Genomic DNA, 230,686 nt, shown 5'->3' with positions numbered 1-230,686 from the left:
TAAGGAAGACGGTACATCGGATTCATCTGTTTTTTATGTAGCTAAAGGCTTGTATAATACGGATACGGTAGGACTTCGTCTGGAAGTTTTATCTGATATTCAACCAGGAATCAATGCAGATGGTACACCTAATGAGGATAATGGATTCCGAAAAGGTGCTATCAAGATTTTTTCATTGGGAGCCCAATCAGATGCTTTTGTGAAAAGTGCAGCTCATTTGTTCAAAATACCGGAAAGCAAACCTATGTTGAGTTCTCCGATATTACCTACTGTATTTTCATCTAATAAAGGCAAAGTCGATCTGACTAAAAACGGAACATATAGCTTCAAATTATTCTTTGATATTCCGAATGACAAACAAGCTGAAGTGTTTGCAGTAATAGATACTTACAAAAATTCATTTGAGATTACAGAAAAGGATTCTACATTTCGTACACAATTCTTAAAAGCCTTTACTGGTGAATAAAGGTTTTGGAATGATATAAATCAGGGAAGGGATGCCATAAGGTATCCCTTCTTTTTATAGTTGATTTTTAAATTCTTATATTGGATATATGCATTTTCGTTTCCTGATCCTGATTCTTGTGTTTTTTAAGTGTGGTCTGACAGAGGGGCAACAGTCACCTGTACAGATCAATCGAAGCACTCTTGGAAAACTTACAGATTCCAGAATGCAGGAAGCATCAGGTTTGGTTGCCTCAGCTGTTAACAGACAGCATTTCTGGACACACAATGATAGCGGAGACGAAGGACGTATATTCTTAATCGATAATAAAGCTCAACTTCGTGCAATTTACACATTAGAAGGTGTAGATGCTGTAGATTGTGAAGATATCGCATGGCTGAAAATTGGCGGAGAACCTTATCTGTTGCTGGCAGATATTGGTGATAACTTAGCGCACAGATCTTCTGTCTCTTTATATCTGTTTAAAGAACCTAAGGCTGATACTTCCAGTCTTGTACATGTTATTCCTAAAGAAGAGATCCGTCACCTTCAATTGCATTATCCCGATAAGGCCAGAGATGCTGAAGCCATTATTGTGCTTCCGGAAAACAATCAGATTACGATCTTTTCAAAGCGCGATTTCCGGACGGGTATTTATGTTTCCGATATGTTGGGAGATTCCTTGAAAAATAAAGACCAACTGCGAAAAGTTGGCGAGCTGCCTTTTAATTTTATTACTGCAGCAGACATTTCCCGTGACGGACGTCAATTGATTATGAAAAATCTGATGAATGTCTATTACTGGAGGCTGGATTCTGCTACGGGAGTCGTGGAGAACCTGAGTAAACCATTTGTAAAACTTCCATACAGTCCCGAACCTCAGGGTGAAGCTATTGCATTTGACGTGGAAGGCACTTGTTTTTATACGCTTAGTGAACAACCTTTTGGTTTAAGTTCTTATCTTTATCAATATAAATTCTACAACTATGACCAAAATCCTTAAACACATTTTGTGGACGACTTTACTTCTTATTTTTTGTCAGTTGACATATGCCGCTCAGGTAGATACATTAGACATTCAGAGTGCACGTATGAATAAGAAAATTAAAACGGTCGTAATCCTTCCTGATAATTATCAAAAAAGTACATCCCTTCCCGTATTGTATCTGTTGCACGGCTGGTCAGGTAGTTATAGTAACTGGGTAAACAAAGTTCCCCATATCAAACAACTGGTCGATCGTTACAATTATATTGTAGTGTGTCCGGACGGAGGATATGACAGCTGGTATTGGGATACCGAAGGTCAGCCAAACTATCAATATGAAACATTTGTATCCGGTGAACTGGTCAGTGAGATAGACCGTAAGTATCCGACCTGTAAAGACCGTTCCGGCAGAGGTATTACAGGATTAAGTATGGGTGGACATGGTGCTCTTTCTCTGGCATTTAAGCATCAGGATGTTTATGGTGCTGCAGGAAGTACTTCAGGTGGAGTAGATATTCTACCATTTGCAAATAACTGGAGTATAAGAGAGCGTATAGGTATTCAGGCACAAAATCCGGAAGAATGGAGAAAAAGATCAGTTATTGAAATGACGCATCTGCTTACTCCGGGAAGCCTGAAATTGTTTATCGACTGCGGTTACGGAGATTTTTTCTACCCTGTAAATGTCAGGTTGCATGAAAAGTTACAATACCTTAATATCGAACATCATTTCCTTACATTACCCGGAAAACACGATTGGAAGTACTGGTCGCAGTCTATTGATTACCAGATGGCCTTCTTTAATCAGTTCTTCCATCAGGAAATTTAATTATTTTGTCTGATCTGAATAAATAATTTGCTGATTTAAATAATAGTATGCATATTTGTGACAGAGAAACCATACTAATTACATTATAAACTTATTCAAAGCCAGACCTTACTCCGTTAAGGTCTGGTTTTTTTATTATAACCTCTTTTTTAAATGGTGGTGAAATTGGCTTTGTAGAAGCGTTACTATAATCTTTTCTTTCTAAAGGAGAGGGAATAGCTTTACCGATGATAAGTATTCTTGATCGCGTCTGCCAGTGTCCTCACCGGCAGTATGATAATTCTGGTTTTATCATTTGGTGGGGACGCCAAATGACGCTGATTTGAAGGTTGTTATAATCTTTTCTCTCCTTTTCAAGGAGAGATGCCCGAAGGGCAGAGAGGTTCCCCTTATAAAAGAGAGGCAATAGCTTTACCGATGATAAGTATTCTTGATCGCGTCTGCCGGTGTCCTCACCGGCAATATGATAATTCTGGTTTTATCATTTGGCAGGGACGCCAGATGACCCTGATTTGAAGGTTGTTACAACTTTTCTCTCCTTTTTAAGGAGAGATGCCTGAAAGGCAGAGAGGTTACATGTGATTCTAAGTAGGATCAAAATAATATTTAATTTGCGAAAATATTGGAAGTAAGCATCCTTACCTGTAATAGATTACGTTTTCTTTCTCCAAAATGCTGATTGAGCAGACCTGCTTCCAGTCTTATTTTCGGACTTACAACATAACCAAGAGCTCCGTAGAGCCTGTTTTGATCGAAAGCATCTTTTTTCATGTTGATGAATACTTCATTATAGGCACTGAAATACAACGTTTGGGGTTTCATTTCCGGTGAAGAGAGCGGGACATTGACGCTTAGAAAATAGCGCATCCGCAAATCGGTACGGTTTCGTAAAAAACGTTGTTCAAAACGGTATCGGTGACTAAGCGCTACTCTTCCAAACTTTTGTTTAGTGAGAAATTGCTGATAAATCCGGTGTTCTGAAATCTGTTCCGGAAGCAGTCCGTCTATATCCTGCAGAACATAAGCATATCCAAGTAAAAGATTATTGTTGTTTTCCGAGAGATCGTATCCTACACCTGATCTTAAAAGCAACTGATCGAGATCGCCCATTATATTGTTATTCCGGTACTGAAAGTCATAACTCAATACCCATCGTTTAGCTATCTTTTCATCACCCATAAGGATATACCACGCTCCCAAATCTTCCGAAGACGCGGATTGTGCAGCTGATGGTGTCGCACTAAACATGAGCAGTAAAACTGAAACTGCAGTAAATATCGTTTTCATAGTGTTGTAGCTAAAGAATGGCAATAGTCAACACCAAAAATAAAATAATCCATGAATAACCTATTTACTGCCGAAGAATGATATGGAATTGTTACATCTCTAATATTTTTTTCTGGTGGTCAATGAAGGTATCTGATGCTAATATTAATCAGAAAAATCTACACCGAAGCTTTCGATTTAAGACTTGATTATTAGTTTTTGGTTATGGAATATAAATGAAAATAGATGCTTAGCTGTGTTTAGGTTGTAAATATTAATCTTTGGGTAAATTATAGTGCAAATTACAGATCAACAATAAACTTAACAGAAAATAAACATTGACTGTCAGATTGTTTTATCGGTATTTTATGCTATTTTTACCGGCTGAAAGATTTATGACACTATGTTTCCAAGAATATCAGCCCTTCTCATTTTTTTATTTGTAGTAAAAGTGTGCGTGGCACAAAATACGTATACGATCAGTGGATTTATACGGGATAGCAGTACAGGAGAGACCTTGATTGGTGCCATTGTACAGGGTGAAGACCCAAAATTTATAGCACGAACCAACAATTACGGTTATTATGCGTTGAGCCTTCCTGCAGGACAGCATAAACTGACATTTCGTTATGTCGGATATACTATTACTGAAGAAGTTGTCACTATTAATGATAACATGAAGAGAAATGTCGAATTGATTCCTAATCAGAATGAACTGGAAGAAGTCGTCGTTTCTGCCCGTAAGAAAAACAGTAATGTAGAAAGCCCGCAGATGGGAAGTTTCAAATTTAATACTTCCGAAATCCGTAATATTCCTGTCGTTTTTGGTGAAAAGGATATTTTAAAAACATTTCAGTTGTTGCCGGGTGTTGCATCTGGAGGAGAAGGAAGTGCTAATTTCTACGTACGTGGCGGGGGCGGAGACCAGAATCTTATCCTACTGGACGAGGCGACAGTATATAACTCCTCTCACCTTTTGGGCTTTTTCTCTACATTTAATTCTGATGCTATAAAAGACGTAGAACTTTACAAAGGTGGAATTCCTGCCCAATATGGAGGACGTATTTCTTCTGTAATGGATATTACCATGTTAGACGGGAACAGTAAAGAATTCAGTATGGAAGGAGGGATAGGACTTATCGCTTCCCGGTTGAAAGTAGAAGCTCCGATTGTAAAAGACAAAAGTTCATTTATGATCAGTGGAAGAAGAACGTATGCAGATATGTTCCTGAAACTATCAAACGATGAGGATGCTAAAAAAAGTAAACTTTACTTTTACGATCTGAATGCCAAAGCTAATTATAAACTGAATGATAAAAATACCATTTACGTTTCCGGATATTTTGGAAAAGACGAACTCGGTTATTCGGATAAATTCAGTTTTGACTGGGGAAATGCGACAGCCACCGTTCGCTGGAATAATGTAATTAATGATAAACTATTCAGTAATACATCCTTGATTTACAGTAATTTTAATTATAATGTTAATGTAAGCAGTGACAATAATGATTTTAAAATTGCCTCAAAGATCAATAACTGGAATTTTAAGGAGGATTTCCAATATTTTACCAATCCTAAGAATACATTCAAATTTGGTGTTCATTTGCTTTATCAAAAAATATCTCCCGCGAGTCTGAATGCTACAGGAGGTTCGGAAGTCAACTCTATCTTTATTGAGCCTCGTAAAGGGCTTGATGCATCTGCTTATTTTTCACATGAGTGGAAACCTACCGACAGACTTTCTATGATTTATGGTCTGCGGTTATCAGACTTTTTTGTGTTAGGTCCCGGTACCTTCTACAACTATGATGAAGAAGGAGAACCAATTGGAAGTAATACCTATGGAGATAACAAAGTCATCAAACAGTACCTTAATCTGGAGCCCAGATTATCGATGTCTTATAAGCTGAATGAAAAACAAAGCTTAAAACTATCATTTAACCGTATTACACAAAATCTGCATCAGCTGACGAATACGACATCAAGCCTGCCTACCGATCAATATGTGTTAAGCAGTGCAAATATCAAACCTCAGTATGCTAATCAGGGCGCATTCGGATATTTTCGCAATTTCAAGGATAACGCATATGAGTTTTCCGTGGAAGCATATTATAAGCAAATGGGAAATCAGATTGATTTCAGAAATGGGGCAGATCTGCAGGCGAATAAATACCTGGAAGGAGAGTTGTTATATGGAGAAGGAAGAGCGTATGGACTGGAATGGTATCTGAGGAAAAGAGAAGGCCGCTTCAACGGATGGATCAGCTATACCTTGTCCAAAAGTGAGCGCCAGTTTGACGAAATTAATAACGGATCCTGGTTCAATGCCAGACAAGACCGTACACACGATGTATCCGTCGTAGGTATATATCAATTAAGTAAGAAATGGACATTAGGTGCTACATTTGTATATAACACGGGTAATGCCATTACATTCCCAAGTGGTAAATATGAAGTAGATGGCCGCACAATGTTTTACTACACAGAAAGAAACGGATACCGCATGCCGGCTTATCACAGGCTTGATCTTTCTGCTACCTATTCACGTAAACGCCCGGGTAAAAAGTATTATTCCAGCTGGTCATTCGGTGTTTATAATGCCTACAACCGTAAAAATGCTTACATCATAGACTTCAGAGAGAATGAAGATAATTCGAATATCACAGAAGCGTATCGGATTGCATTATTCGGAGCTATTCCATCTATTACCTGGGACTTTAAATTTTAATATCATGCAAAGAATATATTATATCGTATTGTTGTTTAGTGTTTTGCTGGTTTCCTGTGAAGATAAGATTGATATAAATCTTAATGATGCCAGTCCTAAGATTGTAATTGTCGGGGATCTAAGTAATCTTTCCGATCAGCACCAGATAAGAGTGAGTAAGACAATAGCCTTTAATGAGCCGACAAACAGTATTCCGGTAAATAATGCTACTGTGCAGGTGACAGAAGTGGGAGGGAGAACCTATACTTTTCAGTTAAGCGACGAAAATGGGATCTACATAGTCCGAAATCTGCAACTGAGAGTTGGACGATCTTATAAACTTAGCGTAACAGTGGATGGAGAGGTATATGAAAGTGTATCATCGGTGCCGCCCTATGTAGAGGTTGAAAAATTCGGACTTAAGCAGGAAGAGATTTTCGGAGATACATATAAATATGTGGTCTTTACATTCACTGATCCTGTGGGAGTAGAAAACTATTACCGCTACCTGATCTCGGTGAATAAGAAAAAAATGGAATTCGCAGCCGTATTAAGTGATAAATTCAATGATGGATTATCCGTTTCTCATGATATTGCCAATGAAGACAATGATCTTGTTACAGGTGATGAGGTCGTCATTCGCAGACAATGTATAGACAAAGGTGTGTACAAATACTGGAATGAATTTCAACTCACCAATCCGGGATCAGCATCACCTGCCAATCCTACATCAAATATTACAAATGGTGCACTTGGATACTTTAGTACCAGCAGTGCTAAAGAATATTCAACCATTATTGAATAAACTTATAAAGTATGAAACGTATAGCCTAGTGCAGTAAAATGTTCCAACGTTTTAGGCAGGGTATAAGTAACTCTTGGAATGGCTTTGATATTGTCGTGAAAGACAATGACAGAGCCATTTTTTGTATACTTTAAAACGTTTTTAAGGCAATTTTCAGGTGTCAGTTCCAGATCAAAATCACCGGAAAGAACATCCCACATAACAACCTGATATTGTTGTAACTGCCGAAGCTGACTTCTTTTGGGACGTCCGTACGGAGGTCTGAAAAGATCTGTATCCATCAGTTGCTGACACTTACTGATGTTTTCGAGATATTCTTTGTCCGGTGTATTCCATCCCTTCAGATGATTGTGGGTGTGATTGCCTACGCGATGTCCTTCTGCAAGGATACGATCATAGATTTCAGGATATTTTACAATATTTTCTCCCACGCAAAAGAAGGTGCCTCTGACATCAAAAGCCTTTAAGGTATCCAGAATAAATGGTGTTATCTCCGGGATAGGACCATCGTCAAATGTTAAATACAGTTTTTTCTCTTCTCTGGATTTGTTCCATAAGATATTGTTCGGATAATACCACTTCAGAAAAAATGGTGCTTTAACTAAATACATGTTGTGAAATTCAAATAATTATACCAAATTTATGAAATCATAACATTTTAATAGAAGAATGGCCAAAAAATTGACCAACTACCTACTATTGGGGGCATGCTTATCATTGGCAACATTTTGCCAGGCGCAGAGCAATATTACTGTTCAAGAGGCTATTAAGCTGACTTTGGAGCGTAATCTGCAAATAAAAGAGGCAGAATACAGAAGGCAGCTGACAGAACAGGATGTGTCGCAGGCAAAGGGCAACCTTTACCCGAATCTTAGTGTGAGTGGTAGTCAGAGTAATAATTATGGTTTTGGATTTGACCAGGTCAGCGGTAATGTTGTTCGTGGGCAATGGAATCATAATGCGAATGCTCAGATATCTTCATCTTATGCTGTTTTTCAGGGATTTCAACTTGTAAATCAGGTGAAAGCTAATAAACTTCAATTGCTATCTGATGCAACGGCTGTAGAAAAAGCAAAGAATGATCTTATTCTGTCTGTACTCACCAATTACCTGCAGGCGATTACAAACAATGAACTGTATGAAGCCAGTAAACAACAACTGAAACTTTCCAAAGAGCAGCTACGTACGGATTCTATCCAGTTTGAAGTTGGCAATAAGACACTGGCGGATCTTTCTCAGGCCAAAAATCAGGTAGCTACAGACGAATTAAATATGCTTAACTCGAATAATGCATACGAATTATCTATGCTGGAGCTGAAGCAGCTTATGGAAATGCCTGGTGATACCAGTATCTCACTTGTTAAACCTGATATATCAGCTTTAATATCCGAAGCAACATCTTATGACGCCCGGAATGTATTTTCCCGTGCTCTGGATACACAGCCTGATATTAAACAGGCACAGATTAATACTCAGGTAGCTGAAAAGAATATAGAGATTGCACAAGGCGGATATTATCCTACCGTGTCGATCTCAACAGGATATGGAACAAACTATTCTTCCAATGCTAAAAAAGTCGATCCTAATACTTTGGATCCTATGAATCCGCAATTTATACGGATGCCTTTCGGAGAACAATTGGATCAGAATAAATCATTCTCAGCAGGCTTGTCGCTGAATGTTCCGATCTTTAATAACAGAAGAACAAAGACAGCTGTAGCTAAAGCTAAGATTGGCAGATTACAGGCACAAAATCAGGAAGATCTGGTGAAGCGGAATCTGAATAAAACAATTAATCAGGCTGTATTGGATCTGAAAGCTGCACGTCAGCAATTTGTATCTTCAGAAACTGCTTTTGTAACAGCAAAAGAAGCTTATGAAGTCATTAAAGAACGCTATGATGTGGGAATGGCGAATGCGATGGAACTGTCTACTGCACAAACGAAAATGAATAAGGCTGAATTTGATATGATTCAGGCTAAATATACATCCGTATTCAAGGAAAAAGTAATAGATTACTATATTGGCAATCCAATAAAATTTTAATTGCAAAACTTATTATTAACGATAAATGGCTAAGAAAAAAAATAGACTTCCTCTCATTTTGGTAATTGCGGCAGTGGTAATTCTCGTCGTATTTGTTGCCGGCAATAAATTGGGATGGTTTGGTGATGGTAATGTAATCAAAGTTGCTGTGGATAAAGTTCAGGAGCGAACTGTTCACGAACTGGTATCTGCCAGCGGTAAAATCCAGCCCGAATTTGAAGTCAAACTGAGTTCGGAAGTATCAGGGGAGATCATTGAACTGAATATAAAGGAAGGAGATGTCGTAAGGAAAGGACAAGTATTGTGTCGTGTAAAGCCCGATATCCTCCAGTCTGGTTTTGATCAGGCAGTTGCTTCATTAAATATACAACGTGCAACATTAGCTTCTTCTCAACAACAGTTAAAACAACAGGAGGCTAATTTTGTCAATACGGAAGCTACTTTTAAAAGAAATCAGGAACTTTTTAAAAAGCGTGTAATATCTGCAGCCGAAATGGACAAAGCAGAAGCGGATTATCGCAGTGCACTTGCTTCTATTGAAGCACAGAGACAGAGCGTACGCGCTACCCGATATGGGATAGATCAGTCGCAGGCATCGGTCAAACAGGCGGGTGATAACCTGGCCAGAACAACTATTTACGCTCCTTCGGACGGTGTAATTTCTTTATTGTCCGTAGAACTGGGAGAGCGTGTGGTCGGGACAGCACAAATGGCGGGTACTGAAATTATGCGTATAGCGAATATGTCATCAATGGAAGTGAATGTGGACGTTAATGAAAATGATATCAACAGAGTAAAACTGGGAGACCAGGCAGATATTGAAGTAGATGCTTTTCAAGGCCGCAAATTTGTAGGAGTTGTAACTGAAATAGCGAGCTCATCCAAAAGTGCTGCCACTACTACCGCTGCATCTACAGCAGAGCAGGTCACAAACTTTAATGTGAAAGTAAGAATCTCTCCGGATTCATATGCTGATATCCTGAATAATAATCTGAAGAACCCATCTCCATTCAGACCGGGACTCTCAGCTACAGTTCAGATCAGAACGAAAACAGCTTCCGGATTGGTAGTGCCGATTCAATCGGTTACGATCCGTACCGAGGAGATCAAATCTGACGAACCAAAAGGGGAGGACTCTGCGAATAAAGATGATAAAACTAAAAAGGCTGCTGCCACTGAAAATGCAGGAGCTAAAGAGTACGTATTTGTCGTAAACGGAACTGAGGTCAATATGGTTGAAGTCAAAACAGGTATTCAGGACGATAATAATATTATCATCTTATCCGGACTGAAAAAAGATCAGGAAGTTGTATCCAGACCATTTAATGCGATTTCAAAAACACTAAAAGATAAAAGTAAAGTTGAAAAAGTAGATAAGGATAAGCTTAATTAAGAGACGCTTTACCAGGCTTATTCCTATTTCTTTTTTAATGTGATACTGTTAAAAATGGAATATGAATAAGCTATTTTATTTTTTTAAACTAAGCAGAGCAGAGCAAAACGGTTTTTTTGTATTGCTTATACTGATTGTATTAATCACAATCAGTCCCCTTGTTTGGAATTTAATTTATAGACCAGCTCCTGTCTATTACCAGCTTCATGTTTTTGATGAAGAGAATGCGGAAATCAATAATGGGGAATCCTTAAATTCCAAAGTAGATTATTCTTCCCGATCCACAGATCTGAATCCTGTTACCTATTTTAACTTCGATCCTAATCAACTCTCTGCCACCGAATGGAAAAAATTAGGCTTCAAAGATTATCAGATCCGTATGATACTGAATTATACCGCTAAAGGAGGTAAATTTTATAAAAAGGAAGATTTACGTAAAATATATACTATTGAAGAGTCAGATTATGCACGGGTAGAAGCATACATACATATCGCAGATGGTTCATCAGCACCCCGTACTACTACTTCAAAGACAGCAGTCCAATATCCCGGAATGTTTCAAAATAATGTAAGCGCAGCCAGTATTGATATCAATACAGCAGATACTACCGCCTGGATGTCATTAAAAGGAATAGGACCTTCATATGCCCGGCGGATAGTCAAATTCAGAGATGCTCTTGGAGGATTCTATGCAATTGAGCAGGTGGGGGAAGTATATGGTATGGACATTGAACGATATAAAATAATCGAAAGTTTATTGAAGATTGGTAATACTGATATCAGACAACTGGAGCTGAATATACTTACGGCAGCGGAGCTTGCCAAACATCCCTACATAAGCTATAAGCAGGCTTCAGCTATTGTGAACTACCGTAAACAGCACGGAAATTATAAAAATATAAATGATTTAAGAGCAGTACTTCTGCTTGATGAAGATTTTTTACGTAAACTTGAACCTTATTTGAAATTTTAGCTTATCAGATGATAGAACAACGATTGAGAGAAGTAATCCGGGATATTGAAGACTTTCCAAAGCCCGGTATAGTTTTTAAAGATATCACACCCATACTGAAAGATGCAGAACTTTGTAAGGAAGTTGTAGAAGCTTTTGTACAACGGCTGGAAGGAAAACGAATCGATGCAATAGCAGGAATAGAGAGCAGGGGATTTCTTTTTGGTATGATGCTGGCAACCCGGCTTAACCTTCCTTTTATTCCAATCCGCAAACAAGGAAAATTACCTTATAATACGATTTCCGAATCGTATGCGCTCGAATACGGACAGGCAACAATAGAAGTACATGAGGATGCATTTGAGGCAGGGCAGCATATTTTGATCCATGATGATCTGTTAGCTACGGGTGGTACAGTAGTGGCAGCCAGTAAGCTGATTGAAAAACTAGGTGGTCAGGTCGCTGGTTTTAGTTTTGTAATCAGTCTGGATTTTCTACATAGTCAGGGCAGATTGACCCGTTTTAATCATGATATTATTTCACTGGTACATTATACCTAACATTCCAATAGCATCGGATTAAAGTCCGGTGCTATTGGAATGTTATCAGGAGTAGATTATTGTCCCCAGCGATCCAGTTTGCTGCCATCATAGTTGATCATCCAGCATATTCCGTACTTGTCCTTGAATGAACTGTATAATTGTGACCAATATGTTTCTTCCATAGGCATTTCAACTTCTCCACCCTCCGATAAACCTTTGTACAACCGTAATGCTTCTTCAGATGAATCTGCTGCCAGCAGAATAAATGAATTATTACCTCTGTTGATTGCTGAGCCGTAGTCGTCATGCACGTCAGCACCCATCAGCACAAAATGTTTGCTGATCGGAAGTACCACATGCAGTACTCTGTTACTGATTTCATCTGGTATTTCTTCATGGGAAGGCATGTCCTGATACCGCATAAAAGACCTGAATTCTCCTCCAAATACAGATTTGTAAAAATTAAATGCATTTTCGGCCTGACCGTCAAAATTAAGGTAATGATGTACTTTTGCCATAACGACTGTATATTAGTTTATATTAGTTATTGATCACTTTCATAGGGAAAAAGTGACGGTTTTTTAAAAACAATACGTACGCAGAGGTTATTTGCGACTAATGTCCGGCAGGAAATTTGTCTGCAATCAACCCGGGATTTATGCCTTGTTCCATATATACTTTCAATCCATCTACAACAGTCGTAAATCCACCGGTAGAGTCTGTCAGAAAGGAGATCAATTGCTCATCTTCTAAGACTTCAAAACCATAATTCCGAATACGTACATATGTACTTTCCGGGCTGACAGGCTGAAAGAGAAAATCTATATGCGTGCGGGGCTCACCCCATAGAACACTTATTTTTTCATTTGTGAGAATATCAAGTACTTCTACTTCTGCAGATACTCCGTACATTTCCCATGTCCAGACTACAGTCTTGCCTTTTTCAAGAATAGAACTACCGGATGTAAACCAAAAATGACGGGTTATCTCCGGATCAATAAAAGCCATAAATACATCCCCGACAGGTCGGCGGACAAGCATTTGAGCCTCAATAACAATATCTTTTTTGTTTATATTCAATGGTTTATACAATAGTTATTTAAATTTAGAAATTTTTATTCACTCGGCCAATAAAAAAGGGAAGTTTTTGCAAACTCCCCTTAACTAGAAAACTAAATATAAAAAATATATAGATACGGCTAAAAATCAAATTTAATACGTGCTCTGATTCCCCAACTTGGTGCATCCGGATGATCCAGATAGTTGAGACGTTTTACAGCATCTACACGTAAGATCTTAAATATATTGTACAAACCTACACTGGCCTCCATATAAGGGCGTCCATCTGCGAAGGTGTAAGAAATAGGAACATTATCCTCATTCTTCTGGAATGTAAATACCTTATTGGTGATGTCCGGGTTGTTTTCATTACGTAAACCTCCATACACCGCTTTGAAACTGAATACTTCTCTCCATTTTAATTTTTTGACCAATGGAATTTTATTCAGAATAAAACCATTCATATAATACTGAATATTAGTGGAAGCTGAATGATCACTTACAAACTCCATAAAGTTCATCAGGTTGAATGAATTTAACTGATATGCATAGGTCTGATTCGCTCTGTGTATAGTCAGTAACGGGAATGGAATTTCATTTCCGGCAATATAAGTTCCTTCAAGATTTACATCTGCATACCCCAGTTGTGACAGATAGAAACGTTTAAATACGCCTCCTGTAAAGTTGTGATAGTTGTATTCTCCATCAAGCAAGCCTTTGACTCCACCCGTATAGTTCAGCGTGAAAATAGGGTACTTATTAAATATTGGAGTTCTGTACAGCTTACCCTGATAATATTGTTCTTTTGGAGCCCAACGTAAGCCCACAGAGATCTCAGTTGTATTTAACTCGTTAAACAGTTTTGAATTTCCGTTTTCATCCAGCATCTGGTAGGTCAGAATACCGGCTGGCTGTTGTTTCCATTTACTGAAACCAACTGTGTAAGATAAGTTATTGTCGAATTCTCTTTTGTATTCTAAACGATAGATATCATTATACAGGTAACGTTCATTCTCTCCGCGTTTGAAAGACAATAAAAAGTTGTCTTCCTGAATAAATTCCAGATTTTGTCCCGGAATTTTGGTGTCTCTCTGAAAGGATGCGCGGATATAATGCATCGGGAATGAATACACTGATTTATTATTCAGTGAATATGTTCCGCTGATAAAATACTTCCATTTTTCATCTTTAAAACCATATGCAGCATAAGACTCCGCATAGAAACGTTTGCTGAAAGCTTCTGTTGTACGTCCCCCAACACGTAGCCTCAAACCTTCTACCGGATTGAAACTGTAGAACGTATTGACCGGGCCAATCTCTACCGGGCCAGCCTGCTTGTATCCTGAAAGCACAAGAGCTGCTATATCCATAAACCGTTTGAAAGATGGCATCATTTGTAACGTATCTATATTATGATAGATCACCGATTCATTCTTCTTTAGGGCTACAGGGCGGTGTGTGCTCCAGTATTGTTCATCAAATGCTTGTGTACCTTTTTTGCCTTCATTGACAATCACGACATCAGGACCCTGATATATACTGTCTGGTTGCACAATACCGGTCTTAAAGTCGGTATAGGAAACGGTGCGCTGTCCGCGGATACCGGTGCCTTTTTCTGATAATGCAAAATCCATAGCCAGCGAGCTGCTGGTCAGAAAGAAACGGCCACTCTTATCTTTGCTGAAGTCCAGATCGATAGCCATATCCCTTACAAAATTCAGGTTAATGCCATCAGCAACGGTTAATTCCGCTTTACGTACAGCATAGTTACCATCTAAAGTGATATATAATTTTCCCTTAAATAACATATCCGCTTTATTACGGGGGAAGAAGCTCAATTCAACCAGATATGGAGATTCCGTCTTGATCGTATCCGTAATAAAAAACTTATAAAAAGTAGGTGATGAACCGGCAATCGGACTCAAAAACTGATTGGTCAACAATGAAATGTTATTGTCGTAAATATCAATGTTTTCGTAAAGTCTGTTGAAGTAGTTACTCAGCCCGTTATTATCTACAAATTTAGGGTCAAACTGAGCCTTTTGCTCTGCGATAACAAATTGTTTAGTCTTTTTGGGACTTCTGCGTTGGTATACCTGAGATAATTTCTCTTCTATATAAGCCGGTAATACATATCTGTTTTCATTTTTTACAGAATCATCTTTTTCAAATAAAAATTGATATTGCTTGAATATTTTTCTGTTTTTAAATTTTTCAGACAGATTGCTGAGTGCCATGGAGATCTTCTCATATTGTTGAAATTCAGCATAATCCTGAGCCTCTAATCTGTTTTTTTCTTTATTATCGATGACCTTGCGAATCAATTCTACAGCTGGATTATCTTTATTCCTGTATTTTGCTTTCTTCGCTTTGACCACTACTTCTTCCAGAACATTTTCTTCCGGAACAAGATTAATGGTAATATTATCCGAGTTGGTCGGATTGATCAGAATATCCTGTGATTCATACCCCACATAGGTAACCCTGAATTTAGTATAACTTCCATCGATTTTTAAGCTGAATTCACCGCGGCTGTCCGTTGATGTGCTGTTTCCGGCTGGAGCTCCGATAACGGCAATGGTCGCGTAATCTATAGGTTTACGAGTCACAATATCCAATACTTTACCTTTCAGCATAACTTGCTGACCAAATACGGAAGTTGTGCTCATAAATGTCAATAGCACAAAGAGTAAACCCTTCCAGATTTGTTTGGTAAATATTTCACTCATAGTAGTTTTCATTAGTCTTTAGTTTGTTCGATTTACTAAAACTAAACTTTTGACTTTTTAATCAAAATGTTTAAATGTTCTAATAAACATTGCAAAATTAAATAATTATTAACAGAAAAGTAAACGAGTATACGTCTTAAAAATAATAAGAAAAGACAAAATTGCGTTAACAATAGATCCTGAGGGACTTAGGATTAAAAATGGCAAAATAATTGACAAAATTCTGACTAATTAAACCTTCTAGTCAGCTTTAAAAAGGTGCTTTTACTTCAAAAATGACTGTTTTTTTTGTGCGCGGATGTACAAATGAAAGATATGCAGCATGTAAATGAAGTCTGTTGGATTTGGTGCCATACAGATCGTCGCCTACGATTGGAGTATGCAATCCCAGCAGATGAGCAGCATGTACGCGAAGTTGATGCGTACGTCCTGTGACCGGGAAAAACAGAATCTTTGTTTTTCCGTTTACACGGGATAATACCTGAAACTTTGTTATTGCCTTCTTGCCATATTCATAACATACCATCTGTCTCGGTCTGTCATCCAGATCCAGGCGAAGGGGAAGATCAATAATTCCTTCATCTTCTGCTACTATACCATCCAGAAGTGCAACATAGCGTTTTTCAATACTGTGATTGATAAACTGCTGCTGGATAAACTTATGTGCATCTTTATGTTTAGCAATCAGCAGAATACCTGAGGTAGACATATCCAGCCGATGTACAATAATAGGTCCTGTTGCCTCTGGAAATGCGGTTTGCATACGGGTGTATACAGAGTCCTGTATATGAATACCCGGAACGGATAAGAATTCAGCTGGCTTATTGACTACGGCAATATCTTCATCGTCGTATAAGATCTCTAAATCAGATTGCGCTTTTGGGGCTTCAAGTAACGGATTATCTTCGAGTATCATGCCATCCAGCATATGTGACAGAATAGGTTCACACTTTCCTTTACATGCCGGATAATAGTTTTTATGTTTTCTTATTTCAGATGCCGGAGAATCTCCCCACCAAAATTCGGCCATGGCAACAGGTGTTAGCTGATGCAGAAAAGCATACTGCAACAATTTTGGAGCTGCACACTCACCCGCTCCTGCAGGGGGCACCGATTGATTAAATTGCTCAAATATGGAACGGATATCTTTGGATATACCTTTTTTATTTAGGAATAAATATTGTTCGAAAAGCCTGGATTGTAATAGCGCTGATTTAGCTTTTCTTTCTTCTTTAAGCAAAGATATACGATCATGATAATTATCCAGTTGCTCCTGTATCTCTGTGATCCTCGACTTCCAGTCTTTCTGCAGGACAGCCAACTCGTGTTTATCCCGAAGAGACTGTTTAATCAGATCGGCCTCTAATAGTTGAAAATCACTTGCTGAGAGGATTTCTGTCTGTATCGTACGGATCTGTTTCCGTTCTTCTTTTAATTTTTTAAGCTGTTGTCTGAAGTGTGAAATAGATTCTTCAGCAGATCGGGTTACAGCTTGCAGGTCTGTTTTTAATTGCGTCAGAAGTTCATCCTGTTCAAGTGTTGCTATCTGTCGGTTTATTTCATTGATCTCTTCTTCTTCCAGCAGAAAGAAACTGTCCTTCTGCAACATGTCGAATACAGGAGGAACAAAATGTTTATGAGCATTGGTACCGGCCAGTTTACCGGAAAAGGCGCACAGATATCCGGGAGTTCCGGAAGAATCTGTTACGACCAGTACGCCAAACATCTTGCCGATTACCTGTTGACCGGATGAATTTCCTAGTCCGAAATTATGCTGCCATTCAGACTGATGTTGCAGATAATGCTGTAATTCGTCACTGGCAATTATACTCAGTGCATGCGGTTCATAGCAGAAAGGAAAAGTAAACTTTTCCGGAACTGGAATACCCTGTATATCCTGACTGAAATAATGAAGAAATTCGGGTTTTCCCATAATCCGCTGACTGCTATATCTTTTGAAGTGGCAAAGGTAATAAATCCTAAAAACATTCTTCACGATATTGTAAACAAAGAAAATTTTGACAATCAGATCATATCGAAAAGCAAACAAATCCCGATATTGATTGTACTATAATAAAGCAATCGCATATATGAGAAAAGTAAGATTAGGCCAGTCTGATCTGGAAATTGTTCCTTTGGTTTTCGGAGGAAATGTATTTGGCTGGACATTAGATGAAAAGCAGTCATTTGATATTTTAGATGCTTACCTGGATAAAGGATTTGATGCTGTTGATACATCCAATCAGTATTCGCACTGGGTGCCGGGGAATACAGGAGGGGAATCCGAAACCATTATCGGAAACTGGCTGAAGAAGAGCGGCAACAGAGATAAAATTGTACTGATGACAAAAGTAGGAGGGACTTTTCCAGGAAACCCAAAGCCTAATACATCTAAGCAACATATTCTGGAGCAGGTAGATGTTTCCTTAAAAAGATTGCAGACTGATTATATTGATCTTTACCAGACCCATTATGATGATGAAAGTATTCCTGTAGAAGAAACATTGGCAGCATATGAGCAGTTGGTAAAAGCTGGTAAAGTAAGATGGATTGGAACCTCTAATATGTCCGCACAACGTATATTGGAGTCCATACAGGTTAGCGGGCAGCAACACTTACCACGGTATCAGACTCTGCAGCCGGAGTATAATCTCTTTTCTAGAGAAAAGTATGAGACAGAATATGAAGAACTTGCGCTAGAGCAACAGTTAGGTGTACTGACTTATTACTCTCTGGCCAGTGGCTTTCTAACGGGCAAATACAAGAGTGATGCGGATTTTAATCAATCGGCAAGAAGTGAGGGCGTTAAAAAACAGTATTGGAACGAGCGTGGCAAACGTATTGTAGCAGCTCTGGAAGAGGTCGCTGATGCATATAAAACAACTTCTACGGCTGTGGCTTTAGCCTGGCTGATCGCAAGACCATCTGTAGCGGCTCCGATTGTCAGTGCAACCAAAGAAAATCACCTTGAGCCATTTGTATCCGCCGTGCAATTACAGCTTAGTCCTGAATCTATGGAAAAGCTGGATGATGCAAGTGATTGGAAATAATAGAATTAATTTAATAATTTATCAAATATCATTATCATGAAAACTAATATTGGAATTAAAAGTGAACACTTAGAAAAAGTAGCTCAGGCATTGAATATTTTATTAGCTGATGAAACCGTATTATATGTCAAAACCAGAAATGCACACTGGAATATTGAGGGAAGTGATTTTCATGCGGTCCATTTGTTTTTTGAGGAACAATACAATCAACTTTCTGAAACAATCGACGATATCGCAGAACGTGTACGTTCATTGGGACATTATGCGGTAGGAACAATGAAACAATATCTGGAAATAGCGCATTTATCAGAATCTACGCATGGTAAAAATGACAGCAAGACGTATATGAAAGAATTGTTGGGTGACCATGAGTCTATTATTATGTATATCCGTGGACTGGTAGATGAATTTGAGGAAAAATACGGAGATAGCGGAAGTTCAGATTTCGTAACAGCTTTATTGGAGCAGCACGAAAAGATGGCCTGGATGTTACGCTCACATTTAAGTTAACAGCCCATTCTTTATAAAACAGGCCTGAGCAAAACCTCAGGCCTGTTTTTATTTTAGATATAGGTTTGGAATTCGGTGCAAGCGCTCAATTGTATCACTTGGTTCACGTTAAAGTAAGCTGATGGGAGAATTTTTCCTTTACTTATATTTCCTTTTCAAAACAAATACTGCTCTTCGTATTCGCATATTGTCCATAGTTCGGAATGACTTTAAAATGGTTTTTCTTATATAAACCAATAGCCTCAATCATTTTGTCACCTGTTTCCAGAATGCATTTTCGATAGCCCAATTCTTTAGCCCAAAGCTGTAATTCCTTCAGTACTTTTCCTGCAATGCCCTTGCCACGCATCTCAACAGGGACGAACATTCTTTTAACTTCCATAATACCTTTTCCATACTCTTTTATAGCTCCGCACCCCACTGCTTTGTCTGCTTCATAAGCCACTACTACATACTGGATAGAGTCAATTTTATTATATTGAGCAAAGAAAGTATTTGTTTCTCCATTTTTAATGGCTAAGTCTTTATCAAGTTCAAGCACCAATTTTTGAAAATCCAGGTTGTCTGAGTTTGTTCTTTTCAGGGTATAGGTCTGTTCCATTTCTTTTTTGGTTATTGGATTTCTTAGCATTAACGTTAACTGTATTTTATAATTATGATCAGGTTGTATGCCGGCTATGTAAGATCATACCTGCTATCACTAATACTATTCCGGCCAAAGAATACATATCCGGAAATGCACCATGAAGAATCAGCAGTTCGCCGATCAATGCAAAGATAACTTCCATAGACTGGGTCGCCTCTACAGCAGCAAGTTTATACGGACTATTGCGTACGCGGTCTGTTGCGGTAAAAAATAAAACAGTAGCAATGACTCCTGAAGATAATGCGACTATAAAAGTTTGTGTCAGCTGTCCGGAAGAAGGCAGTCCGTCCTGTTGATAGGCAAAGAAGCATAGGATAATCCAAAAAGGCATGCTGCAAATGGTCATGCCTAATGTTCTTTGATAAGCGTCCAGTTTGCCGTCAGTGACCATCATCATCTTACGGTTTCCGAGCGGATAAGCGATCGCTGCTATCAGGACAGGAATAGTACCCATAGCAATATCAGCCCAGCTGGTAAATTTAGCCTGACTGATCTGCATAATGATAATTCCCAAAATAATAAGGGCCGAAAATGCCAGTGATCCTTTAGAAATCTGGTTTGCTGCACGTGGGCTCAACAAAGGAGCAAGCAGCATCCCGAATATAATAGTGGTCTCAAAAGTGCTGGCGACTAACCAGGAGGGGCCAAACTTAGCTCCGAAAGTCAGTGTACTATAGAATATCCCGAATCCTACGGTGCTCCACAGTATCCAGGACCAGAAATTAGCCTTGATAGCGGTAAAAGTTGATTTTAAGCCTTTTCGGAAACCGACAATGATCATGAGCAGGGGGAGCATCCATACAAAGCGGAATGCCGCCGACCAGATCCAGTGTCCGCCATCCAGAGACATTGCTCTGTTAAGGACAAAAGTAGCGGCAAAAAACAGGGAAGATATTACTCCCAAAAAAATCGGAGATATCCTGATTTTGTTCGGCATAGTATTGATTTAGATAATTATATAAGCATATGAGGTTTCGAAAATAGGAATTTCAGTTGGCGGATAAAAGATCAAACCTGTATTTATTGTAAGAATAAATCTCTTTTTTAAATTGAAAATTGTTTATTTTGTATCATATATCAAAATTAAAACTGTAAAAAGTTAGCGCATGATCATACAACCAAGAACGAGAGGATTTATATGTTTGACTTCGCATCCGGAAGGAGCTGCACAAAACATTAAAAATCAAATTGAATATGTGAAATCGAAAGGTACTATCACAGATGGTCCTAAGAAAGTATTAGTAATAGGTGCTTCTACAGGCTTCGGTATAGCATCCCGTATTACAGCTGCCTTCGGTTCGGGAGCAGCTACTATTGGCGTTTTCTTTGAGAAACCTGCTACAGAAGGTAAGCCGGGTACTGCAGGCTGGTATAATTCAGCAGCTTTTGAAAATGAAGCTAAAGAAGCCGGATTGTATGCGAAAAGTATCAATGGCGATGCATTCTCTGATGAAATCAAAAAAGAGGTAATTGACCTTATTAAAAGAGATTTGGGTCAGGTGGACCTGGTTGTGTATTCTTTAGCGTCTCCGCGTCGTACTAATCCTAAAAATGGTGTTAGTTATGCGTCAGTATTGAAACCTATCAGTCAGCCCTTTACAGATAAAACAGTAGATTTTCATACTGGAGTAGTTTCTGATATTTCCATTCAGCCTATTGAGAATGAAGAAGATATCGCGAATACTGTAGCTGTAATGGGAGGTGAAGACTGGAAATTCTGGATTGAAGATCTGAAAGCTGCCGGCGTATTGGCAGAAGGAGTGAAGACAGTCGCTTATTCTTATATTGGCCCTAAGCTGACGTATCCTATTTATAGAAACGGTACAATCGGAAAAGCTAAAGACGATTTGGAAGCTACCGTACCTGTGATCAACGATTTATTGAAAGATCTGCATGGTATTTCTTATGTTTCGGTTAATAAAGCATTGGTAACACAGTCCAGTTCTGCGATTCCGGTAGTTCCTCTTTATATTTCATTATTATATAAAGTGATGAAAGAAAAAGGTATTCACGAAGGTACTATCGAGCAGATTCAGCGTTTGTTTGCGGAAAGATTATACTTAGACAGTACTATTCCTACCGATGATAAAGGACGTATCCGTATCGATGATCTGGAAATGCGTGAAGATGTTCAGGAAGAAGTTGCTAAGTTATGGGATCAGGTCACTACCGAAAATCTAAGTGACATCAGTGATATCAAAGGATACCGTGATGAATTCTTTAGTTTGTTTGGTTTCAATGTTGACGGTATTGACTATGAAGCGGACACAAATGAGGTCGTAAATGTACCTAGTTTAGCAAATAATTAATCGGTTTGTTTGCAGACTGATATTATACTAAGATTATAAAAGAAAATCCCCGTTTTTTGAACGGGGATTTTTTTGTTCTCTACAGATTCCATCGGGAATTGTCTTGCAAATTATTTTTTGGCTACCAGCTTTACCGATAAGGTGAATTCATCATAAATAAACTTATCACCTATATCTGAGAAGATGGATTTTGATTTATATTGAATACCAAATTTTGTTCTGTCCACCGTGATTTTATCAGCAGTAGCACTGATTGTTTTATCATTATTCCAGGTGATTGTAGCCGGAAAGCTGATAGATTGTGTAACACCTTTTAATGTCAGGTTACCCGTAATATTTACATTATTGCCGCTACCTTCCACTTTTTTGATAATAAAGTTAGCAGTTGGGAATTTTTCTACACCAAAGAAATCATCTGCTTTCAGGTGTTTTTCAAGTCCGGCACTTTTGTCGGCATCCTTAATGCTGGCCATATTGATCACAAAACCGCCACCCGTAAGTTTTTTTCCGGTAAAATCGAGTGTACCGGTAGTCAGGTCGACTGTTCCGGTATGCGAGCCGCTAACTTTATCACCTTTCCATGTAATAGAGGATTTTGACCCATCTACACGATAGGTTTCTGCTTTTTGAGCATAGGTCAGAATAGAAAAACTGTTGATGACAGTTAATAGTAAGATTGAGAAGATTTTTGATTTCATTTGAATGGCTGTTTTTTTATAAAGATATTAAGTGTTTTCTCATTGAAAAGGTAATTTTTTATGCTTTGTAAACTTCCTCATTAACAATCTGAGGCATATGGTTTGATTTAGAGGCTGCTATCAGATTATTTGCAGCCATTTTTATCATATTAGTTCGTGTTTCGATTGTTGCTGATCCGATATGCGGCAGTACGCATACAGATGGAAGTGTTAGTAAGGGACTCTCGGCTTTCATAGGTTCGGGATCTGTCACGTCCAATCCGGCTCCCCATATGTCTCCGTTTACCAGAGCTGTGTAAAGATCTTGTTCGTGAACGATTTTGCCACGTCCTGTATTGATCAGAATAGCCGATTTTTTCATTCTGGCAAATGTTTCCTTATTAAAACGATATTGTGTCTCCGGACTCAGATTGGCATGTACAGACAGTACATCACTTTGCGTCAGGAGCTCATCAAAGTTAACGTATTCGGCATTCAGAACACGTTTAGCTGTTTCATTGGGATGACGATTGTGATAGATAATCTTCATCCCGTATGCAGCCTGTGCTTTACGGGCAAGCTCAAGACCAATCCTGCCTAATCCATAGATACCTAATGTCTTTCCGTTAAGTTCTATTCCAAGGTCTTTTGTAAACTCAAAATCCTTCCACTTTCCCTCTCTGATTTCATTTGCTCTGTAGAAAGCTTTTCTGGATACAGCCAGCATTAATAAGAATGCAACATCCGCAGTAGCTCCACTAAGTACGTCCGGAGTGTTGCTTACCGGAATTCCGGCTTTGCTGGCGGCATCCATATCTACATGGTCGTAGCCTACGCTAGCCAGTGCTACACCTTTAAGATGAGCACAATTATCAAAAAAATGTTGATCCAGACGTACTCCGCCTACATTTAATAAAAGATCAGCAGATTGACACTCCTTTATCAGTTCTTCTTGTGTCAGTTTTTTATTTTCCGTATTGACAGTGTAGCTCAGACCATGTTTGCTCAGATAATCCAATCCTTCCTGTGGTACATTTCTGGATATATATACTTTCATATTGTCATTCTGTTTAAAGCTGTGAATTTATGAATTATTTAGACTAAATAGTATCTGTAAGCGAAATCATGATAAATATATGATGTTTAGGTATTGTAATTCGGTGATTTTTAGTAAAGTACAAAAATGAATATTGCTTCGTGATAATTTGTATTCAATTGGGTTAAAATCGTAGTAATTTCATATCAATAGCGGAAATGTCTTAAATCGTTTTTAATAAAAGTGTAATATGTGTGAAAAATTTGTAAAAATAGTTCTACCTTTGCAATGGATTAGGCAAACGATTGTCTTCCATTACAAAATCATCAATTAAAATTTTATATCCATGAAACACAATTTTGGAGCAGGGCCATGTATTTTGCCGAAGGAGGTTTTTCAAGAAGCTGCACAGGCTGTTATCGATTTCAATAACACAGGATTATCAATTTTAGAAATTTCGCACCGTTCCAAAGATTTTGAAGCTGTAATCTCGGAGACGGAACGCTTAGTTCGTGAATTGTTGAATGTGCCGCAAGGGTATTCCATTTTATTTCTGCAAGGTGGTGCAAGTACACAATTTGCTATGGTGCCGTTAAATCTTCTGCCAGAAGGTGGAAAAGCTGCCTATTTCGATACGGGAGTTTGGGCTACTAAAGCTGCTAAAGAAGCTAAGAAAATAGGGCAGGTAGAAGTGATCGCTTCTTCCAGTGACCGCAATTATACTTACATTCCGAAGAACATCACTGTACCTTCGGATGCTGCTTATTTCCATTATACTACTAATAATACGATCTACGGTACGGAGGTATTTGATATCCCTCAATCGGCTGTACCGGTAGTCGCTGATATGTCTTCAGATATTTTAAGTCGGGAGATCAATGTTGCTGACTATGGTCTGATCTACGCAGGAGCTCAAAAGAATATGGGACCTGCCGGTGTTACGCTTGTTATCGTTAAAGATGACCTTCTGGGTAAAACAGGACGTACACTTCCAAGTATCTTTGATTATGACAGTCATATTAAAGGCGGATCTATGTACAACACGCCTCCTGTATATTCTATCTATGTATCTATGCTCAATCTGCGTTGGTTGAAAGCTAAAGGTGGTATATCTGTTATTGAACAGGAAAATATCGTGAAAGCACGTACATTGTACGATGAGATTGACCGCAATTCACTGTTCAAAGGTACAGCAGAAGTAGAAGACCGTTCCAGAATGAATGTTACTTTCGTGATGAATAACCCTGAACTGGAAGGTGAATTTCTGGAATTAGCTAAAGAACGTGGTCATATCGGACTGAAAGGTCACCGTTCTGTAGGAGGTTTCCGTGCTTCTATCTATAATGCATTGAGTATTTCCTCTGTAAATGCATTGGTAGACACCATGCAGGAGTTTGAAGAAAAGTATAAATAATAAGATTACAGATGAAATCATCCTGATTTTTCGGAGCACAAGCTGTAAAGAATATATCAGATGGTTCCTCACTTTATAAAATAAATTAGTACTGATGAAAATATTAGCAAATGACGGAATCGATCCAATCGGAAAAAAATTATTGGAAGATGCCGGATTTGAGGTAGATACAAATCATATTCCACAAGAGGAATTAGCTGCAAAGCTGAATAATTACGATGCCATTACGGTACGTAGTGCTACTAAAGTAAGACAAGCTCTTATTGATGCCTGCCCGAATATCAAGGTAATAGGCCGAGGCGGTGTCGGAATGGATAATATTGATGTGGATTATGCGCGTAGTAAAGGTATAGCTGTTATCAATACGCCGGCTGCATCTTCTCTTTCTGTTGCTGAATTAGTATTTGCACATCTTCTTAACGGTGTACGTTTCTTATTCGATGCGAACCGTAAAATGCCTGTTGAGGGATCAACTAACTTTGCTGGTCTGAAAAAAGCGTATGCCAAAGGTATTGAATTACGTGGTAAGACAATTGGTATAGTAGGTTTCGGACGTATAGGCCGTGAAACGGCTAAAATTGCTTTAGGACTTGGTATGGATGTCGTTTTTTCTGATCTGTACGATGGCCCGGCCTCTCTGGAGCTTTCACTCTCAGGAGGTATCAAGGTAGAAGTACCAGTGAGACAAGTCGGTCTGCAGGAGCTTTTCAGTGTTTCTGATTTTATCTCCTTACATGTACCGTTTACAGATAAACCGGTAATTGGCAAAGAGGAGTTTCCACTCTTAAAAGACGGAGTAGCCTTAGTCAATGCTTCACGTGGCGGTGTGATTGACGAGCTTGCATTAATAGAAGCTCTGGATACAGGAAAAGTTTCTTTTGCTGCATTGGATGTTTTTGATGATGAACCGGCACCTCGTGCGGGAATCCTTCAGCATGCAAAGATCTCATTGACACCGCATATCGGAGCGGCTACAAATGAGGCTCAGGAACGCATAGGTGAAGAACTTGCCACTTTAATTATTCAGCAACTGAAGAAGTAATTGTTGTAAATCATAATTTACGGCACAAAGCGTAAGTTTACACTTTGTGCCGTTTTTGTTTAATAGCATTACTTTTTTTGTATATTCACCGCGCAAAACATAAAACTGTTTTATACATTTTTTTTAAATATGAAAATTCTAAAATTTGGAGGCACATCTGTCGGAAGTGCTGCACGTATCAAAGGGTTGTTAGATATTGTAAACCCTTCTGAACGTCAGATCGTAGTGTTGTCTGCTGTCGCAGGAACAACAAATGCTTTAGTCGAAATCAGTCAGGCTTATCTGGTAGGTAAGAAGGACGAGGCCAAGCAACTGATCAAGCAGCATAAGGATAAGTATGAGTCACTGATTAAAGAACTTTTCACAACAGATCAGGGATACAAAAACGGTAAAGATCTTATTGATTATCATTTTGATTTTATTGGTTCTCTTTCTAACGAGCACTTTACGCCGATAGAGGAAAAAGTGGTTCTGGCTCAGGGAGAGCTGATTTCTACTGCTTTGTTTCACTTTCATCTGAATGAGATCGGTGTCCCTTCTGTGTTGTTACCAGCATTGGATTTTATGAAAATCGATGAGGATAACGAACCTATGGTCAGTTATATCGGTGAGAAATTGAACGTATTACTTGCTAAATATCCGGACAATACGCTGTTTATTACGCAGGGATTCATTTGCCGTAACTCTTTTGGCGAGATCGATAATCTGCGCAGAGGAGGATCTGACTATACGGCATCGCTTATTGGAGCTGCTATTCAGGCTGATGAAGTACAGATATGGACGGATATAGACGGTATGCACAACAATGATCCCCGTGTCGTAAAGAATACTACACCTATCGCACATTTGAGTTTCAATGAAGCTGCGGAGCTGGCTTATTTCGGAGCAAAGATCTTGCACCCGCAATCTGTATTTCCTGCGCAGAAGTATAATGTACCTGTGCGCGTATTGAATACAATGGATCCGAAAGCTGCCGGAACGCTGATCAGTAAAGATGGAGCGCAGAAAGGAATCATCCGGGCTATCGCAGCAAAAGATAATATCACCGCTATTCATATTCATTCATCCAGAATGTTGCTCGCATATGGTTTCTTGCGTAAAGTGTTTGAGATCTTTGAAAGATACAAGACTCCTATAGATATGATTACCACATCGGAAGTGGCTGTTTCTCTTTCTATTGATGATACTACTCATCTGGCAGATATTATTAAAGAAGTGGAAGATTTCGGAACGGTATCGGCAGATGAAAATCAAACTATCGTATGTGTCGTTGGTGACTTCGGTCAGAATACACATGGATATGCAGCGCGTGTACTGGATGCTGTAAAGCATCTGCCTATTCGTATGATTTCCTATGGTGGTTCGGACTATAATGTCTCGATCCTGATGGATTCTGAATACAAAACTGAGGCATTACGTTCATTACACAACCGTTTATTTTAATATCCATATGTTCAGTACGAAACAACTGGCTTCTTTCGAGCATCAGGAGACGCCATTTTATTACTATGATATGAGTTTGCTGGAACGCACACTGGATGCGTGTGCAGCAGCGGCAAATAAAAGAGGATTTCACGTGCATTATGCCCTGAAAGCTAATTTCAATGACCGTATTCTTCAGCTTATCCAGGCCAAAGGTTTTGGGGCGGATTGTGTAAGCGGTAATGAGGTAAAGAAATCTATTGAAACGGGTTTTAAAGCTGATAAAATTACATTTGCCGGCGTCGGTAAATCGGATAAAGAAATCCGCTATGCATTGGCACATGAGATATTTGCATTCAATGTCGAGTCTATTGAAGAGATGGAGGTCATCAATGCTTTGGCAGGGGAGACCGGACAGATTGCAAATGTATCGCTGCGAATAAATCCGAATGTAGATGCACAGACACATCATTATATCACAACGGGACTGGATGAAAATAAATTCGGCATTCCTAATTCTGAGCTCGAAAAATCAGCTGCTATATTAAGAGAATCCAAGCATCTTAATCTCGTGGGATTACACTTTCATATTGGTTCGCAGATCGTTGATCTGAACGTGTTTAAAAGCCTTTGTGTAAAGGTCAATGAATGGAAGAACTGGTTTGAAGAAAGAGGTACTACGATCAAAGTCTTAAATGTAGGCGGCGGATTAGGTGTTGATTATAAAGACCCTGATGGTAATCCCATTACAGATTTTGAAGCTTACTTTGATATTTTTGACAAATTTTTAGAACGCAATCCTCATCAGGAAGTGCATTTTGAGCTTGGAAGGGCATTAGTAGCACAATGTGGCAGTCTGCTAAGCCGCGTGTTATATACAAAGAGCGGTATCAAGAAGAATTTTCTTATACTGGATGCCGGTATGACAGAATTAATGCGTCCGGCACTATATCAGGCATATCATAAGATAGAAAGAGTAGGAGAGTCGGATCAGGATGAAATCAACTATGATGTAGTCGGACCAATCTGCGAGAGTTCAGATTGTTTTGGTAAGGAAGTTCCATTACCGGTAAGCAAAAGAGGAGATCTGATTGCGATACGTACAGCCGGAGCTTATGGAGAGGTGATGTCTTCACATTACAATCTTCGGGAAGAAATACGGTATGTATATTCCGACGAAATCGTATAGTCTTACAAGATAAACTTGTTTCTAAAAAATCGTTAACAAAGAAAGCCGTACTGAATCTCAGTACGGCTTTCTTTGTTCATATAAACAATGGCCTAATTCTTTTGAGTCATACCAAATATGGCAATGAGTTTTTGCTCATGATATAGATTGAAAGTCTGTTCAGCTATATCATAGGTCAGGCCGTTAAGCGATAGCAGGTCAAAAAACTCTCTTTCTATATTATCATTGAGGCATGCTTTCTGTGTGCTCCCTACATTGGTAAATGTGATCTTATTTCCATTGAAGCGTACAGTTCCGAAATAATTATTACAGCTGGAATTACCACTGACACTATTCTTGTCAATGTCGAAATTCATAAATGCACCACTGTTCTCCTGCAGCTTTCCGCGAAGAGATAAAAGTTTCCATGTATGTTTTTCAAGAAATGCGAGAGCTGTATTTTCTTCTTTGACATTACCTGCTTTTGTTTTACTCAGTACTTTGATTACATCATAGGTATAGGAAGAAGCATCGGCCGGTACATTTTTTAGTTTAGTACGTTTTACCAGTAATTTATAACGATATCCTTCTTCGTAATTGAAATGCTGAAAGCCGGAATAAAAATATTCCCAATCTTTGCTGTTGTTATACTTAACCATATAACATTTCATACGTCCTACACCTGTACAGTCTACGCGATTCTCTTTGACTATCATAGTGATCTCTTCACTCTGATCATTAGAATCTCTGATTTTTTTCTTACTGATTACTTTTACCACTTCATATTTGTAAGATGAAGCATCTGCAGGAACATTGCTCAATTTGCTGCGTTTCACTTTTACCTTGTACCGGAAACCTTCCGAATAGTCAAAATTATCAATCGGTGCGTAAAAATATTCCCAGTCTTTACTGTTATGATATTTGACCAGATAACATTTCATTCGGCCTACACCACTACAGTCTGCTTTATTCTCTTTAATCTCCATGTTAAAGGTCTTGCTTTGAGCCAGTGTACTGATCGCAGATGTGACCATAAAGAAACACATCAGAAGAGGTGCGATTTTTTTCATAAAACTAATATTATTTCTATAATGGACAAATATATCGAAAAATGGTTTAGCGTAACTGTTAAATATTATTATAGTGTTAAGGGCTTTTCTGTTTTAGGGTGTTCATTATCGGGAGATAAAATTGCTATCCAGTATTCTCTCAAAACGGGATCTCCGGTTTTACTGTTTACATACTCAGCTCTTTTTAAAGCACTTTTCAGAATGAAGTCGCTTTCTGCGATTGCTGTTTTGAATTTCTCCAGATCAAACAGATTGAACCCGAATTTAGTAAAAGGTAAAGTCTCCATAAAAGCACGGTCTGCGAATGTAATGGCAACACAGCCTTGCGGTTTTAGTACACGCCTGATCTCTGTTAATAGGGCGGGGATATCCTCCCAGAAATAAAGGGTGTTGACAGATAGTATTTTATCAAACAGGTTGTCCTGAAAGGGAATATGCAGGCCATCATACAAAAGGAAAGACGCCTGACCCCGGCTTATTTCTTCTTTATGATCCGTACTGGCCTGCTGATGCATCGTAGAAGATATTTCAAGGCCGCGATAATGGATAGATTTCGCTTGTTGTAATATTAGTTTCAGGTGTCCGCAGTTGCCATGCCCTAATTCCAGAACCTCATCATTATCGCTCAAATCCATATTCCTGACCGTTTCCAGTGTCATGCCGATATTGTTTTCATTCATGTTATCAGCGATAACAAGTCCAAATTCTCCATTTGGATTTGCCAGTTGATTAGCGATCTCTTTAAGTTCTTCTTCTGTATATATTTTTGACATCTTATTTTATTCTTGGTATGATCAAATTTAACTTTTATTGTTCATATAAAATTCTCCTTATCCAGATAACAGGTAATCAAATAGCAATTTTAATGTCACGTTATTCAGGCTGATCTTTTTCTCTGATCTTTGCTTCTGTAATTATTTTTTTCAAGATACTAATCTGCCCCAGATGATAATGTGTATGTTCTATAACACCAAGCAGATTACGGTAATATGTTCCGTATTTGGGGTCCGTAAAGTCCTGATCTAAGCAGGAAGGATTCAGATTTTCAATCAGTACTGCTAAGCTTTCAGCATCATGAAGCGTTTTCTGAATTAAATTCTGCCATTCATCTTCACTAGTGATCGGTTTCAGATCAAAACTGAATTTATCCTGAGAGGTGAGCGGCTTGCCTGTAAGAACATCTTTGATAGCGACAACATAATAATTAACATGGAAAACCAACATGGCTATTGTATTAAGGCTATAAACAGGAGTAGTTGCCTGTATCCAGTTTATATTTTGCAGTGTATCGTTTAGATTGACGCATGTCCAGTTGCCACCAAAGTGTACATCTCTGAAATGTTTGGACAGATAGGCTAGTGAGTCTGTCATAGGATTCATAAATGGATTATACAAACAGTATGAATAATTGCTATTAAATATAGCATTAAAATAAACAGAAAAAAAGATGAACTGTCATTCCGCATATCTTGATATAATGGAATGTTAGGCAAATGGGTAACCGTATTGCTTTATGGAGCTTAATCCTTAAATTCGTTGTCTCTAACGAGTTAAACAAGGTATGAATATGAAGACGGAGAGGTTAAATTTACGCAGGTTAGACATGATTCATGCTGCATTTATGTTGAGGCTGGTCAATACGGATCAATGGAAAGAAAATATTGGCGATAGAAATGTCAACAGTATAGAAGAGGCAGAAGCATATGTAAGACGGATAATCGAAACGCCGACTATTCAATACTGGGTGGTCTCTTTGATACCTTATGATCTTCCTGTAGGAGTGGTATCGCTTGTTAAGCGCACTTATCTCGAAGATGCTGATATTGGATTTGCATTGTTGCCTGAGTTTGAAAAGCAAGGATATGCCTTTGAGGCTGCCAGCAGATTACTGATCTATATCCGGGAAAATCGTATACAGAACAAAGTGCTGGGAATTACCAAAAACAGCAATCTTAAGTCTATTCGTCTTTTAGAAAAATTGGGCATGAAGAGAGCGTCGGATATAGAGGATACTGTGCAAGAGCAAAATGAACTGATTTATTACCTGTATTTACATCCGCAATTATAGCTTTTCATGGGTATTTCTACTGATTCATTTTCTGTTGTTGCTTAATATACCTTTTGAAATCCAAATCCATAGGTTAAGCCAGCTCCGATATAGCCTTCTCTTTAATGTCTCTGCGGCATAGTTAACAGTTTTTCTAGCGGTATTTTCCTTGAATCTTCCAATATTCTTTTGTAATTTGCTCTTAAGTTGTTTATTTTAAATAAGGGTAATTTGTTGATTATCAATTTAATGGGTGTTTAGTTCTCTATCTCTAAAGACCTGAATCATAATGCACAACAGATTATGAATAATTAAAACAAAGAATATATATGCTCAAGAAATTTAAAATGTTTAGTCTACTTATAATTATGATATCGCTGATTCATAATGTACATGCACAATCTCCACCTATTTACGATACACTTTCCATTGGTAATATCAAACAGGTTGTTTCCTATAGCGGGAGTAAAGATGCTCCTGTTATTCTTTTCTTACACGGCGGTCCGGGAAGCTCAAGAATGAAGCAGGCTGAAGTTTTTTCCAACATACTTCAAAACATTTTATGGTCGTTCAATGGGATCAGCGAGGTGCGGGGAGAACTGAGACACTGAATAAATCATTAGTAACGATAACCCTAGACTTAATGGTAAATGACACATTTGAATTAATCAAATTACTTTTAAAAAGATTCAATCAGAGAAAATTGTATCTCGTTGGAGAATCCTGGGGAACCGTTATAGGCTTCAAGATGGCAGAAAAACATCCTGAACTTTTAAGTGGCTATCTTGCGTTCAGCCCAGTGGTCAACCAAACAAAAAGTGAACAAATCCTGCTGGAAAACTTAAAACTGTATGCCAAAGAGAAAGCTAATATAGAAGCTCAGAAAGAACTGGATAATGTTAAAATACCATTCAACAGTTACGAAGATATGTACTATTCAAGGAAATGGATGTTAAGTTACGATGGACACCCAGTCGCAGAAAAAGACCTGCCGCTGCTGAAGCAATATATGGAAGATTGGTCGAAAGCTTGGATGCCAACGTGGAATGAAGTAATGAAACAGAATCTTTTCGTAGAATTACCAACGATCAAATGTCCTGTATATTTCTTTTTGGGAGAAAAAGATCTACAGACAAACTGTAATGTTGCCAAAGATTACTATAAAATCTTAAAAGCACCTAAAAAGAATATATACACTTTTAAAAATGCAGGGCATTCTGTATTAGTCGATGAGGCAGAGCAAGTTCAAAAAATAATTATTTCTGAAATTTTAAATAATGACAATAATAAGGAACATTAGCCTGATGTGTCACCTCTTTTATTACAATAGGAATTTTATCATATATGATTGAGATTCCTCGATCTTTAAGAGGCAATACACCCATTTAAACTGTTAATTACTTAGCTGATAAAAAACAATCCATAGCGAGGAAGGTGTATCACCATTTAAATGAATAAGTGAGAGAGTCGGTTAAATAATTAAGATTATATATAGTTTTTAAGTTCATGCAATGAATAAAATAGAACGGGAAGATATTTATATTATAAGCAGACACAGCAATCTGACAGAGGAAGAAATTGCTGAGGTGCTGAAAGGAGATATATTCAATGACAGAAGTGCGTGGGAAAAATTTCTGCGTTTGTTTTTTATGGTACTGGGTATTGGGTTTACAGTAGCCGGAATTGTTTTCTTTTTTGCTTATATCTAGGCATGTGATCGTTCTTTAAATGTTCTTTATTCAGATTACTGATAGAAGGGTACATGAGAATCGATTATTATAAAGTTTGTTGGAAATAATATTACAAAGTTTTGAACTATCATAAATAAATACATTAGTTCAAAACTTCGCGAAAAACATTATCTACAACTTAGTAAATTAATTCTAAATTCCATTTTTGTTCACTTCCATTTTGCCAATTCCATTGGATTATTTTTGCATCATTGGAAGTTGATCCGCTACCAACAGCCATCACCAGCCCACTATTTTCATTTTTTATCTTGTATTGATTGTTAGCGTCTCTTTCTAGAATCCACTTTTGTTCACTTCCATTCTGCCAATTCCATTGTATAATATTTGCGCCATTTGAAATTGAATTTTTAGAAACTGCTAAAACCAAGTTACTATTAGAATTTGTTAATATATATGTTCCATCATAATTAGACTCTATCAGCCATTGTTGTTCTGGTCCCTGTAGCCAGTCCCATTGGATCGCTTGAATACCTGCTTTAGTCGATGCCTTAGGTATTGCTAGCACTTTATTACTATTTACATTTGAAATTTTATATCTACCATATTTTACTTTGACAAAATCAGTAATCTTAACTTTGTTTGCCTCAAAATATTCTGTAATATATTGTGCTACAATTGCTTTCTTTGAATTGTCATTTATAAAATCTGTAATGGGTTTTAAACCATTGCTACCTATATCAACAAGTACAGCATTTTCGCGTGTACATGTACTTTGCCAATTTTGAACATTTATTACTGGCAATGATGACTGATCCAGATTGATAGTCCCAAGTAAACCTTTTGTCCCGTCTCCCCCAAAAGTTCTATATCTCAATCTTTGATTGAAATTTGTCGACTTCCTAGCAATATCTGTAGTTTGATTAATGTTTATACCAAAAATTTTGTCAGCTGCAAATTTCACTCCAGCATCGGTAGCGGTTATAATTTCTCTAGTATTCGATTCAGTTGTATAATTAAGTTCCATTTTTGCACCCAGTGTAATATTCATCAAAACGTGGGTGCCATACTTTTCAACTAACTTTTGGGCACTAAGATTCTGTACATCATTTTTAAAATTAGTTGTTAAAAATTGACTCGCTATCACTTGAGGATCAGTCAATAAATTCATAGTTCTTTGCTTAATAATGTAAAAAGCTGTGGCATAAGAATATTTATTATTCAGCTTTTGAGTTTCATCAAATTTTTTATTTAAATCTGCTGTAAATAATTTAAAAACCCCATTAACACTTACTTTACTTGTCATCTTTTTAGAGTAATCTTCAGCATTTTCACCAGAAGCGTAATCATTATATTGATAAACAGCCTTATTGTCATAAAAATCTGAACTATCTGCATTTACTAACTTACTTACATCGATAATTTGTTGTCTCGAGTAATCTGAATTTGCAAATTCACCAGTTATATCATAACCGTGACCTAAAATATCATATTTTCCATCTAAAGCTGTCGCAACTAAGTTTGGACTATTCTTTAATACAGGTTCAACTTCATTTCTCTTACAATTGACAAGAAACAATGACATAAAAAATAAAAAAAAAGTGTAGGTAAAATATTTTCATATATGTGTATTTTTTTTCAATAATACGGAAATATATCTATAGTAAACAAAAAATAATTCAAATAGTTTTTAATTCACAATTCATGAAATAACACTTTGGAGAATTTTAATATAATCTCTTAGTCTGAAGATCATCATTATTAAACTCTTATCACTTTTCCTTATTTAAATCTCTTTTACAGTATTGGTAAATAGTTCAATAGTTGTTGAGCTAATTGTTCAGTATCTGCTTTTTTTATTTGAATATTCGTTTGCTACAAGTCTTTTCTCAGTAGTAAGTCCTGAATTTCATTATCTTAAATCAAAGTTGACAGCCTCTGAACCTGTTGGGGCATATGTTCTTGTATCTCCTTAAATAAAGATTAAATAGTTCAATCAGAATGAGTTAATTATTCAATTTTCGAATGTTCATTTCTTTTAGTTTAGCTCTGCATAATCATTATAATACAACCAATAGATTTTGTCAGGTAACAGAGCCGTGTGAATTTTGATCGTTCGGAAAAGTAAAAAATAACAGAAATAGTTAGATAAATAACAAACACGAAATTACAAAATTATGAAAACACAAAAATTAAAGATTGCCCTGAGCTTAGCGTTTGCGATGTCAATACTGGGCAGTTGCGAAAAAAAAGATTTGGTAAATGATAAACTTTCGAATCCGAATGCTCTTGCTCAGACAAATGGAGTTGTGGATGTTGTACTGGACTGGAATCAGACGTACCAGAAGATTGAGGGATTTGGTGCTTTCGGAGGAAGAATAACTCCGTTCTTTGAATCGGGTAAAAGAGATAGTATAATGGAATATTTATGGGGAAATACCGGGTTGCATCTGAATATGCTGAGAGGAAAAGTATTGCACACGTATCCATTCAATCAACAAACTAAAGTCGTCACGATTCAACCTGCAGGTGTGGATATCAATATAGATGTGAACAGTACACAATACCAGGCTCTTACAGAAGATCAGAAGGAACATCTGGGACAATTGTGGATTCTGAAAACCGCAAAACAGCGTCATCAGGTTCCGATCATTTTTGCCAGTACCTGGACGCCTCCATTGTATATGAAAACCAACCCTAACAGTATAAGTGGTAAGTTTTTTAATGGTTTAAACTTTAATACTTCATCGACTACATTTGCAAATTATCTAGCCGGATTTACGAAAGCTTATAAAGACGCAGGAATCGATTTTTATGGGATTTCTCCAAGCAATGAGCCGGAAAATGTATTTTCAGATTGGGATGCTTCCTATTGGAAGCCAAAAAATCTGGGTGAGTTTATTACAAATAATCTAAGACCGGCATTGAATAATGAAGGACTGCAGAGTGTTAAGATTATTTCTTCAGAAAATGCAGCATGGGGTACTGCAAATAGTTTTCTGTCTTCCATGGATAAATCTAAGGTAGACGTATTGGCGGGACATGGTTATGTGGAAATAGGAGATTTGATTTTTGGACAACGTGGTTTGAATCAGAATCCGCAAATATGGAACTATGCAACCGGAAATAAGCCGGTATGGGTGACAGAAGCTTCTGACGATAGCGGGGTGTATGATAATACTATGACCGGAGGATTGAAACTGGCTAAAAATATGCACAAATTTTTGGCGGAATGTAATGTGAACTCCTATGTGTACTGGTTAGGTATGCTGGCTATACGAAACAATGAATCGCTAATCTGTACCAACAGTGACGGGACGCTTGATTTCCCAAAGACATATGACGTCATGGGTCACTATTCAAGATTTATTAATGCTGGATATTACAGATTTAAAGCAACCTCGAATGGAGGAAGTAATATAATGGTATCTGCTTATAAAGATCCGGCTTCAGGCAAATTTACATGTGTAGTAATTAATAGTGGCACTACTGCCGCTAATTGTAAGATCAAACTTCAGGGCTTTGGAACAACCAGTCTGCAGAATTATCAGACAACAGATGCAAGCACTGGCCACTGGACTGCGGGTACTGTTGTAAGTGCGGATGTTGCAGGCGAGTTGTCTGTAACCTTGCCGGCAAAAAGTATAACAACATATACCGGAATTAAAAATTAGGCACAGCCTGTTTAGATTAAAGCTCAGTTTCTATAGAGAAACTGAGCTTTATATGTTTTAGAAAGCATACATATGATAACGGTCATGTGATCATATAGTTTTGTTCTTATATTTCAATTCCAGATTAAGGATAATATCCCGCTTTTTACCTTCTACAAGAGATAAATTACCAACAACAAATACTCCTTTTTTTCCATTCATTTGGTTCGAAATTCCATATACAGTAGATTCATCATCCGGATTGGATGATCCCTCATACCTGTAGAGATAGTCAATCTGATATTCCTCTGTATTTGTATATATTTCTTCGAATTCTACATTATAATCTATAGTATATCCCTTCTCCTGTAGTTTCGCTAATGCGACATCTGCCGTTTCGTAATTGTGTCTGGTTTCCATATTAATATTGATTGTTCTTTTTTAATAACAATCCAGCGGGCTCTTATGTTTTGATAGCGATAAAATGGCTGTGGAATTTAATATTAATTTTGTTTTATTTTCGTTTTTTTATTTGTATTAATATATTAAAGAAATTTTCCTGTTGTTTGTTGTGATTAAATTTCTTTTATATTTTTGTTTTGTAAATTTAGCTTTATATTTACGTATTATGTTAATATAAAGTTAAATTCATATGAGGGTTAAATTTAAATTGTTGGCTTTATTCAGTATAGTGTTACTGAGTATAGCGTGTATGAAAGAAGAGCGTGATAAAGTAAGTCAGGTGGAAATGATCGTTATAAAAACTATTTAAATTATTTGCCAGATGAATCGATCGATACATTATATAAGGCTGTCTGTTTTTATGTTATTTGCAGTAAGCCTGATGCTTTCCTGTTCCAGGCAAGATATGAAACCTCCTGATAATCCTGAAGAGAGGGGCATACTACTTGAACTGGATTCTGCAAAATTTCCGGTTGTCAAAAAAGATGCTGTAGTAAGGAGTGTATATGATGTTTTATATCAGCTGGATGGTATGCAGTTCTACATAAAATCACGTGGTAATTTAGTTTTACAGAGCTATGGTAAAGGGAAAAATCTGCTTCTGGAACCTATGGCGCCTGATGACGAATCGCAGTTGTTTTATTTTAGGTTTTCTCCTCCATCTTCCGATAATCCTTATATGCTCTACTCTGTAAAAGAAAATACAGCAATAGGTGTAGGCGCATATGCCCGGAATCCTGATCAGTATTTCCCGTTTACCCAACGAAGTGACAGGCCTTCTTCATTTGGTTTTTCATGGGTTCCGGTTTTAAATGCAGAAAGGACGGGTTATTATTTAGACAGTCGGGATGTATCTGGTACAAGTATGACAGGAGGGAAGCTAAGGCCATTTAATTATAGTATAAAAGCAGAGTACGGTAGATTGTTTATGGGGGAAAGAGACTTTTTGCAATATCTGGATTTTGTATTTATTCCCAATGAGGAGTTTATATTGGAAAGTGTACAGCTGGACACGATAGGAGGAAAAATTACGAATACCGGCCCAACGCGAATTAAATATGGTTTAAGGTTAAATAACAGATCTACAGAATTCCGGGAAAATGTCTTGCTGACAGATACTATAAAAAGTGAATTTTCAATTAAGGAAACATTTAATGGAATAGGTTTGAAAAAAAATGAAAATGTTGAATTAGAAACTGATATTCAAAGAGTTAATTATTCAGCTGGTGTAGCTTCTTTTGGAAAGAGGGAAAAAGTAAAAATGAATTTTGGGACAGCATCTTACCGCAAAGTAATTTTTAACTATCCTATGGAGATTGTTATACCAGCATATTCTTTGTTTTCCTATGATTTATGGATATTAAGACACACTGTTGAATTAAAATACAAAGCTGTATATCGAGGTGTCAAATCTGGTAAGATCATAAATGTTTCGGGCGTCTACATCGGAAATGATTTTTCTAATCCATTTTTAGAAGTATCTACGAGACCCTATAAAACAAATTAAAGAAGCCAATAATTTTTCGACCGTTGGGGAGTTAAAAGATGACTGTTTTTTAGACATGATACAGCTTTATTAATAGCTATATTTTTTATAATTTTAGAGGATTAGCCCCTAATGGTGGAATTGTAATTATATTCTCACTTAAATAAAAGAGCTATTAATAAGATATGAAGAAAATAATATTTAGGTTTTCACTGATTAATATTCTGCTTGGTATTGTGTTGTTTTTGCTTTACAGAGTTGTTATTGATCGATTAAATCCTTCTGATACAACAACTTTGGGGAAAATCTATACTGTTATGGATATTTTCATGCAAATCATTCTGTCCTCAGTTTATCTTGTTGCAATAGCTGTCAGTTCATTATTGTTTTTTCTAAATCAAGTAGACAGAATCAGGAATAATTCTTATTTGTCTTTTCTGACCTTTTCGGGAGTACCTCTCTTTTTTGTTCTTTTCGTAGGCGTTAATATCGCACTTGACATTCATCAGTATGATATTATACCCTCTTCTATAAAAATGCTGTTAGGCTTTTCATTACTTTATTTGTTATGTACGATTATTGAATTTTTAATTTTCAGATCAAAAATTAAAAAGCTTCAGATGCAGACTGTTCTTCTTGAAAATAAGTAAGAATAGGGGATATAAAAAAGGTTCAACTTAGTCAATTGAACCTTTGGAGATCATTTAGGTTTTATTCGTTATATTTTATCCATTTAATTTCGAGTAAATGACTATATCAATAAATTTTCCGTTATAGAATTCACTTTCTTTAAAATATCCCTCTTTAACAAAATTGCATTTCTCTAATACTTTGGCTGAGGCTATATTTTCAGGATCAATCAATGCTTCGATCGAATGCAGCCCCATTTTAGTAAAGCCGTAATCAGCAACTTGATTAATTGCTTCGGTAATATAACCGTTTCCTTGAAAATCAGGAAGCAGCATATACCCAATTTCTGCCCGATAATGCTCAGACTTAATATGATAATAGCCGATAGTTCCAATCATTTTAGGATTATCTTTTAGTGTAATTGCCCAATTGATTATCTCATTGCTGCTCATTTTTTCATCGACTATTTTTATATGTTCCGATACTTCCTCAAGTCCTGTGGCTACAGGTCTGGGAATATATTTCATGATCTGCGGATCAGAACGTAGGGCAAATAACTCGTTGATATCATTCAGATCAGCACGTCGTAGTTTCAATCTGTTAGTTTCCAATTCAGGAAACTCGGAGAAATTTACAGTAAGCATTGTTAGTTTTATATTTCTGTAAAGGTATAGTTTTTTGAGTTGCTACTTTACAGTATTCAGGTTTTGCGGGTTTATTTACGAAGTTTTTAACCAAAAATCTTTTACCGCTTCAGGTTTGAATCTGTAATTGCTTTCTATGTTTTGGAATCAGAATACGAAGGGATACTGCATAAAAAAACCTTCATCGAAAGATGAAGGTTTCTGCGGGGAACGTGGATCTATGTTAGAACACCTTGAGGGTATTTTGATGGAAATAGGTAAGATAAAAGACACTTAACAGGGTGTCTTTTATTCTTTCAATTTGCTTTTCAGCTTTTCAAATTTTATTTCATCAATTTTTAGTGGTGCAAAACTATATTCTGCATTATTTCCATCAAGGTTAGAGTAATATCCTGTATAAAGCCAAACTTCTTTAAATGGAAGGGTTTTAAAATAATCGTCCAATTTGTCGAGGTAATTTATAATGTCTTCAAGCTCATAGGTTACAGTCCTATTGTCAATAATTAAAGTTACATTTTCTTTGTTTGGATGGTTCTTATTGACTTTTTTATCAATGGCTTCTCTAATTATATTGTCAAAACTGTTTAAATCTTCGTTGATTGAACTTTCAAAAATAAACTTCTTGCCATAATGGGGGTTTAACACAGACTCGTCCTTACCTATTCCCTGTTCTTTTAAAGAGTCTATTATCATTTGATTTTTTGAATTTGGGAATAAGCTATTTAACTTAATCAGTTCATGAAATTCAATGTATTCGTGATTGCTGGTTTCGCTTATACGTTCTTGATATTTAAAAGTTTTAAACAAGTCTACTTCGTCTGCAATTGAGGTAATTTCAAGTATGATTTTTTCAGAGTTACTAAGTTCCATTTCAAAATCCCATGGGGAATCTCGTGAGACAAAACGTATTCCTGTTGGTTCTTCTACAAATAACTGGACATATCTACTTAAAAAGTGATTACATATTACTTGCTCTCTGATTTCAATGTTTGTAATGAATAAGATTATCCTTTTCTTAACACTTCCGTCCTTTTCAACCAATATAAATTCTTGGTAATTATTCTTATCGTTAAGCTCTTGAATTGGATTAAGGGATTTTGCTCTTTTATTAGTGTCTGTCATTCTATCTACATCTAATGTTTGGGTTGTGGTTTAAGCTGAGATTCCAGAATGGAACGAACTTGACAGTAAAACAGGAGTCAAGAACTATTATGGCTATTTTTTATATATCACATCTTTTGGGATAAATTTATGCTTTTTAAATTCTTCCATTGATTCTTCAAGACTTTCTATTTGTGCAAATTCCTTTAGTTTATGACCTGTTTTCAGAGTTAAAAATTCAGTCAAGAAAATTTCACCAAAAGAATTTACAAAAGAATGAAGCTCGTCGGATAATATAGTCTCTCCTTGTTCATCAACTTTCGTATAAATAGGAACCCACACATTATAGTCTAATTCTGAATCTTCTTTATATGTTGCTTGGTTTATAGTTATATATACAATAACATCAAAAGAGGATTCTTTGAATTTTCGACCTATCAAATTACATATCACTGCTAAAAAACCTTGATTAGTAAAAAAGTAATTTCCATCATTTATCAAAAAAATTATACCATTTGCACTTTCGATATTAAAAGTCTTTTTTGTTTCTTCAATTTGCTTATTGGCTTTATATATCGCACGCTCAATTGTTTTTGACGCACGGTCAATCCAATCTTTTATACACTTTTGTGGTAGTTGCTTCCCTCTCAATGTATATTCTCTTAAATCTTGCTCGGTTAACCAACCTTTTTCTATCCATTTGCCAAATAAATCAATTATTCTTGGAAAGTCTTCTGCCTCTGAAAAAACATCTTTTTCAAACGTTTTTAATTCTGCTACAATTTCTGGTCTTTGAAAAATGAAGTCCGCATTTTGTCGATCCGTTTTATTTTCCTCTAATTTTTCAACAACCGTCCCCCCGTAATACTCAACATATTCCGAAAAAAGTTGTTCCACATCAGGGAAAAAAGGTCTTTGAAGTTCTTGAGATTCGTCCATTTTTCTTTTAAATAATCAACCCAAGATATTTTTCGAACATTGTTGATTGAAATCCTATGCCGAATCTCATTGAATACTCTTTCTCAAACTCGTAAACCGTTGAACAATCTTTCATAACAGTCACCGCATCATCAATAAATTTTTCGAGCATTAGTATTCCATCCTCACCCAAAAATAAATAGTGCTTGTGCTGTCTTACCCACCATTTTATGTACGGATTTTTTTCCAGTATGTGGCTCACCACTTCGGGTGGGAATCTTGCATAGATATACTTATTGATAATCTTTGGTGCAATTTGAGGTTTCGCAAATCTCTTTATCTCCTCATCAGTCCATTTTGCCAATCTACCAAGCTCGGAGAAGAACTGACTGTATTTTGGACCGTAGTTTTGAGGCATACTTTCAATCAGTTTCGCTTTCCGTGCATGTTCCTCGTATAAAGAAGTCGTTCTACCTCCCATCAGTTCGATGGTTTCTCTTTCTCTTTTTAACTTTGATTGATAAAATGATTCTGCTTTATCATCAGCGACGTTCTTAAATAAGTCTAATACTGACTGCCTGTCAATCTCCGATTGGAAATTCTCATTTCCATCATTGTTATGGCTATTCAGCCCTTCTTCGTTATATTCCATGTTACGTTGTTTTAAACTACTTTATTAACAATAAATCCCATTATTCTTTAAGCTTTCGATGTGCTCGTCGATAGGGTTGAAATTATCCCAAGGATTTTCAATGCTTTCTAAAATACTTGTGAATGACGGATCTTTCACTTTAGCTCTTGCCCAAGCCCTCGAATCCACATTCCCAAATTCATAAGCATAATATGTATAAATGAAGCTTTCGTGTACTTGATTTCTATTCGCAAATTCTGTAACAAATTTTTTGTTGTTGATATGTGGTTTAATCAAATCTAATTTATCTTTTGAGAAAAGAAACTCCCTCGCAAAATAATCCGCTGCTTCTTCCTTTTCTTTGATGGGTAATTCATCACAATTCTCTTCGGAGATATGATATTTACTTTTTCTTATTTCTTCAATATCGAAAAGAACGTGTGAGAGTTCGTGGCATAAGGTATGCCACAGAGTCGTATAAAATCCCATATAATCAGTAAGCACTATGCAGGGCTTTCCATCTACAATGATGGTTGCCCCTTTAAGATGTAAAGATGGAACGGATTTCTGATATAAAACGGTAACTCCTAACCTAAAAAGGTCATTGACTACATTTTTTAATCCATTTTCCACGTTAGTAGATTGCCATCTTATCTCTGGAATATAGGTCATCAATGCCTTTCTATTGTACTCGTATGGGTTTGAAAGAATTTCAAAAGTTTCAATTGCCGATTTTACCCAAAACCCTTTCGAGAGAATACTTTTAGGGGGTCTCACGCCAGCACTAAATGCAACATCTTGGTTGGGTAACTTAAATTCAAATATTGATTTATACCCAAAATACCGTAGTATAGATTCTTCTATATGCCTATAATTTGCTATATCTTTAATAAAACTTATTCTTTTCAGCGTTGCGAGGTCAAAATTTTTGTTTATAAAATCAATTTTATCTTTGGGAAACTCCTGCAATTCGGGAAAATTAGATTCTAATGCTTTATAAAAAAGCTTGATAACACGTTCCACAGGTAGATTCAAAAAATTGGATAATTTTATAAAGTTTCTGGCATCCACTCTTGGGCTTGTTCCGTTTAATATATGTTGCAGGGGTCTATATTCAATATCCATAATTTCCAAAGCGTTTGTTGGAGCTATCCCCAACTCATTCACTCTGTCCTCAAACAATTTTACCAACTGTTCGTCCTTAAATATATTGCTTAACAGCTCATCGACATTAAAATGCTTTTCCGACATATCTAAATTCCATTGTAATTTTACAATAACAAAAATATGTAAATTTTGGTAAGGAAAAACGGGTGTGGAAAACTTTATTGTAAAATTACAATAAAACAGTAAAGAAATTGTCTTTGCTCCAAATTAGCGGGGTAACCAACTCGGGTTTAGTTTTGTGAAAGAGAGCAAGAATTACCGAAAATAAAAAATAAACAACGTGTGTTATAATAGCTTATCAAGCCTAATCTTAGGTCATTAATGAATGTTACAAAACACTTTTTGCCCGCAAGGGCCGCGCGCAAAAATATGCTCTGTCACGTGTAACACGAAAAAAGCAATAGGCGATTTTATACAAACCGCCTATTGCTTTACTGTGCCTGTCGTATGGTCTTGCGCCTGTTGGGTTTGATACCTTGCACCCATATTTTACTTTGATTTCGTCCAGAGAAATATTCCTGCCCTTTCTGACCTTAAACATATCGCTACGGTAATACCATGCTTGTTTTTTCTTGGCAAAGAACAAATCTGCTTCCCTCAGCTGTAAATTGCCCGAAGCATTGATGAAGATTGAGGAACGGGAAAAGAAACATTATTTAGAGGTTGTTGCGAATAACGAATCACTTTACCATCCGTCGCAGGGCAAAATTAGCGGTACGCCAAGCAATGGAGTGAGAACACTTTGTTAACCATGCTCCGTATGGTTTCACAAACACAAGAGAGCAGGCAACGAAAAAGGGATTGATAATCGTCAATGAGACTGAAGCATACGTTGTCAAGAAAATCTTTAGGGATTACCTTTCAGGCGTGCCTGCGTATCTAATACACCAATCTGCTAAGACAATGGACTTTCCACTTAACGGAAGCGATGCGATAACAAGAGTTTTAAAGAACTGCCTGTATGCAGGTCTGGTCAAAGGTAACAGCTACGGAAAAAGAACCCGAACGGCTTGTAAAAGGCATACACGAAGCTATTGTTAGTGAGGAACAATATTGGCGAGCGCAGGATATGCTGGATGATAAGCGTGTGGAGAAACCATAACCGAAAAAGGAATTTTCGTTGAGAGGGATTCTAAGAAGTAATTGCTGCGATGATCACATGACCGCAGGATTCAGTAAGGGCATGAAAAAATATTATCTGTACTACCGATGTGTCAAACATAGTTTGGTCAATATCGGGCAACGTTCTGCATGAGCGGTATGAGGAACTGCTCAAACACCTAAGTTATACCAAAGAACAGTTAACAGAGTTAATCAGTTATATAAAGAACGAATTGAAAGTAGTCGTGAAAGTCAGTAAAAAGGAAATAGAAAAAATCACTATTGAGAAAGCAATGGAGATGCTAAAAGAAGTAGGGATAAATGTCAATCAAGAAGATGCTGAGCTGATTATGGAATTTCTATATAATCTTGTTGAAATAACCATTAGGGAATGCTTTGCGGAATATATGGATTAGGGATTATATGCTTTTACCGCATCAACAATATCCTCCTTTATAAATTCCCAATATTTCCCTCTTAAACAGATTGGATCAAAATCATCATCAGCTAGCTCAAAATTGGATAGATTGTTCAATATGAGTTCTTCATCGTGTGTGTAAGGATAACGTTCTTGATGCAAAGAAAGCATAGTAGAAATATTTTAGTGGGATAGCAATTCATGCAAATCCCAGAAATCTTTCTTGCGACCTATACGTTGTACTACATCTATTTTCATAGCAATGATTTCTTCGGTAGTAGCCATTCTAATTTCATCCACAAACAAAGGAGGCTGTATAAATGTATCCGTATAAAACACATCTAATTTTACCACATTGTCCCTATCTGTACCCACACTATAAGATTTACCCATTGCCGGATCAAGATTTGAAAAATGGTGGTGGTAGGGAAATGTTTTCTCTATCAATTCATCAATAGCTTTAAAATCAATAGAACCATATAGGGCATCACTAAACAAATCTATATCTACAGACAAACGATGTCCTAATTGAAGGCTTAATGCTGTACCGCCTACTAAACGAAAAGACTGAAATACAGAGGACTCCATTAGAGTAATCAATGTACTTTTTAAAAGATCATTGACAGTATTATAATACAACATAATTAGTCTGTAGTTTTATTAGATCTGTATATAGTATATGGGCTTCTGGTATTTGACTCCCGCAAAGCTTGGCTTACTTTTTCAGTACCATAAAAGCAAATAATCTCGTTTTTATCATTTTCGTTTCCTCGCTCAAAAACGCGTTGAATAACAGCCCTGTATTGTCGTTCCCAATCTATATGTTGAATATCCGTATCCCAAAACAAAGCTTTACTCAGGATATGTAGATCAGGAGTACTTCTGATTTCTTTTTCTTTGATTTTTTGGATATCATAATAGGCTTGCAATATCACCAAAGTACCTTCTTCCAACCCAAGTTCTCGCTCAATCTTCAATGCCAATGCCGTACTGATTCCTCTTTTGCCTTTGGTAATAGCATTGAAGGTTTGAGGATGTTCTTCTAAAGACAAAGCAAAAGGACGTTGCTTTATAGAACGTTTTTTTAATTCTCTATCAAGTACAATTCCCGGATGGATACCCTTATATTTTTCGAATTGCTTAGTCATAGTATAAATATAAGCATTTTTGCTTATATATTTTATTTACTGAATGATTTAGAACAAAATAAATGATATTTAGATAACTGTACATAAGATGAGTAAATCATATATTGTTTTAATAGACCTGCTTCCTTAACCAAAGTAAGTATAATTTAAACACATTTTAGGCTGGTTATAAGTAAAAGCAGGCTACCGCTTCAGGTTCGAACCTGTATTTGCTTTCTATGTTTTGGAATCAGAATACGAAGGGATACTGCATAAAAAAACCTTCATCGAAAGATGAAGGTTTCTGCGGAGAGTGAGGGATTCGAACCCCCGGACCTGTGACAGTCAACAGTTTTCAAGACTGCCGCATTCGACCACTCTGCCAACTCTCCGCGACAAAAGTACAAATTTTCTCTATTCTACCAAATAAAATTTTACAATTTATGGCTAAAATATGCATTTAATTATGAATCAAGCTGATTATTAGCTTTTTGAAAATTGAATATCGCCTGAGATTTTTACCTCTTCACTCACCATTACTCCACCTGTTTCTAATGCCGCATTCCATGTCAGACCGTAATCGCTTCTGTTTATCTTGCCCGAAAAGGTATATCCGACTTTACTGTTGCCCCACGGGTCCACTGCAACACCTCCGAAATCTACATCCAGTGTAATAGGCTTAGTCACATCCTTGATCGTCAGATCTCCTGTTACTTCAAATTCATCTTCTGATTTCTTTACAATAGAAGTCGATACAAACTTTATTTCAGGATAATTTGCGGCATCAAAAAAGTCTCCGCTTTTTAAATGCTGATCGCGTTGTTCATTTTTAGTATTAATAGAATCAGTTTTGATAGCTGCTTTAATTGTAGCTGCAGACAGATCTTCACCATTTCCTTCTAATTGGATTTCAAAGTCCTGAAAAAGTCCTTTTACATTTGAAATCATCATGTGTTTTACTTTAAACTCCAACTCACTGTGAGCAGAGTCTAGATTCCAGATAGTTGCCATATATTTATTTTAATTTTCTACACAAAAGTAAATGTTATAACATATATTTTTGTTTTTTATATGTCATATTATAACAAAAAAGATAAAGAAGTTGTTCTGACAGGGGATATAAATAATTGCCTTGACAGGCAATGACTTAATATCGGAGCGTAAAAAAAGTATTCATTTTTTTTGGAAATATAGCGGATTTGAGTAGTTTTGCATCACCGAAAGGGACGCGCCCATAGCTCAGCTGGATAGAGCAACGGTTTTCTAAACCGTCGGTCTCAGGTTCGAATCCTGATGGGCGTACAAAAACCCCACTTAACACTATGTTAAGTGGGGTTTTTGCTTTATTATCGTTTTTATTTTTAATTTTTTTTGATCCGATACCACAGGACAAAAGGTGAAAAAATAAATAGGGGAGTGTTATATTTGAGAATTGTATTTCATAAAACCTATTCATAATTAAGCCATTCATATGATTTTAGAAGTCGCTATATTAAATGTTAAACCGGGACGGTCTGATCAGTTCGAAACTGATTTTCAAACTGCAGGTCAATATATCTCTTCAATTGAAGGTTATATCAAACATACATTGAAAAAATGTGTAGAAATTGAAAATCAATATATTCTTTTAGTCGAATGGGCTTCCGTAAAAGCGCATGAAATTGGATTCAGACAATCTGCCCAATATCTAAAGTGGAAGGAATTGCTGCATGATTATTACGATCCATTTCCACAAGTTCTGCATTATGAGGGCGTGATCGACAACAGTTAAAATGGAAGCTAATGTGAGAATCCTGACATTAGCTATCCTGCATATAACCAGGATAGCTATTTTAAATTTTTATATTATTCTACGATAATCTTCAATGAATCGGACTGCACGAGTACCTTGTTTTTTGTACGTAGAGTTTCATCAGGACCAAGCAGTTCTTCTTTAAAAGCTTCCTCATAGGGGTAAATTTTATAATCAAACCGACTTTGAGGTATTGTAAAAATTCCTTTTTCTTTAGCTGTCATTTTCATGTTGAAGATTCGGTTTTTGATATAAAGCTGACCATCCAATGTTGCCATGCGCTTACCGATATCATTTACATTCCAATCATAATTTGCGACATTAAAGTTAGCATCTATCAATTTTTTAAAACCCGGAATACCAACCTCATAGTCAACATTCCCTGAATCAATAATGGCAAATAGAGCTTCAGGAGCTCCCTTTTCCACTAAGTCTGCAGGAGTAAATTTTGAAATCTGAGAAAATTTCGAATATTCGTACAATACAAGCCTGATGGTATCATCAATATTATAGCGATCCTTGTCTGTTTCTAATACCAATTTTACGGCGTTGATGTTCACATCTTGTTTTTCTACGACTTCAATAACTGCTGCGCTACTTTTATAAATCTTTCCAGCTATTTTAGCTTCTATAATAGGGAGATTTGATTTTCCTAATGATCCTGCTTCAAAAGTGATGTCGTAAACATATAAATCACCTTGCGATTCCATTTCTCTTTCGATCTCTGAACCATCGAGCTTTTCGTATGCATCTTTGGTAGCTGAGTGCACTTTAATACTACCAGTTTCCGGTTTATTCTTAAAGAATAATCTTAATGTAACAGATTTATTCAGTTCGACTGTAGGCTGAAAAACCAGCCATATCATCTCATTATCCTGTTTCTGAGAAGATCCACCGCAAAATGTTAAGTTCAATAGTAAAAATAAACATAAAAGATGACGGGTGATTATTTTCATTTTTTAAGTGATTTAATACGTTTATAATCCGTTCAGACATAAATATAATATATTTTTTAGATATGCTGACTGGTTAAACCGCTATCGATTAAGTAATCTGGAAATGTGCGGAAGGGATTGATAACAGTCAAAGTTAAGGGCTGGGCTGATGTTCTCTATAACCCATTGACAATAAAAAAGCGATAGGATAGACTATACTCTCATGTCGCTTATTTCTATCTATTTCAGAAATTATTTAACAATCACAGTTTCTTTAACATCGAAGGTACATCCTCCGCTGGTTTTTACAGTTGCAATAGCTGTAAAAGTTCCACTTTGACTATATGTGTGGCTGGAAGTTTTGCCATTAACGGTTTGTTGAGCACCGTCACCATAGACCCATTTAACTGAATTATTCAATTGTTGCTCTCCTGAATAAGTTATATTAAAATTAATCAGTTTCGCGGTCTGATCAGAAGAAGAATGCTCCACATTTGTCAAAAGCGATTCGCCTAAACAGTCAATCATACTTTCCTCAACTTTATCACTACAAGACATAATACCTAGAATAGAAAATAGGAGGAATATTTTCAATAACTTCATAATTTTTTTTATTAATAATAAATTTATATTTTAAACAACAAAATTATAGAATAATTGTTTTATCCAATTAAAATTGATTTTTATTGGATTTGGTTCAAAGTGCTAAGATTATTAAGATTAGAATTTATAACTGTATCCCAATCGTACGACCTGTGTTTCATAGTAATCTTTACTGGTGTAATAAAAAGTATTACCTTCTATAGTCTTTTTAATCACCATGGTATTTAATAAGTCAGTTGCATTTAAAAAGAGTTCTCCTTTTCCTTTTTGGATAGGTTTTTTGATTCCTAAATCGACAGAAAACCGGCTTTGTATTTTTCCTTGCGGAATAATATCAGGGGCAAGATAGATTGCTGTTAACTGTGCATCAATTCCTTTTGGCAGATGAAATTTATTATTCACCTTCATCGTTCCCGAAAACATACGTTGTTTATCTGCATGAAAGCTATGTGCAATAGGGTAGAGGTTCTCTACAGTAAAGGCATTTATCTGATTGCGATAAATATTCCCATTGATATCTAAGGTATAAGAATCAGATATTTTTTGATGAAACATAGCTTCCATTCCGGAGTTATAGCTTCTGCCTGCATTCTGAAAAATGGCGTAGATCAGATTGCTTCCGGGTACAGTAGTAGATATACGGGAAATGGTACCATCGGCGAAGCGATGGTACAGGGCTGTATAAATATAACCTTTGGTCCAGTCACTGCGGTACCCGAGTTCAAAGGAATTGGTGAACTGCGGACGTAAAGCGGGATTACCAACCTTGATAATCTCTGCATCATCATATTTGGGAAATATCCGTATATCTACTTCATTGGGTCTGTCCACTCTTCTGTTGTAAAACAATGAAAACTTATTTTGGGAGTTTATTTTGTATGCAAATCTGACATTAGGAAAAGGTTGTGTGTAATTGTATCCGTCACTTTTGTATGTCGGATGCTGAGGGTTTACATCATACTGCAGGTTTACGTATTCCATTCGAAGACCAATTTCTGCTTCAATCTTTTCGTTTTCAAAGATGTAATTTCCGTATGCAGAAGGGATTATCTCTCTGTAAGTCGCCCAACCACCCGCATTGCTGTCCAATGGCGAATGAAGTCCCGGGATAAAGAGCATATCGGTAGGGATGCGTCTGTGTCTGAATTTCAGTCCTCCCTCTATCCGGCCATATTTAAGAGGTCTTACATAGTCAATATTCAGATCCGTTACCTGTTCATCAGATATCAGTTTGAACGCGTCTTTACCCGTAAACTGAGGCAGGATATTGTCAAAAAAGTATTTTTCATCCTCACGAAGGAAGGTATAGTTAAGTCCGGCGCTTAATGTATGTCCGGCTTCTTTAAACTTGTGCTGATAGTTAGCCGTAGCCATTACAGTCGTTTTGAGCTCGTCTTCTAAAAATTGCCACAATCTGAGCCGCTCAGAAAGGTCTGCATTAAAAAAGGGTTCATCACCGCGGTCTATTATCTTCTCACTACCAAAAAGTCCGGATACAGTCAGTGTATTCTGCTCGTTTATATTCCAATCCAGACCCATCCTCGAAGTAAAGTAGTTTGTATTTCTGTTGCGTTTGGTTTGTTGGCGGATTGTAGTACCATCTTCGTAAACACGATCTACAAATTCATTTTTATTTAATGTCTGTGTATACAGATTATCCACTGATACAAAGGCATTGACTTTATTCTTGCGATAGTTGAGGGAAAGAGAAGGATTGATCTTTGGCGTAAATGTATATTGTGGTCGGATGGTCGGTAAATTGTCCTGACGCACCCATAATGCTCCGGCACCGGTAGTTAATCCAATCTTACCATTTAATCCTTCTTTCTTCTCTTTTTTCATAATTATATTAATAATACCCGCATTTCCGTTTGCATCATATTTGGATGAAGGATTATTGATGACTTCAATACGGTCAATAGCGGATGCCGGAATATTATCCAGTCCTGTCTGGCTGCCAAATCCGGTCATCGCTGTCTGCTTACCATCAATAAGAATAGCAACTTTGTCACTGCCTCTCAGCTGTACTTTGCCCTCCTGCGTACTTACTCCCGGTAGATTTTGGAGTGCCTGTAATATGGATCCTCCGGCCTGACTCAAGTTATCGGCGACTGTAAATGTCTTTTTATCCATCTTTTGACTTATTCCGGATTGTTGTCCTGTTACTGTTACCTCGTCGAGCATCTGTTCATCAGATTCCAGATTTATACTTGCGATATCCAGGTATTCGGAAAGGCTACCTACATACAGATTTTGTTGCAGATTTTTATAGCCCACTAGTGAAATAACCAGTTGATAATTGCCTGGTTTTACATTAGACAAAACAAAACGGCCCTGTTCATCAGAAACAGTACCTGATACAAACTTGCTATCTGATGATGTGTTAAGGGTTATGGTTACATATGGTAAATATTCTTTGCTGGCCTGTGCTTTTATAGTTCCTGACAGTGTTACCGAACTCACCTGTGCAAAGCTGATATTCATGAATAGAAATATAAAAATTAAGAATGAAATGATTTTTTGATGCATGCGTTTTGAATTTATATCGTGTCAGAATTAGGAAATGTAAATTTTCATTTTAGTAACTTTCTTCCATATATCGTTTATAGGCTATGGCTTCCTTTTGTTTTTTAGTTAATCTGTAGTGATGTGTCCAATAGCTTGCTTTCATGGATAATATTCCTATGGCAGCACCAACAAGCACATCACTGATGTAATGCCTGTTATTGACCATACGGAATGTACCTACAGAAGCCGCTACACCATATGCAGCATAGGGCATCCAATGAAATCTGTCTTTGTATTCTTCACAAAGAAAAGTTGCTGCAGCGAATGCCTGAGCTGTATGTCCGGAAGGGAAGGATTCGTAGTTGGATCCGTCAGGACGTTGTTGATGGATAGATTTTTTCATAATGTAGGTAATACCGACCATAGCAGCTTCACCTTTGATTAGTATTGCTGTCCGGTTATAGAGATCCGTTTTTGAGGCGATTCCTAATCCATCCAGACTGTAAGCGGCAAGAATAGGGGAGAATTGTAAAAAATCGTCTATATGCGTACGAAATCTGGGGATATGCTCATTTCGCTCTTCTACGATTTCATTTTTAAATGATTCCGGGCCATTACTGTTCAGGGCTATACCGGATATAAGTAAAGCTCCCGGAATGTATAGTTGACGGAATTGGAAATGAGGTCTTGAGATAGCGGAATTATATAAGATTTGCGTACTATCGGGTTTTAAGGTACGTTGACTATATTGTGCCGAAACGCTGATACAGATCAGTTGAAGAATGCTGAGAAACCAGAATCGATTTACCATTGTTTGTTTTTATTACAATGATAAAAGCCAATTTTGAAGAAAATTTGAATTTTAGAAACCTACACGGAAACAATGAAGATTATTGTCAAACCGGTATGTAATATTCCATTTTTGTCTTTTGCATATTTCCTTGATAATCGGAAGTCCGAGTCCGCTTCCTGAGCTTTCGGATGTAGTGCCGGAAAAGCGGTTAAACAACAGATCCTGTCGTAGCGGACCATTGCCTGAGTTGCTGACCTCTAAAAACTGAGGGTTTAAAGCCAGTGTAATAGTTCCGCCTGGCCGGGTATGTCTTATTGCATTGATGATTATATTATTGACCAGAATTTCGATGAGTGTTCTGTTTCCGCTTTTTATAATCTGAGGACCTATCTTATCGGTGATTGTGAGTTCTTTCTGATCTGCATGTTCCTGCAAAATAAGCAGGGACTGACGGATCATCAGACTTATATCCAGATCTTCCCGATCGTCAAACTGCAAGTTTTCGATTTTTGCCAGTAAAAGTAAGTTTTTATTGATTCGTGTACTGCGGCTAAGGGCCTTATTAATATCTTCAATAATATGGTATTGTTCTTCTGTAAGTTGTTGTTGCTGGAGGAGAAGATCCAGTTTGTTTTTCATGATGGCCAGAGGCGTCTGCAGTTCATGAGAAGCATTTTCTGTAAATTCTTTCTGAGATTTGAATACCGTAATATTATGTTCCAGTAGCTTGGTCAGTGCTGCATTCAATTCTTCAAATTCCAGGGTGTCACTCTTATCAAATTCAATTGCTGTTTGTGTATTCAGGTTGAAAGTTTTGAGTTTGGATAATGTACTTCTAAAGGGGGTCCACAATTTAATGGAAAGTCTTTTGTTTAAGATCAGGAAACCTACAACAAGAATAATAAAGAAGAATAATGTAACTACTGCAATAGCAATCACGGTTTCTTCTGTCTCTTCCACATTAGTCTCTACTGTAAGCATATAAGGCTGACCGTTGACCCTGATTATTCTTTGTAACACTCTGAAACGGTCAATTTCTTCATGATCGGTGTATGGATTTGCTCTGCGGATTGTATATGTACTGTCTGCGGGAATCAGGTTGTCAGTGAACGGCCGAAGATTGGTTCCCGGCTGTATACTGTTCCAGAGTATAATACTCTCGGACAACTTTTGCGGATTCAGCTTAAGTTTATTGAGTTGATTTTCTGTACGATCGGCTACAATTTCGTTATGCTCATCCAGTTCACTTAACCAGATGCCATCTACCAGGAAATAATAGATCGGAATGCTGGAAAGCAATACTACTAATGAGTAGATAATAAATGGTTTTATGGATTTACTAAGTAATTTTTTCATCCTTCCCATTTGTATCCACTGCCGTAGATGGTTTTTAGATAAGATCCGCTGTGCGCTTCCTGTAATTTTTTCTTCAGATTTTTAATATGGGCATAAATAAAATCATGATTATCCAGCATGTCTGCTACATCTCCGGACAGATGTTCTGCGAGTGTACTTTTTGAAATGACTTTATTCTTATTTCCGATAAAGTAAAGCAGGAGATCAAGTTCTTTTTTTGTAAAGGGAACGACATGATCACCTACGGATACGGTTTTGGCTAACAGATCGATCTGAAGTTCATTTTGTACAATAATATTAGAATTTTGAAATTGCTTACGTCGTATGACAGCATAAATGCGCGCGACCAGTTCCGACAGATGAAAAGGTTTGGTCAGATAATCGTCTGCTCCGATCTGCAATCCTTTGATTTTGTCATCAAGGGCATCTTTGGCTGAGATAATAATGACGCCATCCTGTTTTTCCTGAGCTTTCAAAGTCTGCAATACATGCATCCCGTTGCCATCAGGAAGCATAATATCTAATAAAATACAGTCATAGTCAAATCCGGCTATTTTCTCCTGAGCCATCTGAAAAGTGGATGCAAATTCACACAGATAACCTTGCAGACTGAGGTAGTCACCAATGCTTTTTGCAAGCTCGTATTCATCTTCTATGATCAGGATTTTCATTTTTTGAACTGCCGGATTGTAAACTATTCCTTTAGTGCAAATTAAACATTCAATTTTGAATTATTTTTGAATTTGAATAATATGTTTCGAAAATATATAACAATAATCATATCATTTGCTTGCCAAATAATATATACAGCCGTGTAAGATTATATTTTAGTATCTGATATCTCCGGAATCATCACCATATAATGACCAGTGTGCCGGCAACGATGAGCAGGCCTCCAACTATTGTTTTAGCATCTGCCGGCTCTTTGAGGAGCCAGAAGGAGAGTCCTATGGCAATTGCTACGCTTAATTTATCAATAGGAGCTACTTTGGAAACATCTCCTGTTTGTAAGGCTTTAAAATAAAATAACCAGGATAAGCCTGTCGCAATACCGGAGAGCGTGAGAAATAACCAGTTTTCCTTATTCAGAGTTTTTACTTCTTTGATCTCTCCACTCAACAGCACAATGCCCCATGCAATGAAAAGCACAACCAATGTACGGATTGCTGTGGCCAGATTACTGTTGACACCTTTTACGCCGATCTTGGCCAGAATGGCTGTCAGTGCAGCAAAGAGGGCGGAGAGTAAAGCGTAGTATTTCCACATTGCGTTGGTGATTTTTTTAATATAATTTACCTGACTGATCCTGAAGCCGGACTTTGTTTTCTTTTCTGACGTATTTAAACTGGTTTCCCTTGTCATCCCTGAAATCAAAATCTTTGCCCTCCATCTTGCGGAATGAAGACGGATCAGGCACATTTACAATATTGGCTCCACTGTACACATGATCTTTGTCTTTTCCGATGGCAAGATAGAGATTCTGATACGTTGCTGCATCTGCTCCATTTATAATTTCTTCCTGATAATAAACTTTGTTTTTATCTTTTGCGACAAAGAAACTGGAGGAAATAAAGAGTATTTCAAATGATGATGCATCTGCTTCATTTGGATAAAATACATTTCCATCAACAACAACTTTACTATCTATACAAAGGACATTATTATGAAGCACGCGTATATCCTTGCTGTTTTGAATAGGTTGTTCGACCAGCTGAGTGACATAATAGAGTAAAGTGTTATGATTAAGCAGGATATAATGTTCTGTCAGTGAATCGATAACTGTCGGGACATACTTTGTCGCTTTTACAAACCTGTTTTCATTGATATAAAGCGCATTCTTATCTGCGGAGAACGATTTATTGATAATCCTGTAAGTCGCATAATCTACTTCCAATGGTTGGTAATTATAAAAATAACGGTTTTTATCTTTGGCCCATTGCTGGTTTGGAGCAGCCAGTTTTGTGAAAGTTTTCGGATCAGCAAGACGTACAATGCTCCATTGGTTTCTGTCTTCAGGACTACTTGGCCGGCCTGGTTCGAAGGAATAGTTTTTGGAATAGTACACATGGTCCTTATCTTTAAAGAGACCATCTTCCAGATAGAATGAAGAATAATCTACCTGTCTTTGTGCATATCCCTTGTAATATATATGTGCCTTATCTTTTGCAACATCGGCCGACAATACTTTAAATGTGCTTTTGTCAGCGCCTGTTTCTACGGAACCTCTTTCAAATGAGTTACCTCCCGGTATGTAATAAATCTTGCCGGATTTGAGATAGTAATTTTCAGATATGGAATCCAGCTGTTCAGCACAGGAAAAGAGCATTCCCAGCTGGGAACATGATATCAGGGTATATAAAATCTTTCTAAACATAGTGCATGCCTTTTAATAGATCTATACAGAAAGTTATCTGCTATGATTCATTATTCGGGGAAAACCGTTTCCGTACTACCGGATGCAGATTCCTGTTGATTGCGTTTTGAATTTCTTTCCATTGCAATTATCTCTAGTAGCTCGCTTTGCCCTTCGGTTTTCCTGATCATAAAAAATGACGTGCTTGTTTTTCTGTCATTCCATTGGTAATAGGATCGCTCCGAATCTACGACCCTATTTCCTTCCTGATCAATAAAGACAGATCCTGATTTACCCTCCTGATCCCTGTAAAACAAAGGGGATCCGTACTTTTCCTTGAAAACTTTGATCATTTCTTCGACCAGATCCTTTCCGGATATTCTTAATTCATACCTGAAGATAACTTTACTTTTTTTATCATAAAAAACGGAAATTTTCCTGAATTTATGGCTCAGGTCAATGCTGTATAACTCTGCAGGAACATCTTTTTTGAGGGTAAATTCTTCAAAATCAATTTTGGGACCGGAAGCTTTGTTATCATTATCTTTAAGGGACATTCCCCATATTTCCAGTGTCTTATCTATAGTCCTGCCAAAGCGTATATCTGAAAGTGTAGCCATCTGATTGGAATGGGCAGGATTTCTGCCCGGATTTTTATCCGGATATGTATTGCAGGATATTATTAACAATACAAATACCATGCTTACCCATAAATGTGACTTTATCTTCATATACGTTATAAAAAACCGTTTTTCGCTTAATTCTAATCAAAAATAAATTATTGTATCCGTATTTGTTCCGTTTTGTTAAACTCATTTTACTAAACCTGACTTTGATTTAATATACGTATGCATTTAATACATATCTGATAGCTTTTGATATGAAAGAAATTTGTATAAGTTTGCAAATATGATTTTTAAAGTTGCAGAAGAGGCTGATATTGAGGGAATACAGCAGCTGATACACTTAGTTAAAGAAACGGTCTTCTTACACACAAATCTGGGATCAGATGAAGAAGTGGCCTCGCTGATTTGTGAAAAAGGAAGAGGCTGGATTTGTCTGGTGAGGGGACAATTAGCCGGATTTGCCCTTTTGGATTTAAATAAAAAGTGTATTTGTGCACTATTTATTCATCCTGAATATGCAAAAAATGAAATGGAGATAAAGCTTTATCGTTTAATGGTCAGCTGGTATTTTGAAAAAACAAAAGACAAGCTGACGCTGCATATAAGTCCAAATTCAATCACAGAAAAATTTTATGAGCTGCAGGGCTGGACTTATGCGGAAAACTGCAATGCTGGTGAAATCAGCATGGAATTAAATTATAATGACTGGCAGCAAAGAACATTCTTTAATAGACCTAAATATTCTTTTTCTGACAAGATATCTTAAACGCAATACGTATTCCTGCTTCCAGAATCAGCTGCTTGATAAGGCTTTGATTTGGACTATCTGTTTTTAACAAAACTGTACCAGTCGGATTCTCCTCATTAACCCTATTTTTGTATACAAATTGATATTACATACTCTAAACTATCTCTGATAAATGAATATATATGACCTTCTCATAAATGATAAAGAACAGGTTTCCCTGGCAGATATCTTTCTGGAAGATAGCAGCAGACAATCATTTGTTCAACTCATAAAGGAACATACTTATATAGATGAATTACATAAATATGGTCTGCCAGTAAATAATAAGATACTACTTCATGGCAGTTCGGGTTGTGGAAAGACAATGACGGCAAAAGCCATTGCTAAAGAGCTGGACAAGAATATCCTGATCCTGAATCTCAGTAATATTGTATGTTCAAGAATAGGGGAGACTTCACAAAATATCAAACAGGTATTTGATAAAGCCGGCAGAGAAAAAGCTGTCTTGTTTTTGGACGAATTTGATCAGATAGGAAAGGCGAGAGGAAATGATGACAAAGATGTCGGCGAAATGCGAAGACTGGTCAATACGTTGATTCAGCTGATAGACTATTATCCTGAAAATGCGTTGTTGCTATGTGCTACGAATCATGCGGAGATAATTGATAGCGCATTATTAAGACGTTTTCAATTGCGGGTAAACTTTGAAATGCCTTCCAGAGACGTTTTGGATACCTATTACGATAAATTATTATCTGCTTTTCCGGAGGATCTGCAATATATTGATCGTAAGTATAATATTTCATTTGCGGAAGCTAAAGATCACACTTTTACCCTTGTAAAAGCAAAACTGATCAATGCATTGGAGGAGAAGAGAAAAAATGTACCGGTATGAATCAGGAAATAATCGATAACATCGCTGCTATACATGACCGCATAACCCGGGCATGTGCTCAGACTGGTCGTGACCGCAGTGAAGTCAAACTCTTACTGGCGACCAAAACGGTGTCTTCTGACCGTATAAGAACGGCACTGCAAGCTGGTCATACCCTGATCGCAGAAAATAAAGTTCAGGAGATCAAAGAAAAGTACGATGCTTTAAAAGATATTCCGCATGTCAATCATTTTATCGGACATCTGCAGACCAATAAGGTCAAAGATCTGCTGAAATATGATATCACCTGTATTCAGTCGCTTGATCGCATAGAGCTTGCCCAAAAATTACATCAGCGGTTAAAAGCTGAAAACAGGACTATAGAGGTCTTCATACAAGTGAATACATCCTTTGAAGAAAGCAAATTTGGCGTGAGTCCTGATCAAGTACTGGATCTGGTCAAAGAAGTTGCCTTGTTGGATACACTAAAAATAAAGGGGCTGATGACGATAGGGCTGCTGAGTACAGAATCCGAAAAGGTCGTTCTATGTTTTCACCTGTTAAGAGATATACAGCAGCAGATCATAGCTTTGAACATCCCCAATGTAGAAATGAGCGAACTGTCGATGGGTATGAGCGGAGATCTGGAAGCGGCTATTGCAGAAGGTGCAACTATAGTACGTGTAGGAACAGCTATTTTCGGACAGCGACCTACGTCAGATAGTTATTACTGGAACGAAAACGGCAATTAAAATAATTCCTTATATGCATATTCATTTTGTACAGCATGAACTCTTCGAAGCACCGGGAGCTTACCTGCTATGGGCTATCGAACGTCAGTATACAGTTAGTTTTTCAAAGCTGTATGATGGAGACATTTTGCCTGATAAAGTAGATCATATAGATCTGTTGATTGTTATGGGAGGACCTCAAAGCCCGGATACTTCTATTGAAGAATGTTCGTATTTTGATGCAAAGGCTGAGATCCTTTTGATACAAAAATGTGCAGCACTTGGGAAGGCCGTAGTTGGAGTATGTCTGGGAGCCCAACTTCTTGGAGAGGCAATGGGCGGGGAATATTCACATAGCCCGGAAAAGGAAATCGGAGTTTTTTCGATAAGTCTTACTCCTCATGGTCTGCAGGATGAAAAGGTCGCTCATTTTGGTCCAGCATTGGCTGTAGGTCACTGGCATAATGATATGCCAGGACTGACAGCCGAAAGCAAGATACTGGCCAGCAGTGAGGGGTGTCCAAGACAGATAATAGCTTATACAGATCTGATGTATGGATTTCAATGTCATATGGAACTTACAGCTGAAGTAGTAGAGCTACTGATTACAGCTGATCAGGAATTTCTAACCAGTAACCATACATACCCGTTTGTACAGAAACCAGAGGACATAAGAAGTTATGATTTTATGGAAATGAATCTCAAATTGTATGGTTTTTTGGATAAGCTGATGATGAAATATGCAAACAAAGTATAGTCTCATCATTAATTTTTTCAGTATTTCTAATTACACTCTGAGTTGAAGCGAAATTTTATATATTTAATTTTTATTTAAAAAACAGCTTGTTTATATATGTTTCGAAAGATTTTATTTATTCTTTTTTGTGTGCTTGCTTTGGTCATAGGACTGTATCCTCTTATGTATGCATTTGTAGAACCCAAGTATACTTTTCTGGGAACCAAAACTCCGGAAATACTTCATAATATAATATGGAAGGCTGCTTTTAGTACACATATTCTTTTTGGCGGGATAGCTCTGTTTATCGGATGGAGACAATTCGGTGCCAAATTCCGTAATAATCATATGCGTCTGCATAAAAACATAGGAAAGATATATGTTGGTTGCGTTGTGCTCAGTTCTGTATCCGGAATATATATGGGGTTTTATGCCAACGGAGGTTTGATTTCGTCTACAGGATTTATCAGTTTAGGGATAATCTGGCTGCTTACGACATGTTTTGCGCTCTATCAAATCAGGAAAGGTAATATTACTAAACATCAGCAATTGATGACGTACAGTTATGCCTGTACCTTTGCTGCGGTAACACTCAGACTATGGTTTCCTTCTCTTATTGCCCTGACTGGAGACCCTGTTAATTCTTATCTCGCTGTAGCCTGGTTATGCTGGGTACCAAATGTTATAGCTGCCTTTTTTATAAATAAACTAAATACCAAAAATAATATTCCTGCAATTGTAGGTTGAAAAAAGTTGTCCTCAACTTATATAGGGATTATTGGGGATATAGACTAAACGATAGCCTTCCTGCTTCAGATTACCGATGGTTACCTCATCCGGTACTGTTTTAAAGATAACTGATACTAATGTCTGAGCTGGTATAATTCTTAATCTGACCAGAAAATCGCGAAATGCTTTTTTACATTTTGTAAGCTTAAATAGCTTAGCATTGTTTTTCTGAGAGATATACTCTGCTCCTTTGAACCAAAAGTTAGGGTTGATTTTCTTAAAGGCGACTAAGCGCAACCCAAGGCCTGCTGCAATTTTTTCAAATTCCCGCTCAGAGACTTTGTACACAAAATTTCCAACTGGTTCATACGAAAATCGGTTTTTCCATATTTTACTCATTATCCTTTTGTTGCTGGCAAACAGATTATGCAGAAATTGAAGGAGTGGCATTTTCGAAACAGGATCCTGAGGTTCCATAATTATTATTCCGGATCGGGCTACCCTTAACATTTCATACACAGCCATATAAGGTCGCGGGAAATGATGATAGGATTCTTTACACAGGACATAATCAAAGCTTTCATCCGCAAATGTTATCTTTTCAGCATTCTGCGCTGAGCAGGAAGAGATAATACCTTCTTTCTCCGCTATAGTTAGAAAATCAGTATTCAGATCTGTCGCCAATGCTTCATTTCCGGATTTTAAGATATATTGCGCATCAAAACCGTATGCATCACCGACAGTAAGCCATGTATTGCTTTTATTTTTTAATAATGGGTTCAGACACGAAAAGAAAATATCCTGTAACCATACAGAAAGATTGTTTTTATCTGCTTCCCGGTTTCTTTTGTACAGATTTGTTTTCGATTCTGCTGAGGGAAAATGATTATTGTACCATTCGTTGTGTCTTTCATAACTGCTTTTATAAAACATGGCATAGGGCTTTATTATAATTACGGTACTGATTGGCTAAACGTTGGCGAAAAATGCATGAATTGAAAAAAATAAAAATTTTTAAATTTACCCAACGTTCTGCATCTCCCTTACGTAATACTAATATTAATGCAAAGAAAAACTGGCCGCTATATCAATTGAATGAATCTTTTTTTTAGTAAGGATAACAAATTAGTGAAAGGCTGTAAAGCCAATAAACGTCAGGCTCAGGAAGTTTTATACAAGCTTTATTATGAAGATATGCTGCGATTGTGCTTTCGTTACCTGAGATCCGATGACTTAGCTCTGGAAGCTCTGAATAGTGGTTTTCTGAAAATATTTCAGAATATCAATACATTCGATCCTCAAAAGGGGGATTTAGGGGCCTGGATCCGTACAATTATGGTCAGATCCTGTATTGATCTGAGCAGAAAAGAAGCACGGTTTAATCATTCGGCTATTCAGGACGTAGCAGAGGAAGTGTATATAGAACCTGCAGTTTTAGATAAATTATTTGCTGAAGATCTTCTGAAGCTGATAAGGCTGTTGCCAGTCGCTACACAGATTGTGTTCAATCTCTCTGTCATAGACGGATATTCTCATCAGGAGATTGCTGAACAGCTCGGGATTAGTGACGGTACTTCCCGCTGGCATCTCTCAGAAGCAAAAAAACAATTGCGGAACATGTTAAAAAACGCAACAATTGATAACCCTCTGAAAACACCAAGATCATGAAGAATTCAGTATGGTATCATAAACTTTGGCGTGAAAAGTTGAACAAAACAGAGATCAAGGAATCTCCTGATGCCGCATGGGAGGGAATGAAAAATACACTGGATCAATACCTACCTCTTGATGTTCCGGTCGCAGCAACCTCAGCTGTGTCTGTTGGCGCAAAAATATGGAAATTAATAGGTTACATCTTGCCGGCTGTAGCCGTAGTTTCTACAGTTGCATACATATATCTCCCTGATAAAAAAGAAGATAAATCTCGGGCGGTAAAGACAAAGGAGATGTATGCGGATTCTCTTGTAAGCAGTGTTCAGTCAGAAGATGAAAGGGCTAATACAGAGACAGATAGTAGCACGAATGCAGATCTGTCTCGGATTCCAGACTATCGTATTTCACATGATGATTTAGGATCAAAGCTTTCTACACCTGCTCCTCTGAAAAGAAGTTTTAAGGAGAGGCATAGCAATGTTCCTGAGGAATATAATAATTCAGAATATGTTACTACTCCGTTTTCTCCAGGAGATCGCATTGTGCATACGGATAATAATATGCTGTTTAACTATCCGCAAGCCAGAGTGCTGTATAACAGTAAAATAGAGGGAGCTTCAGTCAAATCTTTATCAGATATCAAGCCAGGTTTAGGATTTAATAGGCAAAAGAGGCCCCAATCCGCTCTTGTCGCTGAGTATTCTTATACGGATAAGGAAAGAAAGAGGAGGGGAGCAGAAAAAAACAGGAAGAATAATATCTACTACAAATCTTCAGGAAGGAATAAACAAGTAAAATTTACAACTCCCGGATCAGTATGGAATCCCTCCTATAACTTCGGATTGGAGACAGGGGCGAATATCGGAACACAAGGTACCAACTTATATGCCGGTGTTTTTGGACAGATAGCCTTCAATCATAAATGGGCTGTAAGTCTGGGGCTGAATGCGAATAGTAACCGAAAAGTATCAGGAGAATTTTCTCATCCCAGTTATTTCAGGCCGGACTCTTTAGGCTACTCATTTATGATAAGAGACAGCAGAAAGCTTGCGGCTATAGATATTCCGTTGAAGGTCGAGTACAGGCTTTCAAATCATATTTCGCTAAATACCGGTGTTATTATTGATCTACCCGTCAAACAATCTTCTAAAATGACCGGATTAGGACCTGTATACGATGTGCGCGATACACTACGACACAGTCAGGAAATAAATTCAGCTTTGACAAACATTAATGCAAATAAAGTAAATATCGGACTGTCAGGAGGAATTACGGTGCACCTCCAAAGATTTGATCTTAAGGGAAATTATCAGGTTCTCAATCCTTATCGTGTCAGTAATGCATTAGGATCTTATAAACCAAATAATGGTTTTTATAGAGTGGGGATAGGCTACAGATTCAAATAAGGAGATATACTTCATCGAAGACTTTTTTACAGCTCATTATTGGCGAAGGTTTCGCCAATAATGAGCTGTGTGTTACTCTGGGAAATGGCACCAGGGTCGAGGTTTAATGTTTGTAGTAACTTTTTTATAAAATTTTAATATTTTGGTTAATATATTGAATATAAAGATAGGGTCTTCTTGATTAAATGTGTTTATTCTGTATATTCGTGACCAATTTTAAATAAAACATAAAAAACAAAACATGCGCAAAATTTCCTTAATCCTTTTTTTATTCCTTTTTCAACTTTCATTTGTATTAGCTCAGGAAAAAGTAAAAGTCATTTTATTAGGAACTTACCATTTCAATAATCCTGGTAGTGACATGATAAAGCATAAAGAGCGAAGTATCTTATCTGAAGAAAGCCAAAAGGATTTAGACAACCTGGTTGACAAAATCAGTGCATCTGTTTATAAACCTGATCAAATATTTGTAGAGAGCTATTTCAGCGCAAAGAAAGAACTGAATACGAATTACCAATCTTACCTGAAAAATCAGTACCATAAGTTCACTGATACGATAAAACGGGAGCGGACGAAAAGGTATTACACTGAAGGTGAAACTTTCCAATTGGGATATCGGTTAGCGAAAAAGTTGAAACATGAGGAATTGTATCCTATTGATAGTTTAATTGAAATGAGGTTTGACATCTTGTTAAAAGAGGTGAATTCAAATCCTGAATTGAAAAAAGAGTTTGATGCGATAAAAACTTCGTTATCTGATAACTGTTTAGAAAAAAGTAATTTGAGTGAGATTTTTTTATGTCTGAATGAAAAATCAAAATTGGATAATAATCTTGGTTTTTATATTTCATTTGCTAATAAAGTAATGATCAATAACGATTATTTTGGTTCAAATCTGGTTACGGACTGGTATAAAAGAAATTTAATAATGTATTCTAATATTCAAAGCCAGTTAAAGCCTGATACAAAAAGTATTTTTGTTCTTGTGGGTTCGGGACACGCAGCTATATTTAGACAATTTTTTGAGGTTGATAAAAACTTTGAACTTGTTGACTTAACAAAAGTCCTGAATTAAAAAGAGTAAAAGTCTTCTTCAATGAAATTAGGAAGCCCGCTTTAAGAGTGGGCTTTTCTTTTTAATTCAGATGAGACATAGCTATCTCACTTATGTACATATTTAGATAGCTTATTTAATGTATCGACCATATGGGGATGCAAATTCGTTTATGGCTGTTATATTTGCAGCATATTCTGACGAATATAACAGTCAGAATTTATGTATGCATTTATCTATGGAACATCCTACAGCCGAAAAAATTAAAGAAATATTTGATCCTTTTTACAAAGCAGATATTCATATCTGGACAGAATTTGCAAAATGTGTACAGCTCCGTACATTCGAAAAGAATGAAATAATAAAAGATTACCATAAAACGGAAAGGTACATTAATATTCTTGTTACCGGTTCTGCCGCTCACTTTGTCCTGTCTGAGGAAAAAGAGGTGTGTATCAATCTTTATTATGAGAAGCAAATTTTTAGTGATTATCTGTCATTTCTGACACAGTCATCAACTGTTATCAAGACGCTGGCTCTGGAAGCGTCTGTAATCTGGTCCATAAGCTTTACGGATTTACATGCGCTGTATCTAAGGTCTTCGACAGGTATTTTTATTGGTAAGGCCATTTCAGATTCCATGTTTATCCGTAAACAATCCGAACAAATAAATTTGCTGACACTTTCTCCAACAGAAAGATACCTGAAACTGGTAAGAGAGCGTCCCGAAGTCTTTCAAAGAACATCATTGAAGATCATTTGCTCTTATCTGGGAATTACTGCTGAAAGTCTGAGCCGAATCAGAAAAAAAACTTCCTGAATACTTCATTTCTTATCTATCGTCAATTTTTTAGCGGAATCATATCTCTACTTTTGAAACCGTATTCAAACCGATAAAAAATGAAAAATAAAGTCAATTATTTAGCTGTATTAACTTTTTATATTGTAGCTGTTGCTCTTCGTTATCTGACCAATAAAACGGATTTATTAGAGAGCGTATCCAGTAGTTTTATAAAAGTATTGCTACAGGGGGCAGGGCCTGCCATTGGAGCTCTGGTTGTATTTTATGCCTTTAAGATTAAACCTGTACTGACACTCAAAGGAAACTATAAAAACACAATCCTTCCTTTCTTATTATACTGGGGGCTTCCTGTTGTTTTGATTTTAGGTTTTGAATATTTTTTGAAAGGTACATTTTCCTTTATGGCTATTTCCGCCATTTTAATATACGGACTCTTGGAAGAGATAGGCTGGCGCGGATTTTTACAACGCGAACTAAAACCCTTACCTGAATTTTTGAATATTCTCCTTGTTGCAACATTATGGTTTATATGGCATCTGAATTTTGATATGACATCTTCAAATTTGTTGTTTTTTGGAATTTTGGTGTTGGGATCCTGGGGTATAGGAAAAGTTGCGGATAATACATTCTCTTTACTGGCTGTATCGGCTATTCATTCGCTTAATAACTTTTTCCCTGAAATGAATACCACTAAAATATGTATTCTGCTGATTTTGTTATCTGTATGGGTCACTGCCCTTGTAATTCGGAAAAGAAACTTAAAGAATAGGGATAGCAAAGAGATTATTGCAGCCTAAGCGCTTAATTTTATAGAATTTTAGATACTTCGTTCTCTGGAAAGTTTTGATGGAAATTGCTACATTTACCTATAATCAATATTAAACAGCCTCCATGAAAAAAAATAGTATCTTGACGATTTTAATAGCATTCTTTGCCACTCCATCATTTGCACAGGAGAAACCTGTAAGCGACACATTGATGCTTGCCATTAATGAGCAAAACACCATTTCGGTGAAAGGAATATTTAATGAAAAAGATACACTTAACCTCAATTTTGATACGGGCACTACTGAGCTTGTTTTAACGAACAATACGATAGCCACAAAACTTAAGTCAAAAATTAACCTTTACAATACTGCTTATCCATTACTATTGGGTCAGAATTTGTATCGCACCAAAGTTTATGATGCGCAATTGAGTGGTCACGGAACTGACGGGCGTTTTGGCTGGGATTTGTTTAAAGGCAAAGCGGTTGAACTAAATTATGACAAAGGCCTAATGGTCGTACACAATCAATTGCCATTAAATGTAGGTAAAGATAAATCCTATTCAAAGCATACTATTGTTTTTTATAAGGAGTTGTTTTTTATGGAAACACAAATCAGGCAAAGCGGTGTAACCGTAACTGATACTATATTATTTGATACCGGATATCAACGAACGCTGATGCTGAACAGTGATCTGTTGACTGCCCAAAAATTTCCTTACAAAAAAATGAAAGAAATAAAACGTGTGCTGATGAAAGGTGCACAGGGCAACGAAATTCCGGTAGTAACCGCTAATCTGAGTACTTTGAAAATCGGACGCCACTCCTTAAAAAATATCCCCGCACAAATAGCTAATGCCAATAAACCCTTTAAGGAAAAGGATATTCATGTCTTAGGTAACGAGGTTTTAAAGCGGTTTAATGTTTTTTTAGACTTTCAGGATAACAACATTTACCTCCAGCCAAATAAGTACTACAATCTGGCTTATATCGAAGCGAAGTAATCCATGTTAAGTTTTTATCCGCGATTATAAATTGTTTGTTTTATTCCTTCATTTACTTCGTTACATTCGTAAAGACATTAGTTATTTTTATGGAGACACAAACGTTTCGTATTTAAAATCAGGAAAAAATGAAAACAGATAAATTGTTTGATGTCATTATTATCGGAGGAAGCTATGCCGGATTATCATCTGCTATGAGCCTGGGACGTTCCTTACGAAATGTATTAATAATAGATAGCGGGAAGCCCTGTAACCGTCAGACTCCACATTCGCAGAACTTCCTGACTCAGGATGGAAAAACACCTCAGGAGATATCCCGGATAGCCAGAGAACAGGTGGAGCAATATCCAACTGTAGCATTTTATCAGGGCGAAGCTGTCAATGGAGAGAAAACAGATGCCGGATTTATAATAACAACAAGTACAGGAGAGAAATTCAGTAGCCGAAGACTTATTTTGGCCGCCGGAATAAAGGATATAATGCCCGATATAAATGGTTTTTCAGAATCATGGGGTATTTCTGTAATCCATTGTCCTTATTGTCATGGATACGAATATCGTAATGAAAAAACTGGAATTTTAGCCAATGGAGACAGAGCTTTTCATATGGCTTCTTTGATAAATAATCTCACTAAAAATCTTACAATCTTAACATCTGGTCCGGCTGAGTTCGAAACCGAACAAAAAGCAAAACTAGAGAAGCATAATATCCCTGTTATAGAAAAAAAGGTTATCGAAGTCGAACATTTAAACGGACAGATTAGGAATATTCTTTTTGAAGATGGAACGAGAATGGACTTCAAAGCTGTATATGCTGCTCTTCCGTTTGTACAGAATTGTGCTATTGCAGAGCAGCTGGGATGTGTACTAACCGAACAGGGTTATATAGAGGTTGATAATCTGCAAAAAACAAATATTGAAGGTGTATTTGCCTGCGGTGATAGTACTTCTATGATGCGTTCCGTAGCCCTTGCCGTTAGTTCAGGAAATTTGACCGGAGCAATGGTGAATATGGAGCTGGTTAACGAAACATTTGTTTAATCTGCCGAAAAAAGCCTTACAGGATAGGATAGTTTTGAAGCAGGAGGATTGAGCGCTTTCGATTGAATGCTAACATGTGGTCTGTTACAAGTACAGAAAGGTTGAGTTTACTTTACCATAGGAATTACAATTACCAGATACATAAAAATGGAAATAGTAAAAATACCAAAAAAATTAAGGAATATTTTTGACACATTACGAAGTGGACAAATTGAAACGGGTTTAGAACAGTTAGATAAAATTAAAGGTTATGAACCTCAAAAGGCCATAGTTAAAGCAGAAATTAGCTATTTCAGCAACGACTATGAAACTGCTATGACAAACGATGAGAATGGTTTACCGTTCAATGAACAATGGTATGCCGGAAATGTGTTAGTTGAACACTTTTTTGCATATTCAAATTCTGCGATAATAAGTAATAATGTTTTAAGAGCTGAGTTTTTTTACAAAAATTTTCTTTCCAAGAAGGAAAATTTAAACCTTCCAAATCATATTATTAATTCTTACAGACACCAGATTAAAAATCATTTGGCAAAACTTAGCGGAGAAAAAAAACTGGAAATAGATGAAGAGCAAGTTCAAATAGTTAAAAATGGAAAATCAATTGATGAGTTTATAATACAATTAAAAAAGTATCGCCCAAAATTGATATTTGATAGTGCTGAAGGAGCGGAATATTTGCTGTATTTTATGTTTGAAAAAGGAGACACGGATGAGAGTTTGAGTTATTATGAAAAATTTGCTAACAAAATATTCAACAGTAACATCCACATAAGCGCTTCACGTCTTTTTCTTTTGACAGGACAAATAAACAAAGCACAAACATCATTAATCAATTTTGTAAATAATTGGTATCCTGTAGAACATATTCAAATAACACCAATGATACTTTTTAGTTATGAAGACTTATATCCTATTTTGACTAAAGATTTTAAGGAGGAAATTTTAAATACTCCGAAAGCAAAACAATAAACGCTATATACCTAAGCCTTCCTGAATCGAAGCCTGCGGATTCTTATTCTTTGATTACTGCAATCCAGATAATAATTCTGTAAGACAAAAGGATTAAGTTTACAAAAAAAAAGAGTCCAATTTGCATTGGACTCTTTTTAATATGTGGGTTGAAAAGGATGACAGTCGAACACTTGATAGCGCTTTTGACGTTTTTTATAGCCCTGAATAGTTGAAAATTTATTCAGAAAAGTATCAGCATTATTCTAATGCATTTCCTTTAACTTCCTAAAAATACCGGATGCAGCTTTCAGGTCGATAGCTTCCATATCCATTAGCTTCAACGACTTGACCATGTGCAGCGTTGTTGTCTTGTACTTCTGGAAATGTTCAGTCTTCAAATGCGACTGATAGGCTTTTTGGTCTTCGTACATTTCCAATATCCGCACCTGGGTCGGATTATCCTTTTGGTACATCGGAAATATAGCAACAACGCCCGTCTCCAGCCTTACGGATGCTTCTGCTTCGTATTTAAGGATAGCCTTGTATTCTTCCAAATGTTCCGGATGTATCTCGATTTCTGAAATGCGGATAATCATATCCTTTTGTTGGGCAAAGGTTGCGCTACCCATCCAGAGAAAGGCTACTGCTGTGAGGGCAACCTGTAAATACCGCTGAAAACTAATGCTGTATTGAAAACTATATTTGTCCATATCATCTGTTTTATTTGCTCATTTTTGAAAGTAAGGCTCTTGATATATCTGCCTGTTCTTTTTTTTATCACCTTTTCGATGATATAAAATGCTGTTTTCACGTCGGCGGATTCTTATTCCTCGATTGCTGCAATCCAGATAATAATTCTACAAGATAAAAAAAGATTGAGTATACAAAAAAAGAGTCCAATTTGCATTGGACTCTTTTTAATGTTGTGCGGAGAGGGCGGGATTCGAACCCGCGGTACCGTTTCCAGTACGACAGTTTAGCAAACTGTTCCTTTCGGCCACTCAGGCACCTCTCCGTGTTTCAACGATGCAAACATAACGCTAATATTTCATTCTGCAAAGCCTCTAAACGCTTTTTTTGAAAAAAAATAAAGAGCTTTTAAATAAACTTCTGAGGTTCAATTTGTTTCTGAAATATAATTAATCAGATTTTTTTTTGCTCAGATCGTAATCGATGCGCACATGGTAAATACTCTTCAACATGGACTTAAATATGCGGGCAGCTTCTGTAATATCTTTCATCGTAATATTACTGTCGATAAACTGGCGTTGGGCTACTTTATGATCGATAATTTTATCGACAAGATCATTAATAGATTGTTCGGTATGTTCCTTCATACTGCGTGAGGCAGCTTCTACCGAATCGGCCATCATCAATACTGCTGTCTCTTTTGAGAAAGGAATAGGACCCGGATAACGGAACAGGGATTCATCTACCAGCTTGTCCGGATTGTTCTTGAGAAACATGTTATAAAAATAATCCACACGCGTTGTCCCGTGATGTGTTTTGATAAAGTCTACCACTACTTCAGGAAGCAGATTTTTGCGTGCTATTTCGATTCCTTTGAGAACATGTGATATAATGACCTGAGCACTCTGCTCAGGAGTCAGTTCGTCATGCGGATTGTGACCTGAAATCTGGTTTTCGATAAAGTACTGTGGATTGATCATCTTGCCTACATCATGGTACAAGGCACCTGCTCTCACCATAAGCGGATTTCCGCCAATCTTATAGATTGCGGCTTCAGCCAGGTTGGCGACCTGTAAGGAATGCTGGAAAGTGCCCGGTGCTTTCAGCGATAATTCCCGTAATAACTTCGAATTACTGTTGGTCAGTTCCATAAGGGTAAGGTCAGAGACAATACCAAACAGACGTTCAAAAGCGTATATCAGCGGATAAGCGAGCAGGGTAAGACCCACACTCACAATAAAAGGCGCAATTTCGCTCCAGTATATATTACTGAATGATCCGTTACGCGTCAGTCCGAGACCAATATAAGCAACCAGATAAGTTGCTAATATAATAAGACTTGAAATCAGAAACTGTTCCCGTTTGACCAGGGTTTTTATGCTGTAAATCGATACCATTCCGGTCACAAACTGAAGAAACACAAATTCGTAACTGTTAGGGACAAACAAGGCTGCAATAAGGACCATCAGCAGATGTATATTCAGGGCGACACGGGTGTCAAACAAGATCCGGATTATGATAGGTACACCACAGTAAGGGATATAATATAAACTTGGAATTTTAAGGTTGACACACCAGGACAGTACGCCTAGCATAGAAATGATAACAATAAATATAATGGTCAGAAGCCTGTTATTATAGTATATGTCTTTGCGGAAGAAATAAAGAAATACCATCAGCAAAGTTATACAGAGGGAAATAATCATAAACTGGCCAAGTACTACGTAGTTCTGATTGCCGCTGATTTTGGCTTCATCTTCATAAACTTTACGCAGGGACTCCAGACGCTGATACGTTTCGTTATTGATGATTTTATCTTTTTCTGCTATCAATTCTCCTTTTTGTACGACACCTCTTGTTGTTGAGATATTTGCGAGAGCTGTCTGTTCCATTTTATTGGTCAGATTCTCATTAAAGATATAATTGATCGTAATGTAATTTTTTAGGAGTTCCAGCAACCACTTTTTGTGTGTGATTTTGCCCATTCGGGAAAGAGACAATTCAATATAATTATAAGCGGTCTCGATGGTGTAACTGTCAATTGTATTTTTCTGTTGCGCAATATTGTCACTGACGAGTGTAAAGTTATACTGTTTGGAAGCGTCCGAAGTATTTCCGCTGTCACCATCTCTGTTTTGATAGCGGTTATTAAGGGATATGACTCCTTTGGAATATATACGGGAAAGAAGATCCGAACCTACAGCTCTGTAATCGGCCATGTTATCTTTGAGTGAGTCCATCTGACTGGTTTGCCATTTTTCAGCCAGGTCCGTATTGAACTGATCGATTTGCTCCTTGGCCGTACTTGTATTCAGGTTGTAAATCGGCTGTATGGTGTGAAGGATGTTTTTGCGGTCGAGATTAAGTTCTTCCTGTGTCTTTAAGACTGCAAAATTATAAGGAGAAATCAGATTGTCGTGATTCCATACTTTACCTTTTTCAAATTCGTAACGGAATCGGGGCTGCTTAGGTAAGAATATGCAGATCAGTACAATAGTCAGTAAGACCATTCCATACTTGATCAGTATTGCATTTTTTTCGGATTGTTCTCGTTGATATTTAATTTTTAATCTCGCCACAGGATGTCAATTTGCTTTATTTAGAAACAAATGTAATTAATATTTGAGTCTTTCGGAGATTCCGGTTTGGGTTTGTCTGCTAATATTCAGTTTTTTGATTAAAGATTCGGATATCCTGCAGACTTCCGTATCTTTGCAGGATATAATAAAATTATAGAATTAATGTCTCTTCAAAAACACCTTATTGCACCTTCGGTGCTTGCAGCAGATTTCGCCAAACTGTATGATGATATTCAAATGGTAAACAACAGTGAAGCAGATTGGTTTCACATTGATATCATGGATGGTGTATTCGTTCCTAATATTTCATTCGGATTTCCGGTAATGCAGGCTATTGCAAAACACGCAACAAAACCACTGGATGTACACTTGATGATAGTAGATCCTGACCGTTACCTCAAAGTATGTAAGGATTCAGGTGCAGCTGTCATTACGGTTCATTATGAGGCATGTACGCATCTGCACAGAACGCTTGCTGCCATTAAGGAGCTGGGATGTAAGGCAGGGGTAGCGTTGAATCCCCATACTCCTGTTTCTTTATTGAAAGACGTTATTCACGATATTGATCTGGTATGTCTGATGTCTGTCAATCCGGGATTCGGCGGACAGAAATTTATCGAACAGACCTATAATAAAATAAAAGAACTGCGTATGCTGGCAGCCGGAGTCAATGACAGCCTGCTGATTGAGATAGACGGGGGAGTAGGGCATCAGAATATCGGAGCTTTACTTCGTGCAGGAGCGGACGTGTTGGTAGCCGGAAATTCTGTATTTGCTGCTGAGAATCCTACGCAAACCATTGCTGATCTTAAAGCTGTTGATCCGCAATTGCAACAGATATAAGTCTGCAACAGAAAAGATTAATTAAAGAGCCTTTCCGAAGAAAGGCTCTTTTTTTATGAGTTGTTTTATATAGTTAATGATTAATTACTTTGAGGTGATAAAATTGATTTCGAAATCATTAAATATGCATTTGTTTTAATTCATTGATAATGAGTGTTTTAAATTTTCAAGTCTTTTGCTTTATAATTTGTTTAGAATTTTTCCAAATTAAGCTGACGGGGCTTAAAAGTCATATTTGGCTATGAATTTTTGTACTTTTGTACAAATTTTAAATAAAGCTTATTTCGGTAAGCATTTCTGTTGAAGTAAATTAAAATAATAAACAAATGGCTTTTGATATAGAAATGATTAAAAAGGTGTACAGCCAATATGACGAGCGTATTACTGCAGCTCGCAAAGTGGTGAATAAACCTTTGACGTTATCTGAGAAAATTTTGTATGCTCACTTATGGGATGGTAATGCTTCTCAGGCATATGAACGCGGAACTTCTTACGTTGATTTTGCTCCGGATCGTGTTGCGATGCAGGATGCAACAGCTCAAATGGCCTTGTTGCAGTTTATGCAGGCGGGACGTCCTAAAGTAGCAGTTCCTTCTACAGTACACTGTGATCACCTGATCCAGGCTAAAGAAGGTGCAGAAAAGGATTTGACTCGTGCAAAACAGGAAAGTTCGGAAGTTTTCAATTTCTTAAGTTCTGTATCAAACAAATATGGTATTGGTTTCTGGAAACCAGGTGCAGGTATCATTCACCAGGTAGTACTGGAAAACTATGCTTTTCCGGGTGGTATGATGATCGGCACGGATTCGCATACGGTAAATGCCGGAGGTCTTGGTATGATCGCTATCGGTGTTGGTGGTGCGGATGCATGTGATGTAATGGCGGGATTACCATGGGAGCTTAAATTCCCGAAACTTATCGGTGTAAAATTAACAGGTAAACTAAGCGGATGGACATCTCCAAAAGATGTTATCCTGAAAGTAGCAGGTATCCTGACTGTAAAAGGTGGTACTGGTGCTATCGTTGAATACTTTGGTGAAGGTGCTACTTCTATGTCTTGTACCGGTAAAGGTACAATCTGTAATATGGGTGCTGAGATCGGTGCTACTACTTCTACTTTCGGTTATGATGAATCTATGGAGCGTTATTTACGTGCCACTGACCGTGCTGAGGTAGCTGATGCAGCGAATACAATTAAAGAACATCTTACAGCTGATGCTGAAGTATATGCAGATCCTGAAACCTATTTTGATCAGGTAATCGAAATCAATCTTTCTGAACTGGAGCCAAGTCTTAACGGTCCGTTCACTCCGGATTTGTATACACCGATTTCACGTATGCGTGAAGAGGCTCAGAAAAACGGATGGCCTTTGAAAGTAGAGTGGGGACTGATCGGATCATGTACAAACTCTTCTTACGAAGATCTATCAAGAGCTGCTTCTATTGCTAAACAAGCCGTAGATAAAGGTTTGGTCACTAAAGCTGAGTTCGGAATTAACCCGGGATCAGAGCAGGTGCGCTTTACAGCAGACCGTGATGGGTTGTTGCAGACGTTTGAAGAATTAAATGCGACCATATTTACCAATGCCTGCGGTCCTTGTATCGGTATGTGGGACCGTGTAGGTGCGGATAAGCAAGAGAAAAATACAATTGTACACTCTTTCAACCGTAACTTTGCTAAACGTGCTGATGGTAACCCGAATACGTTTGCATTTGTAACTTCTCCTGAAATGGTTGCTGCTATCGCAATTTCCGGTGATCTGGGCTTCAATCCGCTGACAGATACGCTGACTAACAGTAAAGGGGAGCAGGTAAAACTGGATCCTCCTGTAGGTGACGAGTTGCCAACTAAAGGATTTGCTGTAGATGATCCGGGATATCAGGCTCCGGCTGCTGATGGTTCGGCAGTAGTAGTAGCTGTAAGTCCGGAATCTGACCGTCTTCAGTTATTGGAACCATTTGCTGCCTGGGAAGGTACAGACCTTAAAGGATTGAAACTATTGATCAAAGCTAAAGGTAAATGTACTACTGACCATATTTCTATGGCTGGTCCATGGTTGAAATACCGCGGTCACCTGGACAATATTTCTAATAATATGCTGATCGGAGCTGTAAACTTCTTTAACGAAAAAACAGACTCCGTTAAAAACCAACTGACAGGTGCATATGGTCCGGTCCCGGCGACTCAACGTGATTACAAAGCTGCAGGTATCGGTTCTATCGTTGTAGGTGATGAAAACTACGGTGAAGGTTCATCACGTGAGCATGCTGCAATGGAACCTCGTCATCTGGGTGTACGTGCAGTACTGGTAAAATCTTTTGCCCGTATTCATGAGACTAACCTGAAAAAACAAGGTATGTTGGGACTGACTTTTGCAAATAAAGAAGATTACGATAAAATCCGTGAAAACGATACTATCGATATCATTGGTCTGACTACATTCGCTCCAAATACTCCTTTGACTCTGGTGCTTCACCATGAGGATGGTACGCAGGAAGAGATTCTGGCAAACCATACTTACAATGAACAGCAGATCGGTTGGTTCAAAGCAGGTGGTGCATTGAACATCATTCGTCAAAATCAAGCAAGATAAATTAGTTTATTTGCTTATAATCTTACAGCCTGGTACTTTTGTGCCAGGTTTTTTATTATATCAATGAGAAAAATATTATTGTCATTAACTGCCGCTGTATTATGCTTGTCAACGGTATCTGCCCAGGAAATGGCAGATAGAAATTCAGAAATAGGAAAAAGTATTTTTAAAACAAAATATTCAAGAACAGAAAGTAATAAAGGAAAGATATTCTTCCACTGGGGGTATAATTTTTCTTCCTATGCCAAATCTGATATTACGTTTAAAGGACCCGGATATAACTTTACACTACACGATGTCAAGGCCGGAGACCGGCCGACGAAACTGTCAATGACTTATCTGGATCCGGGACGCCTGACTATTCCTCAGTTTAATTTTCATTTTGGTTATTTTATTAAGGATAACTATTCTCTTTCTCTCGGATGGGATCACATGAAGTATGTGGTAGATATTCCGCAAAGAGTTAAAATTTCAGGTTTCATTAATCCGGAAATTTCTACACCGGGTATCCCGACAGGGGACAAAGCCGGTAGTTACAATGGGGAGATGATCACTGTAGACTCCAGTATGCTGACCTTTGAGCATACCGATGGTTATAACTTTGCTGCTTTGGGATTGGAACGATATGACGATATAATCGTCAACAGACAAGGAAAACAGGTGCTAACAATGGAATCAGGGGTAGAAGCTGGTTTGCTTATTCCGCGTTCAGATGTGCATCTTTTTGGTGAAGGTGCTAATCATTTCTGGAATATTGCCGGATACGGTGGAGCTGCAAAAGTTGGATTGCAGTACCGTTTCTACAAAGGGCTGTATCTGCAGGGTAGTTTTAAGACAGGATATACAGAATTGACAAATATCCGTACTACAGGTAGGAGAGGAGTCGATAAGGCACAACAGGGAATCTGGTTCTTTGAAAATTACTGGGTGCTAGGATTCCGGTTCTAAGCATAATCCTTAACATTCTAATGCAGTGCATGTTTTTTTAAAGCATGCGCTGCATTTTTTTTATTAAATATCCGAAAGACGGAAGGTATCTTTTAGTCGTATACCCTTCTCGGTATGCTGTAGTGTACAGCATTCATTAACGGGATCGTGTTCGAGAAAGAGAATATATTCCTGGTCAGCAATCTCTTCCCAGTAACTTTTACGCTCTTCCATAGTCGTGAGCGGACGTACGTCATAACTCATAACATAAGGAATAGGAATATGCCCTACAGAAGGCAGAAGATCTGCCATATATAGGATTGTTTTTCCTTTGTATCGGATCTGGGGCAGCATCATGGCTTCTGTATGTCCGTTAGCCAGGCGGATGTCGATGTTCTCTGTAAGCGCTTGTCCTTCTCCAATAAACTTCAGCTGTCCGCTCGCCTGTATTGGAAGTATGTTTTCCGCCAGAAAAGATGCTTTTTCCCGTGGGTTCGGATCAACAGTGGCCCAGTTCCAGTGTTTTTCATTGCTCCAGTAAGTTGCATTTGCAAAAGAAGGTATGAGCTTATCTCCATCTCTTACTATGGCACCTCCGCAATGATCGAAATGGAGATGGGTGAGAAATACATCCGTAATATCCTGTCGGTTATACCCCAGTCTGGCTAATGATTTGTCCAGCGTATCATCTCCGTGCAGATCGTAGTGGCCAAAGAATTTTGCATCCTGTTTGTCCCCTAATCCTGTATCTATCAATATTAACCTGGAGCCTTCTTCTATGAGTAATAATCGTGTAGCCCAGGTACATAAGTTTTTTTCATCTGCCGGGTTTGTACGTTGCCAAAGTGATTTTGGAACAACGCCAAACATTGCACCGCCGTCAAGTTTAAAAAAACCGGTATCAATCGTGTGTAGTTGCATATGCTAAATTTAACATAAATGATTTAACAGATCAAGTAAAAACAGATCGTGTTGCTTGTTTACATATTTGATTTTATCTTTTCCTTATAGAACATCTTGTATTCTGCTGTTATGATGTCTTTGAAAACAGATAATGCCGGATGCCGGCTTTCCCGGTCAAAAGCCAATACTGTTTCTGTGTATATAGGTGCGATTGGAAGAGGACTAAAGCGGATCTGCAGATGTTGGGTATGATGCTGTACAGATTGTGGAACTACCGCTGCACCTAATCCGCTGGCAACAAGTTCTAAAATGGATTGCATCGTATTGCACTCATGCAAAACATGTGGGTCAAAGCCCAGATAATGGCAGTAGCTTACAAATTGCTGATAATATTCCGGAGCATACTCTTTACTGTAGGATACATAAGCTAAGTCACTTAGCTTACCGCAGTCAGTATTAAATTCTTCATTAGTTGCCAGACAGAAGGATTCTTTTAATAAGGTGTAGGTATTAAGCTGATCGGACAGTATCGGTGTGCGTATGATTCCCAAATCCAGTTTGCCATTTTCCAGGGCTGCAACTTGTTTCTGTGTTGATGTTTCGTACAGACATATATGAAGGTGTGGATAGTGTTCCTTTACGATGTTGAGTACCCGAGCCAGTAATGCTTTAGGAGTAGAGCTGATGTATCCTAATCTGAATGTGCCCGATACAGAGTCCTGTATCTGTCTGGCCTTGAGTTTGGCTTTTTCCAGCAGACGTAAAATATCATGGGTTTCTTTTAGAAAGTATATTCCGGCAGCTGTCAGATTTACACGTTTGTTATTGCGCTCAAATAAGGTGACTGCAAGTTCTTCTTCCAGATCTTTAATCTGTCTGCTCAACGGAGGCTGAGATATACATAATCTTTCTGCAGCTCTTCCAAAATGAAGTTCTTCAGCCAAAATAGCAAAATAATGAAGATGTCTTAATTCCATGATACGTAAAAGGTATTGATAGTTGATAAAATTAGTATTTTTAAGGTATTATTAATGTCTTTATTTTTGAAATATAAAGGAGAGATCATATGGAACATAAATCAACATTGAAAGAGATAGAAGAGCGTTTTGATCAGGACGTTGCCCGGTTTTCCAATCTGGATACCGGACAACAGACGACTTTGGATGCGCTGTACAATATGGAATTAATTACAGACGGTATCGCTGCCAGTTATAAGCAGATCGGAGATGTACTGGATGTAGGTTGCGGAGCCGGTAATTATCCGGTCAAGCTGTTGTCAAAAGTCAATAATCCAAATATAACTGTGGTTGATCTCAGCCAACCTATGCTCGATAAAGCTGTAGAACGTATACAACCGCTTACATCAGGACGGGTGGATGCTATCAAGGCTGATTTTCAGACTCTGGAATTTCCGTCAGCGCGTTTTGATGTTATTATAGCAACAGCTGTATTACATCATTTAAGAACAGATGCAGACTGGGAGTCTGCATTCACAAAATTTTATCAATGGCTGCGTCCCGGAGGCAGTATCTGGATCTTTGATCTGCTTATTCAGGAGGGAGAAGGTATACAGCAATTGATTTATAAAGAGCGTTACGGAGCATATTTGAAAGGACTTAAAGATGAAGCATATCGTGATCATGTGTTTGCGTATATTGAAAAAGAAGATACTCCGCAAACGTTGATTTATCAGCTGGATCTGTTACGTCAGGTAGGATTTAAGACTGCAGATGTATTGCACAAAAATCTTTGTTTTGCTTCATTTGTGGCTTTCAGATAAGAGATCGTATTATCATTTCCGGTGATGCCCGTTTCTATCCGGGTGTCACTTTTCCTTTGTCCTTTCTGACGCATCTGATTGTACTTCCATTGATCTCAAAGTAATCCGTTTCTACCCATTTCCAGCTTTTTTCTTCACGCATATTGTAGCCACTGACTATAAAGCTTACAGCTAACTTATCCCCGTCCTTTTTAAAGGATATTTCATCAAATGTATTTTGTATAGTTGCTCCGTCCGGAATAGTAGGACATCCCTTTAATTCTTCCAGAACAGTTTTATCTTCGTTGAACCACTTTTTGAGAAAACCAAGATGCTGTTCAGAACACTGATATCCAAGCTGAAGGACAGTCAGTATCTTACATTTCAGATTACTGTGGTCGTCTTTATAGGGGCCGTCCCACTGGCATTCATTTCCTATAAAAGTCGCTACGTAACCTAGTGCGGCACGTTCAGGGTCCGAAAGATTTTTTGCAAGATCCTCATTGATTCTGATCATATTGAATGTGTCTTTTAACTCTTCATCATACTGAGCTTCCCGCCATAGAAACTTCTGTTCTGCGGTCTGTGTAGTTTTACTTTTTGCAGGGGGAGTTGGCAACGTGTCTTTTGATAGAATTGTGGAGTCAGCATTTATTTGTGTCTTATCCTGGGCCGGACGTGAATTGCACGCAAGCAGACAAATAGAGACAAGTATATAGTATATGTTTTTCATCGATAATATTAATTTACAGATCTTGGAATTCGACTTCGCGGATCAGGTTACGTAGTATATCTGCTGTAGAAGCTGTGCTGAACGAATAAGGCGACTGACCTACCCATATACTGACGAGGTCAGGATTCTGGCTGGCTTTTGATGCTAACCTCAAAGGCGCAGTCAATTTATTCTGATAAGGATAAGGTAGTATATTTCCGGATTCTTCGGCTTCTTTTGAAAACAGGTTGCGAATGCCACGGGCATATCTTCCTGTAAAACTGTTGGTCAGGACAACATCACTGCTTTTCAGCTGTTGTAAGCGTTCTTTTTCAAAGGGTTTTAAGATACTTTCCTGACTGGTGAGCAGCATACTTCCGATCTGAAATCCATGAGCACCTAATGTATGTGCCGCTCTCAGACTGTTGGCATTATAGATGCCACCTGCATAGATGACAGGCACACCAACATGTTTTCTTACCTGACTTAATAAAGAAAACCCACCAACTAAGGGAAGTGAACCATCCATAAAACTTCCTCTGTGTCCGCCTGCTTCTATACCTTGGATACAGATCATATCTATACCTGACCTCTCCAGAGCAAGGGCTTCATCCAGGCTGGTACATGTGCCGATAAGTATAGTTTCGTTATGTTTGAAAAGGGATATTGTAGAATCATCGAGATTTCCGAAGGTAAAGCTTACAACAGGACATTTTTCCTGCAGAATAACAGCAACCTGTTCATGATAATTATGGAGTTGCACCTGATCAAGATCCGGAATTTCAACCTGCAAATTATGTTTTCTTGCCAGGTCCTCTACAAAAGACCGAACGGTATTATATTTTGAAACGAGCTGATCTGTAACAGACGGGATAGTGTGTGCAAAGAAATTGACAGCAAAGGGTTTGGATGTTAGCAATTTTGTTTGACGAATAGCTGCTAAACATTGTTCTGCAGTAAGGTCTCCGAGTGCCAGCGAGCCCAGACACCCTGATGAAGAAGCAGCTGCTACCATCTCAGGACTGGTTACACCCAACATCGGAGCCTGAATAATGGGATAACTTACTCCTAATCGTTCTGTAATCTCATTTTTCCATTTTATATCCATACAATTCTTTTTTATGATCATTTTTCTACCGGACATCAAAATCTGACTAAGTATAAGGGCATAACGCTAATTCTGTCAGAGCATTCTGCTTAGCAGGAATATCTTATATTTCTAAAATTACAAAGAATGGCGTGAATTGTATGTAAGAAAACTTCCTGCTTTTTGATTGTAATCCGTTATTGTTATTTATGGAAATAATTTAATCCGATTATATGGTTTTTGGTGTATTATTGACACTTTGTAGATATTGATTTTACTATGAGGAATGAAGTGTGTTGTTTGCACGAATATGAAAACTTAATATTGTGATTCGATAAATAATTTATGTAACAAAGAGCTTGTAAACGGCGGGGTATGTAAACTTTTATCTACAATTAATTTTTTGAAAGTGTAGATGTACATCTACATAGTGTATGAATATTGCATCTGTAAGCGTGTTTTGCATGTTTGTCTGTTTGTTATTTTATTAGCTGAAAGTAAAATTGTCTTGTAGTGTATCTATCTTTGCATTATAACTTTTAAAATCCGACTATATGTAGTGTTTCTGAACACACTTAAAAGTTATTTATTTGATTTGGCACTAACGAACGAAAATCAAGAAAATTTTTTATTAAAATAAGTTTAGGGATATGAAGTATTCTTTATTGAACAAACAGAATGTCGTGCAAAAAATTGTATCGGGAGAACTGTTATTGAAAGAAGCTATGCTTGAGTATGATATTAAGTCACAAAAAACCATTATAAGATGGTTGGATGAATATCAACGTAAGCAACGTAAAGAGGACAACCAAAAGGTAGACCAGGAAAAAAACTGTAAGATATGTTCTGAGTTATCATCCCGTATACTGCCTGTAAATTTGTTGAATAGCTTCGAATTAATAAGAGTGGAAAAAAAACAGAGGGCGCTGTACTTCTATCTGGAAGAATATGAAAAGGCTCCCAGAGGGTTTGAAAAAGATTTATTGATATCTAAAGGATTTTTGGATTCTATAATTATTCAGGATTTCCCTATCCGTGGCCAAAAGTCTTTTATGTGTCTGAGGCGCAGAAAATGGATGGTAGACGGAGTTAACCGTATTGTCTATAATAAATGGGAGGATTTTAGTACGCTGATAAGAGTTACCAATGAATTTGGCGAATATATGAAAAGTGAATAAGTATTACTGACGGATGAGATATATCAAAAGGAATATGAAATTTACAAAATTACAGTTTACTATTTCTCTAGTAATTTCAATGGTTATTTCTGGCTCTTGTGTAAATACAACTATCAAAAATAAGAAGGAGGAAGGAGACATTAGTACTGTAGAGAGTTTTCCTGTAACATCTTCTGATGTTTCAGATAACAGCTTTATTGCTGGTCAGTCTATCTGTCAATTCTGGGACAATTTTGATTTTGATAATGAGCAGATGTATGAGAAAAACGGAGAGCAGGCTATTGCAGATTTTATTGGTCTTTTTCCATCTTCTTCTGATGCTGAAATTGAGAAGTCAGTCTTTAACATGTTAAGCAAATCGCAGAGTAATCCAAGAGCTTTTTCCTTTTTTCAGAAACTTTTTCGAAAATATCTATACGATCCGAATTCTCCTTTGCGGAGCGATCTCTATTATGAACCTGTATTGAAATATCTGATCAGTTCGGATCAGGTTTCTGTCGATGAAAAGAGTGAATACAGGCAAGTCTTAAAAACTGTTCAAAAGAACAAAGAAGGTACTCTGGCTACAACCTTTTCAGTCACCCTGCAATCGGGCAAAGTTTTAAAGCTGCGTGATATTGAATCCCCTTATCTGCTGCTTATGTTCTATGAGCCTGATTGCAACAGCTGTAAGGCTACGATTGCCAGAATGAAAGAAATACCGGAGCTGAACAGGCTGATTGATAATAAGAAATTATTGAAAGTACTGGCTGTGTATGCTGTAGGAAATGAAGAAATCTGGCGGGATTATTTTCCTCAGATGCCCGCAAACTGGTTAAACGGAATAGATAAAAATCAGCACATCCTTAGCCATAATCTGTATGACCTGAAAGCGGCACCGACTATGTATCTGTTAGATCAGGATCAACGCGTGCTTTTAAAAGATACGGATTTAGAGCATCTGTTATATTTTCTTACTACTCATAATCTGCTTTCATTAAATGCTAGTAGCGCTGAATTAAAGCATACTGACATTAAAAAATTAAGTTAAATGGAGATTTTAATTGTATTTGTTATTCCTTTTGTTTTAGCTGTACTTCTGAGTAAGTGGATTATTCCTTACATCATGTTGATTACTTACAAAAAGCGGTTGTTTGATCCTGTAGATTCCCGTAAGCATCATCAGCGTATTATTCCGCGACTGGGCGGAGTAGCTTTTGCTCCTATACAGTGCTGTGTGCTGGTGATTACTTTAGTAGTGATTTATAAAATGGGATCTTATTCGCTGGATCTGAATATTGATGTCAAGTCCTGGATTATTGTCCCGATGCTAATGATGCTGGTTTGTGGTTTGGTTATTCTTTTTTTGGTGGGCATTGCAGATGACCTTATTGGGATGGATTATAAATGGAAATTTATCACTCAGTTGTTCGTTGCCTCCCTTCTGCCTGTATCGGGTCTGTGGATTAACGATATGTATGGTATTCTGTTCATCACCTCGCTGTCTCCATGGGTTGGGATACCGCTGACCTTGTTTGCGGTCGTACTTATTATCAATGCGGTGAATCTGATGGATGGATTGGATGGACTTTGCTCAGGTGTTGTGGCAATAGGTGCTGTTGTATTGGGATCAATGTTTATTTTTTACGGTGCCTGGCTGCATGCCATGTTTGCCTTTATTACCGCCGGTGTGCTTCTTCCTTTTTTCTATTTCAATGTTTTTGGTATTGCACATCGTCGTCGTCAGATCTTTATGGGAGATACCGGGAGTCTGACTTTGGGTTATTCTATTGCTTTTCTGGCCATCAGCTTTGCGATGAACAATTCTGACATAAAGCCTTTCTCAGAAGGCGCTATTGTTGCAGCTTTCTCTACGCTAATCGTTCCTGTTTTTGATGTGGCCCGAGTAATGTTTATCCGCTGGAGAAACAAAATGCCTTTATTTAAGCCTGATCGTAATCATTTACATCATAAGTTGTTATCTATTGGTTTGTCGCATCGCCAGGCCATGCTGGCCATATTAGGTATGGCGTTATTTTTCTGTCTGGTCAACGGGCTGGCCGTGCATTATATCAGCAACAATATTGTTGTACTGGCAGATATTGTGCTGTGGATCTGCTTTCAATATGCTTTTGATAAAATCGGCAAAATCCGATCAAACCGGCTGGCTGATGATCATGCAGCGACAGCAGAAAATAAGAGTATTGGAGAAGAAAAAAGAGAGACGAGTGAAACTTTATACCGGAGTACAGATGAACCGTTCAGTATGTCTTCAGAATAACAAAAAGATTTAGAGATGAAAATAGTTATAGTTGGAGGTTCCGGTTTTGTAGGAACACAATTGATTGATCTTTTAGTAGAAACTACGGCTTACGAACTTGTAAATATTGATAAGCAGGAGAGTAAAAAACATGCGGATATCACGTATGTAGGAAATGTGCTTAACCGGACTTTACTATGCAACCGTTTGTCAGGAGCCGATCTGGTGATCTTACTGGCAGCCGAGCACCGGGATGATGTTACGCCTGTTTCGTTGTATTATGATGTGAATGTCCAGGGGATGAAGAATATTTTGGATGCGATGCAGACTAATGGAATTACCCGTATCCTTTTTACCAGTTCTGTAGCCATATACGGACTGGACAAGAATAATCCGGATGAAAGTTTTGCAGCCGCCCCCTTCAATCATTATGGAAAGAGCAAGTGGGAAGCCGAGCAGGTCTTGCAGGAATGGTATGCCTCGCATAAGGAATGGAATATAAATATTATACGTCCAACTGTCATATTTGGAGAAGGAAACAGGGGCAATGTGTACCATCTGCTGCATCAGATTGCTACCGGAAAATTCAGGATGATAGGGAAGGGGAACAATCAGAAATCTATGTCCTATATCGGCAATATTATAGCGTTTATGCGTTTTCTGGCAGAGGAAAAAAGGCAGGGTTATAACGTCTATAACTATGTCGATAAGCCGGATTTTACAACTAATGACCTGGTGTATCATACAGGTAGTATTCTGAATAAACATATTCCGGCCACCCGTATTCCTTACTGGTTGGGGATGTTGGGAGGCTATGGTTTTGATGTACTGGCCTGGGTGACGCGCAGAAAACTTACTATCAGTTCGGTACGTGTGCGTAAGTTTTGCGCTGTGACCCAATACGATTCCTCTAAGGCGATGTCCTCAGGTTTTGTTCCACCCTATACGATGGAAGAGGGATTGCGAAGAATGTTGAATGAAGAGTTTGAAAAACACTAAAAATGGATAAACGGCAGTTTTTTATTAATCTGATATCTAATCTATTAAGTGCATTTACAGGAGTGGGTGTTTCTTTTTTTCTAACTCCTTATATCGTTGAAACATTAGGTAAAGATGCTTATGGTTTTTTTCCCTTGTCCAGTAATTTCGTAATGTATACTGGCATTATAACTATAGCATTAAACTCTATGGCAGCCAGATTTATAACGATGAGTCTGGAGAAAAAAGATGTGCAGGAAGTGAACGTTTATTTCAATTCTGTGTTATTTGGGAATTTTATTATTTCGGGTCTTTTCCTGTTGGTTAGTACTGTTTTCTGTCTTTTTATTGAAGTTGCTTTAGATATCCCTGTTCCATTAGTATCTGATGTGCGGCTATTGTTTATTCTGGTATTTCTGAGTCTGATTATAAATGTCTCCAGTTCTGTTTTTTCTATAGCCGCTTTTGCTTTGAACCGGCTGGACAAGATCGCTTTTTACAATTTTGTGATCAATATTCTGAAATTACTGGTTACGGTAGTTTTATTCTATTTTTTCACGCCACGGATCTACTTTTTAGGGGTTGTTGTTCTGATCAATGCGGTGTACTTTTTTTATGTTAACTATCGTAGTACCAGAAGACTGTTGCCCGAAGTGCGTATCAGTTTGAGTTTGTTTTCCTGGCCTGCTGTATTTCTGCTGGTTGGTTCCGGGATATGGAACTCGGTTATGAGTTTGTCGAATGTTATCAATACGCAATTGGATTTACTGGTGGCCAACCGTTTTTTTAATGCATCAGGTATGGGGCTGTTGTCTCTGACAAAATTTGTTCCTACGGCCATTCAATTGCTTCTGGGTATTGTTGTTCCTGTTTTTCTACCTGAACTGATAAAAGCGTATTCGGTTAAAGATGAGATTAAGTTTAAATCCATTTTATCATTTTCTTTTAAAGCCATCTTTCTGATTGTGTTGGTTCCGCTGGCTATATTCTTTGTATACGGAGAAGAGTTTTTCAAACTCTGGCTTCCCGGACAAGATCACCGTACGCTTTACTATATTTCTTTACTTAGTTTAATTCCGGTGGTTATCAACGGGACCATTGATACGATTTACCATGTATTTGTCATTACCAACAAACTGAAGCTGGCCTCCTTCTGGGGTATCTTTATCTCCATTGTTAACCTGATCCTTGTTATCTGTTTATGTCGGTACAGCCGTTTGGGTATTTATGCTATTCCTTTAGCATCCTTGATCACTGGGGTGTTGAGCCACGTTACCTTTACTCCTTTATATGCTTCTTACTGTCTTGGAGAAAGCCGTTGGTATTTTCTGATCAAGATAGCAAATGGATTATGGGGGTTTGTCTGGCTTGTTGGACTTACGTATCTCTGGAAATATTTTAATGTTATCGCCATAAATTCCTGGCTGAGCTTTATGGTGAATGTATTGTTAATAGGATCCATTCTGTTTCTGCTGACCTTGTTTATGAAATTTGACAGGTATAAGTTGAAGTTGATGTTTTACAAGTTTAAAAAGCGGTTGTGTTTATGAGAGACGAAGGGGTTCAAGTTTCTGTAATAGTACCGGTATACAATGCAGGGACGACGCTGGAGCGTTGTGTGGATTCGATTCTGCATCAGTCTTATGTCAGTTTTGAGGTTATTTTGGTTAATGATGGTTCCCAAGATAATTCAGCGGATATCTGTTTGAGATATTCGGAAAAGGATGATCGTATTCGCGTTATACATCAGGAAAACGGGGGAGTAAGCCGGGCAAGAAATACAGGCTTGGATATCGCAACGGGATCCTATGTTACTTTTATAGATTCGGATGATAAAATTGAAGCCGAATATCTGAAAGAGTTGATGAAATGGAGAGATTCAGATCTGGTCTTGTGTTCTTCAGCAACGTTTCCGGATAATCGTAAAACTATATTTTCCGATGCTGTCTACAACTCTGTAGATGATATTGGCAGATGTCTGAGCAGCACTGTTGTTTCAGGATTTACTTATCCCTGGGGCAAATTGTACCGAAGTAGTATTATCAAACGGGAACAATTAAGATTTGATTGTGATCTTTTTAGCGGAGAGGATACGCTGTTTAATAATAAATATCTGCTGCATATTAATTCCCTCAAAGTATCTTCTTACGAGGGGTATGTCTACACACATGGACGTATTGGTCAGTTGTCATCAAAGTGGGTTACAGCGGGCTACCTGCTGGATGCATCGACACGAATAAATGTTACCTATTCGGCATTGGAAAATAAGTATCATGTGGATTTAAAATTTGCCAAGTCAGATTTGATTCAATTTTTCCTTCACCGGTATATTTCTTCTTTACACAATGAAGGGATCACAAGTATGGCGGCCAAACTTAAAGATATATGTGAACACGGTCTTGTTCATGAAATATTCTATGAGAATTACGGGAATCGGAAAGGTAAAGTTCAGCGGATGTTTGACTTGCTGGCCCAGTGTAAATATTATTATTTACTGGTGATTTTCAATAAGACCATAGGTCGCTTCTTTTTTTGAAAAGAGCGCCTGCATGTTAATTTTTAAAGTATAGAGAATGAAAAATTACCTGATAAAAATATATGTATTGCTGATGTATCCGATAATGAGGTTCGTCTTTCCGTTTCCTAAAATTGCCAGTAATGGTGAGACTTTAGCAAGTATTATAAAGACAAAGCGATCTGTTGCAAGATTTGGAGATGCAGAACTTCATATGATCAGTGGTACGGAACATTCTGGTTTTCAGAATCTTGATTCGGTTTTGTCTCAACGGCTGAGAGAAATTTTAAAGAGCAATATGGATAGTTGTATGATATGTTTAGCTCCTGGTTTGTCTGGAGTGCAAGACTTTGGTGAAGAGGGGCGGAGATTCTGGAAGCATTTTACGGTATTTCACTACAGGAGATATCTGAATTATTTAGACTTTAAGAGAACGTATTATAATGCAAATATTACCAGACCTTACATGGATTATAAAAATAAAGCTGGTGTATCAATCTTTTTCGATGGTATAAAAGAATTGTGGAAAGGTAAGCAGGTGTTGCTTGTAGAAGGCAATATGAGTCGTCTGGGTATGGGAAATGATTTGTTTGCAGGGGCAGAGTCTGTTCATCGAATCATCACTCTTTCCAGGCAGGCTTTCTCTTTGTACGATCGTATTCTGGAGGAAGTGTCTATAGTGGCAATGCAATATGATTTGATCCTTATCGCTTTGGGAGCTTCTGCTACGGTGTTAGCCTATGACTTGAGCAAACTGAATGTGCAGGCAGTCGATATCGGTCATATCGATATTGAGTATGAATGGTTTCTGCGAGGAGCAAGCTCCAAAGTTGAAGTGAAGGGAAAACATGTCAATGAAGTTTCTGAATCGCTGATGGAAGAAGAAACGCAGGACGCTATATATCACGCTCAAATCATCAAAAGTATATTCTGAAATCACATTCCAAGTAATCGTATTCCTCATTATAATAACATATATGTATAGCCCTTTAGTATCGATTATTATTCCTGTGTACAATGCTGAAAAGACATTGCAATACGCCATTGAATCTATTATGAAACAGACGTATAGGCACCTGGAGATTATATTGATCAATGATTGCAGTACAGACCGCAGTGATACCTTCTTAACCCGATATGTGGAAATACTAGAGAGCCGGCAGATGTCTGTAAAGTATATGATCCATGCTGAAAATCAGGGTGTTTCAACAGCCCGTAATACGGGACTTAACAATGCCACCGGTGATTACATATACTTTGTGGATGCGGATGACACACTCGATGCGGATGCTATTGAACTTCTTGTCAGAGAGGCTGTAAGGGTTGATGCAGATGTTGTGGGGTGCAACTGGTACCTGAGTTTTACAAAGAATGAGCGCAGGATGAATCAGCCTTCTTTCAATACCGCCTGGGAGGCTATTGAAAAAATTCTGCGCGGTACTATGCGATGGAATCTTTGGTTGTTTATGGTTAAACGCTCGCTTTACGAAAAAAATCAGATTCGTTTTATTGACGGCAAGAATATGGGGGAAGACTTGTTGATGACGATAAGATTATTTAGTTGTGCTGATGTGGTGTGTTATGTAAACCGTGCACTTTATCACTACAGCCAGTCCAATGCAGAATCCCTGACCCGAGTTTCCTCAACAGATCATATCCCTGATGTCTCGACCCATGTCGAAGAAGTGGAGGCTTGTCTTTATGCCAGTGTATATAAAGATATACCGGATTTGGAGAATCTGTTCCGCCATTTGAAGTTACATATAAAACTTCCCTTACTAATCTCCCGGAGAAAGTCAGATTATGATCTTTGGCGGGTTTGGTTTTCAGAAGTCAATGTTTATGCAACAGCTAACAGGAGTTTGTCCTGGCGTATCCGTCTGCTGCAAAGTGCTGCCGTGAAAGGCCACTATTGGTTTTTACGACTACACTACTATTTGATAATAAGGTTTGTATATGGTGTATTATACCGATAAAAGAAATAATCAGATGGAGACACTACATACAAAACAAGTTTCTATATGGGGAGGTATTCTGTGCACCATAGTCATGAGCTGTTATTTTTTTCCTTTTGGTTTTAATTTCTTTATGCCCAAAAGCTTCAATACAAAGATTGGATTTGCAGTCATAGGTGCTGTAGTCCTTGCTTACAGATGTATTGTGTCCAGAGAAATTGCTATCGATAAGGAGCTGATTGCACCTCTGTTTTTTGTGGTAATGTTTAGTCTCATTTGTTTTATTGCAGTAGATTATAACTATACAAGTGACTATACGTACGCTACCTATTTTCTTTCCTTTTTTACCTGGCTCAGCGCTGCGTATACTACGTATTGGTTTTTACGCATCTTTCATAAAAAAGTGACGTTCAAGCTGATGGTTTTTTATCTGGCCTGTGCCTGTGTGCTACAGTGTGCACTGGCTTTACTTATCGATAATGTGGATTCCGTAAAGTTCTTTGTTGATCAATATATTTCACAGGCGACTATTGCTGATTCCGATTTTCTGAATGAAGTGAAACGCTTGTATGGTATAGGAGCTGCTCTGGATCCTGCAGGTACCCGATTTTCTATTGTTTTGCTGGCTATAGGTGCTGTATTGGCTAAAGATATTTCGGCTGATAAGAATAAATGGGAGCCTTTTTTTTATTGGGGAGCGTTCTTCTTTATCAGTTTTGTAGGCAATATCATTTCCAGAACGACCATCATCGGCATGTCAATGGGGCTGTTATTGTATCTGATAGACTCTCGAATTATTGGTTCAGAGGTAAAGATAAGTACGCTGAGATCTCTGGGCATAATGGTTCTGATATTAGCATGCGCAGCATTGGCCGGTATCTACCTGTACAGTAGTGATGCTGATATGAAACAACTCTTACGGTACGGATTTGAAGGTTTTTTTAACTGGTTTGAAAAGGGAGAATGGGAAACCGGTTCTACAAATTTACTGATGAATGCCTGGATCTGGCCGCATGATACGCAGGGCTGGATTATCGGATATGGATTATTTGACAACTGGGCTTTTGGAACAGATATCGGTTATTGTCGTTTTGTACTGTATTGTGGCCTTACAGGGATGTTAGCTTTTTCTTTGTTTTTTGTTTGCAATACCTGGGTCTGTAGTTATAAACTTTCCAATTATCATCTGTTTCTTTTGCTGTTACTATTGCTGTGTTTCATAATCTGGGTGAAAGTTTCTACAGATCTTTTTTTGATTTATGCCTTGTTATTCTGTTTGGAAAATGAAACGGCAAAAGATTCATATTCAGTTGAAAATAAGCATAGCCATGTTAGCTTAACCGGCAATATCAATGTTTAAAACAGAAAATAAAAAATGAAAATAGTGTATTGTATAAATAATACTTGGTATGCAGGCGGAATGACAAGGGTTCTTGCTAATAAAGCTAATTTTCTGACAGAAGAGGGGCATGAGGTATTTATTATAACCGTGGATCAGCTTGACAACCAATCCTATTATCCACTATCCGGTAAAATACAGCATGTAGATCTGGATATAAATTATTTTAAGTACGATCAGAAGTCATCTCCGATAAGATGGCTGGGATTTATAAAAAATCTTCTGTTACACAGAAAGCGATTGAAAAGAATTCTTACTGATCTACATGCGGATATCGTAATATCTATGTTTAGAAAGGATTTCTATTTTCTGCCAACTATAAAGGATGGTAGTCGTAAGGTATTGGAGACGCATGTGTCCCGATTTACTTGGCAGTATAACAGACAAAAGAATCGAATATTAGGTAAGGTTAGGGATTTTATAGATATCCAGATCATCAGGAAGTATGACAAATTCGTTGTATTGACCCATGAGGATAAACCCTTTTGGGGAAAACTTAAGAATATAACGGTTATTCCGAATGCAAATACATTTGAACCAATAGAATCGTCCCGTTTAGATCAGAAAATTGTACTTGCCGTCGGGCGTTATAGCTATGAAAAGAATTATTCAGATCTGATAAAGGCCTGGAGCAGCGTATATCAGCAATTTCCTGAATGGAAACTGAAGATAGTAGGTGATGGCTATTTGAGGGAAACGCTACAAAAACAGATTAACGAGTCGCATCTGAGCCATACTGTCGAACTGACGCCTTCAACTCTGGATATTATGAATCTCTATCTCCATAGTTCGCTTGTTGTGCTAAGCTCCTATTATGAAGGACTGGGTATGGTCTTGCTGGAAGGACAAGCCTGTGGAGTTCCTCTTGTTTCCTATGCCTGTAAATGTGGACCCAGGGATATTATTACGGAAGGTGAAAATGGCTTTTTGGTAGAAGTTGGTGATATAAATATGTTATCCGATCGTATCAAAAGGGTGATCTCTGATGATGGGCTAAGAGTGAAAATGGGAAAATCAGCCAAAGTTCATTCCCTAAAATTCTCAGAGAAAGCCATAATGGAGAGGTGGTTAATGCTATTCACCGAACTGAGCAATGGATAAGAAAAGATGGATTTAATGAAAAATAACCAACTCTTATGATTGTAGTGTACTGTATATCAGGGACTTTTAATTCCGGAGGAATGGAAAGAGTACTGGCCAATAAAGCGAATTATCTGGTACGTCAGGGGTATGACGTCAGTATTATTACGACAGATCAGAAGGCACGTAAACCTTACTTTCTTTTAGATCCCCGGATAAATCAGCATGATCTCGGCATAAATTATAAGGATGATCTGGAGAAAGGACTGTTGACCAGAATGGTCACATATTTTAGAAAACAGAGAAAGCATAGAAAGGCATTAAGTGCTTTGTTGAAGAAGCTGAATGCAGATATTGCAATATCCATGTTTGACCATGACGGATCTTTTTTACATAAAATTAAAGATGGCAGCAAGAAAGTTATGGAGATTCATTTTTCCAGATATAAGCGTATACAATACAACAGAAAAGGCATATGGAAATGGATTGATCAGTTTCGAGCTGCAGAAGATTTAAATATTGTAAAGCAGTACGACAGTTTTGTTGTCCTGACACAAGAAGACAAAGCATATTGGGGAGATATACCTCATATGACCGTTATACCCAATGCTAACAGTTTTGTGGCAGATCAACAGGCGCTTTTGGAAACAAAAAATGTGATAGCTGTCGGACGATATGACTATCAAAAGGGCTTTGACAATCTGATCCGTATATGGCAGCAGGTTCATCAGGTCCATCCGGACTGGATGCTGAATATATATGGACAAGGGCCATTAAAAGAGTATTTGCAACAGATAATTGATGAATTAAAACTTTCGGAAGTGATTCATTTATGTGCGCCTGTCAAGAATATTGAACAAGCGTATCTGGGCAGTTCCATGCTAGTTATGACTTCCCGTTACGAAGGTTTTGGTCTGGCTTTAACAGAAGCTCAGACTTGCGGATTGCCTTTGATTGCTTATGCATGTAAGTGCGGACCAAGAGATATCATTGAGAACGGGCGTAATGGCTTTCTGATAGAAGAAGGAGATAGCGAAGATTTTGCTGAAAAAATAAATCTGTTGATAGAAAACAATAATCTGCGGAAGGAGATGGGGGGAAATGCGGTAGAAATGTCGCGACGCTACTCTGAAACAGCAGTTATGCAACAATGGTTGAACTTATTTAACGGACTTTCAGATTAATGAAGAAGACAATCGTCATATCCGCAGTCAACCTGGTTGAAGCCGGAACTTTAGCCATACTTAGGGACTGCTTGCAGTATCTCTCTGTTTTAGCCGAAAGCGGGGAATACAAGGTGGTGGCTGTTGTACATAGAAGAGAACTGGCAGATTTTCCGGGTATAGTATACATCGAAACGCAGTGGCCCAAAAAACGCTGGATCAACCGGATATGGTATGAGTATGTTGCTCTGAAAAAGATCAGCAGACAGCTGGCCCCGGTGTATCTGTGGCTTTCGCTGCATGATACCTCTCCAAATGTGATTGCAGAGCGCAGAGCAGTGTATTGCCACAGTCCGTTTGCCTTCTATAAATGGAAGTGGAAGGAACTGTTCTGGACACCAAAGATTGTTCTTTTTGCATTGTTCACACGCTATATATATAGTCTTAATATTCGGAAAAACAGATACGTTGTCGTACAGCAGGACTGGTTTAGAAAAGCGATGCAGGATTTGTTCGGGTTGCATAAGAGACGGGTAATTGTCGCTCCTCCGCCAGCTTCCAAAACATTGGAACAGGTAACAGCAAAAGATTGCAGAGTTATTTTTCCGAAATACTCTTTTATATATGCCGCATCTCCCAATAGTCATAAAAATTTTGAAGTAATATGTCGGGCTGTGGAAGAATTGGGAACCAGATACAGGCACTTAGATTTCAAAGTATATATCACCGTCAAAGGAGATGAAAATGCCTACGCACGGTGGTTGTATAAGAACTGGGGAGACCGTTTTGACTCGCTGGTATTTGCCGGATTCCTGACAAAGGACATATTACTGGACTATTACCAGAAGTGTGACTGCCTGATATTTCCTTCCAAAGCCGAAACATGGGGCTTACCTGTTTCCGAGTTTGCAGCTTTTCATAAGCCGATGTTACTGGCAGATCTTCCTTACGCCTATGAAACCGCTGCAGGAAGTGAGAAAACTGCTTTTTTCGATCCTCAGGATTATTCCCGGTTAAGCAAATACATGTATAGTCTGATACACGGAGAGAGTCATTTTCTGAAACCTCTGCCTAAAAAGAATATAGAAAAGCCCACAGCAGGTTCGTGGGAAAGTCTGTTTACGATCCTGCTGTCTGCTGATCAGAATGAAATGAAAGAGAGTATATGATGGAGAGAATGAACATATTACAAGTTGGCAAATTTTACCCCATTCGGGGAGGGGTAGAAAAAGTGATGTACGATCTGATGTTAGGTTTGTCTTCACAGCAGATCTCCTGTGATATGTTATGTGCAGCAACTGAAGATTATCCTGCCGGAAATATTGTCCTCAATAAATATGCTAAAATAATGATTATGCATACCCGGTTTAAGTTTGCGGCAACAATGATTGCACCAGGTATGATCAGCACCTTACGCAAAATAGCAGGGAATTATGATATTATCCATATCCATCACCCTGATCCGATGGCCAGTCTTGCCCTTTTCCTGTCGGGATACAAAGGAAGGGTAGTGCTACACTGGCACAGTGATATTGTAAAGCAAAAGATGCTTCTCAAGCTCTACAGTCCATTGCAAAGCTGGCTTATCAGACGTGCAGATCTTATTGTAGGCACAAGTCCGGTTTATGTCCGTCAATCCCCTTTTTTAGCACGGGTACAGCACAAGGTAGATTATATTCCCATCGGTGTACTTCCGGTCATCGCTGATGAATATAAAGCATCAGAAGTCAGAAGTAAATATGCAGGAAAGCGAATTGTTTTTTCACTGGGACGTCTGGTAGAATATAAAGGATACGAATATCTGATACGTGCTGCAAAGAAGCTGGACAGCAGCTATCAGATCGTAATCGGAGGTAAAGGACCGTTAGAAGATTCCCTTACTAAACTTATTCAGGAGCTTGGATTAGAGGATAAGGTACAACTGGCAGGATTTATATCTGATGAAGAGCTGCCGGCTTATTATGAAGCATGTGATATCTTTTGTCTGAGTTCTATTCAGAAAACAGAAGCATTTGCCATTGTACAGATCGAAGCCATGTCTTGTGGGAAGCCGGTCATATCTACGGATATTCCGGGATCGGGAGTAAGTTGGGTCAACAAAAATGAGGTATCCGGTCTCGTCGTCAATATTGAAAATGCAGATCAGCTAGCCTCAGCTATCAGTAAAGTATGTGAGGATAATAATCTTTTGCAAAAGTTGCAAAAAGGAAGTAAAGAGCGATACGAAGCTATGTTTACACGGGAGTTTATGGTAGAACGTTGTGTCAGTCTGTATCAACAACTATTAATGGATTAAGGTCGCAGGGATATGTTAGTACCAGACAGGGAGAAGTACAGAATAGCTAACAAAGTGTTTTTTGAGCAGGTCAGGCAGATACTGAACGAAAATCAGATAGTCCGGATCGCAGTCTCCGGAAACAGTATGCTTCCCTTTCTACATCCGGAGGATCAGGTTGTTTTGAAAAGGGCTGAAAAATCAGATTTGAAGACAGGAAAGATTGTGTTGGCTTTATGGAATAAATCCTACATCCTGCACCGTATTGCATGGATAGAAAAATCTGCCAAAAAAATCAGGCTGGTTGGGGATGGTAATCTGGTTCAGGTAGAAGATGTGCACATGTCCGATATCATAGCTGTAGTTGTGAGAGGCTATCGTGGTGATAAAGAAGTTTGTGTGAATTCAAAACTGCACATGTGTGCAGCATTTATATGGTATAGATTGCGTTTTATACGCCGTGTATATAACAAAATAAAGACTATAAGAGAGGAGATAAAATAATGATGAAATTGAGAACAGATATTCGTTTGAGAAAGATCGGAGAGGAATACATTATAGTAGATCCCGGGCAAGGGATGGCAGATATGTCTAAGGTATATACGCTTAATGAGACGGCCGCTTTTTTATGGAATGAGCTGAAGGGGATCGAATTTTCAGATGCCACTATTGTGAAATTATTACTGGATAACTACGATCTGACTGCTGAAACAGCACAAGAGGATGCAAAAAGTCTGATTCAGGATTTGCAGAACGAAGGTTTATTGATAGAAGTCTGAAATGATAAAGGACAGGGTAACAAACGCATTCTTTACGCTTTTGCGTTCCGGTCTCTGGAATACTTCCATTGATCAGGACACTTCTTTTCCGTTGTCTGATCAGGAATGGGAAGTGCTGTACACAATGTCCGTAAACCAAACAGTAGAAGGCATTGTATTGGATGCATTGCAACATCTGGATGCCGCATTTCACCCTCCGAAAACTATTTTGCTTAGATGGGTGGTGAGGGTAGAAAAAGCTGCACAACATAATAAGATGATGAATGCTGCTGTAAGTGAGCAGTTTGCCTTATTTGAAAAATCCGATATTGAGGTTGTTTTATTAAAGGGGCAGGGACTTTCTACATTATATGAAAATCCGGACAGTCGTATCTCTGGCGATATTGACTGGTATTTTCCCAATCAGAATGATTATATCAGAGCAAATCAACTAATAGCGGATATGGAGATTGTAATATCCCAGACAGCAGGGTATAGTGCATGTTATCTATGGAAGGGAGTTGAAATAGACCATCACCAGCACATCTTTGATATTCATAATCCGTTTTGCAAATCCTATCTCAAAAAGCTGGAAAAATCAGAATTCAGAAACAGTATACATGTCCGGATGGACGATAGAATCTGGTTGATGCCGGCACCAGTATTGAATATTCTGCAGGTCAATACCCATATCCTGAAACATCAGTTATCTTTTGGTATAGGTATACGGCAATTGTGTGATGCCGCACGTATTTACTATGTACATCATCACTATTTAGACGGAACTTATCTTAAAAAGATCTATTCTAAAGTCGGAATTATCAAGTGGATATATCTGCTTCATGATATATTACACAGGTATATCGGACTTCCGCAAGATTTTCTGCCTTTTGATACTAAACTAAAGCGTTCCGCAGACTGGATGATGCAGGATATTTTACAATCAGGCAATTTCGGTTTTCATGATAGCAGATATCAGCCGGACAGTTCCACATCTGCAACACGTACAGATACCAGAAAGCAAGTGACAGGTAATCTTATAAAATATGTAGGGTATGCACCTATGGAGGCCATCTTCTTCCCTTTGGTACAGCTTTATTCAGGATGGAGAGCTAAAAAATGATATATACAAGTCTCATCGGTTATATCAAATGGGCATCGTCCTTTGCAAAGAGTCAACGCTGGCAGTTGCTGTTGTTTTTCTGTCTGGAACTGTGTGCTATATTCTTATCTCTGTTATTTGTGTACTGGTCCAAAAAAGCAGTAGATCTGGTGATAAATAAAGATGCTGTAGCCTGGAAACCGGCACTTGTTTTTGCTGTAGGTAGCGTATTGCTTGGATTGATAACAAGATTGTACGCTGATTGGCTCAATGAAAAAGTCCGTGCAAAGATGTTGATTGAAATACAGAATAAAATTATGAAATCTCAAATGATGTCTGTGTGGAAATACGTAAAGAGATGGAGTACTGGGGATATTCAGGTGCGTATACATTCGGATTGTCAGGAGATCGTACAGATGATTGGTTACTCCTTTTTATCTTGTATACTTACGGTCATCAGGCTATTTGCTTCATTTGGATTTTTATGGCTCATGGATCCCATGCTAGCCTTGCTTATTCTGGCTATTTCTCCTTTGTTTCTGTTTTCAAAAATATATTTCAGGCGCCTGAGAGCCTTGAACATGCGTCAAAAACAGGCAGAAAGTGAGCTGGGAAATGTCGTGCAGGAAAATATCCGTTTTCGGACATCCATTCGGGCCTTAGGTATGCAGGCTGTTCGTTGGAATAAAGTACAGCACAGTCAGGACAAGATTTACAAACTTAAATTACAATTATTGAATTTCTCTACTTTTTCACAGGCTGCATTGAAAACAACTATCAATGCCGGATTTCTGATCACATTTATCTGGGGAGTATATCAACTCCATACGGCACAGATTTCTTTCGGGACAATGACAGCCTTCTTGCAATTGGTTGGACGTATTCAGTCTCCTATAGTTTCATTGATGAGTTTTATTCCACTTTTCATCCGATTCAGAACTGCAACAGACCGGGTACAGGAGCTTCTGGAAGTGGAGACAGAGGAAGAAACCGATGCCGAATATATCTCTCAGCCGGAGTCTGTATCCCTGGAAAAAGTTGATTTCAGATATGAAGATCAGCTGATTATCAATAAGCTGTGTTTGCAGATAAAGGCTGGTAAACCTGTAGCCATTGTCGGTACCAGTGGTAAAGGAAAGACTACCTTGATCCGCTTATTGCTGGCATTAATACAGCCTGACAGTGGTGAAATCCGTATACATACAACACATAATAGTTATTTGCTTACAAACAGACACCGCATCAATATGGCCTATGTACCTCAGGGTGATAAATTGTTCAGTACGACTATACGTGAAAACCTAATTACAGGTAAAGAAGAACCCACTGCGTCACAGATTCACAAGGCCTTATATCTGGCCTGTGCAGAATTTGTGTATGACCTGCCCGACGGGTTGGATACCATAATTGGTGAATCAGGCTATGGATTGTCAGAAGGACAGGCGCAACGCGTAGCTATCGCAAGAGCTATGATGGGAAATTCCGGTATATGGCTCTTTGATGAGATCACTTCAGCATTAGATGGAGATACAGCACAAAAAGTATTCAATCGGGTGAAAGAGGCTGGGAAAGATAAGATAATAGTTTTTGTTACACATGATCTTAAGTTGGCACAACAGTGTGATCAACAGATCTATATATAGTCCTGAATAATATGAGTGATACTACATATAGTTGTCAGCAGATCCGAAAGACCGTCTATTTCCGGATAGCAGGTCATAGGCTCAAACTTATTGTACCTGTCAGTATAGATCTGCAAAGGGCACTTCCTACATTTGCCGGCTTTTATGAAGAACCGGGAGAAGAGACACTATATCCTATGACTGTAGAAATTACAGAATCTGCTGTTGCAATGGAAGTAGGGGAACTGAAAATGCTAAGTAATATTTCTATCGTGTGGCAGGATAATTTTCAATTTGAAGAAGCGGAAAAGTGCTACGTCACCACTGTCAAAAGTGAATTAAGTGACCGTCGTTGGGTTATGTATAGTACCAAAGATTTTGCGCATTCAGTGATTCGTGTTGTTCGGGAAGAACTGTACTCCACATCCGTGTTAAGCTGGTTGCTGATGGTGGTTTACGGACAAGCCATTTTACCTTATCAGAGTCTGATGCTGCACGCTTCTGTAGTAGAGAAAGACGGTCACGGCTACGCATTTCTGGGTAAAAGCGGAACAGGTAAGAGTACACACAGTCTTCTTTGGGCCAAATATCTTCAGGATACTGCTTTGCTCAATGATGATAATCCTGTAGTTCGTATCCTGCCTGACGGACAGATAGTGATCTACGGATCACCATGGAGTGGAAAAACAGATTGTTATAAAAATAAAGGTGTACCGTTGCGGAGTATGGTGCGACTCAACCAGTCCGGCTCCAATATAATGCATTGGAAATCCGGAGCAGAAGGACTGATTACCGTGTTACCGAGTTGTTCTTCTATCCGCTGGAACAGAATGCTTTTTGACCAGATGACTACTACACTGACACGGATTGTACAATTCGTACCTATAGGTGTACTGGATTGTCTCCCGCAAAAGGCTGCGGCTGAATTATGTTACAATGAAATAAATAATAAATATAAAATTAACGAAGAATGAAAAGACTGATTTTTGGATTAATGTTATGCAGTGTCATATTATTAAACTCTTGTCTGATATCAAAACGAATGGCTTATGTACAGGACATGGTACCGGACTCGGCATACCGCGTTCAGGAGGCTAAATTAACCCGTATTCAGAAAGGAGATCGCCTGAGTATCGTAGTTAGTGCCAAAACCCCTGAACTTGCCGTGCCTTTCAATATCGGAGAGAGCACTTACAGTGTAACGGAAAAGGGAAATATATCGGCTAACGGAGCAGCTCCCGGCGGAGCAACTCTTACAAAAGGCTATCTGGTCAATCAGACCGGAGAAATAGATTTTCCGATATTAGGATCGCTAAAAGTGGAGGGATTGTCCATGGAAGAACTTAAAGAGTTTATCCGTAAAAAGCTGATAGATGGCAGACTGATTAATGAACCAATTGTACGAACAGAATTGCTCAATTTTAGAGTAAATGTAATGGGCGAAATAAACAAAGTAGGCGTAATAGATGTGCCGGATGGGGCTATTACTCTTTTTGATGCTGTCTCCCGGGCAGGAGGACTGACCAGCAATGGTGCGCCAAACAAAATAGCTGTCATTCGTGAGGAAAATGGTGTCAGAAAGATGACCATCAATAATATACAGTCCGAAGAAGTGTTTCAGTCTCCGACCTATGTTCTCAAGCAAAACGATATTGTATATGTCATGCCACGCGGAGGAACCGTGGGTGCTAAAGAACAGCAGAGCTGGCAATTTATTTCTACAGGAATCGGGTTAATAGGTATCCTTATTTCTACACTTATTCTACTCAAATAACAGTTGATATGAATCTTACAACACAGGACAATTTAAAAGCGGAAAAATCGGTCAATATCCTTGATCTGTTTAAATATCTGACTATACACTGGAAATGGTTTGCTCTCTCCGTGCTGCTTTTCGGTGGTTATTATTATTATCAGTACAGCCGTGCAGCTTATATGTACCGCAGCTCAGAAATGGTCATGATCAAGACCCCGATGAATACACCTTCTACAGCCCGAATTACGAAGACTAATGCTGCCTTTAACTCGGTGAGTGTGGCCGGTGAAATACTCCAGTTGAATTCAAAGGAACTGATGAGGAGGACGATCGATCGTCTTGATGCAGATATCAGTTATACCGTACGCAAGGGGCTGAGAGATGAAGAACTATATAACCAGAGCCCGTTAAAAGTGACCTGGCTGAATAAAAAGCCGGAGCAAAGCTTTTCATTTACACTTACACCTTTGGATCAGAAATACGTGTTACTCCAAAAATGGAATGGCGCCGACAAAGATAAAGAACTTAAAATAGAGCTTGGGAAAGAAGTCAATACACCTGTTGGCCGGATTATAATTACTGGAACCAAATATTTTAATTCATCCGCTTTAGGAGAGGATATAGAGGTAAACAAACATACAAGGGAAACTATGGTAGGCTATATTATGGGAAATCTCAAGATCCAGCAAATGGAAGAAGACGCCTCTCTGCTGCAGATTACACTGGAAGATCAGTCTGCTGCGAGAGCAAGTGATATTATCACCACACTGATTACAGTTTATAATGAATTTTCATTGGAAGATAAAAATCAGATTGCCATTAATACAGCACAATTTATCAGAGAAAGGCTACAGATTATTGAAAGTGAACTGGGGAATGTGGAAAACAATATTGAACAGCTCAAGACGGCCAATCAGGGAGTGGATGTGAATATGGCCGGAGAAATGTATCTCGGTGAATCTAAGCAATATCAGGGAGAAAGAAATAAACTGGAAACAGATATCAAACTGGTGGATATGATGCGTAGTCATCTGGACAATAAAGCTAAGAAAAATGAACTTATTCCCAGCAATACAGGTCTGGTTGAATCCAATATAGAAAGTCAGATCACCGACTATAACAGTACATTATTACGCAGAAACAGATTGGTAGAAGGTAGTAGTACGGAGAATCCTATAGTACAGGATATGGACAGAGCACTGGGAGCTATGCGCAGTAATATAGACCGGGCTGTAGATAATGCCACAGAAGGTCTTCGGGTAAGGATACAGAAGGCAAGACAGGAAGAGCAACAGGCGAGAGGTAAAGTAATACAGATTCCACAGAAACAGAGAATCATGCTTTCGGTAGAAAGACAACAAAAAGTAAAAGAAGAATTGTATGTGTTTCTATTGAATAAGCGGGAAGAGAATGCCTTGAATAAAGCGATGACCGATGATAATATCCGTATTATTGATCCGGCATACGGTCCGGACACGCCTGTATATCCTGTACGTTTCAAGAAAGTAATGACCGGTGTCGGAATAGGTATGGTACTGCCGGCAGTCGTGCTGTTGTTTATGTTGATATTCAATACCGGAGTACGGGGGAGACAGGATATCGAAAGTGTGCTGGATATTCCTTTCCTTGGAGAAATACCGCAGGCCGCAAAAATTAAATCTGATGACAATACCGTACTGGTCAGTAAGACTGGACGTGATGTGCTTACGGAAGCCTTTCGTATCATAAGAACCAACATCGGTTTTATGGCGGCAAACGGTAAGCCTCCTCAGGTGATTACGTTTACCTCCTTTAGTATTGGTGCAGGTAAGACATTTACTGCACTCCATCTGGCCGCTACTTTGTCTTTTCTGGACAAAAGGATCTTAATATTAGATCTGGATCTGCGTAAAGGAACAATCAGTTCCCGACTCCATATCAAAAATACATTGGGAGCAAGTCATTACCTGTCCAATAACAATGTTTCGATAGATGATACAATCAGCAAAAGTGGAATTGCGGATAATATAGATATTATACCTATCGGTATCGTCGCACCCAATCCAGTAGAACTGTTGTTAAGCAAGCGTTTGGATGATCTGGTGGCCGAACTCCGAAACAGGTATGACTACATAGTCGTGGATGGTGTGCCGGCCGGACTAGTGGCCGATGCGAGTATTGTCAACCGGATTTCGGATCTGACTATATTTATGATAAGGGCAGGCAAAATGGACAGAAGACAATTGCCGGATATTAATAAAATACGTAATGAAGGTAAACTGTCCAATATGTCCATCATTCTGAACGGATTAAAACATGGAAGAAGAGGATATGGTTACGGCTATGGTTACGGGTATGGCTACGGGTACGGCTATGGGGAGCAAAAGAAAAGCAATAAGCTCTCTATGCTTTGGAAGAAAATCAGAAGTTGATTGTGTGAGTTGATAAGGTTTATAGAGTTAAGAAGTGATAAGGTTAGAGGGTATACTGTGATTCTGGTATCTGTGTTTTTATAATAACTCTCTCCTTTTCAAGGAGAGATATCCGAAAGGGGCAGAGAGGTTGATTGTGTGAGTTGATAAGGTTTATAGAGTTTATAGAGTTTATAGAGTTAAGAAGTGATAAGGTTAGAGGGTATACAGTGATTCTGGTATCTGTGTTTTTATAACAATTCTCTCCTTTTGAAGGAGAGATGTCTGAAAGGGCAGAGAGGTTGATTGTGTGAGTTGATAAGGTTTATAGAGTTGATAAAGTTAGAGGGTATACAGTGATTCTCGTATCTGTGTTCTTATAATAATTCTCTCCTTTTCAAGGAGAGATGCCCGAAAGGGACAGAGAGGTTGATTGTGTGAGTTGATAAGGTTTATAGAGTTGATAAGATTAGAGGGTATACTGTGATTCTGGTATCTGTGTTTTTATAATAACTCTCTCCTTTTCAAGGAGAGATGTCCGAAAGGACAGAGAGGTTTAAAGCGTCAGTTGGCGTCCCCGCCAACTGTTTATGTAAGAAATATGAAATGTCCTTCTGTTTAAAAACAGGAGGATAGTTTTTTTATCCGCTGCTGTACTCGTGTCTCGTATGCCTTTATTGTATTTATTTCTTTATAGCACAGGCCATAGGCGTGCGCTAACGAGGGACAGTACAGGCTATATACAATAAAAAAGGCCGGAATAAAAGATCCCGGCCTGTATTAAAAAAAGTATAGTGTGTTGTTAGCTTGTTAGCCAATGTATATAGTTCCGCTATCTGGCAAGTACACAGCGGATGTTGTAATAACTACTATTATTAAAGTTACTAGTTACAATTGGGTTATCCCCATGAATAACTTGCAGAATATATGCTTTGTTATAATATGTCGAACCCGGAGACTTGTCACCAGTACTCGTCCAGAAAAAACCGTTATAACTAGGGCGAATTTGATCCCCGTCAAAATTAAATTGTAACCATTTACTACTTGGAGTGTTCCGGAATCTGCTATATCCAATAGAAGTAGTTGACATCGTAGCTTTTTGTTCATAAGTTTGAGGATTCTTGGACAAAGGTAGTAAAGCCTCGAACTCTTGTCGTGTAGGCATACGCCAGGTATTTAGAGGCAGTACGCTTTTACACGGATCTACTAAATTATAACGATCGAAATTATTTGGCTCGCCTAATCCTCCATAAGTTTTACTGGCCATCCAGTTCCACCCATCTGTTTTAGCGAATGATGGCTGAAGAATTTCAGTAAGCATTAACGATCTCGCTATTATATCTTCGTCTCTGATTCGGTAGGTGTTGGTACTTTTTGTGTAGTACAGATTTCCGGTCGCCCAGAAGACAGGACCTACCGGTGTTACATCCAGGATATTGATAATTGCAATTTCTTCTTTACCGGCTTTAGGTAAAATAGTGCTGCCAAAATCTATTGTTTTACCGGATGCGCTTAGCGGCCCTACAGTCAGGCTGGCTACATTGACTTTAAATGAAGGAATCGCCGTTTCCGTCGGTGTGACCGGGATCGTGTAAAACGAAGCGGATGCAACAGTAGGGGCAGGGCTTAGGGATCCGACGTTAATAGCGGATACATTGTGCTGGCCTGTTATAGTGTAAGACAGTGTACCGGATGTGGTATTCAATGCTACTGTACCTTTATTAAAATAATCGGATTGTGCCAGTGCTGCATTGAGTACAGAGATCCCGTCAGTTCTGGAGCTGGCATCAAACCGTACCGTTACCTTGGCCAGTGCATGCTTGAAAAGAATAGGTACCTGTGTGTCTTTTTGTCCGGCACCGGTACCCGCAGTCGCTGTTCCCTGTGCGATCAGCAGGTCTTTGTCATACGAAGGCGTAAATACCGGATTGGCTTCATTTGGCAGTGCTGTCACTGATGTCGATTCATTGTACGAATAGGCATACCATTTGTAGGTAGCTCCCTTTACAACATCGATTTTGACTGCATCATCCTGTACTGCACCAGACGCAGTGTTTGCTGTAGCCTGTACTGAGCCTACTACTGCACCTGTGGTAGCATCCAGTACCACCACTCTATACTTGTATCCGTTGGTCATATCAGCTGCACGCTGTTTGCTGTTATTAGGAGATACCTCCTGTGCCTTAATGGGGCCTGATGTCACGGATACCATGGCAGCGAGACCGCCGAGGTCCAGCAGCTGGCTTTCGCGCTCTGTATTGGCTACAGGTACTGCGGACCGGTTTGCTGTAGCAGCACCTGCGTCCGAAGCTTCTGCAATTCCATTCACCACAAATGACAATTGTGTTACCTGATCCGGTGGGATTTGTTTTTTTGTTTTAGCACAACTGCTCAGGATCAGCAGACCACATACGATCAGCTGTGTCCATATCATTGTTTTCTTAGTATGTATTGTTTTCATGTACATGACGTTAATTAAAAGATATTACGGACTATAAAAATAAATCCTGACTTTGTTCTTCTTTAGTCCAGTCCTCTATCTGAGGATTGGCCGAATTGGGTCCTGCTCCTCCGGGGACCAGCCTTGCGGACGAGGCTGCTATACCTTGTTCCAGTTCTATCGTGCGGGTATGCACCTCCGGAGCGACATAGTTTGTTTTACTCTTTTTATTGTTATTCATAATCCAATGATTTTTATAGTGTTTTGATTTAGGAATTCTATTCTTATTCAGCAAAAGCGATCACGGCACGGCTCAGACGGGGATCATTGTAATACATATTATCTACTCCTCCGGCTGCGACTGTGTTCAGCTGTCTTGCAGGTACACCAAATTCATTAACCAGTACACTTTTTATAGCTTCGGCGCGTGCTATACTGAGACGCTGATTGATTTCGGCTGTTCCGGTTCCTTTATCGGCATATCCTGTGATACGGTATACCTCATCTTTGTCTCCGTCTTTGATCACTTTGGCAAAGAATCCCAGGTTGACACGGGTTTCATTCGATACCTCGCTGCTTCCGATAGGGAATGTCACCAGAATAGGAGCTGCCAGTACTTTTTTATTGACCACCACATTCGTCACGCTTTTACCACCGGCTTCGGCCAGTTGTCTGCTGAGGGCCTCATTATTGGCGGCCAGTTCATTTACCTTACGGCGCAGGGCATTCAGTTCTTCCTCGTCATAGCTTACGACAATAGTTTTGCTTCTTTCCCAGCCTCGTTTCTTAAATTTATAAGTCAGTCCTATCATGGTACTTAATACTCCTTCTTCTTTGCGCCCGCCTACTTCGCCGTCAAAGCGGTCATTAACCATACTACCACGGATATCCAGTGTAAGATCCAATGCTTCAGCAAGTCTGAATGTATTGTAGAAACCCAGATTGGCACTTACCTCACGTTGGGCAGGAGCATCTTTGGTGACCATCCATCCGACCCCCACATAAGGACTTATAGTATAGAAACGGGTTGCATTGTATCCGCCAAACAGGTTGGACAGATTGAATAACATATCTCCGTATACATGGTAAGCGTTGAATTTTTGTCTGCTAAGTGATTTGGATGCATCATATACTTTGCCGGTAGAGTGGCTTCCGTTTTGGGTGAGGCCTTTGATCTGATAACCGCCGGCTCCGAGACGAAATCCGAGTCCGGGTGAAAACCACTTGCCCAGATGAAGTCCGAAGTGTGGTGTGAGATTATCTGACAATGATGCCTGTTTGTTATGATCTCCAAAATAAACCTGGGCACCTGCTCCGGCACCCAGAAACCAGTTGCTCCAGAAGGTATTGCTGATGACTTTATACTTATTGTTGTCAACAACTACAGTCGTATCTTTTCGGATACCCTGCTGACCATATCCGGTCACCGAGATGCATAGTGCAATAAAAAGTAAACTTACTATCCTCATTTTTTAATGTAATTATGTTTATTAATTCGAAAAAATCTATTTCTTGATAGTGTACATCTGTTGTATAAATTATATCAAGTTAGTGTGTTGTGATTAATGACAAAATTATGTTTCCCCGGTTAAAATTGTAGTGCTGGCCTATAGGTTTTTGTATGGTCAAATCTTAAAAACATCATTTTTACAGTGATTGAAAAGGGTAGTGTGGATGTATCTCTACAATTTTAACCTACAGAATGAAGCTATTTGTTGATGTTTTATTGTTGTATATGAGGGAGTTGTTGAGTTGATAGGGTTAAGAAGTGATAAGGTTAGAGGGTATACTGTGATTCTTGTATCTGTGTTGTTATCACATTTCTCTCCTTTTCAAGGAGAGATGCCCGAAGGGCAGAGAGGTTTAGTGAAAAGTTGATAGGGTTTATAGAGTTGATAGGGTTAAGAAGGTGATAAGGTTAGAGGGTATACTGTGATTCTTGTATCTGTATTGTTATCACATTTCTCTCCTTTTCAAGGAGAGATGCCCGAAAGGGGTAGAGAGGTTTAGTGGGAAGTTGATAGGGTTTATAGAGTTGATAGAGTTTATAAGGTTAATAGAGTTTATAAGGTTACCCGATAATTACAGTGTCTGTGTTGTTATCACATTTCTCTCCTTTTCAAGGAGAGATGCCCGAAGGGCAGAGAGGTTTAGTGGGAAGTTGATAAGGTTAATAAAGTTTACATCTGTTAGTGTCCCACCTACTGTCTTAATAAAACTTCATTATTTTTTTGATACTGAAAAAAAAGATTAAATCGGTCTACACCCTAAGCATCTTTCGGGGATTATATTATCAGTTGAGCAGATTGAAAACCTGAATAAAGATGTGTATAAATATCAAAATCCATTGCTTGCCGGTAAGGTTTGAGATACTTGTACAGTACAGCCTTTACAGGCTAAGTACAAGTAAGTCTCCATTTCAATTATGATCTGAATGATTAGACAATATATATGAATATTGAACAGGTAAAAGAAATTTTAATCCGGTACAACCGAGGGCAGGCAAGTCCGCAGGAAAAAGTAATGCTGGAAAGCTGGTATGCGCATGAAAGTTTCAGGCAGATGCAAAATCCGCAAGAAGAGGATTACGAGCGTATCAGAGATGAATTGTTTGCTACATTATCAGCATATCCGGTGAATACTATAAAAGTAAAGTCATTTAGGAGAGTATTTTGGTTGCGACGCATTGCAGCTACAGTCGCTATTGTAGGATTAGGTATAGGCTTTTACCTGATGAAACCGGTGTATCGGCAAGCTGCAAAAGAGACAGTTACTCATGAATATATAACTTCTGGTAAAATAGGTGGAACACTGTATCTAAGTAATGGACAAAAAGTCAAATTGACAGAGTCCTCAAAAGAGGAAAAAATAGAGGAAGAGGGAATCATCATTACTAAATCTGCTGAGGGACAACTGATTTATGGAAATGAAATCGGGAGTAACACTGATAAATATGTATTTAATACACTCAAGACAGACAGAGGACAAACATACAAATTACTATTACCGGACGGAAGTAAAGTGTGGTTAAATGCGGCTTCCAGTCTCACTTATACTACAGGTCTGCAACAGGATGGAGAGCGTAAAGTTATACTGGAAGGGGAAGCATATTTTGAAGTGCATAAAGATAAAATTCATCCTTTTGTAGTACAAACCAAAGACCAGCGTGTAAGGGTATTGGGGACGCATTTTAATATTGAGGCCTATGCAGATCAGTCCGGCACAAGGACTACACTACAGGAAGGATCTGTACATGTTATCGAGACACTGTCCGGATTCTCTAAAAGTGTAATTCTGAAGCCGGGACAACAGGCGCTGTTATCCAAAGGTGCTTTACAGGTAAAGGATGTGGACGCACAGATGGTTGCTGCCTGGACAAAGGGAGATTTTATTTTTCGCGAGGAACATCTTCCTGAGGTCATGGCTAAACTGAGCAGATGGTATAATGTCGATGTAGAGTACCGGAAAGGTGTTCCGTTACAGACCCGCTTTAATGCGATGTTGTCCCGCTCCAATAATCTGGAGGAAATACTTGATATTATTCAAAGTACGGGCAAAGTGAAATTTGAAATAAAGAATCGTAAGATTTTTGTATCGGCGACTGAAAACTGAAACTAACTGAATTATTGTATAGCTTAAATTAATCGAAAATGAAAAAACAAATAAAGACACTAACAGAGTAAGGAGAAAAAGGAGATCCATAGTTTATATAGCGGATCCAAAAGAATAAATATTATATAAGACAGCACCCTGTTGTCTTTATTAACCTAAAATAACCAAGGTATGAGTATAAACAGGTATAACAGCGTTGTGCCATTTTTCAGGCATTTGGATATCAGACATTTGCTATTACACTTTAATGTGCTGATATGGAGCACGCTGTTCTTCGTTACACAAGTAAGCGCCACATCTGTCTACGCACAGAAAATAACACTCCATAAGAACAATGCTCCGTTTACGGTCATATTAAAGGAGATAAAATCACAGACTGGTTACGGTTTTATTTACGATACTGAACTGATAAGACGAGCTAAAAGTGTAAGCATTAATGTAGACCAGGTATCTCTTGAAGAAGCGTTGAAGATATGTTTTGATGACCAACCCTTTAGTTATACAGTCAGCAAAAAAACAATTATTATCAGAGAGAGAGTTGAGAAACAAGGCATACAACCTGAGCCTGCACAAGTCGGAGAGATAAAAGGTAAAGTTGTAGATGAAGGTGGTAATCCGGTAGCAGGCGCTAATATCTCTGTTAAAGGTGAAAGTAAAGGAACAAAAACGAATGGAAAAGGAGAATTTTTCATATCCGATACAAAAGGTAGTACTCTGGTCATTTCACATATAGGCTATGACACAAGAGAAGTAACGGTGACTCGTAAAGAAACCAATCTGATCATAAAACTAAAACTTAAGGAGAATAAAATAGATGATGTAGTAGTAACGGGAACAGGAATAAACCGGAAAAAGGATAGCTTCACAGGAACAACTGCTGTTTTTTCAGGAGATGAACTCAAAGCTGTCGGTAATAATAATATTCTACAAAGTTTACGCACTTTGGATCCAGCTTTTTTAATGATAGAAAATAACCTTGACGGTTCGAATCCGAACAGTATGCCTGTTATTGAAGTGAGAGGCAAAAGCAGCATTCCCACGGCTACACTCAGGGATGAATTTGGCTCTAATCCAAACATGCCGATTTTTGTACTTGATGGATTTCCTACCAGTGTACAAACTATTTTTGATCTGGATATGAACAGAGTTAGTTCCGTTACTATTCTGAAGGATGCCGCTTCTACAGCGTTGTATGGTTCCCAGGCTTCAAATGGGGTAGTTGTTATTGAAACAATAAAGCCTAAGGTGGGAGAATTACGGTTTTCATATAATCAGGATTTTCGTTTAGAATTGCCGGATTTATCCAGCTACAATATGATGAATGCAGCTGAAAAATTAGAATTTGAAGTCTTATCTGGCAGATACAATGTTGGGCTTGTTAATCTTAACGGTTCATTACTGAATATGTTTTTGGATTCATTATACAACCGACATCTGGCCGCTGTAAAAAGGGGAGTAGACACATACTGGTTAAACGAGCCGTTGCAAAATGGCTATTCTACCAATTCGTCAATTAATGCCTCCGGTGGTGATCAGGCCTTTATGTATAATGTTGGTATGAATTACAGGATCGGAAAGGGAGCTATGATAGGTTCGGGACGCAATAGCTATAGCGGTAGCATCAATTTGACCTATCGTAAAAAGGCACTCAATATCAATAACATTACATATATAAGAGGATTTAAATCAACAAACTCTCCATATGGCTCTTTTTCGAATTTCGTTAATGCTAATCCTTATTTTGAAAAGAATAACGATAATCCATATCTGGAAATCAGTAAACAAGGTGATGACCTTGGTACTGTTATACGGGTAATTAACCCACTGTATAATTCCACACAGGCACAATACAGTATCGGGACAAATCTGGAAGTACAAAATAACCTGAATATAAACTATGATATCAGTAAAACATTTCGATTAAATGCTGGAATGCAAATAACCAAAGCAACGAATACAAATAAAAATTTTCAATCTCCCGAAATGACAAATTTTATCAGTACACCAAGACTAAGGAAGGGACGCTATACAGACAGCAGAGATGATGGTTTCTCTTATCAGGGTAATCTGATGCTTATCTATTACAAAACCATTGACCGGCATAATATTACAGCCAACTGGAGAAGTACTATTTCAGAAAATCAGAATAATAGGTATGGTACTATGGCAGAAGGTTTTCCTGAAGGCAGCAAAGGAAATCCCCGCTTTGCGTACAGCTATGTATTAAACGGACGCCCAAATGCTTCAGGCAATATATCCAGAACATTGAATTCTACGCTTAGTGTCAATTATGCTTATAGTAGTAAATATCTTTTGGATTTTCTGTATCGTATCGACGGGTCAACGGCCTATGGACGCAACAAACAATTCTCGCCATTCTATTCATTCGGACTTGGATGGAACCTGCATAACGAAATATTCATTAAAAATGTAAAATGGATCAATTCGTTACGTCTTACCGGTAACATGGGTATAACGGGTAATCAGAATTTTGCAAATATCACTTCAGTGTCTATTTATAATTATAATAGTAATGCAAGTTACAATAATTTCGGACAAGGCGTGAGTCTGGAAATGTTAGGTAATCCTGATTTGAATCCTCAGGTAACCAGACAGATCAGTACATCTCTGGACTTTAATCTGTTTAATAACCGGTTTTCAGGTTATTTAAATGTTTACAATAAAAAAACAGATCCTCTGGTAGTACCCATCGATCTTCCTTCATCTGCAGGAACATCTTCTTATCCCTATAATGCCGGAAATATGACATATCAGGGTATAGAATCCAAGATTACCTTTTTTCCTATATATCAAAGAGAAAAACGTTTTATGTGGAGCGTTACTTTGATGGGATCAACCTATAAAGGCAGATATGACGGATTTGGAAATATACTAACTTCATTAAACAAAGATCAGGAGAGAAGCAGAACACTGTTGAGATATACGGATGGCAACAGTCCTGAAGCGCTATGGGCTATCCAATCCTTAGGAATTGATCCGGCTACAGGTCAGGAAGCTTTTCTGACTAAATCCGGACAAATCAGTTTTGAATACAAAGCAGGCGATATTGTAAATATTGGTAATACTGTACCACATGTTCAGGGTGTCATCTCCACGAATATAAGATACAAGGCATTTTCATTCGGTATAGGATTCCGCTACAGACTTGGAGGTGAGATATTCAATAGTGCTCTTTTTTATAAAGTAGAGAATATAAGTTATAGTAGTACTGCATTTAATCAGGACAAAAGAGCTCTCTATGACAGATGGAAACAACCTGGTGACATTTCGCAATTCAAAGCTATATCGCAAACAAGTAGTACTCCGATTTCATCCCGGTTTGTACAGACTGAAAATACACTGAGTAGCGAGACACTTAATATAGGATATATATTAGAGAATGATGACTGGATAAGAAGGGCCGGACTGAGATCATTAAAATTAAATCTCATGGCCAATGATTTCATGTATTTTTCAAGCATTAAGAGAGAAAGGGGTATTGATTATCCCTATGCAAGGACATTTGCTTTTTCTTTAAGTGCCTCATTTTAACTGTTAAAGAAATGAAAAAAAACTATATAATTATAATGCTGGTGTTGGCAATCAGTTGTTTATGTGCCTGTAAAAAGTTTCTGGATGTGAAGCCCGAAGACAAGGTTTTGGAAACGGAATTGTTTGCGACGAAAGCAGGAATTAATTCGGTGTTAAACGGACTTTATATTGATCTGGCAAGCAACAGTCTCTATGGAGAAAATCTTACGCTGTCTACCGTAGATATTTTAGCACAACGTTATAATGTCGCAGATAAACACAATCTGAACAAAATCGGAACGTACAGTTATAACGAAAGTGTTTTTGTGAATCGCCTGGATGCTATATGGAAACAATCTTATGGGATTATTTTAAATACCAATATATTTCTGAAAAATCTGGATAAATATAAAGGCGTTTTAGATGATCGTACAGAACGTATCTACATGGGAGAAGCATATGCTATGCGAGCGTTTTTGCATTTTGATTTGCTCAGACTGTTTGGTCCAAGGTATGATACCGCCGACTCTACCAAAGAAAGTCTGCCATACAATGAAAGTGATAAGACTATTGTAAATCCGTTGTTGCCTGCCAATGAGTTTATCCAAAAGGTAATTGACGATCTGAATAAGGCTGAAGAATTATTGCAACAGGATGATATCGTGACTAACGGAGTGAAGATACCACGATCTGAAGATAAAATTGATTTTTTGAGGGATAGCAGAAATTACAGACTAAACTATTATGCAGTAAAAGGACTGAAAGCCCGGGTGTTTTTGTATAGAAAAGATAAGGAAAACGCTTTGAAATCTGCGAAGGAGGTAATTGCTGTGGCCAACATATTTCCATGGACTACGAGTGTCAATGTACTGAATGAAAAACAAAATCCTGATCGGGTTTTCTCGACTGAAATGCTATTTGGAATAATGAATACGCAATTGTACGACAATTATCTCAGGCTTTTTGATCCGGCTCTCACCGATCAGGAAATTCTGGCTCCCGTAATGTCGAGAATTGCTGCAGTATACGAAAGTAATGAAAATGATTACAGATATAATCTGAACTGGAACACACCTACTTCAGGTCTTAAACAGTACAGAACCTTTATCAAATATGCAGATATTGTTGATAAAACAAAATCTTTCAGATATACCATCCCCCTCCTTAAAATCAGTGAAATTTACCTTATTGCAGCTGAAAGTGAGTCTGTTGTGGCAAATAGTATCAGTTTTATCAATACAGTGCGGGTCAATAGAGGATTAACTAATCTCGCCAATAATGCAAACATCAATACCGAATTACAAAAAGAGTATCAGAAGGATTTTCCCGGTGAAGGACAGTTATTTTACTTCTACAAGCGCAGAAATATTACCTCCATTCCGAATGGTTCATCCGCAGGTGGTAATGTTAATGTCAATTACAATATACCATTGCCGGATTCAGAGACTTTTTATCGTCAATAAAATTAATCATGATCGATGTTGGTTGTTTTTTATAACGATGGGGTTGATACTTTGATAAAAAAATATGGTAACTAAACATAAAAATTAAACAGATGAAAAAAGTAGTTTTTGCAGCAATTGGTCTGCTATGTAGTGTATGTATATTTTCTTGTCAAAAAGAATTGATGAAATTCGAGAATCCGTCCAGTATTTATTTTTATCAGGCCGGAAAAACTACGGGCACTAAAAGAAGTCGTCTACGTTATAGTTTTGGATACTCCAAAGAGGATTCTTTCACTGTTGGTATGGTAGTCAGTACTATTGGAAGAAAACAAAATACCGACAGGCCCTATCGGTTAATGGTTAAGGATAGTGCAAATGCAGAAGGACTAAGATTCTATGAAATACTAAATCCGACATTTGTTATTAAAAAGGATAAGTTAACTGACACCGTATTTATCAGGTTTTTACGTATTCCGGAAATGCAAAACAGAAATTTCGTTTTGAAATTTGAACTGCTGGAAAACGAAAATTTTAATACCAATATGAATTTTAAGGTATTAAACATAGCTAAGAAGGATACCCTGTTTTATACGAAAAGCAGCTTGGTCGTTGACGATATTATTTCAAGACCAGCTTTATGGGGAGACGGATCTTTAGGTACATTTTCCAGAAAAAAAATGCTTCTCATGGTTCAGGTACTTAATGTTGACTTTGAGTATATGAATACTACTATGAATGCAGGTGAAATCCTTGCTTATGGAAAGTTTATGCAACGGTATCTTAATGAACAAAAAGCCGCTGGAAATATTATTATGGACGAGAATAACAAACCTATGGTCATGGGGCGGGAGTCGCAATAGGATTTTAACTTAACAGAATAAATTATGAAAACAAAAAAATATCTCCATGCATTTTTATTGATTGTATTCCTTATGGGGTTAGTCTCATGTAAAAAGGACCTTGGAAATTATACATATACTGAATTAAATGCTTTATCTGAAATTAAGAATATGCCTAAAGTACTTGTCGCTTCTTATGGCAAACGAATTATATTTGATCCCGAGGTTGTATTTAGTAAAGATGCGGACTTTGATGAAAGTAAATATGAATTCGAATGGTCTTATATTGAAAACCTTGCCATTTCAAGAATTAAGACATTTTCCAATACCAAAAAACTCGATATGATTATGCAGATAGAGCCTAGCATTTATGATGCTTATTATTCGATAACAGATAAAGCCTCTGGTGTAAAATATACGACTAGATTTTCATTACATGTAGTAAATGAAATTAACGAAGGCTGGATGATGATGACTGAAGCAAACGGTAGAGCCAGAGCAGATATGTTATCCCTTAACACCAAAAATGAATTTGATGTTATTACCGATATATTGAGTAATGTTGGCTCCCAATTAAAGTTAGATGGTAAACCTGTAATGACGTATACCTATAATACAGGATTGCTGATCGGACCGGATTCGATCAGATATGGTGTTTATTTGGGGACTGATAAAACGACCACAAAGGTGTCTCGCAATAATTTTAAATGGACCAGCACCATGGATTTAAAATATGAAATGTTTGGTAATGTATCTGAAGATTTTTATGCCGATGTAATTCAGCAACAATCAAATAGAGCCGCTTTTATGATAGGGAAAAATAAAGCTTACTATTTTTCCGGTGTCCAAGGAATTTTTTATTCAGTTCCGATCAGCTACATTAGTGCTGAACAGAAAGGGTTTGAAGTAGAACCTTTTATCGGAGGAGATTATTTTATGCCTGGAGCTCTTGCTGTTTTTTACGATAAAACTAACCGCAGATTTGTAAAATACTCTGGTACTGCTCCAAGTTGTTCTGTGATACCTGATCCTCCGGCAGCCAGAAGATTATTTAGTTTTAGTACAGGAATGGATCTGGCTTATATGCGCTATATTAGCTTCAATGGCGGCGAAATTTTTTCAATTCTCAAGAGTGGCGGCAAGAGATATCTGGCCAGATTTAATCCCAATAATAATGTTCAGACTTATTATGCTGAGATAACGGGAACTGATATCGCTAGAGCAGAATTTTATGCCATTAGTCCCGATTATGGTTATATTTTTTATGCAATAGGGGGTAAAGTCTATGAATATGATATGATATACAAGAGCAGCAAATTGATGTTGGATTTCGGAAATAGAAGAGTATCGTATCTTAATTTTTATGAATTTAAAAACACTCGTAAATATAAGGATGCCAATAAACTTATGGTAGGTACATACGATCCGACTATAAGTGACGGCACAGAAGGTTTCTTGAATACGTATATTGTACCCGGAATAAATGCTGATCTGATACCAGATAGATCATTCTCTGGTTTTGGAAGGATAAAAAGCCTCACCTATCTCGAATTTTAAAATAGCTCTTGAAAACCAATGGAAAAAGAGAACGATAATGGGCGAAATTTTATATGGATGATAGCGTCTATAATGTCTTTAGAGTTAACCGTGAAAGTGCTGTTACTGCTATTCTCTCCTTTTTAAAGAGAGATGCTTTAAAGTCAGAGAGGTTGATAGTGGAAGTTGATAAGGTGAAGAAGTGATAAGGTTAGGTGATATACTATGATTGCAATGTCCGTGGTGTTACTGCTATTCTCTCCTTTTTAAGGAGAGATGTGCGAAGGGCAGAGAGGTTTAGAGAATTGTCGGAGACAAAGCTTTTTTATATCGAATATTTATCCTTCAACGTATTTTTAATACAAAAAAAATCGCGTACACATGGAAGTTGAAAAAGGTTTGAGCGTTTTGTTTCAACTTTTTGTGTGGAGAGTAATAATATCAAAATACCATAACTTCCATAGTTTTTGAGTTTTAACCTTAAGATTGTTAACGCATTATGAACCTGTGTTTTTACAGTTTTTTCTGAAATTCCTAATTTAACGGCTATTTCTCGATGAGTTAAATTTTCTAAACGGCTTAATTCAAAAACTACACGCATTTTTTGAGGTAATTTGGCAATTTCTTCTACCACGATACCCATTAATTCTCTTTCATCGAGCAATTCATATGTCTGGTTACCATTGTCTGTAAAATACGAAGCTATAGACAGCAAGTAATTGTTTCGGACTTTACCTTTTTCCAGTAGTTTGAATACACGATGTCTGCAAGAGACGTACAGGTATCCGGCCAGATTTTCCCCATGCATAATTACTTCCTTTTTATCCCACAGAGAAGTAAATACATCCTGAACAACATCCTTGGAACTTTCCTCATCACGAAGGATCTGATTCACATTGTAGTAAACCATCATGGCATATCGGTTGTAAATTTCCGTATAAGCATTTACATCTGACTTATTTAACAATAGAATAAGGTCTTGGTCTGAATAATTTCTGAAGTTTACCATTGATAATATTGAATTTTTGCATTGCTAATTAAATAATATATAATTGAAAAACAAAAAATTTTTACTTTTTCCTTTTCACTCCTTTTTGTTTATGTATGCAGAAATTTTTGTTATGATTTTGGTAAAAATAAGGTTTCAAACTATTCTGATAATAATCGGAAGGAAATTATGTGAGAATTTAATAATGCAAGCAACATATTTATATTGAATAGACCATTTAAAGATAGTTTATTTCATCTTATTAGTGTATTTGATATTGTTGTCTTTATTTTATTTCTATTAAGTGTATTTGTAATTATGATCTTGATTTATAGTTGTGTATATTGCATTATGAAACTTAAATTCTGTATTTTTTCAACCTTATTACTGACGTTTCAACTCCTGAGTCAGAACTGTTACGGGCAATCTGCAAAGGCTCCGATTATGGGATGGAGCAGCTGGAATAGCTTTCGTATTCATATTGATGAAAAATTAATTCGGGAACAGGCTGATGCACTAATTTCGTCAGGTTTGTATAAAGCGGGTTATCGTTATATCAATGTAGATGACGGGTACTTCGGAGGCCGGGATAAAGACGGTAAGCTCTTTGTTGATAGTACAAAATTTCCAAATGGAATGGGAGCTGTTGCAGATTATATACACAGTAAAGGCTTAAAAGCAGGTCTGTATTCTGAAGGAGGAAAAAACACCTGCGGATCAATATGGGATAATGATGCTAAAGGAATAGGAGTCGGAATGTATGGGTATGAAAAGCAGGATGCAGAGTTATTTTTCAGAGAATGGAATTTTGATTTTATTAAGGTAGACTGGTGCGGGGGGAAGGAGATGAACTTAAATGAAGAAGAACAGTATACCAAAATTGTTCGCGCAGTTAAAGCAGTCAAGCCTAATGCCGGATTCAACTTATGCCGTTGGCAGTTTCCAGGCGAATGGGCTATCAGATTAGTAGATTCGTGGCGAGTATCAGGAGATATAAGTAATAATTTTAAATCTGTATTGCATATTATTGACCTAAACAGAGATCTGTATAAGTATGCTTCTCCAGGCCACTATAATGATATGGACATGTTGCAGGTTGGAAGAGGAATGAGTTATGAAGAAGACAAAACTCATTTTTCAATGTGGTGTATGCTTAATTCACCTTTAATGGCTGGAAATGATCTGCGTACCATATCCAGACAAACGATAGAGATCCTGACGAATAAAGAGCTAATCGCGCTCAATCAGGATAGGCTATTCTATCAGGCCAGAAGTATCCTGCGTGAAGGTAATATGGAAATCTGGGAAAAACTGCTGTCAGATAAAAAGAAGAAAGCTATAGCTATAATGAATCGTGGAGATAGCACTGCGGATTATACGTTGGTTGCCAAATCTGTAGGATTGAATGCTGGCAGTAAAATTCGTGATCTTTGGTTACATCGTTCACTCGGCAAGATCGGGAAAGAACGAAAATTTACTATTCCTGCACATGGCATTATAGTCCTTGAGGTCAGTATTTGATGTAGAAGAGGGATTCTTCTGTAATTTAAAATTCAGATCATTTGCGATACGATTCGTCTGACAATCGCAGGCACATCCAGAAAGAGATTATCCATTGAATATTTTATTGCGTTTTATGGTTTTACCTTTTCTTAATTGTATCGCATGGTAAAGAGAAGGGACGTCATTAGTCCACGTTTTTAAGGTCAGGATAATAGCCATAATCTCCAACCGTGTTAAAAGACCGAGCCACAGACAGATATGAAAAATCACATCGGATTGGCAATGTATATTGACCTCAACTAAAGTAGCAAATAAAGATAACGTCCAGATTTTTGCTCCTATAGAATGTGTGGCAACTTCTTTTTTGAACTTGATAAAACTGATTATGTATGTCATTGCTTCAGCAGCAATCAAAACAATAAGGGCTGTAGCGTTTTGATGAAAAAATCCGGGGCAATGAATATAAGTGGATACAGCTACCAGAATAAAGAAGACCTGATCCACACCCGAATCTAACCGTCTTAAGCGTTCTGTAGATACCTGAAGCTGACGGGCAATAATGCCGTCAAATACATCAGAAAGCAGGCCAAGTGTAAGTAAACTGATTGCGTAGACTTCGTAATGTGAAATATGAAGGATACTCAATACGATAAGAATAAGCCCCATCAGCAGTCTTGACCAGATTAGTATTTCAGGAATTTGTTTTTTTGTCATAATTTTTGTCTGCAACACAGGTGAATAGGGCGTTTCATATATCTGCCATAAAAAAAGCAACCTAAAATATTACTTTTAGATTGCTTAACCTATTTTTTTGATTATTTTATTTATTCACAATGTCCATCCGGTGAACAAGATGGGCCATCACTTATTACAAAAGGTGATATTGGATTTTTAGCAGTCCACTCTCCGAATGATTTATTCAATGTGTCAGCAAAAGCTTGTGTCGGTTGTGCTCCTGAAACAGCATATTTACGGTCAAATACAAAAAAAGGTACTCCCCGTACTCCGATGCTCTGTGCTTCCTGTATATCTTGTGTTACCTTGTATGCATATTCGTCATTGGATAAGGCCTCTTTGATATCGTCTTCTGTCAGTCCGATTTCCTGTCCTAATGTGGAAAGTACCTTTTGATCCCCGATATCTTTACCTTCGGTAAAATAGGCTTTAAAAAAACGCTCTTCTATATCGTCTCCCAAACCTTTAGTCTTTGCCAGTTGAATTATTCTATGGGCATTGAAGGAGTTGACAGTGACAACATTGTCAAAATTAAAATCCAACCCTGCACCCTTTGCTGTTTGCGTTACCTGATCTAACATTGCATGTACCTGATTGGCTGGCATGCCTTTTCGTTCGACAAGGTACTGTATATGATCAAATTCCTCTTTTTCAGGCAGCGTTGGATCTAGTTGAAAACTTTTCCAGATAATTTCTATATTTTCAGCGTTAGCAAATTTGGAGAATGCACCTTCAAAATTACGTTTTCCTATATAACAAAACGGACACATAATATCGCTCCATATCTCGATTTGCATTTTATTCGTTTGAGTTGTATTCATTTTCTTCAGTTCTAAAGTATCTATGCAAATTTAAAGAATTCAGAAAGGATAATAGGATCTTTAATCGACTTCAGAGATGCTCCTTTATAATGTTGCAATTTCATGATTTGCCCTTTACAAGTATATGACAAACAAGATCTAATCAAACTTTCTGACCAAGAGATATTGATCCTGAGCCAGAGAAAGATAGCCGAATTCGTATATGAAAATATAAATTTTACCCGCAGATGTTATGTACTGATGTGTAAAAAAATCAAATTGAAAACCTATATCATTAAGGTCTGTTTTATTCACTTTTACTTTATTATTTTCTCCCAGAATATCCATCAGAATTTTTCTGTTCTTACGTAAAATTGTATTGATAGATCTTACAAAAGCTGTCTGGTCACTGTTTAATCGGTTATTATAATTATTCCTGCAGCCATCATCACAAAACCGCTTGTCTGATCTGCCTTTTAATGGACTATTGCATTCTATGCATACTTTTTCTGCTGTTTTCATGGATATGCAGCTTTCTCTTAACCGTTTTTAAACGCTTATAAACGTTTATAAATGGTAATAAATGTTTAATTACCGGATATTGCTATTTGTCCTATGCAACTTTGTATCAGTGCTTCGGGAGTGAATAGTAATCACTGTACCGGACAAGGAAGTTAATTAATTTTTTTTACTTATTAAAAATTTATTATTATGAACGCTTTAAGAAACAGTATTCAGTTAGTAGGCAGATTAGGGATAGATCCTGTAATCAAAGCTACAGTCAAAGGGTCAAAAATGGCTCAGCTCCGTTTAGCTACCAATGAAGTATACAAAAATACGCAGGGAGAATGGGTAGAGAATGTTCTTTGGCATAATCTGGTGGTATGGGGAAATCTTACCCATAGGGTTGAGCAGCGCTGCTCAAAAGGCACACAGATTATGGTTGAAGGTATGCTGACTTACCGGGATTATGAAGATAAAGATGGAAATAAGAAAGTCTTTGCTGAAATCAAGGTCAGACAATTACAGATTCTGGATAAAAACAATACCTCAAAAGAGCCGGCTGATCTGCTCCAGGAACAGGTAGAGCAGGAGCAGGATCTGCCTTTCTGAGTCAATGATCATGTTGCCTGTACAGGTGTCTGTGAATACTAATATTTTATTCCGGATACCTGTCGTAAAAATCATACAGTTTCTGATCCAAAAATTGCTTTTTCTTAAACAAATATTACCCGATATGTGTTATGTAAGCGTCACTGTTTAATATTTTATACATATGGAAATAAGACATTCAAGTAACGGAAGAAATGGTGTGTTTACAGCATATATTGATGATCAGCAAAGTGGTCAGATGCATTATGAAGAAGGAGAGGACAGACTAATTATTGACAGTACAGAAGTGGACTCTCATTTTGAAGGTCAGGGTGTTGGCAAGAAACTGGTATTGGAAGCAGTAGATTACGCACGCAAGAATGATCTGAAAATTGTTGCGGAATGTCCGTTTGCAAAATCTGTTTTTGATAAAACTCCTGCTTTTCAGGATGTGCTGGCTACAGACTAAATCACCGGCGGATTTGTATAAATAGCGCAAATGAACTTCTGTTTTTGTAGATGTAAAGCTTCAATTTTTAAGTTCTACAGGTGTTTTATGTCTAATCTGAATTACTGGCAATCAATTTGAGGTATAGCCGTACAACAAGTGGTATATTTGCCCACTTTTGAATTAGACATATGAGGAAGATACAATTTGGAATTTTTTTGCTGTTAGGCTTATGGTTCATAAGTTCATGTAATACCGATAGAGAGGATACTTTTGGCGATGAACTCGCTAAAGTATTTCAACAAAAAGGATACAGGAATTTCGATACCACTGCATATTTTGCCATATTTAAACAAGAGCTGTCAAAGAACAAAAGTCAGCTTCATAATCCGAAATGGATCACGGAATTTGCGGATTCAACCTCAGGGATGACTTTTATCAGCAGAAATCTAAGTAAAGGTGTTATTGATACGTTATGTATGTATCTGCAAGAATCTGATAAACACGGTTTATCAAGTGCTTATTTTCACACCAATCAGATCAAAGAAAGCTTTGAAAAGCTGAATACATTGAAATCCGGTAAAGTGGAGGATATCTATCCATTACTCGCTAAACTGGATTTATTTGCTACAGATGGCTATGTTACCTATATCAGTATTCTGAAGGGGGGAGCGGTTAATCCAAAGCAGTTGTACGGTCGTTATTTTGAAAAATTACATAAGGTTACAAAACAACAGGCCAGAAAAGCTCTGGATAGTACAGATGTTAAAGAATATCTTTCTGAGGTACAACCTAAAAATTCCTATTACCTGAAACTGCAACAGGTGTTGCAGAAGGGGGGAATCAGTAAAGATGAGAAGGAAAATATTTATCTTACACTGGAAAAATTGCGTTGGATGGGTAAAGATTTTCCGGAAAAATATGTGGTTGTCAATATTCCTGAACAGAAACTGCGTATGGTTGATGAGCGGAAAACAAAAGAAATGATGAACGTATGTGTAGGGGAGACGATCTACGGACCATATGCCAGAAGAGCAGGAGCAACAGACAATCATGAAACTCCGGTATTAAGCGGGGAACTGGACCGTATGCAGGTCAATCCGGTATGGAATATTCCGGCAAGTATAGTTAAGAAGGAGCTTATTTCAAGTCTTCGGTCTAATCCAAATTATCTGGAATCCCGTAATATGGTGGCTTATAATAAAAAAGGACAGATGGTGGATCCTAATACGGTAGACTGGTCTTCTGATTCAGTGTTGAATTTTAAATTCAAACAGAATCCGGGGGCTGATAACTCTTTAGGCAATATCAAATTTATATTTTCGAATCCTTATTCTATTTATCTGCACGATACGCCAGCCAGACAAATGTTTTCAGCAAAGAACAGAGCGGTTAGTCACGGATGTGTACGTGTAGAAAAACCTGCGGCTCTGGCAGCATTTTTAGTAAATGACGATAAGAAAGCTGAACAGATCGCAAGTGAAATTGCTGATACTCTTAATAAAAGCCGTTGGGTAATGATGAAAAAAACAATTCCTGTATATATTACCTACTACACAACGTGGATTGATGATGATGGAAAAATATACAAGCTTCCGGATATTTATGGGTATGATGACCGACTAAAAAAGGCAATGAAAAAATATTATAGCCTGTAATTAATCAAATGGCATAATTATAATCTGTATATAAACAACAAGATCAGGCTTTTGCCTGATCTTGTTGTTTATATACTTTTACATTTGTCGATTACAAAATGTCTTCCAGTGCATGATCTAAAGTCGGGAACTTAAATTCATATCCCAGTTGTCTGATCTTATCGTTAGAAAGTCTGGATCCTGTCAGGATCATATCAGCCTGTTCTCCTAATATAGCTTTAAGTATAAACTTGGGAACAGAAGGAAGGATAATACATTTATGAAGATGTTGAGCAAGTTTATGCGTGAAGTTCCTGTTATTAACATGCTCAGATGCTACAGCATTGACAGGTCCTTTTACATGCTGCTGATCCAGTGCAAAGGCTATAATGCCCGTGATATCATCTACATGTATCCAGGGAAAATATTGTTTGCCATCACCTAAAGCCGTGTTTAAATAAAGGTTTGTAATACGCTTCAGAAGAGGAAGAGCACCTCCGTCTTTGGCCAAAACAATTGAAGTTCGGATTTTTATGACACGTTCAGCAAGGCCTTCATTTTCAAATTGATCTGCTTTTGCTTCCCACTCTTTTGTCAGATCTGCAAGGAAATCATGACCGGCAGCGTCAGATTCTTTGAATATATGATCAGAAGTAATCATGCCGTAATAACCACTTGCAGATCCGGATACAAATGTTTTGATTTTTTGTCCGCGTTCTTTTAAGGTGTCAAAAATAAGTTGTGCGCTGTCAATACGGCTACTTCTCAGGTTTTGCTTCTGTTTTGATGTCCAGCGCTTGTCGAAAATATTTGCTCCCGCAAGGTGAATAATATGATCTACCTGTTCAAATGCCTGTTTATCGATTCGCTTCTGTTGTATATCCCATTCATACTCATTCGAATTTTTTTTATGTCTGGTCAGATAACGCAATTCATATTTATTACGCAACAGGAGAGTCAGATGCTTTGCAACAAGCCCATTTGCCCCACTTATAAGTACGATTTCTTTCATAGGTTAACAATCAAATTGCCTGCTCGCTGTGTATTGTTTGGTATATCCTTCTGAAGATAACAATACAACAACACGTTCTTCTTCATAATCTCTTGGTACCTGAAAGATAAAATCCAGTTTACCGTCTTTATCCAGATCCCCTACAAAAACGAGCTCCATAAAGGTGTCATTAAATGAACTTTCTTTTAGCATAATTCCCTGATCTTTACCGTCTATAGTTAAAGCGAGTGAATAATCCTTTACTTCATGAAATTTCTCCTTTTTATCATCGTCAGTCCAATGCATTTCCGTAGATAATATCTTTCCACGACCCTTTAAGGTATATGTATTGCCTTGAAAATCAAAGGAAGCAGATTCCTCAGGCCATATTTTGCCTGTTGTAATCTTTAATGCATTTACTTTTCCGGGTTTTAACTGCGGAAATTCCAGATATACCAGCGTTTTATGTTTAGAGCCTAGGCTTTCTGTATTCATACCGCTACATTCATCATAGCCTTTTTCGATTGTATAATCCGGTTTTGCTAACTCGAACTGCCCGTTATCTTCGTTTAAACTCAGCCATTGATTACCCGGAAGAAAGTCCGCTTTCTCATTTTCATCTAACCGGTAAGTTCCGTCGAAAAAGACATGACTTTCTTCTGTTACTGCGTCAGGTACAGGTTGTGGAGTCACTGGTTGTAAAGTATCTGTGATACTATCTTTTGTTGGATGATTTGATAGCGTATCTACTGTATTTACGGATTTTGTTCCGGAGGACTGACAGCCCATAACAAGAATTATAACAGATGTGAAAAGCCAATATTTAGACATAAGTAGTATTTGTTTATTATAAAGGTAAACAAATATCGTATGCTACGTTATGGCAGAAGCAAAAAAATGGAGATATTATACTGTTGGCGGAGATGCCAACAGACGTTTCACATGCGTTTGCCGGTGTCTTCACCGGCATACTATGAAGGCACAAGCACCGCTACGCTAATGCTTGCGCCATAGAAATTGAGAATAAACCTTGTTTAATTCTCTCCTTTTTAAGGAGAGATTACGTTTATCAGGAGAGAGGTTGAAAACAGAAACTATATAAGCATATGCAACATGCTTTCGCATAAAAATGGGACTCCAACAGACGTTTCACATGCGTTTGCCGGTGTCTTCACCGGCAATACTATGAAGGCACAAGCAGCGCTACGCTAATGCTTGCAGCATACAAATTGCAAGGGTTAAACCTTGCTTAATTCTCTCCTTTAAAGAAAAGATACCGATTTATCGGGAGAGAGGTTTAAATAATATTATTAAATTTTAGGATAGTGCACGTTGCAGAACTTCATAAGATCTGAGACGTTTGTCATCATCAAAGATATATGATGTCGTCATGATCTCATCCAGATTGTACATTTCAGCGAATGCATGTAAGTCTGCTCTCAGGGATTCTTCATTTCCGGTAAATGTGCAGGAAACCATACTTTGCACAGCTTGCTCTATTTCGGTGATACCGGCATAGATAGGTTGTTCTGTAGGTGGTGAAAGTGGTCTTCGGGTATTGGTAACTATACCTGCAAAAAGATTATACAGACTTGTTGCCAGATGAGCTGCCTCATCATTGGTGTCAGCTCCTATGACATTGACACAGGCTATGGAATAAGGATGCTGCAATTGTGCTGAAGGTTTAAAGTTTGTTTGATAAATCTCCATTGCATTTTTTAACATTGCAGGAGCAAAATGCGATGCAAAAGCATAGGGGAGCCCCAGTTCTGCTGCCAGATGCGCACTATCTGTACTCGAACCTAATATCCACAAAGGTACATGTTGTCCTTCAGCAGGAAAGGCACGCACTTTAGCATTAAAATTATCCTCACTAAAAAACTGCTGCAATGCTTTGACATCATCTGCGAAGTAAAATTGTGTATGCATGTTATTTCGGCGAAGTGCCATCGCTGTTAACTGATCCGTACCAGGAGCTCTTCCTAAGCCGAGATCAATGCGACCCGGATAAAGTGTTTCTAATGTTCCGAACTGTTCTGCCACGACCAGTGGTGTATGATTAGGGAGCATAATTCCTCCTGAGCCAACTCTTAACGTAGAGGTGTGAGCAGCCACATGACTGATCAGTATCACAGTTGCCGAACTGGCTATATATTCCATATTATGATGCTCGGCAAGCCAGAGACGTTCGTAACCTAATGATTCTATATGTTTTGCAGCAGTCACAACGCGGTCAATTGCTTCTTTAGGTGTTCCTCCTTTTTTTACAGGAGCCAATTCCAAAGCAGAGAATTTGATTTTTTTCATAACATAAAGATACGAGTCCGATCAGGGAGAATTGTAATGAAAATGTAGGATTAATGTAATCTGGAGGCCATTATTACGATGTAATTATTATCATGGTCTTGAGTAAAGAAAAGGAATTGTTCTCCTCCGTCTTTGATCTTCCAACGTTTTCTGAGTTCCTCAGGTTTATCCGGAAAGTTTTTAGCAATGATATTGGCCTGTTTGGGATAATCAGCCTTTTTAAAGGCAGAATAAGGAAGTACATTCGTCACGCTGAACATTCTGCCCGGGAAGGAAGTTTCCAGTTCTGTACTTGTATAGAGATGTGTGCTGGAATGTAATTTCTGTAATTGGTATTGCTTACCGACAGTTTTGAATGCTCCGGCTTTCGTGATAGCTACATCCGGATCATAGAGATACGTCAGTGCTGTACTATAGTTGTTTGTTTCCTGCCGCTCCTGCTCATAAGTAAAGGTCAGCTGCTGTTCAGTGCCCTGAAAAAGACGGACACTATGTATTTCAGGTTCTCCTTCGAAGCCTTTTTCCTGCACAAAAAGCAATTCTTTGCAATCATTATCCACACTGATTACATAGACATCTTTTACATACTGCAGGGAAGTAAGAGCTGTGGAAATATCCATTAACGGAGCGATTTTACTGATAATTGTATTCGCTTTTGTAAAAAACAGAGTTTGAAGATCTGCAATATTCGGTTCACAATCTGTTAACAGAAATACTTTCCGGGTATTCACCCTTCTCGAAGGATCAATATATATATAATCCAGACTGTTGTCGGGTTGCTGTTCGAGATAAGTTACAGCATCTGTAGCTACAAATTTTACATTGTTGACCCCTAATGTTTGAAAATTGTGTTGTACAATTTCCGATAGGGCAGTATTGATTTCACAATAGGTAACCTGACGGGCCTTGGAAGCGAAAAAATAACTGTCAATACCGAATCCGCCCGTCATATCTAGGAGAGCAGTATCCGGCTTAATAAGACGACACTTGAATGCCGCTGTCTGTTCTGATGAGGACTGTTCAAGATTCAGTTTTTCCGGAAAGTATATTCCAGGTGTATTTGCCCACTTCGGTAATTTACGGGCAATACGCTGCCTGCCATCCAGCTGAGTCGCCAGTTCTGCAGAAGATACAGCAACAAAAGGACTTTTCTTCAGGGCAATAGCAGATGGTGAAACCTTGCTGTTGTCCTGAAGAAAATGTTGAACTTCCTTTTGTAATATATTGTAATTCAATTATTTGTTTTTAACCAGCATCTGGCAAGTATAGCTGTCCTTCAGCTCTTTAATAATTTCTTTATTCAGCAATACCCGATCTATTGTTTCCTGATTGTAATAACGTATAGTGATCAACTCAAGGCCGGATTCTACAGTCACTTTATATCTTTTCTCCAGTTCTTCCAATAATGCAGTTACGTTATCACCCGTGTTGTCTACAGCTACAGAGAACTGGATTGCACTGTTATGCATCATGTTGATCTTGATGCGGTGCATATGAAAAAGATTAAAGATATGGCTCAGGTTGTCCTCTACGATGAATGAAAAATCACGTGGAGATATATTGATAAATACCTGATCGACCTTAAATATAAAAGAAGGAACCGGTAATGTCTGATTCGTGCTTTTGATTGTTGTGCCCGGCTGCGTACTGTCTATGAAAGAACGCACATGCAGGGCAATCTTTTTATTTTGAAGTGGCTTGATAGTCTTCGGGTGTATCACCGTAGCACCATAATATGTTAACTCGATCGCATCCGTATAAGATAGCTCGGGAATAAGCTGTGTCTTTTCAAACCATTTAGGGTCTGCATTCAGTACACCAGGTACATCTTTCCATATGGTGACCGATTCTGCATTCAGGCAGGCTGCAAATATAGCAGCCGAATAATCTGAGCCTTCCCGCCCAAGCGTTGTTGTGAAGTTTTCAGAAGTCGAGCCAATAAAACCCTGTGTAATCAATACATAATCATCCAGAAGTATCGGAAGTTCTTCCCGAATTTTATCTTCTGTTTTCTGCCAGTCTACTTTTCCTTCACGATAGGTATTATCTGTGAAAATATAATCACGTGCATCTGTCCATTTGGATTGGACTCCCATATGAGCAGCATATGCCGCTATAATACGTGAGGAAAGAAGCTCTCCCAATGATACAATCTGATCATACAGATAGTCATAAGTATCCAGCGGTTCTTCTTCCAGTATCCATTCAATTTCTACAAATGCATTTGCAATTTCGTCAAAAATCGGATGGGAATGATCTGCGAATAGCTGGTCCAGAATAGAGAAATGACTTTTTTTTACTTCATTCAGAAGTTCAAAGGCATCTCCGGATTGCTGAAAAAAAGTTTTAGTAAGTTCTTCTAAGGCATTAGTTGTTTTTCCGATTGCAGATACGACGACCAAAAGTGGCTCTTCCTTATATTGGAGAATAATGGACGCTACATTCTTTATGCTTTCTGCATCTCTTACCGAAGCTCCTCCGAATTTGAATACTTGCATTGATATTACTTATGTTTTTGGTTGATTGCTGTTAATTTGCTGAAGATATACTTTACCAGAGTCGGTCAGCAGATGTTCAATTTCCTGGTAGGGGATGCGCAGAGCGGTACTTCCTTCTACGTAAGATTTGATTTCGTATGGATTGTAATAAAACAGTAGGTTATCTTTTTCCAATGCGAAATTTTCTGCTAAAGCATATTTTCCATCTTCAAAAAAATACTTTCCGGAGAGGTTTTCATTTTCTTTAAGACGTTCTGCTTTCCGAAAATATTTTTCCGCAATTTTAAGCAATTCTTTTTGTTTTTCCTTACGGATAAGATCTGTTAAGGTGATTTTTTTATTGTTGGAGATATCAAAATTCGAAAGGATTATCACATGATTGCCATGCGCTCCTCCGCTGAAATCATCGATCTGGGTAGCGATAGAAAGGATACGGGAATTATTCAGTACAACATAACTTTGAAGTTCACGAAACCAGGCTATATGGTAGCTTGGATTGGCGGCGTCTTCTACAAATTCGTTAAAACCATCCAAAAAACTTTCAGCCGCCTGACGGACACTGTCTTCACCATCAATCAGGATCGAAGATCGAAGGAGCTGATTAATCCTGTCATTCTCAAATGATGGGTAAGAGGCTTTAAAATAAGTCGTGTCAATACCCGACTCTCCTTCTATAAAATAAGGACTGTTTTCATAAAAATTAACCAGCTTATACCGTAATGTATCCTGTGTGGCCTGTGTATTGCCTTGGCTTTCATTGCCTGAATGGCAACTTGCCCAAAGTAGTGCCGTAAAGATTCCACATACTATTCCATACCTCATTTTTCCTATCCCCATTTTTATGAAAGTGTTTGTTTACGATGCTTAGTTAGAAAGAAACTTCCAGTATATAAAATATATGGAAGAATATATTTCTTTTAGTGATTAATGCTGACATTCAGCCATTCACCATCAAATGTTGCCTGATATTTTTTATAAAATGCTATTGCAGGTGTATTCCAGTCCAGCACCTGCCACATCATTCCGGAATAGCCTTTGCTTTTGCTGTATTCGACGGTTCTGTCCAGTAATTTTTTTCCAATTCCTGTTCCCCGCATCTGTTCTGTCACGATAAGATCTTCCAGATATAACCTCCGGCCTTTCCATGTAGAATAGCGGATATAATATAGAGAAATACCAACAATTTTACCGGATACTTCAGCTACAAATGCTCCCCAAACCGGATTGTTTCCAAAACCGGATTCTTCAAACTCTTCCATAGTTACAGTGACCTGTTCCGGAGCTTTTTCAAATAAAGCCAGTTCCTTTATAAGTTCAAGCATGGCCGGACAGTCTGCTTTCACAGCCTCACGTATAATTACTTCCTGCATACTTATTTTACTTTAAAATGTTTGATAACTCGTTTTCCGAATACCGTGCTTCCCAGACGAATCATGGTGCTTCCCTGCTCTATAGCCAGACGGTAATCCGAAGACATTCCCATTGACAAAGTATCAAATGTGTCTTCCTTTCTGAAAAAGCTGGATTTTACACCATCAAAAAGCATTTTTAACTCGTAAAATTCTTCTTTTATAACCTTTTCATTCTCCGTATTTGTGGCAATACCCATTAAACCCCGGATGCGGATGTTTTTAAGCGAAGAAAACTCTTCATCCCGAAGCAACTCGATCAGTTCAGTATGATCCAATCCGAACTTAGTATCCTCGTCTGCGATATATACCTGTAATAAACAGTCTATTACACGGTCATGCTTTAAGGCATGCTTGTTAATTTCCTTCAGCAGTTTGACGGAGTCTACAGACTCGATCATATGGATAAAAGGTGCAATGTATTTAACCTTATTGGTCTGTAGATGACCAATGAGATGCCATTGGATATCTTTTGGTAGCTGTTCCTGTTTTTCAACAAGTTCCTGTACCATATTTTCTCCAAATATACGTTGCCCGGCTTCATATGCCTGCAGAATATCCTCGTTTGGTTTAGTCTTAGATACGGCTACTAATGTTACGCCTAAAGATTTGATTTCCTGATTTATTTCTTCAATGTTAGCTGCAATACTCATAACGTACAAATTTAGGATATAAAATAACGAAAAGCATCATATTCCGAGCCTTTTTGTAAATTTGTTCAAAATTATAAAATGCAACGTTTATTATTCGGTATATATTTAGTGTTTTTTCTGTTTTACTCCTGTGGTGATTCCTTGCCGAAGGATGTATTATCCCGATCCAAGATGACTGATATTCTGGTAGAAGTGCATCTGATAGATGGCTATCTGAATACATTGAGTGCAGATAGTTCCCGTCGGATAATTGACGGGTATTATCAACAGGCATTTACCAATTATGGTACAGACTCCGCAACGTTCAACAGAAGCATGAAATACTATTCCGAAGATCCTATACTAATGGGCGAAGTGTATGATAAAGTCAGTGCACGTTTAATGAAGATGGATCAGGAGTACAGTAAGATCGATTCGGTTCGTAATGCGGGTATTCAGGATAGTGTGAGAAGGGTTACTCATCTGCAGACGCTGGCCTCAAAAGCGCATGATCTGATTATGAATGTGCCTAAAGAAATCAGTAAGCTGACATATGAGGCTTACCGCGAGAGCTTTATCACGGAAGCCGGATTAAGCAGTCTGATCGGGAAGTATACTCCTGCAGTTCCTATGGTTCCTGCTGTGGAACAGATCCCGGAGAAAACATTACCGCCAATACCTATGCCGGTAGAAGAGAAGGCTGTCGGAGACAGTACGGACATGCCACTGACCCCTATGAAGTCTCCTTTGGTAAAGCCGGTGATGTAAACGGAGTCGGGAATAATTAAAATGTTGGTTTATTGAAGAGAGAATGGAATATGATTTATCCTGTAAATGCAAGTGACAAACTCGGCCTCGCCGAGATTAAAACATATATTAAACAAAAATGCCTCAGTGAGCCCGGCCGTGAGATGGTCGAGCGTATACAGCCGCAGGTAAAATACGATCAGATCGATCGTTTTCTGAGACAGACAAATGAGTTCAAAGATCTTCTGGTTAATGATTCTCCATTACCTGTAGATCATTTATACCCTATCAAATCCTTAGTAGAGAAGGTAAGGGTAGAAGGGGCTTTTCTTGCAGAAGAAGAGTTTTACAGAGTGTTGCTTTCCTTGCGTACAGTATATGCTGTAATACGTTATTTTAAAGAAAGGGAAGGTCAATATCCCAATCTGGAAGTACTGTTTGAACATGTAGAGATCGAAAACAGTATTATCCGGAATATTGAGTCTGTGCTTGATGAACGGGGTAAGATGAAGAATAATGCTTCCCGTCTGTTGCTGGATCTGACACAGCAGATCCTGAAATCGGAGCAGGAAGCCCACAAGAGAATTGACAGTATCTTTAAACAGGCGCAGAGCAACGGATGGACGGCAGATGGTAATCTGACCATTCGTGACGGACGTTTGGTGATTCCAATCCTGGCAGAGAACAAGAGAAAACTAAAAGGTTTGATTCACGACGAATCTGCAACCGGACAAACTGCTTATATAGAGCCTGAAGAGGTGTTCCATCTTAACAATAAGATTCGGGATCTGGAATTTGAGCGTCGCCGGGAAGTGATTCGTATCTTGGTGGAGTTGACGAATGGATTGAGACCTCATATTCCATTATTGTTATCTTACCACAGCTTACTGACAAAATTGGATTTTGTACGTGCCAAAGCCCTGTTTGCTTTGGATATAGATGCAGATATGCCTGAATTGTCAAAAGAAGCAGAGATCATGCTTCATAATGCACGTCATCCATTATTGTTCTTACACGCCAGGAAAGATCAGCATACTATAGTTCCGCTAAATATTAATATCAATAATGCGGAACGTATCATTGTCGTATCCGGTCCTAATGCCGGAGGAAAATCCGTGTGTATGAAAACAGTTGGATTATTGCAGCTTATGGTACAGTCTGGTTTGCTGATACCTGCAGATCCAACTTCCAAAGTAGGAGTATTCAGGCAGATCTTTGCAGATATAGGGGATGATCAGTCCATAGAGAGTGATTTGAGTACATATAGTGCGCATTTGTCCAAGATGAAACACTTTACAGAGTTTGCAAATGCCCGTACGCTGGTATTGATAGATGAATTTGGTACAGGTACGGATCCATTATTTGGAGGTCCAATGGCGGAATCTGTACTGGAAACATTAAATAAAAAACAAATCCGTGGCGTTATTACAACACACTATTCTAATCTTAAGGTATTTGCGAGTAATACAGCAGGTATAGAGAATGCTTCGATGTTGTTTGATAATGTGGCAATGAAGCCGTTATATATTCTGCAGGTCGGTAAACCGGGAAGTTCATATGCGTTTGAAATTGCACAGAAGATCGGTTTGCGAAAAGATATTCTGGAACTGGCCAGACAAAAAGTTGGTACACAACAGAAAAAGGTTGATACTTTATTGGTGGATCTGGAGCGGGATAAAAAGGAAGTCATGGAAACCAAGACAGCTATTCTGAAACGCGAACGTGAACTGGTGGCTTTGAAAGCGGAGTACGAAACGCTGCAGTCTTATCTGGATGAGAATAAAAAGCAAATTCTCAAACAGGCAAAAGAAGAGGCGAGACAGATTCTAAAAGATGCAAACAAACTGGTGGAAAACACTATTGCTGATATTAAATCAGTAAATGCAGATAAAGAAAAAACTAAGGAAATAAGAGGAAAGCTCACGAAAGCTGCTGCTGATCATAAACCAGTACACGGAACAGTTGCTCCTAAAACAAAAATACAGCCTGAAGAAGATACAGCTATAGAGGTGGGTGATTGGGTAAAAATAATAGATTCAGGGAATGAAGCTCAGGTCATTGAGGTGGCACGTAATAATAATCTGATACTTGCACTTGGCGACTTACGTACAGTTGTGAAGCGTTCTAAAGTGAGCAAACTAAGAAGTAAAGAAAAGTCAAAAGCGATCAAAAGGAGTAGTAATACACCTTCAGCTGCCGATTTTAGTCCGGAAGTGGATGTGAGAGGTATGCGTACAGAAGATGCATTGAATCAGATTGAACTGGTATTGGATAGAGCTGTTATGATCGGATATCCGAGTCTTAAAATTGTACATGGCAAAGGAGATGGTATTTTGCGTAAATTTATACGGGATTATCTTCGTAAGTATAGCCATGTCTCCAGATTTGAGGATGAACATGCCGATAGAGGAGGGGACGGTATTACCTATGCTTATATAGATTAGGGAGTTGATAAGGTTAAGAGGGTTAATATAGTTGATAAAGATACTACTTGCTTACTTTTAAACTAATTCTCTCCTTTTTAAGGAGAGATGCCCGCAGGGCAGAGAGGTTTGGGAAGAAGTTGATAGGGTTTAAGGGGTTGATATAGTTGATAAAGATACAACTTGCATAGTGTTAAACTGAATTCTCTCCTTTTTAAGGAGAGATGCCCGCAGGGCAGAGAGGTTTGGGGAAAACTTAATAAGGTTTAGAACTGCTTTATTTGATGAATATTACTGTCCTCACTAGCAGATAGTTTTATATATTTGATTTCAATTTGGATATTATGTTTGGAGATTTTTTTCAGGATGAACGTGTTCAGGCAGTCTTTGTATCCATTCTATGCGGATGTGTTATCGGTTTTGAGCGTGAATACCGGAATAAGTCGGCTGGTTTCAGAACGGTAGTACTTATCTGTTTCGGATCTACTATTTTTACAATGGTCTCTATGTTAGGAGAGCAATCCGATGACCGTATTGCTGCTAATATCGTTACAGGTATTGGTTTTCTAGGTGCAGGTGTGATCTTTAAAGGTAAGATGTCCGTTTTGGGACTGACAACTGCTGCAGTGATCTGGTCCATGGCCGCCATTGGTATGGTTATCGGTACCGGAGAGTTTGTGCTTGCATTCTTTCTTACCGGTTGTATGTTTATTATTCTGGCATTCTTTCATAAGATTGAACGTATGTTGTCCGGTTTTTTCTTTACGAAGACTTTATATATTACTTTTCAGGATATTGGATTATATCACCTTAAAGATTTTGAAGAGCTGTTACTCGAAGGTAGCGTGAAGCCGGTTCGTAAAGGTCTTGAAAAGCGTGGCAACCAGCTGATGGTCATTTATGATATTACCGGCAGACGTAAACATATTCAGGCTGTCAATGAAAAGATCGTTGGACTGGATTATGTATATGAGTTCTCTTATTCTTAATACCTTGCAATTATGTCACTTTACATTCGTCAATCTGTTTTTTATATCTTTCTGATCTGTACCTTTTCAAATGCTCCGTATGCCGCTTTTGGTCAGGAAGAGCCAGCCCGTACATTAGATATCCGGATATTAGAATCTATAGCAGAAACACGTACTCCAGCCCAGAATGCTACCTTTCATTTTATATCAGACTCTCATAATTATATGCAGATTGCTATTCCTGCAGGTCTGTTTATAGCGGGAGCGATCAGCGATGATAAGCAGATGCGTCAAAATGCGGGATACGTTATCAGCAGTACAGCAGTGACAGCTTTGTTAAATATCGGATTAAAGCAGGTTTTCAAACGATCCCGTCCTTTTAAGAAATATAATAATTTCACAGCTCTGTCCACGCCAGGTTCGTTCTCTTTCCCTTCGGGGCATACATCAGCGGCTTTTAGTACCGCCACAGCCTTATCTCATGCCTATCCCAAATGGTATGTCATAGCTCCAGCTATGTTATGGGCAGGTAGTGTGGGCTATTCGAGGATGTATTTGGGTGTACACTATACTTCGGATGTAGCTGCAGGTGCCGCTCTTGGTGCAGGAACTGCATTGGGTATGGGATTTATGAAAAAATAAACAGGACTTAATTCTATAAGTTTTCTTAGTAGCCTTGTTATTATAGTTCTTATAATATAAAGATTAAATAAGGTGTAACATATATAATTTGTGTTATTTTATTATGCAAGCATGGTAGTTTATGTTACAAATCAGGGAGATATAGTTGCATAAAATTCCATATTGTGATTTTTCATCAAAATAGTTATCCACAATTCACAATTGTTAAATTTTGTTAAATTATTAAGAAATCAAGGAGCTTATTTTAATTTCTGTAAGAAATAGGCGAATAAATATAAATTTTTAAATACAACTCCTCCTATTTAGAATATTTGTAAATAACTTGATGATAATGAGCGCCCTGATCTGTATTAAGTTTATGTTAAGTTTACAAATATTCAACTCCTCTTTTTATTTTTGCAGGACAAATTTCATAATTCAAAATAATGAAGAAATCTTTACTATTTTTTGCTTTAGTTCTTGCAAGCTACGGTACGATCCAGGCGCAGGTAACGACAAGTAGTATGACTGGTTCAGTTACTCAAAGCAGTGGTCAGAAAACTGCAGGAGCGACAATCAAGGCAACACACGTTCCTTCAGGAACGACTTATTCGGGTTCTGCAAATAGTGCCGGAATATTTAACCTACCGAATATGCGTGTAGGAGGACCTTACAAAGTAGAAATTACTTATGTAGGTTTCAGTCCGCAAATCTACAATGACATCTACTTACAACTTGGACAGGCGTTTGTGTTGAATGCTAATTTGTCTGACAATGAGACAATGTTAGATGAGGTTGCTGTGACTGGAGTTAAAAAGGGAAGAAACTTCAAAACTGGAGCTGAAACAACTATTTCAAGAAAACAGTTAGAATCTTTACCTACTGTTAGTAGAAGTTTAAATGACTTTACAAGACTTACTCCACAAGCAGATATTAAAGGTAGTTCATTATCCATTGGTGGTATGAATAACCGTTTCAATCAATTGACGATTGATGGTGCAGTGAGTAATGACGTATTTGGTTTAAATGCATCAGGAACAAATGGTGGTGGTACAAATACAAGCCCTATTTCTTTGGACGCTATTGAACAAATGACTGTTCAGATTGCTCCATTTGATGTCAGATACAGCGGATTTGCAGGTGGAGGTATTTCTGCAGTTACTAAATCCGGTACTAATACTGTACAAGGATCTGCTTACTACTTATTCAGAAATCAGGATTTGACTGGTAAAACACCTAAATTTATTTTAAAAGACGGTGAGACAGCAACAAAATTAGCAGACTTTTCTGAAAAAACATATGGAGTACGTATTGGTGGACCAATAGTGAAAGATAAATTATTCTTGTTTTTTAACTATGAAAAAACACAAAGTACAACACCATTAAATAATCCTGTAGGTGTAGGACAATCTAAGCTTACAGTTGCTGAAGCAGACAGAATTGCACAGATTGCCAGAGATAAATATAATTATGAAGCGGGCTCTTACTCTGATCTTATTGATGAAAATGAATCAGATAAAGTATTTACTCGTTTAGATTATAATATTAACGAAAAGCACAAGTTATCTCTTAGGTATAACTATATTTCAGGTTATGATTTAGGGAACTCACGCAGTACTACTGCATTAACTTTTGCTAACGGGGCTGTAATCAAAAGATCTAAAACTCATAATGCAACTTTAGAGTTTAATAGTCGTTTCAATAATTCCATCTCTAATAACTTTATAGTTGGTTATAATCAAGTAAGAGACTTTAGAGATTTTAACGGAGATTTATTTCCAAGAGTTAATATTAATCTTGGAACAGGGTCTTATAACTTAGGAACTGATGCGTTTACAAACATTAATCAGTTAGATCAGGATGTTATAACGGTTACGAATAACTTAACTTTTTATAAAGGACTGCATACAGTAACTGTAGGTACACATAATGAATTTTATAAGATGTATAATGCATATACTGCCAATTCAAATGGATCTTACAGTTTCGCTAATTCTCCAGCAGCAGATGTGAATCCTGCTACAGGACAACCATATACAGCTATTGAAAACTTTGAAAGAGGTAAAGCCTTATCTTCTCAGTTCAGCTATAGTAATACGGATGATCCGCGTCAGGGAGCGAAATTCAGTGCTGCACAGGTTGGTTTCTATGTTCAGGATGACTATCAAATTCAGCCTAATATGAAAATTACTGCTGGTGTTAGGGTTGATATTCCAATGTATTTTGATAAACCAATGGAAAATACAGACTTTAACAATTCTATCTTAGCCCTACGTTATGATGTGAAAACAAATAGTATGCCTAAGGCAGCATTTATGTTCTCACCTCGTGTAGGTTTCAACTGGGATGTTAATTCAGATCGTTCAACAATTGTACGAGGTGGTTTAGGTATTTTTACTTCTAGATTTCCGTTTGTATGGGCTTCCGGAGCATTTTCTCAAAGTGGAGCATTGTTAGGGGGTAATAACTTGAGTTCAGGAAAAGATAATATTCCTGTTGTTAATTTTATAGCAGACCCAAATGCTCAGCCTAAGTTTGCTGGAAATGTAACACCTTCAGGTAATATTACAGTATTGGATAAAAATCTTAAATTACCTCAGATTGCACGTTTTTCAGCAGGTGTAGATCAGGAATTACCTTACGGAGTTAAAGGTACATTTGAATTTATGTATGCTAAAAACCTGAGCGCATTTAGATTCACTGATATTAACCTTGAAAAACCAATTGGTCAATTACAAGGTGCTGACAATCGTTTGATGTATTCAACGGTTAACAACGACAGACGTATTCTTGATAACTATTCAGAAGTTGTATACATTGACAATGTAAATAAGGGATATTCCTGGTCAGCAACTGCATCATTGTTGAAAAACTTTGATTTTGGATTATCAACGTCCTTATCTTATACCTATACGGAATCAAAAGATTTGTTCTCAGGAACATCATCTCAAAACAATTCAAATTTCTACCGTGTAGCTACAGTTAATGGATCAAATAGTGCTACGGTAGCACATTCTCCATTCAGTACAGGTAGTCGTGTATTAGGGGTTCTTTCTTATTCAAAAGAATATCTGGGTCACTTAGGTACTACGATTTCATTACTGTATAATGGACAATCCGGAGCACGTTATTCTTATATGGTAACAGGAGGATTAGCAGGTCTGGCACAATCCTCATCTAATCAGTTTGCTTTAATGTACATTCCTAGAGATCAGTCAGAAATGCACTTTGTTGCAACAAAAGATATGACTGCTGATCAACAATGGGCTGCATTCAATTCATTTATTGAGTCCGATGATTACCTGAAAAGCCGTCGTGGTAAATATGCTGAACGTAATGGTGCAAGAACTCCATTTGCTCATAAATTTGATGTGAGAATTCTTCAAGATTTATTCACTAATATTGGTAATACAAAAAATAAATTGCAATTATCAATTGATATCATGAATGTGGGTAACCTGATTAATAGCAATTGGGGTAAACAATATAGTGGAGGTGGTAGTTTCTGGGATAACGACTTCAGACCAGTTACATTTGATAGCTATATTTCCGGTACTAATACTCCGCAATACAGACTTAACAATTTGAATAACAATAAACCATATTTTGAGCAGGATATCGTTTCCAGATGGTCCGCACAGGTAGGTGTTCGTTATATCTTCAACTAATTTAGAAGATACACATCTTTTTTAAATAGAATCCCCGTCAGAAATTCTGACGGGGATTTTTGTTTTTTATAATAATCAATATTAACTGATTATTATGTTAATGTTATGTTTGTTGTTTTTAATTAAATTAAAATTTTTGTTTCGTAAGTTTATGTTGTTTAATTTAAATTTATGATTATGAAAAATTATGGTTTTCTATTAATTTGTTTGTTTTTTTTATCGTGTAGCAAAAAGGATATTATTCCTGTTGAGCAGAATACAGATAAATTATCTTTACAACAAACACTAACAGCTAACATATCAAATTATTTTGATTGGGAAAGTGCAGAACGAATGCCAACACCTACAGGACAATCTACAATTCTCTCTCCTTGGGCTTCCGGTGCGAATATTGCGTTCCCTGCTTCATTTATTGAAGATAGGTTCAAATTGGATGGATGGGAACTTGTTTATAATTCCTTTAGCAAAACGGAAGTTATCAATCCTAAATTTTTTATCCTTTATAATAAGTATAGGGGAGTGCTAAGAGCATTTTTTTATTTAGATCCTATCAGTCCTACTCCAAGTGCTCATGTGTCGCATAGTTTGAAATTAAAGGATAATCAAGCAACATCAATATTAAATTACGGAACATCAGAAATAGTTTCTCTGGCTAATAATGTAAAAGAAATATCACAAGTTCAATCATACAGAACTAGTTCTACTGGTTGCTGGTATGGTGGTGAATTTGAAATAAACTATGTACCATCACAGAGGAATATTTCTGGACAGAATAGTTTATTACAGTGGGATGTTAACTCTGTTAATATCTCACAGATATCATTAAATGGAACATCAAATGGCACAGTAAAAGGAACTATGAGTCAAAATGTCGCTGGACCTGAAAATATACTTAATAAAGCGATAAATGGCAGTCTGGAGACTATAAATAATGGAATGGTAGATCAGCTAAAAAATGATCTGAATATTAAAAGTGATTTTGTCAATGATTTTATTGTAGCACTTGGAACTGGGAGTCTTAATGCAGCTGCAGGTAAAATATTAAATGCGATTTTCGGGAAGTCTTCGGTCAGTAATTCACAAGTAATTAATTTAAAGACTTCAGCTAATTATTCTTTTACAGGAACAACTAATGATAGTTACCTTATTGCTTCACCAATACTTCTTCCTCCAGGAGCGAGTAATTCAGGTACTCAAATGGGATTATTACCAATTTACAATAAAGTACTTGGTATTTTTACTTTAGATAATACACCTTTAATTAATGCTATTTCTCAAGAAGAATGGTATACTGAAAGAGCTGAACCTAATGAGAGAGATGAAAGATTTTCTATCTTTAATCCTATTGATTATAAGTTAGTTCAAAATTCATATAATATTGTATTTAATCCTGATATTATAAATACAAATATTGATGGAGCAAGAATTGAAAATTTAAATCAAAATCTAATTAAACGTGTATCAAATAATGCCTCAATACTGGAGTATTCACTAAACTATGAATTTTCTAATCATTATAGAATTAATGTTGGTCATGTAGGTTGGAGTCCAAATGGATATACCCCTCAACCAGCTTCACCTTCTCCTTGGGATTCAAATTATTTAATGAAAGATTTTTTTTTAAGAATTACATTTGATGTTGTTCCAAATGACGGATCTCCACGTACCAAAATCGTTAAAACATTCAAGGTCAAAGCAAATGATCAAGTTATAAGGAGTTAATCCATACAACAGCCCGTCAGAATTTCTGACGGGCTGTTGTATGGAATAGATATTTGATTGATCTCTAAAAATTCGGTTTTAGCAGATATTTATCGTAGAATCTGAAAATATGTTCTGCTGCATCTTCTGCACTATCGACCACACGATACAGTTTCAGATCTTCTTCACTGATATAGGCATTTCCTAACATGGTATTCTGAATCCAGTCAATTAATCCGCCCCAATATTCGCTGCCAACCAAAACAATAGGGAAACGGGCAATTTTTCCGGTCTGAATCAGCGTAATAGCTTCAAACAGTTCGTCCATCGTTCCGAATCCTCCCGGCATCACAATATATCCCTGAGAGTATTTCATAAACATGACTTTTCGAACAAAGAAGTAATTAAATTCCAGTAGCTTATCCCTGTCAATATACTTATTGTGGAATTGCTCAAAAGGAAGCTCTATATTCAGACCTACGGATTTTCCTCCCGCTTCATAGGCCCCTTTATTAGCTGCTTCCATAATACCGGGACCGCCCCCCGAAATAACACCGTAACCTCTTTCTGTCAATAGCTTGCCAATATCGACAGCCATTTGATAATATTTATGTTCTCTTGGAGTTCTGGCAGATCCGAAAATGGATACACAAGGACCTATTTTAGCTAGCTTTTCAAAACCATCGACAAATTCCGACATGATCTTAAAGATCTGCCACGAGTCTTTCACCTTTATCTCCTGCCATGTTTTGTTCTCGAACGCACGTAAGATTTTATCTTCCTTCATATTTAAATACTGTTTAAAAAATTATAGCCATCTCCTGAGGATGACTCTTACAAGATATACATTTTTTCTAAAATCAAAAATAATTATGCTGTCATAGTTTTTATGGATGCAGAAAAATTTAGAATTACAGAACGAAAAGCCGCAGGAGAATCTATTTACAGCCAGATACCTTTTACTAGAATTCAGTACTATATTTTCTGTTTTCTGATTTACATTAATTTAACAATAGCACCATCTTTTCTTAAAGATACTGTAATATATAGTTAATATGTGAAAACTAAGTTTGCTGCGTGAAATATCGATTTAGCAGTGTCTCTAATGTTAATTTCTGACAATTGGCGAAATCCATCACACTTACGATCAGAGCTGACGACAGTTTTCAGTACATATTAATCCATAAACTATTAAATATTCGTGTGCATATGAAATATCCATGTAGTACAGAGTGTACAAATACAAATGAATATAGTTTGGATATTCCATATGACAATTGAAAATCAAATTTTATGCATATGAAACTCTACTTCAACTACATGTTACTTTTACTGGTTGTCTTTACTTCCTGTAATTCTTCGGAGATTGAAAAGCTACAGCTTTCCCAACAGTCTGCAACTGCAGATCAGGCGTTGCCGGAAGGTACAAACTGGATGAGCTTTATACCGGGAGAACGTAAACTTTCCTCGCTGAGTATTCCGGGGACACACGATGCCGGCGCACGCTATGAGCCAGTTTCGGGTACAGCAAAGACACAGAATCTGACCCTTGCAGAACAGCTGAATGCCGGAGTTCGTTTTCTGGATGTACGTTGCCGTTTTGTAGATAACAACTTTGCTATCCATCACGGACCTGTATATCAGCATCTCAATTTTGATGATGTGTTGCAATCCTGTAAAAGCTTTTTACAGGCACACCCTTCAGAAACGATCATCATGAGTGTAAAGGAAGAGCATACACCTAGTGGTAATTCGATGACTTTCGAGCAACGTTTTATGAAGTACACCGATACGTATTCAGGATTATTCAGACTAGATGCAACTATCCCTTCTTTGCAGCAGGCAAGAGGTAAGATCGTGTTGTTAAGAAGATTTACCAGTGCACAGACACTAGGTATTCAGGCTTATAACGGCTGGTCTGACAATACGTCGTTTATCATCCAAAATCCGGAATCTACTGTACAGGTTCAGGATGCCTATCAGGTGGGTAATAATACAGATAAATGGAATGCCATCAATACTTTATTAAATACAAGTAAGAATGCGGATGCAGCTTCCGGAACATTGTTCTTGAATTTTTCCAGCGGATATCAGAAAAAATTGTGGGTCATCCCCAATATTCCATCCGTATCCAATGAGATAAATCCCAAATTATTAAACTATTTCAATCAGCAGACAACCGGCCGTTTCGGTGTTATCATTACGGATTTTATTTATGCGGATCTGGCTAAAAGTATTTTCAATACCAATTTTTAAAACAATATCATATACATGAAGAAAAACTATGTATGGCTGGCAGCAATGCTGTTTTGCCATGTGGGTGTAAGCACCCCAAGCTATGCAGGCATATCCGGATTTGGGAATGCCGTTATCCGCTATGACCAGCGACCTCTGAAAGGAATTGTCAAAGGTGTTGACGGATTGCCGCTTTCCGGTGTATCTGTACAATTAGAAAAGTCCGGCAAAGCTGTACAGACAGATCAGCAGGGAGCTTTCGAGCTGAGTGCAAAGGTCGGCGATCAGCTAAAAATAAGCAGTATAGGATTTCTGACTCAAATCATTACAGTAGATGAACGTCTGCAGTACAATATAACATTACAGGAAGATAGTCAGACGCTGTCTGAAGTTGTAGTTGTCGGATACGGTAAGCAAAGCCGCAGTACAGTGACGGGTTCTGTTGCCAGTGTAGGACTAGACAGAGCCAGTTCGCGCTCCATGAACAATCTGGGGGATGTATTGCAGGGTAAAGCACCCGGTGTAGTCGTGACAAATGAGGGTGGAGATCCCACCGCAAAACCCCGTGTCAATATCAGAGGACTTGGTGGTATCAACGGAGAAGAGCCTCTGTATGTCATTGACGGATCCATATATTCCGGAGTGCCTATGCTGAATCCTAATGATATTGAATCTATATCTGTACTGAAAGATGCATCAGCTTCTATTTATGGTGCACGTGCTTCGGGTGGGGTGATACTGGTAACAACAAAATCGGGACGCAAAGCACCGGTAAGTATCAATGTCGATGCTAAACAAGGATTTCAGTCTGCATGGAAAAAACCAAAACCACTAGATGCTGTACAACGGGCGCAGGTGTCTAATCTGGCTGCAGATAATGCCGGTGTAAACCGTAATGATGCTTTCAATGCAGAGAAGTACCCGGACGGGCAAATTACCCGTACCAACTGGATAGATGAAGTCATGCAAAATGGCTACATTCAGGATTATAATGTTTCTCTGGATGGAGGAAATGAACATTCAACGATATATTCGAGTTTCAATTACCGCAAAGGAGAGGGTATACTGCTCAATACCTACAATGAACGTTATAATATCCGTATCAATGCCAAGCATGAGATCAAACCCTGGTTGACGATCGGGGAGAATCTTTATCTGAACTACGACAACGGGAATGGGGCAGCTACCGGAGACGGTTATACGGGAGCGCTGATCTCAGCCATCTATTATCCTTCAAATGTGCCGGTATACGATGAGAACGGAGCTTTTTCCGGACTTCCACTACCTTACGGACCTGGAGCATACGGAGATATTATCAATCCTGTAGCTTATCTGAAGCGTCTGGATATCGATAATCCAACTTACAATTTTGTAGTGAATCCATATGTAGAACTAAAGCTGGCTAAAGGCTTGAAATTCAGGTCGAACTTTAGTATGACACAAGGTTTCAATAACTTTAAGCAATTCACTACCCGTGTTCCTGAAATCGGAAAACCATCAAACTCCAATAAACTTACTCTCAATGATAAACGCTCCAGCGATATTCTTGCCGAACAGATCCTGACCTATTCATTGGATAAAGGGGATCACCACCTGGACGCTTTAGCCGGATTCAATTATCAGAAAATCACGTCCCGCTTTAATGAGATCACGGGGCAGGGATTTGTGAGTGAAGCTCCGGAAATGCGTTATCTGGTCAATGCAAGTGAAACTCTCGCTCCATTGGATGGCTTTGAAGCCTCGACATTATTGTCTTATCTGGGACGTGTGAATTATAATTACAAACAAAAGTATATGCTTTCCCTGACTGGCCGGAGAGATGGCAGTTCATTGGTGGCTCCGCAAAACAGATTTCAAAATTACGGATCTGTAGCAGCGGCATGGTCACTTAAAAAAGAAAACTTTCTGCAGGATGTAAACTGGCTATCCGAACTGAAATTAAGAGGTAGTTACGGGGTATTGGGTAATCTGGGAAGTCTGGATCCCTTTGCTGTAAATCCATTGCTGAGCCGTTCACAGATTTTTATGGGAAATACGCCCACACGTGTTACCTATCTGGCTGAAACAAAAAGAGCCAGCACTGATCTGACCTGGGCTGAATCTGAACAAACGAATATCGGATTAGACCTGGGGCTGATGAATAACCGCCTTTCTTTTATCGCGGATTATTTTATCAAGAATACCAATAATATGATTATGGAACTTCCGTTGCCGGGAACTACAGGATTGAAAAATCAGATTGTAAATGGCGGAAGTGTGCAGGATAAAGGGATAGAACTTGGAATCCAGTACCAATCTAAAGCAGAGGGTGAGTTTCAGTATGGTTTTGGAGGAAGTATCACTTCTGTTAAAAATGAAATAAAATCTTTAGCAGGAGGAGTGCAGACACAGGCTTTACCTATCAGTTTCCGTCAGATGTTAAATCCGGTTGTCCTTCAGGTAGGCGAGTCTCTTTATTCCTATAAAGTGGTAGAGACAGATGGAATCTTCCAGTCTGATGAAGAAGTGAAAGCTCACACGAACGGTAGTGGAGGTTTGATTCAGCCGAATGCTAAGCCCGGAGATTTCCGTTTCAAAGATGCTAACGGTGACGGAAAAATAGACGCACAAGACCGTGTTTTTGTCGGCAATGCTTATCCTACATTTTCTTACGGTATCAATTTTAATGCATCTTACAAAGGCTTTGATCTGAATATGTTTTTCCAGGGAGTGCAAGGTAATAAACTCTTCAATGCGATGAAATTCAGTACACTGAACGCTGGTGTGGGACAGCAATATAATATGCTGGAAGGTGTTTTGGATGCGTGGACTCCTGAAAATCGCAGCAATGAACTTCCGCGTGTCTCCTTACGTGATGAGAACCGTAATTTCTATGAAACATCTGATTTTTATGTAGAAAACGGCTCTTACGTGCGTTTGAAAAACCTTACACTAGGCTATACACTTCCAGCGGCATTATCCGAACGTATGAAACTGAAAAATGTACGTCTGTATGCCACAGGTAATAATGTATTTACGCTGACCAAATACACTGGATTTGATCCGGAAGTAGGTATGGATAGCTATGGAATGGATTCCGGGCGATATCCGCAGGCAAGATCTTTCATTTTTGGATTGAATATTGGCTTTTAATTGAAACAAACACATGCAAAATAATATAAAGAAAACAATGCTGCTCGGTCTTTCGGCAGTATCCTTATTCACGGCTTGTAATAAACAACTTGATATTGTACCTGAAGGTGCGCCTACAAAAGCCAATTTCTGGAAAACAGAGGCAGATGCGATCAGTGCCAGTAATGCGCTGTATGCCTTATACGATCAGTCTGAATCATTCTACGGCAGGGGATTGTTTTGGTTTATCAATGCGAGTGATGATATGGTAACCGGGAGAGCAAATGCGCAGGCGGATAATATGAAAAACTTTAGCCGTGCCTATATCGGCGGATCCTACACCGAAAACAATTGGGTAGATCGTTTTATTATTATCAAACGTGCAAATGATATTATCCGGTACGTTCCTGCCATTCAGATGAGTGCAGCAGTTAAAAACCGCGTACTTGGTGAAGCTTACTTCAACAGTGCAGTGATGAATTATGAACTGGCTGCCAATTACGGTGATGACCGGATGGGAGTACCTATCGTGACAGTGGATAATATGGATCATACGGAAGCGGTACCCCGTGCGGCTAATATTACTGAAAACTATAAGCACGCTATTAATCAGTTTAAGAAAGCAGCAGATTTACTTCCCTTCTTTGATACCTATGCTGCTGCTGATCAGGGCAGAGCACATAAAGTAGCGGCATGGGGTTATTTGTCCAAAACCTATCTGTATATGAAAGATTATGCAAATGCAGAGCTTTATGCAGATTCCGTTATTAATTTTGGAAAAAGAAGATTAGAGGATAACTATAAGGATGTATTCACTACTGCACGTAACTATGGTACAGAATACATCTGGTCTGTGACGAGCAGCGCTGCAGGACCAGACGGATGGGGTAGTATTCTGCCAGGCGTAATGCTGACCAACGGTGGCTGGGGAAAATACAATGGCTGGGGTTATTATCTTCCGACAAAAGAATTGTATGATGCATATGAGACAGGAGATGTCCGCAGAGAAGCTACGATCCTGAAGCCAGGTGATAAATTTATGTATTTCGGTGTAGAAACCACTTTCGCACCTCCAAGTGCAGCATTATCCGATTATCAGTTTAATAAATATATGGAGCCGTTCTCTCATGCCAATCCGATAGGTACATATGTGAGCCCCAATGGTGACCACAATTCAACTTCGCTCAATGTTCCTTTAATGAGGTATGCGGAGATTCTGCTGATCAAGGCAGAAGCTGCTCTAAATCTGAGAGGAAGCGGAGCAGGAGATACACAGCTCAATATGATTCGCAGACGTGCAGGTCTGACTCCAAAAACGGGTCTTGACATGACGGAATTGAAAAATCAACGTCGTTGTGAACTGGCCGGAGAATTTGCTGACCGTCACCGTGATCTGATTCGTTGGGGAGATGCAGCAGCTACCTATGCAAAAGCTTTGCATGATTCAAAAGGTAAAGTAATCTGGGCAGCAAGAAAATTTGATCCTAAGATACACCATGTATGGCTGGTACCTCAGCGTGAGATTGACAACAGCAGAGGAGTGATCAAACAAAATGAAGGCTGGTAGAAAACGGCTCTAAAGTAAAAAAGAATGATAATAAAAACAGTGAAAATATTCATATGGGGTGCGTTAATGTTAACGCACCTTTATAGTTTCGGGCAGCAGCAGAGCAATCTGCTGGATAGCCTGATGTTTAAAGGAGCTTCAGTCACTTCAGACCTGAAGATCAAAGGGCACAGTCACAATGACTATGAGCAGGATATACCATTTTACAAAGCATACTATGCCGGAATGGAATCTATTGAAGCTGATGTGTTTTTGAGAGACGGTGTCTTGTATGTTGCACATGATAAGAGTGAAATCAAAAAAGATAAGACGCTGGAATCTGTTTATTTGTCGCCTATAACTAAAGTGATGAAAGAGAATGGGGGACATGTGTTTAAAGATGGGCGTAAAAAGCTACAACTGATGATTGATATCAAAGAAGATCATGTAACTGTACTGGATGCGCTGATCAGATTGCTGTCTTCACGTCCCGAACTGGCAGATAGGAGTAAAAATCCGGGTGCCATAAGAATTGTAATCAGCGGGGATCGTCCTGTACCATCTGATTTTAAAAAATATCCGCAATGGATATCTTTTGATGGACTGGTAGGACAATCTTATACAGCAGATCAATGGAAGCGGATTGCGATGTTGAGCGCCGACCTCAAAGCATATACCAACTGGAACGGAAAAGGTACTCCGGTGCCGGCAGATAAAGCCAAGATCAAAGCGGCCATAGCTGTTGCTGAACAACAACATATTCCTTTTCGATTTTGGGGAAACCATGACAGCCCCAATACCTGGCAGGAACTCCATAAGTTAGGTGTCTATTGGATCAATACAGATCAACCGGGTGCTTTGGCCCGATTTATCGATCGTCTACCGTATGAGCAGTTTAGTCAGGCAAACCCACAAAGCCTATATACACCGACCTATCAGAGTGACGGGACTGACCGTGATATCCGGAAAGTGATTCTCCTGATCGGTGATGGAATGGGATTAGCTCAGGTGAAAGCCGCAATGGCAGCCAACTACGGAGCTCTACATATGTCCGCAATGCGTAAAATAGGCCTTTCACGTACAGAAGCAGCCAATTCGGACAATACAGATTCGGCAGCCGGAGGTTCAGCTATCGCTACAGGCCATAAAACAAATAACCGAAGTATAGCTGTAGATGCAGAAGGAAATCCGATGACAAGTCTGGCAGACAGTCTTTATAAAATGGGCTGGGGATCTGCTATATTATCTACAGGTGACCTGACGGATGCCACACCTGCTGTATTCTATGCACATGCTGCAGAGCGGGATTCCTCCCGCGCCATAGCAAAACAGGCATTGGAAGCCTCATTTGATATACTGGCCGGGGGGACCCCCGGATGGTTCAAAGATGATGAGGCTACACACTATCGTACAGCTATGCAGCAAAAAGGTATCACCTATGGGCATACAGCACAATTGGCAAAAGACAGTAAAAAACAGATTGTATTTCTGGATGCAGCATACACCAAACCCGTTAAGGACGGACGTCCTGCGGTATTAAAGGAACTTCTGAAAGAGAGTTTAAGTATATTGGACAAACAGCATGAACGATTTTTTATTATGGCTGAAGGAGCACAGATTGATTATGGCGGACATGCAAATGACCTCCCGTATGTCATTACGGAAACATTGGATTTTGATCAGGCTGTAGGTGAGGCTCTGCGCTATGCAGATCAGGATGGACATACGCTGGTCATCGTTACTGCAGATCATGAAACCGGGGGACTGACTTTGCTAGATAGTGATGAGAAAAACGGCTATGCACGCGGACATTTCAGCAGTAATGACCACACCAGTATTCCGGTTCCGGTATTTATATATGGTCCGGGATCAGATAGATTTACAGGCTATTATGAAAATACTGAAATTTTTCACCGCATATTACAGGCCATAAAGTAGAAGTGTTGATCCGTTTTTTCGGATAAACGATATAAACCGCCTATAGAAAAGGTGCTGTCTATTTAACGACAGCGCCTTTTTGTTTGTTCAGCTACAGTTGCAGCTTCTTTCTTTCCTTTTCCTTTTGTTCGTTTCAGATAGAGTAAATATCCGGTAACGGATAATACTCCGGGAGTCAATCCGATGAGAATATATAAAATCTTGATAGGATAGCCACCATATGATCCCACATGTAATGGCTGTATAGCCGCTTCCAGCTTTTTCGAAAATGACAATTCCTGTTGTATAGTTTTTCTTTCGATACTCCCTGTTAACGGATTGATAGCTAATGAACTGTTTCCAAATAATTTGCTGTCACCGGGAAGTGAACCGCTGACTCTGAACAATTGCCCTTCCTGTGCAGGCATATAGATATGTTCTATTGCTAATTGAGGCATGGCGTTTTTCGCAATCTGCAGCAGATCATCCATAGGCAAGAATCCGCTGCTATGTAACGGATTTTCTATCATCTTTTTCTTCCAGCTTTCGGGTTGAAAGGCAAACAGATTCATCCAGAATCCGGTAAAGAAAATAATAAGATTAAGTATTAATGCCCATACACCAATAATACGGTGCAGATCTGAAGTGAGCCGCCTGCGATTTTTCCAGTTGATTTTTACCCGGAATGTAATCACTTTCCAGAGCTGTTTCCTGTATACAATCAGTCCTGTAATACAGGAAATAAGCATGGTGATACCCAGGATGGCGGTGAGTAATGCTCCCGGCATACCCAGATGAAAGGAAAAGTGAAACTGAAACAGCCATTGCATAATACCGGAATGAAGATCATCGTACCGGCCTGATCTGATCAATGCACCCGTATAAGGATTGACTGTCAGAATAGCGAGATCATAGGTGTAGACTTTGCCATCATTAAGGTATAACCTGAAGTTACATGCTTCATCTGATGGCGCTTCAGGATTGGTCCATCCGATTCCTCCCAGATGAGGATATTGTGAGGTGGCAATACTATACAGCTTATTCAAAGGGAGTCTTTGTTCTTTTTTTTCTATACGGAGGATGTCGTGATTAAGTGCTGTATCTATCTCCTCCATAAATACCAAAGCAGATCCGCTGATACCCAACAGGAGCAAAAAGACCCCTGTAACCAATCCGGCGATGCTATGCAACCGGAATAACTGTCTCCATATGTTAGTGGAAGATGCCATATTATCTGATGGTATAGTTCATGCCGATTCTGAAATTAAACGGATTCCCAAGGGAAGCAGTTACAGTTCTCGAGTTTCCGCCTATAAAATACCGTTCATTGCTGATGTTGTAAAAGTTGAGTTGTAGCCCCCAGTTGTTTCTGTCATAATTGATCATCGCATCATACACCTTAGAGGAAGGAATTATAAATTTGGGATTAGACTGAAATCCCAGCTGATCACTCATGTAGCGGCCACCTACACCGACTCCCAGACCTTTCGCCATACCAGATGGTACATTATACTTTAACCATAGATTGGCCAGATGCTTTGGTGCATTCTGAAAACGACTTCCTTTTGTTCCAAGTGTATTATCTGCAGTGAGTACATGGTCATTATATGCATACCCGGCGATAATACTGAAATTCTGAATGCTTCCCTGCACTGTAGCTTCAATTCCTTTACTTCGTGTCCCGTCTATGGCAACCTGATGATTAGGGTTATCATCAGTAGGTGCAGCTGCAAGGATATTCGTATAGTCTATGTTGTAAGCAGCTAACATAAGGGAAATACGATCCTGCCAGACGGAGCTTTTAGCTCCGATCTCATATTGTGTGGCGATACGCGGGGGAAACGGACCTCCGTTTTTGACACTATTAGAGTTCTGAGGAGTGAAGGATTTGGTATAACTTCCGTAGACAGTAAGGTTTTTTTGTATAGCATAGACCAAACCTGCCCGGGGTATCCATGCACTTGTCTTGGATTGATTTCCCTGTTCACTGTCACGTGCTGAAAGGGGAGTTCGGACTAAGTCATAAGAATCATATCGCATAGATAATAAGAGTGTTAAATTTTTATAACTGATCTGATCCTGTATATACGAGCCAATTAAGCTGATACGCTGTTTGTTGTCATCATAATAATCTTTTTCAGGATTAGCTGCGGGAGGATCGAGACTATAATCCGGATTAAAAATACTGATACGTGTCGCTGCTGAATTTCTGTAATCATTCTTGTACCAGCCATAATTATTATAATCTATACCTCCTAATACCTGATGCTGCAAAACTCCTGTTTTGATTTTGTATTCCAGAAAGCCCGTAGTCTGCCAGTTGTATTGATCATATAGCCAGTCCTGGTAGCCTCTGCTGATGGAATCATTGCGGATGATACCGCTTACAATGTGATCTGTATAATCAAATTTGCTCCTGATATAACGTTGTATGACTGATAATTTGAGGTCTTTAGATAATTTGTTTTCGTAGGTCAGCGTAACTGAAGTGTTATGCGTTTTGCCATAATCGCTTGGACTTTGTATCGTCAGGTTTTTTGGATAATAATTAAAGTCAAAACTGCCGTCCGGACGGGTATATACATAGGTCCCTCTGTCATATTGCTGCACAGTTTTAGCGTAAGCATAATTGACTTCCAGGTCCAGTTTGCTTTTGTCATCAATAAGATATGTAAGCGAAGGAGCCAGTAACAGGTTGCGCACATCCTGATAATCGCGGAAGCTATTTCCCTGATCATATCCGGCTATTGCTCTGTACAACCATTTGCGATCTTTGCTCAGTGGTCCTGTCATATCTGCCGAGAACCGTTTGGAATCCCAGCTGCCATATGAAGCCGTCAACTGTAATTGTTTAGCTGGCAGTGGTTTTTTAGTTGTAAAGTTGATGACACCTCCCGGTGCACCTTCACTGAAAAGAACTGCTGCAGGCCCGCGCAGCACCTCTACCTGTTGCACATTATACAACAAAGGCTGCTGACTCCATAAATAAAGATTACCACGTACGCCGTTAAAGGTAATAAAACCGGATCCGAAAGGATAATAGCCTGTGAATCCACGCATACTGAAAGAACCCATTCCACTATTGGCTTTGACTCCTGTCATGACAGAAGACAGTTCATTGAGGGTCGATGCCTGCAGATCCAGAATAGTCTGCTGGCTGATAACCTGAATAGACTGAGGAGTCAGCAACAGAGGTGTCTGTGTGCGGGTGACGGCAGTGACGGTGTCAGTTTTATACTTTTTATGTTCTGTATTAATGACGACTTCTTCTAGTCTTCGGATAGTGTCTGTAGATTGTGCGTGTACAACGTTGGTCTGACTACCTGAATAGATCAGGATAGCGAAAAGTATTGATAAAGTAGAGTTAGACATGGTGATATCGTAATGTAATAATAATACTGCAACTGTTTCTGCTTCAGGGCAGTATGTGCGAAAAGAGGCATGATCCGATATCTGTATAAGATATTTAGCTACATATATTTACATTTGGTAACACTGCCGTATACTATGGATAAAATAGTATCCTGAATAATGACAGTGGTGCAACCGGGGCATATGTAGCCCGGAATCATGAATAATAAAGAATTACGATATACGGGGAGGCTTGAAAAGCGAAAGGGCATATGCAGAAGACATATGCTGTGTGTCGGTTATATACTGTTTTGTATCTGCTGCGGGTATAATAAGGGGAGCAGGTGACCAGTCAAATGTGATCTGTGTATAGATGAGTTCATTTAACTGTTTGATAATCTGCATATCCTGATTATGCTCTTTCTCCTCGAGTTTTTTGATTTTTTTCATCAAAACACATTGTCCGTGACAACTCAGTTCGGGTTTATCTTTGTTTTCACAGAGAACTCTGGAGATATAATCCTGATTTATTTTGAAAGAAATAAACATCGCCATTCTACTGAAGGGTTGTAACAATACAACCAGTGCCAGTATGATGGGAATGAGTTTTAATCTTTCTTTTTTCATGCGCGCTGCAAAGGTATAACAAAAAATATTTCCACAGACAAAAAAATGATCCCTTTACCTAAATTCGTGCAAATATAATCTGAAAAAATTGGGTTTAATGCTTCGGAATGTTTACCTTGTAAAGATCAGAATTGCAGGATAAAAAGGTGCTGGTTTATCCTTAAGGGAATTATTTAGTATTCCCTTTTGTAAATTTCTGGTGCTGTATTTTGGTGTCATTCTTAATCTTTTCTCTACTATGGATGATTTTATCGCTGCACGCTCGCAGATGGCTATGTCGCTGGGTTTTCATATTATTTTTGCCTGTGTCGGTATGGTCATGCCTTTCTTCATGTGTATTGCTCATTATTTGTATTTAAAGACCGGAAATGAGATCTACAAAGGTCTTACTAAAGCCTGGAGCAGAGGTGTAGCTATACTGTTTGCTACCGGTGCTGTTTCCGGGACGATGCTTTCCTTTGAACTGGGACTGCTCTGGCCTGGCTTTATGAAGCATGCTGGTCCCATCTTTGGTATGCCCTTCTCTCTGGAAGGGACAGCCTTTTTTATTGAGGCTATAGCTTTAGGTTTTTTTCTTTACGGATGGAACAGATTCAATAAGTGGTTTCACTGGGCTACAGGACTGGTTGTTGGTATCAGTGGGATTGCATCTGGCATATTGGTGGTCGCTGCTAATGCGTGGATGAATAGTCCTTCTGGATTTGATTATGTAGATGGTAAATACATAAACATAGACCCCATTCAGGCGATGTTTAATGATGCCTGGTTTTCGCAAGCCCTGCATATGATGTTAGCGGCTTTCGTTGCCACAGGTTTTGCGGTCGCTGGGGTACATGCACTTATGATTATCAAGAAAAAAAATGTGGCCTTTCACACAGCAGCTTTTCGTATATCGGCATTGGCGGCCTGTATTGCAGCGCTGTTGCAGCCTATCAGTGGTGATATCTCAGCAAAAGACGTTGGAAAACGTCAGCCGGCTAAGTTAGCGGCTATGGAAGCTCATTTTGAAACAGAAGCCAGAGCTTCTTTTTTAATAGGAGGAATCCCTGATGAAGAGAATGGGACAGTAAAATATGGAATAAAAGTGCCTGGACTTTTAAGTTTTCTGGCTTACGGAGATATTGATAAACCGGTCACCGGACTGAATGATATTCCGCGTGATGAATGGCCACCGGTAGCGATCACCCATTATGCTTTTCAGATTATGATCGGATTAGGAATGTTGCTGGTGTTGCTTTCTATCCTATATTTTATAGCTCTGTTCCGGAAAAAAAGCTGGTTGCAAAGTACCTGGTTATTCAGATTATTTGTGATCGCTATACCGTTGGGATATATTGCACTGGAGGCCGGATGGGTAGTCACAGAGGTTGGACGTCAGCCCTGGATTATATATGGTATTATGCGCACAATTGATGCGGTGACGCCAATGCCAGGAATTGCGTATTCCTTTTATGTATTTACGGCTGTTTTTGTATCCCTTTCTATAGCTGTAATTTATCTTTTGTACAGACAGATTACAATGGTAGGTCATCTCTATGATCCTACAGACCCTAATTTTAAACTAAAAAAGTAATATCATGCTATACGTTGTCATTGCTTATCTGTGGGCTGCCATCTGTCTCTATCTTATTCTGGGAGGAGCCGATTTTGGTGCCGGTATAGTAGAGTTGATCTCCGGTAAGGAAACCCGTCCCCGGGTGCGTAATCTGATGTATAAAGCCATAGGCCCCATTTGGGAGGCAAATCATATGTGGCTTATCATCGCTATCGTTATTCTTTTTGTTGGATTTCCGGAGATTTATACGACTATGTCCATCTATATGCACCTGCCTTTGCTCATGATGCTGATTGGTATTATAGCAAGAGGTACGGCATTTACTTTTCGCAACTACGATGCTGTAGAAGATAATATGCAAACCATTTACTTCCGTATCTTCACCATATCGAGTCTGATAACACCTTTTTTTCTCGGCATTATAGCGGCATCTACTGTTTCGAGTCATATTGATACACAGGCAACGGATTTTTATACAGCTTATATCAGCAGCTGGTTTAACTGGTTTAGTATTGCTGTAGGTTTGTTTACCGTAGCAATATGCGGTTACCTGGCTTCGATCTTCGCTATCGGACAGGTTGAGCGAAAGGAAGACAGAAGATTAATGACCAGACTGGCAAAGTTGTTTGTATTTGTGGTCATGGGCTGTGGTGTTTTGGTATTTGCAGCGGCGTATTACTCGCATATCCCTTTGCTCAACTGGGTACTAGGCGACATTTGGGGGCAGATAGCGATCTTTCTTGCTTCCTGTTCGGTTATATGGCTGTTTATTAGTTTTCGTAATGAATCTATTTCCCTTATGCGTATACTGGCCGGTTTTCAGGTGGTTATGATCTTGTTTGCAGCGACCTACAAGCATTATCCGAATCTTATATTATTGAAAAACGGTCAGCACCTTTCATTGGTTGAACATGCAGGAGCAGAAGGAGCGATCAGCTCTCTTGCGTGGGCATTGTTGTTGGGAAGTGTTTTTATATTACCTACTCTGTTTTATCTTATGTATTCCTTTAGTCGTAAGTCTGTAAAGGCTTATTAATTAGTTTATAATTTATTATTCGGTGTTGTCAATTTTATCACACTTTTGAGAATGTGCATACAGTGTATGCACAATTGAGCTGGAGTCAGATATTTCATTAAGATTATCAGGCAAACAGTATTTGCCTGATAATCTGATGAATCTTAACTACAAACCATAGGTTTATATTTGTTCCAGTTGTCAGCTATCATCCAAAGATTAATAGCAAAAAATGGAAGAGCAATCATTAACCCGGATGGTTCGAAAATGGCATTATGAAGAATAATGCCAACCATAATTGGAAAAATTACAATAGCTCCCAACGCTCTTGTTTTTGGAAAGATGAAAAGCAAGCCACCTAGCAGTTCTATTGTACCTACAAGAGGTATCAGGTACTTGATCTCTGCCATAGCTCCGAATAGCTTCATTTGTTCTGCTGTCAGTTCGGGCATAGGCATATAATTTAGAAATTTGTTTAGCCCGGCATTGATAAACATCAATCCAAACAGAAGGGAGAGGATGAATTTAACGATTTTCATGATTTTTAATTTTTTGTGTGTAATTGGTTTTCCTGATCAAATATAATGATCAAACAAGATATTGACTATAGTGTTTTAAGGATTTAAAATACACAAGTGAATAAGCACTATATAAAGTATAGGTTCATTCGCAAAATGATGACCGTTTTATTAATAACAGCTCGGAGATTACCTCGTTTTCATCAGATTAGCCGTTGGAATATTTTTTCATCTTTTTTCTTTATTTAGATTAATTCTAATTTATATTTGCGCTGAAAATTTAAATATATAAGATAATATAATACTATGAAAAAGAGTTATCTGATCGCTTGCGGTTTATTCTTATTGGCCGGATATGTACAGGCACAGACGCTAAAGGGAACTGTCTACAATGCTTCCGGAGAGAAAATCAAAGGGGCCAGTATCCTCATATCGGGTAAAAGCCTTGGTCAATCTGATGAAAACGGATCTTTCTCTATAAAACTTACTCCGGGAACTTATCAGGTAAAGACATCTTATCTGAATAAACAAAGCTCCGTAACAGAGGTTTTCCTGCAACAAGGGGATCTCAGAGAGCTGGATTTTACTATTGATGCTTCCAATCAATTGGAAGATGTGGTGGTGGTGGCATCCCGAAAACCTGTAAATATTTCGGATATAGCAGGTACTGTCTGGGTTTTCAATCGTGAACAGATCGAACAGCAGGCTAAAAACGGGGTTCCGTTGAAAGAAATGCTGGCAATCCTTGCGCCTGGTATGGATATCGGTCCGCAGGGTAGAACTAACTACGGTCAGAATATGAGAGGCAGGGCTGCACTGGTCATGATCGATGGGGTATCATTAAATAGTATACGTTCTATCAGTCGTCAACTTGATGCAATTGATCCTTTTAATATAGAGCGTATTGAGATTCTTTCTGGAGCAAGTGCTATCTATGGTGGAAATGCTACAGGAGGTATTATCAATATAATAACCCGGAGAGCTAATAAAGACGGATTGGGCGGTACTTCCGAAATCGGTGTAAGAGCTGGTCTGAGACATTCAAATGATCACGATTATCGTATTGCTCAATCTTTACAGGGCAGAGGAGAGAAATTAGAAGGTCGTCTGGCAGTTGCTTATCAGCAAAACGGGGCTACCTACGGGGCTGATAATGAACAGATTTTTACGGATATTACACAAACGGATTTACAGTACAACAGAAGTGTAGATGTATTGGGAACGGCAGGCTATCAGATCCATCCGAATCACAAGATCACTGTATCCGGACAGTATTATAATTCTAAATTTAATGGCAAAAGAAGTCTTTTCTTAGGTGATAATCTGAGTGCTTTTACTACCGGAAAAGGAGAATTACTTGAAATGAGAGACGGATTTAAATCGAGTGTAAATCCGGGTACTGTGCGCTTAATGGGAACTGCAAATTATCATGGTTCACAACTACTTGGCGGACAGGATCTGTATGTGCAGGTAGCCGGGCGGTCAGAAAAGCTGGATTTTTATCCTTTCCCGGGGACATTAAGGTTAGCGACAGGCGTTACTCCTTATATGTCTTCATCCCGTCAGAATACGTATTATACCGGATTGAAAGCTTTATTATCTAAAAGCTGGGACAAGATCAATATTACTTACGGATTGGATGTAGATTTTGAGAAATTCGAAGCGACACAAAATGTATATGATATTGCAAAATCATTTGAATCCGGAGGACTGGTAAATGAAACTATCCATACTTTAGGCAGATATCCTACCAATCGCTCTACAAGTATAGCCGGATACTTTCAGGGAGAATATTCAATTATCGATATGTTGAAGCTTACTGCAGGTCTGCGTTATCAAAATACGGATATTACGGTTAAAGACTTTGTAGGCTCCGTTCAGCAGACTCAGGTAGCATTTGGCTATGGAAATTCAGCGTCAGCTATTCCGGGCGGAAAGAGTTCGTATGATATGACATTGGTCAATGCTGGTTTATTACTGAAGCCTAACAGTAATCATCAGGCCTGGTTTACCTATTCGGAAGGCGTGGCACTGGCCGATCCGGCAAAGTTTTATGGTTATGGTACTTATAATCTCAATGCTACGACTAATAACTGGGATATTACATCCAGTCTCAATGTAAAAGATTCACCGCTGCAGGGGATTAAAACAAATCAGTTTGAGCTGGGATACCGTATCAATTATGCGGGAATTAAAGGACAGATATCCGGATTTGTAAGTAAATCTGATAAAGTAATGTCTGTTGATCGTACTAATTTTCAGGTTGTTGTCAATGAACAGAATCTTCGGAATACAGGTATAGAAGCTGAATTGTCCTATACATATGACGGATTTTATATAGGAGCGAGTGCATTATTAATCCGTTCGGAAGTACAGGTTGAAAACGATTGGAAGAAGCAAGAAGTCTATAACGCCAGCCCATCTAAACTTGTGGCTTATACCGGATACAATATCAAAAACTGGAACTTTCGTTTCCAGAGTTTACAAAATATGAAATTGAAGGACGAATTGAGCAATGAGATTAAGGCTTACAATACATCAGATCTTTTTGTTGGGTATACGTTGCCTTATGGTAAGGTGAATGTCGGGGTACAGAATTTATTCAATACAACTTACCAGACGATCTGGAGTAAACGATCGCAGATCCTGTATTCTACTTATAAACTGGACGATCTGTTTTATTATCAGGGAAGAGGAAGAACCTTCTCTGTCAATTATACGTTCGACTTTTAGAAATATAACTACTTAATACTTAAATGCGAAGCAGATTTGTTTCGCATTTTTTATTAAATATCAATATGATAATTTCTGTATCTGCTGCAAAATAAATATTTTTAAGCCTTAAACAAGATTAACCTAAACAAGCTTATGGTTTTTGTATCAATAACCGTTTTCGAAAGATGCAGAAATCAGAGTATGTTTTTTTACCAGTAAAATATGGAGAGATCAGTAGAACAACCAAACGGAGAAAATCAACCTGCCGGAAAAAGTAAGAAAGGTTTATATATTACATTGACTATTTTATGCTTGCTTATTTTGGGAGCAGGCGGATACTACTTTGCGGTGTATAAAAATGGTGGTCAATCCTTAGACGACAGTAATGCTGAAAGGCAAGAGGCAATAAATTCTATTTTTTCTGTTTCAGAATATGATAATATTCCTGATAACTATAAAGCGTTTATTTATAATTTTTTAGAATATAATAATTATCTGGACGGAACGGAGTTCTTAACCAAAATCGCTGACAGAGCGAAGTCTGTTTATGCTTTCGGAAATTTTACCGGCGATGACGATAATGAAGATGACATGGCTGTATTGTTCGAAAAGAATGACTATAAAAGCAGTTCTCTTGTTATATTCAATCATAAAGGTGAAGGACTTTTAATAAAAGATTATGAAAGTGAATTGCCGGTTATTAATTCATTTAAGGCAGGAGCCAGAATATACATGGATGAAGCTAAGCTTGTACCGGCTCCCTGTGCCGGGTTAATCATTAAAAACGAAAACACGAAGTATGCATTGGTATATGATAAAAAGACGAAGAAGTTTAACTCCTATTATCAATATACACAGCAGGAAATAGAAAATATGGATCAGATGGGATCGGAAGATGATATATCCGGCGATACTCCGGAAGAAATAGAATCTACACCTGATAGTACACATACTATAGCAGAGGGCGATCAATAACGCAGACTTCTCGACACTTTGTAATTTATCTTCTATCGTATTTTTGTACAATAATTTAGATAAAGAAGAATGCTTATTCTTATTTTTGCGAAATGGAATTTTCTTCAAAATTATTGCAGCAGGCAGTAGATGAATTTGGGCGTTTACCGGGAATAGGACAAAAAACAGCATTAAGGTTGGTCTTGCACCTGTTGAAGCAATCTGATGGAGAAGTTTTGCGTTTTACAGGGGCGCTCAATCAACTCAAAGAGCAGATTAAGTACTGTAAGGAATGCTTTAATATTTCAGATCATGATATCTGTGAAATCTGTAGTTCACTCAAACGGGACAAATCTTTGATCTGTGTCGTAGAAGATACCAGAGATGTCATGGCGATAGAGAATACCAATCAGTATCAGGGCGTATATCATGTGCTGGGAGGCCTGATATCTCCTATGGATGGTGTAGGTCCTTCAGATCTCAAAATAGAAGGACTCGTAGAGCGTCTTCGTGCCGGTCATGTGAAGGAAGTAATTTTAGCTTTAAGTGCCACGATGGAAGGGGATACGACAATATTCTACCTGTACCGTAAATTAAAAGAATTTGATATTCAGATCAGCACCATTGCCAGAGGTATTGCATTTGGTGGCGAGCTGGAATATGTAGACGAAATTACACTTGGGCGTTCAATTGCGACAAGAGTTCCATATGAGCGGAATATAGGATAATTTTAAATCAATAAACCGGGCTTAACCCGGTTTATTGATTTAATCCTAATCTTTTCAACGCCCAGATAAACCCAAAAGCAACCAATACCAATATAGCAGCATCGATATACCATAAGGTATGATATCCCCAGAGAGCTACTGTCTTTGTACCCAGAAAGGGACCAAAGATATTGGATGAAGCAAAAGCAATAGAATTCATACCCATATATGCTCCCTGTGTATTGCGTGTAGAGCGCAAAGCAGTAACGGTAGCCATAAATGGTAATGTAAGCATCTCTCCAAGCGAAAGCATAAACATCGCTATATACAGCCAGGCTATTCCAAAATTAAAATTGAGCATCAGATAGGAGAGACCCGCACATAATGTTCCGTAAAAGAGTATGCGTGTAATAGTGGCCCGATGTTCAACAATATGTACGAGCAGCATTTCAAATACAACAATTACAAATCCGCTGAAGCCGAGTATCATGCCGATTTCACGTTCATTCATATGGTGAACATCCTGATAGAAAAGAGGAAGTGTACTGATCAGTTGAAAAAAGGCCATTGAAAACAGACAACAGAGAATAGAAAAAAGTATAAATGGTCCATCTGTATAGGGATTCCTGTCTTTCACTTCCGTCTGTAATTCCTTTTCTGATTTTTTAGTTATTTTATTTCCTTTTTTATTGTAGAAAAAGTAAAGGAAAACAACCGCTGCTATAGCTACCGCGATAGCATTTCCATAGAAAATCCAGTTGTATGAAAATGCAGCCAGAAAACCTCCCAACGCAGGACCAATCGAAAAACCCAGGTTGACCGCCATTCTGTTTAGTGAATAAGCTTTCGTCAGGTTTTCCGGTTTGGCATAGCGTGCCACTGATACCGAGTTTGCAGGTCTGAACGTGTCGGCCACCAGACTGAGTACAAAAACAATAGCGGCCATAGATTCGAATGTACGGAACATCGGCATCAGCAAAAATAAAGGAGCGGTCATAATCAGACTGATAGACTGTACTTTGAAATTCCCAATTCTGTCTGTAAGCCATCCGCCTAGCCAGGATCCGGCTACGGATCCGCAGCCATAGCAGGCTAATACAATACCTACATGGGAGATGTCAAAGCCAAGTTGTTTGGTCATATACATACCCAAAAATGGTATTACCATAGAGCCCATCCTGTTGATTAGCATCACTAAGGCGAGGAGCCAGGCTGCCGGGGAAAGTCCACTGTAAGACTTGATATATATTTGTATAATTCTTTTCATGAGATAAATGTTGTAGTTTCTGTCAGTTCATTTTATCCGCAAAAGGATGTAAATGATTCTTTCAGAAGTAGTCAAAAAAAAATGTCAAACCGGGTGATGATGATCAGACGCCCGATTTGACATTTTAATATGCTAACTTTTTATAGTTTTTATGTTAAAATCGAGGGTTTTATATGATGATCGACCTGATATACGACAGACTCGATGCGCTTCTTTCCCGAATAAGGTTTTAAAATGAAATCAATGCGTCCCAAATTAATTCCGGCAAAACCGACCTGATTGACAATCGTCTGTTCTCCAGCCATATTACGGACAGAGACTGGTTTATCTAAAAAGGTATGCGTATGCCCACCTATAATCAGATCAATATATTGAGTCTTCTCTGCTAACACGAGATCAGAAACTTTGTCTGAATCGTATTTGTAACCCAAATGAGAAAGACAGATCACCAGATCACATTTCTCTTCTTTTTTCAGCTTTTCAGCAATCCGGTTCGCTACAGGAATCGGATCCAGATACTTCATGCCTTTGCAATTAGTAGGATCTACGAGGCCATTTACATCTATACAGACACCAAATACCCCGATTTTGATACCTCCTCTTTTGAAGATGGTATAATCCTGTGTTTTGCCCTGCAATACCGTTCCTGTAAAGTCATAGTTGGCTGTCAGGAAAGGGAATTTTGCATGATCCAGATATTTAACTAGTCCATCCAGTCCGTTGTCAAACTCATGATTACCAAACGTCCCTGCATCATAACCCAGTTTGGTCATCAGATCCAATTCCAGCTTACCGCCAAAGAGATTGAAATAGGGTGTGCCCTGAAACATATCTCCTGCATCAAGCAAAAGAACGTTTTTCTCCTCTTTTCTGATCTTCTGAATCAATGTACTTCTGCGGGCTACGCCGCCAAGTCCCTGATTTCTGGATCCATCCATCGGAAAGGGTTCTATTCGGCTATGTACATCGTTTGTATGCAGTATCGTGATTTTTACTTCCGAATCAGCCAGTGCATCCAGAGGTATGTTACTCAAAGCAGCAGTTGCACCTAGTGCACCTAAACCTTTGATAAAGACTCTTCTATTGACTGATTTTAACTCTTCCATCTAATACTGCATTAATATGTTTTCCGGCTTTCGTTTGTCTGCCGATATAATCCATAAGACCTTCACGGACTTTACTTTCATAGTCTTTTCGTGATACCGGGCTGGCTAAAGCATCCAGATTGTCTCCGCCATTAGCGATATAATCATAGGTCACCATTTTATAATGTTTGGCTGGATCAATATCCTGACCATTAATCTTCACTGATGTTGCTTTTTTACCCACGATCTCCATTCGCATACCACCTATAGGTTGACCTCCTGTCTGTGCAATGAAGTCAGCCAGTGTCAATACATCCTTACCTGACAATTCAAGTATAGAGATCTTATTCTCAAAAGGCATGATCTCAAATATTTTACCTACAGTAATATCACCTTGTCTCATATCTGTACGGATACCACCTTTGGTCGCAAATGAAAATACAGCATCCTTATCCAGTGTTTTTCCGATATCCAGAAGAGCGTCAGCAAAAAAGTTTCCAATAAGACTCTCTGCATCCCGTGTCTTGGTCAGATAGGTGTCTGAATAACCAATTACACGGTTCATTTCAGATTCCATTTGTTGCTTATAAGGTGCGTAAAGTGCTATTACTGCAGAATCTGCAGTAATAGTGTTATTCATTTCATAGCCCTGATAGGAGTCGGATGCCCGGGTGTAGAGCGTCTTGCACGAGGTGAATCCCATGAAGCCCAAACCTATTACTAATGCCAGGGAACGGATGTTAAATCTATACATAAAACGACAAGATAAATGTGTCGGCAAAAATAATTGAGACAAAGGTAGATAAAATATCCATTTTTAGCCTTAAAATACCATGAAACTTATATGAATAAATTTGTGCTATTTTTTGAGGTTAAGAAGAAGCCCGTGATTCTGTTTTTTTAAGTTGCATAGCTACTTTTCTCTCTTTTTTCAATACAAGCTGCTAATAAAATGCGGTGCTTTTTAAGGAGAGATCCTGGTTTAGCGGGAGAGAGGTTTAGTTGACTGTTTACCAATTATTATAGGAATAATACATTCTGTTGCCGGTGGGGACACCGGCAAACGCATTTAGGGCTAAAGAATCTTCTTCTGAAGGAAATGCTACTTTCATTAAATGCTACTTAAGGTTAGTTTACGCTATACCTACAAAATTCTCTCCTTTTTAAGGAGAGATCCCGGTTTTACCGGGAGAGAGGTTTAGTTGACTGTTCACCGATTATTATAAGACTACTGCATTCTGTTGCCGGTGGGGACACCGGCAAACGCCTTTGATAGTAAAGGAGAGAGGTTTAATTGCGTAAATTAACTGTTCACCATTATTATAAACTACTGCATCTGTTGCCGGTGGGGACACTGACAAACGTGTAGTGGAATAAAGATTATAAGATTTTTTAATAGTTTTATTTCTCCAAATTCTTAACTATTGTTCTGAAGGTAAGATTGATGCGTGGTCCGAAAATACGTTTGGTAGGAGGCAAGCGATGCATCCAATGGGTCTGTGTAGTACCTTTCATGACAAGCAGACTTCCATGTTCCAATACCATAGCGATTATTTGCTTGGTTTCCTTATGCTTGAAAGCAAATTTACGTTCAGCACCAAAACTCATAGAGGCAATAGCTCCGTTTTTTTTAAGATCTTTTTCGCCATCACTGTGCCATGCCATTCCTTCATCTCCGCTATGATAGAGATTTAACAGACAGGAATTGTATTTCTCTCCGGTATGTTCTTCTGCAATTTCTTTCAGTTTTAATAAATCTTCTGTCCATGGAAGTGCCGATTTAGTAATATTAGAATACGTGTAAGAAAAGGTCTGATCTCCGTACCAGGCGACCTTTCTTTTTGTCTCAATATGTTTTCCGAATATTACTGCCTGATCATTTTTCCATGCAATATGCTGAAGAAGACGTTCGTAATAGGCGGATGCTTCCTCTGCAGACAGCACTATACCATAATAATATACTTCCCCGTCTTGCGGAAGCAGATTTCGTGATATATAACTTTGATCCTCAAATAATTTCATGTCTTTACCTTTCTGCGCAGTTATGAATCGGTCACAGTATCCTGAAGAGCGCTTTCCCATCCTATAATAGCGGTTTTCCGTGTTGGTCCCCACATATATCCGCCTATTGTGCCGGACGACTGGATAACGCGATGACATGGAATCAGAAAAGCGACAGGATTACTGCCTATTGCTGTTCCAACAGCTCTTGAAGCCTTAGTGTTTCCGATTTCTTTTGCCAGTTGTCCATATGTCGCCAATTGTCCCATAGGTATTCTTAATAATGTTTCCCAGACTTTTAACTGAAAGGGAGTTCCTTTAAGATGCAATTTGATCTCCGAAAGTCTGGACCAGTCATTCTGAAAGATCAGGGCAGCATGCTGCTGCATATTATCGGTTCCTGTTATTAAACAAGCATGAGGAAAACGTTGCCGCAATTGTGCTACGCCATCGTCTTCATGATCCGTAAACCCCATAAAGCAAATGCCTTTTTCAGTAGAGCCGATAATGAGTTTACCAAACGGACTTTCGGTAAAACTATAGCGGATAAGAAGTTTTTTTCCACCATTTTTGTATTCTGCCGGAGTCATTCCTTCAATTTTGATAAAAAGATCATGCAGTCGGCTTGTGCTGGATAAACCAGTGTCATACGTCGCATCAAACAGCGAAATGTGTCTGTCTTCTCTTAAAAGTTTCTTAGCATGTTCTACAGATATATACTGCAAAAATTTTTTTGGACTTGTTCCCGCCCATGAGGCAAACATACGTTGAAAGTGTGCAGGGCTTACATGAATATGTGCCGCTACTTCCTCGATGGAGGGTTGTGTCTTGAAATGATCACGAATATAGGTGATCGCATTTGCGATACGTTGATAGTCTACTTCTTGTTGAGTCTCCATGATAATTATTTTATAAGACAAATATCCGTATGTTGTTTGTCTTATAAAATCCGAATACTGCTATTTTTCAGTATCCGGATTTTCAGTATTGTTCAGCTTACTATTGTCCATCCCTTTTGAGTAAATAATAGCTCTGCTTAAGTTTGTATTACACCTACATTGTATCGTTCTGTTATCGGAGCATGGTTTGCAGCTTCTATTCCCATACTGATTACTTTGCGTGTTTCGTCCGGATGAATAACACCATCAACCCATAGTCGTGCTGCTGCATAGTATGGACTTAACTGTTCGTTGTACTTGTCTTCAATACTTTTTAAAAGGGCTTTTTGCTCTGTTTCAGTAATCGATACTCCTTTACTTTTTAAAGCAGCATCCTGAATCTGCAAGAGGGTTTTTCCTGCAGCTGCTCCGCTCATTACGGCGATCTGTGCTGTGGGCCATGCATAAATGAGGCGGGGATCGTAAGCTTTGCCACACATCGCATAATTACCAGCTCCATAGCTGTTTCCAATCATAAAGGTGAATTTAGGGACAACCGAATTCGCCATTGCGTTTACCATTTTTGCACCGTCTTTAATAATGCCTCCATGTTCAGAACGGCTTCCGACCATAAAACCGGTTACATCCTGAAAAAATACCAATGGAATGGACTGTTGATTACAATTCATAATGAATCTTGCAGCCTTGTCCGCCGAATCACTATAAATAACACCTCCCATCTGCATTTCAACAGATCCTCCTGCTTTTTTTGCCTTCACTACTTCACGCTGATTGGCAACAATACCTACCGCCCAACCATCTACACGAGCCAATCCGCAGACGATGGTTTTGCCATAATCTTTTTTATATTCTTCAAATGTGTTTTCATCAACAATAGCTTCTATTATACGCTTCATATCATAGGGTTTTGTCCTGTCAAGAGGCATAATATCAATAATTTTTCCTGCCGTTGAGGCTGGTTTTGATGATTCTTTTCTGTTAAACTGTGCTTTAGGCTGTTCTCCGAATTTATCTATCACTTGTTTGATGGCATCCAGACAGGCTTCATCTGTAGGATACTTATTATCTGTAACACCGGAAATTTCAGAATGCGTAGCTGCACCTCCCAATGTTTCCGCATCAACTGTTTCTCCTATCGATGACTTGACCAGATAGGGGCCTGCAAGGAATACCGAACCTGTACCTTCTACTATAAAAGCATAGTCTGACATGATAGGGAGGTACGCACCACCTGCCACACAACTTCCCATTATAGCAGCCAGTTGTGGGATGCCCATAGACGACATTTTTGCATTATTTCTGAAAATACGTCCAAAGTGCTCCTTATCGGGGAATATTTCATCCTGCATAGGTAAAAATACACCTGCTGAATCTACTAGATAAATAATAGGGATATGGTTTTCCATAGCTATCTCCTGAGCACGGAGATTTTTTTTACAACTGATCGGAAACCAGGCTCCAGCTTTGACTGTAGCATCATTGGAGACGATAACACATTGTTTGCCTTGTACATAACCTAATACACATACCGCCCCGCCATTTGGACAGCCACCTTCGTCTTCGTACATTCCATCTCCCGCAAATATACCTATCTCCAGAAAGTCACGATTGTCATCCAGTAAATAGTGTATGCGTTCCCAGGCCGTAAGTTTACCCTTTTGTTTATGTTTCTCAATTTTGTCCAGTCCACCGCCTAATGCCAGTGTCTCTTTCTTTTTGTTTAAAACATCAATTAAGTCATTCATTTGCAATTTTGGTTTATAAGGGGTGTTTATATTAATAATTTCTTAATACGGGATAAAAATAAAACAATATTTTGATATTTTTGTAATTGTATATATAATAGTTTGTATATATTTGATTCGAAAATCACCAATAATTATAAACACGTAAATAATAAATTATGTTTGTCGCTAACGTAGACCAGATGGAATTAATCAGGCAGAGTGCTGCTGATTTTGCAACGAATTTTATTAAACCACATATCATGGAGTGGGATGAGGCTCAAACCTTTCCCGTAGAGCTGTTCAGGAAGATGGGATCTTATGGTTTCATGGGAATTATTGTGCCTGAAGAATACGGAGGTGCAGGACTAGGTTATCAGGAGTACATTACTATTCTGGATGAAATATCCAAAGTTTGTGGTTCAATAGGGCTTTCCGTGGCAGCACATAATTCATTGTGTACCAATCACATTCTTAGTTTTGCGAATGAGGAACAAAAGAAAAAATACCTGCCTAAACTGGCTACAGCCGAATGGATAGGCGCATGGGGGCTGACAGAAACCGGTTCCGGATCTGATGCGGGAGGTCTGACGACTGTTGCAGAGCGGGATGGAGATTATTTTATCCTGAACGGGTCGAAAAATTTTATTACACACGCCATCAGTTCTGAAGTTGCGGTTGTTATCACACGTACCGGTCAAAAGGGGGATAAAAAAGGTATGACTGCTTTTATCATCGAAAAAGGTACACCGGGATTTTCAGCGGGAAAGAAAGAGAATAAATTAGGAATGCGAGCTTCAGAAACGGCATGTTTATTCTTTGATAATTGCAGAGTACACAAGGATCAGATCATCGGTGAAGAGGGACAGGGTTTTGTACAAGCATTAAAATTACTGGATGGAGGACGCATATCTATTGCTGCATTATCACTTGGTATAGCACGTGGTGCTTATGAGTGTGCCTTAAAATATGCGAATGAACGCGAACAATTTAATCAGAAAATATTTGATTTTCAGGCTGTAGGGTTTAAATTAGCAGAAATGGCGACACAGGTAGAAGCTGCAGAGCTTCTGACTCGCCAGGCTGCATATTTAAAAGAATCAGGTACGAAGTCTTCCAAGATCAGTGCAATGGCGAAGTTATATGCATCTGAAGCCGCAGTAGAAGTGTCGAATGAAAGTGTACAGATTTTTGGAGGATATGGATTTACAAAAGATTATCCTGCAGAAAAGTACTTTAGAGATGCCAAATTGTGTACCATCGGAGAAGGAACATCCAGCATCCAGAAAATGGTTATAGCAAGAGAAATTCAAAAAGATGTCAGATCTTAAAAAAAATATCACTTTAGTAGAGTGTCCGCGTGATGCCATTCAGGGATTGCACGGACAGATATCTACAGAAAAGAAAGTTGCATATATTAATTTTCTGATTCGTACAGGATTGTTTGAATGTATAGATTTCGGAAGTTTTGTATCTCCTGCAGCTGTACCTCAGATGTCAGATACAGAAGCTGTTGTCCGGCAGCTGGATCTGGTCAATGACACCAGACTTCTGGCTATTGTAGTCAACGAGAAGGGAGTGGAGCGTGCTTCTGCTTTTGAGCAGATCCATTATCTGGGCTATCCTTTTTCCATATCAGAAGAGTTTCAGCTCCGCAATACCAACGCAAATCTGCAGCAGTCTTTTGAACGGTTGAAATATATTGTCGAACGTACTAAATCCGCAGGAAAAGAACCTGTGGTTTATATTTCTATGGCATTTGGTAATCCGTATCAGGAGATATGGAGCGAGCAGCTGGTTATTGACTGGCTGGGCAAAATTGCTGAATTAGGCGTCACACGGTTCTTGCTGGCTGATACTACGGGTGAGGCTTCTGTAGCACAGATCGACAGCCTGTTTCATAAGGTATATGAATTGTTTGGTGGGCTACACATAGGAGCACATTTTCACTCTACCAAATTGAATAGTATGGACAAAATAAAAGCTGCTTATGCATCCGGATGTAAAACATTTGACGGGGCTATGTTAGGATATGGCGGCTGTCCTTTTGCAAAAGATGATCTTGTTGGTAATATTGCAATGGAGGATCTTCTGTTGTTTTTTGAGAGAGGTAATGCGTCCCAGATTGAGGAGTTGAAACAACAATTTAATACATTAATCAGTTAGTACCATGAGTAGCATTTCCTATCATTTTATCCGAACCGATCTAACAGACCATGTATTTTACCTCACCTTAGCCCGTCCCGGCAAACGCAATGCTTTTACACCGACTATGGTGAATGAGATCAGACATGCATTACAGGAAGCAAATAATGACACAGCTGTACGCGTAGTGGTAATAAAAGCTGAAGGACCGGTATTCTGTGCAGGAATGGATCTCAAAGCATTTGAAAATCCGGAAGCTGATACCATAAATCCGGATATTACGAATGCCGATATTTCTCTGGGAGCAGTCATAGCCGAGCTTAACAAACCTTCTGTCTGTATAATAGAAGGAGACGTATATGCCGGAGGTTTTCTTATCTTTCTGGAATGTACTTATGTCTTTGCTAAGCAAAGTGTACGGTTTTCCCTACCGGAAGTACGTATCGGAATATTTCCCTTTCAGGTGCTGGCCTCTTTGCTCAAACATCTTCCGGATGCTAAGGCTATGGATCTGTGCATACGAGGTACTTCATTTACCGCCTCACAGGCACATGAACTTGGATTAATCACGGATTTTGTTGAAAATGAAGACGATCATAAGATCAAAATGCTGATTGCTGATCTGATAATGGGTGCTCCATTGGCAATAAAGAAAGGTTTTGAAGCCTTGAAACAGATTAAGGAACTGGCTGCTACTGACCGCTATGCGTACCTGTTAAAGGTATTACATGAACTGAAAGAATCAGAAGATGCCAAAGAGGGACTTGCTGCCCAACGTGATAAGCGTCAGCCGGATTGGAAAAACGGTTAAATTTATACAGAAAATAAAAAGGGATATTCAACTACTTGAATATCCCTTATAATAACATAGACAGATTAATAGGTCAGTCTGTGAATACCATTAATTGTTCCGCCCTCGACTTTCAATCCCTGTGTAGCCGTGTTTGTTGCAGTATCAAAGATATAAACATAGCTGTCCCCTGTATCTAAGGTTAAGCCTACATATGCTTTGGTTCCGTCCGGAGAAAGGGCTCCGTAGTTGCTCGATGTTGTACTTGCTATGTTAACAGGGGCACCTGTAACCCAGGTAACAGTTTGAGCATATACATCAGCAATCGCAAATTTGATTCCTACAGTAGATTTTGATTGTGTATATGACTGCACCAAAAATTTACCTTTACCGATATAACGTGCTGAATTGATTTTGAAGCCATTTGTTTTCTCCTCAAAATTGAAGAAATAGCTTTTGTCAAATTCCGTAGTTCCTTTTTTGATACGAACGATAGCTGATGGGTTTTTTGAAACAATATTTTCTCCGATTTTTACAGTAGCACCTGAAAAGCCATATGCATCTCCCTGCTCATCTACAAATAATCCATTTTTAAAGTAACCACCCAGGTAACTGGTACGGTTGTCTTTGATTACTTTTTCGACTTTCAGATCCGGAAAAGATATTACAGCAACCCATGTGCTGTCCGGATAAGCGGTACCAAAGGTATCTCCGCAACATCCCTTTATACTCATATAAGGAGCCAGTAACTTATCTCCAAACTGAGTGGCCCAGGTAAAGTGAGCACGTTCACCATTACCTGCTAATTTGACAATATTGATTTCCTTATCTGCTTTGATTCCCGGGTTTACTGCATCAATACGATAGACAAGGGAATTTTCGTTGCCTGAACGAGGAACTTTAAACAGAACAAGTTCATCATTCATCGGCGCAAATACCTGAACAGTCTCAGTCACAAAATTGGAGACTTTTACAAGCTTACCTTCTGTATTTAATGCGTAAGACGTAACAGCGCCCGGATTACCCTGTCCGTATAGCATGCTGAAGAATTTATTCTGGTTGACTACATAGTACCGCCACGTTCCGTCCTGTTCGATACCATTACCTTTTGTAGAGATAGAGCCTTTTGTCAGGTCATCAGTTGTCAGTAAATAATCTGCAGTTCCGGCCTCTGCACTGGTAGGATGAGCAGCAATAACATATTTTACTTTATTCCCTTCACCTGGTGTAATGTTGGTGTCAATCGTTCCTTTGTCTTTGGAACAGGCGTTAAAACCTATAAGGGCAGTAGCTGAAAGTAAAGTTAGATTTTTAAATGTTCTGATCATGAGTATGTAATTTTAGTTATTAATATTATTTTGAGTTGTAAAAAAAATCTAGTTAGATATAAAGTAGCGTGCTTTCAGGAAGAATCCTCTTGATGGCTTCGGCAATCTGAAATTGTCAAATAACTGGGCATTAGTTATATTTTTGCATTCCAGACCTATATTATACCGACCATTGTTAAAGCTATATACAGCATTGACATCATGCCCCAGTTGTGTACCGATGTCCAGTTTTTCTGCGCCCTGACTTGGCCAGTAGAGATACATGCTGTGTACATAGAGCAGGTTGTAACCGATACTCAGATTGTTCCCTTTTGTGCCCAGATCGGAGAGGAATACTGTTGCATCAAAATTGCCGTACAGATAAGGAATATTTGGCATCCTGTCATTGTAGACGATACTTACATTTGCGTTGTCGTTTTCGTATTTGGTTTTATTCCTGAAGTCATGATAAGACATATTCGCTCCTGCTGTGAAGAATTTCTTATAGGAATACCGAATCTCAGCGTCTATACCTTTATTGGTTACACTGGCTCTGTTTTCCATAATAGTCTTGACCATGTTTACATTAAATTTTTCACGGATAAAATCTTTGGAATCTCTGTACAGAAGTCCCAGATCCACAGCAAATCGGTGATCATGATTAATCGAGAACATATAATTCACACCCAGATTATAATTGTCACTGGATTCCGGTTTCAGGTCCAGATTACTTGATTTCAAAATTTCATCCCCGAATACCTCTTCCGCTTCCGGCATACGCTTCGCATTTTCGTACGAAGCTTTTAATTGCAGAGAAGGAGTAAGGAAATAAGTACCGGCTATTCCATATCCTATTTTGTTATAATTCGTTTGCTGATGGTTGTATGCTACATCACCGTAGTTGCCAGATGGATTATAGCTGGAGCTGTATTTAAGCCGTTGGAAGTAATTTTTGAAAAATCCTGTGACATTCCATTTGCCATCATGATTGTAGCGGTAGGCTAAGCCTGTAATATTTTTACTTGATTTTCTGGGAAGATCATAGGCGACGTTTTCAGGATACAGTTCGTCAGATCCTTTTCTGTTAAATGTAGAATAGGTATTGTTCAATACAACAGCATTTCGTTCATTAATATCATATGAAATCGTTGTAGCGGCCAGGCCTGTATTATTTCTGTACTTGTAGAGACTTCGGCTTTGCTCGCCCCCCAGACCCGAATAGTATTTAGGCGTACCGTACCAATCGTACCTCACATAAGTCGTATCGATGTTCTGTTCATGCCCCAGGTTAATATTCGCATTCACACTTGCTGTCAATCCTTTAATGAAAAGATCTCTTTTCTGGTATCTCAAAGTGGGTGTAATAATGTCTCCCTTGCGGTACCAGGATCCGAATACAGATTCAATACGCGCACCAGTCTGCATTTCTTTATAACTCTTACCCAATTGTATTCCTACTAAAAGTCGGTCTGCATAGCTTTTGCCAACGACTCCGGTCTGAAGAATAATCGCTTCATTGTGGTAGGTGTCGTGAAAGCGTTTTACATTTTGAGGACCATCAGGAACAGATATTCTGTAGTTGTTGTCTGAATAATTCTGGTAAGCATTTAGCTGTAGTGTATAGCCGGATTTAGAAGTCAGACCCGCATTTATAGTGGTTCGGTGTGTATTAAACGATCCATAAGAATAAGAGGCATCTATATAATTCTTTTTAGAGCTGCCGGTGACGATATTAATTGCGCCTCCCATAGCATCAGCGCCCAACCATACAGGTACGACACCTCGGTATACTTCCACACGTTCGGCCAGATTGATCGGAATATTATTGAGTTGAAAAGAAGATCCGAAGCCTTCCATAGGAATACCATCGATGAATATTTTTATCTGTTTACCAGAGTAACCATTGATAGACAGATTCATATCTGAACCCACACCACCGGTTTCCCGGACTCTTACTCCGGACACTCTATCCAATGCATGTCCAATATCAAGTGTGGTATTGTGGAGTTTTGTAGCATCTAATGCGGTGACATTGTAGGCTTGTTTGTTGACTTCTTCTACTTTAGTGCGGCCTAACACCATGACTTCCTCTATTTGCTCTGTAGAGCGGGTAAGTGAAATGACGGGAAGTGTCTGCTTGTTTGGTCCGATTTGGATCTCTTCACTCCATCTGCTGTGTCCTATTGCAGATACTACGATTTTATATTTCCCTGAAGGGAGATTTTTAAATGTAAATTTTCCGTTTTCATCGGTAATCGCATTTTTGGATAAGGAAGGGATTTTAACTGTCGCACCGGCTAAAGGTATATCTTCACTCATTATCTGCCCTGTAAGTTCATGTTGCTGAAGCTGAATTGTCAACAGGCTGTTATTCGGATTGCCGGCTGCATAAAGAGCAGAACTGCAAATCACATGGGCAAAGAGAAGGGCGCCACATATTTTTTTGCCGGAGATATTCGGAAGTAGATTAAAAATGGGGTAATTGTGTTGCATGTTGGATTTGTTCAATAGATGTCGTTGATGTTAATAGTTGCAAGTGAATAATATGAGCTGTAAACCTATTTTTACATATCAGTTATTTGCTTTATAAGCATGTATGAAATGCTTTATTTTTATTTAGATTAAATATAAACAGTGCAAATTTAGAAAGAAATAATAAGCAGACAAGTTTTTTTTAATCTTTTTTGAATAGTTGTGTTTTAGGCCTTGTTTATATGTTTAGGGCTTATTTTTTCCTCTTTACAATATCTTTTAGGAATAGAATCCTTATAAAAATGGTGGGAGTCGTGCTTATTAAGCTTACTAAAAAAAACTGATCAAATAGAATTCAGAATGGATCGGGCAGGGGTAATTTGCTGATCCGATCGTTGAATTTGATATGCAGTAATTTGGTAATATCTTTTATTGATAACCGTTCGGTGATCACGTTTGTATCGGATAGAAAATCTTATATTTTTTGATTTGCTTAAGCTTTACTTTGTAACATGAGCATACTGTACTTCTGATACTTAAGATTAATCAGATAGCCCGCTACCGCATTTTAGAAATTAATTATGATTTTTTATTGACAAAAATGGATTTTGTTCTATATTTGCATCATTGTTTATAATCAGTCTAAATAAAAAATATGAAAATTATTACCCAATTATTTTTGATTCTGATTTTACTTGGCGGCAAACAAGTAGCAATGGCTCACGCTGTATGGATCGAGAGCAAAGCGTCCGCAAGTAAAAATCAACCCCACGATGTAAAAATATTTTTCGGAGAATATGCTAGCGGGGAAAAGGAAAGTACAGATAAATGGTACTCTGATCTCAAAAATCTGGAAGTATGGTTAACGACTCCGGATAACCAACGTGTAAAGCTTGATGTGAAGGATGAACAAGGCCATTTAGCAACATCCTTTGTTCCTGAGAAAGACGGTCTTTACTATATATCTACTGTACACGCAACAAAAGATTTAGGTGGAACTACAAAGTACAACTTTTCTTCACTTGTCCCTGTAAGTGTCGGCAAATTGGTAAACAACGCAAATTCTCCTAAAGATCTTCCTTTTGCGGTCGAAAAAGTCGTTACAAACGGAAAGAATAAATCTGAAGTAGAAGTGCTTGTCAGCAGTAATGGTAAGGCAGTCAAAGATGCTGAAGTTATCGTGATGTCTGAGACAGGATGGACCAAAACATTCAAAACGAACGAAAAAGGTATTGTTTCTTTCTCTCCGCAGTGGAAAGGTAATTATGTAGTGGAAGCATCACAGATGAATGATGAAACCGGGCGTTGGAATGATAAAGACTATACCCGTAACTGGCATGGTGCTACTACATTTTTTGAACAAAAATAAAAATTATAAAAGTTATCCGTAAAGCTGGAATAATGCCATATCACTACTGTCTTCAGGCAGAATGATGCTACATTATTAACAGACATGCTTTTGATGGTTTTTTCTGAAATCCACATGCACCTGAAAAGGGTAAGCGGTATGACAGCGAAATATACGGACAACTCTAAAATAGATTAACGTTTCTCTCTCTTTAATGTTTCAGCGGTTGGTCCCTATGATCAGCTGCTGATTATTTAAAGGAGCTTTGATTTAACTTATATATGTTTAGCACTAGTTTTTTACTTGTTTTTATAGGTTTTTTTCTCTGGTACAATACATCCAAAAAGGCCGGATGGAAAAATAAACCCGCATATCTGGCCAAACTGGAATCAAGGCCGCAGTTTAGTAAATTCCTATGTGCCACATTATTCATAATTGCAACCGGATTATTCGTTTATTATTTAGGTTGGATGAGTGGAATTTTTATTGCTATAATTAGTATTATGACGGCAGGAAGTCTGCTTGTTGCTCTTTTTCCATTTCGCTATCTGAATTATAAGTCGGTTCTGGCTGCTTATGCGGTATGTCTGCTGTTTGAATTTTTTATCTAATACATATGCCTGCTAATAAAAAATATTTAACCAAGTCTCCCTGGCTAAGACTTTCAAAAATTCTGGCCGGATTTGTAGGAGGATATGTAGTCATGCTGAGCTTCCATCTGTGTCTCATGTATATATTCCCACAGGAAAATGTTATTATTACATCATTTATCACCGGATACATTTTATGGGCTTTCTTATTGTTATGGGCCTTTGTTGCTGAAAACATCTGGAAAGTATGGCTCACTTATATTGTATTAAGCCTGCTCTTCTCTATTCCTTACTTACTTAAATAACAACAATGAATATCAGAAGATATAACATCTATTTTCATACACATACCATCAGCGGCATACTCATTTGTGCATTATTATATGTGATCTTTTTCGCCGGTTCATTTACTTTTTTCAGAGAGGAAATATCTGCCTGGCAAAAGAATTTTTCATACAGTGCGCATAAAGGGATAGTAAAAAAAGACTACAATTTTCTAGTGGATTCGTTATCTACCAAGTATAACTTAACCGGAAGAGATTTTTCTTTTTATGTCAACCGGAATGACATGGCTACTTATGTAGACATGAGTGTCTCGGCAGATACCACTATCAGTAAAAAGAATCCGGAAACAGAAGGTAAAAAGGGGAGAAGAGGCCGGAGAGGAGGCAATGAAGATTCAGCTTATTTTACATATGACTTTGCTAAAAAATCAACATCTGATTATGCAAGTTCCTATGATATGGGCGAATTTTTATACAGACTTCATTTTCTGGCGCAACTCAATCAGATCCCAATCAATATCGGGACACCTTTCGGATATCTTTTAGCAGGCTTAGTATCTTTTCTTTTTTTATTCGCCCTGATTACAGGGGTATTTCTTCATTGGGATAAGATCAAATCCAATTTTTTTATATTCCGGCCCTGGAGTAAATGGAAAACGGTATGGACGGATATTCATACAGCTCTCGGTGTAATCGGTTTTCCTTTTCAATTTATGTTTGCTGTTACAGGGGTAATACTGATTATCAATTTTGTATTGATCATGCCCTACAGTAAGGTGCTGTATAAAGGAGATACGGAAAAGGTTTATCAGGCTTTGCAATATTCTGATGATGCAAAATATGAATATTCGTATCAGGCGCTGAATACTAAGTTTGATCTGAATGCCTTTGTAGAAGGAATAAATGAAAGATGGCCGGGAAGTACCATTAGCCGGATGTATGTACGAAACTATAATGATGCAAACATGCATATTATTGTCGAGGCTAAACCTGATGCAGATATCAACTTTTCCGGAGCCGGAAAATTAGTGTATCGTGTGAAGGATCAAAAGGTATTAAGTGAGAAAACACCTCATCTGGAATCCAGCTATCTCGATCATGTAAAAGCATTGATTTATCATCTTCACTTCGGCGATTACGGAGGCCGTGCATTAAAGATTATTTATTTTGTATTAGGCGTAATGGGGTGTGTGGTTATTATATCCGGTATTTTGATCTGGCTGGTTGCACGGGATAAGACGAATGTACCTGCACATAAGCGTAAGTTTAACTTTTGGACCGCTAATGTATTTCTGGCTTCCTGTCTGACTATGCTTCCGGTTACAGCATTTACATTTATTGTATTACGCTTTTTAAATACGCCTACGCAGAGTGATATTTACCATTGGTATTTTTATTCCTGGTTGGTGCTGGCGGTCTATTTTATTGTACGCAGGGATATCGCATTGACTAACCGCCAAACAGTATTTTTATCCATATTGCTGTGTTTGGGTGTTCCTCTTGCAAATGGTATTATGACGGGCAGCTGGCCATGGGCTACCTATCGGTCAGGAGCATTTGATATTCTGTTTATCGATTTACTGTTTTTTGCATTGTCTCTGGTCTCACTGTATGTATATATAAAGATCAGAAAACGAAAATATACGGCTTAATTGAAAATTTTAGGCATTGATCCCATTGTAAATATGGGAGAAACTATTGTCATACTTTGTACTGCCCTTTATGCATACAGGTATGACAATTTTTATTTCAGACCGATCTGCAATTATTTACCGGCTTTGATTATAGTCTTATGTTCTATTTTGAAATTGAGTGAGTTGGCTATAAAGCAATACGTATTAGCCTTGCGATGTAAGTCTTCCGCCAGTGCAATTTTATCTTCTTCTGCTATTTCTATTTGCGGATGTAAAGTTATTCCGGTAAAATACCCACTTCCATCTCCATTTTCCAGCATAGTTCCTTCCGGCTGATCCACATAGGCCAGTACTGTAATATTGTGCTGTGAACAGAAGTGCAGATACCAGAGCATGTGGCAGGAAGAAACAGAGGATAGAAGCAGTTCTTCCGGATTGTATCTTTGCGGATCTCCTCTGAAAGCCGGGTCTGAAGAGGCTTCAATAATGGCTTTGTTTTCAGACTGGATAGTATGGTTACGGCTGTAGGAAGTATAACTTTTAGTCCCTAGACCCGTATTACCAGTCCATTCTACCGTTAAACTGTATTGATGCTGTTTACTCATTGTGATTTTTTATTGGGGATTGCTATTGTACCATTTTTATAAAGTTGAATAGCCTGATATACTATATCTTTGATGGAGGAAAGCGGTAAATCTTTATCCGAATCTAAAAGCATGATCTTCATTCGTGCTCTTTTTTCAGTTATCAGCATGGGGTGTATAATGTGCTTACCTTCCACAATTCCAATATAGGGCTGTCCATGGGATTTGTGTATCCATAGGTAGCAGAACATTTTTCCTTTATAACAAAAGAAAGGCATACCATATTTTAGCTCATGTGTTATATCCGGATCTAAAGTCAGAATAATATCCCGTAGTGCTAACAGACAACTTTTATGAGGTTCCTGCTGTGATAAATAATAATCCGCCAGTGTTTTCATACTGTCCTTATATTAACCAGTATAAAAATAGGATTTTCTAACGTGCTTTGCGGATACGTCTTTTTTTATTTTTCAGAACGAATCTTCTTAACTGTAAAAAACCTATAGTTACTTTTCGGTTGGTCTTGAGATAGGGTATGCTCATTACTGCGAGTAAGGATACACAGGCTGAAGTGCCCAGTGCACCACCAAAGCCATCGAAAAAGCGGCTTGTATTCAGGAAAATAAAGGTAAAGATCAGTCCGGCAAGTCCTAATCCCAGATAGCTGGACAACTGACCGGAAGACACCATACCAATAAAAGAGGAGCCTATGAATACGTAAGGTATATTTTTGGTAAGATAAGGCGACAGCAGTTCAGGGAAAAAATAAAGAAATCCGGCAACCAGCATAGTCAGTGAAGCGGAAGAACGGATCGGCCCCTGCTTCAGATGAACACTTGTATAGAAAGATAAGAGACTTCCGAAAATACCTACACAGATTAAAATAAAGACTTCCATTAACTAACGAATAAGAAAGATAATCAGATAAGTGATAGACACACCCAAAAAAGCCAGTGTTCCCAGTTTACCTCCGATTCCCGAAAACAAGCTTTTGGAAACAACCAGTAATACAGCAGTACAAATACTCGCTGCAAGGATAAAAGTAAAACCATTGGCAATACCTTCACTGGACATCCCCACAAAAGCTCCGCAATAAATAGCGGCAGGCAGCTGCTGAAGATAAGCGGACCGTTTATTCAGAATCGGGACAAAAGAACCTGCTGTACCTATAATACCTGCCGAAAACACAGTTCCCAGATGAAAGTGAGTATGCAGGTAGTAACAGCTTATTGCGCCTAGAGGTACACCTATTGACACCAGGATATGATCATAAAGATGTTTGTCGTGATGAATGGGAGCTCTGATGTAGGATACGAGAATAAGAATAGAGATGGCTATAATAAAAACAGATACCCAAGGAGACTGCATGTTTTCACGGAATATTGCCAGAAGAAATAGCAGCTGAATGATAAACAGGAGTCCTATCAGAAAAAAACGAAGTAAGCGATGGTAGCGCATGCCTTAAATTTGCTGTGCAAAAGTAAGTAATTACATTTTAAAATGTTAAAAAATCTTAAAAAGTTGTGCTGGATGTAATGTTGGAGGCTTTAGGATCGTTATATCGGTACTTTTCATAATTTAGGTTAATAATTGGTTAGAAAGACGCCCGAAGTTCCCCGCTTCGGGCGTCTTCTTTTTTTATGGTTGTACTTTTTAAGGTTTCGCTTGTCCGTAAATGTTACAATAAAACTGAGGATTTGCGTAAATTTTATTGTTAACTTTATATAACCCACTAAAAAGGAGGTTATTATGAACCTGGTAAGCAAGATTGAGCACTGGGGAGATGCCCATCATCCCCGTTGGCTAGACGTACTAAGAATCGCATTAGGAATTGTGATCTTTGCAAAAGGAGTGAGTTTTATTATGGATACGGATTCCGTGTCCCGGCTCATTCAAAAAACCAACTTTCAGTTATCCATATGGTCTGCAGTCCACTATGTAGCATTTGCTCATCTGGTAGGAGGGTTGTTTATTGCTTTAGGGCTATCTACACGGTTAGCCGTTGCATTTCAGATACCTATACTACTTGGTGCGGTTTTCTTTGTCAATATTACAGATGGATTTAGTTTTCTGAATTCTGAATTATGGTTTTCTTTGATTGTACTGGTATTACTTATTGTATTTTTTATTATTGGTTCGGGACCTTATTCCCTTGATAATGCAATGAATAAACCCGGATATCTACGTAAAATATAGGAAACACATACTTCCGGTGAAAATTATAAAGGCTGTCTATTAAGATAGCCTTTTTTGTAAAGTTTAGAAATAAAATAGATGCTGAAGGAATTATTTAACCTATTTAGGTTAAATAATTTTATTTTGAATGGATGTTTTGTGTATATTTAGTTCTTAAGAGGAATTGGTTGTTAATTCAATCCTGCACATTCATACACTAACGCCTGCGCTATTGCATTAAAGAATTCTGATAATGATAGTTTACATAGCCAATTATTCGTTCACAGGAATAATCCAGATTAAAGTCCTGTTTTTTAGCAGCGCTTGTTTCTTCAATCATGTTTTAAAATTTAATACGATATAAAGTTTAAAGATAATCAACTATGGAAAATTTTGGGGAAATGATAAATGAAAATTACTCTTATCCAAAGGGAAAAATAAGAAGGGAACTGGAGCGTATATTGAATAAGCACGGTGTAAAATCTCAAATTTCGAAACAGATATTTTATGACAAATGCAAAATAAGAAGGCTGGATAAGGGAAGTCATATATTTTCTGAAGGTCAGGTAAACGATTCAGAATATGTATTACTATCCGGAATACTACATCGATGCAATGCCTGTGAAAAAGAGCATATAGTGACCACAGGTTTTTACAATTCTAAGTCCCTTATTACTCCTCATTTCCTGCGAACCAGAAACAATAAAAGTATCTTCAGCTTGCAGGCTGTAACTGATGTTATACTTGCAGAAATTTCATTAAAAGAATACAAGAGATTACAAAAATTAAACAAAGAATTTGAAGTTTTTGAACGACACTTTGTTCAGGAAGAGATTTTACAGATTTCTCATAATAAGGTATTTCTGCGTTGCTACGATGCTAAAGAGAGGTTGTTATTTTTTCGGGAACAATTTCCTGATCTTGAAGATAATATACCTCATGGTCTGATCGCTTCTTATCTTGGGATTACACATGTCTCTCTCAGCAGGTTGAGAGGAGAAATAGCGAAAAGTAAAATAAATCATGAGTAAAGGCAAAATTCATGAGTAGCAAAAAGAACTGGAAAAAGTCAAAAAAGTGATTTAGCTAAGCTTAATATTTTGATGGTGAAAATTTAACAATATCTTAATGTGTGCCAATTTTAATCAGGTTCAGCATGTTAATTTGCTTATTTATAGATCTGTATCTTATTTTTAATCTTGCCTTTTGAATGTCACAGAGATATCAATTGGTGCTTGTTTTGCTAATAATTTTAGTTGTATATTAGGAATTGGCGCAATAATTGCGTATATTAGTAAAAATCAAAAAGAAAGGAATAATATATGATTAAAAAACAAAAAGTAAAACAAACTCAACTGCAAAAGAATCCCTACTTGTATTATGTAACTAACTGGGGTTTTGTAAATCCAACAACAACTGAGACTCCCTCAGAATCCAAGAAGCGTTAACACTCCTGTTAACCTTCTCTAATCAACAGAATTAATAAATTTTTAAAGATGTGCTTTTTACAGAAAAGCATTTTTTTGCTATATCCTGTTTTTTAGCCTGTCCAAAATACATTGATAATAAGATTGCTTATCATTTTCATTGATGATAACGATCTTTACATCATGTGTTTTCAATAAATCCAGCTTCGCTTTTGACCGTTCGGTATAGTATTCAGGAATGTAATAGTATATAGTATTGCGGATAAATGGATTTCGTTTGTAAAACTTACTCCTTGCCCTGTAGGTCAGGAGCCACCACAAATCCGTTTCTACAAAATCCAGCGCAAGTCCGAAAATATGGATATCAGTAGTAAAAAACAGATCAATCCAGGATTGACAGACTATTTTATTTCCCTTAGCCAATTGTCTGATAAAGGAAGTATTGTCGACTCTGGAATTGCTGTAATTGGTGCCGGATATGGTATAATTTCTCATTCCCTGTAGCTGTCCGCAGTAATGCTCATAGCCGAGATTTATAGAATTCGGACTGTTGCACTCTCCGTGAATATGCCAATACGTTTTTTTATCCAGCTGATGTCTGCGATATATACTGTAGGTTGTTTCCTTAACGACGCTATCGTTTTTAACAGGTACCTGACCCTCCAGCGTATACTCGTAGTTTGTGGTCATAATGTGGGTCACCGGAAGTTGGCGAATTTGTTCGTGTATAGTGTTTGGATTTATTTCAGAAACCCGATTTGCTATATAGGTCTTGAGCTCCTTTTCGTGGAGCATTCCAACCCTTATTGCTTTTAAAAAGATTTCTTCATAGAGCATTGGAAAAGGCTTATCTGTATCTTCTATATCCTGGATACGAAACTTTGTTTTTATTTCCTGAAGGAGGTCATTCCAGCTTTTTCCGGGAGAAATATTGTTTATATCATTTCCAATCAGTAGAGCGTATGTATGTGCTGATTTTTCCATCTCAAAATGCTTTATAAGTGAAAATTTCCAAGCATAATGCAGAGGAACAGTTACGCCAATATACCTTATTAATCGCTAATTTTCAATAGATCTCCTGTTATTGATCCGGAAAACTAATGACCCACTGTTGTTATCTGAGACGTTTTCATAGATCTCATGAAAATGAACAGGGATAGTGCTATACATAGTGCAAATACAAAATAGCTTACCGCCAGACCTTCCTGACCGTCGATCTTAATCGTCTTGATCAGCATCATACTCGCCAGAGAGGTGACCAAATAGCAACCGCCACTTGTCAATCCGCTTGCTACCCCAGCATGTGTGGGAAACCGAGTAAGACAATACGTAAAGTAAATATTATAAATAAACCCCGACATCACATGCAGACACAATACGAATGCCATCAGAACATAAATATTTGGATTGTATCGTGATGTAGTATACATAATAACGGAAAGTGCGAGCTGTATGGTTACAGCGGTAACGAGCTTTGAAAAAAATGGTTTATTCTGTAATGTTTTACCTAGAATTCCGCCTGTCATAAGTCCCAGACCCGACAACAATGCACAATATCCTGTAGTGACAGCAGAGAAGTGAAACCGTTGTTCAACGATAAAGGGAGCAGCCATTCCAAATACCATTACCATACCATAACTGAATCCCAGCACAACCAGACCTATACTAAAATCCGGGGCTCCAAGGACATGCTGATAAGACTGGCGGATATTTTGTGCATCAAAAGGTTTACGAATCTGAAGTGCTTCTCCTGAAAAAAACAATTCAAGCAAAAGACAGATCAGGGAATAGCCCGCCAGCAGATAAAAATTTGCTGTCCAGCCAAAAGCCTGCTGCAAATAACCGCCTATAAACGGGGCAGTGATAGGAGCCATAGCCCAGATAATCGTAAGCATACTGGTGTAATGCTGTAATTGTCGTCCGGAATAAATATCCACAAGAAAAGCGCGTTTCCCAACCACTATAAAAGCGGCTGAAATTCCCTGTAAAATGCGCATTAAGTATATAAAATGAATATTGTGAACAGTCGCAATAGCCACATTACTTAGCAAAAATACGGTGAGTGCTACCAATACAATACGGTATCTTCCAAAACTGTCTACAATACTTCCTGCCATAAGCAATGAAATACCGTAGCTGATCAGGAAAAATGTTAATGTTAATTGAATACCTCCGGCATTGGTATGCAGCATTTTCTGCATTTCAGGGAAGGAGGGAAGGTATACATCTGTGACAAGACCAGAAAGGGGTATCATCAGAAAAATAGAAAGTGTACAGATGCTTTTGTATTTGGGATCGTATAATTTCATAGACTTATTTGTGTCAGATCAGAGTACAAAAGTAGTTCATATGATAAGAGTAAAAAATAAGGAATTCAAATCAAAAAGTACAAAAATCAAATATGTGTTGCCGATGTGAATTTGTATTGACGGGGACTTTCTCCCATATGCTTTTTGAAAAATGTATTGAAATGCTGAGGATATTCAAACCCAAGTCCGTTTGCAATTTCGGCGATACGCCAGCCACTGTGCAGCAGAAGATTTACAGCCTCAGCGAGTATACGCTCCTTTATCCAGTCACTGGTGGTTTTGCCTGTTTGTACTTTAAGACTGTGATTGAGGTGGTTCACATGTATATGCAGGTTGTCTGCAAAATGGGCAGGAGTCCGGAGCTGTAAACCCGGTACAGGGGATTCGATCGGAAATTGATTGTCCAGCAGATCCATAAAACGGGTTACGATATCCTGTTGGTAAATACCCGAATCATGAGGCATACTGGTCGTCTTGATCTTGATCGCCGTATAAACAACAAGATTCAGCAAATCTTTTAATAACAGATCTTTATCACTGAAATTGCTGCAATACTCGCGCTGCATGCTTGAGAAATAGTGATGCAGATGCTCATATTGTGTGTCATTTAGAAAAAGAAAGGGATATATATCATCTTTAAATAAGGAGAACAGCTTTCGGAAAGATTGTCGTATTGTTGGTGTGATAAAGTATTCATTAAATAAACAGGTGAAACCCTCCTGATCTTCAGGTAGATTCTCCCATCCAAAACGAATATTTCTGTCCGAAAAGAAGAGCGCTGGTTTATCAATCAGCACTTCTCCTTTTTCAGTTTGTAGAAGCGCTTTCCCACGGGTAAGAACAATCTTGTAATAGTCTCTCCGGGCAAAATTTAATGTAGTAAAACAATTTCCTCTTTTCAGAATATTGAAGTGTGCAGCATTGGCTCCATGTATACTGAATTCCAGAGGAACCGGTTTGCTTAACCTGCTGTAATATTCCTCTAAAGTTTCCTTTGCTTCCATGTTGCAAAATTATAAAAATCAAATGAGGGATATGGTTATGTTTACGTAAAAAAACATATACTCTGATCATTTTAAGTAGAGCAGCGAAAGACATTTTTTTTATTGATTACATAATATAATACTCTTCAGGTGCAGGAGGAACGGGTTTAGATACATTTTTCTCACCTATCTGTTGCAGAATATTCATTTCAATAGTCTGGCTTAAGGTTGTCATCGGTGTATCCATAGGCGAATTTTCGAATGGATCCTGCATCATAATAGCTGTTTTCTCAATAGCAATAAAAATTACGGGTATACCTATCGTGAGTGCAATTTTGGCATACATCAGATTGTCGCTTAAGCAAAAGGGAAGCATAACAATGAATACACAAATCATAAAATGTAGCAAAACACTGTAAGATGATGGGAATACTGTGTTTTTTATCCGTTCACATTTTCCCATTGAATCGCAGAGACGTACTAATGTTTCATCTATCTGTACCTGACGAAACTCTGTGATCTGCTGTTGTTCTGCCAGTCGCTTGAGCTGTAAACTATGCGCACTGAGTATGGTATTGGGAATATTGTGATCATGTATGTTATTTTTATCCAGGTAGTGCTGTACTTTATGTGAAAACGGAACTCTTCTCAGCGATTCACTGAGGGCATAATTCCAGATGATCTGACGTTCGGCAAATGAATTAATTTCCTGTTGTGAGCTGTCTGGCAGAAATTGTATTAACTGGCGTATCAGTGTACGGGAATCATTAACTATTCCGCCCCATACAATTCGTGCTTCCCACCATCTGTCGTAAGATTGTGCTGTCCGAAAGGCCAGTAATAAAGAAACAATCGTTCCCATAGTAGAAATAATAGGCAGAGGAATAACAATAGATTCCAGATATTTCTCATGAGAAACCCATCCGATCAGCAGGGAGAAGGTGACAATATAGAGTAAGTCAAATTTTATTATTTTAATAAAATCCCATACCGATATACGTTTGTTTAATAGCATATGTTTCTAATTAAATAGTGTTGCTGCAGCTGTTTAAATGCAGATTAAGTAAGAAACAATATTTTATATTCATTGTTTTACGAAACGGTATTTATACTGAAAAAAAGAAAGGAGGGGTAGAGTGGGCAGATCTTAAAGTATCTTTAAAAAAGAAAGAACGGATCGAATCGTTGAAGACTGTAAGAGTTAGTCGGGATGGCCGGATTTGAACTCTTATCATAAGTTTTGGAATCCATCACATACTGCTGTCTGTCTTTTTTTTCCGATAAGTCCTGTAGGATCAAATACAGAACAAATTATAAGATCTTGGCAAAGAACTGGGATTTTGAAAAGGAAAAACTTAAGCCAAGTTTCAGCGGAGCTTTAGAATTAAATGCTGAACTAAACAACCTTGCAAATCTTTGCATTCGGGAACCAATGGGCAAAAAGGATGAAAACCAGTTTCTTTCCAAGGAAGACTACAAACAGATCATAAAGGGTTATATCGACAGGGACAATGCGGTAAGCAACGTGATATCTATTTCTCGTCTGAAAACACAGTTTGTCTCCTATAAATCTAATTTTGTCAAAGAAGGCACACTAAGAAAGTAAGGACGGTATTCAAAGGCTTAGAAGACTATAGTTCGTGCTAAATTAAAGAAAAAAGAGCATTGGCGGATAAAAGTACAAAAGTTGAGTTTAGCAATTAACCGCGCATTTCGCCAAACCGATGCTGCATTTTTAATTATTTGTAATTATTATTTCTTCAAGTGTTGTTATATCATTAAATTCGTTCATTTCTTTTTGGAGTTCGTTATCGATAATAATAAATGGATTTAATTCAATATCTTGAATGTTTTTAAATTCTTTTAATTCTTTATAGAATTTAGATATATAAATATCTTTATCCCACTCAAGTAAGTTGTAGCTAAATAAATAAAATTTATCTTGTGATTTAATTACAGACGAAACAATATGACTATCGTTACTCATTGTGTAATAATAAGTGTTTATGTAAACTGACTTGTTATCTATTTTGAAACGATTACTTTCTTGTAATAGATTATTCCAAGTGTGGGGTAATTCAAGTTCAGCACCATACAACATTCTTAGAATTACTTCAGCTGGACTATCTTCAAATTTTGAAAAATCTTCATCGGGATACAAATTTTTTAACTTTATTGCATATTTGAAATTTTCAATATTGTTTTTGTTTATTAACAATTCAGAAGTCAATTTTCCAATGTTTTCGATTCTGCTATCGTTTTGGGAAAATAGCTTTTGAGAAAAAATGGATAAAATAAAAAAGAAATAAAATTTTTTCATAAATTTTTTTTTGACAGCACTGGTTTTGTACTTTCGTGTAGCGTTGTGGGGCTTGGCGTCAGTTGCGGAAATTGAAACGAAAAGTTTCAATTTAGCGATACGGTAAGCAAAAAGTTAATTAATTGGCTTTTTGCGGAATAAAGTGCCGAAACTTTAAATTTTAGCCTTAACCCGCCATTGCGCTAAACCCTTGTTAGCTGATGTTTCTTATTCATTAAACTCCCAATTTAAATGATTACAAATTCCAGTTATGTCTGGAAAAAGTGTTTGATTATTTATGCCAAACACATTTAAGCTTTCTAATAAATTTGCTTTAATTTCTTTAGGTATTGTAACTTCAATTATAGCATCTTTAATCTCTATATTTGTTCTAAGATCAACAAAACTTTTAGTTTTACTTGAAAATTTATGTGCTGTAAACCAACCAGATTGCGCTATTATTCTCTCATTATTCAATGTAGGTTTCAGTACTCGTGTTTTTGCTCTATCAAACGGTGATATTCCTTTAGATTTATCTAGAAGAAATTCTTCAGCATTTTTTAAAATATAAACTGCAGAATTAATTTCCTTTTTGAATTCGTTACTACACGCAAACCATAGAGCTGTTAAAGGATTACTACTCCAATCTAATAGTCTAGTTTTCATTCCAAAATGTTGAGCATAGACTAACCAATCCCAATCATCAAATTGATTACCGTTAAGGTATAATTTAGTTCTTCTTTTTAATTCCTCTAGCATTCTTTTTTCAATTTCTGTTGTATTCTTTTTTGAATCGCTTCTTGCAATAGAGGGAATTAATGGTTTTTTTTCACTTTGACCTCTGAATAGGAGTATGTTAGATTTTTTAAGTTTATGTTTATTAATTACTTCAAGATACTCAAAAATATCTTTAATGGTAGTTTTTTTCATATAGTTGGTTTGAAATATTAGCTAACAATTGTATGTTCAAAATCAATATACGAACTATTTCGCAAATTCACATCTATATATAAAATATGTCTAAAATTTTGTAGTAAATCATAAATAACTGATTATAAAATATGTATATTTATTTTTTTTACGAATAGCGAAATAAAATTGCTATAGTATTTATTTTACGGTAATGAATAGCGAAAGAATAGTCTGTGCATTTGAAAAAATACTAACCACGAAGCGATACACGTGCAATACGATTCGGTAATATTGTGGCTATACCAGTTTATTTCTAAAGCCTGTATCGCAATACGCATATCTGAAAGATGTGCCGATCAAAATTGAAGGTAGATTTCACCTTACGACATTCGTATGCGACGCACTTGATACAATCGGAGATTGATATTCGTATTGTCCAAGATTATTAGGTCATGAAAATGTAAAAACAACTATGATCTACACACATATCACGGATATTGATAAGAAGAAGACCCCAAGCCCACTAGATTTTTTATAATTTCTAAGCAAAACACCACATAAAACTACCTTAAGCTAAATTTACCTATCTTGATATTAAATTGAAAAACTAATATTTTTTGTTCGAAATATGTCCGAAAATGGAGAAATCTACTGATAATCAATGGATTTTGTCGGGATGGCCGGATTTGAACCGACGACCTCCAGCACCCCATGCTGGCGCGATACCGGGCTACGCTACATCCCGAAAGGAAGTACAAATAAAATAAAGAGAACGGTTATAATCAATTTTTTTTGATCTAAACCGGAGATTTTTTAATTTATCCGGAAGCATCAGCTTTGACTGCTTCCGGATAAATTAAAAACTGAAATCTGGGTGTCCAGAAAACTGTTTTAATCTGTGTATTTTTTGAAAATAGAAGTCGCAATATGTCCGCCGAATCCGAAAGTATTATTCATTGCATAATGCAGTTCTTTATGCTGTGCTTTTTCTAAAGTAAGATCGAATATATCTTTAAATTCGGGTTCAATATCAACCGAGTTGATTGTTGGAGGGATTATGTTTTCCTGTACTGCTTTGATAGAGGCAATGGCTTCTATTGCACCTGCAGCTCCTAACAGGTGTCCTGTCATGGATTTTGTAGCACTGATATTTACTTTACTTTCAGCTCCGAAAACACGCAGTGCGGCTCTCAGTTCACTCAGATCCCCCTGAGCTGTAGATGTCGCATGTGTATTGAGATAACCTATATCTTCCGGCTGCAGACCAGCATCTTCCAATGCTGCGAGCATCCCCAGATAGGCACCTTCACCTTCCGGATGTGTACCGGTCATGTGGTATGCATCTGCGGCCATTCCACCGCCAACAATTTCTGCAATAATAGTTGCGCCTCTTTTCTTTGCGCTTTCCAGATCTTCCAGTATCAGTGCGCCGGCACCTTCACCCATTACAAAGCCATCTCTGTTTATATCAAAAGGTCTGGATGCCTGCTGAGGATCATCGTTGCGTGTAGATAAGGCTTTTGCAGAATTGAATCCACCTATTGAACTTTCTGTAATAGGGGCTTCCGAACCGCCTGTGATGATCATGTCAGCTTTATTCCAACGGATATAATTAAAAGCGTCTATAATAGCTGTATTGGAGGTGGCGCAAGCAGATACAGTAGAAAAGTTGATACCTCTGAGGCCGTATTTTATCGAAATCATACCAGCGGCAATATCTACGATCATCTTAGGGATAAAATAGGGATTAAATCGAGGAGTACCGTCTCCAAGTGCAAATTCGCTGACCTGCTGCTGGAAGGTTTGTATTCCGCCGTTTCCTGACCCCCATATCACTCCGATCCGGTTTCTGTTTAACTCTTCAAAATTGATATTGGCATCTTTTATAGCCTCTTCTGCGGCTATAAGTGCATACTGGGTAAAAGGATCATATTTGCGGATTTCGGCCTTGTCCATGTAATCCAGCGGGTCAAAATCTTTGAGTTCACAGGCAAATTTTGTTTTGAACTTGCTGCTGTCAAATTTTGTAATAGCCGCAGCTCCACTTACACCATTGATAAGGGAGTGCCAGAATTTTTTTACATTGTTACCGATAGGAGTCAGAGCTCCCATTCCAGTGATAACTACTCTTCTCATTTTCTTGTTATTTTAGCAGAAGCTCTTTTTTAATTGCTTCTTGTATTCGTTTGAAATCATTTTTGTCTGTCAGCCTTGCGAGCGGAACAATAGCCACCATATTGGATATGATCAGAAGAGCTTTTGTCCGGATATCTGTATTGAGATTAAAAACTCCCTCGTTTTTACCTTCTTCTAAAAATCCGGTAACCCAATCCAGCATGGCGGACGAAAATTCCTTCAGTTTATCTGTCATACAGTCTTCCAGCATATGATAATCAGGAGCTAACGAGGCTATGATACAGACCCTTTTTTCCAACTCTATCTGGGCATGAATAGCGAAGAAAGTTTCCAGTTTGTCAATGGCGGAAAGATGTTCGGAATTTTGTCTTGTAATGTTGAATTGATCAATATGATAATCAATTACAGCAGCTCCCAATGCGGTCTTGCTAGGGAAATGATAATGAATGGACGCATTTCTTATATTCAGTTGTCTGGCAATGTCAGAAAAACAGAATGCATTGAACCCTTTCTCCCGAATGAGTTTATCTGCTAATGTAAGTATGGCTGATCGTGTATCCATATCAAATGCAAATATACTTACCTACATGTAGGTAGGCAAATTTATTTTTTTAAATCCTTACTTACAGATGAAAGAGAAGAAATAAAAAAATAAGGATACATAAAAAAGACGGGAAGCCAAGAGGCTTCCCGTCTAAAAAAAATAAAGCTATTTTTAAGAAACTTGTGTCGTATTGAATACATCTCCGAAACGGGAAAATGTTTCATTGGCGATTTCTGCGGCTTTGTGATGTGTCTCCGGGTTTTCGCCTTGTGTATTTAGAGCAGCAGTGAAAATACCCCACATCTTGCCTGTGTTCTCACCATAGCCGGAGAAGAAGGAAGTACCTTTGTGTATACCATATTTATTGAGCATCTGCACAATGATTGGTCCTCCCATGATCGAGCCTTCCAGTACATACAATGCACTTAATGCTTCTAAAGGATTGCTGATCTCCGGAACTTTGATATCAGATCTGTTTTCTACAGTTCCGCCCAGCGACTCAATATCTGCTTTGATGTAGTCTGACTTTCTGCGATCAGCATAGTCGTGTAGGACATCGGCACTGATGTAAGGCTGGATTGCCTTTTCAATAGCATTAAAATAGATGTAGAAATTGTTTAAAAAGTCTGCGTAATCAGCTTCTGAACGAATGGCTTTCATTTGTCTAACGACAGTGCCTTCTAAGGCCTGATGTGCAGATTTGGTAGATTCTTTGATATGTTGACTTAACATTGTATATTCTTTTTTTATTTAACGGTTTAATACAAATATTCGTATTAATTCCTTCTCTTGTATGCTGATTTTTGCTTATTAATCTATGAATTTCGCTTTATTTCAGTTTCAGATCTCTTTTTATCATGGGTACATAAGGGACGGCTTCTTGTTGTTCTGTTTGTGTGAGCTGTGTAGTTGCTGAGCGCGCTGAAGTGGATGATTTGACTTTCCCGCTGATTAGATCCAATGTTGCCGCCAGATAGGGTTCATTGGGATCTCCCAGAGGCAGAGACGGGACCCCAGTGACATTCACATCTACCGGTATACCATTAAAATAGTCTGACCAGCCATTTGCATTGCGAATCAGAAAACTGGCAAGATAGAGTTTATACTGATCAATATTTATGGCAAAGAAGCCAACAGGTTTACCGTATGTTTTTTGTCCTATCAGCTTAACGGGGAAATACGGCATGAGACTGCTGATGACTAACTCGCTTGCCGAAGCTGTTCTGCCGGTGACAATAAAATAAATGTTTTTGACAGATTCCAGTTTTCCTTTCTTTTCGAAAACTTTTGTAGTCCCTTGTTCTGAAAAATTCACATCTGCCATTGTTGCCACACGTCCCTGATAGGATACTGTTTTGCCCTGTTCGTTCAGAAAGACCTGACGGGTTAATATAGTGGCTTTACCTTCCCGCATAATCGGATTGAATTGTTCGGTGAACATGACCTTTCCGTTGAGAGAAGTAGGAGCAATCAGATCCGTCAGGTATTTCGCAGTCTCCACATAACCTCCTCCGTTACTCCGCAGATCAATAATCAGGTTTGTAGGCGCAAACGCAGCCATTGTCGCAAAGGAGTCATCCAGAGCCGCCTGACAACTGCTCAGTATAGGGAAGGAGCCCAGCGCTATATATCCTATACTTTGATTTCCTTCCTGCCAGGTTTTCTGATACAGTATCGGGGATGAAGTCGCTGCGATAGCTGCAGTAGATCCGGATTGGGCTGTTCCTTTTTCAATATTGGAATACTTCGAAACACCTACGCCTATTGGGTTTTCAAAGGGAATGCCAGAGCTGTTCTTTTTGTACTGCGTAATGTCAAACAGTTCTTTCTTAAATGCAGTCAACTCCGGGTTGATGCTCCCATATCTTGTCCTGGGATCAAAATCCTGATATGTCGGTAAGGCATCCTGCCATAGGTATACCTGACGGGCATACAGAAAGATCGAATCCAGTGTAAATTGTGTACGTGTCCCTGTAGTCGGTGATATAATTTTATCTTCTTCCGGATCGGTATCCTTATCTTTCTTACAACTGGCCAGAAAAAGAACGGGAAGTAAGAAAAAAAGCAGATGTCTGCTCCATATCTTGTGATAGGGCTGCCGGGACGTGTATATTTTTTGCATCTTTTGCGGGTTCTTTAGTTAGTTAATTCAGAGACTAATTTACTGATTAGATTTGATAGCATGCTTATCGCGTATACATTTTTAAAGGTGCTTATGTAGAATTATAGCTATAAATTTTGTGATTTTTACAAACTTTAACATTTTATCTTTCATATAATGGGTTGATAATTATATTTTTGCAACCTTAAGATATATATGTCTAATGGTATTATTACTGTTGACAGCAAAACCCCGGAACTTAACAGCTTCGGGGTTTTGTGTTTTATTAGTCTGGTATGACGGGTCTTTCTGTCGCCGTCGGTTCACTACTCAGAGATTCTAAAAAAGAGACTATTGCTTTCCGTTCTGCACTCGTCAAACGAAGATTTTTGATATGAGGGGATAGTTCTCCATTGATCTGTTGTCCGTTTGCCTGGGGCATTCCCTGACTCAGCAGATCGAGCATTTCTTCCAATGTGGATACAGTACCGTTGTGCATATACGGGTATGTTTGTGCAATATTCCGAAGACCTGCTGTACGAAACTTCCCTCTATCGGATTCTATGCCTGTGGCTATAAATCTGCCGTTGTCAAGAGTTCCTGTGCGATCTGTTGCATATCCTAAATTATGGTATTCCAGATCTGTCAGAAACGGACCATTGTGACAATTCAAGCATCTTCCTTTTGTGCGAAACAGATGCAGACCTTCAATCTGCTGGTCGCTCAGTGCCTTGTACTGACCTTTCAGAAATTTATCAAAAGCTGTTTCTCCGCTTACAATACTCTGAGAATATACAGCAATAGCATCCAGTATGCGCTGTCTGTTAATTTCCTGATCTCCGTACGCTTCTGCAAAAAGAGCCAGATAACCCTTTACAGCAGACAGCTTTGCAGGCAGGGTATAAGTATTTCCTCCCATTTCGATCGGAGATTCGATAGCTTCTGCAATCTGCTCTGCATACGTCTTTGCACGGCCGTCATGAAAGAGCTTGCCATTGACAAACCACACATTTTCCATAGAAGGAGTATTGCGGTGATGTGTAGCTATACCTTCAGCAGTTTTTTTTCGATCTACCCAGTAGGTTGCAGGATTATGACAGGAGGAACAGGAATTGTCACCACGACCGACACGCGGATCGAAGAAGAGCACTTTACCTAAAGCGATAACTTTACGCTGAGCAACAGCATCAACCGGTCCGGCAGGCATGACTGCCAGCTCCTGAAACAGGATACCTTCATCCAGCACAGGTTTGGGCCATAAGGTCGAACGGGTTTCATATTGCTCTCGCAGGCTTTTCTCCTCCGGAATAACAGGAGGATCTGTATCCGGACCTTTTGCTTTGCTACACGCGCAAAAAACACATATGATTAGTATAATTAACCATTGAAAAGGAGAAGATAACATGAAATCGGAAATTAGGATTTAGTAAATAAGTATCTGAAATGTTGTATTCCAGATACTCATTTTTATGACTAAAGAGTTTATATTATCTGTGACAGGATAACGCTCTTCTTTTCTACTGTGTAACGGTATAATTGGTGGTCACAAGACTGCCTATTAATACTCCGCTTTTATCATAAGCATTGAAGGATCTTATTCTTCCTAATGCTACTGTCTGAGGAATAGTGACTTCGATTTTTTGAGTAGATTCATTGAAATTTACTTCTGTAACGGTATGTTCTACCCGTCCCAGATCAATTAGCTTGAATGAACCCACGTTATTGCTGTAGTATTTTTTGAATGCACTTACACTATAGTTAAGCAGCATTTTTTCGCCACGTTTGATATTGCGTGTAACCATATCATTGGTTACCAGTGCGGCGAATGCCGGAGGAGCTATTTTGAATGCTTCTGTTGTAACCGAGCGTATTCCTGAAACAATCTTAATCTTATACGTACCGACATTTGGTTCTGTTGGTACGACCACACTGATGCCATTTGCTTCTAATGTCTCTATGGTTAGTTTGGTTTCTTTATTGCTTTCGTCAATTAAAAAAGCAGTTGTTTTATCTTTATCTGTCAGTATATGCTGCGTACTCAATCCGATTGTTGGTGAAGATCCGATGTTGTATACCAAATCAGCAGACAGAGATAGTGTGGCGCTTATCATGGGCTGATTGACCTGTAGTTTTAAAGTATATGTTCTGGTCGTTCCGTCTTGCGCTTTCACAATATATTTGGCAGACTCATCTGTTTTAAGGCTTATAGCAGTTCCGGAAGCCGGACTGATACTGGCACGGTCAGATACGACAATAGTTGGTGTCAATGTAGTAGGTTCTTCCTGATAGGGTGGCCAATACAGGATGATTTCATTATTAACGATACTGGCTGAGAGTGTTTTGCCATTGGCGTCCTTTACTTCAAAGCTCTCGATCTCATTGTAGGGGAAGTCTACATATTCCTTGGAACATGAAGATAATAGCTGCGTAAAAAACGCAGAAAACAGGAGTAAAAAAGAATAGCGTTTTAATGTTTGGGTAATAAGTTGCATAGCGCCTACAAATAAAAGTGTATGCGGATGTGTGATTGAAAATGGACTGTCGGCACATCCACTTACCGACAATCCATTTTGGTTAAATTTTATAAGGTTTTGAATGCAATATTTGCATCAGCTTTAACCTGAAGACCTGCTCCTGAACCTGTTTGGCTTACATTTGTGAATTCGATTAATTTCACAGCGTAAGTAACTGTTCCTGCAGTATTTCTTACTAAAATAGTACGTCCAGCGATAGCTTCGTTAGCGCGTGTTGTAGTATTGTATGTGTACCATCCGTATGGAGGAGTAGTAGCTGTTTCACGGCCAAGAGTAGTTACTGCAACTGCACTTGTTGAATTCCAGTCTGTTGCCACTACAGTGCTGTAGTCTTTATTGATAAATTTGATTGAGTATCCTTCTCCTGCAGAGATATTACCATTTACATGGCTACCCAAAACAATTTGATGCGGATCCAGATCATCCAGACTTTGTGCTCCTGTTCCGGATATATCTACATAGACATTTGGCCAGTTAGCAGCATTCATTGGTGACCACCATTGGCCATCAATAACATATAAAGAAGAGTTTGCCTGCGCTTTATTCAACTCTAAAGGAGTTACTTTTTCATTGTCTTTGTTACAAGATACTGTAAGTGTTGCCAAAGCAGCGATGGCTAAGGCCGTTTTGAAGAATGATTTTACTGTTGTCATTTTTTTGTGTTTTTAAAAATTATTAAATAGTTAAGATATATATGCCCAATGGGCTTGTGGATGCTATGTTGTAATATTCAACCAGGCGCTTAAGGTCACTGACTTCCATCCTTCGAAGTCAAATCTGACGTTTACAACAGGTAAATTTCCTGATGGAAAATCTGTTGGGAAACCAACTTTTAGGGCTGTTCTGCTCCATGATTTGACAGGCAGAACATAATCTTTTCCATTAACAGTCGCAGTCACCTTTTGTAATCCCAGAAATACGGTGTTGGATTGCGGAACAATTTCCCACTCATCTGTTTTCTTAAGATCTATGGATGATTTAGGAAGGTAAACATCAGGTTGTACATAAGAGATTGTCAAAGGTTCTGCGATAAGTGACGTATGTCCCAGACTTTGGACTTCTACTTTGTACGTGCCATTGGTAATGTCAGCAGGAATTCTATCTATATATTCGGTACCGGTAAAACGTAAAAGATAAAGGTCTTTCTCTATAGTGGATAATGAAGCACTGTTAACCCCCATCGTATATCGCTTTTGATTTTCCTGATTGATCAGGGTTACTTTAACGAGTTTGGCGTTACTGTGTGCAAAATTTCCCAGGATAGCGGGCATAGTTTTTCCTGGTGATTGATTAAGAGAAAGTGGAGTCTGCCAGGATACAGCCAGTGAAGATGTACTTTGAAGAACTATTTGCAATGTATATGTTCTGGAAATACCATTCGCAGCGGTGACTGTATATGTTGTTCCTGTAGCTTCTACCTGAATGGGAAGAATTTCTTCTTTTAGTTTGGCTCCGTTAGAAAGCTTAATTTCCGGATCAATTACAGAAAGACCGTAATAGAATGGAAGATATACCGTAATTGTATTTTTTTGATTATCAATAGCACCATAGATAACCTGATCATCGGTAAGATTAACTACTTTGTATTCCAGTATTTTATCTTCCGGTAGCGGTTCCAGCTCTTCTGTCTTCGTGCAGGAGCTGAGGGTCATCACTATGCAAAGCAGTGCGCATAGGAATGCATATAGTTTATTCATGTTATTGGTTCGTGTTTGTGTACTAAACATCTGGATTCGGATAAGATTAAGGTTATTATTATTTGATTTCAAATGTTTTACTACCTGCTTTTACCAATACATACTGGAAGGTAAAATAAGGGGTAGGGGAATCTTTATACCAATCTTTAGGATCTAACAAGTCTTTATAAATACTCTGTATCCTGACTTTAGCATAGTTACCTTTCGCGGTGCGGACAATGATTGTGTGACCTTCTATCGGATAACATACATGGGCTTTACGTGGATCAGAACCACCTTTGATTGTTCCTCCGAAATCATAAAGGTACCAGCCCAGCCCTTCCCCAAATGCACCGGAATCATCTGTGCCGTACGATTTTTCTCCTGTACGGAAAAGATTGTCTGCCGGAACCTCAGTTACATCTTCGAATTTTTGTTTGACGATTAGAATTCCGCCTTTACCGGTTCCGCCTCGTAACGGTGTATTGCAATTGAGGAAACTTCGGTATATATCATCAAATGAAAGGTCCCATCTGGCGGTCTGTTTGTAATCCGGATTGATTCCTTGTTTACTTTCCAGACTAAAATATATAGGAGATTGTTTTGTAGTTGGTTCACTTCCCTGTGGTAAGGCTTCTCCGAAGTTTTTGACTGTAATGAGTGTATTAAACATACTCTCTGCAGTGGGCGGCTCGGGTTCCGGATCAGGTTGTGGAGTATCACTCTTACTGCAGCCGATAAAGATAAAGCCTACCAGTATGGGCAGCAACACGGTCTTGTAGATCGTCATGATGCAAGAGTTGATGGTTGTACTTTTCATGTGTTAATAATAGTTGTTATTTTTATTTAAATTAATTCTAAATAATAATGCTAAGATAGAAGTATTTTTAATAGGTGATGCTATTAAAACTGCTATTTAGTGTATGAAATTCGGTTTCTTATAAGATATTTGGATTTCATTTAGTTCTTTTTATTATCTGGTAGTCAGGTTTTTACTTCCGTCTTGCTGAACAAAATAGCGAAATGTATAGTAGGGTGCAGGCCAGTTGAGGTTAGTGACTGCCGGAGGATTACCTTTATATGCATTAATGAGCTGAAGTTTAGCATATTTTCCATCAGGAAGGCGAACAATATAGGTACGGTTGGGCAAAGCCTGCATGATATGGGTATCCAGACTGTAGCGAAACCAGCCATAAGATCCCTGTGAGGATGCCCATCCGATTTTGTTTACTTCACTTTTGTTAAATGTTGCATCTTCGGGAGCTGCAGTTACATTTTCATAAGCCTGGTCAACCAGAACAACAGCTGTATTGGACGCCTGTCCTCCGAATCCCGGATTGTATTCGTAAGTGGCATTATTAACATATATTTCTGAATTGTATGGACCTGTAAATGCAAGATCCCAATCTTTGGATTTGAGCCATTGAAGGGAGTCTGCCTTTGTTTTGATCCAGATCTGCCGTTTGTCACGAAATCTATAAAGGAAAGTATAGAAGTCTCTTTTCTCCTTGCCATCTACATTACCTGCCATTGAGGCCTCAGTATCTCCCGGCAAATCATAGATAACCGTACTTTTACCATCTTCTAATGAGGGGCGGGGATCATCTTCATTTTTGCTGCATGAACTGCTGCTGAGGATGAAAAGGACGCTTAACAATCCAAAGCCTATCTTTCTGAACCAGTGTAATGGGTACAATTCATTCATAATAAGATTTTTATCTTCCATTTGTATTTTGGGGTTTAGCATATTCAGATACTTCATCATAATTTGTATTATAGCGGTGTATGATTTGTGTTATTCTTTAAACCAGCGATAACCGACACCTCCCAGGATGACTCTTCCGGGTTGCCCCGGCATATACTGATGTGTAAAGTTTAATATATTGTCGCCTATGACCCGCAACGATAAGCGGTCGTTCCATAGTTTTTTCTCTATCGTGATATTAAGCAGGACATGTTCCGGTACAAAAGCGTCAAATTTGTCAATAAACTGATTGCCATTTATTTCCTGGAACGGGTATTTTCCACGAATATTAGCTCTTACATTCAGGCTCAGATCCAGTGGTCTGTACACATATAATGCTTTGAGATTGAGCATGTGGCGCGAACGGTCTTCGATTCCCCAGTAGCTCTTGGTTGTAACAGGCGTGGATTCTCCTGTCACAGGATTGTTGATCGTCTGATTGAAGGGCCATCTTCCTGCACGAATGCTGTCTAATACACTCAGATCTTTAGCGATCAGATACTGGTAACCTGCAGAAAGCTCCAGATCAGTAAGCAATTGCGTTGTCAAAGTGAGTTCTACACCCTTGTTTACAGCTTTGGGGAGATTACGGTATGTATATATCTGACCAATAGTAGTGCCCGAGCCTACCAGGACATTGTTGATCTGATTGTTGATCCGATGATAGAACACCGATACTTCAGCTTTGAAACGTTTCTGAGGTTGCCATACTAAGCCTGTGTTTAGAGACATACTTTTCTCTGCCTGCAGATTGTTGGCCATTTTATTGACTACATAGCTGTTTTTGTAGCTCAGTTCACCTGCATTTTCCATTGCCTGCAAAGTCTCTTTAAGTACATCAGTCCCTAATACAAGGTAATTGGCTGCAGGATTAAAGAAGGCCTGGTATCTCATTTTGTAATCCGGAGATTTGAAACCGGCACCGATTCCGGCTTTAAAGAGGAGGGTAGATGAAACGCTGTATTGTAAGCCAAAGCTGGGACTTGCTTTTCCGCCATATACATTTGTACGGTCATAGCGTATGCCAGCCAGTGTATTGAGCTTATCTGAAGTTTTCCATTCGGCCTGTATGTATCCGAAAGCGGTGTTGAGTGAACGTTCTTCACTCAGTTCCTTATTGTCCATAAGTTCAAGACTGCCGCCTAATCCTCCTGTCAGTTTGAGTGATGATATCGGCGAGTACGCAAATTGCTGCTCAACCCGGTGTACCTGTTGTCCGAATTTTTGCGCACTTATCAATGCACTTTGTTTTACCCATTCGGCATCCATCTGTGTTTCATAGCGGGTGTAGTAGTATCTGCTCATACTGCGGAGCCCGTTTTCAAACTGGTGATCATAACTTGCGGCTAAATTGAGATCCCGGTCTGTCTGGTTGTCTTTATTAACCAGATCATCAGACCAGTCATTGATCATCGTGGAATGCCGTTCAGCATATCTTGCCGTGAAGCCGACAGTTCCATTTTTGGTAAGACGATACCGCGTACGTCCCTGAAAACTATAATTGGAATAAGGAGGTAGCGTCGTACCATCCTTCATATAAGAGTTGCTGTTGAAACCATCTGTACGGTAATAGTTGCCTGATACAACTACGGATCCCCTTTGAGAAGCAAATGGTGCTTCTGCTTCGAGAGTAGCATCTACAATATGGAGACTGCCGTAGAGAACAGAGGCGTTTGCCTGAGGAGCTAATGCTCCGTGTCGGGTAATAATATTGATTGCTCCACCAAGAGCATCACTTCCATACAGACAGGAAGAAGCACCTTTAATGATTTCTATACGTTCAATATTAGTTACAGATATTCTGGAAAGATCAAAATTTCCGTTATTGCGACCCAACATAGGCTGTCCGTCGATCAGCACCATTACATAATTGCTGCTGAAGCCTTGCATTTGGACACCAACAGCACGGGATCCGCCTGATATATCATTAACAACAGCCACACCGGTCTGCTCTTTCATGACCTCATCCAGACGACGGCTTCCCATAAGCTCAATTTGTCTGCGTGTGATCACCGTCACCGGCATAGCTGCCTGTTCTGCACGGAGCAGATTATCCACGCTGGGTATTCGTTTTTCAATCTCAACTTCGCTTAAACTTGTTTCATCGGTTTCAACGATGAGTTTTAGTTGCTGCAGACTGCGTTTTTCAAGATCAAGCTCCTTTTCTAAAGGTTTATAGCCCACACATGATATCCGGATCTTGTACGTGCCCTCATATAATTCCGCAAAACTGAATCGTCCTTTTTCATCTGTCATTACTACTTTATTGTCTGGCAGCAGAGTTACAGTTGCATTAGGGATAAGCTGTCCGTCTGCATCTGCTATATAGCCGTTGATATGAAGCTTTTGCTGGCTGTAGACAAGCTGATGCATGACCGTAAAAAAAAGTATACAGATAATGTTTTTGATATAAAAAACGATTTGATTCACTATTTTTATTTTTAATCAATCTAAATAATATTGCAAAACAAATCATTGTCATCGAGAAAACCTGTATGAAATCTGCTAAATATTATATGTAAAGTGATATTTATTTGATGGGAAATGACTGATTTATTGATCTTAATTTTCAATGAATCAGATTGTTATGTTCTTATTGGGGACGAAAAGAGGAGATGTTTGTTAAATGTAAAATTTTTATTTAGACTAATTATTGATTGTTTTGTAAAGTAAACGGACACATTGTAATCAGGAACGAATGACTTTTATACATAAACTACTGAGTTGTTTTCTTTTTTTTATCTGTATATCTACATCTGTATACGGGCTGCCTAAACGTATCATCACTTTAAGCAGTTCTTTGACAGAGACCGTATATGCTTTAGGGTACGGCAGCGCTATCGTAGCCACGGATGTGACAAGTGTATCTCCGGCTGCTGCAAGTGCATTGCCAAAGGTGAGTAAGAACCGCTCTGTAAGTGCTGAAGTCCTGATTGCTTATCAACCAGACCTGATTCTGGCGCCTGAAGGTGACGTTAGTGCCGGAGTCATCCGTCAGTTAAAATCTGCCGGTATCCGTTTCGTAACTGTCAAACAGATTTATTCTGCAAAAGGCGCAGTAAGTTATGTACAGACTGTCGCCCAGGCATTAGGCGATAGTAATAAAGGGAAGACACTGGCGACCAAACTCAGTAAAGATATGGCCGAAGTACAGGCAGCAGCTCAGAAGAATCTGAAAGGGCGCAAACCGAAAGTCTTGTTTGTATACGCAAGAGGTACCGGTACGATGAGTGTGGCGGGTAAGGGCAGCAGTCTCGATGCTATTATCGAATTGTCCGGTGGACGTAACGCCGTTCAGGAATTTGCAGATTACAAACCTTATACAACAGAATCTCTTGTGAAAGCAAATCCGGATATTATTTTAATGTTTGATTTTGGGGTAAGTAGTCTTGGAGGCAGGGATGCGGTATTGAAGATGCCGGGCATGCGGGTGACTGAAGCCGGAAAGAATAAAAGAATTATCCAGATGAATGGTCCATTGCTGATTAATTTCAGTACGAGACTGCCTGAAGCTGTAGCACAGTTGAATAAAGCTATTGTAGCTTCTTTGTAAAATACCGATGAAAGAAAAAATTATTATTATCAGCCTTCTTATTATTCTGCCAATTGCCATGATTGTCGCTATGGGAATGGGGGCATTTTACATTCCTGTACGGGATGTGCTGATATTGCTGGGGCAGAAGATTGGGTTAGCTTCTTCTGTTACCGTAGATAATATATATAGCGATGTTTTGTTTATAGTGCGCCTGCCGCGTGTTTTAATGGGTGTATTGGTAGGTGCGGCACTTGGGATTTCGGGAGCTGCTATTCAAGGCATCTTCCGTAACCCTCTTGCAGAACCCGGACTGATTGGTATATCTGCCGGAGCATCCTTATTTGCTGTGCTGATCATTGCATTTGAAACTGTACTTTTCGTTGGTCTGAGCGAATTAATTGGTTATTATCTCCTGGCTTTCGGAGCTTTTGTAGGAGCGGGTATTACTTCTCTACTGGTCTATCAGTTGTCCCGAAAAAAGGGAAGACCCCGGGTCACAACGATGTTGCTTGCCGGGATAGCTATCAATGCTTTTGCAGGTGCACTGACAGGTCTTATTACATACATGGCGGATGAGCAGCAGCTTCGTACCATTACTTTTTGGATGTTGGGCAGTCTGGGGGGAGCTACCTGGGAAAATGTAGCCGCTATCACTCCATTTATACTGATTCCATTACTGATATTGCCTTTTTTTAGTAAAGCTTTGAATGCCTTTGCTTTAGGTGAATCCCAGGCGGATTTGCTGGGTATGCGGACTGACCGGGTCAAGAGATGGGTGGTACTCTTATCTACTATGGCAGTGGGAGCTTCTGTATCTGTATCCGGCATTATTGGCTTCGTAGGATTGTTAGTTCCACACACCGTACGTCTTATGGGAGGAGTGGAACATCGATACGTACTGTTGAGTTCCGCATTGTTTGGTGCCTTGATACTGACAGTGGCAGACATTTTAGCCCGGGTACTGGCAGCCCCGGTGGAGTTGCCTATAGGTGTTATCACTGCATTATTAGGAACTCCGGTTTTCCTTTATATTTTATTGACTGAAGAATAGCAAAAACTAAAAGTATACAGCATGTTGCGTGTCGAAAAACTTACTTATGAACTAAAAGGCAGAAAGTTGCTCAAGGACGTCTCTTTTCAATTGAGAGAAGGGGAAGTATTAGCCTTGCTGGGTGCAAATGGCGCTGGGAAATCTACATTAATGCGTCTGCTTAGTGGCGATATAGAAGCTACAGAAGGCAGTATTCATCTGTACGGGAAACCACTGGGTAGTTATCATGTAACAGAACTGGCTAAACGAAGAGCAATGCTTTCTCAGCAAAATGCCATGAGTATGGCGTTTAAAGTGAAAGATATCGTTATCATGGGCAGGTATCCGCATTTTAAATCAAGTCCTGGAAAACATGATCTGGATATCGTGAATGAGGTGATGAAGATTTGTGGAGTAGAGTTGTTTGCAGACCGTTCTTACCTTAGTCTTTCGGGAGGGGAGCAACAGCGTGTGCAACTGGCTCGTGTACTTGCACAGCTCTGGGATAATCCGGATAGCCTGCTACTTTTGGACGAGCCTGTTTCGGCATTAGACCTTCGTTATCAGCAGCAGGTGCTGGCTATTGCCAAAGCCTTGTCCAGAAAGGGATTTATGGTGGTAGTGGTGCTGCACGATGTGAATCTGGCCAGTATATATGCGGATCGTATTATTATGCTCAAAAACGGGCGAAAATGGTTTGATGGTACCCCGATAGAAGTGTTGGATAAACAAAGTTTGTATACTGTATTTTCGGTAGAAGCAGATGTGAATATACATCCCAAAACCCTGAAACCGCTGATAAGACTGGAAGAAATCGAAATGGATGCTTCTCATTTCAATAGTAAGCTCCCGGCACGTAAGATGGAAGAAGATTTAAGAGAACGCTATTTGCAGCTTCAGGACCTGCAGCCTAATGCATCCTTGCCCATGCTGGCTAAACAGCTCGAAATTTCTGAAATGGATTTACTCTTTATTGTGTATCCCAATCAGGTGGCTATTCTTAATAAAGATAATACGGGCTTGCTCAAAGGGTTGGCTGGATTGGGAATTATCAATTCATCGGTAGGGAATGAAATAGTACAGATGGATATTCGTTGTCTGCTGGAAGATCCTGAACTGGAGGAAGGATATTTTATATTTCGGGATAGTGCGTATGAAATACAGATCGAACTCTCAAAATGTAAAACGGTTCTTGCGGTAGCGCATCAATGGGAAAAGAGCCTCCGATTTTATGATGAAAATGGTCACTTGGTATTTATGGTAACATTGGGAGACAACCTCGACAATCAGCAAGCGTATGTGGATTTGCTGAGTTCTTATAAAGCTACCGAACAGAAACTCCCGGTAATAGAAAAATCATGCGAACGTTTGTCGGTCAAGCAGGAAACGGTGTCTTATGATCGTATCACTAAAAAGGATTTTGCTTTCTTCAAAAGGATACTGGCAAGATGTGCTGCGGAGCAGCTCCCTGTTTCTTTTTTTATTCGAAATAATGTTTGTCGTCAACACTATAAAGGTTGTATTCAAAATCTGGTGGATCAGGGGTGTCGATATATGATCCTGGATAAAAAACTTGTTCTTACGATCGATAATATACAATCCAGTCACATATGGTTAAGTAAGGTAGCAAATGATACAGAGTTGATTTCCATAGATGTATGTGATAACCATCAGAATATTATGATTTCCGTGCAGGTAGATAAAAGTGTAATTCCGGTGGATAATTCACAGGAATGGTCTTCTATTTTAAATACGTGAGTTAACTGATACCCATTTATAAAACAATTACTTATGAGCAATCTATTATCTTCCACTCCGGTAAAAGTACAGCAAATGTTGGAATCCTATTATGCAGAACAACAGTTACAACATTCCAAGAAAAGACAGTATATTTTGGAAAATATATTGTTACAGCGTGACTGGATTGATGCTGTAGATCTGTGGATCAGTATGCAACGTCATGTAAGTATCAGTTGTATATATCAAACCTTAAAACTATTAGTAAAAGCAGGGATTGTAGAACAGCGCACAGGAGAGGATCGTAAAACTCATTACCGGGCTTTGTTACAGATGAGCAGGCAGGCATAAACCTGAAACTTTTTATTGTACATTCTATTTAGAAAGATTTTAAATAGCTGATATTTCCTGAAAAAATCCTGTATCTTTAGCCCTAACGTAATCCTGTTTCATCTGTATGTTGATCAAAAGTAAAATAGAAGAATTAGATGAATGGCTTTTTATAGAAGAAATTCCTGATCTGTATATTCCGGATAAACCGTTGGTCGAAAAGCGGGTAGAAATCAAACGGGATCCGATTACGATGACCAATTTTCAGTTATCCACGAGCGGCCTCTTTATTTTACATACCAATATGCGCTTTGATCAACCTGTACATATCTATACAGAGGTTGAAGGAGAGGCTATTACCAGTCAGTTTATCTTTTACAAATCTATTGACAGTAAGTCGCAGTATGGGATGAGCAGACATAATATCCGTTATATTCCTACCGTCAAGTCCAGTCATGAAGTAAAGACAGGAGTGGATTACAGTTACTTTATTGCTGTGATATCTAAAGAATATTATCTCAACCTGATCAAACGGGATTCTTTAATTCACAGAGATTTTGTCAAGAATATAGAAAAGGGGCATTATACTTCTTTTGCGGAAGAGGATCTGATGGCTACATATGAGATGCAGCATACTATAGATGAACTTCTCACTTCAAAGAAAACGGGAGAGATCCGCAGACTGCATACTGAATCCCGCATCGTAGAATTGCTGATGTACCAATTTGAACAATATAATGAGCAGGGGACACCCAATAATGAACTTTTCAATGAAGATGATATATATCGTCTGGAAATGGCACGTCAGATACTGGAACAACGTATTGCAAATCCCCCCACGCAAAAAGAGCTGGCTTCTGAGGTGATGATGAGTGAAAGTAAGTTGCGGAAAGATTTTAAAGAGTATTTTTCTGTTACCATCCACGATTACCTGACACGCGTACGTATGGAAAAAGCGAGGATCTTACTGCTTGCCAAACAAATGACGGTATATGAAGTCGCACTACTTACAGGATTTGGTCATCAGAATAATTTCAGCAGTGCATTTAAAAAATACTACGGAATATCTCCGGGTGAGTTAAAAACATAAATATACACTGTAATTTAGAGTATACTCATTGCCGATATAAAAACAAAGTCCCCAAAATATTTTGGGGACTTTACTATATAATGGATGCCTTATTCAGCAGTCCATCCACCACCTAAAGCTCTGTAAAGATCTACTATGGCTGCCAGTTCAGCTTTTTTGAGCTGGGCAAGTTCAAGTTCACTCTGTAATACATTGCTTTGCGCTGTAATGACTTCCAGATAGGTTGCCATACCCGTTTCAAACAGAAGATCAGCATGTCCGATCGCGTTTCTCAATCTGTTGGTTCGGTCAGAAGCAATTACTTCCTTTTCTTTGAGCTTACGTATAGAGACCATCGCATCCGATACTTCTCCTACAGCGGTAATAACAGACTGTTTAAATCTGATAACACTTTTTTCCTGTTCAACACGAGATACTTCATATTGTGTACGTAATTGTTTGCGTTGCAATATGGGCTGTGTGATGCTGCCCGCCACAGATCCGAAAAGGGAAGCCGGCAGATTAAACCAATTGCTGGATTTGAATGCATTGACTCCGGCATCGGCACTTATCACCAGTGAAGGATACATACTTGCTTTTGCAGCTTGCTGATTCGCCTGAGCTGCTGCTATAGCTAGTTCTGCACTTTTTACATCTGGTCTGCGGCTCAGCATCGCTGCTGGAATACCGACCTGCAGATGCTCAGGGAGTGTAATGGTATTCAATGTTGCTGTCGTCGCAATGGCGTGTGGCAACTGACCACTAAGCACGCTGATGGCATTTTCCTGGATCTGTACCTGTTGTTCAAAATCCGGAATAAGAGCTGCAGCAGCCAGACGCTGCGCCGCTACCTGTTCTACAGCTAATGAACTGATATCACCGACTTCATATTGATATTGAACAATGCGTAAAGTACTATCACTCAGACGGAGATTTTTTTTCGCAATATCCTGCAATTGATAAAGCATTAACAATTGATAATATCCCTGTGCAACCTGAGAAACCAGCTGTGTCTGCACTACTTTACGGGCTTCTTCGGTCTGGAGATAAGATGCAAGTGCTGCGGCTTTTTGATTTTTGATCTTGCCCCAGATATCAGCCTCCCATGACAGCGACAGGGCAGCTGTATAATCTTCCACATGATTGGTGCCCAGGAACTGATTAAGGCTAAGCCCATTCATACTGTTGTTAGACGGGTTTGTACTGGTTGCATTGACTCGCAGCTGAAGATTCGGCAGATTTGCTGCTTTAGCCTGACTTAACATCAGTCTGGAAGCTTCAATATTTTTTACTGCAAGTTGCATATCCATATTCTGGCGGATGGCCGAATCTATTAATTGTTGCAGCATCGCATCCTCAAAAAATTCCCTCCAGGGAATGGAACCGATGGTATTTGTATCTGTCTTGAGCGCATCGCTATCCCGATAATTATCGGGAAGCGTGACCGGTACATGCGTAGCTAACCGCTCTGTCTTACATCCAAAGAGAATGAGAGAAATCAGAAAGAGACTTGCGCTATAGAATTTAATGTTCATATAAATAATGTATATAGAGTTGGACGTTAAGATTGAGAAGGATCGACCATCTGTAGTTCATGTCCTGTCAAAGCTGTAACTGCTGACCCGTTTTTCTTTTTAAAGTTTGGCTTTGATACTTTTTCCTGTAAGCTCTGAAAAATAATAAACAATACAGGTATGATAAATAGACCAAGCACTACTCCGGAAAACATACCTCCTGCAGCAGCAATACTGATAGAATGATTTCCCTGTGCGGAAGGTCCTGTAGCACCCATCATCGGAATCATACCTACAATAAAGGCTAATGAAGTCATGATAATAGGACGAAGACGGAGTTTCGCTGCTTCAAATGCAGATGCCGAGATAGAAAGACCTGTCCTACGCCTTTGAATGGCAAATTCTACAATCAGAATGGCATTCTTGGCCAGAAGTCCGATCAGCATGACAAGCGCAACCTGTACATAGATATTATTTGAAATACCAGTCATGCCGATAGCTGCGAATACGCCAAATATTCCGGTAGGAATAGAAAGGATTACGGCTAAAGGAATAATATAGCTTTCGTATTGAGCGGCCAACAGAAAGTATACAAAGACCAGACATAGAATAAAGATCACTGTAGACTGACCTCCTGATGTGATCTCTTCTTTGGTCATACCCGAGAACTCATAGGTAAATCCGGAAGGCAGGTGCTGAGCCGCAACTTCTTCCACTGCACGGATAGCATCTCCTGAACTGAAGCCCGGATTTGGAATCGCATTGATACCGATAGAGTTAAACAGATTATAACGGGAAGCGGTCTCCGGACCGTATACGCGGTTGAGCCTTACCAGGGTATTGATCGGTACCATCTCCCCAAATTTATTCTTCACATAAATACCGTCCATAGCCGAAGGTTCAGAACGTTCTGTCTTATCTGCCTGTAGCATGACACGGTAATACTTACCAAACCTGTTGAAATCTGATGCCTGTGCACTACCAAAGTACGACTGCATCGTCTGCAGAATATCTCTTGTGCTTACACTTAACTGTTCAGCTTTTACATCATCAACTTCCAGTTCGAATTGTGGATAATCTGCTCTGAATGTAGTAAAAGCCACCATAACTTCGGGACGCTGCATCAGTTGGCCGATGAATTTCTGACCTACAGTACTGAATTTACCGAGTTCACCTCCGGTACGATCCTGCAATACCATATCCAGTCCGTCAACGTTACTGAATCCCGGAACAGTAGGAAAGGTGAAGACAAAGAAATTCGCACCTTTAATTCCGGCCAGCTTTTGATTGATATCGCCCATTATGGCATTGATATCTTTGATATCTCCGCGTTGCTCATGAGGTTTGAGCAGAATAAAGGCCACTCCGGCAGATGGACTTGTCGATTGTGTCAGGATATTAAATCCGGAAAGTACATTGAGAGTCTTTGTAAACGGTGCATGTTGAAGTTGTTTTTCAGCTTCTTTTAAAGCCTGATTTGTGCGGTCTAATGACGCCCCTACAGGCATAGAAAGAGATATGGCAATAAAGCCCTGATCTTCAGAAGGAATAAATCCGGTAGGCGTTTTACGTACCATCTGTACGGTCAGCAACACCACAATAGCTAATCCTGTAATTCCTACCCATTTGTATTTGACCAGAAATCTGAGACTGCCGACATAGTTTTTGGTCAGACGGTCAAAACCTACGTTAAAACCAGCAAAAAACTTCTCTTTGAAAGATGTTTTCGGAGCCGGATGCTCGGAGTGCTGCGGTGCTTTCAGAAATAATGCACATAATGCAGGACTCAATGTCAGGGCATTAACGGCAGAAATAACAATGGCAATAGCCAGTGTAAAAGCAAACTGCCTGTAAAATACACCTGTAGATCCTTCCATAAAACCAATAGGCAGGAATACGGCAGACATGACCAGCGTGATAGAGATAATGGCTCCGGTGATTTCACTCATGGCTGAAGTTGTGGCCAGTTTTGGTGACAGGTGCGTATGTTCCATCTTCGCATGCACAGCCTCCACCACGACTATAGCATCATCCACTACGATACCGATAGCGAGGATCAATGCAAACAGGGTAAGCAAATTGATAGAGAAACCAAATAGCTGCATAAAGAAGAATGTTCCGATAATCGCTACCGGCACGGCAATAGCCGGAATAAGGGTGGATCTGAAGTCCTGAAGGAAAAGAAATACCACCAGAAAGACCAGTAAAAAAGCCTCTATAAGGGTATGCTGAACCTGACTGATGGATTGATCCAAAGCATCTTTAGTGTTGTAAAGCACTAAGTATTTTACACCTTTTGGAAAGTCTTTTTCCACTTTTTCCATTAATTGCTGTATAGCGATCTGGATCTCATTGGCATTAGAACCTGCCAACTGCATAATTCCGATATTGATACCTGCTTTTTCATTAATACGGGTATTACTACCGTAGGTATATGCGCCTAATTCTATACGGGCAACATCTTTGAGTCTAAGTATAGAACCGTCTGCATTGGAACGGATAATAATATTTTCATAATCCGCAGGTTGGTTTAATTTACCTTTGTATTTGATGACAAATTCAAATGCTTCGCGGCTGCTTTCTCCAAATTTACCCGGAGCAGCTTCTACATTTTTGTCCTGAATGGCACTCATGACTTCCGAAGGTGTCAGTTTGTAACTGGCCATTTGTTTCGGATTCAGCCATACACGCATAGAATAATCTTTACTACCACCGAAGATCAGCGCTTGTCCTACACCGGATATACGCTTCAATTCAGGAATAATGTTAATCTGTGCATAGTTATTCAGAAATGTCTGATCATAACGGCTCTCATCTTCTGTATAAAGATCGAGTACCATAATCAGACTGTTCTGTTGCTTAGCTGTAGTAATACCGGCCTGTACAACCTCACTTGGCAACTGGCTGGTCGCCTGTGCAACTCTGTTCTGCACGTTCACAGCGGCCTGGTCAGGATCTGTTCCTAATTTAAAGTAAACCGTGATCATCAGTGAACCGTCATTACTTGCTGTAGAGCTCATATAGCTCATGTTTTCCACCCCGTTGATGGATTCTTCAAGAGAAGGCGCTACAGCGCGCAGTACAGTCTCTGCATTGGCACCAGGATAGAGTGCTGTAACCTGTACAGCCGGAGGAGCGATATCCGGAAACTGTTGAAGAGGCAATCGAAGCATTCCCATTACGCCGAGGATTACGAGCAGGATGGAGATTACCGTCGCCAGTACAGGTCTTTCTATAAATTTTTTAAGCATAGTCTTTTGTGTATTTCAAAATATTATTTGTTGTCATCAACTTTTTCGGTCTGTGGAGCAATGACCTGTCCTTCCTGCAGCATGTCTATTCCTTTGACTACAATACGGTCACCTTCTTTCAATCCATCTTTTACCAGGTAATTAGTACCGGTTTTGCCCAGTACCTGAATAGGTTGTTGCATTACTTTGTTATCCTTGCCAACCGTATACACAAAGATCTTGTCCTGCATTTCAAGGGTAGCTGCAGCAGGAACCAATAAAGCCTGATCGATTGATTTACTCAATCTGATACGACCTGTATTCCCACTTCTCAACAATCCGTCCGGATTAGGAAAAGTAGCACGCAGGGTAATCGAACCTGTATTTTTATCGAATTGACCGTCTACCATATCTATTTTTCCGGTATGTTCGTAATTCTGCTGATCAGAAAGTACAAGCGTGACAGGAGGGAGGTTCTTTATTTTCTCTTCTATAGACTTTCCTTTTGCATTGTTCTTGAACTGAACGAAATCATTTTCACTAAGGGAAAAGTATACATGCAGATCTCTTATATCTGACAATCCTGTTAAAGCCTGTGCATCCATAGGCGTAATCAGGCTTCCCTGTTTCTTCTGCAGGCGACCGATATAGCCATCAGAAGAAGCCCGGATAAGGGTATATCCTACATTGATTTTGGCTGCTTCTATAGCAGATTTAGCCTGTTGTACACTTGCTTTTGCTGCGTTTCGCGCACTGACAGCTGTTTGCAGCTGAAAGTCTGTCAGAACTTTATTGTTCACCAGACGATTCTTTTTCTCCACTTCCAGCTCCGCATTTTCCAGTGAAGCCTGAGCCACCTGCAGATTGGCTTTTGCCTGATTCAACTGCTCCTGATAGGGCCTGTCGTTGATCTTAAACAGTAATTGACCTTTTGATACTTTTTGACCCTCATCTACATAGATATGATCCAGAATGCCTTCTATCTGAGGACGTATTTCGACATTGGCCAGTGCTTCTATAGATGCAGGATATTCCTGATATGTAGTTTCATCTGCCATCTGGATTGCCATTACTGGTAAAGCGGCAGGAGGAGTTGTCGCATCTGCTGGTTTACTGGTTCCGGTAGAGCAGCTATATAAGAGTGCTCCTGAGACATAAAATGCTATTTTAACACTATTAAAAGGTTTAACACTGTTAAATGATAAGCGATAGATCTCTAAAAGATTAGTAAATAGTGATTTTTTCATTATTAAATTAAGATTGTATGATGGATGCTAAATGCTCTGTTATATTTGTTTAACATAATTAAATATGCTAACACTGTTAATTAAATTGTAAAAATAAACTGCCATTGTACGACAGGATGGATATGTATTATTAAGTGAATTATATATTTAACACTGTTAAATTACCTAACAACGTATTTGTTAAAGGCAAAAAAAATTAATCTTTCAGCGATCGTGTGATACCATAAATAGCATCGCGTAATACCTGCTGATTGGTGGTATCGCCATTTCCCTGATTAACCAGATTAATAGATATTAGTCCATGAATAACGGACCAGAAAGTAAAGTACTTCCGGCATATCAATTCTTCTGAAGGCTCCTGATCTTTCATGATCTCCCGAATGACATCGCTTATTATCTTACCGTGCGATTCCACACAAAGGAAGGATTTTTCAAATCCGCAACATTGGGTACCTACACCAAACATGAGTTGGTATAGTTCCTTTTCTTCGAACGCAAAGTTCCAGTAGGTAAACCACATAGCTTCTAACTGTTTCTCCAGTTCTGCTTCCTGTAATTTAGCCTCTTTAACGCATATAGACAACATGATATATCCCTGATTAGCCAGTTCAATAAGGATGGCTTCCTTATTCGCAAAATACTCGTAGATCATGGGAGCAGTATATTCAATGATATCCGCTATCTTCCGCATACTCAACGCATGCCATCCCTCTTCCTTCACAATTTGAAGAGAGGCGTCCAGAATTTTACTTCTGTTTTCATCTTTGAGGCGTTGAATACGTTCTTTGCTACCCATTTTTAACTATATCAAGTTATTTAACATCGTTAAATGAATTGCAAACATCGAAAAAAAAATCATACAAAATGACATGATATTGTCATTAAGTAAATCATCCGAAGGGAGATTATAAAGGTTATGAATATAAAAATATTCTTTAAATGGGGGTGAAGACTATTTACATACCGGGAATCAGTACGCATTCCCGGTATGTAAAAAATTATTAAATATCAAGATCCTGCTGTAACCGTACATCATCAGATGCCGATCCTATACGGATCTTAAAGCTGCTGCCTGGCTCTAATACTTTTTTCATCTGTGCATTGATAATGGACAGATCGTCCTCTGTCAGTATAAATGAAACTGTTTTGGACTCACCTGTTTTCAGATGTACACGTTCAAAATGTTTTAATTGCTGTACTGGTTGTGATACGGATGCATACTGATTACGAATATACAATTGAGGCACCTCATCACCATCATATTTTCCCGTATTGCTCAATACAAATGATACCCGGTAATCCTTGTTGTCTTTTTGTATTTTAAGGTCTTTATATTCAAAGGCAGAGTAGCTTTTACCGTATCCGAATGCATAAAGCGGGGTTGCGGCTTCCTCTACATAGCGGTGATCCAAGGGGCTTTTGCGATTGTAATGAATGGGTATCTGCCCCACACTCCGCGGAACGGACAGCGGCATTTTTCCTGCAGGATTATAATCGCCGAAAAGTACATCGACAATTGCATGACCACCTTCCTGTCCGGGATACCAGGCACATAAGAGAGCATCAGCCTGCGTTGCAGCCCAATTCATATTCAACGGACGGCCCTGTATGTAGATGACAATAATAGGTTTGCCTGTTTGCTTTAAAGCCTTTAACAATTCCATCTGTCTGCCGAGAAGATCAAGAGTGGAACGGTCAAATCCTTCTCCGCTTTCCATATCGCTTACATTTTTATCTGAGGCTACTGCAGCACCTGTGGATATATATTCAGTCTTGAAATCGCGGGCACTGGAGCCTCCCACAACAGCCACAATGACATCTGATTGCTGTGCAACTGCAACTGCAGCAGCAATATCACTGTTAGTCGTATCTCGTATAGCACATCCCTTCGCATAGGATACCTGTGCTTTAGGAAGTCTTGCCGATATAGCCTGACGGACAGTAGTTACAGCCCCATCGGGTTGTGGAGCAGTATAATCGCCCAACATATTGTATACATTGTCCGCATTAGGGCCTACGATAGCGATCTTGACATCTTTGCGAAGTGGAAGAATATTGTTTTTATTCTCCAGTAATACAATAGATTCTCTGGCTACCTGTCTTGATAAGGCAATATTTGCTTCGGTTTTGACTTCTTTTTTTGCTGTTTTCGCTTCTACAAATGGCTTTTCAAAAAGTCCCATTTCAAATTTTAATGCCAATACTCTGCTTACAGCCTGATTAATACTGTTTTCCTGAATTTCTCCATTTTTGACAGCCTCGATCAGTTTGAAATAAGCATTGCCTCCGAGATCCGTATCAAGCCCTGCTTCTATGGCCAATATAGCGGCCTGTTTGTGATCTTTGGCTACACGGTGACTTCCCTTTATACCTTCGATACTGCCCAGATCGGAAACTGTAAATCCGTTAAAATTCCATTCCTGACGAAGGATATCCGTCAGCAAAAATTTGTTAGAAGAGCAGGGGATACCATCTACAGAATTGTAGGCCGCCATTACAGATTTTGCTCCTGCGGCTACAGCTGACTGAAACGGGGGTAGAAAGTATTCTCTGAGTTCGCGTTCGCCTACGCTGGCTGCACTTCCGTTATGTCCGCCTTCAGGAATACCGTAAGCAACAAAATGCTTCAGCGTAGGAATAGTGGCAAACGGATCGGCAAGTTTACCTGACCCTAATCCTTTGACTATAGCCGCAGCCAGCGTACCGGTCAGCACAGGATCTTCGCCATAGCTTTCTTCTACACGTGACCAGCGGGGATCGCGGGATAAATCTAAAACAGGACCATAGCTGATATGAGCCCCTTGCTGCCTGACTTCTTTTGCCACTGTAGCAGACATTTTTTGTAATAAAGCCGGATTCCAGGTAGAGGCCTGACCGATACCTGTCGGAAATACGGTCGTACCAATGGCCATATGACCATGGGGAGCTTCTTCAGCAAGAAAGACAGGAATACCAAGACGCGTATTCTCTATGATATACTTTTGTAAAGCGTTTGCAGCTTCAGCAGAAAGTTGCGGATTAAGACCGTTAGCAATTGTTTTTTGCGTCCAGGGATCAGCTCTGAAGGTAGCCCATAACATTCCGATATGTTTACTGGCTACGATATCTTTGAATTTTTGTGATACAGTCGCTGTATTTCCTTTTCGTTCATACATTTCCCAGCCAAGCGGGCAAAGTAACTGACCTACTTTTTCTTCAAGCGTCATACGCTGAATCAAATCCCGGGTTCTTATCTCAACGGATTGGGATGCGTCTTTGTAAACAGGTTTTTGGGCAGCTAATGGTAAAGGGACGGATAGCAATAAAGCATAAATAGCAACAGATAGTTTCCTCATGAATTAGTAGTAATGTAAGTTTGGTTTAATTTGTTTGTAATAAGTGATTTATGTTTTCTCTAGTTTAGCTTTTGTTGATGTTAATTTTTTGTGGGACTGTAGGTGTCTAAGCCTGCATCAAATGCATCAAATAGCGCCTTTAGTTCTTGTGCTTTTTCCGGAAATTCATGTATAACATTCGTTCGTTCACTTGGATCATAGGAAACATTAAATAACTCTTTTGCGGCTTCGTACGGTTTGCCGGAATTGTTATTCACACCAGCTGGAAGTTCTCTGTATTTCCAGCTTCCTTTTCTTACGGCTTCTACTTTTCCATGATTCACCAGATAAATTGGCCTGTGGTCTGCTGTTATATTTTCCGATTCAGAAGTCAGCAAACCAGCAATAGATTGTCCGTCTAATATTCGGGATGCCGGAACGGAAGCTCCTGTCCATTCTGCCAATGTAGGTAAGATATCGACATTACTGATCGCATTACGGAGCGTGAGTCCTTCGGGTGTGTGGTTCTTCCAGTATGTAATAAACGGGACACGTACACCACCCTCATAAGTTTGTGCTTTTGATCCTCTGAATACTCCGGCTGTACCTACATGCCAGTTTTTGGTTTTGTGATCGCCGCTCATACGGACAGGATATTCGATCCATGGACCATTATCACTGGAAAACATAAAGATGGTATTGTCTGCAAGTCCCTGTTCTTCCAGGCTGGCCCACATGATCTCGAGTTGTCTGTCCAGATCTTCCAGCACAGCGCCCAGCGGACCAGCAAAATGCAGGTCTTTCATACGGCCTGATTCCGCAGAAAAGGCAACCGGAAGGTGCGGCATATTATGTGCATAATAAAGAAAAAAAGGCTCGCCTTTCTTTTGCTGGCGAATATATTGCGTCACTTCTTCTGTATAAATACGGCTAAGGGCAGAATCTGCAGGCCGACTGACAACAGGAGTCTGATTTCTGAATATTTTGATGGTGGTGTCGGTTTTGACATAAGGATCTCGGTAGTCATGACTGTAGAGCATGCCGTAGAAATAATCAAAGCCCTGTTTGTTAGGTAAGTATTCTCCATGATCACCTAGATGCCATTTACCTATCAAAGCTGTATGATATCCTTTTTCTTTAAGCATTTCTGCAATGGTCACTTCCTGAGCAGGCAGGCCGTTTTTAGCGCCAGGACCTATAGGATCAGGCAGGTTATAACGGGAGGCATATCGTCCGGTCAGCAGTGATGCACGGGAAGGTGTACAGGAAGGACTCGTTACCATATAGTCTGTAGCACGAACTCCTTTAGAAGCCATTTTATCTAAAAAAGGAGTCGCAATACTCGGATTTCCGTAACAACCCAGATCTGAATAGCCCAGATCATCCGTCAGAACAAAAATAATATTAGGTTTTTGTTGTGTATATCCAGCTATAGAAATCAGACATAGTAGATATAAAAGTATAGGTTTGAGATTCATGTGCTAAAAATATAGAATAAATTATTAAAATCAGAAACAGACAGCTTAATGCTTTTTTAGGTAAACCAATAGCAGCATTATAATGCTGCAGCTATCAATTCTAATTGTTCATTAGCTTTTAAAGAAATAGTGTACGTATTCTTTTCTTTTACAAGAGATTTGCCGTTTTTTTCTTTTAAATCTTCTGCGGATCTGATATGTAATATTCCGGTATGATTTGCTTTGATCTTTACGGATTTTAAGTGACCATGTTCTTTACGGGCACTAATAACAAATCCTCCTTCAGTAAGTAGATTGGTAAAGGAAACATCTGTCCATGATGCCGGGACAGCGGGAAATATTTCTATATAGCCGGACTTGCTTTGCAGCAGCAGTTCATGTATACCCTGTGCAAACGCAAAATTGCCTTCCAGTGTAAAAGGTCTGTATGTAAATCCTGAATATTGTCCACCCTTTTGATCTCCATTGAGATGAAAAGAATTTGTTGAGCAAAAATTACCTGCAAATTTCTGAAGATTGTTTACGGCCTTATCTGCCTCTTTGGCTCTGGCATGGAGACATGCCATCCAGCTAAAAGAGTAACCTACCCATGTACGCGTACCCAATTTTTCCAGATGTCTCAATGAATTAAGAATGACCGGAGCATCCTTGGAATTATTAATATCCAGCCTTGCCAGCGGATAAATAGCCATATAGGGGGACATATGCCTGTGAGAATGTTCCATACGTACATCCGGCGCCATTAGCATCCCGCTTTCATCTACTGCATAATCAGGTAATTGCGAAGCAATCTTCGTCCATTCCGCAACCTCATTCTGATGCCCTGCAGCAGCACTTACTTCTGCTGCTGCATCAAACAGAAAATGTGCTAATCCCAAATCAAAATTGGTCCAGTCTTTAAACCATGCGTTTATACTGTTATCATTATATTCCGGACTGGAACTTAAAGGTAAATAACGCTTTCCTTCCCGTAGTTCTGTAATATTTTTCAGATAAGTAGCCGCTGCAATAATATATGGATAGGCTCTTTCTTTTAAAAAAGTATCATCCATACTATATTTCCACTGCCAGTAAAAATGCTGAGCAGTCCATGCACTTACAGTAGGAGAGAGCGAATATTGTATCCATCCGCCCATAGGCAAACCATTTAGAGTGAGTACACCCGGAATATTTAATCCTTCTACTCCAAAGTAATGTTTAGTGTAATCCATATTAACCTCCCGAATACGCCAGAGCCAGTCCGTATAGGTCGCAGCTTCAGCCAGCCTGTTACCGGTATAAGCCGGCCAATAGCTGAGTTGCGTATTCAGGTCATTGTGAAAATCACCTTTCCACGGTGGAAGACCTCCGTTATCGGCTGTCCATACAGCCTGTAAAGTTATGGCCGGAGCATCTTTACGGGCGACTGCACCAAGTTTGTACATGTCCAGATAATACTGACGCTGCAATAAGGTGTCAGGAAGGGAAACGGAAGACATATTCCAGTAATTATCCCACCAAGTAAGATGGCTCTTTTGTAAAGCCTGCTGAGATTTTTCATTCATCTTTTTGGAGATGTCTGCCTTTTGGTTCTTGCTTACAGTCCACATACCGATCAGTTTATCCTTTCCGGATCTTCTCCATTCCAGCTCTACTTCATAAAAATTATTTTCATAAGTTGGCTGATGAAGCAGTTGTTGCTGTGCAGAATTCTTTAATACACCCTGCTTATAACCTAATCTGGCTAAATGCTGTCCTTCTACAACACTTGCCTGAGTTGTGCCGTTTCCTTTTGCTTCATACTGATGTGGCAGTAATCGGGGAATCAGACTTTCTATCTGCTCTGCCCGTATTTCAAAATAGCCAACCGGTTCGGTTGCATGTATGTAACACTTGAACGTGTTTCCGTTATCAAATACAATTGTGTTTTCAGCTCTCCGGATATCCAGTGTATTGCTGATTACTTTGCCCAATACCGAAAGATCAAAAGACATCGCTGCAGCAGGTAGCTTGGTAGGATAGGGAGATGCGTCATAGGGAGCATCTCCCCATTGCTGTACCGTTTCATAAGTTTTACTATTTACATGTTGTTGTACCCAACTGAAATTATGCTGTTCCCATTCAAAGGCTTTTCTTTCATCCCAGAGATCTGCACGATCCAGAGATAAGCGAAGTGTATTATCCTTTTGCCATATCAGAGCTCCTAACATACCATTTCCCAGCGGAATAGCCTCGTCCCATCTTGTGGCGAGGTGATCAGACTGCAGATTATATTCCTTCATGTTTTGCGCAGACAATTGCAGCACAGCATTAATCGTCACATACAACAGGATAGATTTCTTTATATTCATAATTGATAAGGGGTAGAATTTATAAAGTTAAAGCTTTGTAATAGTAAGAATTACACTTATTTTAACCATTATAGCAACTAAATTGACATTTTTCAAGCTGTTTTATTGAATGTTTAATATTTCCTAATCGGCTAATTAAGTTGTAGATATGGTTAATTTCGGTTTACTAAGGTTGAGAGCAATCTCTTATCTTTATAGATTCAATCTATCTTAAATTATTATAAACCTTATGAATTCTAACCGAAGAGATTTTATCAAACTCGCCGGACTTTCCAGTCTAAGTGTACTCAGCAGCAGCCTGTTGGTGCAAGCCAATACCTCTTTACCTGCAACCAGTGAAAATAACAAGTTGGCAGGAATCAAAACATTTAATATGTGTGGTTTCCAGGCTCCTAAACTTGAAAAAGTAAGAGTTGGCTTTATAGGTGTTGGCAATCGCGGTTCAGGTGCGGTATATCGGATGAACCATATCGATGGCGTGGAAATAAAAGCCATCAGTGATATCCGCAGAAATGTAGCAGAGCGTTCACTTAAAAACGTATCAGGCGCTGCACCCGATATATATGCAGACAAGGAAGATGAATGGAAGAAACTTTGTGACCGTAAAGATATTGACCTTGTGTATATCTGTACACCCTGGCATTTGCATACACCTATGGCTGTATACGCAATGAAAGCCGGGAAGCATGTCGCTATAGAAGTGCCGGCTGCTACAACAGTTGAAGAGTGCTGGCAGTTGGTCGAAACTTCCGAAGCAACAAAAAAGCACTGTATGATGCTTGAAAATTGTTGCTATGATTTCTTCGAATTGATGACACTCAATATGGCGAGACAAGGTGTGTTTGGTGAAATATTACATGGTGAAGGCGCATATATCCATGATCTTCTGGATAGCAATTTTGGCAAGGATTCTTATTATGATATGTGGCGCCTGAAAGAAAACTTCCGTAATGGTAATCTATATCCTACACATGGACTGGGACCGGTATGTCAGATCATGGATATTAATCGTGGCGATCAGATGGATTACCTGACTTCTGTTTCTACTAATGATTTCAGCATGTCTGCCCGCGCAAAGGAATTAGCGGCCAAAGACGAGTTTTATAAGCAGTTTGCGAATAAGCAATTCAGAGGGAATATGAATACAACTACAGTCCGTACCCATAAGGGAAGGACTATTATGTTGCAACACGATGTATCAAGTCCTCGTCCGTATTCCCGTATTCATGCTATAAGTGGTACAAAAGGATATGCACAGAAATGGCCTGAACCGGGGAAGATTGCCTTTGGACATGACTGGATTTCTGCAGACGAAATGAAGAAACTAGAACAGCAGTATACTCCTGAAATTGTATTGAAAGTAGGAGAGATGGCTAAGAAAGTCGGTGGTCATGGTGGTATGGATTTTATGATGGACTGGAGACTGATCGATTGCCTGAGAAACGGACTTGCATTGGATCAGGATGTATATGATGCTGCACTTTGGAGTGTCATCGGTCCACTGAGTGAAAAATCTGTCAAAAACAGGTCTAATTCAGTAGATATACCAGACTTTACAAAAGGAGCCTGGAAGACTAATCAACCGGTAGAACTTACCCTGAAAGGTGGAGGAACTACAGGAGTTAAGGGCAAATAATAAATATCATGAAATCCCGGAAGTTCTTCCGGGATTTCATGATTATACACATCTGTACGTATGGCACATTCTTATTTAAAGGCATTAATTTATCTATTTGTATCTGCATCCACTCTTGTTGCAGAAGGACAACAAGAAAAACCAAATATCATTTATATCTATGCAGACGATCTGGGATATGGTGAAATAGGAGCTTACGGGCAAAAGCTTATAGAGACTCCTCATCTGGACCGCATGGCTGATGAAGGAATGAAGTTTACACAGCATTATACTTCTTCTCCGGTATGCGCACCTGCCAGAGGTATGCTCCTGACGGGAAAGCACGGCGGACATGCTTATATTCGCGGCAATTATGAAATGGGTGGATTTACAGATTATACAGAAGGCGGACAGATGCCGTTACCGGAAGGAACCTTTACGATACCTCTAATGTTAAAAAATGCCGGCTATGCAACAGGTATTATAGGTAAGTGGGGCCTGGGAATGATAAATACTACAGGAGATCCTAATAAGCAGGGATTTGATTATGCATACGGATATCTGGATCAGAAACAGGCGCACAATTATTATCCGACCCACCTCTGGGAAAACGGGAAATGGGATACCTTACGAAACAAAGAAGTTAATATGCATGTGCGGATTAATCCGCAGACAGCTACTGAGGCTGACTTTCAAAAATACGAAGGACTTGATTATGCACCTGAGAAGATGACGGAAAAAGCTTTGGCATTTATAGATCAGCATCAGCATAAACCTTTTTTTCTCTATTTGCCCTATACTATCCCTCATGTAGGTCTTCAGGCTCCTCAGGAGTGGGTAGAAAAATATATAGGTAAATTCAAAGAAGAAAAACCATACTATGGAGAACAAGGCTACAACCCTTCCAGATATCCGTTGTCGACCTATGCCGCTATGATCAGTTATCTGGATGCACAGGTAGGACTTGTAATGGACAAAATCAAAAATCTGGGACTGGACGGGAATACCATTATTATGTTTTCCAGTGACAACGGGGCTACCTTTAACGGAGGTGTGCAGGCCAAATATTTCAACAGCTTAAGAAATCTCCGGGGATATAAAATGGATCTTTTCGAAGGCGGCATACGAGAGCCTTTTATTGTCAGGTGGCCTGGTAAAATAAAAGCAGGTACACAAAGTGACCTTATTTCCGTGCAGTACGATATGATGGCCACATTTGCTGAATTGGCGCAGACTGAAACTAACTATACCGACGGAATTTCGTTATTGCCCACACTAACAGGGCAAACAGAGAAGCAGCAACAACGGGAATATATCTATTTCGAGTATCCTGAAAAAGGAGGACAGGTAGCTGTCAGAATGGGACAATGGAAGGCTGTACGTATTGATGTGAAGAAAGATAAAAATAGTCCGTGGATGTTGTTTAATCTGATGGAAGATCCTTCAGAACAGCGTAATGTTGCACTGCAACATCCGGATATTATAAAAAGAATGGATGAAATCCAGCAGCGGGAGCATCAGAATTCACACATTCTGGAATGGGAATTTTTGAATAATAAAATGAAAAAGTAGTGCTGTTGTAGTTGCCGACTATCTCTTCGTCTGCTACTACAATACTGATATAGCCGTAATTTGTTTTCTGAATAGGGCTGGAGACATACCGTATTCATTTTTAAATGCGACAGAGAAGGAGGAAGGTGTTGCATACCCGATCTGATAGGCAATTTCTTTAAGGGAATAGTCCTGCTGTTCAATAAGGTTACGGGCTTTTTCCATACGCACGGTGTTGGCATATTCAAAAATACCTTTACCATATAACTGTTTGAAACCCTTTTTTAGTTTGAATTCATTTATAGCAAACTTTCTGGACAGAAATGTAATCGTAAAAAATTGCTCAGAATTGAGGACTATAAATTCCTCTACCTTTTGTAAAATATGAACATCCTCTTTTCTCCATATAAGGATTGAGCTTTCAGGTACCACAGTCTCATATTCTCCAATCTTAAAAAGAATGCTCAGCAGATACAGGATTTTGCTTTTGATAAAATAAAATCTGCTTACACCGTCCAGTTCACAATTACGTATTTCGTCGAGTATAGAAATGGTTTCCTTACTAAGCGGAATACCCCTGTCAAAGAGTATAGCGTATTGGTTTTCATTTATCTTGCGGACAAATTCCATTAGTGCCGGATTTGCATTAGCCCATTCGTTAAAAAAGGAAAAAGATACATATATATCCAGGTTATGATAAGCGATGTCTTTTTTAAATTCTATCTGAACCTTAGATTCAGGAGGAGTGTAATAAATATAACTATGGAAAGGCAAATACACGTTAGGGTGAGTATTGATTATATCCTGCACAGTGATTGTATTAAATAAAAAACTGATCTCGATATATGAATTTCCTTTCGTTATAAAATGATGCGTGTAATCATTTTTATAGCTGAAATTGTAATCCCTTACTATAAATTCCTCGCAATCATATATATAACCTGTACTGAATTGCCCCAGATCATTTTCTAAAACTTTAGTCTGATAGTTTTGAAGTGGCTCCTCTGTTTTTGGAAGTGTATCTATTTCGAAGAAATGTATGATCTGAGTTTGCGGATTTTCCATGACTGCAAAGTCCTCCTGAATTAAAAAGTAATTATACCAACTGCAAAACATCCTTTTAGATCTGAATTATATTTTTGCGCTGTTATCGCAAACTTAATTAAACTAATTCTAAATAAAGAAAAAGATGCAACTTAAATCAACTGTAAAAAACCTGTTCCTGCTTGTTCTTATGTTTCTGCTTATGCCAGCAGATATATGGGCTCAGGGAACAGGCCGTATAGAAGGGAAATTGACAAATTCAAAGCAACAGCCGCTGGCAGATGTCGTAATGCTATTAAATAACGGTGTGCAGAGCGCAACTTCGGATGCCGAAGGATATTTTCATTTTGATAATCTTAGGGACGGTCATTATACCATAAAAGCCACCTATTTCGATGCTGTAGACGAAAAAAAGGTAGAGATTAAAGGAGGGGAAAGTATAAAACTCGATTTTGTACTCGGTCATCAGATCCGTCAGTTAGATTCTGTTTCCATCAGTGTAAACAGAAAATCAATACCTTCTTCTACATTACGTTTATCCGAAAATCTGCTTGTCACGCCACAAAATATAGTCGTTATAGATCAGCAGCTTATTTCCGATCAGATTATACTCTCTACTGCTGAAGGTTTTACAAAAAATATAAGCGGAGCCCGGACTATTTATCATCAGGAAGAGGGAAGTGTCGGTATTGCTGTGCGCGGATACACCGCATCCAACCTTAGAAACGGAATGGATGTAAGCGGAAGTTTCGGACCTTTGCGTGAGGACATGGCTTTTGTAGAACGTATTGAATTTGTAAAAGGTCCGGCCGGATTTATGATGGGAAATACACAACCCGGAGGATTTTATAATGTGGTGACCAAGACACCAAAAGGAAATGGTGCAAACTCGGCACAACTAACTTTAGGAAGTTTCGGACTCTACCGGGCGCAGGCGGATATAGACAGTAAGTTATCCAAAGACGGTAAATTTTTAGGACGCTTTAACCTGATGGGCACTAAAAAAGGATCACATATGATGAATGTATCCAATGAACAATTTGTACTGAATCCGTCATTTAAATATATTGCCTCCGACAAAACAGATCTGACAGTCGAATACATTTATTCACAGAACAATTTTACAGGCGGATTTGCCAAATATGCATATGGTCTCAAAGGTTTCAAAGAGCTGCCACGCTCCTTTAATTTTGGCGATCCTATTCTGGATCCAACAGTTGTAAAAGAACATAATATCTTCGGGACGGTCAATCACCTGATATCTGACAATTGGATGCTGACAGCAAAGTTTGGCTATATTAGTTCAGCAATGGAAGGCGAGTCCCTTTATGCGAGATACAATACAATAGATAGTACAGGGTCAGTAGATCGAGGATTGAGTGTGAATGATGCCTTGAATACCTCTACTGTAGGGCAGGTATTTACAAAAGGTAAATTTAATATAGGAACTGTTCAGAATAATGTATTAATAGGTCTTGATATGGGAAGCAAGTTTTATGTCGCAGACTGGTCTGAAGTCCCCGGATTAGTAGGAGGCAAATTCAATATCTATAATCCCGTATTCGGAAATCTGACAAAAAGCAATCTGCCATCATATGACAGAAACAAACCTTTACGGGAAAGAGGTGCTGCAACACTTACTGAATACACCTATTATTCCGTGCATTTTCAGGAAGAAATGCACCTGATAAAGGACAAACTGAGATTAGGAGCTGGTTTGAGGTATACGACAACCAGTAAAATCAGTAAAGCCTCTGATGGCAAACGGGTTAATAATAATGCCCTCACGCCACGCTTTAGCATTACCGGTATCCTTCGTCCCGATCTGACACTCTATGCACTTTACGATCAGAGTTTTCAGGAACAAGTCGGAACACAGGTAAACGGAGATCCGGCAGATCCTTCAAGAGGAATTAACACAGAAGCAGGCCTGAAAAAAACATGGTTTGACGGTAGTCTGATGACAGGTATCACTGCTTATCATCTCACAAAAACCAATGTACTTACTTCTGCAGGACCCGACAGACCTAATCTTGTAGAGCAGTCTGGGGAAGCGACATCCAAAGGAATAGAAGTCGATATAAACGGAAAGATAGACAGAGCCTGGAATATTATGCTTAATTATGCATATACAGACGCGAAGATATCCAAGGATAACGATGCTGCTAAAATAGGGCAGATGCTGTACGGAACAGCACGTCACATTGCTAATAGCTGGCTTACCTATACTGTTACGGATGGCGGGCTCAGAGGGTTCGGCATTTCTACAGGATTTGAATTACAGACCAAACGTGCAGCATGGCCAGTCACAAAAGAGAAATATCTTCCGGATAATTTTTTCTCAATCGATGCCGGCATGTCTTATAAGAGAGATAACTATAACATCGCTCTTGTGGTCAATAATGTGACCAATAGATATAATTACGTAGGTTTTTATCCGGGAGCCTGGGGATACAAGCATTATGGATGGAGAGCTATGCCGCCCACAAATTTCAGATTGAGTCTGGGTTACAGTTTCTAACGGAGACAGACAGCTTAGCAATCATTATGAACGGATTTTTAAAAGACCATGCTGTACAGGCATGGTCTTTTCTTTTTTATACGTAAACAATATTTTACGTTTGTTGCAAACTATTGTTCTTCATTAATCGTACTTACTAATAGATTCTAACATAAAAAAGATGAAAAACTATCTGATTATAACAAAGAGAATAATCGTAACGGCTAC

At 38.6% G+C, this 230,686-nt stretch carries 203 protein-coding genes, 4 tRNA genes and 1 pseudogene (2 of these 208 cut by a window edge); 108 read left to right on the top strand and 100 right to left on the bottom strand.

Annotated elements, in window-relative coordinates; all coding sequences use genetic code 11:
• The 3 genes from B4B65_RS13550 to B4B65_RS13540 form a co-directional block, all read left to right on the top strand.
• Nucleotides 1-466 carry the 3' portion of a hypothetical protein gene (locus tag B4B65_RS13550; protein WP_293916116.1) on the top strand. Its footprint begins 161 nt before the window's first position, so the window shows 466 of its 627 coding nt (coding positions 162-627); the start codon falls outside the window, past its left edge; the stop codon is at nucleotides 464-466.
• 88 nt (nucleotides 467-554) lie between these two features.
• A complete protein-coding gene (locus B4B65_RS13545) occupies nucleotides 555-1,448 on the top strand; it encodes a hypothetical protein (RefSeq protein ID WP_293916115.1) in 894 nt (297 codons plus the stop codon).
• On the top strand, nucleotides 1,432-2,259 hold the full coding sequence (locus B4B65_RS13540; RefSeq protein ID WP_293916114.1) for an alpha/beta hydrolase: 828 nt from the start codon (nucleotides 1,432-1,434) through the stop codon (nucleotides 2,257-2,259). The genes B4B65_RS13545 and B4B65_RS13540 overlap by 17 nt, the downstream gene beginning before the upstream one ends.
• A 606-nt stretch (nucleotides 2,260-2,865) precedes the next feature.
• Here the strand turns inward: B4B65_RS13540 and B4B65_RS13535 are convergent.
• On the bottom strand, nucleotides 2,866-3,546 hold the full coding sequence (locus B4B65_RS13535) for a DUF2490 domain-containing protein (RefSeq protein ID WP_293916113.1): 681 nt from the start codon (nucleotides 3,544-3,546) through the stop codon (nucleotides 2,866-2,868).
• Between the two features lie 382 nt (nucleotides 3,547-3,928).
• Here B4B65_RS13535 and B4B65_RS13530 point away from each other — a divergent pair, with 382 nt between their 5' ends.
• Complete coding sequence (locus tag B4B65_RS13530; RefSeq protein ID WP_293916112.1) at nucleotides 3,929-6,253, top strand: TonB-dependent receptor; 2,325 nt, start codon at nucleotides 3,929-3,931, stop codon at nucleotides 6,251-6,253.
• A 4-nt stretch (nucleotides 6,254-6,257) separates the two neighbouring features.
• On the top strand, nucleotides 6,258-7,037 hold the full coding sequence (locus tag B4B65_RS13525) for a DUF4249 domain-containing protein (RefSeq protein WP_201679522.1): 780 nt from the start codon (nucleotides 6,258-6,260) through the stop codon (nucleotides 7,035-7,037).
• Between the two features lie 2 nt (nucleotides 7,038-7,039).
• Here the strand turns inward: B4B65_RS13525 and B4B65_RS13520 are convergent, their stop codons facing one another.
• Nucleotides 7,040-7,648 carry a polysaccharide deacetylase family protein gene (locus B4B65_RS13520; protein WP_293916111.1) on the bottom strand — a complete coding sequence of 203 codons (609 nt, stop codon included), beginning with the start codon at nucleotides 7,646-7,648 and terminating at the stop codon, nucleotides 7,040-7,042.
• A gap of 58 nt (nucleotides 7,649-7,706) precedes the next feature.
• Between B4B65_RS13520 and B4B65_RS13515 the strand changes: the two genes are divergently transcribed.
• The 4 genes from B4B65_RS13515 to B4B65_RS13500 all read left to right on the top strand — a co-directional run bounded on the left by B4B65_RS13515 (nucleotide 7,707) and on the right by B4B65_RS13500 (nucleotide 11,988).
• A complete protein-coding gene (locus B4B65_RS13515) occupies nucleotides 7,707-9,083 on the top strand; it encodes a TolC family protein (RefSeq protein WP_293916110.1) in 1,377 nt (458 codons plus the stop codon).
• Nucleotides 9,084-9,108: 25 nt separating this feature from the next.
• Entirely contained in the window at nucleotides 9,109-10,476 is a 1,368-nt protein-coding gene (locus B4B65_RS13510; RefSeq protein ID WP_293916109.1) for an efflux RND transporter periplasmic adaptor subunit, read from the top strand.
• Nucleotides 10,477-10,537: 61 nt separating this feature from the next.
• Nucleotides 10,538-11,449: a helix-hairpin-helix domain-containing protein gene (locus B4B65_RS13505; protein WP_293916108.1), complete on the top strand. Its 912-nt coding sequence runs from the start codon at nucleotides 10,538-10,540 to the stop codon at nucleotides 11,447-11,449.
• A gap of 8 nt (nucleotides 11,450-11,457) precedes the next feature.
• A complete protein-coding gene (locus tag B4B65_RS13500) occupies nucleotides 11,458-11,988 on the top strand; it encodes an adenine phosphoribosyltransferase (protein WP_201679517.1) in 531 nt (176 codons plus the stop codon).
• A gap of 56 nt (nucleotides 11,989-12,044) precedes the next feature.
• Here the strand turns inward: B4B65_RS13500 and B4B65_RS13495 are convergent, their stop codons facing one another.
• The 4 genes from B4B65_RS13495 to B4B65_RS13480 all read right to left on the bottom strand — a co-directional run bounded on the left by B4B65_RS13495 (nucleotide 12,045) and on the right by B4B65_RS13480 (nucleotide 17,691).
• Nucleotides 12,045-12,488, bottom strand: coding sequence for a VOC family protein (locus B4B65_RS13495; protein ID WP_201679516.1), 444 nt, complete (start codon nucleotides 12,486-12,488; stop codon nucleotides 12,045-12,047).
• Between the two features lie 97 nt (nucleotides 12,489-12,585).
• Nucleotides 12,586-13,050, bottom strand: coding sequence for an SRPBCC domain-containing protein (locus B4B65_RS13490; RefSeq protein WP_293916107.1), 465 nt, complete (start codon nucleotides 13,048-13,050; stop codon nucleotides 12,586-12,588).
• Between the two features lie 119 nt (nucleotides 13,051-13,169).
• Nucleotides 13,170-15,770 carry a DUF5686 family protein gene (locus B4B65_RS13485; protein WP_313271159.1) on the bottom strand — a complete coding sequence of 867 codons (2,601 nt, stop codon included), beginning with the start codon at nucleotides 15,768-15,770 and terminating at the stop codon, nucleotides 13,170-13,172.
• Between the two features lie 238 nt (nucleotides 15,771-16,008).
• Nucleotides 16,009-17,691 carry an RluA family pseudouridine synthase gene (locus tag B4B65_RS13480; protein ID WP_293916105.1) on the bottom strand — a complete coding sequence of 561 codons (1,683 nt, stop codon included), beginning with the start codon at nucleotides 17,689-17,691 and terminating at the stop codon, nucleotides 16,009-16,011.
• A gap of 157 nt (nucleotides 17,692-17,848) precedes the next feature.
• Here B4B65_RS13480 and B4B65_RS13475 point away from each other — a divergent pair, with 157 nt between their 5' ends.
• Nucleotides 17,849-18,808: an aldo/keto reductase gene (locus tag B4B65_RS13475; RefSeq protein WP_293916104.1), complete on the top strand. Its 960-nt coding sequence runs from the start codon at nucleotides 17,849-17,851 to the stop codon at nucleotides 18,806-18,808.
• 36 nt (nucleotides 18,809-18,844) lie between these two features.
• The gene (locus tag B4B65_RS13470) at nucleotides 18,845-19,318 is read left to right on the top strand and encodes a Dps family protein (protein WP_003006443.1); all 474 of its coding nucleotides are present in this window, start codon (nucleotides 18,845-18,847) and stop codon (nucleotides 19,316-19,318) included.
• A gap of 142 nt (nucleotides 19,319-19,460) precedes the next feature.
• On the opposite strand, the gene B4B65_RS13465 is transcribed toward B4B65_RS13470, so the two are convergent.
• Nucleotides 19,461-19,919: a GNAT family N-acetyltransferase gene (locus tag B4B65_RS13465; protein WP_293916103.1), complete on the bottom strand. Its 459-nt coding sequence runs from the start codon at nucleotides 19,917-19,919 to the stop codon at nucleotides 19,461-19,463.
• A 58-nt stretch (nucleotides 19,920-19,977) separates the two neighbouring features.
• Nucleotides 19,978-20,901, bottom strand: a complete 924-nt coding sequence (locus B4B65_RS13460; RefSeq protein WP_293916102.1) for a multidrug resistance efflux transporter family protein — start codon at nucleotides 20,899-20,901, stop codon at nucleotides 19,978-19,980.
• 169 nt (nucleotides 20,902-21,070) lie between these two features.
• Here B4B65_RS13460 and fabV point away from each other — a divergent pair, with 169 nt between their 5' ends.
• On the top strand, nucleotides 21,071-22,273 hold the full coding sequence (gene fabV / locus B4B65_RS13455) for an enoyl-ACP reductase FabV (RefSeq protein ID WP_293916101.1): 1,203 nt from the start codon (nucleotides 21,071-21,073) through the stop codon (nucleotides 22,271-22,273).
• A 110-nt stretch (nucleotides 22,274-22,383) separates the two neighbouring features.
• Here fabV and B4B65_RS13450 read toward each other — a convergent pair whose 3' ends face one another.
• A complete protein-coding gene (locus B4B65_RS13450) occupies nucleotides 22,384-22,971 on the bottom strand; it encodes a YceI family protein (protein ID WP_293916100.1) in 588 nt (195 codons plus the stop codon).
• Nucleotides 22,972-23,029: 58 nt separating this feature from the next.
• On the bottom strand, nucleotides 23,030-24,007 hold the full coding sequence (locus tag B4B65_RS13445; RefSeq protein ID WP_293916099.1) for a 2-hydroxyacid dehydrogenase: 978 nt from the start codon (nucleotides 24,005-24,007) through the stop codon (nucleotides 23,030-23,032).
• A gap of 325 nt (nucleotides 24,008-24,332) precedes the next feature.
• On the opposite strand from B4B65_RS13445, the gene serC reads away from it, so the two are divergent.
• The 4 genes from serC to lysA all read left to right on the top strand — a co-directional run bounded on the left by serC (nucleotide 24,333) and on the right by lysA (nucleotide 29,053).
• Nucleotides 24,333-25,400: a 3-phosphoserine/phosphohydroxythreonine transaminase gene (gene serC, locus B4B65_RS13440; RefSeq protein ID WP_201679505.1), complete on the top strand. Its 1,068-nt coding sequence runs from the start codon at nucleotides 24,333-24,335 to the stop codon at nucleotides 25,398-25,400.
• A gap of 94 nt (nucleotides 25,401-25,494) precedes the next feature.
• A complete protein-coding gene (locus tag B4B65_RS13435; protein ID WP_293916098.1) occupies nucleotides 25,495-26,442 on the top strand; it encodes a D-2-hydroxyacid dehydrogenase in 948 nt (315 codons plus the stop codon).
• A 129-nt stretch (nucleotides 26,443-26,571) separates the two neighbouring features.
• Nucleotides 26,572-27,885, top strand: a complete 1,314-nt coding sequence (locus B4B65_RS13430) for an aspartate kinase (RefSeq protein WP_293916097.1) — start codon at nucleotides 26,572-26,574, stop codon at nucleotides 27,883-27,885.
• A 7-nt stretch (nucleotides 27,886-27,892) separates the two neighbouring features.
• On the top strand, nucleotides 27,893-29,053 hold the full coding sequence (lysA, locus tag B4B65_RS13425; RefSeq protein ID WP_293916096.1) for a diaminopimelate decarboxylase: 1,161 nt from the start codon (nucleotides 27,893-27,895) through the stop codon (nucleotides 29,051-29,053).
• A gap of 92 nt (nucleotides 29,054-29,145) precedes the next feature.
• Here the strand turns inward: lysA and B4B65_RS13420 are convergent, their stop codons facing one another.
• The 3 genes from B4B65_RS13420 to B4B65_RS13410 all read right to left on the bottom strand — a co-directional run bounded on the left by B4B65_RS13420 (nucleotide 29,146) and on the right by B4B65_RS13410 (nucleotide 31,473).
• Nucleotides 29,146-30,102 (bottom strand): DUF4377 domain-containing protein, encoded by a 957-nt coding sequence (locus B4B65_RS13420; RefSeq protein ID WP_293916095.1) that lies wholly within the window; start codon nucleotides 30,100-30,102, stop codon nucleotides 29,146-29,148.
• A 68-nt stretch (nucleotides 30,103-30,170) separates the two neighbouring features.
• Nucleotides 30,171-30,875 carry a class I SAM-dependent methyltransferase gene (locus B4B65_RS13415; RefSeq protein WP_293916094.1) on the bottom strand — a complete coding sequence of 235 codons (705 nt, stop codon included), beginning with the start codon at nucleotides 30,873-30,875 and terminating at the stop codon, nucleotides 30,171-30,173.
• Between the two features lie 100 nt (nucleotides 30,876-30,975).
• Complete coding sequence (locus B4B65_RS13410) at nucleotides 30,976-31,473, bottom strand: DUF1572 domain-containing protein (protein ID WP_293916093.1); 498 nt, start codon at nucleotides 31,471-31,473, stop codon at nucleotides 30,976-30,978.
• Between the two features lie 190 nt (nucleotides 31,474-31,663).
• Here B4B65_RS13410 and B4B65_RS13405 point away from each other — a divergent pair, with 190 nt between their 5' ends.
• From B4B65_RS13405 to B4B65_RS13390, 4 genes are all read left to right on the top strand, one after another.
• Nucleotides 31,664-32,170, top strand: a complete 507-nt coding sequence (locus B4B65_RS13405; RefSeq protein ID WP_293916092.1) for a GNAT family N-acetyltransferase — start codon at nucleotides 31,664-31,666, stop codon at nucleotides 32,168-32,170.
• Between the two features lie 347 nt (nucleotides 32,171-32,517).
• Nucleotides 32,518-32,760, top strand: coding sequence for a hypothetical protein (locus tag B4B65_RS13400; protein WP_293916091.1), 243 nt, complete (start codon nucleotides 32,518-32,520; stop codon nucleotides 32,758-32,760).
• Nucleotides 32,712-33,449 carry an alpha/beta fold hydrolase gene (locus tag B4B65_RS13395; RefSeq protein WP_293916090.1) on the top strand — a complete coding sequence of 246 codons (738 nt, stop codon included), beginning with the start codon at nucleotides 32,712-32,714 and terminating at the stop codon, nucleotides 33,447-33,449. Before B4B65_RS13400 ends, B4B65_RS13395 begins: the two co-directional genes overlap by 49 nt.
• A 211-nt stretch (nucleotides 33,450-33,660) precedes the next feature.
• A complete protein-coding gene (locus tag B4B65_RS13390; protein WP_293916089.1) occupies nucleotides 33,661-33,858 on the top strand; it encodes a hypothetical protein in 198 nt (65 codons plus the stop codon).
• 160 nt (nucleotides 33,859-34,018) lie between these two features.
• On the opposite strand, the gene B4B65_RS13385 is transcribed toward B4B65_RS13390, so the two are convergent.
• Nucleotides 34,019-35,422, bottom strand: coding sequence for an RICIN domain-containing protein (locus B4B65_RS13385; RefSeq protein ID WP_293916088.1), 1,404 nt, complete (start codon nucleotides 35,420-35,422; stop codon nucleotides 34,019-34,021).
• Nucleotides 35,423-36,014: 592 nt separating this feature from the next.
• Here B4B65_RS13385 and B4B65_RS13380 point away from each other — a divergent pair.
• Nucleotides 36,015-37,511 carry a glycoside hydrolase gene (locus B4B65_RS13380; RefSeq protein ID WP_293916087.1) on the top strand — a complete coding sequence of 499 codons (1,497 nt, stop codon included), beginning with the start codon at nucleotides 36,015-36,017 and terminating at the stop codon, nucleotides 37,509-37,511.
• A 90-nt stretch (nucleotides 37,512-37,601) separates the two neighbouring features.
• Here B4B65_RS13380 and B4B65_RS13375 read toward each other — a convergent pair whose 3' ends face one another.
• Nucleotides 37,602-37,910 (bottom strand): hypothetical protein, encoded by a 309-nt coding sequence (locus B4B65_RS13375; protein WP_293916086.1) that lies wholly within the window; start codon nucleotides 37,908-37,910, stop codon nucleotides 37,602-37,604.
• Nucleotides 37,911-38,274: 364 nt separating this feature from the next.
• Between B4B65_RS13375 and B4B65_RS13370 the strand changes: the two genes are divergently transcribed.
• Together B4B65_RS13370 and B4B65_RS13365 are read left to right on the top strand one after the other, a co-directional pair.
• Nucleotides 38,275-39,459, top strand: a complete 1,185-nt coding sequence (locus B4B65_RS13370) for a hypothetical protein (protein WP_293916085.1) — start codon at nucleotides 38,275-38,277, stop codon at nucleotides 39,457-39,459.
• 164 nt (nucleotides 39,460-39,623) lie between these two features.
• The gene (locus B4B65_RS13365) at nucleotides 39,624-40,088 is read left to right on the top strand and encodes a hypothetical protein (RefSeq protein ID WP_293916084.1); all 465 of its coding nucleotides are present in this window, start codon (nucleotides 39,624-39,626) and stop codon (nucleotides 40,086-40,088) included.
• A 75-nt stretch (nucleotides 40,089-40,163) separates the two neighbouring features.
• On the opposite strand, the gene B4B65_RS13360 is transcribed toward B4B65_RS13365, so the two are convergent.
• The 5 genes from B4B65_RS13360 to B4B65_RS13340 form a co-directional block, all read right to left on the bottom strand.
• A complete protein-coding gene (locus B4B65_RS13360; RefSeq protein WP_293916083.1) occupies nucleotides 40,164-40,712 on the bottom strand; it encodes a GNAT family N-acetyltransferase in 549 nt (182 codons plus the stop codon).
• A gap of 288 nt (nucleotides 40,713-41,000) precedes the next feature.
• Nucleotides 41,001-41,834 (bottom strand): hypothetical protein, encoded by an 834-nt coding sequence (locus B4B65_RS13355; protein WP_293916082.1) that lies wholly within the window; start codon nucleotides 41,832-41,834, stop codon nucleotides 41,001-41,003.
• Nucleotides 41,835-41,927: 93 nt separating this feature from the next.
• A complete protein-coding gene (locus tag B4B65_RS13350; RefSeq protein WP_293916081.1) occupies nucleotides 41,928-42,752 on the bottom strand; it encodes a hypothetical protein in 825 nt (274 codons plus the stop codon).
• Nucleotides 42,753-42,759: 7 nt separating this feature from the next.
• Complete coding sequence (locus B4B65_RS13345; protein ID WP_293916080.1) at nucleotides 42,760-43,383, bottom strand: P63C domain-containing protein; 624 nt, start codon at nucleotides 43,381-43,383, stop codon at nucleotides 42,760-42,762.
• Nucleotides 43,384-43,407: 24 nt separating this feature from the next.
• A complete protein-coding gene (locus B4B65_RS13340; protein WP_293916079.1) occupies nucleotides 43,408-44,613 on the bottom strand; it encodes an ImmA/IrrE family metallo-endopeptidase in 1,206 nt (401 codons plus the stop codon).
• Nucleotides 44,614-45,396: 783 nt separating this feature from the next.
• Here B4B65_RS13340 and B4B65_RS21700 point away from each other — a divergent pair.
• From B4B65_RS21700 to B4B65_RS13330, 3 genes and pseudogenes are all read left to right on the top strand, one after another.
• A pseudogene (locus B4B65_RS21700) lies at nucleotides 45,397-45,474 on the top strand (hypothetical protein); the annotation flags it as partial.
• Nucleotides 45,475-45,490: 16 nt separating this feature from the next.
• On the top strand, nucleotides 45,491-45,631 hold the full coding sequence (locus B4B65_RS13335) for a hypothetical protein (protein WP_293916078.1): 141 nt from the start codon (nucleotides 45,491-45,493) through the stop codon (nucleotides 45,629-45,631).
• Between the two features lie 109 nt (nucleotides 45,632-45,740).
• Nucleotides 45,741-46,046: a hypothetical protein gene (locus tag B4B65_RS13330; protein ID WP_293916077.1), complete on the top strand. Its 306-nt coding sequence runs from the start codon at nucleotides 45,741-45,743 to the stop codon at nucleotides 46,044-46,046.
• On the opposite strand, the gene B4B65_RS13325 is transcribed toward B4B65_RS13330, so the two are convergent.
• From B4B65_RS13325 to B4B65_RS13305, 5 genes are all read right to left on the bottom strand, one after another.
• Entirely contained in the window at nucleotides 46,043-46,219 is a 177-nt protein-coding gene (locus tag B4B65_RS13325; RefSeq protein ID WP_293916076.1) for a hypothetical protein, read from the bottom strand. The genes B4B65_RS13330 and B4B65_RS13325 overlap by 4 nt on opposite strands.
• Before the next feature lie 12 nt (nucleotides 46,220-46,231).
• The gene (locus B4B65_RS13320; protein WP_293916075.1) at nucleotides 46,232-46,690 is read right to left on the bottom strand and encodes a nucleotidyl transferase AbiEii/AbiGii toxin family protein; all 459 of its coding nucleotides are present in this window, start codon (nucleotides 46,688-46,690) and stop codon (nucleotides 46,232-46,234) included.
• A 2-nt stretch (nucleotides 46,691-46,692) separates the two neighbouring features.
• Entirely contained in the window at nucleotides 46,693-47,196 is a 504-nt protein-coding gene (locus tag B4B65_RS13315) for a helix-turn-helix transcriptional regulator (protein ID WP_293916074.1), read from the bottom strand.
• A gap of 286 nt (nucleotides 47,197-47,482) precedes the next feature.
• Nucleotides 47,483-47,567: transfer RNA gene (locus B4B65_RS13310), tRNA-Ser, on the bottom strand.
• A gap of 91 nt (nucleotides 47,568-47,658) precedes the next feature.
• A complete protein-coding gene (locus B4B65_RS13305; protein ID WP_293916073.1) occupies nucleotides 47,659-48,186 on the bottom strand; it encodes a YceI family protein in 528 nt (175 codons plus the stop codon).
• A gap of 217 nt (nucleotides 48,187-48,403) precedes the next feature.
• Here B4B65_RS13305 and B4B65_RS13300 point away from each other — a divergent pair.
• Nucleotides 48,404-48,477: transfer RNA gene (locus tag B4B65_RS13300), tRNA-Arg, on the top strand.
• Between the two features lie 169 nt (nucleotides 48,478-48,646).
• A complete protein-coding gene (locus B4B65_RS13295; RefSeq protein WP_293916072.1) occupies nucleotides 48,647-48,946 on the top strand; it encodes an antibiotic biosynthesis monooxygenase family protein in 300 nt (99 codons plus the stop codon).
• Nucleotides 48,947-49,020: 74 nt separating this feature from the next.
• On the opposite strand, the gene B4B65_RS13290 is transcribed toward B4B65_RS13295, so the two are convergent.
• The 9 genes from B4B65_RS13290 to B4B65_RS13250 form a co-directional block, all read right to left on the bottom strand.
• Nucleotides 49,021-49,923: a hypothetical protein gene (locus tag B4B65_RS13290; RefSeq protein ID WP_293916071.1), complete on the bottom strand. Its 903-nt coding sequence runs from the start codon at nucleotides 49,921-49,923 to the stop codon at nucleotides 49,021-49,023.
• A 231-nt stretch (nucleotides 49,924-50,154) separates the two neighbouring features.
• Nucleotides 50,155-50,505 (bottom strand): PKD domain-containing protein, encoded by a 351-nt coding sequence (locus B4B65_RS13285; protein ID WP_293916070.1) that lies wholly within the window; start codon nucleotides 50,503-50,505, stop codon nucleotides 50,155-50,157.
• Between the two features lie 117 nt (nucleotides 50,506-50,622).
• Entirely contained in the window at nucleotides 50,623-52,989 is a 2,367-nt protein-coding gene (locus tag B4B65_RS13280) for a TonB-dependent receptor domain-containing protein (protein WP_293916069.1), read from the bottom strand.
• Between the two features lie 94 nt (nucleotides 52,990-53,083).
• On the bottom strand, nucleotides 53,084-53,824 hold the full coding sequence (locus B4B65_RS13275) for a phosphatase PAP2 family protein (RefSeq protein ID WP_293916068.1): 741 nt from the start codon (nucleotides 53,822-53,824) through the stop codon (nucleotides 53,084-53,086).
• A gap of 51 nt (nucleotides 53,825-53,875) precedes the next feature.
• Nucleotides 53,876-55,162, bottom strand: coding sequence for a sensor histidine kinase (locus tag B4B65_RS13270; RefSeq protein ID WP_293916067.1), 1,287 nt, complete (start codon nucleotides 55,160-55,162; stop codon nucleotides 53,876-53,878).
• Entirely contained in the window at nucleotides 55,159-55,833 is a 675-nt protein-coding gene (locus B4B65_RS13265) for a response regulator transcription factor (protein ID WP_293916066.1), read from the bottom strand. The genes B4B65_RS13270 and B4B65_RS13265 overlap by 4 nt, the downstream gene beginning before the upstream one ends.
• A gap of 181 nt (nucleotides 55,834-56,014) precedes the next feature.
• Nucleotides 56,015-56,428, bottom strand: a complete 414-nt coding sequence (locus B4B65_RS13260) for an EamA family transporter (protein ID WP_201679482.1) — start codon at nucleotides 56,426-56,428, stop codon at nucleotides 56,015-56,017.
• 16 nt (nucleotides 56,429-56,444) lie between these two features.
• Nucleotides 56,445-57,536, bottom strand: a complete 1,092-nt coding sequence (locus B4B65_RS13255) for a DKNYY domain-containing protein (protein WP_293916065.1) — start codon at nucleotides 57,534-57,536, stop codon at nucleotides 56,445-56,447.
• A gap of 50 nt (nucleotides 57,537-57,586) precedes the next feature.
• On the bottom strand, nucleotides 57,587-58,246 hold the full coding sequence (locus B4B65_RS13250) for a hypothetical protein (RefSeq protein WP_293916064.1): 660 nt from the start codon (nucleotides 58,244-58,246) through the stop codon (nucleotides 57,587-57,589).
• Between the two features lie 178 nt (nucleotides 58,247-58,424).
• Between B4B65_RS13250 and B4B65_RS13245 the strand changes: the two genes are divergently transcribed.
• From B4B65_RS13245 to B4B65_RS13225, 5 genes are all read left to right on the top strand, one after another.
• Complete coding sequence (locus B4B65_RS13245; RefSeq protein WP_293916063.1) at nucleotides 58,425-58,907, top strand: GNAT family N-acetyltransferase; 483 nt, start codon at nucleotides 58,425-58,427, stop codon at nucleotides 58,905-58,907.
• Nucleotides 58,908-59,061: 154 nt separating this feature from the next.
• On the top strand, nucleotides 59,062-59,784 hold the full coding sequence (locus B4B65_RS13240) for an AAA family ATPase (protein WP_293916062.1): 723 nt from the start codon (nucleotides 59,062-59,064) through the stop codon (nucleotides 59,782-59,784).
• Complete coding sequence (locus B4B65_RS13235; protein WP_293916061.1) at nucleotides 59,781-60,515, top strand: YggS family pyridoxal phosphate-dependent enzyme; 735 nt, start codon at nucleotides 59,781-59,783, stop codon at nucleotides 60,513-60,515. Before B4B65_RS13240 ends, B4B65_RS13235 begins: the two co-directional genes overlap by 4 nt.
• Before the next feature lie 13 nt (nucleotides 60,516-60,528).
• Nucleotides 60,529-61,251: a glutamine amidotransferase-related protein gene (locus B4B65_RS13230; RefSeq protein WP_293916060.1), complete on the top strand. Its 723-nt coding sequence runs from the start codon at nucleotides 60,529-60,531 to the stop codon at nucleotides 61,249-61,251.
• Nucleotides 61,252-61,347: 96 nt separating this feature from the next.
• Entirely contained in the window at nucleotides 61,348-61,977 is a 630-nt protein-coding gene (locus tag B4B65_RS13225; protein WP_293916059.1) for a DUF2306 domain-containing protein, read from the top strand.
• A 12-nt stretch (nucleotides 61,978-61,989) separates the two neighbouring features.
• Here the strand turns inward: B4B65_RS13225 and B4B65_RS13220 are convergent, their stop codons facing one another.
• Nucleotides 61,990-62,892 carry a class I SAM-dependent methyltransferase gene (locus tag B4B65_RS13220; protein ID WP_293916058.1) on the bottom strand — a complete coding sequence of 301 codons (903 nt, stop codon included), beginning with the start codon at nucleotides 62,890-62,892 and terminating at the stop codon, nucleotides 61,990-61,992.
• A gap of 162 nt (nucleotides 62,893-63,054) precedes the next feature.
• Here B4B65_RS13220 and B4B65_RS13215 point away from each other — a divergent pair, with 162 nt between their 5' ends.
• The 8 genes from B4B65_RS13215 to B4B65_RS13180 all read left to right on the top strand — a co-directional run bounded on the left by B4B65_RS13215 (nucleotide 63,055) and on the right by B4B65_RS13180 (nucleotide 70,656).
• Nucleotides 63,055-63,627 carry an RNA polymerase sigma factor gene (locus B4B65_RS13215; protein ID WP_293916057.1) on the top strand — a complete coding sequence of 191 codons (573 nt, stop codon included), beginning with the start codon at nucleotides 63,055-63,057 and terminating at the stop codon, nucleotides 63,625-63,627.
• Nucleotides 63,624-65,018 carry a hypothetical protein gene (locus B4B65_RS13210; protein ID WP_293916056.1) on the top strand — a complete coding sequence of 465 codons (1,395 nt, stop codon included), beginning with the start codon at nucleotides 63,624-63,626 and terminating at the stop codon, nucleotides 65,016-65,018. Before B4B65_RS13215 ends, B4B65_RS13210 begins: the two co-directional genes overlap by 4 nt.
• 241 nt (nucleotides 65,019-65,259) lie before the next feature.
• Nucleotides 65,260-66,093: a DUF5694 domain-containing protein gene (locus B4B65_RS13205; RefSeq protein ID WP_293916055.1), complete on the top strand. Its 834-nt coding sequence runs from the start codon at nucleotides 65,260-65,262 to the stop codon at nucleotides 66,091-66,093.
• A gap of 151 nt (nucleotides 66,094-66,244) precedes the next feature.
• Nucleotides 66,245-66,892 carry a Crp/Fnr family transcriptional regulator gene (locus B4B65_RS13200; RefSeq protein WP_293916054.1) on the top strand — a complete coding sequence of 216 codons (648 nt, stop codon included), beginning with the start codon at nucleotides 66,245-66,247 and terminating at the stop codon, nucleotides 66,890-66,892.
• An 80-nt stretch (nucleotides 66,893-66,972) separates the two neighbouring features.
• Nucleotides 66,973-67,671: a CPBP family intramembrane glutamic endopeptidase gene (locus tag B4B65_RS13195; protein ID WP_293916053.1), complete on the top strand. Its 699-nt coding sequence runs from the start codon at nucleotides 66,973-66,975 to the stop codon at nucleotides 67,669-67,671.
• 94 nt (nucleotides 67,672-67,765) lie between these two features.
• The gene (locus B4B65_RS13190; RefSeq protein WP_293916052.1) at nucleotides 67,766-68,644 is read left to right on the top strand and encodes an aspartyl protease family protein; all 879 of its coding nucleotides are present in this window, start codon (nucleotides 67,766-67,768) and stop codon (nucleotides 68,642-68,644) included.
• A 128-nt stretch (nucleotides 68,645-68,772) separates the two neighbouring features.
• Nucleotides 68,773-69,684, top strand: coding sequence for an NAD(P)/FAD-dependent oxidoreductase (locus tag B4B65_RS13185; RefSeq protein WP_293916051.1), 912 nt, complete (start codon nucleotides 68,773-68,775; stop codon nucleotides 69,682-69,684).
• A 147-nt stretch (nucleotides 69,685-69,831) separates the two neighbouring features.
• Nucleotides 69,832-70,656, top strand: a complete 825-nt coding sequence (locus B4B65_RS13180) for a hypothetical protein (protein ID WP_293916050.1) — start codon at nucleotides 69,832-69,834, stop codon at nucleotides 70,654-70,656.
• Between the two features lie 245 nt (nucleotides 70,657-70,901).
• On the opposite strand, the gene B4B65_RS13175 is transcribed toward B4B65_RS13180, so the two are convergent.
• From B4B65_RS13175 to B4B65_RS13165, 3 genes are all read right to left on the bottom strand, one after another.
• On the bottom strand, nucleotides 70,902-71,348 hold the full coding sequence (locus tag B4B65_RS13175; protein WP_293916049.1) for a putative quinol monooxygenase: 447 nt from the start codon (nucleotides 71,346-71,348) through the stop codon (nucleotides 70,902-70,904).
• 218 nt (nucleotides 71,349-71,566) lie between these two features.
• A tRNA-Ser gene (locus tag B4B65_RS13170) sits at nucleotides 71,567-71,653 on the bottom strand.
• Between the two features lie 124 nt (nucleotides 71,654-71,777).
• The gene (locus B4B65_RS13165) at nucleotides 71,778-73,907 is read right to left on the bottom strand and encodes an HD family phosphohydrolase (protein ID WP_293916048.1); all 2,130 of its coding nucleotides are present in this window, start codon (nucleotides 73,905-73,907) and stop codon (nucleotides 71,778-71,780) included.
• A gap of 162 nt (nucleotides 73,908-74,069) precedes the next feature.
• Between B4B65_RS13165 and rpe the strand changes: the two genes are divergently transcribed.
• From rpe to B4B65_RS13150, 3 genes are all read left to right on the top strand, one after another.
• Nucleotides 74,070-74,750, top strand: coding sequence for a ribulose-phosphate 3-epimerase (gene rpe, locus B4B65_RS13160; protein ID WP_293916047.1), 681 nt, complete (start codon nucleotides 74,070-74,072; stop codon nucleotides 74,748-74,750).
• A gap of 326 nt (nucleotides 74,751-75,076) precedes the next feature.
• Nucleotides 75,077-77,344 carry an aconitate hydratase gene (locus B4B65_RS13155; RefSeq protein WP_201679466.1) on the top strand — a complete coding sequence of 756 codons (2,268 nt, stop codon included), beginning with the start codon at nucleotides 75,077-75,079 and terminating at the stop codon, nucleotides 77,342-77,344.
• Nucleotides 77,345-77,407: 63 nt separating this feature from the next.
• On the top strand, nucleotides 77,408-78,292 hold the full coding sequence (locus tag B4B65_RS13150; RefSeq protein ID WP_201679465.1) for a hypothetical protein: 885 nt from the start codon (nucleotides 77,408-77,410) through the stop codon (nucleotides 78,290-78,292).
• A 63-nt stretch (nucleotides 78,293-78,355) separates the two neighbouring features.
• On the opposite strand, the gene B4B65_RS13145 is transcribed toward B4B65_RS13150, so the two are convergent.
• Both B4B65_RS13145 and B4B65_RS13140 read right to left on the bottom strand, forming a co-directional pair.
• Nucleotides 78,356-79,192, bottom strand: a complete 837-nt coding sequence (locus tag B4B65_RS13145; protein ID WP_293916046.1) for an MBL fold metallo-hydrolase — start codon at nucleotides 79,190-79,192, stop codon at nucleotides 78,356-78,358.
• A 59-nt stretch (nucleotides 79,193-79,251) separates the two neighbouring features.
• Complete coding sequence (locus B4B65_RS13140; RefSeq protein WP_293916045.1) at nucleotides 79,252-80,151, bottom strand: LysR family transcriptional regulator; 900 nt, start codon at nucleotides 80,149-80,151, stop codon at nucleotides 79,252-79,254.
• 89 nt (nucleotides 80,152-80,240) lie between these two features.
• On the opposite strand from B4B65_RS13140, the gene B4B65_RS13135 reads away from it, so the two are divergent.
• Nucleotides 80,241-80,954 (top strand): class I SAM-dependent methyltransferase, encoded by a 714-nt coding sequence (locus B4B65_RS13135; RefSeq protein WP_293916044.1) that lies wholly within the window; start codon nucleotides 80,241-80,243, stop codon nucleotides 80,952-80,954.
• Nucleotides 80,955-80,988: 34 nt separating this feature from the next.
• Here B4B65_RS13135 and B4B65_RS13130 read toward each other — a convergent pair whose 3' ends face one another.
• Nucleotides 80,989-81,666, bottom strand: coding sequence for a hypothetical protein (locus B4B65_RS13130; protein WP_293916043.1), 678 nt, complete (start codon nucleotides 81,664-81,666; stop codon nucleotides 80,989-80,991).
• 13 nt (nucleotides 81,667-81,679) lie between these two features.
• Nucleotides 81,680-82,753: an NAD(P)H-dependent flavin oxidoreductase gene (locus B4B65_RS13125; RefSeq protein WP_293916042.1), complete on the bottom strand. Its 1,074-nt coding sequence runs from the start codon at nucleotides 82,751-82,753 to the stop codon at nucleotides 81,680-81,682.
• A 629-nt stretch (nucleotides 82,754-83,382) separates the two neighbouring features.
• Here B4B65_RS13125 and B4B65_RS13120 point away from each other — a divergent pair.
• From B4B65_RS13120 to B4B65_RS13025, 20 genes are read left to right on the top strand one after another with little or no spacing between them, the layout of a single operon-like run.
• Entirely contained in the window at nucleotides 83,383-83,910 is a 528-nt protein-coding gene (locus B4B65_RS13120) for an ISAon1 family transposase N-terminal region protein (protein WP_293916041.1), read from the top strand.
• 34 nt (nucleotides 83,911-83,944) lie between these two features.
• The gene (locus tag B4B65_RS13115) at nucleotides 83,945-84,940 is read left to right on the top strand and encodes a DUF5106 domain-containing protein (RefSeq protein ID WP_293916040.1); all 996 of its coding nucleotides are present in this window, start codon (nucleotides 83,945-83,947) and stop codon (nucleotides 84,938-84,940) included.
• Nucleotides 84,941-86,170, top strand: a complete 1,230-nt coding sequence (locus B4B65_RS13110) for an MraY family glycosyltransferase (RefSeq protein ID WP_293916039.1) — start codon at nucleotides 84,941-84,943, stop codon at nucleotides 86,168-86,170.
• 15 nt (nucleotides 86,171-86,185) lie between these two features.
• On the top strand, nucleotides 86,186-87,148 hold the full coding sequence (locus tag B4B65_RS13105; protein WP_293916038.1) for an NAD-dependent epimerase/dehydratase family protein: 963 nt from the start codon (nucleotides 86,186-86,188) through the stop codon (nucleotides 87,146-87,148).
• Nucleotides 87,149-87,150: 2 nt separating this feature from the next.
• Nucleotides 87,151-88,677, top strand: coding sequence for a lipopolysaccharide biosynthesis protein (locus B4B65_RS13100; protein ID WP_293916037.1), 1,527 nt, complete (start codon nucleotides 87,151-87,153; stop codon nucleotides 88,675-88,677).
• The gene (locus B4B65_RS13095; RefSeq protein WP_293916036.1) at nucleotides 88,674-89,663 is read left to right on the top strand and encodes a glycosyltransferase; all 990 of its coding nucleotides are present in this window, start codon (nucleotides 88,674-88,676) and stop codon (nucleotides 89,661-89,663) included. Before B4B65_RS13100 ends, B4B65_RS13095 begins: the two co-directional genes overlap by 4 nt.
• Before the next feature lie 37 nt (nucleotides 89,664-89,700).
• Nucleotides 89,701-90,576, top strand: coding sequence for a GT-D fold domain-containing glycosyltransferase (locus tag B4B65_RS13090; RefSeq protein WP_293916035.1), 876 nt, complete (start codon nucleotides 89,701-89,703; stop codon nucleotides 90,574-90,576).
• A 43-nt stretch (nucleotides 90,577-90,619) separates the two neighbouring features.
• Entirely contained in the window at nucleotides 90,620-91,618 is a 999-nt protein-coding gene (locus B4B65_RS13085; RefSeq protein WP_293916034.1) for a glycosyltransferase family 2 protein, read from the top strand.
• Nucleotides 91,619-91,631: 13 nt separating this feature from the next.
• Entirely contained in the window at nucleotides 91,632-92,957 is a 1,326-nt protein-coding gene (locus tag B4B65_RS13080; protein ID WP_293916033.1) for a hypothetical protein, read from the top strand.
• A 15-nt stretch (nucleotides 92,958-92,972) separates the two neighbouring features.
• Complete coding sequence (locus B4B65_RS13075) at nucleotides 92,973-94,097, top strand: glycosyltransferase family 4 protein (protein ID WP_293916032.1); 1,125 nt, start codon at nucleotides 92,973-92,975, stop codon at nucleotides 94,095-94,097.
• A 35-nt stretch (nucleotides 94,098-94,132) separates the two neighbouring features.
• Nucleotides 94,133-95,260 carry a glycosyltransferase family 4 protein gene (locus tag B4B65_RS13070; RefSeq protein WP_293916031.1) on the top strand — a complete coding sequence of 376 codons (1,128 nt, stop codon included), beginning with the start codon at nucleotides 94,133-94,135 and terminating at the stop codon, nucleotides 95,258-95,260.
• The gene (locus tag B4B65_RS13065) at nucleotides 95,260-96,408 is read left to right on the top strand and encodes a glycosyltransferase (RefSeq protein WP_293916030.1); all 1,149 of its coding nucleotides are present in this window, start codon (nucleotides 95,260-95,262) and stop codon (nucleotides 96,406-96,408) included. Before B4B65_RS13070 ends, B4B65_RS13065 begins: the two co-directional genes overlap by 1 nt.
• A gap of 8 nt (nucleotides 96,409-96,416) precedes the next feature.
• Nucleotides 96,417-97,535: a glycosyltransferase gene (locus tag B4B65_RS13060; RefSeq protein ID WP_293916029.1), complete on the top strand. Its 1,119-nt coding sequence runs from the start codon at nucleotides 96,417-96,419 to the stop codon at nucleotides 97,533-97,535.
• 12 nt (nucleotides 97,536-97,547) lie between these two features.
• Nucleotides 97,548-98,018 (top strand): S24/S26 family peptidase, encoded by a 471-nt coding sequence (locus B4B65_RS13055; protein WP_293916028.1) that lies wholly within the window; start codon nucleotides 97,548-97,550, stop codon nucleotides 98,016-98,018.
• Nucleotides 98,018-98,293, top strand: coding sequence for a PqqD family protein (locus B4B65_RS13050; protein WP_293916027.1), 276 nt, complete (start codon nucleotides 98,018-98,020; stop codon nucleotides 98,291-98,293). Before B4B65_RS13055 ends, B4B65_RS13050 begins: the two co-directional genes overlap by 1 nt.
• Nucleotide 98,294: 1 nt before the next feature.
• Nucleotides 98,295-99,395, top strand: coding sequence for a nucleotidyltransferase domain-containing protein (locus tag B4B65_RS13045; RefSeq protein WP_293916026.1), 1,101 nt, complete (start codon nucleotides 98,295-98,297; stop codon nucleotides 99,393-99,395).
• Nucleotides 99,392-101,017: an ABC transporter ATP-binding protein gene (locus B4B65_RS13040; RefSeq protein ID WP_293916025.1), complete on the top strand. Its 1,626-nt coding sequence runs from the start codon at nucleotides 99,392-99,394 to the stop codon at nucleotides 101,015-101,017. Before B4B65_RS13045 ends, B4B65_RS13040 begins: the two co-directional genes overlap by 4 nt.
• An 11-nt stretch (nucleotides 101,018-101,028) precedes the next feature.
• Nucleotides 101,029-101,970 (top strand): hypothetical protein, encoded by a 942-nt coding sequence (locus B4B65_RS13035; RefSeq protein ID WP_293916024.1) that lies wholly within the window; start codon nucleotides 101,029-101,031, stop codon nucleotides 101,968-101,970.
• Nucleotides 101,967-102,770 (top strand): polysaccharide biosynthesis/export family protein, encoded by an 804-nt coding sequence (locus tag B4B65_RS13030; protein ID WP_293916023.1) that lies wholly within the window; start codon nucleotides 101,967-101,969, stop codon nucleotides 102,768-102,770. Before B4B65_RS13035 ends, B4B65_RS13030 begins: the two co-directional genes overlap by 4 nt.
• Before the next feature lie 8 nt (nucleotides 102,771-102,778).
• Nucleotides 102,779-105,163, top strand: a complete 2,385-nt coding sequence (locus tag B4B65_RS13025; RefSeq protein WP_293916022.1) for a GumC family protein — start codon at nucleotides 102,779-102,781, stop codon at nucleotides 105,161-105,163.
• Between the two features lie 811 nt (nucleotides 105,164-105,974).
• Here B4B65_RS13025 and B4B65_RS13020 read toward each other — a convergent pair.
• The 3 genes from B4B65_RS13020 to B4B65_RS13010 are packed head-to-tail and all read right to left on the bottom strand — an operon-like array spanning nucleotide 105,975 to nucleotide 109,051.
• The gene (locus B4B65_RS13020; RefSeq protein WP_293916021.1) at nucleotides 105,975-107,603 is read right to left on the bottom strand and encodes a hypothetical protein; all 1,629 of its coding nucleotides are present in this window, start codon (nucleotides 107,601-107,603) and stop codon (nucleotides 105,975-105,977) included.
• A 31-nt stretch (nucleotides 107,604-107,634) separates the two neighbouring features.
• On the bottom strand, nucleotides 107,635-107,823 hold the full coding sequence (locus tag B4B65_RS13015; RefSeq protein ID WP_293916020.1) for a hypothetical protein: 189 nt from the start codon (nucleotides 107,821-107,823) through the stop codon (nucleotides 107,635-107,637).
• A gap of 43 nt (nucleotides 107,824-107,866) precedes the next feature.
• Nucleotides 107,867-109,051, bottom strand: a complete 1,185-nt coding sequence (locus tag B4B65_RS13010) for an OmpA family protein (protein WP_293916019.1) — start codon at nucleotides 109,049-109,051, stop codon at nucleotides 107,867-107,869.
• A 982-nt stretch (nucleotides 109,052-110,033) separates the two neighbouring features.
• On the opposite strand from B4B65_RS13010, the gene B4B65_RS13005 reads away from it, so the two are divergent.
• The 5 genes from B4B65_RS13005 to B4B65_RS12985 all read left to right on the top strand — a co-directional run bounded on the left by B4B65_RS13005 (nucleotide 110,034) and on the right by B4B65_RS12985 (nucleotide 118,566).
• Entirely contained in the window at nucleotides 110,034-111,194 is a 1,161-nt protein-coding gene (locus tag B4B65_RS13005; RefSeq protein WP_293916018.1) for a FecR family protein, read from the top strand.
• A gap of 171 nt (nucleotides 111,195-111,365) precedes the next feature.
• Nucleotides 111,366-114,746 (top strand): SusC/RagA family TonB-linked outer membrane protein, encoded by a 3,381-nt coding sequence (locus tag B4B65_RS13000; protein WP_293916017.1) that lies wholly within the window; start codon nucleotides 111,366-111,368, stop codon nucleotides 114,744-114,746.
• A gap of 11 nt (nucleotides 114,747-114,757) precedes the next feature.
• The gene (locus B4B65_RS12995) at nucleotides 114,758-116,188 is read left to right on the top strand and encodes a RagB/SusD family nutrient uptake outer membrane protein (RefSeq protein WP_293916016.1); all 1,431 of its coding nucleotides are present in this window, start codon (nucleotides 114,758-114,760) and stop codon (nucleotides 116,186-116,188) included.
• A 92-nt stretch (nucleotides 116,189-116,280) separates the two neighbouring features.
• The gene (locus B4B65_RS12990; RefSeq protein WP_293916015.1) at nucleotides 116,281-117,030 is read left to right on the top strand and encodes a DUF4843 domain-containing protein; all 750 of its coding nucleotides are present in this window, start codon (nucleotides 116,281-116,283) and stop codon (nucleotides 117,028-117,030) included.
• 24 nt (nucleotides 117,031-117,054) lie between these two features.
• Entirely contained in the window at nucleotides 117,055-118,566 is a 1,512-nt protein-coding gene (locus B4B65_RS12985) for a PKD-like family lipoprotein (RefSeq protein ID WP_293916014.1), read from the top strand.
• Between the two features lie 304 nt (nucleotides 118,567-118,870).
• Here B4B65_RS12985 and B4B65_RS12980 read toward each other — a convergent pair whose 3' ends face one another.
• A complete protein-coding gene (locus B4B65_RS12980) occupies nucleotides 118,871-119,554 on the bottom strand; it encodes an RNA polymerase sigma-70 factor (RefSeq protein ID WP_293916013.1) in 684 nt (227 codons plus the stop codon).
• A gap of 330 nt (nucleotides 119,555-119,884) precedes the next feature.
• Between B4B65_RS12980 and B4B65_RS12975 the strand changes: the two genes are divergently transcribed.
• Nucleotides 119,885-121,054, top strand: coding sequence for a glycoside hydrolase family 27 protein (locus B4B65_RS12975; RefSeq protein WP_293916012.1), 1,170 nt, complete (start codon nucleotides 119,885-119,887; stop codon nucleotides 121,052-121,054).
• A gap of 87 nt (nucleotides 121,055-121,141) precedes the next feature.
• Here the strand turns inward: B4B65_RS12975 and B4B65_RS12970 are convergent, their stop codons facing one another.
• The 3 genes from B4B65_RS12970 to B4B65_RS12960 form a co-directional block, all read right to left on the bottom strand.
• A complete protein-coding gene (locus B4B65_RS12970; protein ID WP_293916011.1) occupies nucleotides 121,142-121,750 on the bottom strand; it encodes a CDP-alcohol phosphatidyltransferase family protein in 609 nt (202 codons plus the stop codon).
• A 110-nt stretch (nucleotides 121,751-121,860) separates the two neighbouring features.
• Nucleotides 121,861-122,592, bottom strand: coding sequence for a DsbA family oxidoreductase (locus B4B65_RS12965; RefSeq protein WP_293916010.1), 732 nt, complete (start codon nucleotides 122,590-122,592; stop codon nucleotides 121,861-121,863).
• A 138-nt stretch (nucleotides 122,593-122,730) separates the two neighbouring features.
• Nucleotides 122,731-123,093, bottom strand: coding sequence for a hypothetical protein (locus tag B4B65_RS12960; RefSeq protein WP_293916009.1), 363 nt, complete (start codon nucleotides 123,091-123,093; stop codon nucleotides 122,731-122,733).
• Between the two features lie 189 nt (nucleotides 123,094-123,282).
• Between B4B65_RS12960 and B4B65_RS12955 the strand changes: the two genes are divergently transcribed.
• From B4B65_RS12955 to B4B65_RS12945, 3 genes are all read left to right on the top strand, one after another.
• Nucleotides 123,283-123,684 (top strand): single-stranded DNA-binding protein, encoded by a 402-nt coding sequence (locus tag B4B65_RS12955; RefSeq protein ID WP_293916008.1) that lies wholly within the window; start codon nucleotides 123,283-123,285, stop codon nucleotides 123,682-123,684.
• A gap of 163 nt (nucleotides 123,685-123,847) precedes the next feature.
• Nucleotides 123,848-124,132 (top strand): GNAT family N-acetyltransferase, encoded by a 285-nt coding sequence (locus B4B65_RS12950; protein ID WP_201679434.1) that lies wholly within the window; start codon nucleotides 123,848-123,850, stop codon nucleotides 124,130-124,132.
• A 170-nt stretch (nucleotides 124,133-124,302) separates the two neighbouring features.
• The gene (locus B4B65_RS12945) at nucleotides 124,303-125,769 is read left to right on the top strand and encodes a L,D-transpeptidase family protein (protein WP_293916007.1); all 1,467 of its coding nucleotides are present in this window, start codon (nucleotides 124,303-124,305) and stop codon (nucleotides 125,767-125,769) included.
• A gap of 91 nt (nucleotides 125,770-125,860) precedes the next feature.
• On the opposite strand, the gene B4B65_RS12940 is transcribed toward B4B65_RS12945, so the two are convergent.
• The 8 genes from B4B65_RS12940 to B4B65_RS12905 all read right to left on the bottom strand — a co-directional run bounded on the left by B4B65_RS12940 (nucleotide 125,861) and on the right by B4B65_RS12905 (nucleotide 133,606).
• Nucleotides 125,861-126,760, bottom strand: a complete 900-nt coding sequence (locus B4B65_RS12940; RefSeq protein ID WP_293916006.1) for a TIGR01777 family oxidoreductase — start codon at nucleotides 126,758-126,760, stop codon at nucleotides 125,861-125,863.
• Nucleotides 126,761-126,763: 3 nt separating this feature from the next.
• A complete protein-coding gene (locus B4B65_RS12935) occupies nucleotides 126,764-127,570 on the bottom strand; it encodes a hypothetical protein (RefSeq protein ID WP_293916005.1) in 807 nt (268 codons plus the stop codon).
• Nucleotides 127,571-128,056: 486 nt separating this feature from the next.
• Complete coding sequence (locus B4B65_RS12930) at nucleotides 128,057-129,046, bottom strand: LLM class flavin-dependent oxidoreductase (RefSeq protein ID WP_293916004.1); 990 nt, start codon at nucleotides 129,044-129,046, stop codon at nucleotides 128,057-128,059.
• A 50-nt stretch (nucleotides 129,047-129,096) separates the two neighbouring features.
• The gene (locus B4B65_RS12925) at nucleotides 129,097-130,281 is read right to left on the bottom strand and encodes a class I SAM-dependent methyltransferase (protein WP_293916003.1); all 1,185 of its coding nucleotides are present in this window, start codon (nucleotides 130,279-130,281) and stop codon (nucleotides 129,097-129,099) included.
• The gene (locus tag B4B65_RS12920; RefSeq protein ID WP_293916002.1) at nucleotides 130,282-131,544 is read right to left on the bottom strand and encodes an aspartate kinase; all 1,263 of its coding nucleotides are present in this window, start codon (nucleotides 131,542-131,544) and stop codon (nucleotides 130,282-130,284) included. It abuts the gene before it with no gap.
• Between the two features lie 9 nt (nucleotides 131,545-131,553).
• On the bottom strand, nucleotides 131,554-132,366 hold the full coding sequence (locus tag B4B65_RS12915; RefSeq protein WP_293916001.1) for a DUF3298 and DUF4163 domain-containing protein: 813 nt from the start codon (nucleotides 132,364-132,366) through the stop codon (nucleotides 131,554-131,556).
• A 95-nt stretch (nucleotides 132,367-132,461) separates the two neighbouring features.
• The gene (locus tag B4B65_RS12910; RefSeq protein WP_201679426.1) at nucleotides 132,462-132,914 is read right to left on the bottom strand and encodes a GNAT family N-acetyltransferase; all 453 of its coding nucleotides are present in this window, start codon (nucleotides 132,912-132,914) and stop codon (nucleotides 132,462-132,464) included.
• Nucleotides 132,915-132,916: 2 nt separating this feature from the next.
• Nucleotides 132,917-133,606 carry a YggS family pyridoxal phosphate-dependent enzyme gene (locus tag B4B65_RS12905; protein ID WP_201679425.1) on the bottom strand — a complete coding sequence of 230 codons (690 nt, stop codon included), beginning with the start codon at nucleotides 133,604-133,606 and terminating at the stop codon, nucleotides 132,917-132,919.
• 78 nt (nucleotides 133,607-133,684) lie between these two features.
• Here B4B65_RS12905 and B4B65_RS12900 point away from each other — a divergent pair, with 78 nt between their 5' ends.
• The 6 genes from B4B65_RS12900 to B4B65_RS12875 all read left to right on the top strand — a co-directional run bounded on the left by B4B65_RS12900 (nucleotide 133,685) and on the right by B4B65_RS12875 (nucleotide 143,734).
• Nucleotides 133,685-134,353 carry a DUF4296 domain-containing protein gene (locus B4B65_RS12900; RefSeq protein WP_293916000.1) on the top strand — a complete coding sequence of 223 codons (669 nt, stop codon included), beginning with the start codon at nucleotides 133,685-133,687 and terminating at the stop codon, nucleotides 134,351-134,353.
• A gap of 50 nt (nucleotides 134,354-134,403) precedes the next feature.
• Entirely contained in the window at nucleotides 134,404-136,776 is a 2,373-nt protein-coding gene (locus B4B65_RS12895; protein WP_293916774.1) for an endonuclease MutS2, read from the top strand.
• 323 nt (nucleotides 136,777-137,099) lie between these two features.
• The gene (locus B4B65_RS12890; RefSeq protein ID WP_115171494.1) at nucleotides 137,100-137,744 is read left to right on the top strand and encodes an MgtC/SapB family protein; all 645 of its coding nucleotides are present in this window, start codon (nucleotides 137,100-137,102) and stop codon (nucleotides 137,742-137,744) included.
• Between the two features lie 12 nt (nucleotides 137,745-137,756).
• Nucleotides 137,757-138,365: a phosphatase PAP2 family protein gene (locus B4B65_RS12885; protein WP_293915999.1), complete on the top strand. Its 609-nt coding sequence runs from the start codon at nucleotides 137,757-137,759 to the stop codon at nucleotides 138,363-138,365.
• Nucleotides 138,366-138,790: 425 nt separating this feature from the next.
• Nucleotides 138,791-142,012 (top strand): TonB-dependent receptor, encoded by a 3,222-nt coding sequence (locus B4B65_RS12880; protein ID WP_201679420.1) that lies wholly within the window; start codon nucleotides 138,791-138,793, stop codon nucleotides 142,010-142,012.
• Between the two features lie 177 nt (nucleotides 142,013-142,189).
• On the top strand, nucleotides 142,190-143,734 hold the full coding sequence (locus B4B65_RS12875; protein WP_293915998.1) for a hypothetical protein: 1,545 nt from the start codon (nucleotides 142,190-142,192) through the stop codon (nucleotides 143,732-143,734).
• 64 nt (nucleotides 143,735-143,798) lie between these two features.
• Here the strand turns inward: B4B65_RS12875 and B4B65_RS12870 are convergent, their stop codons facing one another.
• A complete protein-coding gene (locus B4B65_RS12870) occupies nucleotides 143,799-144,500 on the bottom strand; it encodes a TIGR00730 family Rossman fold protein (RefSeq protein ID WP_201679418.1) in 702 nt (233 codons plus the stop codon).
• 512 nt (nucleotides 144,501-145,012) lie between these two features.
• Here B4B65_RS12870 and B4B65_RS12865 point away from each other — a divergent pair.
• Genes B4B65_RS12865 through B4B65_RS12850 form a run of 4 tightly spaced genes read left to right on the top strand, consistent with a single transcriptional unit; the run spans nucleotide 145,013 to nucleotide 152,543 of the window.
• On the top strand, nucleotides 145,013-145,969 hold the full coding sequence (locus B4B65_RS12865) for a phosphatidylinositol-specific phospholipase C (RefSeq protein ID WP_293915997.1): 957 nt from the start codon (nucleotides 145,013-145,015) through the stop codon (nucleotides 145,967-145,969).
• Between the two features lie 15 nt (nucleotides 145,970-145,984).
• Complete coding sequence (locus tag B4B65_RS12860) at nucleotides 145,985-149,080, top strand: SusC/RagA family TonB-linked outer membrane protein (protein WP_293915996.1); 3,096 nt, start codon at nucleotides 145,985-145,987, stop codon at nucleotides 149,078-149,080.
• A 13-nt stretch (nucleotides 149,081-149,093) separates the two neighbouring features.
• Nucleotides 149,094-150,626, top strand: a complete 1,533-nt coding sequence (locus tag B4B65_RS12855; RefSeq protein WP_293915995.1) for a RagB/SusD family nutrient uptake outer membrane protein — start codon at nucleotides 149,094-149,096, stop codon at nucleotides 150,624-150,626.
• Nucleotides 150,627-150,665: 39 nt separating this feature from the next.
• Nucleotides 150,666-152,543, top strand: a complete 1,878-nt coding sequence (locus B4B65_RS12850) for an alkaline phosphatase (protein ID WP_293915994.1) — start codon at nucleotides 150,666-150,668, stop codon at nucleotides 152,541-152,543.
• Nucleotides 152,544-152,605: 62 nt separating this feature from the next.
• Here B4B65_RS12850 and B4B65_RS12845 read toward each other — a convergent pair whose 3' ends face one another.
• From B4B65_RS12845 to B4B65_RS12835, 3 genes are all read right to left on the bottom strand, one after another.
• A complete protein-coding gene (locus B4B65_RS12845; RefSeq protein ID WP_293915993.1) occupies nucleotides 152,606-153,751 on the bottom strand; it encodes a PepSY-associated TM helix domain-containing protein in 1,146 nt (381 codons plus the stop codon).
• A gap of 1 nt (nucleotide 153,752) precedes the next feature.
• Nucleotides 153,753-155,894 (bottom strand): TonB-dependent siderophore receptor, encoded by a 2,142-nt coding sequence (locus B4B65_RS12840; protein WP_293915992.1) that lies wholly within the window; start codon nucleotides 155,892-155,894, stop codon nucleotides 153,753-153,755.
• Between the two features lie 213 nt (nucleotides 155,895-156,107).
• On the bottom strand, nucleotides 156,108-156,500 hold the full coding sequence (locus tag B4B65_RS12835) for a hypothetical protein (RefSeq protein ID WP_293915991.1): 393 nt from the start codon (nucleotides 156,498-156,500) through the stop codon (nucleotides 156,108-156,110).
• 238 nt (nucleotides 156,501-156,738) lie between these two features.
• On the opposite strand from B4B65_RS12835, the gene B4B65_RS12830 reads away from it, so the two are divergent.
• Nucleotides 156,739-158,073 carry a cytochrome ubiquinol oxidase subunit I gene (locus tag B4B65_RS12830; protein ID WP_293915990.1) on the top strand — a complete coding sequence of 445 codons (1,335 nt, stop codon included), beginning with the start codon at nucleotides 156,739-156,741 and terminating at the stop codon, nucleotides 158,071-158,073.
• Nucleotides 158,074-158,077: 4 nt separating this feature from the next.
• Nucleotides 158,078-159,091, top strand: coding sequence for a cytochrome d ubiquinol oxidase subunit II (locus B4B65_RS12825; RefSeq protein ID WP_293915989.1), 1,014 nt, complete (start codon nucleotides 158,078-158,080; stop codon nucleotides 159,089-159,091).
• 143 nt (nucleotides 159,092-159,234) lie between these two features.
• On the opposite strand, the gene B4B65_RS12820 is transcribed toward B4B65_RS12825, so the two are convergent.
• Nucleotides 159,235-159,609 carry a MauE/DoxX family redox-associated membrane protein gene (locus B4B65_RS12820; RefSeq protein ID WP_293915988.1) on the bottom strand — a complete coding sequence of 125 codons (375 nt, stop codon included), beginning with the start codon at nucleotides 159,607-159,609 and terminating at the stop codon, nucleotides 159,235-159,237.
• A gap of 285 nt (nucleotides 159,610-159,894) precedes the next feature.
• Here B4B65_RS12820 and B4B65_RS12815 point away from each other — a divergent pair, with 285 nt between their 5' ends.
• The 3 genes from B4B65_RS12815 to recR all read left to right on the top strand — a co-directional run bounded on the left by B4B65_RS12815 (nucleotide 159,895) and on the right by recR (nucleotide 163,985).
• Nucleotides 159,895-162,321 carry a TonB-dependent receptor gene (locus B4B65_RS12815; protein WP_293915987.1) on the top strand — a complete coding sequence of 809 codons (2,427 nt, stop codon included), beginning with the start codon at nucleotides 159,895-159,897 and terminating at the stop codon, nucleotides 162,319-162,321.
• Nucleotides 162,322-162,525: 204 nt separating this feature from the next.
• Nucleotides 162,526-163,278, top strand: coding sequence for a hypothetical protein (locus B4B65_RS12810; protein WP_293915986.1), 753 nt, complete (start codon nucleotides 162,526-162,528; stop codon nucleotides 163,276-163,278).
• Nucleotides 163,279-163,370: 92 nt separating this feature from the next.
• A complete protein-coding gene (gene recR, locus B4B65_RS12805) occupies nucleotides 163,371-163,985 on the top strand; it encodes a recombination mediator RecR (RefSeq protein WP_201679406.1) in 615 nt (204 codons plus the stop codon).
• Between the two features lie 31 nt (nucleotides 163,986-164,016).
• Here recR and B4B65_RS12800 read toward each other — a convergent pair whose 3' ends face one another.
• From B4B65_RS12800 to B4B65_RS12775, 6 genes are all read right to left on the bottom strand, one after another.
• A complete protein-coding gene (locus B4B65_RS12800; RefSeq protein ID WP_201679405.1) occupies nucleotides 164,017-165,231 on the bottom strand; it encodes an MFS transporter in 1,215 nt (404 codons plus the stop codon).
• 149 nt (nucleotides 165,232-165,380) lie between these two features.
• Complete coding sequence (locus B4B65_RS12795) at nucleotides 165,381-166,337, bottom strand: metallophosphoesterase (protein WP_002994836.1); 957 nt, start codon at nucleotides 166,335-166,337, stop codon at nucleotides 165,381-165,383.
• A complete protein-coding gene (locus B4B65_RS12790; RefSeq protein WP_293915985.1) occupies nucleotides 166,312-167,070 on the bottom strand; it encodes a 5'-nucleotidase C-terminal domain-containing protein in 759 nt (252 codons plus the stop codon). The genes B4B65_RS12795 and B4B65_RS12790 overlap by 26 nt, the downstream gene beginning before the upstream one ends.
• 647 nt (nucleotides 167,071-167,717) lie before the next feature.
• Entirely contained in the window at nucleotides 167,718-168,338 is a 621-nt protein-coding gene (locus B4B65_RS12785; protein ID WP_293915984.1) for an alpha-ketoglutarate-dependent dioxygenase AlkB family protein, read from the bottom strand.
• A gap of 20 nt (nucleotides 168,339-168,358) precedes the next feature.
• On the bottom strand, nucleotides 168,359-169,225 hold the full coding sequence (locus tag B4B65_RS12780; RefSeq protein WP_293916772.1) for a methylated-DNA--[protein]-cysteine S-methyltransferase: 867 nt from the start codon (nucleotides 169,223-169,225) through the stop codon (nucleotides 168,359-168,361).
• 128 nt (nucleotides 169,226-169,353) lie between these two features.
• Nucleotides 169,354-170,961, bottom strand: a complete 1,608-nt coding sequence (locus B4B65_RS12775) for an acyl-CoA carboxylase subunit beta (RefSeq protein ID WP_293915983.1) — start codon at nucleotides 170,959-170,961, stop codon at nucleotides 169,354-169,356.
• A gap of 158 nt (nucleotides 170,962-171,119) precedes the next feature.
• On the opposite strand from B4B65_RS12775, the gene B4B65_RS12770 reads away from it, so the two are divergent.
• Genes B4B65_RS12770 through B4B65_RS12760 form a run of 3 tightly spaced genes read left to right on the top strand, consistent with a single transcriptional unit; the run spans nucleotide 171,120 to nucleotide 173,896 of the window.
• Nucleotides 171,120-172,271, top strand: coding sequence for an acyl-CoA dehydrogenase family protein (locus B4B65_RS12770; RefSeq protein WP_201679402.1), 1,152 nt, complete (start codon nucleotides 171,120-171,122; stop codon nucleotides 172,269-172,271).
• Nucleotides 172,258-173,106: a hydroxymethylglutaryl-CoA lyase gene (locus tag B4B65_RS12765; protein WP_293915981.1), complete on the top strand. Its 849-nt coding sequence runs from the start codon at nucleotides 172,258-172,260 to the stop codon at nucleotides 173,104-173,106. Before B4B65_RS12770 ends, B4B65_RS12765 begins: the two co-directional genes overlap by 14 nt.
• Before the next feature lie 4 nt (nucleotides 173,107-173,110).
• Nucleotides 173,111-173,896: an enoyl-CoA hydratase/isomerase family protein gene (locus B4B65_RS12760; RefSeq protein WP_293915979.1), complete on the top strand. Its 786-nt coding sequence runs from the start codon at nucleotides 173,111-173,113 to the stop codon at nucleotides 173,894-173,896.
• 65 nt (nucleotides 173,897-173,961) lie between these two features.
• On the opposite strand, the gene B4B65_RS12755 is transcribed toward B4B65_RS12760, so the two are convergent.
• Both B4B65_RS12755 and B4B65_RS12750 read right to left on the bottom strand, forming a co-directional pair.
• On the bottom strand, nucleotides 173,962-175,203 hold the full coding sequence (locus tag B4B65_RS12755) for a DUF4374 domain-containing protein (protein WP_201679399.1): 1,242 nt from the start codon (nucleotides 175,201-175,203) through the stop codon (nucleotides 173,962-173,964).
• A gap of 48 nt (nucleotides 175,204-175,251) precedes the next feature.
• Nucleotides 175,252-177,675, bottom strand: a complete 2,424-nt coding sequence (locus B4B65_RS12750; RefSeq protein ID WP_293915978.1) for a TonB-dependent receptor — start codon at nucleotides 177,673-177,675, stop codon at nucleotides 175,252-175,254.
• A gap of 634 nt (nucleotides 177,676-178,309) precedes the next feature.
• On the opposite strand from B4B65_RS12750, the gene B4B65_RS12745 reads away from it, so the two are divergent.
• The 4 genes from B4B65_RS12745 to B4B65_RS12730 all read left to right on the top strand — a co-directional run bounded on the left by B4B65_RS12745 (nucleotide 178,310) and on the right by B4B65_RS12730 (nucleotide 181,528).
• Entirely contained in the window at nucleotides 178,310-179,023 is a 714-nt protein-coding gene (locus B4B65_RS12745; protein WP_201679397.1) for a DUF4198 domain-containing protein, read from the top strand.
• A 260-nt stretch (nucleotides 179,024-179,283) separates the two neighbouring features.
• Entirely contained in the window at nucleotides 179,284-179,613 is a 330-nt protein-coding gene (locus B4B65_RS12740; RefSeq protein WP_201679396.1) for a hypothetical protein, read from the top strand.
• A 5-nt stretch (nucleotides 179,614-179,618) separates the two neighbouring features.
• Nucleotides 179,619-179,897, top strand: a complete 279-nt coding sequence (locus tag B4B65_RS12735; RefSeq protein WP_003005970.1) for a hypothetical protein — start codon at nucleotides 179,619-179,621, stop codon at nucleotides 179,895-179,897.
• A gap of 5 nt (nucleotides 179,898-179,902) precedes the next feature.
• Nucleotides 179,903-181,528 (top strand): PepSY-associated TM helix domain-containing protein, encoded by a 1,626-nt coding sequence (locus B4B65_RS12730; protein WP_293915973.1) that lies wholly within the window; start codon nucleotides 179,903-179,905, stop codon nucleotides 181,526-181,528.
• 113 nt (nucleotides 181,529-181,641) lie between these two features.
• On the opposite strand, the gene B4B65_RS12725 is transcribed toward B4B65_RS12730, so the two are convergent.
• The 4 genes from B4B65_RS12725 to B4B65_RS12710 are packed head-to-tail and all read right to left on the bottom strand — an operon-like array spanning nucleotide 181,642 to nucleotide 183,552.
• The gene (locus B4B65_RS12725) at nucleotides 181,642-182,115 is read right to left on the bottom strand and encodes an OsmC family protein (RefSeq protein ID WP_293915972.1); all 474 of its coding nucleotides are present in this window, start codon (nucleotides 182,113-182,115) and stop codon (nucleotides 181,642-181,644) included.
• Entirely contained in the window at nucleotides 182,112-182,492 is a 381-nt protein-coding gene (locus B4B65_RS12720) for a DUF1801 domain-containing protein (protein WP_293915971.1), read from the bottom strand. Before B4B65_RS12720 ends, B4B65_RS12725 begins: the two co-directional genes overlap by 4 nt.
• A gap of 37 nt (nucleotides 182,493-182,529) precedes the next feature.
• Nucleotides 182,530-182,991 (bottom strand): hypothetical protein, encoded by a 462-nt coding sequence (locus tag B4B65_RS12715; protein WP_293915969.1) that lies wholly within the window; start codon nucleotides 182,989-182,991, stop codon nucleotides 182,530-182,532.
• A gap of 3 nt (nucleotides 182,992-182,994) precedes the next feature.
• On the bottom strand, nucleotides 182,995-183,552 hold the full coding sequence (locus B4B65_RS12710; RefSeq protein ID WP_293915968.1) for a hypothetical protein: 558 nt from the start codon (nucleotides 183,550-183,552) through the stop codon (nucleotides 182,995-182,997).
• Between the two features lie 291 nt (nucleotides 183,553-183,843).
• Between B4B65_RS12710 and B4B65_RS12705 the strand changes: the two genes are divergently transcribed.
• Nucleotides 183,844-184,290: a DoxX family protein gene (locus B4B65_RS12705; protein ID WP_293915967.1), complete on the top strand. Its 447-nt coding sequence runs from the start codon at nucleotides 183,844-183,846 to the stop codon at nucleotides 184,288-184,290.
• Nucleotides 184,291-184,652: 362 nt separating this feature from the next.
• A complete protein-coding gene (locus B4B65_RS12700) occupies nucleotides 184,653-185,300 on the top strand; it encodes a Crp/Fnr family transcriptional regulator (protein WP_293915966.1) in 648 nt (215 codons plus the stop codon).
• A gap of 495 nt (nucleotides 185,301-185,795) precedes the next feature.
• On the opposite strand, the gene B4B65_RS12695 is transcribed toward B4B65_RS12700, so the two are convergent.
• The 4 genes from B4B65_RS12695 to B4B65_RS12680 all read right to left on the bottom strand — a co-directional run bounded on the left by B4B65_RS12695 (nucleotide 185,796) and on the right by B4B65_RS12680 (nucleotide 190,003).
• On the bottom strand, nucleotides 185,796-186,680 hold the full coding sequence (locus tag B4B65_RS12695) for an SIR2 family protein (protein ID WP_293915965.1): 885 nt from the start codon (nucleotides 186,678-186,680) through the stop codon (nucleotides 185,796-185,798).
• Nucleotides 186,681-186,793: 113 nt separating this feature from the next.
• Entirely contained in the window at nucleotides 186,794-188,005 is a 1,212-nt protein-coding gene (locus B4B65_RS12690) for an MFS transporter (protein ID WP_293915964.1), read from the bottom strand.
• Nucleotides 188,006-188,091: 86 nt separating this feature from the next.
• Nucleotides 188,092-189,009, bottom strand: coding sequence for a helix-turn-helix domain-containing protein (locus tag B4B65_RS12685; RefSeq protein WP_201679387.1), 918 nt, complete (start codon nucleotides 189,007-189,009; stop codon nucleotides 188,092-188,094).
• 106 nt (nucleotides 189,010-189,115) lie between these two features.
• Nucleotides 189,116-190,003 carry a bestrophin family protein gene (locus tag B4B65_RS12680; RefSeq protein ID WP_293915963.1) on the bottom strand — a complete coding sequence of 296 codons (888 nt, stop codon included), beginning with the start codon at nucleotides 190,001-190,003 and terminating at the stop codon, nucleotides 189,116-189,118.
• A 306-nt stretch (nucleotides 190,004-190,309) separates the two neighbouring features.
• Here B4B65_RS12680 and B4B65_RS12675 point away from each other — a divergent pair, with 306 nt between their 5' ends.
• Nucleotides 190,310-190,594 (top strand): hypothetical protein, encoded by a 285-nt coding sequence (locus B4B65_RS12675; protein WP_293915962.1) that lies wholly within the window; start codon nucleotides 190,310-190,312, stop codon nucleotides 190,592-190,594.
• A gap of 129 nt (nucleotides 190,595-190,723) precedes the next feature.
• Here B4B65_RS12675 and B4B65_RS12670 read toward each other — a convergent pair whose 3' ends face one another.
• From B4B65_RS12670 to B4B65_RS12600, 14 genes are all read right to left on the bottom strand, one after another.
• Nucleotides 190,724-191,308 carry a hypothetical protein gene (locus B4B65_RS12670; RefSeq protein ID WP_293915961.1) on the bottom strand — a complete coding sequence of 195 codons (585 nt, stop codon included), beginning with the start codon at nucleotides 191,306-191,308 and terminating at the stop codon, nucleotides 190,724-190,726.
• Between the two features lie 207 nt (nucleotides 191,309-191,515).
• Nucleotides 191,516-192,217, bottom strand: coding sequence for an FRG domain-containing protein (locus B4B65_RS12665; protein WP_293915960.1), 702 nt, complete (start codon nucleotides 192,215-192,217; stop codon nucleotides 191,516-191,518).
• 653 nt (nucleotides 192,218-192,870) lie between these two features.
• Nucleotides 192,871-192,944, bottom strand: a tRNA-Pro gene (locus B4B65_RS12655).
• A 146-nt stretch (nucleotides 192,945-193,090) separates the two neighbouring features.
• Entirely contained in the window at nucleotides 193,091-194,335 is a 1,245-nt protein-coding gene (gene fabF / locus B4B65_RS12650) for a beta-ketoacyl-ACP synthase II (RefSeq protein WP_293915959.1), read from the bottom strand.
• A 7-nt stretch (nucleotides 194,336-194,342) separates the two neighbouring features.
• A complete protein-coding gene (locus tag B4B65_RS12645) occupies nucleotides 194,343-194,897 on the bottom strand; it encodes a TetR/AcrR family transcriptional regulator (protein WP_293915957.1) in 555 nt (184 codons plus the stop codon).
• Nucleotides 194,898-195,050: 153 nt separating this feature from the next.
• Nucleotides 195,051-195,611 (bottom strand): biliverdin-producing heme oxygenase, encoded by a 561-nt coding sequence (locus B4B65_RS12640; RefSeq protein WP_201679383.1) that lies wholly within the window; start codon nucleotides 195,609-195,611, stop codon nucleotides 195,051-195,053.
• A gap of 97 nt (nucleotides 195,612-195,708) precedes the next feature.
• On the bottom strand, nucleotides 195,709-197,001 hold the full coding sequence (locus B4B65_RS12635; RefSeq protein WP_293915955.1) for a S41 family peptidase: 1,293 nt from the start codon (nucleotides 196,999-197,001) through the stop codon (nucleotides 195,709-195,711).
• Between the two features lie 265 nt (nucleotides 197,002-197,266).
• Entirely contained in the window at nucleotides 197,267-198,385 is a 1,119-nt protein-coding gene (locus tag B4B65_RS12630) for a cytochrome-c peroxidase (protein WP_293915953.1), read from the bottom strand.
• A 112-nt stretch (nucleotides 198,386-198,497) separates the two neighbouring features.
• The gene (locus B4B65_RS12625; RefSeq protein ID WP_293915952.1) at nucleotides 198,498-199,544 is read right to left on the bottom strand and encodes a hypothetical protein; all 1,047 of its coding nucleotides are present in this window, start codon (nucleotides 199,542-199,544) and stop codon (nucleotides 198,498-198,500) included.
• Nucleotides 199,545-199,561: 17 nt separating this feature from the next.
• Nucleotides 199,562-200,167, bottom strand: coding sequence for a hypothetical protein (locus B4B65_RS12620; protein ID WP_201679379.1), 606 nt, complete (start codon nucleotides 200,165-200,167; stop codon nucleotides 199,562-199,564).
• 63 nt (nucleotides 200,168-200,230) lie between these two features.
• On the bottom strand, nucleotides 200,231-201,211 hold the full coding sequence (locus B4B65_RS12615) for a hypothetical protein (RefSeq protein ID WP_293915951.1): 981 nt from the start codon (nucleotides 201,209-201,211) through the stop codon (nucleotides 200,231-200,233).
• 58 nt (nucleotides 201,212-201,269) lie between these two features.
• Nucleotides 201,270-202,010, bottom strand: a complete 741-nt coding sequence (locus B4B65_RS12610) for an HmuY family protein (protein WP_236582173.1) — start codon at nucleotides 202,008-202,010, stop codon at nucleotides 201,270-201,272.
• 153 nt (nucleotides 202,011-202,163) lie between these two features.
• Nucleotides 202,164-202,916 carry an HmuY family protein gene (locus tag B4B65_RS12605; protein WP_293915950.1) on the bottom strand — a complete coding sequence of 251 codons (753 nt, stop codon included), beginning with the start codon at nucleotides 202,914-202,916 and terminating at the stop codon, nucleotides 202,164-202,166.
• Nucleotides 202,917-202,985: 69 nt separating this feature from the next.
• Nucleotides 202,986-205,364, bottom strand: coding sequence for a TonB-dependent receptor (locus B4B65_RS12600; RefSeq protein WP_293915949.1), 2,379 nt, complete (start codon nucleotides 205,362-205,364; stop codon nucleotides 202,986-202,988).
• Between the two features lie 370 nt (nucleotides 205,365-205,734).
• On the opposite strand from B4B65_RS12600, the gene B4B65_RS12595 reads away from it, so the two are divergent.
• From B4B65_RS12595 to B4B65_RS12575, 5 genes are all read left to right on the top strand, one after another.
• Nucleotides 205,735-206,487 (top strand): heme/hemin ABC transporter substrate-binding protein, encoded by a 753-nt coding sequence (locus B4B65_RS12595; RefSeq protein ID WP_293915947.1) that lies wholly within the window; start codon nucleotides 205,735-205,737, stop codon nucleotides 206,485-206,487.
• 7 nt (nucleotides 206,488-206,494) lie between these two features.
• Nucleotides 206,495-207,520 carry a FecCD family ABC transporter permease gene (locus B4B65_RS12590; protein WP_201679375.1) on the top strand — a complete coding sequence of 342 codons (1,026 nt, stop codon included), beginning with the start codon at nucleotides 206,495-206,497 and terminating at the stop codon, nucleotides 207,518-207,520.
• 21 nt (nucleotides 207,521-207,541) lie between these two features.
• Nucleotides 207,542-209,257, top strand: coding sequence for a heme ABC transporter ATP-binding protein (locus B4B65_RS12585; RefSeq protein ID WP_293915946.1), 1,716 nt, complete (start codon nucleotides 207,542-207,544; stop codon nucleotides 209,255-209,257).
• A 33-nt stretch (nucleotides 209,258-209,290) separates the two neighbouring features.
• Nucleotides 209,291-209,587 (top strand): transcriptional repressor, encoded by a 297-nt coding sequence (locus B4B65_RS12580; RefSeq protein WP_201679373.1) that lies wholly within the window; start codon nucleotides 209,291-209,293, stop codon nucleotides 209,585-209,587.
• A 106-nt stretch (nucleotides 209,588-209,693) separates the two neighbouring features.
• Nucleotides 209,694-210,656, top strand: coding sequence for a helix-turn-helix transcriptional regulator (locus B4B65_RS12575; protein ID WP_201679372.1), 963 nt, complete (start codon nucleotides 209,694-209,696; stop codon nucleotides 210,654-210,656).
• 89 nt (nucleotides 210,657-210,745) lie between these two features.
• Here the strand turns inward: B4B65_RS12575 and B4B65_RS12570 are convergent, their stop codons facing one another.
• The 7 genes from B4B65_RS12570 to B4B65_RS12540 form a co-directional block, all read right to left on the bottom strand.
• Nucleotides 210,746-212,170 carry an efflux transporter outer membrane subunit gene (locus tag B4B65_RS12570; RefSeq protein ID WP_293915943.1) on the bottom strand — a complete coding sequence of 475 codons (1,425 nt, stop codon included), beginning with the start codon at nucleotides 212,168-212,170 and terminating at the stop codon, nucleotides 210,746-210,748.
• Nucleotides 212,171-212,196: 26 nt separating this feature from the next.
• On the bottom strand, nucleotides 212,197-215,400 hold the full coding sequence (locus B4B65_RS12565; RefSeq protein WP_293915942.1) for an efflux RND transporter permease subunit: 3,204 nt from the start codon (nucleotides 215,398-215,400) through the stop codon (nucleotides 212,197-212,199).
• Nucleotides 215,401-215,423: 23 nt separating this feature from the next.
• Nucleotides 215,424-216,626, bottom strand: coding sequence for an efflux RND transporter periplasmic adaptor subunit (locus tag B4B65_RS12560; protein WP_293915941.1), 1,203 nt, complete (start codon nucleotides 216,624-216,626; stop codon nucleotides 215,424-215,426).
• Between the two features lie 196 nt (nucleotides 216,627-216,822).
• Nucleotides 216,823-217,422 (bottom strand): TetR/AcrR family transcriptional regulator, encoded by a 600-nt coding sequence (locus B4B65_RS12555; RefSeq protein ID WP_293915940.1) that lies wholly within the window; start codon nucleotides 217,420-217,422, stop codon nucleotides 216,823-216,825.
• A 205-nt stretch (nucleotides 217,423-217,627) separates the two neighbouring features.
• Nucleotides 217,628-219,961: a glycoside hydrolase family 3 N-terminal domain-containing protein gene (locus tag B4B65_RS12550; RefSeq protein WP_293915939.1), complete on the bottom strand. Its 2,334-nt coding sequence runs from the start codon at nucleotides 219,959-219,961 to the stop codon at nucleotides 217,628-217,630.
• An 80-nt stretch (nucleotides 219,962-220,041) separates the two neighbouring features.
• A complete protein-coding gene (locus B4B65_RS12545; protein WP_293915938.1) occupies nucleotides 220,042-221,418 on the bottom strand; it encodes a sulfatase-like hydrolase/transferase in 1,377 nt (458 codons plus the stop codon).
• A 77-nt stretch (nucleotides 221,419-221,495) separates the two neighbouring features.
• Nucleotides 221,496-223,748, bottom strand: a complete 2,253-nt coding sequence (locus B4B65_RS12540; RefSeq protein WP_293915936.1) for a glycosyl hydrolase family 95 catalytic domain-containing protein — start codon at nucleotides 223,746-223,748, stop codon at nucleotides 221,496-221,498.
• Between the two features lie 229 nt (nucleotides 223,749-223,977).
• On the opposite strand from B4B65_RS12540, the gene B4B65_RS12535 reads away from it, so the two are divergent.
• Together B4B65_RS12535 and B4B65_RS12530 are read left to right on the top strand one after the other, a co-directional pair.
• Complete coding sequence (locus B4B65_RS12535; protein ID WP_293915934.1) at nucleotides 223,978-225,384, top strand: Gfo/Idh/MocA family protein; 1,407 nt, start codon at nucleotides 223,978-223,980, stop codon at nucleotides 225,382-225,384.
• A gap of 60 nt (nucleotides 225,385-225,444) precedes the next feature.
• Nucleotides 225,445-226,935, top strand: coding sequence for an arylsulfatase (locus tag B4B65_RS12530; RefSeq protein ID WP_293915933.1), 1,491 nt, complete (start codon nucleotides 225,445-225,447; stop codon nucleotides 226,933-226,935).
• 36 nt (nucleotides 226,936-226,971) lie between these two features.
• Here the strand turns inward: B4B65_RS12530 and B4B65_RS12525 are convergent, their stop codons facing one another.
• On the bottom strand, nucleotides 226,972-227,979 hold the full coding sequence (locus B4B65_RS12525) for an AraC family transcriptional regulator (protein ID WP_293915931.1): 1,008 nt from the start codon (nucleotides 227,977-227,979) through the stop codon (nucleotides 226,972-226,974).
• 181 nt (nucleotides 227,980-228,160) lie between these two features.
• Here B4B65_RS12525 and B4B65_RS12520 point away from each other — a divergent pair, with 181 nt between their 5' ends.
• Nucleotides 228,161-230,479, top strand: coding sequence for a TonB-dependent receptor (locus B4B65_RS12520; RefSeq protein ID WP_293915930.1), 2,319 nt, complete (start codon nucleotides 228,161-228,163; stop codon nucleotides 230,477-230,479).
• A gap of 160 nt (nucleotides 230,480-230,639) precedes the next feature.
• Nucleotides 230,640-230,686, top strand: the start of a protein-coding gene (gene msrB / locus B4B65_RS12515) for a peptide-methionine (R)-S-oxide reductase MsrB (protein WP_293915929.1). The gene runs 478 nt beyond the window's last position; only the first 47 of its 525 coding nucleotides appear in the window; its start codon is at nucleotides 230,640-230,642; its stop codon lies beyond the right edge, outside the window.

The organism is Sphingobacterium sp. UBA5789, assembly GCF_002418355.1.
In the GTDB taxonomy this organism is placed as follows: domain Bacteria; phylum Bacteroidota; class Bacteroidia; order Sphingobacteriales; family Sphingobacteriaceae; genus Sphingobacterium.
This window is presented reverse-complemented; position numbering and strand designations above follow the sequence as displayed.

Bases quoted from the DNA above. Each gene is read 5' to 3' on its own strand.
- B4B65_RS13545 (WP_293916115.1), top strand. From the start codon at position 555: ATGCATTTTCGTTTCCTGATCCTGATTCTTGTGTTTTTTAAGTGTGGT.
- B4B65_RS13540 (WP_293916114.1), top strand. From the start codon at position 1,432: ATGACCAAAATCCTTAAACACATTTTGTGGACGACTTTACTTCTTATT.
- B4B65_RS13535 (WP_293916113.1), bottom strand. From the start codon at position 3,546: ATGAAAACGATATTTACTGCAGTTTCAGTTTTACTGCTCATGTTTAGT.
- B4B65_RS13530 (WP_293916112.1), top strand. From the start codon at position 3,929: ATGTTTCCAAGAATATCAGCCCTTCTCATTTTTTTATTTGTAGTAAAA.
- B4B65_RS13525 (WP_201679522.1), top strand. From the start codon at position 6,258: ATGCAAAGAATATATTATATCGTATTGTTGTTTAGTGTTTTGCTGGTT.
- B4B65_RS13520 (WP_293916111.1), bottom strand. From the start codon at position 7,648: ATGTATTTAGTTAAAGCACCATTTTTTCTGAAGTGGTATTATCCGAAC.
- B4B65_RS13515 (WP_293916110.1), top strand. From the start codon at position 7,707: ATGGCCAAAAAATTGACCAACTACCTACTATTGGGGGCATGCTTATCA.
- B4B65_RS13510 (WP_293916109.1), top strand. From the start codon at position 9,109: ATGGCTAAGAAAAAAAATAGACTTCCTCTCATTTTGGTAATTGCGGCA.
- B4B65_RS13505 (WP_293916108.1), top strand. From the start codon at position 10,538: ATGAATAAGCTATTTTATTTTTTTAAACTAAGCAGAGCAGAGCAAAAC.
- B4B65_RS13500 (WP_201679517.1), top strand. From the start codon at position 11,458: ATGATAGAACAACGATTGAGAGAAGTAATCCGGGATATTGAAGACTTT.
- B4B65_RS13495 (WP_201679516.1), bottom strand. From the start codon at position 12,488: ATGGCAAAAGTACATCATTACCTTAATTTTGACGGTCAGGCCGAAAAT.
- B4B65_RS13485 (WP_313271159.1), bottom strand. From the start codon at position 15,770: ATGAAAACTACTATGAGTGAAATATTTACCAAACAAATCTGGAAGGGT.
- B4B65_RS13480 (WP_293916105.1), bottom strand. From the start codon at position 17,691: ATGGGAAAACCCGAATTTCTTCATTATTTCAGTCAGGATATACAGGGT.
- B4B65_RS13475 (WP_293916104.1), top strand. From the start codon at position 17,849: ATGAGAAAAGTAAGATTAGGCCAGTCTGATCTGGAAATTGTTCCTTTG.
- B4B65_RS13470 (WP_003006443.1), top strand. From the start codon at position 18,845: ATGAAAACTAATATTGGAATTAAAAGTGAACACTTAGAAAAAGTAGCT.
- B4B65_RS13465 (WP_293916103.1), bottom strand. From the start codon at position 19,919: ATGGAACAGACCTATACCCTGAAAAGAACAAACTCAGACAACCTGGAT.
- B4B65_RS13460 (WP_293916102.1), bottom strand. From the start codon at position 20,901: ATGCCGAACAAAATCAGGATATCTCCGATTTTTTTGGGAGTAATATCT.
- fabV (WP_293916101.1), top strand. From the start codon at position 21,071: ATGATCATACAACCAAGAACGAGAGGATTTATATGTTTGACTTCGCAT.
- B4B65_RS13450 (WP_293916100.1), bottom strand. From the start codon at position 22,971: ATGAAATCAAAAATCTTCTCAATCTTACTATTAACTGTCATCAACAGT.
- B4B65_RS13445 (WP_293916099.1), bottom strand. From the start codon at position 24,007: ATGAAAGTATATATATCCAGAAATGTACCACAGGAAGGATTGGATTAT.
- serC (WP_201679505.1), top strand. From the start codon at position 24,333: ATGAAACACAATTTTGGAGCAGGGCCATGTATTTTGCCGAAGGAGGTT.
- B4B65_RS13435 (WP_293916098.1), top strand. From the start codon at position 25,495: ATGAAAATATTAGCAAATGACGGAATCGATCCAATCGGAAAAAAATTA.
- B4B65_RS13430 (WP_293916097.1), top strand. From the start codon at position 26,572: ATGAAAATTCTAAAATTTGGAGGCACATCTGTCGGAAGTGCTGCACGT.
- lysA (WP_293916096.1), top strand. From the start codon at position 27,893: ATGTTCAGTACGAAACAACTGGCTTCTTTCGAGCATCAGGAGACGCCA.
- B4B65_RS13420 (WP_293916095.1), bottom strand. From the start codon at position 30,102: ATGAAAAAAATCGCACCTCTTCTGATGTGTTTCTTTATGGTCACATCT.
- B4B65_RS13415 (WP_293916094.1), bottom strand. From the start codon at position 30,875: ATGTCAAAAATATATACAGAAGAAGAACTTAAAGAGATCGCTAATCAA.
- B4B65_RS13410 (WP_293916093.1), bottom strand. From the start codon at position 31,473: ATGACAGACTCACTAGCCTATCTGTCCAAACATTTCAGAGATGTACAC.
- B4B65_RS13405 (WP_293916092.1), top strand. From the start codon at position 31,664: ATGAATATGAAGACGGAGAGGTTAAATTTACGCAGGTTAGACATGATT.
- B4B65_RS13400 (WP_293916091.1), top strand. From the start codon at position 32,518: ATGATATCGCTGATTCATAATGTACATGCACAATCTCCACCTATTTAC.
- B4B65_RS13395 (WP_293916090.1), top strand. From the start codon at position 32,712: ATGGTCGTTCAATGGGATCAGCGAGGTGCGGGGAGAACTGAGACACTG.
- B4B65_RS13390 (WP_293916089.1), top strand. From the start codon at position 33,661: ATGAATAAAATAGAACGGGAAGATATTTATATTATAAGCAGACACAGC.
- B4B65_RS13385 (WP_293916088.1), bottom strand. From the start codon at position 35,422: ATGTCATTGTTTCTTGTCAATTGTAAGAGAAATGAAGTTGAACCTGTA.
- B4B65_RS13380 (WP_293916087.1), top strand. From the start codon at position 36,015: ATGAAAACACAAAAATTAAAGATTGCCCTGAGCTTAGCGTTTGCGATG.
- B4B65_RS13375 (WP_293916086.1), bottom strand. From the start codon at position 37,910: ATGGAAACCAGACACAATTACGAAACGGCAGATGTCGCATTAGCGAAA.
- B4B65_RS13370 (WP_293916085.1), top strand. From the start codon at position 38,275: ATGAATCGATCGATACATTATATAAGGCTGTCTGTTTTTATGTTATTT.
- B4B65_RS13365 (WP_293916084.1), top strand. From the start codon at position 39,624: ATGAAGAAAATAATATTTAGGTTTTCACTGATTAATATTCTGCTTGGT.
- B4B65_RS13360 (WP_293916083.1), bottom strand. From the start codon at position 40,712: ATGCTTACTGTAAATTTCTCCGAGTTTCCTGAATTGGAAACTAACAGA.
- B4B65_RS13355 (WP_293916082.1), bottom strand. From the start codon at position 41,834: ATGACAGACACTAATAAAAGAGCAAAATCCCTTAATCCAATTCAAGAG.
- B4B65_RS13350 (WP_293916081.1), bottom strand. From the start codon at position 42,752: ATGGACGAATCTCAAGAACTTCAAAGACCTTTTTTCCCTGATGTGGAA.
- B4B65_RS13345 (WP_293916080.1), bottom strand. From the start codon at position 43,383: ATGGAATATAACGAAGAAGGGCTGAATAGCCATAACAATGATGGAAAT.
- B4B65_RS13340 (WP_293916079.1), bottom strand. From the start codon at position 44,613: ATGTCGGAAAAGCATTTTAATGTCGATGAGCTGTTAAGCAATATATTT.
- B4B65_RS13335 (WP_293916078.1), top strand. From the start codon at position 45,491: ATGCAGGTCTGGTCAAAGGTAACAGCTACGGAAAAAGAACCCGAACGG.
- B4B65_RS13325 (WP_293916076.1), bottom strand. From the start codon at position 46,219: ATGCTTTCTTTGCATCAAGAACGTTATCCTTACACACACGATGAAGAA.
- B4B65_RS13320 (WP_293916075.1), bottom strand. From the start codon at position 46,690: ATGTTGTATTATAATACTGTCAATGATCTTTTAAAAAGTACATTGATT.
- B4B65_RS13315 (WP_293916074.1), bottom strand. From the start codon at position 47,196: ATGACTAAGCAATTCGAAAAATATAAGGGTATCCATCCGGGAATTGTA.
- B4B65_RS13305 (WP_293916073.1), bottom strand. From the start codon at position 48,186: ATGGCAACTATCTGGAATCTAGACTCTGCTCACAGTGAGTTGGAGTTT.
- B4B65_RS13295 (WP_293916072.1), top strand. From the start codon at position 48,647: ATGATTTTAGAAGTCGCTATATTAAATGTTAAACCGGGACGGTCTGAT.
- B4B65_RS13290 (WP_293916071.1), bottom strand. From the start codon at position 49,923: ATGAAAATAATCACCCGTCATCTTTTATGTTTATTTTTACTATTGAAC.
- B4B65_RS13285 (WP_293916070.1), bottom strand. From the start codon at position 50,505: ATGAAGTTATTGAAAATATTCCTCCTATTTTCTATTCTAGGTATTATG.
- B4B65_RS13280 (WP_293916069.1), bottom strand. From the start codon at position 52,989: ATGAATATCAGCTTTGCACAGGTGAGTTCGGTAACACTGTCAGGAACT.
- B4B65_RS13275 (WP_293916068.1), bottom strand. From the start codon at position 53,824: ATGGTAAATCGATTCTGGTTTCTCAGCATTCTTCAACTGATCTGTATC.
- B4B65_RS13270 (WP_293916067.1), bottom strand. From the start codon at position 55,162: ATGAAAAAATTACTTAGTAAATCCATAAAACCATTTATTATCTACTCA.
- B4B65_RS13265 (WP_293916066.1), bottom strand. From the start codon at position 55,833: ATGAAAATCCTGATCATAGAAGATGAATACGAGCTTGCAAAAAGCATT.
- B4B65_RS13260 (WP_201679482.1), bottom strand. From the start codon at position 56,428: ATGTGGAAATACTACGCTTTACTCTCCGCCCTCTTTGCTGCACTGACA.
- B4B65_RS13255 (WP_293916065.1), bottom strand. From the start codon at position 57,536: ATGTTTAGAAAGATTTTATATACCCTGATATCATGTTCCCAGCTGGGA.
- B4B65_RS13250 (WP_293916064.1), bottom strand. From the start codon at position 58,246: ATGAAGATAAAGTCACATTTATGGGTAAGCATGGTATTTGTATTGTTA.
- B4B65_RS13245 (WP_293916063.1), top strand. From the start codon at position 58,425: ATGATTTTTAAAGTTGCAGAAGAGGCTGATATTGAGGGAATACAGCAG.
- B4B65_RS13240 (WP_293916062.1), top strand. From the start codon at position 59,062: ATGAATATATATGACCTTCTCATAAATGATAAAGAACAGGTTTCCCTG.
- B4B65_RS13235 (WP_293916061.1), top strand. From the start codon at position 59,781: ATGAATCAGGAAATAATCGATAACATCGCTGCTATACATGACCGCATA.
- B4B65_RS13230 (WP_293916060.1), top strand. From the start codon at position 60,529: ATGCATATTCATTTTGTACAGCATGAACTCTTCGAAGCACCGGGAGCT.
- B4B65_RS13225 (WP_293916059.1), top strand. From the start codon at position 61,348: ATGTTTCGAAAGATTTTATTTATTCTTTTTTGTGTGCTTGCTTTGGTC.
- B4B65_RS13220 (WP_293916058.1), bottom strand. From the start codon at position 62,892: ATGTTTTATAAAAGCAGTTATGAAAGACACAACGAATGGTACAATAAT.
- B4B65_RS13215 (WP_293916057.1), top strand. From the start codon at position 63,055: ATGAATCTTTTTTTTAGTAAGGATAACAAATTAGTGAAAGGCTGTAAA.
- B4B65_RS13210 (WP_293916056.1), top strand. From the start codon at position 63,624: ATGAAGAATTCAGTATGGTATCATAAACTTTGGCGTGAAAAGTTGAAC.
- B4B65_RS13205 (WP_293916055.1), top strand. From the start codon at position 65,260: ATGCGCAAAATTTCCTTAATCCTTTTTTTATTCCTTTTTCAACTTTCA.
- B4B65_RS13200 (WP_293916054.1), top strand. From the start codon at position 66,245: ATGGCTGTTATATTTGCAGCATATTCTGACGAATATAACAGTCAGAAT.
- B4B65_RS13195 (WP_293916053.1), top strand. From the start codon at position 66,973: ATGAAAAATAAAGTCAATTATTTAGCTGTATTAACTTTTTATATTGTA.
- B4B65_RS13190 (WP_293916052.1), top strand. From the start codon at position 67,766: ATGAAAAAAAATAGTATCTTGACGATTTTAATAGCATTCTTTGCCACT.
- B4B65_RS13185 (WP_293916051.1), top strand. From the start codon at position 68,773: ATGAAAACAGATAAATTGTTTGATGTCATTATTATCGGAGGAAGCTAT.
- B4B65_RS13180 (WP_293916050.1), top strand. From the start codon at position 69,832: ATGGAAATAGTAAAAATACCAAAAAAATTAAGGAATATTTTTGACACA.
- B4B65_RS13175 (WP_293916049.1), bottom strand. From the start codon at position 71,348: ATGGACAAATATAGTTTTCAATACAGCATTAGTTTTCAGCGGTATTTA.
- rpe (WP_293916047.1), top strand. From the start codon at position 74,070: ATGTCTCTTCAAAAACACCTTATTGCACCTTCGGTGCTTGCAGCAGAT.
- B4B65_RS13155 (WP_201679466.1), top strand. From the start codon at position 75,077: ATGGCTTTTGATATAGAAATGATTAAAAAGGTGTACAGCCAATATGAC.
- B4B65_RS13150 (WP_201679465.1), top strand. From the start codon at position 77,408: ATGAGAAAAATATTATTGTCATTAACTGCCGCTGTATTATGCTTGTCA.
- B4B65_RS13145 (WP_293916046.1), bottom strand. From the start codon at position 79,192: ATGCAACTACACACGATTGATACCGGTTTTTTTAAACTTGACGGCGGT.
- B4B65_RS13140 (WP_293916045.1), bottom strand. From the start codon at position 80,151: ATGGAATTAAGACATCTTCATTATTTTGCTATTTTGGCTGAAGAACTT.
- B4B65_RS13135 (WP_293916044.1), top strand. From the start codon at position 80,241: ATGGAACATAAATCAACATTGAAAGAGATAGAAGAGCGTTTTGATCAG.
- B4B65_RS13130 (WP_293916043.1), bottom strand. From the start codon at position 81,666: ATGAAAAACATATACTATATACTTGTCTCTATTTGTCTGCTTGCGTGC.
- B4B65_RS13125 (WP_293916042.1), bottom strand. From the start codon at position 82,753: ATGGATATAAAATGGAAAAATGAGATTACAGAACGATTAGGAGTAAGT.
- B4B65_RS13120 (WP_293916041.1), top strand. From the start codon at position 83,383: ATGAAGTATTCTTTATTGAACAAACAGAATGTCGTGCAAAAAATTGTA.
- B4B65_RS13115 (WP_293916040.1), top strand. From the start codon at position 83,945: ATGAAATTTACAAAATTACAGTTTACTATTTCTCTAGTAATTTCAATG.
- B4B65_RS13110 (WP_293916039.1), top strand. From the start codon at position 84,941: ATGGAGATTTTAATTGTATTTGTTATTCCTTTTGTTTTAGCTGTACTT.
- B4B65_RS13105 (WP_293916038.1), top strand. From the start codon at position 86,186: ATGAAAATAGTTATAGTTGGAGGTTCCGGTTTTGTAGGAACACAATTG.
- B4B65_RS13100 (WP_293916037.1), top strand. From the start codon at position 87,151: ATGGATAAACGGCAGTTTTTTATTAATCTGATATCTAATCTATTAAGT.
- B4B65_RS13095 (WP_293916036.1), top strand. From the start codon at position 88,674: ATGAGAGACGAAGGGGTTCAAGTTTCTGTAATAGTACCGGTATACAAT.
- B4B65_RS13090 (WP_293916035.1), top strand. From the start codon at position 89,701: ATGAAAAATTACCTGATAAAAATATATGTATTGCTGATGTATCCGATA.
- B4B65_RS13085 (WP_293916034.1), top strand. From the start codon at position 90,620: ATGTATAGCCCTTTAGTATCGATTATTATTCCTGTGTACAATGCTGAA.
- B4B65_RS13080 (WP_293916033.1), top strand. From the start codon at position 91,632: ATGGAGACACTACATACAAAACAAGTTTCTATATGGGGAGGTATTCTG.
- B4B65_RS13075 (WP_293916032.1), top strand. From the start codon at position 92,973: ATGAAAATAGTGTATTGTATAAATAATACTTGGTATGCAGGCGGAATG.
- B4B65_RS13070 (WP_293916031.1), top strand. From the start codon at position 94,133: ATGATTGTAGTGTACTGTATATCAGGGACTTTTAATTCCGGAGGAATG.
- B4B65_RS13065 (WP_293916030.1), top strand. From the start codon at position 95,260: ATGAAGAAGACAATCGTCATATCCGCAGTCAACCTGGTTGAAGCCGGA.
- B4B65_RS13060 (WP_293916029.1), top strand. From the start codon at position 96,417: ATGAACATATTACAAGTTGGCAAATTTTACCCCATTCGGGGAGGGGTA.
- B4B65_RS13055 (WP_293916028.1), top strand. From the start codon at position 97,548: ATGTTAGTACCAGACAGGGAGAAGTACAGAATAGCTAACAAAGTGTTT.
- B4B65_RS13050 (WP_293916027.1), top strand. From the start codon at position 98,018: ATGATGAAATTGAGAACAGATATTCGTTTGAGAAAGATCGGAGAGGAA.
- B4B65_RS13045 (WP_293916026.1), top strand. From the start codon at position 98,295: ATGATAAAGGACAGGGTAACAAACGCATTCTTTACGCTTTTGCGTTCC.
- B4B65_RS13040 (WP_293916025.1), top strand. From the start codon at position 99,392: ATGATATATACAAGTCTCATCGGTTATATCAAATGGGCATCGTCCTTT.
- B4B65_RS13035 (WP_293916024.1), top strand. From the start codon at position 101,029: ATGAGTGATACTACATATAGTTGTCAGCAGATCCGAAAGACCGTCTAT.
- B4B65_RS13030 (WP_293916023.1), top strand. From the start codon at position 101,967: ATGAAAAGACTGATTTTTGGATTAATGTTATGCAGTGTCATATTATTA.
- B4B65_RS13025 (WP_293916022.1), top strand. From the start codon at position 102,779: ATGAATCTTACAACACAGGACAATTTAAAAGCGGAAAAATCGGTCAAT.
- B4B65_RS13020 (WP_293916021.1), bottom strand. From the start codon at position 107,603: ATGAAAACAATACATACTAAGAAAACAATGATATGGACACAGCTGATC.
- B4B65_RS13015 (WP_293916020.1), bottom strand. From the start codon at position 107,823: ATGAATAACAATAAAAAGAGTAAAACAAACTATGTCGCTCCGGAGGTG.
- B4B65_RS13010 (WP_293916019.1), bottom strand. From the start codon at position 109,051: ATGAGGATAGTAAGTTTACTTTTTATTGCACTATGCATCTCGGTGACC.
- B4B65_RS13005 (WP_293916018.1), top strand. From the start codon at position 110,034: ATGAATATTGAACAGGTAAAAGAAATTTTAATCCGGTACAACCGAGGG.
- B4B65_RS13000 (WP_293916017.1), top strand. From the start codon at position 111,366: ATGAGTATAAACAGGTATAACAGCGTTGTGCCATTTTTCAGGCATTTG.
- B4B65_RS12995 (WP_293916016.1), top strand. From the start codon at position 114,758: ATGAAAAAAAACTATATAATTATAATGCTGGTGTTGGCAATCAGTTGT.
- B4B65_RS12990 (WP_293916015.1), top strand. From the start codon at position 116,281: ATGAAAAAAGTAGTTTTTGCAGCAATTGGTCTGCTATGTAGTGTATGT.
- B4B65_RS12985 (WP_293916014.1), top strand. From the start codon at position 117,055: ATGAAAACAAAAAAATATCTCCATGCATTTTTATTGATTGTATTCCTT.
- B4B65_RS12980 (WP_293916013.1), bottom strand. From the start codon at position 119,554: ATGGTAAACTTCAGAAATTATTCAGACCAAGACCTTATTCTATTGTTA.
- B4B65_RS12975 (WP_293916012.1), top strand. From the start codon at position 119,885: ATGAAACTTAAATTCTGTATTTTTTCAACCTTATTACTGACGTTTCAA.
- B4B65_RS12970 (WP_293916011.1), bottom strand. From the start codon at position 121,750: ATGACAAAAAAACAAATTCCTGAAATACTAATCTGGTCAAGACTGCTG.
- B4B65_RS12965 (WP_293916010.1), bottom strand. From the start codon at position 122,592: ATGAATACAACTCAAACGAATAAAATGCAAATCGAGATATGGAGCGAT.
- B4B65_RS12960 (WP_293916009.1), bottom strand. From the start codon at position 123,093: ATGAAAACAGCAGAAAAAGTATGCATAGAATGCAATAGTCCATTAAAA.
- B4B65_RS12955 (WP_293916008.1), top strand. From the start codon at position 123,283: ATGAACGCTTTAAGAAACAGTATTCAGTTAGTAGGCAGATTAGGGATA.
- B4B65_RS12950 (WP_201679434.1), top strand. From the start codon at position 123,848: ATGGAAATAAGACATTCAAGTAACGGAAGAAATGGTGTGTTTACAGCA.
- B4B65_RS12945 (WP_293916007.1), top strand. From the start codon at position 124,303: ATGAGGAAGATACAATTTGGAATTTTTTTGCTGTTAGGCTTATGGTTC.
- B4B65_RS12940 (WP_293916006.1), bottom strand. From the start codon at position 126,760: ATGAAAGAAATCGTACTTATAAGTGGGGCAAATGGGCTTGTTGCAAAG.
- B4B65_RS12935 (WP_293916005.1), bottom strand. From the start codon at position 127,570: ATGTCTAAATATTGGCTTTTCACATCTGTTATAATTCTTGTTATGGGC.
- B4B65_RS12930 (WP_293916004.1), bottom strand. From the start codon at position 129,046: ATGAAAAAAATCAAATTCTCTGCTTTGGAATTGGCTCCTGTAAAAAAA.
- B4B65_RS12920 (WP_293916002.1), bottom strand. From the start codon at position 131,544: ATGCAAGTATTCAAATTCGGAGGAGCTTCGGTAAGAGATGCAGAAAGC.
- B4B65_RS12915 (WP_293916001.1), bottom strand. From the start codon at position 132,366: ATGAGGTATGGAATAGTATGTGGAATCTTTACGGCACTACTTTGGGCA.
- B4B65_RS12910 (WP_201679426.1), bottom strand. From the start codon at position 132,914: ATGCAGGAAGTAATTATACGTGAGGCTGTGAAAGCAGACTGTCCGGCC.
- B4B65_RS12905 (WP_201679425.1), bottom strand. From the start codon at position 133,606: ATGAGTATTGCAGCTAACATTGAAGAAATAAATCAGGAAATCAAATCT.
- B4B65_RS12900 (WP_293916000.1), top strand. From the start codon at position 133,685: ATGCAACGTTTATTATTCGGTATATATTTAGTGTTTTTTCTGTTTTAC.
- B4B65_RS12895 (WP_293916774.1), top strand. From the start codon at position 134,404: ATGATTTATCCTGTAAATGCAAGTGACAAACTCGGCCTCGCCGAGATT.
- B4B65_RS12890 (WP_115171494.1), top strand. From the start codon at position 137,100: ATGTTTGGAGATTTTTTTCAGGATGAACGTGTTCAGGCAGTCTTTGTA.
- B4B65_RS12885 (WP_293915999.1), top strand. From the start codon at position 137,757: ATGTCACTTTACATTCGTCAATCTGTTTTTTATATCTTTCTGATCTGT.
- B4B65_RS12880 (WP_201679420.1), top strand. From the start codon at position 138,791: ATGAAGAAATCTTTACTATTTTTTGCTTTAGTTCTTGCAAGCTACGGT.
- B4B65_RS12875 (WP_293915998.1), top strand. From the start codon at position 142,190: ATGAAAAATTATGGTTTTCTATTAATTTGTTTGTTTTTTTTATCGTGT.
- B4B65_RS12870 (WP_201679418.1), bottom strand. From the start codon at position 144,500: ATGAAGGAAGATAAAATCTTACGTGCGTTCGAGAACAAAACATGGCAG.
- B4B65_RS12865 (WP_293915997.1), top strand. From the start codon at position 145,013: ATGAAACTCTACTTCAACTACATGTTACTTTTACTGGTTGTCTTTACT.
- B4B65_RS12860 (WP_293915996.1), top strand. From the start codon at position 145,985: ATGAAGAAAAACTATGTATGGCTGGCAGCAATGCTGTTTTGCCATGTG.
- B4B65_RS12855 (WP_293915995.1), top strand. From the start codon at position 149,094: ATGCAAAATAATATAAAGAAAACAATGCTGCTCGGTCTTTCGGCAGTA.
- B4B65_RS12845 (WP_293915993.1), bottom strand. From the start codon at position 153,751: ATGGCATCTTCCACTAACATATGGAGACAGTTATTCCGGTTGCATAGC.
- B4B65_RS12840 (WP_293915992.1), bottom strand. From the start codon at position 155,894: ATGTCTAACTCTACTTTATCAATACTTTTCGCTATCCTGATCTATTCA.
- B4B65_RS12835 (WP_293915991.1), bottom strand. From the start codon at position 156,500: ATGAAAAAAGAAAGATTAAAACTCATTCCCATCATACTGGCACTGGTT.
- B4B65_RS12830 (WP_293915990.1), top strand. From the start codon at position 156,739: ATGGATGATTTTATCGCTGCACGCTCGCAGATGGCTATGTCGCTGGGT.
- B4B65_RS12825 (WP_293915989.1), top strand. From the start codon at position 158,078: ATGCTATACGTTGTCATTGCTTATCTGTGGGCTGCCATCTGTCTCTAT.
- B4B65_RS12820 (WP_293915988.1), bottom strand. From the start codon at position 159,609: ATGAAAATCGTTAAATTCATCCTCTCCCTTCTGTTTGGATTGATGTTT.
- B4B65_RS12815 (WP_293915987.1), top strand. From the start codon at position 159,895: ATGAAAAAGAGTTATCTGATCGCTTGCGGTTTATTCTTATTGGCCGGA.
- B4B65_RS12810 (WP_293915986.1), top strand. From the start codon at position 162,526: ATGGAGAGATCAGTAGAACAACCAAACGGAGAAAATCAACCTGCCGGA.
- recR (WP_201679406.1), top strand. From the start codon at position 163,371: ATGGAATTTTCTTCAAAATTATTGCAGCAGGCAGTAGATGAATTTGGG.
- B4B65_RS12800 (WP_201679405.1), bottom strand. From the start codon at position 165,231: ATGAAAAGAATTATACAAATATATATCAAGTCTTACAGTGGACTTTCC.
- B4B65_RS12795 (WP_002994836.1), bottom strand. From the start codon at position 166,337: ATGGAAGAGTTAAAATCAGTCAATAGAAGAGTCTTTATCAAAGGTTTA.
- B4B65_RS12790 (WP_293915985.1), bottom strand. From the start codon at position 167,070: ATGTATAGATTTAACATCCGTTCCCTGGCATTAGTAATAGGTTTGGGC.
- B4B65_RS12785 (WP_293915984.1), bottom strand. From the start codon at position 168,338: ATGAAATTATTTGAGGATCAAAGTTATATATCACGAAATCTGCTTCCG.
- B4B65_RS12775 (WP_293915983.1), bottom strand. From the start codon at position 170,961: ATGAATGACTTAATTGATGTTTTAAACAAAAAGAAAGAGACACTGGCA.
- B4B65_RS12770 (WP_201679402.1), top strand. From the start codon at position 171,120: ATGTTTGTCGCTAACGTAGACCAGATGGAATTAATCAGGCAGAGTGCT.
- B4B65_RS12765 (WP_293915981.1), top strand. From the start codon at position 172,258: ATGTCAGATCTTAAAAAAAATATCACTTTAGTAGAGTGTCCGCGTGAT.
- B4B65_RS12760 (WP_293915979.1), top strand. From the start codon at position 173,111: ATGAGTAGCATTTCCTATCATTTTATCCGAACCGATCTAACAGACCAT.
- B4B65_RS12755 (WP_201679399.1), bottom strand. From the start codon at position 175,203: ATGATCAGAACATTTAAAAATCTAACTTTACTTTCAGCTACTGCCCTT.
- B4B65_RS12750 (WP_293915978.1), bottom strand. From the start codon at position 177,675: ATGCAACACAATTACCCCATTTTTAATCTACTTCCGAATATCTCCGGC.
- B4B65_RS12745 (WP_201679397.1), top strand. From the start codon at position 178,310: ATGAAAATTATTACCCAATTATTTTTGATTCTGATTTTACTTGGCGGC.
- B4B65_RS12740 (WP_201679396.1), top strand. From the start codon at position 179,284: ATGTTTAGCACTAGTTTTTTACTTGTTTTTATAGGTTTTTTTCTCTGG.
- B4B65_RS12735 (WP_003005970.1), top strand. From the start codon at position 179,619: ATGCCTGCTAATAAAAAATATTTAACCAAGTCTCCCTGGCTAAGACTT.
- B4B65_RS12730 (WP_293915973.1), top strand. From the start codon at position 179,903: ATGAATATCAGAAGATATAACATCTATTTTCATACACATACCATCAGC.
- B4B65_RS12725 (WP_293915972.1), bottom strand. From the start codon at position 182,115: ATGAGTAAACAGCATCAATACAGTTTAACGGTAGAATGGACTGGTAAT.
- B4B65_RS12720 (WP_293915971.1), bottom strand. From the start codon at position 182,492: ATGAAAACACTGGCGGATTATTATTTATCACAGCAGGAACCTCATAAA.
- B4B65_RS12715 (WP_293915969.1), bottom strand. From the start codon at position 182,991: ATGGAAGTCTTTATTTTAATCTGTGTAGGTATTTTCGGAAGTCTCTTA.
- B4B65_RS12710 (WP_293915968.1), bottom strand. From the start codon at position 183,552: ATGCGCTACCATCGCTTACTTCGTTTTTTTCTGATAGGACTCCTGTTT.
- B4B65_RS12705 (WP_293915967.1), top strand. From the start codon at position 183,844: ATGAACCTGGTAAGCAAGATTGAGCACTGGGGAGATGCCCATCATCCC.
- B4B65_RS12700 (WP_293915966.1), top strand. From the start codon at position 184,653: ATGGAAAATTTTGGGGAAATGATAAATGAAAATTACTCTTATCCAAAG.
- B4B65_RS12695 (WP_293915965.1), bottom strand. From the start codon at position 186,680: ATGGAAAAATCAGCACATACATACGCTCTACTGATTGGAAATGATATA.
- B4B65_RS12690 (WP_293915964.1), bottom strand. From the start codon at position 188,005: ATGAAATTATACGATCCCAAATACAAAAGCATCTGTACACTTTCTATT.
- B4B65_RS12685 (WP_201679387.1), bottom strand. From the start codon at position 189,009: ATGGAAGCAAAGGAAACTTTAGAGGAATATTACAGCAGGTTAAGCAAA.
- B4B65_RS12680 (WP_293915963.1), bottom strand. From the start codon at position 190,003: ATGCTATTAAACAAACGTATATCGGTATGGGATTTTATTAAAATAATA.
- B4B65_RS12670 (WP_293915961.1), bottom strand. From the start codon at position 191,308: ATGAAAAAATTTTATTTCTTTTTTATTTTATCCATTTTTTCTCAAAAG.
- B4B65_RS12665 (WP_293915960.1), bottom strand. From the start codon at position 192,217: ATGAAAAAAACTACCATTAAAGATATTTTTGAGTATCTTGAAGTAATT.
- fabF (WP_293915959.1), bottom strand. From the start codon at position 194,335: ATGAGAAGAGTAGTTATCACTGGAATGGGAGCTCTGACTCCTATCGGT.
- B4B65_RS12645 (WP_293915957.1), bottom strand. From the start codon at position 194,897: ATGGATACACGATCAGCCATACTTACATTAGCAGATAAACTCATTCGG.
- B4B65_RS12640 (WP_201679383.1), bottom strand. From the start codon at position 195,611: ATGTTAAGTCAACATATCAAAGAATCTACCAAATCTGCACATCAGGCC.
- B4B65_RS12635 (WP_293915955.1), bottom strand. From the start codon at position 197,001: ATGCAAAAAATATACACGTCCCGGCAGCCCTATCACAAGATATGGAGC.
- B4B65_RS12630 (WP_293915953.1), bottom strand. From the start codon at position 198,385: ATGTTATCTTCTCCTTTTCAATGGTTAATTATACTAATCATATGTGTT.
- B4B65_RS12620 (WP_201679379.1), bottom strand. From the start codon at position 200,167: ATGACAACAGTAAAATCATTCTTCAAAACGGCCTTAGCCATCGCTGCT.
- B4B65_RS12615 (WP_293915951.1), bottom strand. From the start codon at position 201,211: ATGAATAAACTATATGCATTCCTATGCGCACTGCTTTGCATAGTGATG.
- B4B65_RS12610 (WP_236582173.1), bottom strand. From the start codon at position 202,010: ATGAAAAGTACAACCATCAACTCTTGCATCATGACGATCTACAAGACC.
- B4B65_RS12605 (WP_293915950.1), bottom strand. From the start codon at position 202,916: ATGGAAGATAAAAATCTTATTATGAATGAATTGTACCCATTACACTGG.
- B4B65_RS12590 (WP_201679375.1), top strand. From the start codon at position 206,495: ATGAAAGAAAAAATTATTATTATCAGCCTTCTTATTATTCTGCCAATT.
- B4B65_RS12585 (WP_293915946.1), top strand. From the start codon at position 207,542: ATGTTGCGTGTCGAAAAACTTACTTATGAACTAAAAGGCAGAAAGTTG.
- B4B65_RS12580 (WP_201679373.1), top strand. From the start codon at position 209,291: ATGAGCAATCTATTATCTTCCACTCCGGTAAAAGTACAGCAAATGTTG.
- B4B65_RS12575 (WP_201679372.1), top strand. From the start codon at position 209,694: ATGTTGATCAAAAGTAAAATAGAAGAATTAGATGAATGGCTTTTTATA.
- B4B65_RS12570 (WP_293915943.1), bottom strand. From the start codon at position 212,170: ATGAACATTAAATTCTATAGCGCAAGTCTCTTTCTGATTTCTCTCATT.
- B4B65_RS12565 (WP_293915942.1), bottom strand. From the start codon at position 215,400: ATGCTTAAAAAATTTATAGAAAGACCTGTACTGGCGACGGTAATCTCC.
- B4B65_RS12560 (WP_293915941.1), bottom strand. From the start codon at position 216,626: ATGAAAAAATCACTATTTACTAATCTTTTAGAGATCTATCGCTTATCA.
- B4B65_RS12555 (WP_293915940.1), bottom strand. From the start codon at position 217,422: ATGGGTAGCAAAGAACGTATTCAACGCCTCAAAGATGAAAACAGAAGT.
- B4B65_RS12550 (WP_293915939.1), bottom strand. From the start codon at position 219,961: ATGAGGAAACTATCTGTTGCTATTTATGCTTTATTGCTATCCGTCCCT.
- B4B65_RS12545 (WP_293915938.1), bottom strand. From the start codon at position 221,418: ATGAATCTCAAACCTATACTTTTATATCTACTATGTCTGATTTCTATA.
- B4B65_RS12540 (WP_293915936.1), bottom strand. From the start codon at position 223,748: ATGAATATAAAGAAATCTATCCTGTTGTATGTGACGATTAATGCTGTG.
- B4B65_RS12535 (WP_293915934.1), top strand. From the start codon at position 223,978: ATGAATTCTAACCGAAGAGATTTTATCAAACTCGCCGGACTTTCCAGT.
- B4B65_RS12530 (WP_293915933.1), top strand. From the start codon at position 225,445: ATGGCACATTCTTATTTAAAGGCATTAATTTATCTATTTGTATCTGCA.
- B4B65_RS12525 (WP_293915931.1), bottom strand. From the start codon at position 227,979: ATGGAAAATCCGCAAACTCAGATCATACATTTCTTCGAAATAGATACA.
- B4B65_RS12520 (WP_293915930.1), top strand. From the start codon at position 228,161: ATGCCAGCAGATATATGGGCTCAGGGAACAGGCCGTATAGAAGGGAAA.